This is a genomic window from Micromonospora sp. NBC_00858, assembly GCF_045207365.1.
GTDB lineage: Bacteria > Actinomycetota > Actinomycetes > Mycobacteriales > Micromonosporaceae > Micromonospora.
On record NZ_CP108828.1, the window covers coordinates 6,290,462 to 6,521,147 of the forward strand.

Consider the following 230,686-nt stretch of genomic DNA (forward strand, 5'->3'; position numbering starts at 1 on the left):
TGCCAACGTCGCGTCTTCGGACTCGTCTTACCACGGGCGACGACCCCGATGAAACGAATCTTTCGGCGCACGACGTCCCACGGCTCCCGCTGCTCCTCGACCCAGTCGCGGAGCAGCGAATACAGGCTCTCGAACGTCCTGCCGGTGGACACAATGTCGACGAACGAGACAGGATCGCCGGTGCGGGCCAGGCGGAACGGCGTCACGCCACATCGAGTCAGGATGACGCGAGCCTCGTCGCGCCACTCATCACACGGCACCCAACCCTCTGAAGACCTGCTGAATGGCAACCGTATCAACCTCGGGTCCTCGGCCAGCACTCCAGTAAGCAGGTCGTACATCGAATCCATCGAGCGTCCGACGAAGTGCAACGCGCCGCCACCGGAACGGGCTAACACCCTGGCCGAGCAATCCACCAACTCTGCCGCAAACCACAAATCGGGGCGGCAATCCCCGTCCAAGAGCGAACCCAGTCGATCCGGTGTCACCAAGTTCCAGCGGAACGGCAAGGTCATCCTCGGGTCGTCGGCCCACATGGCGAACGATAATGCCATGGCCTTCCCCCTGCTGCAGGGAATTGCGTGCCACGGCCCGGGGGAGCCCCGACGGCAGGGCCCCGGCAAAGTCGTGCCGGCGGACAGCCGGCGGCCGGCCGGGATTCTGTGTGGATCGGACCGGGGGGTAGCTGCCCGCGACCTGTCACGATGGTGCGCCTGGTGGCGACGGTGGTTCGGCTGGATGTGCTCGAGCGCGAGTGGCGTCGGAGATGGCGACCCCGGCGAGGACTGCGGTGGCGGCGAGGGCGACCAGCAGCGGCGGCAGGAGGAGCATCGCCGGTGTCAGGGCAGCCAGCACGACCAGGCCGATCGGCCGATCCCGGGATACGCGGGCGAAGACCGCGTACTCGAAGCCGGCACGCCCGGCGAGGAAGAGTGCGGGTCCGCCGAGGATGACGGCGATCCAGGCCGGTTGCGTATGTCCGAACGGGTGGGTGATGACGAGTTCGTCGCCGACGGCGGTGACGACGATGCCGGCCACCATGACAAGGTGGGCGTATGACGTCGATCCGGCAAGGCGGGCCGGGTCGGGGGCCGCTTTGATGGCTGCGGCCGCCAGTTCCCCGGCGCGGTAGATGTAGATCCGCCACAGCAGCACGGTGGTGGCGATCGTCACGAGGAACGCAGCGGTCCGGTCGGGCGTGAAGGCGGTGCCGCGAAGCGCCAGTCCGGTGACCAGGATCAACTCGCCGAGCGCGATGATGTAGAACTGCCGGTAGCGCTCGGACAGGTGTTCGGCCACGGTCGGCAAATCCGACGGGGGCGTGCGGCCGATCCCCGGCGCGGGGTAGCAAAGCGCGTATGCGGCGTAGTCCAGGGCCACCGCGAGTGTCCACAGCGCCACACGCGCCGTCCCATGCGAGAGCGCCCCGGCGATCCACGGCACCGCGGCCACGCCGTACCAGAACAGTATCCGCCCGGAGGTGCGCCGCGGTGCGTGGCCCCGCAGGGCGATCACGAGGAAGATGTTGGTGCCGATGAATATTGCGACGAATACCCCTGCGAAGACCAGGCCTTGCCTGCCGAACGCGTCGGGCAGCGCGATCGCGATCACCAGGGTGCCCACCAAAGTCGCGATGACCAGCAGCTGTATCGCCGGTTGTTGCGGGTCGAACCTGTCGGTTATCCACGCCGTGTTGAACCAGACCCGCCACACTGTCAGCAGCAGCAACAGCGTCTGGAAGGCGCCGCTCCAGGTGAGATCCTGGATCAGCGCGTGCGAGAGTTGGGTGAGCGCGAAGACAAACGCCAGGTCGTAGAACAGTTCCAGGAACGTTGCCATCTGCGGATCCCCAGGCATGCGCAGCAGCTCGCCCGCCCGGCTCGTCGTCATCGGCTCGCCCGTTCTGTCGGCTTCGTGGCAGCGTTGAAGCAGTCGTACCACGCTGCCGCGCCTCCCGGTGCCGACAAGACGATGCCCAGGGTTCTCGCAACGAGTGACGAGCTGACGCGGCGTGGCGGGTGGGCCAAGCAGTTTGGGTGAGTCTGAATCGAGAGTCATGCCCGCTCAGGGCCCCGGTAAAGTCGTCAGGTGATGCCGAGTAGGGCCAGGGGCCGGGTGCTGTCGCGGGCGTGATGTCGGTTGGCGGCGGCGATGTTGGCGATTCCGGCGGTGCGGAGGGCGCCGATGGCGGCGTTGCGTAGGGCGGCCATGACCTCGGGCCCGGTTCCGGTGCGAATCTGGCAGCGGTCTTCGTCGTAGGTGACGTCCCGCACCCAGTGGATCTTGTTTTCGATGGACCAGTGGCCGCGAATCCACGTGGCCAGTTGCGCCGGTTTCGCTTGGTGCACCCGCAGGTCGGTGATGGCGTAGACGGTCTCGGTGGTGAAGCGTTTCGGCTGGTCCAGGCGACGTCTGCGGCGGCGGATCTGCAGTGCTTGGGCGGCGTGTGGGAAGTCGATGCCGGTGGAGAGGGTCAGGACCTTCAAGGTGCGGATCTCGCGGCGGCCGTGCCCGCGGTCGGTGTCGCGGGTGCCGTCCGGGACGGCCCGCCAGGGCAGGCCAGCGAGCTGGCTGTGCAGGCTCGGCTGGTTGCCCTTGACGGTCAGGATCCAGTGCGCGCCGCGTTCGGCGAGGTAGTCGACGTGCTCACGCTGGCAGTGCAGCGCGTCGGCGGTGATCACGGTGTCGCGCAGGTCGCCGATCTGGTCGAGCAGCGGCTGGAACCGGGTGATCTCATTGGTCTTGCCGTCGACGTCGGTACTGGCCAGGATCACGCCGACCGCCTGATCGCAGGCGGCCATCACATGCCGGGCCGCGGCGTCGGTGGTGCGCGAGCCGCGCAGGGTTTTGCCGTCGACCGCGATCGCTCGCCGGGACGTCGACGTGCCGGCAGCAGCCCGGCCGCTAAGCCAGACGCTGACCGCCGCGGTCAGTAGCTGCGGGTCTATGGCCTGCAACAGCCGACGGATCATCGCCTCGGACGGGCGTCGGTCCGGGGCCATGCCCAGCGCGAGCGCGGTCGCCGCCGGCACGTCGGCGATCCACTCAGCGATCGCGGTGTACGACCCGCACACACCGCAGCGCTCACCACGACCGTCAGCCGGTGCCGGACGCCTCGCCGGGCCCGCGGGTCAGGCAGATCGGCCAGCGCTGCGAGCAGTCCGCCAGCGGCTTCGGACACGGCCAGTGCCGGTGCACGCGACACCGACGAGATCAGCGATGATAGCAGGGCGGGCATGACTCACTTCGGCGATCAACACGGCGTAGGAACCTTGATGATCTTCTGAATGGGTCATGCCCGTCTTGCTGCCATCAACAACGGCGCTTCTGCTCCAGTCCACTCAAGTCGGACACCGCCACGACTTTGCCGGGGCCCTGGCCCCGACGGCCCTGGATGGACGGCGCGCTGTCATCGGCTACTTGTTTCATTGACCTGCGACCGTGGCCCGGCCAGGCTTCGGTCGAGGCGCCCGGGCTGTCGCTCTCTTTTCGGCTGCCCACGCTGGTCGTGTGGCTCTCATTTGGCCTGCGCGGCCCGGGCGTCGCCCCAGGGCGGGGAGAGGCTCCAGAGGGGTTTGCTTGGCTCGAAGTAGCGTTGCCCTCCCGGCTCGACAACCAGGTGAATCGAGCTTCGGAGGGCGCGTTGACTGTCACATCAGACCGTGTGGTCATCGGGATGGACCCGCACAAACGCTCTGCCACGATCGAGGTCATGGCCGGCGACGAGACCATCGTCGGCGGCGGTCGCTTCGACACGGGCCGGGACGGCTACACCACGATGAGGAAGTACGCCAAGCAGTGGCCGAACCGGGTCTGGGCGATCGAGGGCTGCCAGGGCATCGGTCGGCACATCGCCAACCGGCTACTCACCGACGGCGAACAGGTCGTCGACGTCCCGCCGAAGCTGTCGGCCAGGGCGCGGGTGTTCGCGACCGGGCAGGGCCGCAAGACCGACGCCACCGACGCCCACTCCATCGCGCTGGTCGGCACCCGCATGGCCGGCCTGCGTCCAGTGGTCAACGACGAGCAGCTCGCCTTGCTGCGGATCCTGGTAGACCGCCGCCGCTCACTTGGTGAAGACCACACCCGGATGGTGTCCCAGCTGCACCAACTGCTCCTCGAACTCATCCCGGGTGGCGCGAAGAAGAGCCTGTCCGCCGCCCAGGCCAAAGCACTACTGGCCACGGTCCGGCCCCGTGACGCCGTCGGCAAGACCCGCCGGCGGGTCGCCGCAGAGCTGATCAGTGACCTCGAACGCGTCTACCAACGCTCCAAGGAAGCCGACAAGGAACTAAAGGAGCTCGTGGCGTCCACCGGAACCACGCTGATGGACCTGCACGGCACCCTCCGGCGCCGCCCGGCTGCTGGTCGAGGTCGGCGCCATCACCCGGTTCCCCAACCGGGCCCACTTCGCCTCCTGGAACGGCACCGCCCCCATCGACGCGTCCTCCGGCGAGCAGGTACGCCACCGCCTATCCCGCGCCGGGAACCGGCAGATCAACCGGGTGCTGCACATCATGGCCACCGTCCAGCTCCGCAACCCCACCGAAGGCCGCGCTTACTTCGACCGCAAGAAAGCCACCGGGAAGACATCGATGGAAGCGATGCGCGCGCTGAAACGACGCCTGTCCGACATCGTCTACCGACAGATGATCGACGACGCCACGATGGCCACGGCGACGGGCCCGGGAGGACAACGGGAGACGACTACTGACTCCAGCGTGACCAGCTCACATCCCCATGCCGGCTCTTCGGAGAAGTCACTTCCCGGACCCGCCAGACCCCAGCCTAGAACAACCCTCGCCGCGGCCTCTTGACACAGAGGGGAGCCAGAATCGTGCGCTCACGCTCCGCCGACCTGCCGCTAGGCCCCTTGCGGTGGGCGCGGAGAGCTTCATGACGGCCGACACCTACGGCCACGTTCTGCCGGCGAGGGCTCGTCAGGCTGCCTCGGCCATAGATCGGGTCCTCGGCCAGGAGCGGACGGCGTGACCGCTTGGCTGTACTCGGGACCGAGATCAACCAAGGAAAGTGCTGGTGGAGCCCAGGGGACTCGAACCCCTAACCCCTGCCTTGCAAAGGCGGCTCGGTGCCGTGGACGCTTGCCGATCAATGTCGGCGACTGGCGCTGGAGTCTAGGACGTTGCTGTCCTGTACCAGCCGTTGTCGACTGTTGTCGCGCGTCTCGCTGACTTATTGCTGACGGACGGCATCGGCTACCGGTCCGCGACCCACACACGGCATGGTTCGAACGCGCTGCTCGACGGGCGCAGAGGCATGCCGATTCCTAGATCAGTGGGCCATCCAGGTGACCAGCGGGCTCGCTGTGCGCGGCTATGAGCACGCCATGCGATGCGGTGGGAGACACTCCCGGACGATGAACGGCATGCCCCCGGAGACGATGTGTCACCGATCGCTGGGCTGGCACGCCCCTGCCCTGCGGCGAGCCGTCATCGTTGCCTCCATCGGGCTCCTCGTCGCTCTGGCGCTCCTGCCGTTCATGACGTGGGAGTTGGCCGCGGTCGGGGGCTGGGACGCCGCCGCTCGCCTTCCTCCTCACCCTCTGGCCGATCATTATCCGAGCGCACAGCTCGCACACCGAGCTACTCGCCATGCGTGAGGACGAGACGCGGGGAACCGCCGCGGTGCTGCTGGTAGGGGCGGGCGTCACCAGCCTGCTGGGCGTCGGCTTTGCTCTCAGCTCTGCCGGACGGCAGAGCGGCTCAACCAGTCTGTGCAGGGGCGGCCACCTACCGCGACTTGGCCTACGTCGCCTTCACGATCGGCATGACTTACCAAGTATCGGACACGGCCATCAGCGATCCGCGGATCCGGGGCGTGTGCTGTCCCATGCCGTCCTGTCGTGCCTATTCGGCGTGGTGATCGTGGCGGGTTCCGTCAACCTCATCGCCGACCTGGCCCGCTGACCGGGTCGGACTTACCGACCGGTTGGTGGCAGGCACGGAGCTCAACGAAACGTGCTTCGCTGGCTTCTGACCTACCACTCCGAGCCGGCGCCATGTCACGGCTGACGTCCGCCCTTGCCACCTCGATCTCATCCTCATTGGCCTGAACCACGTCCGTCTCCTCCAAGCGCATCAAAAGACATCCATCAACGCTTGCTTCTGCGCCGGTGGCTGACCGGCACCGCGTCCAGGTCACGACGTCCTGGAGCCAGTCGAACAGCACCAGTGCGTCTGCCCGCCACAGTGCCAGCTCGACCCTCGGGAGGTGTTCATCCATGCCGGCAGCGGCGTACAGGTCGACTCGTCCATGGCGACGGTCTTGCTGCCTCCTGGCTGCTTTCGCACAGCCAATCGTGCGGGGTTGTGGCATCCGGTTCAGCTCACCGGTTCGGCGACGGCACGGACCGCCGCAAGGCCGCCACGACCGAGGATCCGGCCGTCGGCAGCGCCACGCTCGGCTACGTACCGGACTGGGCCGTCGCCATCGTCGTGCCAGCCCGCAGGGTTGCCAACGCACCGCTCCAGGCCGCCAACTGGTCGAGCATCGTGTTCACCGCATCCACCTGATGAGGGCCGGGCTTGAAGACGCTGAAGTTCTCGAAGTCGGTGAAGAGCGAGAGTGCCACCTGTGCCCGTACGTCCGCCATCTGCAACTCGGCCACCACCAGACGCAGGTGCTCCACTGCACGGGTGCCTCCGACGCTGCCGTAGCTGACGAACCCGGCGGCCTTGTTGTTCCACTCGGCGTAGATGAAGTCGATCGCGTTCTTCAGCGCCCCGGATGTGGAGTGGTTGTACTCCGGTGTCACGAAGACGTACCCGTCGAAGGAGGCGATCTTTTCGGCCCATCGCAGGGTGTGTGGCTGGGTGTACTGGCCCATCGACGGGGGTGTCATCTCGTCGAGGTGTGGCAGGTTGAAGTCCTTGAGGTCGACGAGTTCGTACTCGGCGTCGCCACGCTTGGTGGCGATGTCGTGCACCCAGCGGGCCACCGCCTCCCCGTTACGACCGGGACGGGTGCTGCCGATGATGATGCCGATTCTGGTCATTGTCGCCCTTTCCTTCTATCCCGACACGCTCGGGAGCCGTTGGCGGTTACCCCATCTGCATGGCTTCTAACGGACACAAGGCGATCCGATCGCCGCCGGCAGCAGCAGCCCGGAGGGAACCTGCCGTCCCGTCTGCCCTCGACCCGCCCTCCTGGGGAGCCGGCCGCCGCCCGGCCCGCCACGTCAAGCGGACCTTGACGCCCGTACGGACGCTGGCGGGTCGGGCGGTGGTCTGCTCGGCTTGCCCGGGTCGATGGCAAGCGGGATGGCCTACCGCAACCACTCACGGACCGCGACCCGCCGGCGGAGCCCCGGCCATCCTGGAGCCGGAGCGCCCCCGCCGGAGGCGCCCTAACCGCAACCCTGCGGCCGCCGCCAGCTCGCCGACGCGGCCGGGCGTGCGCTTCCCTACGCCGTGCGGGATGCTGGCCGCGCGGCTCGGCCGGCTGCCGGCCCAGCACACCACCCGTCAACTGTCTCTCGTTCTGCGGCGGCCCTCTGGGCTCCCCGCTCTCCGCGCCAGCCGCCGGACGTCAGGTATGACGGCCGCAGAGCGCCAGCGGCAGCGGCCGGCACGCGCCCTGGCGGCGGCGCGTGCGGCCCGTTGCGGGCCGCCTTGATGTTGCGTAGTAACTTCCGGCGTCAGGTCTGGCGTCCGTCTCTTGTCCGAGCTGGACTCCTGGGCCAGCTCGCCGAATCCGGGCCGTTCAAGTTCCGCGCAACCTGGCCCGACCGCGACGGCGTGGAATGGTCAGCGGAGTTCACGACCGAACGGGAAGCGGTCGACTGCTTGGCGACCAAGGCGGCTGGTGGACTGCGCTTCCATGATCTGCGGCATTGCTACGCGACGTGGTTGGTGTCCGCCGGAGTCCCTGTCAACGTGGTCCAGGCGGTGATGGGCCACGAGCAGGCATCAACGACGCTCAACCGCTACACGCATACTCCGGCGGATTTCCACGAGTCGGTGCGCAGGGTCTTCGGCGGGTCTGCTGACGATCCGCTGACTACCGTAGAAGATCCTCAATTTGGCGGGAAGCCGATCGAGGGAGAAAACAGCCCGTGACCAGGCCAAATTGTGTGGTGGAGCCCAGGGGACTCGAACCCCTAACCCCTGCCTTGCAAAGGCAGTGCTCTGCCAGTTGAGCTAGGGCCCCGTGAGCGGGCGGCGTCGCCGATCGCTCGGCGCCGGGCCTGACCTCAGCGCAGGTCGGGCGCGGTGGTCGCCTCGTGCCACAGGGCACGCTCGTCGTTGGACGCCTTGACCTTGTTGAACACGACGGCGGCCACGCCGACGACGCCAGCCAGAATCAGCAGCTTCTTGAACATGGGGCAACCCCTCAAGCTCGACTACCGTCGGACGACATGCGGTGGGGCTAGATGGAATCGAACCATCGACCTCAGAGTTATCAGCTCTGCGCTCTAACCGACTGAGCTATAGCCCCGCGTTGCGACGAGCAAGATTAACCCATCCGCTCGGCCGGCCCCAAATCGGGGTCCGGCCTGCGAGCCGGGTCGTCGACGCCTCCAGAACCTACCCGAGTGCGGAGCGCCGGAGCGACCGCTATTCGCGGCGCCCCGGCGCTCCGATCGCTCAGTCCCGCTCGGCGAGGGTCAACTCGATCCCGCCGACCAGGTCGGCGCAGACGTTGTAGACGAACGCTCCCAGCGTGGCCAGCGCGGTGAACAGCACCACGTTGACCAGGCCGATCAGCGCCGAGCTGAGGATCACGCCCTTGGCGGTGATCTGGAACCCGTCGGTGCTCTGCCCACCGCCGGCGTTGACCAGGTCACTCAGGCTGTCGTTGACGCTCTGGAACACGCCCATCGCGTCCAGCGCCAGGTAGAGCACCGACGTGGCGACCACCACGACGATGAAGAGCACCACCGAGACGGCGAACGCGAACTTCATCACGGACCACGGGTCGATCCGCTTCAGGTTCAGCCGGGCCCGGCGCGGTCCGCGGGACGCGGCCGAGCTGACCGAGGTACGCGCGGCGCGTACCGCGTCGCCGACCCGGGCCGCCCCGACGGCGGACGCGTTGCCGATGCCCGGTGGCAGGCCACCGCCGCTGGCCGGGCGGCCGGCAGTGGCGGTACGCCCCGGGTCCGGCTGCGGCTGGGTCATGCCGGGGGTGATCCGGGGCTGGGTGCCCGTGCTCCCGGTCGACGCCGCCTGACCGGCCCGGACGTTGATCGGCTGGGTGGTCGTCGGACGGGCCGGGGCCGGGGCCGCCACCGGGGGTGTGCCGGCGGACGCCGGCGCCTCGGGAGCGGAGGCCTCGGACTTGTCAGCCGACCCGCCGTCCTCGCCGGGCTGGTCCGGCGGTGGTGTCATGCCGGGAGCCCGGGTGAATTTCGGGGCAGGCGCGTCGGCGGGGACCGTCGCCCGGCCCACGGCAGCGCGGCCGGTCGCTGGTGTGCCGCCCTTGGCGGCCTCCTCGTCGACCGGGTTGGCCGAGGTCCCCGTGTTCCCCGACTTCGCCTGTGTCTCCGTCATTCAACTAGTCCTGTTCGTCAGGCTCGTCGGCATTGCGAGCAATCGCCACGATAGTCACGCCGTCCGGGAGGTCCATCAGCTTGACCCCCATTGTGTTCCGGTCACGCGTACGGCGTACAGGCTTCACCGGAGTCCGGATGACACCACCGTTGCTTGTGATCGCGAACAGTTCGTCGTCCGGGTCGATCACGACCGCGCCGACGAGACCACCGCGCCGCTCGGTGATCTTCGCAGTCAGCACGCCTTTACCTCCCCGGCCCTGCACCGGGTATTCCTCGATCGGGGTACGTTTCGCGTATCCCCCGTTGGTGGCCACCAGAACGTCCAGGCTCTCCCGAACGACCTCCATGGCCAGCAGGACGTCATCGTCCGTGAAACGCATGCCGATCACGCCCGAGGTGGCCCGACCCATCGGCCGCAGCGCCTCGTCCGAGGCGCTGAACCGGATCGCCTGCGCCTTCTTGGAGACCAGCAGCAGGTCGTCGTCCGGCGCAGCCAGCGCAGCACCGACCAGCTCGTCCTCATCGCGCAGGTTGATCGCGATGATGCCGCCGGAACGGTTGGAGTCGAACTCCTCGAGCCGCGTCTTCTTCACCAGGCCGTTCTTCGTGGCCAGTACCAGGTAGGGGGCCACCTGGTAGTTCGGGATTTCGATGATCTGCGCGATCTGCTCGTCGGGCAGGAACGCGAGCAGGTTGGCCACGTGCTGGCCCTTGGCTACCCTACTGGCCTCCGGCAGCTCGTACGCCTTGGCCCGGTATACGCGGCCCTTGTTCGTGAAGAACAGAATCCAATCGTGGGTTGAGCATACGAAGAAGTGGCTGACGATGTCGTCCTGTCGCAGCGTGGCGCCACTGACGCCCTTGCCGCCGCGCCGCTGTGAGCGGTAGAGATCGACCTTGGTCCGCTTGGCGTACCCGGTCCGGGTGATCGTGACGACCACGTCCTCCCGGGCGATGAGGTCCTCCATCGAGACCTCGCCGTCGAACGGAACGATCTTCGTGCGCCGCTCGTCGCCCCACTTGGCGATGATCTCGCCCAGCTCCTCCGAGACGATCCGCCGCTGCCGCTCCGGCTTGGCGAGGATGTCCTTGAGGTCGGCGATCTCGATCTCCAGCTTGGCCAGGTCGTCCACGATCCGCTGCCGCTCCAGGGCGGCCAGCCGGCGCAGCTGCATGTCCAGGATCGCGGTCGCCTGGATCTCGTCGATCTCCAGCAGCCGGATCAGGCCCTGCCGGGCGTCGTCCACGGTCGGCGACCGACGGATCAGGGCGATCACCTCGTCCAGCGCATCGAGTGCCTTGCCCAGACCACGCAGGATGTGCGCCCGCTCCTCGGCCTTGCGCAGCCGGAACGCGGTCCGCCGACGGATCACGTCGATCTGGTGCTCGACGTAGTAGCGGATGAACTGCGCCAGGTTGAGCGTGCGCGGCACACCGTCGACCAGCGCCAGCATGTTGGCGCCGAAGGTCTCCTGGAGCTGGGTGTGCTTGTAGAGGTTGTTCAGCACCACCTTGGCGACCGCGTCGCGCTTGAGCACCAGCACGATCCGCATGCCGGTACGCCCGGAGGACTCGTCGCGGATGTCGGCGATCCCGGCGAGCTTGCCTTCCTTGATCAGCTCGGCGATCCGCTCGGCCAGGTTGTCCGGGTTGACCTGGTAGGGCAGCTCGCTGACCACCAGGCAGGGCCGGCCGCGCTTGTCCTCTTCGACCTCCACGACAGCGCGCATCCGGATCGAGCCGCGACCGGTGCGGTAGGCGTCCTGGATGGCGGTGGTGCCGACGATCAGGCCGTGGGTCGGGAAGTCCGGACCCTTGACGATGCCGAGCAGGGCTTCGAGGGTGGTCTCCTCGTCCTCCTCCGGGTTCTCCAGGCACCACTGCACCGCCGCGCCGATCTCGCGCAGGTTGTGCGGCGGGATCTTGGTGGCCATGCCGACCGCGATGCCCTCGGAGCCGTTCACCAGCAGGTTCGGGATCCGCGACGGCAGGATGGTGGGCTCCTTGGCCCGGCCGTCGTAGTTGTCCTGCAGGTCGACGGTGTCCTCGTCGATGTCCCGCAGCATCTCCATGGCCAGCGGGTCGAGCTTGCACTCGGTGTACCGCATGGCGGCGGCCGGGTCGTTACCCGGCGAGCCGAAGTTGCCGTTGCCGTCCACCAGCGGGTACCGCAGCGACCAGGGCTGCGCCATCCGGACCAGAGCGTCGTAGATCGCCGAGTCGCCGTGCGGGTGGAACTGACCCATCACGTCGCCGACCACCCGGGAACACTTCACGTAGCCCCGGTCCGGCCGGTAGCCGGAGTCGAACATCGCGTAGAGGATCTTGCGGTGGACCGGCTTGAGGCCGTCCCGGACGTCCGGCAGCGCTCGACCGACGATGACGCTCATCGCGTAGTCGAGGTAGGAGCGCTGCATCTCCACCTCGAGCCCGACCGGCTCGATCCGGTCGTGCGCGACCACGGCGGCGAGGACCTCGGGGACCTCGGGCTCGTTCGGTGTGGACTCGGGTGAATCGGTCACTGTATACCCTTATCAGACTCAGAGTCGTTTTCGTGCTGTGGATAACGGCTGTGGATACCGGCCAAGCTGTGGATAACTCTGTGGATCGGTGGGTCGGTCGGGTGTGGCCCGACCGACCCACCGTGCTCCGTCAGATGTCCAGGAACCGGACGTCCTTGGCGTTGCGCTGGATGAACGACCGGCGCGCCTCGACGTCCTCACCCATCAGCACGCTGAACAACTCGTCGGCGGTTGCCGCGTCGTCGAGCGTGACCTGACGCAGGGTACGCGTTGCCGGGTTCATCGTGGTCTCCCACAGTTCGGGGTAGTTCATCTCGCCGAGGCCCTTGAAGCGCTGGATGTCATCCGGCTTGGCGTTGGGCTTCTTCTGCTGGCGCAGCGCGATCAGCCCGTCCCGCTCGCGGTCCGAGTACGCGTACTGGGCGTCGTCGCCCTTCTTGTTCCACTTGATCTTGTAGAGCGGCGGGGCGGCCAGGTAGACGTGCCCCAGCTCGACCAGCGGGCGCATGAAACGGAAGAGCAGCGTGAGCAGCAGCGTCTGGATGTGCTGGCCGTCGACGTCGGCATCGGCCATCAGCACGGTCTTGTGGTACCGCAGCTTCTCGATGTCGAAGTCGTCGTGGATGCCGGTGCCCAGCGCGGTGATCAGCGCCTGGACCTCGTTGTTCTTCAGCACCCGGTCGATCCGGGCCTTCTCCACGTTGAGGATCTTGCCGCGGATCGGCAGGATCGCCTGGGTCCGCGGGTCCCGGCCCTGCTTGGCCGAGCCACCCGCCGAGTCGCCCTCGACGATGAACACCTCAGACTCGCGCGGGTCGGTGGACTGGCAGTCGGCCAGCTTGCCCGGCATGGAGCCGGACTCCAGCAGCGACTTGCGCCGGGCGAGCTTGCGGGCCTGCTGCGCGGCGATCCGGGCGCGGGCCGCCTGGGAGGCCTTGGTGATGATCATCTTGGCCTCGGCCGGGTTGCGGTCGAACCAGTCGACCAGCCGGTCGTTGCAGACCCGCTGCACGAAGCTCTTCACCGGGGTGTTGCCGAGCTTCGTCTTGGTCTGCCCCTCGAACTGCGGGTTGGCCAGCTTGACCGAGATGATCGCCGCGAGCCCTTCCCGGATGTCCTCGCCGGAGAGCTTCTCGTCGCCCTTGAGCAGTTTCTTGTCGGCGCCGTACCGGTTGACCACGCTGGTCAGCGCGGACCGGAAGCCCTCCTCGTGGGTGCCGCCCTCGTGCGTGTTGATCGTGTTGGCGAAGGTGTAGACCGACTCGCCGTACGACTCGTTCCACTGCATGGCGATCTCGAGCGACATGCCCTCCTCCTCGGCACCGAACTCGACCACGGTCTTGTGGATCGGGCTCTTCGAGGCGTTGAGGTGCCGTACAAAGTCGGCGATGCCGCCCTCGTAGAAGAAGGTCACCTCACGCTGCCGGCCGTCCTCCTCCTCGGCCACCCGCTCGTCGAGCAGGTGGATGCGGAGGGCACGGTTGAGGAAGGCCATCTCCTGGAGGCGCCGGTAGATGGTCTGGAAGTCGAAGTCGACCGTCTCGAAGACGTCGGCGTCGGGCCAGAAGGTGACCGTCGAGCCGGTGCGGTCGGTGGGCTCGCCCTTGTCCAGTGGGCCGGGCTTGGAGTTGTTGTACTGCTGCCGCCACACGAAGCCGGACTTGTGGATCTCGACGGCCATCCGGGTGGAGAGCGCGTTCACCACCGAAACGCCGACGCCGTGCAGACCACCGGAGACCGCGTACGCCTTGCCGTCGAACTTGCCGCCGGCGTGCAGCACGGTCAGCGCGACCTCGACACCCGGCTTCTTGAGCTTCGGGTGCAGGTCGACCGGGAAGCCACGGCCGTTGTCGGTGACCTGGACCCCGCCGTCGGCGAGCAGCACCACGTCGATGGTGTCGCAGTATCCGGCCAGCGCCTCGTCGACCGCGTTGTCCACGACCTCCCAGACGAGGTGGTGCAGACCGCGCTCGCCGGTGGACCCGATATACATACCGGGCCGCTTGCGGACGGCCTCCAGCCCCTCGAGAACGGTGATCGACTCCGCGCCGTACTCCTGCTTGTCCTGCGCTGCCACCCTCGGCCACTTTCTCGCGTCGTCTGCGCCGGCAAGGCGCTTCGGGCGCGGGTTCGGCGGACAGGACGCGACGTCGGCGCGCGGACCGGTGCCGGAGACCTCCGGACAGCGGGTCGAACGCGCCGGTCGCCGCGGTTGCCCGCGGATCGCGATCGGCTCGACCCGACGTGGAGAATGTTTCTGGGGCCACCGGCCCCGTCCCTCGCTCCGCACCGGGTCTTCGTCTCACCGTCAATCCTACTGTGCCCGGAGGACAGAACCACCACTCGGCACCCTCAACGAGGCGGCTGAGAAAGCCGTAGCCGGCAGAACCCCATCGCCCGCGACTCCCCCCACACGCCAGGCTCCGATCGGACGCGCCGCCCCCGAACGGGTTGACCCGCGGCCGGGCGGGTCGGGGGTCGCGGCCGGACCGCCCGTGCCGTACGTTTGCGGCGCCCCGGCAGCGGCCTTGATCTTTACGGGCTGGAACCGGGACGATCGACCCAATCGACCCGACACGTGCTCTTTAAGAGGTGACAGATGGGGCTGGACAACGTCGCGGTGCACTGGCCGCGTACCGGCCGCTTCTACGATCCGGTCGCGCCGGCCGAATTCGTCGACTTCGGCGAGATCGTCGACCTGCCGCGAATCTCCGCGCCGACAGCGGCTCTGGCCGAGTTGATCGCGAAGACCGGCACCGTCCGGGCGACCGCGTACACCGAGCTGGTGGATCTGCTGCTCGGCCTAGAAGGTGTGTTGTACGCCACAGACGCCGCGGCCGAGGACGAGGACCCGGTGATCGACCCGGACGGCTGCGCCTGGATCGCTGGCGGCATCGAACGCTTCGTGGCCGGCCACCGCCCGCACGGCGAGGCGGTCACCTTCGAGTCGGTGAGCACGGTGCTGCGCTCGCTGCTCGGCGACGGGCGGCTGGCCGAGCAGCAGCTGCGCTGGCTGGAGAGCCGACTCGACGCGCTCCGCGACGAGAGCGGCGACCCGCCGCAGTGGAACTTCACCTGCGCCGAGTTGGGCGTGCTCGCCGCGTTCTACCGGCGCTGCGCCGAGCGCGGCTTCGCGGTCTACGCCGACGCCTGACCGCTCACCCCGCCGGGGTGGGCGGGTCACCACCGCCGGGCCGGTTGGCCGCAGCGATCACCTGGGTGAGCACGGCGTGCAGGTGTTGCAGGTCCTCCACGGGCAGCCCGAGCCGCTGCACGATCGCGGCCGGGATCAGCTCCGCCCGGCTGCGCAGCGCCGTGCCGCTGTCGGTGAGGGTGACGGCGAGACTGCGCTCGTCGGCGGCGTCGCGCTCACGGCGCAGGTAGCCGGCTGCTTCGAGCCGCTTGAGCAGGGGTGACAGCGTGCCCGGGTCGAGCTGCAACAGGCGACTGAGGTCGCGGCCGGACAGCGGCGCGTGCTGCCAGAGCGCCAGCATGACCAGGTACTGCGGATGGGTCAGCCCCATCGGCTCCAGCAGCGGCCGGTAGACGGCCACGACGCTGCGTGCCGCCACCGAGAGGGCGAAGCAGACCTGCTGTTCCAGCGCCAGCGGGTCGACGCCGTCCGGTCGTTCGCTCATCGGTTGCCCTCCCCATGCATGATCGCTATCGTACAGATAGTTGGTACGCCAACCATTGGTGTCCCAATCGTCCGTCCGCGGTGACGGGTGAATGAAGGCGCAGGAGAGGGCGGCAGATGAGCGAGGACGGCGCGGCCACCAGGTCCCCCGGCGAGGGCGGCCGCTTCATGCGCTGGGCGTTCCGGCACCTGGCCGGCCCGCCCGAGGTCGAGGGCGCGGTGCAGGGCGGCTCGGCCGAGGCCCGCGAGCTGTGGAAACGCGACCTGGAAGAGCGCAAGCGCTACACCCGGGAACAGCGCGAACGGAAGCGCGCCGCCCGGGAGGCCGGCCGGCGCAGCTGAGACGCCCGCTCAACCGTAGGTGTCCCGCGGCCCTCGGCCACGCACCCGGCGCGGCCCCTTCTGCCAGGACGGCGCGGCCGGGCCGTGAATGTGCAGCTTGCGCACCACGTTGTGGCCGACCTCGCGAGCGATCTGCTTGAGCAGCGAGCCGGCCAGCAGCCGCAGCTGGGTCGCCCAGGCGGTAGAGCGGGCCTCCACGGTCAGCTCGCCGTTCTCCAGCTTGACCGGCCGGCTGTGCTGGGCGACCTCCGCACCGACCACCCGCTCCCAGGCGCCGAACACCGTGGCCTCGGCCGCCGGCTGCTGCCAGCCACGCGCCTTCACGAGCCGGTTCAACACCGCGCTGAGAGGCTGCGGGTCGCGCGGGTCGGGGCCCGGGCCGGAGTAGCCGCGCAGCCGCCGCCCCGAGTCGCCGTCGCCGCTCCCGCCACCGCCAGGGGTACGCCGCGCGCGGGCCGCCGCCTGCCGCCGGGACAGCGCCGCGTCGAGCACCGCCCGGGCCAGCTCCGGCCCGCTGGCGGCATCCGCCTGCCCACCGTCCGTGCCGCCCCCGGCCGCCTTCGATCCAGGGGTACGCGCGGCAGCCGCGTTGCCCGGGCTGGCCCGCCGGTCACCCCGGCCGGCGTCGCCTCGGTTGGTGCCCGGCTCATCCGACACGGCGCACCGTCCCCTCGCTGACCTGGTAGCGGGTGCCGCGCAGGGCGGCCGGCACATCATCGTCCACCGCGCAGGTGACCAGCAGCTGGCTCGCCCCGCCGACCAGCTCCGCCAGCCGCTCCCGGCGGCCGGTGTCCAGCTCGGCGAAGACGTCGTCGAGCACCAGCACCGGCTCGATACCGTCGGCGCGCAGCAGGTCGTACCCGGCCAGTCGCAGCGCGAGCGCGAACGACCAGGACTCGCCGTGGCTGGCGTACCCCTTGGCGGGCAGCGGGCCGAGGGTCAGCGCCAACTCGTCGCGGTGCGGGCCGACCAGGGTGGTGCCCCGTTCGATCTCGGCCGAGCGGGACGCAGCGAGGGCCGCGGTCAACGCCTCGGCCAGCGCGGCCCGATCGGTGGTCGGCTCGGCCAGCTCGATCGAGGGCCGGTAGGCGATGGCGGCCGCGCCCCGACCGGCGGCCACCGCGTCGTACGCCTTGGCAACGTGCGGGGTCAGCGCGGCGACCAGTTCCAGCCGACCGGCCAACAGCTCCGCGCCGTGCTGGGCCAGGTGGGTGTCCCAGACCGCGAGGGTGCCGAGGTCACCACCTCGGGACCCGCCGGTCTTACGAGCCAGGTACGCGGTACGCAGCAGGGCGTTGCGCTGCTTGACCACCCGCTCGTAGTCGGCCCGCACGCCGGCGTACCGGGGCTGCCGGTTGACCAGCAGGTCGTCCAGGTAGCGGCGACGCTCGGCCGGGTCGCCCCGGACCAGCTCCAGGTCCTCCGGAGCGAAGAGCACCAGTCGCAGGGCGCCGAGCACGTCGCGGGCCCGCCGAGCCGGCGAGCGGCCCAGCCGGGCCCGGTTGGCCTTGCCGGGCACGATCTCCAGCTCGACCAGGAGCTCCCGGCCGTCGTGCACCACCGCGCAGCGGATCACCGCCGAGCTGGCACCCATACGGACCAGTGGCGCGTCCGTGGCGACCCGGTGCGAGTCCAGGGTCGCCACGTATCCCAGCGCCTCGACGAGGTTGGTCTTGCCGACGCCGTTGGCGCCGATCAGGACGTTCGCCCCCGGCTGGAGGTCGACGGCGACCCGCTCGTACGAGCGGAAGTCGACCAGTTCCAGCCGGTGAACGTACACAGGGTGTGGATACCGCTCAGCGCTTGTGGACGGCGTGGCCGCCGAACTGCTGGCGCAGCGCGGCGACGGCCTTCATGGCGGGCGAGTCGTCCTGCCGGGAGGCGAAGCGGGCGAACAGCGAGGCGGTGATGACGTTCAGCGGCACAGCCAGCCGGACCGCCTCGTCGACCGTCCACCGGCCCTCGCCGGTGTCCTCGGTGTAGCCGCTCAGCTCGGCCAGCTCCGGGTCCTCGTCGAGCGCCAGGTCCAGCAGGTCGAGCAGCCAGGAGCGCACCACGGTGCCCTCCCGCCAGGACTTGAACACGCCCGGCACGTTGGTCACCAGCTCGGAGGCGGCCATCAGCTCGTAGCCCTCGGCGTAGGCGTGCATCAGGCCGTACTCGATGCCGTTGTGCACCATCTTGGAGTAGTGCCCGGCACCGACCGGCCCGGCGTGCACGAAGCCGAACTCGCCCTCCGGCTTGAGGGAGTTGAAGATCGGCATCAGCCGCTCGACGTGCTCCTCGGCCCCGCCGACCATCAGCGCGTAGCCGTTCTGCCGGCCCCAGACGCCGCCGGAGACGCCCACATCCAGGTAGCCGATGCCCCGCTCCGCGAGCCGCTCGGCCCGCGGGGCGTCGTCGCTGAACCGCGAGTTGCCGCCGTCGATGATGATGTCGCCCTCGCCGAGCACCCCGGCGAGCTCATCGATGGTGGCGTCGGTGACGCCGGCGGGAACCATGACCCACACCGCACGCGGCGACTCGAGCTTCTCCGCCAGGTCCGCGAGGGTCGGCGCGTCGCTCAGCTGCGCGTTGTGGTCGAAGCCGACCACCTCGTGGCCGGCCGCCCGCAACCGCTCGCGCATGTTGCCGCCCATCCGGCCGAGTCCTACCAGGCCGAGCTGCATGTGTTCCTACCTCCGTGGATCTGGGTATCGCTGGGCGCGATCAGCGGGACACGCGGATCGGCATGATGAGGTACCGGTACCCGGGGATGACCTCGCCATCCTCACCGGCGGGCGAAATCACCGCGGGCTTGAAGGCGTCGACGAACGACAGCACGGCCGTCTGCGAGCCCAGGTTCGCCAGGCCGTCGATGAGGTACTGCGGGTTGAACCCGATGGTCAGCGCGTCACCGGTGAAGGTGGCCTCCATCGCCTCGCTGGCCCGCGCCTCCTCGGAACCGCCGGCCTCCACCACCAGGCCGTCGGCGCTGAAGCTGAGCAGCACCGGGGTGGTCCGCTCGGCGACCAGCGCGACCCGCTTGACCACCTCGATGAGGGTGCTGACCGACACCCGGGCGTCGGCGTTGTGGGTGGCCGGGAAGAGCGAGCGCACCGGCGGGTAGTTGGCACCGTCGAGCAGCCGGCTGGTGGTGCGCCGGGTGCCGCCAGCGAGGCCGACCATGCCCTCGCCCGCGGCGCCCTGGGCGAGGGCGAGGGTGACCTCGCCGCCCAGCGGGCCGAGCGCCTTGGCGGTGTCGTTCAGGGTGCGGGCCGGCACCAGGGCGTTGATGCTCACCTCGGGGTCGTCCGGCCGCCACTGGATCTCGCGCAGTGCCAGTCGATAGCGGTCGGTGGCGAGCATCGACAGGGTGCTGCCGGCGAGCTCGACGCGGACGCCGGTCATCATCGGCAGCGTCTCGTCGCGGCCGGCGGCGATGGCCACCTGGGCGACCGCGGTGGCGAACGCCGCGGCGTCGACCGTGCCGGCGCTCTGCGGCATCTCGGGCAGCGCGGGATAGTCCTCCACCGGCATGGTGGGCAGGGTGAACCGGGCGCTGCCGCAGACCAACTCGAGGTGGGCGCCGACCGCGGCGATGTCCACCGGCTTGGCCGGCAGCGCCTTGGTGATCTCGGCGAGCAGGCGGCCGGAGACGAGCGCGGCGCCGTCGGCGTCACCCTGCACCTCGACGGTGACCTGGCTGGAGACCTCGTAGTCGAACCCGGAGACCCGCAGGTTGCCGTCGGTGACGCGGAGCATCACCCCTGCGAGCACCGGTACGGATGGCCGGTTGGGCAGGCTCTTCGCGGTCCAGGCCACGGCCTCAGCGAGCGCGTCGCGCTCTACTCGGAACTTCATCAATGCCTCCGCGTCGACGTCAGCGACAACTCTCTCATGCCGACCGCTGCTTACCGTCCCGCCCAACCGTGCGGGTACCCATCGCACCTTAGGGCGCGGGGGCATCGGCTGTGCGCCCGACCCCGTGGTTCGTGTCGGTGCTGACCGGCTGATCCGGCAGCGCTCGGCCCGATCCACAGAAAGCCCAACGGTGATGATTGGTTTTTGTTCTCTTAGAAGAGATAACTCATCGTCTTCATCGCACCTGTGCAAACTGTGGAGAACTCGGGTCTGCGCAGCTCAGACAGGTTATCCACCGGTGATTTAGCTGTGGAGAACCGGGGGTACAACCGCCCTCTGCGTCCACAGGCCGACCGCGGCGCCTGGTTGTCCACCGTTGTCCACCGGTTGTCCACCGGTAATCCACCGACTTTCTCCCCATGCCTGTGGACCACCAAGAAGATCACCATTGCCGTCATCCCCAGAACCTTCAACAGGTCGTGCACAGGGCGACGGTTGCCGGTGGATAACGTCGGCGTTGTCCCCAGCCATCCACAACGTCGTACACAGGGTTTCTCCACAGCCTGTGGGTAACCGGCGGAGGACGGACCGTAGTTATCCACCGACGGTGGACAACGAGCTGTGGACAACGAGTGAGTATCAAGGCGGACACGGCGTCGATCCTGTGGTCTAGACCATGTCGAGGGTCAAGCCAGAGCACCGCCGGAGACAAAAAAGAACGCCCGGCCGGATCTCCGGCCGGGCGTGTCCCGGGGCGCGCGCCGTCGTGTCGGCTGGCGTACCCCTCAGGTGTTCTGTTTGATCCGGTTGGTCAGCTCGGCGATCTGGTTGTAGAGCGAGCGCCGTTCGGCCATCTGCTGGCGGATCTTGCGGTCGGCGTGCATCACCGTGGTGTGGTCCCGGCCCCCGAACGCCTGCCCGATCCGGGGCAGCGACAGCTCGGTCAGCTCGCGACACAGGTACATGGCCACCTGGCGGGCGTTGACCAGTACCCGGGAGCGGGACTGACCGCGCAGGTCCTCCAGGCTCACCCCGAAGTAGTCGGCCGTGGAGACCATGATCTGGTCCGCTGTGATCTCCGGGCCGGCGCCGTCCGGGATGAAGTCCCGCAGCACCTCCTCGGCCAGGGACAGCTCGACGGTCGACCGGGTCAGGCTGGCGAACGCGGTCACCCGGATCAGCGCGCCCTCCAGTTCCCGGATCGAGTTCGACACCCGGGAGGCGATGAACTCCAGCACGTCCGGTGGGGCGTAGAGCCGCTCCTGCGCCGCCTTCTTCTGCAGGATCGCGATCCGGGTCTCCAGATCCGGAGGCTGGATGTCGGCGAGCAGACCCCACTCGAACCTCGTCCGCAGCCGGTCCTCCAGCGTCGCCAACTGCTTGGGCGACCGGTCCGAGGTGATCACGATCTGCTTGTTGGCGTTGTGCAGGGTGTTGAAGGTGTGGAAGAACTCCTCCTGCGTGCGCTCGCGGTTCTCCAGGAACTGGATGTCGTCGATCAGCAGGATGTCGACGTCGCGGTAGCGCCGCTGGAACGCGCTGGTCTTGTCGTCCCGGAGCGAGTTGATGAAGTCGTTGGTGAACTCCTCGGTCGAGACGTACCGCACCGACCGCGCGTTGCCGAGCGTCGTGGCGTAGTGCCCGATGGCGTGCAGCAGGTGCGTCTTGCCCAGCCCGGAGCTGCCGTAGATGAACAGCGGGTTGTACGCCTTCGCCGGCGACTCGGCCACCGCCACGCTCGCCGCGTGGGCGAACCGGTTGGACGAACCGATGACGAACGTCTCGAACATGTACTTCGGATTGAGCCGGTTGCCGCCGGTGTCGGTGCCGGGCAGCCGGCGATCGTCGCGGCCACCCGCTCGGTGATCCACCCCACTGCGGCCCGGGCCACTATCCGTTCCGCTGTCCCGGGGCAGCGAACGGATCACGTGCTGGTCCCGCGGCGACGCTGCGTCTTCCCGGTAGCGGGGCTCGTAGGGCCGCGTGTCCGGGCCGGGCGAGTCCAGGCGGGCGGCCTGCTCGTCGTAGCCGCGCCGGTCCGGGCTCGACCTGGGCGACCGCTGCGGCTCCACGAACGCGGCGCTGAACAGCGCCTCCTGCCCGTCCCGGCTGGCCGGGATCAGCCCCGACCGGTGCCCGTCGAGGCTCGACGCTGGGGGCGGACCGGCCGGCGCCTGTGGCGGACCCGGCTCGGACGTACGCGCCGGGTGCTGCTGCTCGGGGATGAGCCCTTCGGGATGCGGCCGTCCGGCAGGGTCGTCGTCGAACGGCCCGGCAGGCGAACCCTCGACGTCGACCGGCCCCGGCTCAGGGGCGCTGCGATAGACGGTCCCGGCCGGGCGGCCCGCGGCGTCCTCGGGCACCCGCACGGTGACCGCCACCTGGATCGGCCGGCCGAGCCGGCGGGTGAGCGCCTCGGTGATCGCCGGGCGCAGCCGTGACTCGATCACGTCCCGGGTGAACGCGTCCGGGACGGAGAGCAACGCGGTGTCCTCGACGATCGCCCGCAGCCGGGTCAGTCGGAGGTAGGCACGCTGCTGCGCGGAGATGATCTCGTCGGCGAGCTCGTCGGTCGCCGCTAACCACACCGCGGCAAGGTCGGTCGTACCGGCCACCGTCGTGCCACCCCCTCGCCTCTGCTCCCGGCCGCCGCTGTCTGCCAGCCGGCCGTCCCGGGCCCGCCGCGTGCGCGGGTGGAACATCACCCACCCGGACGGTTGACCAGTGGTCGTCCACAGGTTATCCACAACCTGTGTACCGACCGATAGTGGCCGCCCGCCGGACGCGGGTGGGACCTGCCCCTGCCTGAATGGGCGCTGAAGCGGGTTCACCGTGCCGAACGATTCACTAGCTTGTCCGGTCTTGCCTGCGCGCGACGACCGGAGCATCCGACGCTCACCGCAATCGGGCACGGTAACAGCGTTGTCCCTGCGCCATCAACCGGCGACGCGGCCGGGTCCTTCTCGGCATCAGCGAAAACCGCCCCTTCGGTCCCGGGCGCGTCCCAATGACCACCGGTGCGGGGTGTTTGACGGTCATTGCACCCCTGCGTAGGCTGGAGCGGCCGCAATTTCGCCCTCTGCTAGGGTGATGAGTGCTTGCTGTCCGCGGTCGCATTCCCGCATCGCCGAGGTCCCGCTCCGCCGGGCAGCACCGATCGGGGGCCACCGTCGAGGTGGCCTGGACCACCCCACGACCCCGGCGATTCCGTCGCGCGGGGCGCGTACGAAAACGGAGAGCCTGACGTGAGCAAGCGCACCTACCAGCCGAACAACCGCCGGCGCGCGAAGACCCACGGCTTCCGGCTGCGCATGCGCACCCGTGCCGGCCGTGCCATCCTTTCGAGCCGCCGCGCCAAGGGTCGCACCACCCTGTCGGCCTGAGCCGATCGGGCCGGTCCAGGGGACGTGGGCAGTCGTGCTGGCCGCCGCACAGCGACTGCGGCGCAGTACTGACTTCGCCGCAGCGGTCCGTGGTGGCCGACGCGCCGGACGAGGCGCCGTCGTGGTCCACCTGACCGTGCCGTCGCCCGCTGACCTGACCACACCGACCTCGCCGGAGCCGGCGCGGCATATCGGTACGGAGCAGCCCTCCGTGCCGGCCCGCGCCGGCTTCGTCGTGTCCAAGGCCGTTGGCAACGCGGTGGTCCGCAACCGGGTCCGGCGCCGACTGCGAGCGCTGGTACGGGAGCGGCTGGCCGCCCTGCCCGCCGGCAGCACCCTGGTCGTCCGAGCGCTACCCGCCGCGGCCGAGGCGTCGTACCCCCGACTCACCGCCGACCTGGACGCCGCCATCGCGGTTGCCCGGTCGCCCCGAGAGCGGCGGTCCCGATGAGCGCCGACCCGACCGCCCCGCGCCCGACGTCAACCGGTGCCAGGGTGCTGATTGCGCCCATCATCGCGTACCGTCGGTGGATAAGTCCGGCACTGCCGGCCCGCTGTCGGTTCTACCCGTCGTGCAGTGCGTACGCCCAGGAGGCGGTAGCCCGGCACGGCGCGCTCCGGGGAGCCATGCTGGCGGTGCGGCGTCTGCTGCGCTGCCACCCCTTTCACCCTGGTGGACATGACCCGGTACCGGAGCCGGGCGGCCGCCGCCGTGCTGATGTGACTGGAGCCCCGAATTGAGTCTCGACTGGATCTACTACGCGATTTCGTGGATCCTGCTGACCTGGCACTCTGCCTGGGACGCCATTGGGGTACCGGTCGGCGCAGTGATCGGCACCAACTTCGCCTGGATCCTGTCCATCGTCTTCCTGGTGGTCACCGTCCGGGTGATCCTGTTCCCCGTCTTCGTCAAGCAGATCAAGTCGCAGCGGGCGATGCAGGCGTTGCAGCCCAAGGTCAAGGAGCTGCAGGAGAAGCACAAGGGTGACCGGGAGACGCTCCAGAAAGAAATGATGGAGCTCTACAAGAAGGAGAAGGCCAACCCGTTGATGGGCTGCCTTCCGATGTTCCTTCAGATCCCGGTCTTCCTCGGCCTCTTCCACGTGCTGCGTCGGCTCGACCCGGCCAAGCAGAGCAAGGACCTCTACGGCTGGACCGTCAACCAGTTCGAGAGCGCCTCGCAGGCGAAGCTCTTCACCGCCCCGATCGCCGGCAAGTTCGGCTCCACCGCCGACGAGCTGGCCCGCCTCGGCGCCAACGGCACCACCGTCAAGGTCATTGCCGGCATCCTGGTTCTGATCATGATCGGCACCACCTACCTGACCAGCCGTCAGATGATCCTCAAGACCGGCTGGGCCGAAGACCCGCAGCAGCGGATGATCCAGCGGCTGATGCTCTACGGCATCCCCCTGTCGCTGCTGATCTCCGGCGCGATCTTCCCCATCGGCGTGATCATCTACTGGGTCACCAACAACCTCTTCACTCTTGGTCAGCAGCAGTGGGTACTGCGCAAGTTCCCGCCGCCGGTGACCGCCAAGAAGACCACCAGCCCCGCTGGCGTCCGTAACCCCGTGCAGCCCGCCAAGTCCGGTGGCCTGTTCGGGCGCGGCAAGTCGGCCCCGCAGACGCCGGTCAAGGCGACCGCGCCCAAGGTGGCCGCGCCGAAGCCGGGCGCCAAGCCGGTGAACCCGAAGAAGAGCCGCCCCGCCAAGCGGCAGGGCTGACTCGTCCGGGCCGTCGTCGGGCAACCGGCGGCGGCCCGTTCCGCACCGCGCAGCCGCCGTATGGCCGGCGCCGGACGGAACCGACCGCGCGTGACGCGGCCACGGGCGACACTGCCCGTACAGACGTGCCCGTGGGCACCGGCGACCTCCCGCCGGCCCCGGGAAACCAGCGGACCCGACGGTCCGGCCGAGCGAGTACGGAGATGAGACCGTGACCGAGACCAGCATCCCCCACGCCGAGCAGTCCCTGGACGAGGAGGAGACCGCGCCGCTCGCGGTGGACGACGACGCCGAGACCGACGAGCCGGAGGCCGACGACGACACCGAGGCCCCCGCCAGCGGCGGTACGAAGAAGGCGGCAGGCGAGGGCGACCTGTTCCGGCAGAGCGAAATCGCGGCCGACTACGTGGAGGGGCTGCTCGACATCCTCGACTACGACGGCGACATCGACGAGCTGGTCGCCAGCGGCCGCCCCGTGGTCGAGGTGGTCGGCTCCGGGCTGCAGAACCTGGTTGGTCAGCGCGGGGCCACCCTGGAGGCGCTCCAGGAGCTGACCCGGCTCGCCGTCTTCCGGCAGACCGGGACGCCGAGCCGCCTGCTGCTCGACGTCGGCGGCTACCGGGCGAGCCGCCGCAAGGAGCTCGCCGCGGTCGCCAAGAACGCTGTCGAGAAGGTCAAGGAGTACGGCGAGCCGGTCCGGCTGGAGCCGATGTCCGCTTTCGAGCGCAAGTGCGTGCACGATGTGGTCAACGCCATGTCCGGCGTGGAGAGCGAGTCCGAGGGCGTCGAGCCGAGCCGGCGCATCGTCGTACGGCCGGCGGACTGACCGGGTGACCCACGACGACAACACGGCTGATGCCGTGACCGGCCCGGGCGGCACGCCGCCCGGGCCGTCCGCTGTCCGGCCCGAAACCCCGGACACCGACACCGACCCGGCGCGGGACGGCTCGGGCGGCGGCACCCCGTCGCCGGCCGACGCGGCGCTGCCGCCCGACCTGGCTTCGGCCGCCGTGACCCTCTTCGGCGATCGACTCGACGTGGCCGCCGCGTACGCCGAGCTGCTGGCCACCGACGGGGTGCTCCGAGGGCTGATCGGCCCCCGGGAGGCGCCCCGGATCTGGGACCGGCATCTGCTCAACTGCGCCGCCGTCGCCGAGCGGATCCCGACCGACGCGACCGTGCTCGACGTCGGCTCCGGTGCGGGTCTACCCGGTCTGGTCCTGGCCATCGCGCGCCCCGACCTGACGGTCACCCTGATTGAGCCGCTCGCCCGGCGGACGTCGTTCCTGATCGAGGTTGTCGAGCGACTCGGCCTGACCCGGACGGTGCGGGTGTTCCGGGGGCGGGCCGACGAGGCGGCCACCGGATCGAGCGGCCGGGAGCCGATCAGCGGGGACGTGGTGACCTCCCGCGCCGTCGCGCCACTGGACCGGCTGGCGGCGTGGAGCCTGCCACTGGCGGTGCGCGGCGGGCGGCTGCTGGCACTCAAGGGGTCATCCGCCGCGACGGAGATCGAGGAGCACGCCGACGTCGTGGCACGGCTCGGCGGTGGGGAACCGGCCCTGCACCTCTGCGGCGTCGGGGTGATCGACCCACCCACCACCGTGGTGGAGATCGTCCGTGAACGGATGATCGGTCCCCGTCCGGCCACCAACAAGCGATCCCGGGCGGGACGCCCCCGCCGCCGCTGACGCTTCGCGCCATCGGGCGTCCGGCCGGTGGGTTTCCTCGTTGTACCGGTACGGATGGACGAGGGGATGAGAACCCGACGTGGACCGGCCGCGCCCGTCCGCCGTAGGCTGATCGCGCGTCGATAGTGTGGAGCGGGCGGCGGCGTCGAAGGTCTCCGACCGCTCCCGAGGGGCCGTACGCTCCGGAGTGCGAGCGCGGGTGCGGCCAAGTTGACCGGGGCGCGGACCGACCATCCGAAGCGGGCAGGGATGACAGGTGCATGACGACGGCAGGTACGACGATCCACGCGTGACCGGGTCAACCAGCGACCCTGTTTCACGTGAAACCGACTACCCGAGCTGGTCGCCCGGCGCGCCCGGGTCGTCGCCTCGGCCGGCGGACAGCGATCCGCTGGTGTTGCGCGACGACCCCGCTGGGCAGGCGGCCGGACCGGAAACCCCGGATCCGACCGCTGTTCGTCGGGCACCGGACGGGTCGGCCCGTCCGGCCAACGCCGCAGAGGTGCGGTCGACCTCGGGTCGGCGGAACACGGCCGCGGCGGTCCGCTTCGAACCGGCCGTTCCGCAACAACCCACTGCGGCGGGAGCCCGGGACGCCACGCCAGTGGTCGACGACGTGCCGATCGCGTCGGCCGACTCGCTGGCCGCAGTGGCGGCCGACCCCACGTACGTTTCACGTGAAACCCCGACGCGCGAAGAGGATGACCCACCGTTGGCTATGGAGGCGATGCGCGCCGTGCAGATCCTGAATCCCAGTGGCGAGGTGACCATGCCTCGACCGGACCGGACCCGGGTCATGTGCGTCGCTAACCAGAAGGGCGGCGTGGGCAAGACCACGACCACCGTCAACCTTGCGGTGGCGCTCGCCCTGCACGGCAACCGGGTGCTCGTGGTGGACCTCGACCCGCAGGGGAACGCGTCGACTGGGCTCAACGTCCCGCACCACACCGGCATCCCGGACGTCTACGACTGCCTGATCAACAGCATGCCGCTGTCCGAGGTGGCGCAGGCGGTCGAGGGCATCCCCAACCTTTGGTGCGTACCCGCGACGATCGACCTGGCCGGCGCGGAGATCGAACTGGTGTCGGTGGTGGCGCGGGAGTCCCGCCTCGACCGGGCCATCGCCGCCTACCCGGGGCAGTTCGACTACGTCTTCATCGACTGCCCGCCCTCGCTCGGCCTGCTCACGGTCAACGCCCTGGTCGCCGCGCAGGAGGTGCTGATCCCGATCCAGTGCGAGTACTACGCGCTGGAGGGGCTCAACCAGCTGATCAACAACATCAACCTGGTGCGGCAACACCTCAACCCCAAGCTCGATGTCTCCACCATCCTGCTGACCATGTACGACCGCCGTACCCGCCTCGCGGACGCGGTCGAGCAGGACGTCCGGAACCACTTCGGCGACAAGGTTCTCCAGGCGGTCATCCCCCGTAACGTCCGGGTGTCCGAGGCACCCAGCTACGGCCAGTCGGTGATGACCTACGATCCCGGTTCGCGGGGCGCCACGAGTTACTTCGAGGCCGCCCAGGAGATCGCCGAGCGGGGCGTCAAGGAGCCGGTGGGCCGGAATGCGTAGTGCGGACGAATCGCTGGGAGGCGTGGCATGAAGAACCGTCCTCGGGGCGGTCTGGGTCGAGGCCTTGGGGCGCTCATCCCGACCGGGCCGCCGCCGGGTGCTGCCGGCACCGTGACGGCCGATCCGGAGAACGGGCATGTGGACGATGTAACGGTCGCTGACGTACCGGTGGCGACGCCCACCGGCACCGTGGCGCAGCCGGAGTCGACGCTCAGCCCGGTGCCGGGAGCCCGGTTCGCCGAGATCCCGGTCGACGCGATCGTGCCGAACCCGAAGCAGCCCCGCCAGGTCTTCGACGAGGACGCGCTGGAGGAGCTGAAGACCTCGATCCAGGAGGTCGGCTTCCTCCAGCCCATCGTCGTCCGGCAGCTCGACGACGAGAAGTACGAGCTGGTGATGGGCGAGCGGCGGTGGCGAGCCGCTCAGGCCGTGGGGCGGGAGAACATCCCGGCGATCGTCCGGGACACCCGGGATGACGCCATGCTCCGCGACGCCCTGCTGGAGAACATCCACCGGGCCAACCTGAACCCGTTGGAAGAGGCCGCCGCGTACCAGCAGCTGCTGGAGGAGTTCGGCGCCACTCACGAGGAGTTGGCCCGCCGGATCGGTCGGAGTCGACCGCAGATCTCCAACACCATTCGGCTGTTGAACCTGCCGGCGCAGGTGCAGCGCCGGGTCGCCGCCGGGATCCTGTCTGCGGGCCACGCCCGTGCCCTCCTGAGCCTCGACGAGGCGGAGGCCCAGGAGCAGTTGGCGCTGCGGATCGTGGCCGAGGGCCTCTCGGTCCGGGCGACCGAGGAAATCGTGGCCCTGGCGCTGAACGACGGACCGGCGAAGGGCCAGGCCGCGAAGCGGCGCCAGAAGCCGCACGCGCCCGCCCTGACCGACCTCGCCGATCGGCTGTCGGACCGGTTCGACACCCGGGTGAAGGTGGACATCGGCCGGAGCAAGGGCAAGATCACGATCGAGTTCGCGACGGTGGACGACCTGGAGCGGATCGTCGGGATCATCGGAGTGGAACAGGAGGAGGCCGGGGACTGATCGCCCCTCCTTCTGCGGCCGCGCTTTCCCTCGGGATGCGCGGCCGTTCTGCATCCGGGCCCGTTGGTTTCACGTGAAACGGGTGCGGTCTCGTCGAGCGACTTCGACGTACTGCCGACCTCCGCCACCACGCGTCGCGGCCGCCAGACGGCCCGCCATCTCCGTTGGCCGCCCGCTGGGGTGTTCCGAGCCTCCGTTTCACGTGAAACCGTCGACTGCGTCCGGGCCGTCGTGGCAGGCGGCGGAGGGTGCCTTGCGCGCCGCTCAGCGGGCCGCTGCCGCCTTGGACGCCGAGTCTGGTGGTCTTGGTGGGCCGAACCGCCCAGCGAGCCTGATCGTCGCTGTGGCCGTCGACCTGTCCTCTGCAGTAGCCGCCGTGGTGCTGTCACCTCCTCGCGGTCGGCCCCGACGTGCCCAGCGCCGCGCCAGCTTGCCGCGCCCGCTTGCCTCACCCGCTTGCCTCACCCGCTTGCCTCACCCGCGTGCTTCGCGCGCCGACCCTTCGCGCGCCGGCCCTTCGCGCGCCGGCCCTTCGCGCCACGTGCCCACGTGCGGCCATTCGGTGGGCCGTGCTGGAACCGGCGGGGCTGTGCTGACTGGGCGGGCCGTGCTGGAACCGGCGGGCCCGTCGGCCGCCTTGCCGCCCATGCGTCGCTTGTCTCCGCGACTCGCCCACGCGCCGCTCGGTCGCTAGGGCTCCATCTGCGACCGACTCCGCGCCCCTGACTCGGCGCGTCGGTACCCCGCCGGCTGAGCTCCGCTGCGCCTGAGGGTCACACCGACACGTCCCGCCAGCGCGCGTCGATACGGACCTCGTAGCAGGCTGCTGCCCGATCTCCACGCGTCACGCCGAGCGCTCAGCGCCCGTCATTCTCCGCCGGGTCGCGCCGACGGCTTGCCGGTTCGCGCCGCCCGCCCGCTCGCGCCTCTTGGAACCTTCCGCCCCGCCCGGTACCTCCGCGTCTTCCGCAAGGCGCCGCCTGAGCCCAAGCCCGCGTGTCCGTCCGAGGCCGTGGGCGTTCGGGAAGGGCAGGAAGGGCACCGCCCATCGATCAGGCAAGTCGAGGTGCGAGACGACCAGAGGCCCGTGACAGGTCCGAGGCTCGTGACGGCCCGAGGCCTGTGACGGTCCGAGGCCCGTGACAGGTCCGAGGCCCGTGACAGGTCCGAGGCCCGTGACAGGTCCGAGGCCCGCGACATGGTCCGAGGCCCGTGACATGGTCCGATGCCCGCGACAGCCCGAGGACTGCGCCCGAGGACCGCGACCGTTTGAGGTCGCAAGACTCGCCCAGCAACGGCACCCCCGGTTGTCCTTCCGCGCCCGCTCGTTCGCCTCACGTCCGCCGCGCCAGGCCAAAATCCGCGCAACTTCAGGAATGTCGGGGCCTCGACCTCTCGCGATGCCACAACATCCCTGAAGGTGTGGCCAGTGCCGACCGGCGAGCGGGAGCAGAGCGGGGCAGACCCGAACAGGCGTGAGCGTCACCGGCGAACCCGTTCCCTGTTGGCGAGCGGACACCGGAGCAAGCTCATCACGACCTGGGCCAGAGCCGCCCCGGCGCCGAGCGCGTCCCCACGGCCGGGCGCCAGCGGCTCCGCCTCATCCCAGGTCGCCGTAGACCAAGCCTTCTCCGGCACCCCGCCAACGTCGCCGGCCCGGGTCGGTTGCCGTGCGGTTCCAACTCGCCATCGACTCTCGGGCATCCGATCCGACGCCGACGTCGGCGAAGTCACTCGACACCACGTCCGAGCGGTTTTCGGGCAACGACTGACGGGCCGAAAAGTTATCCACACCGGTTGTCCACAGGCACACCCCGTTTCACGTGAAACACCGCGTGAAAGCGGGTGCCAGCCTGTGGATGACGGCCTGTGTTGAGGATCTCGGCAGCCTGTGGATATCGCCGGATCGTGGCGGCCGTGCCCCGTACGTCGATCGACGATGAACACTGATCCGGGTGGCCCAGACCGATCAAACAGGTGGGGACAGCGGTGCCAGACTCGGTTAGGGTCAGCGTCGTGCACGACACCCCTCCCTCAGTCCCGGACTTCACCCAGTGGCCCTCGTTCCCCTTCGAGGGTGACCTCCGCGTGAAGCAGCTCGACGATCCGGTCCCGGTCGAACCGCCACGCAAGGGCGAGGGCCTCCGGGAATGCACCGCCTGCAACGCGCCCGACGACGCCTACATCTGGGTGGGAGAGCGGTGGCGCGTACGTGCCATGGACCGTCCCACCGGCCTGCCCATGGTGCTCATCCTGGAATCCCGGACCCACCTCGATCTGGGTGACCTGCCGAACCTGCTCGCCGCCGAGTTGGGCGTGATGACCGTACGTCTGGAGCGGGCCATCCGTTCCCTGGACGGCGTGGCGCGGGTGCACGTCAACCGGTGGGGCGATGGCTCAGCCCACCTGCACATGTGGTTCCTCGCCCGGCCGTACGGCCGACTTCAGCTGCGGGGCACGTTCCTGTCTCTGTGGGACTCGATCCTGCCGCCGATCTCCGAGGCGCAGTGGCGGGAAAATCTGGCGCTCGTCGCCGCCTGGCTCGCTGAGTTCGGTGGGCGGCCGCTCGCTGAGCCGCCCCGCATCCAGTGGCAGGCACCGTCAAGCCTGCTGGCCCAGTCGGCCGCTGCGGACGCCGCCGCGGCCGAGGCGGAGGCCGTTTCGGTCATCGAGGCGGCAGAGGAGATCCCCGAGCCGGCGAGCGAATCCACCCCGCACACCGATCCTGCAGACGGCGGCACGGACGCTGAGACTGGTCCCGCAGCCGCGCCAACCGCCAGCATCGTCCCGGCAGCTGCGGCCACCGCCCCGGCTGCCATGCCGGCCGCGGATTCGGTGCTCGACTCCGGGGAGGACGCCGCCAAACCGGCCTCGACTGACTCCGGCCCGGCGGACGACACCGCAAACCCGACCGCCCCCGACAGCGGCACCGTTACGGCAGCGGCAGCGGACACCCCGCCCGCCACTGCGGCGGCCAATACCCGTCCCACTGACGGCCGTAGCGCACCGAAGGACGTGCGCACCACCCGCTGATCGTCGGCCTGGCCAGGAGGTTGGCGGCGGTCGCCGGGGGTGTGCTGCCCGCCAACCTCATAACCAGGTCAGTCGGTCTCGCAGCGGGGCAGTTGAGTGCGGCGTCGCCGAGATCAGGTGGCGGTGCGGCGAGTGGCCGCCCGGGTCACGAGGGAGCCGAGAAGTCGACCGAAGTCCAGGCCGGCTGCCTGTACGGCGAGCGGGAGCAGCGACGTCTCCGTCATGCCGGGCGAGACGTTGACCTCCAGCACGTGCGGCTGACCGGAGGCGTCCACGATCACGTCGACCCGGGAGAGGTCCCGCAGGCCGAGCGCGGTGTGCGCGGCGAGAGCCACGTCGGCCACCGTGGCGGCTACCTCCGGGTCCAGCCGGGCCGGGGCGTGCCACGTGGTCCGCCCAGCGGTGTAACGGGCGGCGTAGTCGTACACCCCGTTACGGGGCACGATCTCCACCGGCGGCAGCGCCTGAGGCCCGTCACCGAGGTCGACCACGGAGACCGCCACGTCCATGCCGGGCACGTAGCGCTCCACCAGGGCCGTGGAGTCGTACGCGAAGCACCCGACCATCGCGGCCGGCAGCGACGCGGCGTCCCGGACGACCCCGGCGCCCAACCCTGAGCCGCCCTGCGCCGGCTTGACCATCAGGGGCAGGCCCAGCCGGTCGGCGATCCGGTCCAGGACGGCCACCGCACCCAGCTCGGAGAAGCGGTCGTGCGGCAGGGCCACCCAGTCCGGAGTGGGGATGCCGGCCTCGCGGAGCACGGCCTTGGCCGAGGGCTTGTCCCAGGCGAGCCGGGAGGCTCGGGCGTCGCAGCCGACGTACGGGATGCCGCACAGGTCCAGCACGCCGCGCAGCGAACCGTCCTCGCCGGTGGCGCCGTGCAGTGCGATCACCACCGCGTCCGGCGGGTCGGCGGCCAGCGCCGGCAGCAGCGCCACGTCGGCGTCCCGCAGCTCGGCCTCCACCCCGACGGCGCGCAGCGCGTCGAGCACCCGCCGACCGGAACGCAGCGACACGTCCCGCTCGTAGGAGAGCCCGCCGGCGAGTACCAGCACATGCAGGTCGGACGCGACGGGGGAATCGGTCACGAGGAAGCGCTCGGCAGCGGTCGTACCCATGCCGGCATCATGCCAAGTCGGGTCCTGGCACGTCGGAACCGGCCCTGCCACGTCGCCCGGCGGCGCCGCCGGGCGACCCGAAGACCCGGCGCATCGCGATCTCCTGCTCCATCACGCCGGCCAGCCGGCGGACGCCCTCACGGATCCGCTCGGGCGGCGGGAAGCTGAAGTTCAGCCGCATGGTGCCGGTGCCGGTGCCATCGGCGTAGAAGCCGGTGCCAGGCACGTAGGCGACCCGGGCGGCGACGGCGCGCGGCATCATGGCCTTCGAGTCGAGACCGTCGGGCAGGGTGGCCCAGACGAAGAGGCCGCCGGCCGGCGTGGTCCAGCTGGTGCCCTCCGGCATCAGGTCGGCCAGCGCGTCGAGCATGGCGTCCCGGCGTTCGCGGTACACCTCGCGGTAGACCTTGAGCTGCTGCCGCCACGGCATGGTGCTCAGGTACGTGGCCACCGCGGCCTGGGCGTAGCCGCTGGGGCAGAGGATCTGCGCCTCGCTGGCGATGACCAGCTTGTCGCGGACCGCGTGCGGCGCCAGGATCCAGCCGACCCGCAGGCCGGGAGCGAAGGTCTTGGAGAAGGTGCTGAGGTAGAAGACCCCGTCCCGGCGGCGGGCGCGCAACGGCGCCGGCGCCTCGCCCTCGAACCCCAGTTGGCCGTACGGGTCGTCCTCGACCACCAGCAGGCCGGCGCGCTCGCAGATGTCGAGGACGCGTTCCCGGCGCTCCTCGCTGAGCGTCACGCCGGTCGGGTTCTGGTAGGTGGGGATCGTGTAGAGGAACTTCACCCGCCGGCCCGCCCGGGCCAGGTCGGCGATGGCCATCTCCAGCGCCTCCGGGATCAGCCCGTCGGCGTCCATCGGGACGTGTACCACCTGCGCCTGCGCGGCCTGGAAAACACCGAGCGCGCCGACGTACGTCGGCCCTTCGGCGAGCACCACGTCACCCGGGTCGAGGAAGAGCCGGGCCACCAGGTCCAGCGCCTGCTGCCCGCCCACGGTGACCACCACGTCCTCGGGTGAGGCGCCGCATCCGGCGTCGATCCCCGAGAGCGCCATCACCTCGCAGATCCGCTCGCGCAGCTCGAGGGTGCCCTGACCGATGCCGTACTGGAGGGTGGTCACGCCGTGCTCGGAGCCGAGCCGGCCGAGCATCTCGCCGACCGCGTCGAGGGGCAGGGCGGCGATGTACGGCGCCCCACCGGCGAGCGAGACGACCTCCGGCCGGCTGGCCACCGCGAAGAGTGCTCGGATCTCGGAGGCGGTCATCCCGCGTACCCGCCGGGCGTACCGGTCGGTGTAGTCGTCGAGTGTCGTGCCGGTCATGACCTCACCTCGATCGCTGCTCGGGTGGCTCCCGCCCCGGGTACCCCGGACGCTGGCGACCATGGCGGCGGGGACACCGATTGTCGATCCTAGCCCGCCGGAGCCAGGCTGCCGGCCTGCGGAGACGGACCGCCCACATCCCGGACCATCCCCGCTGTCCCCCGGTGCGGTGGGCATCTGCGCGTCCCCTCCCGTACCGTCGATCGGCGGCGTACGATCGCTCGTCGGGGGCAGGAAGGCGGCGCTGTCGTTCCATGCTGTCTACCACCGAGCCTATTGTGGGGATGCGCCATATGTCGCGACGTCTGGTCAGCCTGACCCTCGACACGTTGGAAGACCTTCCTCGCCCGTGCCGGCAGTGCGTCTACTGGGAGCTGGATCCGGTCTCCGCCGACCGGGCCTGCGCCGCCGGGGATCCGGGCCTGGAGAAGGAGGCGTGGGTCTCCCAGACGCTGCTGGAGTGGGGCTCCTGCGGCAAGCTCGCGTACGTCGACGGGATGCCGGCGGGCTTCGTGATGTACGCCCCGCCCGCCTACGTGCCCCGCTCGATGGCCTTCCCCACCTCCCCGGTCTCCGCCGACGCGGCGCTGTTGATGACCGCCAACGTGGTTGCCGCGTTCGCTGGCGGCGGGTTGGGTCGGATGCTGGTGCAGGGCGTCGCCCGGGACCTGACCAAGCGGGGGATCAAGGCGATCGAGGCGTTCGGCGACGCCAAGTTCGGCGATGCGGACGACCCTGCCGGCGGCTGCGTGGCGCCGGCTGATTTCTTCCTTTCCGTCGGCTTCAAAACCGTACGTCCGCATCCGCGGTTTCCCCGGCTGCGGCTCGAGCTGCGCACCGCGCTGAGCTGGAAGTCCGACGTCGAGTACGCGCTGGAGAAGCTGCTCGGCTCGATGAGCCCGGACACCCTGCTCCGTCCGGTCCGCCCCGCCCCGGCAACCCGCTCCACGGGCGGCTGACCGAGCCCGCCGGCAGCGCCGTGTCGACCGGTCTCAGTCGACCACGGTGCCGGCGGTCACCACCGCCCGCAGCTCGCTCACGTCGATCGAGCCGGTCGGCACGTCCAGCTCGATCGGGAAGTACATCCGTTGCACCGCAGCCACGATCGCCTCCACCACCCGGTCCCGGAATCGGGGATCGATCAGGCGGGCGCGGTCCGCTGGCGAGGTGAGGTAGCCGACCTCGACCCGTACCGCCGGCATCCGGGTCAGCCGCAGCAGGTCCCACGTCTTGGCGTGGGTACGGCAGTCCCGTAGCCCGGTCCGCGCGACGATCTCCCGCTGCACCAGACCGGCCAGCCGCTCACCGGTCGCTGAGGTCACACCGTTGTTGGTGCCGTAGTGGTAGGTCGCCACGCCCTCGGCGTCCGGGTTGGCGTGCCCGTCCAGATGCAGTGAGATGAACACGTCGGCGCCGAGCGAGTTGGCCAGCAGCGCGCGGTCCGTGTCCGGCAGGCAGCTGTCGGGCGCCGGACCCCGGGTGAGCTGCACCCGCACCCCGGACGCGGCGAGCCGCCCCTCCAGCCGGCTGGCCAGGTCGTGCACCAGGTCGGCCTCCGTCCAGCGCAGCGGCCCGTCCGGTACGACCATGCCCGGGTCGGTGCCGCCGTGGCCGGGGTCGATGACGACCGTCTTGCCGACCAGCGCCGGCCCGGACTGCCGGATCGCGTCGGACTCGCGCAGCCACTGCGGGCGGCCACCGACGACTTTGCGGCCGATCCGGCGCAGGGCGTTCATGGTGTGCGGCCCGCACGAGCCGTCCGGGGTGAGACCGACCTCGCGCTGGAACTGGGCGACCGCCCGTGAGGTCCGGATGCCGTAGATGGCGTCCGCCCGGCCCACGTCGTACCCCATCTCCAGCAGTCGCTCCTGGAGCGACCGGACGTCCTCGCCGGTGAGCGGCTCGGGGACCGCGTGGTAGAGGGTGCGGGCGCCGAGCCTCCAGCGGGCGGCGTCCAGGGCGCACCAGGTCTCCGACCCGACCCGGCCGTCCACACTGAGCCCGCGGGACTGCTGGAACGCGCGGACCGCACGTTCGGTGTCGAGATCGAACTCGTCGACGGCTGGGTCGGCGGTGGAGGTGAGCAGGTCGAGGCCGGTGAGGATGGTACGGATCTCCGTGACCGCGGGTCCCCGGTCACCGGATCGGATCGGACGCACGCACGACCCCCTCTGCACGATGTTGGCTGGCCGGGCGGCCCAGGCTTGAGGCTATGCGTTCCGGGGCGGCGAGGTGGCTCGGCCTGGAAAAACTCCCGACGGCGTGGCCCGGAAGACAGCGAACCCCGCACCCGGCGACCGGGTACGGGGTTCGGTGACGTTTCTGCTGGTCAGAGGGCCGATTCGATGAGCCGGACCAGCTCGCCCTTCGGCTTGGCGCCAGCGATCGACTGCACCGGCTGGCCGTTCTTGAACACGGTGAGCGTCGGCACCGACATCACCCGGTAGGCCCGGGCGGTCTCCGGGTTCTCGTCGATGTTGAGCTTGACGATGGTGACCTGGTCACCCATCTCGCCCGCGATCTCCTCGAGCAGCGGCGACACCTTGCGGCACGGCCCACACCACTCGGCCCAGAAGTCCACCAGAACCGGCTTGTCGGCCTGCAGCACGTCAGCGACGAAACTCGCGTCCGTGACCGCCTTGGTATTTCCCACTATGCCCCTCCTCCGGGATGTGTTCGTTGTTTCAGCTGAGCGTCGCGATGAACCGCTCGGCGTCGAGCGCGGCGGCACAACCGGTGCCGGCCGCGGTGATCGCCTGACGGTAGGTGTGGTCGACCACGTCGCCGGCGGCGAAGACACCGGGCACGCTCGTCCGGGTGCTGGGGGCCTGGACCTTGACGTACCCCTCGTCGTCCATCTCGACCTGGTCGCGGAAGAGCTCACTGCGGGGGTCGTGGCCGATGGCCACGAAGACGCCGGTCACGTCCAACACCTTGGTCTCGCCGGAGTGCACGTTGCGGACCCGTACGCCGCTGACCTTGCCGTCGGCGCCCAGGATCTCTTCGACGGTGCTGTTCCACTCAACCTTGATCTTCTCGTTGTTCAGCGCCCGGTCAGCCATGATCTTGCTGGCCCGGAACGAGTCGCGCCGGTGGATGATGGTGACCGACTCGGCGAAGCGGGTGAGGAAGCTGGCCTCCTCCATCGCCGAGTCGCCGCCGCCGACGACCACGATGTGCTGGTTGCGGAAGAAGAACCCGTCACAGGTGGCGCACGAGGAGACGCCGTGGCCGAGGTACTCCTGCTCGCCCGGGACGCCCAGCGGGCGCCAGGCCGAACCGGTCGAGAGGATGACGGCGCGGGCACGGTAGGCGGTCTCGCCGACCCAGACGGTGCTCACCGCGTCGGCGCCGGCGTCGCCGGTGTCCACCAGCTCGACCCGGGTCACATCGTCGGTGAGGAACTCGGCGCCGAACCGCTCGGCCTGCTTGCGCATGTTGTCCATCAGCTCGGGGCCGAGGATGCCGTCGGCGAAGCCGGGGAAGTTTTCCACCTCGGTCGTGGTCATCAGCGCGCCGCCCGACTGCGCGCCCTCGATGATCAGCGGCTTCAGGTTGGCGCGGGCGGCGTAGACGGCCGCCGTGTAACCGGCCGGCCCGGAGCCGATGATGATCAGGTTGCGGACCTCGTCCACTGCCGTCTCCCGAGTTGTGTGTGTTCGGCTTCGGCGCGCACCGATGCCGATCCAAGTCCGACGCCTAGGGTCGCCGGAACTGACTTCCAGAACGTCATCGTACGAACCGGGGATTCCCGAGACGGGCATCCGGTGGGTCAGGTCACGTGGACGGTCATCCCGCCAGTGACCGCGGATTCACCCTACCCGCGCCGAATACCGCTTGTCCGAGCCGGACCCGGGGACCCCGCACTCCGGGCCGCTCACCCAGGCCCAACGGCCCCCGGCCGCGTCGGTGAACCGGATCACCAGGGCTGGCTCGCCCCGGAACTCCGCGTAGTCGATCACCTCGACCACCAGCGGGGCGGCGCCGTGCTCGGCGGCCACGTCGGCCAGGCAGGTGGTCAGCGCGGCTTCGTCGGTCAACCGGGCCAGTTGGTCCAGGCCGCCCGGCGTGGGTCGACGGCCACCTTCGGCCGCCACCCCGGGCTGCCCGTCCGGAGCACTGCTGGTCCGTTGACCGTCGGACGGCTCGGCATCGGCATCGGCATCGGCATCGGCGAGCGTCTGCGGCGTGTAGTCCGTACCGCTGCGCAGTGCAGGCCCGGTGGTGCGTACCGCACCGGCCGCCGCCGCACCCTCGGGCGCGCTGGCCGGCTGGTTCAGGACGCTGGTGCCGGCAGTGTCCGAGGCGTTCATCGACAGCTGATTGAGCCCCAGCCCCACCGCGAGGACGGCGACGGCCGCGACCGCCACCGCAGGCGCGCCGCGCCGGGCCCAGCGTCGCCGCCGGCGACCGGGACCGGTGGGTGTGCCGCCCCCCGACTGGGTCGGGGAGGGGCCGTTGGGTCGGCGGCCGGAACCGCTGCCGCCCTGTACCGGAACGACCACCCGAGTGGCGGTGTCCGGATCCGGCTCGACCGTGGGCGTACCGCCGGTGGTGTCCTCGTCGGCCGCTGCGCCGTCGAGCACCGGGTCCGCCGCGGCCAGCGCGGCGGCGAGCCGTTCGGCGAGCGCCGCCGGCAGCTCCGGGGACGGCTCGGCCCACCGGGCGAGGTCGGCGCGAACCTCCGTCACCGCAGAAGCCAGCAGGGCGTACGCCTGGGCCCACGCCGGGTCCGCGTCCACCAGCCGAGCGACCTCCGCCTGCTCCGTGCCGTCCAACGCCCCGCCGAGGTAGTCAGCGAGCAGGTCGTCGTCGACCTCCCTGAACCCCTCGGTCGTCACGTGTCCTCCTGATTGGCGTCCCGCCGGAACCGGCCCGACCCCGATCCGACGCCCTCCGCAGGGCGGGGGTTCCCCTTGGTGACGCCGGGCACGTCTGCGACCGTGCCGGTCGGGCCCGGGTGGGCCGATGGCGTCCCCCCGCCGGCGGCCGGGCGGAGATGCCCGAGCAGCACCGCCAGCCGGGCCCGGCCCCGGGCACAGCGGCTCTTCACCGTCCCCTCGGCGACACCGAGGATGCGGGCCACCTCGGCGACGGGGTAGCCCTGCACGTCCACCAGCACCAGGGCGGCGCGCTGCTCGAAGGGCAGTGCGGCAAGCGCCTCGCGGACGACCAACGCGGTGTCGTGGTCCTGTGCCGGTGCGGCCGGCTCCACGCCCCCGGTGCGCGACCCGCCCTCGGTCCGGGTGCCGTCGGGCAGCGGCACGGTGGGGTGCGCCTGCCGGCGTCGGATCCGGTCCAGGCAGGCGTTCACCACGATTCGGTGCAGCCAGGTGGTGACGGCCGAGTCACCCCGGAAGCGGCCGGCGGCCCGATGCGCGGACAGCAGGGCGTCCTGGAGTGCGTCGGCGGCCTCCTCGCGGTCGCCGAGCGTCCGCAGGGCCACCGCCCAGAGCCGGTCACGGTGCCGGTGGAACAGCACCGCGAAGGCGTCCCGGTCCCCGTCGACGTGGGCGCGCAGCAACTCCAGGTCCGTTGCGGCGTCGCGCCCGTTCATCACCGCGTCCAGCGGATGCGGTGCCCGGATTGTGCTGCCCGGCTCACGAACCCTGGACCGTAATCTCCTGCACCCCGAGCTTGAAGCCACCCTCGGACGGGGGTAGCTCGGTGATCCAGAACAGCAGGTACTGGTACTTCTGGTCGGCGTCGAAGCCGTTGAACGTCATGGTGGTGCCGTCGTGCTCCTCGAACGGCTGCCCGATCGGCGTCTTGTAGCCCGCGACGAGCTGCTTGTCGCCGCTGGACGTGGACGGCGGGTTGGCAGTGCCGTAGAGCAGTTGGGCCGATGCACCGGTCCCGGAGAGCACCGCCTGCACCGACTTGACGCTGTGCGGCTCGCCGAGATCGAGCCAGACCCCCATGCCCTTCTTGATATTGCCGAAGTTGGGGCGGTTGTACGTCTCCGTCTCCCAGCCCTTGTCCTCGTCACCGTCGATGACTTTGTTGGCGCCGTCGACCTCGCTGCGGTTCTTGCTGTCCGGGTCGATGATCCGGACGCCCTTCACGGTCAACTTGCGCACCGTGGCGGCGGCCGGGGTCGTCTCACCGGCCGGGGCGGTGGAGGTGGGTGTGGCCGCCGCGTTGTTCTGTGGCTCCTTGTCATCGCCCAGCGCGCTGATCCCGATCAGCAGACCGACCAGGGCGACCGCCAGCAGGCCGGCGATGCCCACGGCGACCTTGCGGCCGCCCGCCGCGGCCAGCGGAGAGGGCTCTTCCTCGGTGTCGGCGGCGAACCGCAGCGGCCCGCTGTTGTCGAGGTAGTGCTCCTCCTCGGCCGGCACGTCCAGCCGCGCCAACTCGGCGGCGAGCACGTCCGACGACGGCGGCGCGATCTCGGCGTCGAGCAGGTCCATGGTCAGGTCGTCCAGGTACGCGGGCACGCCGGCCCGGACCTGGCGGGGTGCTGCGATGCCGCCACTGGCGTCCCGGACCGCGTCCGGGATGGCGGCCCGGCCGTGGCCGGCGGTGGCGCCGCGCAGCGGTGCCTCGGCGTGCGGCCAGTGCCCGGTCAGGGCAAAGTAGAGGATGCCGCCGACCGCCCGGATGTCGTTCTCCTGGCTGTCGGCGCCGTCGGTGCGCGCGTCGGCCAGCACTACCCGGCCCTCGGCGCTGATCATGACCGTGCCGGGGTGGACGTTGCCGTGCACCATTCCGGTGGCGTGCACCGCGGCGAGGGCGCTCGCGACGGCGTTGCCGATCGCGGTGGCCCGGGCCGGGTCCAGCGGACCTTCGGTCGCCAGGTCGCGCAGGGACTGACCGTCCACCCACTCGCGCACCACGTACGCCCGCTCGGCCTCGTCGATCGCGTCGTAGACGCCGACCAGGTTGGGGTGGATGACCCGGCTGGCCGCGACGGCGGCCTGGAGCATTTCGGTGGCGGAGTCGCCACCCGGGTAGCGCAGCACCACCGCGACGGGGCGGCGCAGGATAACGTCGACTCCGCGCCAGACCAGCCGACCCGCGCTGTCGTTGTTGATGTGCTCAACCAACTCGTACCGCTCGGCGAGGATTTCACCGGCCGTGGGAGCACCGAAGGTCATGACCGGCGGAGCGCTCTCGTCCGCCTCCTGACCCTCGCCGACCTGGGTCACCCGTCCTCCCTCGGTGATCGTGCCGATCGATGGACCCGAACTGCTGGGCATGTGGCTTCCCGCTCTGCCGTCGAAGGAACCGGCCGACCGGTGTCGACGCGCAGCGTCGGCGCCTGCCGTACCCGTCGAGAGCGACCTTACCCGGGTTGCCCGTCTCTCCGACATGTCATCTTCCCGCCGTGCCCGGCGGGGTGCCGGGAGTCGGGAGAGTCGTCCGGTTACGACCGTTGTCAGCCACGTTGCTGGCACATGTACTAGCTAATCTACGGCTTCACCGCAAGTGACCGACGCCGGGGCCGAGCCCCGGGGTGGCGCTCCCGCCAACCGCCATGTTCCCACCGAACGGACCGGCACGCTCAGCCGTACGGTTGGTTATCCACAGGCCGATCCGCTTGCTGACCGGCGAATCGCGGAGTTATCCACAAGCGCGTCCCCAGCCCTGATGATCCGCGGTTACGGTCCGTACAACACCAACTCTTCGTGTGTGGACTGTTGCACTCAGCGACCGAGTCGGCGGCGGACCATGCCGACCACCTCGGTGATCTCCCCGATCCGCAGCAGCGTGGCCAGCCCCAGGTAGGTCCCGCCGATCACCGCGCCGCCGATCACGAGCTGCACCACGGCCTGCATCCAGCTCGGCGTGTCGCCACCGGGCAGCAGGCTCACCACCAACAACCCGACCAGCGCGGAACCCAACGCGGCGACCGCCACCCGGCCGAGGGTGCGCAGGATTGCGCCCATCCCGATCCGCCCGATCCGGGGCCGCAGCAGCCACGCGGAGGCGAATGCCGCAGCCAGATAGGAGACGGCGTTGCCGATCATCATGCCGGCTGCGGCGAAGTGGGCGGCGAAGGCGACGTAGAGCACCACCTGCACGCCGATCCGCAACGCCACCACCGGAATGTTGATCAGCGCTGGCGTACGGGTGTCCGGCAGGGCGTAGAAGGCGAAGGTGAAGAGCTGGCTGATCGCGAACGGGACCAGCGCCAGCGCCGCGAGCAGGAGCACCAGCGAGGTGTCTGCCGCGTTCTCGTCGCTGAACGCGCCGTAGCGGAACAGCGCCACGGCCAGCGGAGTGGCCAGTACCGCGTAGCAGACCGCGATCGGTGCGAGCACGGCCGAGACGGTGCGGGTGCCCCGGGACAGGTCGGCGGCGACGTCGGAGTACCGGCCGTCGGCGGCGGCCGCGCTCATCCGGGGCATCAGCGCCGTGATGATCGAGACGGCGATGATGCCGTGCGCCATCATCAGCAGCAGGAACACGTTGTTGTAGATGAGTGGGCCGGCGGCGTTCTCCTTGCCCGCCCGGTTGAGCAGGTTGAACAGGACGATCAGGCCGACCTGGCTCACCGCGACGTAACAGAACATCCAGCCGCCGAGGCGTCCCAGCTCGCGCAGCCCGAGGGCGCGGAAGTCGAACCGGAACCGCCAGCGGAAGCCGACCTTGCGCAGCGAGGGCAGTAGCCCGGCGGCCTGGATCGCGACACCGAGCAGCGTGCCGCCGCCGATCAACAGGATTCGGCCGGTGGTCATCTGCTCGGGGCGGATGATCTCCGCACCGAAGATCGCGATGTACAACCCCGCGGTGCCGATCACCACGATGTTGTTCAGGATCGGCGCCCACATCGGCGCGGCGAAGTGCCCCCGGGTGTTGAGCACCGCACTGATTAGCGCGCTGAGGCCGGTGAAGAAGATCATCGGCAACATCAGGTACGAGAGCGCCGTGACCAGTTCCCGGAAGTCGCCCCCCGTCTTCTTGCTGGCGTAGAGCGAGGTCAACACCGAGGCGAAGGCCACCGCCACCAGCGCCGCCACGGCGAGGGCCAGCACCGCGAGGGTCAGCAACCGCTGGGCGTACGCCTGGCCGCCGTCGGCGTCGGCCCGGCGCCGGCGGACCAGCACCGGGATCAGCACGCTGGTGAGGATGCCGCCGAGCAGGAACTCGTAGACCATGCCGGGCAGGATCTGCGCGGTGGTGTACGCGTCACCGACCAGCGCGCCGCCGAGCGCTGCGGTCAGCGCCAGCGTGCGCAGAAAGCCGGTGCCCCGGCTGACCAGGCTGCCGATCGCCATCACCGCGCTGTTGGTCGCCGCACTCGCCTCGGCCACCTGCTCCTGCGGCGGCGCGGTCGACTCCATGGCCGGCTGGTTCAACGGCTCGGCGGAGATGAACGTGGCGCCGTCCCCCGGGCGCCCGCCGGCCCCGGGCCCGCCGTCGTGCGCGGCGTTCGCGCTGCGGTAGAGCCCGCCGCTCATCTCCAGCCTCCAAGGGGTACGTCGAGCCGGGCACCGACCCGCACGTCACAGACCATAGTCAACCGGTACCCGTTACCCGCGCCCGGCGGACGGGATGCGGGCCGTGCCCGATAGGCTGGCGATCCCATGTCCGACGCCTCCGCTTCCCACGCCGCCGACCGCCGCGAACTCACCGCTGCGCAGCGCAACGCCGTCGCCGAACTGCTCCGGGTCTCCCCGGTCGCCGACGAGTTGGGCCGCCGGTTCGTCCGCGCCGGTCACGAGTTGCACCTGGTGGGCGGTTCGGTACGGGACGCCCTGCTCGGCCGACTCGGGGACGACCTCGATTTCTGCACCGACGCGCACCCGGACGAGACGCTGCGGATCATCAAGGGCTGGGCCGAGTCGATCTGGGAGACCGGCCGGGAGTTCGGCACCATCGGGGCTCAGCGCGACGGCCTCCGGCTGGAGATCACCACCTTCCGCGCCGAGTCGTACGACCAGGTCAGCCGCAACCCGGTGGTGGTGTACGGCACCAACCTCACCGAGGACCTGAAGCGCCGCGACTTCACCATCAACGCGATGGCGGTCAGCGTGCCGGAGCACCGGTTCACCGACCCGCACGGCGGGCTGGATGATCTCTCTGCCAAGGTGATCCGTACCCCCAGCACCCCCGGTGAGTCGTTCGGGGACGACCCGCTGCGGATGCTGCGGGCCGCCCGGTTCGCCGCGCAGTTGGGCTTCGCCGTGCACCCGGACGTGCACTCGGCGATGAGCCGGATGTCCGCCGACCTGGACCGGATCACCGTCGAGCGGATCCGCGACGAGTTCACCAAGCTGCTCTGCGGCGCCGACCCGATCACCGGGCTGCGGCTGCTGGTCGACACCGGGCTGGCCGAGCGGTTCCTGCCTGAGCTGACCGGGCTGAAGCTGGAGATCGACGAGCACGCCCAGCACAAGGACGTCTACGAGCACACGCTGACGGTCGTCGAGAACGCGGTCTCCTTCGAGGAGGACGGCTGCGACTTCATCCTGCGGATGGCCGCCCTCATGCACGACGTGGGTAAGCCGGCGACCAAGGCGGTCGGTTCCGACAGCCGGGTCAGCTTCCACCACCACGAGGTGGTCGGCGCCCGGCTCACCAAGGCCCGGATGAAGGCGCTGCGGTACCCCAAGGAGGTCACGGCGAAGGTGACCGCGCTGGTCGCGTTGCACCTGCGCTTCTACGGGTACGGGCGGGGCGAGTGGACCGACTCGGCGGTGCGCCGCTACGTCGCCGACGCTGGTGACCTGCTGCCCCGGCTGCACAAGCTGACCCGCTCGGACTGCACCACCCGCAACCGGCGCAAGGCCGCCCAGCTCGCTGCCGACTACGACGCGCTGGAGGAGCGGATCGCCCGGATCGAGGCCGAGGAGGACCTGGCCCGGGTCCGCCCCGACCTCGACGGCAACGCGATCATGGAGCTGCTCGGCGTACCGCCGGGACCGGTGGTGGGGCGGGCGTGGAAGCACCTCAAGGAGCAGCGCCTGGAGCACGGCCCGCTGGACCGCGACGCCGCTGAGGCGGAGCTGCTGCGGTGGGCTCGCGCCGAGGGCCTGGTCGACTGACCGGAGCCGACCCGTACGACGGGCGCCGCCCCCGATCGCGGGAGCGGCGCCCGTCGGCGTAACGGCGTCAGCGCGTCTCGACAGCCGTCCCGTCCACCGAGGCGGTGCCCTTGCCGGCCGAGGTGCTGTTGCCGACCGGGGTGGACGCCGAGCTGAGCCGGGCCAGCAGGCCCGCCAGGTCGACCCCGGTCAGGTCGCTGCCGAGCTGGAGCCCCTGGGCCACGTTGCCGGCCACCGACCTGGTCAGCGACGACGCACCGTCGGTGGAGATGACGGTCATCTTGTCGATCGCCCCGATCGGAGCGCTGGCGGCCTCCACCACCTGCGGCAGCACCTTGACCAGCAGGTCCAACACCGCTGCCTCCCCGTACGTGGCGAACGCCTCGGCCTTACGCGCCATCGCGTCCGCCTCGGCCTGGCCCTTCGCCAGGATGGCAGCCGCCTCGGCCTGTCCCTCCCGCTCGACCGCCTCGGCGATCGCAGAGCGCCGGCGCTGCTCGGCCTCACCCTCCTTGGCACCCTCGATCGCGTTCGCCTCGGCGAGCGCGGCGCGCCGGGCCCGCTCGCCCTCACCGGTGAGCCGGGCCTGCTCGGCGGAGGCCTGCGCGGCGGCGATGACCGACTGCCGCTGCGCGTCCGCGTGCAGCACCGCCGCGTTGCGGGCCGCCTCGGCCTCCTGCTCCACCTTGTACCGGGCGGCGTCGGCCGGCTTGCGCACCTCGGTGTCCAGTTGGCGCTGCTTGAGTTCGGCGTTGCGCTCGGCCACCTTCTGCTGCTCGGAGAGGATCGCCTGGTCCCGCTCCGCCTGGGCGAGCGGCCCGGCCGCCGCCGACTTCGCCTTGGCGGCGTCGATCTCCGCCTGGATGCCGGCCTGCTTGAGGGACAGGTTCCGGTTCGCCTCGGCGATGGCCTCCTCGGCGAGCAGCCGCTCCTGCTCGGCCTGCTGCCGGGCCCGCGCCTCGGCGATCGCCGCGTCCTTGAGCACCCGGGCGGCCTCGGGCCGGCCCAGGTCCTGCAGGTAGGAGCCCTCGGCGAGGATGTCCTGGAGCTGGAAGGTGTCCAGCACCAGGCCCTGGTTGGTCATCGAGTGCTCGGCTTCCTCGGCCACCGCGCTGGCGAACGCCGCCCGGTCCCGGATCACCTCCTCAACGGTGAGCCGGCCGACGATCGAGCGCAGCGCGCCGGCCAGCACCTCCCGGGTGAAGTTGTCGATCTCGTCCTGTTGGTGCAGGAACCGCTGGGCGGCGGCCCGGATCGCGTCCTCGGTCCCGCCGACCTTGACGATCGCCACGCCGTGCAGGTCGGTGCGGATGCCCTGCTTGCTCACCGCGCCCCGGATGCCGACGTCGATCCGCCGGCTGGACAGGTCGAGCGACTGGAGTTTCTGCACCACGGGCAGCACGAACACCGAGGCGCCCAGCACGACCTTCTGACCGGACATGTCGGTCGACCGGCCACCGTCGGCGGTCTGCGTGGTGCGGCCCTTGCGGCCGGTGACGATGAACGCCTCGTTCGGCCCGGCCACCTTGATCCGGGAGAGCACGAAGAACACCAGGATGAGGATGAGGAGTACCGCGCCACCGATGGCGATTAACAGGGGCATATAAGGAGTCCTGTCTGCGAAGAGGAGTCAGTAGGTCTCGACGTGCACGCTGGTCTCGCTGAGCGCCTGCACGACGAAGACCTGGGCGCCGACCGGGATCGGCTGGTCGGCGCGGGCGTTGAGCTTGACCGGCTGGCCGGCGACGCGTACCCGGACCTCGCCGTAGCCGTCGACCGGCACCGGCGTGACGACGAGGCCGAGCGCGCCGACCAGGTCGTCCCGGGTGGGGGTGGGGTCGGTGCGCATGTTCCGGGCCGCCCGGCTCAGCCGGGACGCCAGCCAGCCGGTGGGCACTGCGGCGAGCAGGCCACCGGCCGCCGCGCCCGCGATCATGCCCGGGGTACGCGCACCGACCAGTTCGTTGACGATGGCCCCGCCGAACCCGAACGCCCCGGCGAAGCCGGCGACCGTCTCGGTCGAGATCGGCCCGTCGACGTTGGCGTGCCCGAAGTGGAACAGTTCGGTGCCGAGCAGGGCGAGCGCCAGCACCCCGACGCCCGCACCGCCGATGATCAGAAAGATGAGCGTCCCCGTGGCCACGACCAGCACGGTATCGACGTCGCGCAACGTCCAACGGCTCGGCCGGACGCGAAGATGATCTACCGCTCGGCCGGTACTGCGGCGGCCCGTAGCGACACCGGGCCGGCGTGGACTGGCGTGCGGCGAGACGGTGGTGGTCGGGATTGGCCATCCACGGCCGGGGTCGGGGACAATGGGTCGATGCGCTGGACCGTGCTCGACTCACCGATCGGCGAGTTCTCCGTAGCCAGCGACGGGGCGAGCGTCTGCGGCGCGCACTTCGGCCGGGTCGACGCGGCGGCCGACGAGCCCGACCACGAATTGTCCCGGCAGGCCATCGCCGAGCTGCGGGCGTACTTCGCCGGTGAGCTGACCGATTTCACCGTCCCGGTGTCGATCCCTCGCGGGTCGGATTTCGAGCGGGCGGTGTGGCGGGAGATGACCCTGATCCCCTACGGCGAGACGCTGACCTACGGCGAGGTGGCGCGCCGGGTCGGCGACCCCGGGGCGGCCCGCGCGGTGGGCGTGGCCTGCAACCGGAACCCGATCCCGGTCATCGTCCCGTGTCACCGCATCGTCGGCGCCGGTGGGCGGCTGGTCGGCTTCGGGGGTGGCCTGCCGCGCAAGGTGCACCTGCTGGAGTTGGAGGCCCGGGTGGCCCTGCAACAGGCATGGTCCTGACCGACCCGTCCGCCGGATCGAACCGAGCCATGCTTATCGTCCGATCGGTCGATGTGGACACCCCTCTGCAACCGTCATGATCGGGCGTCATTTCACCGACTTTGCGGGGGACCGATGACCGAAAAGCAGGACAAGACCGTCGACCGCCGCCGGCTGCTGCGCCGCGCTGGCACCGTCGCCGCGGGCGTCGCCGGCACCACCGTGGTGGGCGCCGCCGTCGCCGCGCCGGCTCAGGCTGCACCCGGTGACCCGGTGGTCCAGGGCGCGAACAACGCCGCCGGTGCCACCACCACCACGCTGACCAGCACTGCGGCTGGCCCCACCCTGCAGTTGGGGAACACGAGCACCACCACCGCCGGGGATGGCACGGTGCTGGCCCGGCCGGCGCTGCGGCTGACGCCGAGCGGCGAGGTCCTCAACCCGGACTCGCTGGGCGGCTCGATCGGCATGGACACCTACGGCAACCTCCAGGTGGTCGCCGAGTTCGGCGGCGGCAAGTACCTCGAGTACGTGCACACCACCGGCAACTCGAACCAGATCGTTCCGATCACGCCGCAGCGGGTCATCGACACCCGCTCGGCGTCGTCGCGTACGCGGATCAGGAACGCCTCGTCGACCACGCTGGACAGCTCGGGTCGCCTGCGTGACGGCCAGACCATCCACGTCGACCTGAGCGACTTCGTCTTCCTCGGGGACGCCCTCTTCGGCAACCTCACCGTGACGACCGCGGTCGCCTCGGGCTTCGTGCAGATCTTCCCGTACGGCGGCCCGCGCCCGACGAGCTTCTCGTCGATCAACTACCTGACCAACCAGGTGGTCGCGAACTCGTTCATGTCGGGCATCGGCTACGAGCAGGACTGGATCTCCGTCTACGCGGCCCGGACCACCCACATCATCATCGACGTGGTGGCGTTCGTGGTGGGCGTCGGCTCGGTCAACCCGGCCATCCTGCCGATGTCCGCCAGCGCGACGGCGCGCAGCGCCGAGACGCTCGAGCAGCGTAAGGCGAAGCGGGCTGCCAAGGCCATGACCACGGCGCCGAGCTGGAAGTGAGCCGGTCGCCGTACGCGGCGACGAGGCAGTGAACGCGGCGAGGGCCGGGTCCGTACGGACCCGGCCCTCGGCCGTGCTTGGTGCTCAGCGGGTCAGCGCTCGACCTCACCGGCGATGAACTCCTCGACGGCCTGGTGGGCGTCGTGGTCGGCGTACTGCACCGGCGGGGACTTCATGAAGTAGGACGAGGCCGACAGGATCGGGCCGGCGATCTTCCGGTCCAGCGCGATCTTCGCGGCCCGGACCGCGTCGATGATGACGCCGGCCGAGTTCGGAGAGTCCCACACCTCGAGCTTGAGCTCGGCGTTGAGCGGGGTGTCACCGAACGAGCGGCCCTCCAGGCGGATGTACGCCCACTTGCGGTCGTCCAGCCACGGCACGTGGTCCGACGGGCCGATGTGCACGTCGCTCTTGCTCATCTCGTGCGGGATCTGCGAGGTGACCGACTGGGTCTTCGAGATCTTCTTCGAGACCAGCCGCTTGCGCTCCAGCATGTTCATGAAGTCCATGTTGCCGCCGAAGTTGAGCTGGTACGTGCGCAGCAGCTCGACGCCGCGGTCCTCGAAGAGCTTCGCCAGGGCGCGGTGCACGATGGTGGCACCGACCTGGCTCTTGATGTCGTCACCGACGATCGGCAGGCCAGCGTCCTCGAACTTCTTCGCCCACTCCGGGTCGGAGGCGATGAAGACCGGCAGGGCGTTGACGAACGCGCAGCCGGCGTCGATCGCTGCCTGGGCGTAGAACTTGGCGGCCTGCTCGGAGCCGACCGGCAGGTAGCAGACGACGACGTCGACCTGCGCGTCGCGCAGTGCCTGCGTCACGTCGACGGGAGTGGCGTCGGACTCCTCGACGATCTCGCGGTAGTACTGGCCCAGACCGTCGAAGGTCGGACCGCGCTGCACGCTGATGCCGGTCGGCGGCACGTCGCAGAGCTTGATGGTGTTGTTCTCGCTGGCGACGATCGCCTCCGCGAGGTCCATGCCCACCTTCTTGGCGTCCACGTCGAACGCCGCGACAAACTCGACGGCGGAGACGTGGTAGTCGCCGAAGGCGACATGCATGAGACCCGGGACGCGGTCGTTCGGGTCGGCATTCCGGTAGTACTCGACGCCCTGAACCAGGGACGAGGCGCAGTTACCCACACCGACGATGGCGACGCGGACGGAGCCCATAGCGTCTGCCTCCTTCTTTTCTGTCACGGCCGCTCATTCCTGGTCTCTCCAGGCGGAGGCGGGCTGTTGTCTTCTCGTCGGCCGCCGGCCGTCCCGATGTTCGGGACCGTCGGGGCTCGGCCGGAGCGCTCGTTGGCGATGAGCTCCTCCAGCCAGCGGACCTCGCGCTCACAGGCGTCAAGGCCGTGGCGCTGTAGTTCCAGGGTGTACGCATCGAGGCGCTCGGCCGCCCGGCCCAGCACGTCACGAAGCCCTTCGCGACGCTCCTCGATCTTGCGGCGGCGACCCTCCAGAATGCGCAGGCGGGTCGCCTGGTCGGTCCGGGCGAAGAACGCGAAATGCACCCCGAAGCCCGTGTCGTCGTACGTCTCGGGCCCGGCCTGTGCGATCAGCTGGGCGAAGCGTTCCTTGCCTTCCGCGGTGATTTTGTAGACCACCCGACCTCGTCGGCTGGTCAGCGCGGGAACCTCCTCGGCGGTGGCGGGTGTCTCGGCGGCTTCGGTGATCCATCCGGCCGCCTGCAGCCTGCGCAGGGTCGGATAGAGCGAGCCGTAGCTGATCGCCGCCCGGATCGCGCCGAGTTTGGCGGTCAGCTCCTTGCGCAGCTCATAGCCGTGCATAGGAGACTCCTGCAGGAGGCCGAGGATGGCGAACTCGAGCACTACGCCATCCTCTCTTTACCCCCGGCGCGGAGTGGTAACCGCCGCGATGTATCGGACCGATACATCGCACGTTAGCGGGTCGCGGGGGGTCAGGGCAAACCCTCGTTTCGAGATGCTGCTGTCACGGATCGTGACCGTGGTCGCCTGGTCGAGCCGGACCGCGTACCCTTCTCCGCATGCGTACGCAGCGCCAGGTCGTCGACTACTCGCTTCAGAAGCGAGCGGTGCTGCGTGAGCTCCTGGCCGGCCGGGTCGGCACGTACGACGTCTGCGACGCATCCCCGTACCTGAAGAACGCTGCCCGGTTCCACGGCGAGCCGACCGACCGACGCTGCCCCATCTGTCGCAGCGAGAACCTGACCAACGTCCACTACATTTACGGTGACGAACTCAAGCAGTCCGCCGGCCAAGCTCGGACACTGACCGAGTTGCCCGTGCTGGCGATGACGCTGCGTGAGTTCCAGGTCTTCGTGGTGGAGGTGTGCCTCGGCTGTGACTGGAACCATCTCGTCGAGCAGTACCTGCTCGGTCGGGACGGTCTCAGCAGCGACGGCGACGGCGAGCAGGACGCGGCAGGTGCCGGAGGCACCGGTCGGCGGAGGCGAGAGGCGCAACGGTGATCTCAGCTGGTTGGACCGGCCCCGGGGCCGTAGACATGACCCGGGACGGCCGACCGCTCGTTGGTCTGATTGGCCCGATTGATACTGCAATGACCCCGGTGAACCGGCACCCCCGTGCCGGCGTCCCGGGTGAAGCAACTCACGGCAACCCGGTGGCGGCGCAGTCGCGCCCCACCGCGACCGGCAGGGTGTGAGGAATGAACTCGTACGGCGATCCCAGTTCTGCGCGCGGGCGGGCCCAGTACCCGGGCCCGGACGGCGACCCCGGACGGGGCGTGGACGACGCGTACCGCCGACCGGGCGGTGACTCTCGCGGGAGTGGCTGGTCGGCCTCGGAGGCCCCGGCATCCCCCGGTCGCGCCTCGGTGACACCGCGGGCAGCCGGTGGGCGGGCCTCGGTTGGTGGTTCGGCCTCGGTCCCGCCGCGCGGCACCACCGCCGGGTCCGCCTCAGTCGGTTCGGCCACGCCAGGCCGGGCCGGGCGGGCCTCAGTGCCGGTGTCCCCGGCACCGGGTGTGGGTCGCGCCGGCGCAGGCCGGGCCTCGGTGCCCGTGTCCCCGGCCCCGGGTGCACCGGCGGGTCGGGCCACGGTCGGCGCGGCGTCCGTCGGCGCCGCCTCGGCGGGCCGGGCCAGCGTCGGCTCCGCCTCGGTGGGCGGCCGGGCCGCGGTCGCGCGGGCGAGCGTCTCACCGGTCTCCGGCGGCCCGGGTGGCCCCGGCGGGCCTGGTGGGCCGAACGGTCCGGGTCGTGGTGGTCGGGGCGGTCGCGGTGCGGGTGACCCGGCTGGGGCGGCCCGAGCGAAGAAGCGCAAGCGGATGAACCTGCTGATCGCCGGTTTCGCGGTCTTCATCATGCTCGCCGGTGTCGGTGTGGTCGGGTTCACCTACTACTCGACCAACGTGGTGCTGCCCGATGAGATCACCCCGCCGCAGGCGACCACCCTGTACGCGTTCGACAACAAGACTCCGATTGCCAAGGTGGGCGATCAGAACCGCACCCTGGTCACCATCGAGCAGATCCCGCAGTGGGTGCAGGACGCGGTGGCTGCCGCCGAGGACCGGAACTTCTACCGGCACTCGGGTGTGGACTACAAGGGCATCGCCCGAGCCGGCTGGAACAACCTCTCCGGCGGCGACAAGCAGGGTGCCTCCACCATCACCCAGCAGTACGCGCGCAACGCCTACGACAACCTGAAGGACGACACCTACGCCCGGAAGGTGAAGGAGGCGATCCTCGCCTCCAAGCTGAACGACGAGTACACCAAGCCGCAGATCATGCAGCACTACCTCAACGTGATCTACTTCGGCCGGGGCGCTTACGGCATCGAGGCGGCGGCGCAGACCTACTTCGGCAAGTCGGTGAGCGCGCTCAAGCCCGACGAGGGCGCGGTGCTCGCCGCCCTGATCAAGCAGCCGGAGCCGAGCTCCAGCCACCAGGGGTACGACCCGGCGATCAACCCGACCGCCGCCCAGGATCGCTGGAACTACGTGATCGATGGCATGGTCAAGGAGGGCTGGCTGGGCGTGGCCGGCAAGCCGGAGCGGCCCACCGCCTATCCGAAGAACATCAAGGCCCCGAAGAAGGGCGGCATCGGCGTCGACTTCGGCGTGGACACGCCGTACGGCAACGTCATCAACTACGTCCGGGAGGAGATGCGCGACAGGGGCATCTGCGTCGACAAGGAGACGCAGGTGACCGACACCAAGCCGCTCTGCTCCCAGGCGCTGATGGCCGGCGGCTACCGGATCCGCACCACCATCGACACCAAGATGCAGAAGGCGGCGGTCGAGACGGCCCAGCGGAAGACCAAGGGCTCCGAGTTGGCCGGCCAGCCGAGCAACCTCATGGCCGCGGTGGTCGCGATCGACCCGGGTACCGGTCGGGTGCTCGCCTACTACGGCGGTGACAACGGCACGGGCACCGACTACGCCGGCAAGAACACCGACTCCACCGGGGCGATCAGCGGTGGTCACTCGCCCGGCTCGAGCTTCAAGATCTACACCCTGGCGGCCGCGCTCAAGGCCGACAAGGCGCTCGAGTCCCGGTGGAAGGGCAAGGCATTCACCCCGGAGGGCACCAAGTTCAAGGTCAGCAACGCCGGCGTCGACAACCCTTCCTGCGGCAACTCCTGCACGCTCAAGGTGTCCACGCTCAAGTCCCTGAACGTGCCGTTCTACCACGTCACTGAGGAGATCGGCGCGGACAAGGTGGTGGACATGGCCAAGCAGGCCGGCGTCACCACCATGTGGCGCACCGACACCAACCCGGCGAAGGCGTACGACCTGACCAAGGCCGACCCGAAGGCCATCACGCCGGAGCCGTTCTTCAACGTGGTCGGCTACGGCCAGTACCCGATCACGGTGCTGGACCATGCCAACGGTGTGGCCACCTTCGCCAACGGGGGTGTCTACAACAAGGCGCACTTCCTCTACTCGGTGGAGAAGCAGAACCCGAACACCGGCAAGTGGGAGAAGGTGGCTAAGGGCAGCGAGAAGCTCGACTCCCAGCCACGCATCGACAAGGACGTGGTGGCCGACGTGACGTCGGTGCTGAAGGACTATCCGGCCGCCGTCAACCACCGCCTCGATGACGGCCGCAAGGCCGCCTCCAAGACCGGCACCTGGGAACTCAAGGGCGACAGCTCCGACAACGGCGACGCCTGGATGATCGGCTACACGCCGCAGCTGGCCACGGCGGTCTGGGTGGGCAACGTGAAGGACCGGAAGCCACTCATCCTCAAGGACAAGCGCAAGGTCAGCGGTTCCAACCTCCCGGGTGACATCTGGGAGCGGTTCATGGACGAGGCGCTGAAGGGCAAGGAGAAGCTCGACTTCCCGCCTGCGGCGAATATCGGCGACGCGAACTCCGGCAACGGCGAGGCGGCACCGCCGCCCCCGACCCCGCCGGGAGGTCAGCCGGGTCTGCCCGGCCTGCCGGCCTGTGACCCGCTGACCAACCCGTTCTGCCCGCGCACCGACGGCAACAACGGCGGCGGCAACGGCGGCAACAACGGCGGCGGCAACGGCGGGCCCGGGACAGGTGGCGGTGGTGGTGGGTTACTGCCCAGCCTGCCACCGACCAATCGGGACTGACCCGCCCCGCTCCACGACGCCGCCGCCGGCCGGACGACCTGTCCGGCCGGCGGCGGCGTTTCCGTACCCGGATCTGGCGCGCCGGGACGGGACGAGCACCCCGGTCGTACGGCAGGATGCCTCTTCATGAGCACCCAGTCGACGCCCGGCATCGACGACGCCGGAACCACCGACCACCCGTCCCGCTCCGACGGGTTCGTCCGCGGCATCTCCGGCGTGATCGGCGGGCCGCTGGGCGACCATGCGACGGCGCTGGACCGGCCGGCCGGCGGGGAGCGGCGGTTCTGGACCGCCGTCCGGATCGTGCTGGCGCTGGCCTGCCTCACCCTCGCCCTGCACTGGGTGCAGAAGTCGCCGTGCCAGGACGGCGCCTGGCAGAACAACGAGCAGTACACCCGGTTCTGCTACACCGACGTGCTCGCCCTCTACTACGCCGAAGGGCTCAACGAGGGCAAGGTGCCCTACCGTGACCACCCGGTCGAATATCCCGTGCTGACCGGGTACTTCATGGGGGCGCTGGGCCTGCCGGTGCACGCCCTCGGCGACGGCGATCCCAGCATCAACCAGGGTCAGTGGTTCTACAACCTCAACGCACTGGTGCTGGGTGCGCTCGCGGTCGCCACCGTGGCGGTGATCCTTGCGCTGCGCCGCCGACGACCCTGGGACGCCGCGCTGTTCGCGCTCGCCCCGGCGCTGCTGCTCACCGCCACCGTCAACTGGGACCTGCTCGCCATCGGGCTGGCCGCGTTCGGCCTGCTGGCCTGGGCTCGGAAACGGCCAGCGTTGGCTGGCGTGCTGCTCGGTCTCGCCGGTGCGGCGAAGCTCTGGCCGCTGTTCATCCTCGGCCCGATCCTGGTGCTGGCATTGCGGGCCGGCCGGCTACGGGCCGCGCTCATCGCGGTCGGCAGCGCCATTGCCGCCCTGGTGCTGGTGAACCTGCCGGCCGCGCTGGCGTACCCGGAGAACTGGGACCGGTTCTTCGAGCTGAACAGCACCCGGCCCATTGACTGGGGAACGCTCTGGTACATCGGGCGCTACCTGGATGGCAAGGTTGGCGGCGACCCCACCCGGCTCGGCCCGTTCGAGTGGCTGAACGTCAACATCCCCACCCTCAACACCATCTCGTACGCCCTCTTCGGGCTGGCCTGCCTCGGCGTGGCTGTCCTGGCGCTGCGCGCGCCACGCCGACCGCGGCTGGCCCAGCTCGCCTTCCTGGTCGTCGCCGCGTTCCTCATCTTCAGCAAGGTCTGGTCCCAGCAGTTCGTGCTGTGGCTGCTGCCGCTGGTGGTGCTGGCCCGGCCGAAGTGGGGCGCCATCCTGGCCTGGCAGTTCGCCGAGATCTGCTACTTCGTCGCCTTCTACGGTGAGCTGCTAGGCGCGGCGACCAGCCGACCAGTGTTCCCGGAGGGTGTGTTCGTGCTGGCATCGACGTTGCGGTTGGCCACCGTGGTGGTGCTCTGCGTGCTGGTCGTCCAGGAGATCCTGCACCCCGAGCGGGACGCGGTACGGGCCACCTATGCCGACGATCCGGACGGCGGCGTGCTCGACGGCGCGCCCGACGAGCCCTGGCTGGATCGATGGCGCCGTCCCGCGAACAAGCCCGCACCCGAGCCGGCCACCACCACCTGATCCGCGCGGGCTCCCCCGCAAACCCGCCCCGTACGCAGCCGCGTCAGAGCCGGTAGACCACCGCGTCGTCGATTTCCTGCCGGGTGATGCCCAGCGACTCGACCGGCGTGTCGATGGTGATCTCCCACGGCGTGCCCGGCACCTGCCCGCGCAGCAGCACCACCGTGCGGACGCCGAGCGTGCGCAGGTAGTCGACGCTGGTCTGGTCGGGGAACGACTGGCTCACCCGGCGAACGTCGTCGAGTTGGCGCGGGGTGAAGCCGCTGCCGCCGTTCACCACGTCCGGGAAGCCGCTGGTCGACCAGAGCATCACATGCTGGTCGAGACTCTGGTTGCTGGGCAGCACCAGCAGCGGCCCCTCCGCCGTGCGGAGCGCGGCTGGCTGGGTCGGCACCACCGGATGCGGGGTGGTGTTCAAACCCTCGATGGTGACAAGCAGCAGTGGCAACAGGGTGGCCAGCCGCAGCCACGGGCCCGGCCAGGACGGGATCCGCTGCGCGGCCAGCTCGCGGACCCGGTCGGTGAGGGCGGTGACCGCACCCGCCGCGAGCAGGGCGAGCAGCAGCGTGGTCCAGAGCATCAACCGCCCGGGGGTACGCAGCGCGCTCCAGCCCGGCGCGTGCTCGAAGAGCGGGATGTAGGTGAAAGTGCCGTCGAAGAAGCGGGTGCCCATCGCGAAGGCCATGGTCACCAGCACCCCGGTGAGCAGGAACAGCCGGTGCCGTAGTCGCCAGACCGAGAAGAACAGCCCGCCCGCGGCCAACGCGTAGAGCACGAAGCCGGGCAGCAGGGTCATCTCGGGGTGCCACGGCAGCGCCGCCCGGGCGCCCTCGTGCAGCCCGCCCCAGATCCGCGACTCGGCGGGCGCGGTGACGAAGCCGGACGCCGGCGGAGAGAAGATGCTGATGTCGGCGACCGTTCGCTCGGCGTTCGGGTGCAGCTCGGTCACCTTGAAGAACGGGATCGCCATCAGCAGACCCACCCCGGCGAAGAGTACCCCGCCGACCAGGTCGGCGACGAACAGCCGGCGGCCGAACGGCAGGGCCTGGCCGGTCCGGAGCCGCCGCGCGTAGAAGAGGACGGCGGCGACCACCACCGCGCCGGCCAGGAAGTATGCAAACGGCAGGCCGATGCCGAAGCCGAGGGTGAGCTGCCAGGCCGCCACCAGCCAGCCGGCGTAGACCCAGCCGTCGTGCCGACGCTCGGGTCGGTAGCCGTGCCGCAGCGACCAGCCGTGCCCGCGCGCCAGCATGGCCAACGCCAGAGGAATGCCGCCGTTGGAGAGCACGTGCAGGTGCCCGGCCTGGGCCAGCAACCACGGCGCGTAGGTGTAGGCGACCCCGGCGACCGCGGCGCCGATCCGGCCCGAACCGAGCTGCCGGGCCAGCGCGTACGCCCCGAGCGTGGCGAGCGCGTGCGCCAACACGAACATGATGTTGTAGCGCAGCACCGCGTCCTCGGGGCCGCTGCCGAGCATCCCGGCGGGGGCGTAGCCGAGGAGCGTGTCGGAGAACGCGAAGCTCCACAGCTCGGGGAAGAACGTGTTGGACTGCCACAGGTGCGCCGGGTCGGTCAGCAGGATGTGCCCGGACCAGGCCATCTGCCAGGCCTGCAGGCTCGGGTCCCAGTAGTCCTGCGGGAGGGTATAGCGCGGGTAGCGCAGCGTCGGCCAGGTCATCAGCACGGCCAGCGCCAGCGCGCCCAGGGTGGCCAGGGTCCACTCGTGGATCAGGAACCGGCCGACGGCCCGGGCCGCCCGGCTGCGGCGGGTCGCCACCGGCTCCGGCGCGGACGCGAACGCATCCCAACGCTCAGGTCCTACCGGCTTCCCCTCGCCGTCGCCATCTCCCGCCGCCTCGCTCTTCCCGGAGTCGTCCTTTTCGGAGGGACCCTTGGCGGCATCCTCCGTGGCGGTCTCGCTCTTGGCGGTCTGGCCCTTAGCGGTCTCGCCCTTGGCGGGATCGGGCTTGGCGGGATCGGGCTTGGATGCGCCGTCCGTCGCGGTGGCGGCCTTGGCACTGGTGTCGGGAGCGGCGTCCGCCCGCACGTCGTTGTCCTTGGCCGTGTTGTTCTCGGCCACGGCGTCCGAAGGCGCGCTGGCCATGCTGGAGGCGGCGTCCGCCTTGCCGTCCTTGGCCCCGACGTCCGTGCCGCCGTCCTTGGCCCCGACGTTGCTGGCGGCGGCCGAGGTGGCTGTGTTGGACGCCGTGCCGGCGGTGCGGACGACCGGGGTGGGGGCGCCGGTGGCGGGCGGGGTGGCTGGTCGGATGTGGGTGTCCCCGGTGGGGGTGGGCCGGGCGCTTCCGGTCCCGGGCTGTCCGGTCGTCATGCTGGCGAGCCCAACTGCTGGCGGAGGAAGTCGATGTCGGCGGCCTGACCGGTCACGCCGCCCGGCGTCTCGACGACCACCGGCGCTCCGGCTGCGCGGATCACCGCCACCACCAACTCCGGGTCGATCGTCCCGCCACCCAGGTTGTCGTGCCGGTCCTGGCCGGAGTTGAACGCGCCCTTGGAGTTGTTGGCGTGCACCAGGTCGATCCGCCCGGTGATCGCCTTGATCCGGTCGACCAGGCCGAGCAACTCCTCACCGCCGGCGTACGCGTGGCAGGTGTCGAGGCAGAAGCCGACCTCGTGGTCACCGATGGCGTCCCAGAGTCGGGCCAGCGCGTCCAACCGGCGGGCGCAGGCGTTGTCGCCGCCGGCGGTGTTCTCGATCAGAACCGGGACGCCGAAGCCGCCGGAGTCGGCCGCGTACGCGAATGTCTTGCGCCAGTTGTCGAAGCCGACGGCCAGGTCGTCGCCGGCGTTGACGTGCCCACCGTGGACGATCACGCCCTTGGCGCCGATCGCGGCGGCGGCGTTCGCGTGTCCGAGCAGCAACTTGCGACTGGGGATTCGGATGCGGTTGTTGAGGGTGGCCACGTTGATGACGTACGGCGCGTGTACGTAGAGATCGATCTCGGCCGCGCGTAGCTGCTCTGCGTCCTCCCGCGGCTTGGGCGCCTTCCACCCCTGTGGGTCGGAGAGGAAGAACTGCACGGTGTCGGCGGACCGGGCGGCCGCCTCCGCCAGCGGGTCGGTCGAATCGACGTGGGCTCCGATACGCATGCGAGCGAGCCTACGTCGCGACCCCGACGGGTGGGGCGATGGCCGGTGCGGTGTTGGACGCTGGCCGCGTCACCGGACGGACCGACGATCGTTGATGGGATGGAACCGGCAGTCAGCGCCCGGTACCGCCGTCGCCGCGAGCGCCGCGAACGGCAGCCGGGGCCGACGGACCGACAGCGAGGTCACCCCCGCCGCGCGGCCCGGCGCGGCGGGGGGAGATCCCTCGACACAACAGATTCCGACCGATGAAGAATCTCGGGAATTTGTGCTTTTTCCCCCGACAAGGTACGAGAGCTGTTGTATCGTCAGATAACAACACGATAAAGCTCCGCGGGGCGTCTTCGGTCCAACCTCATCGGTGTGGTCGTTCCTCCCCAGGTCCCACCCAAGGAATGCGGACGGGACGCCCCGCGGCCTCGTTGACGGGGGTCCACCACCGACCGGTGACGGTCGGAACGGTGGGCCCCCGTCGACACGTCCGGGCGCTGACCCGACCACCCCGGGCATGATCGTCCGGACCGGGTATCCTGGTCAGGTTGTCCGCGTCCGGCCGGGTTCCCCCGGCGCGTGCGGGCAGCGACGCACGACCTCCTGCCACGGAAGGACCGTGGCCGCTTAGCCCACAGGAGGTGAGCACGTCTTGCGTCATTACGAGATCATGGTGATCCTCGACCCCAGCCTCGAGGAACGCACCGTCGCCCCGTCGCTCGACACGTACCTGAACGTGATTCGGACCGCGGGTGGCTCGGTTGAGAAGACCGACGTGTGGGGCCGCCGGCGCCTCGCGTACGAGATCAACAAAAAGGCCGAGGGCATCTACGCCGTCGTCGACCTGCAGGCCACGCCTGCTGCCGTGGCCGAGCTGGACCGTCAGCTCCGGCTCAACGAGTCCGTGCTGCGCACCAAGGTCATCCGGCCGGAGATGCGCTAAGCATTCAACCCGGTTCGCCCGGATCAGCCTCCGCGGCTCTGTCATACGGCTCTGGGAGCCTGTACGACGAGACGCTGAGTGCGCGAGGAGATGGTCATGGCAGGAGACACCACCATCACGGTCATCGGCAATCTGACCGATGACCCCGAGTTGCGGTTCACCCCGTCCGGTGCGGCGGTCGCCAAGTTCCGGGTCGCTTCGACGCCCCGTTTCATGGACAAGACCACCAACGAGTGGAAGGACGGCGAGCCGCTCTTCCTGGCTTGCACCGTGTGGCGTCAGGCGGCGGAGCACGTCGCCGAGTCGCTGCAGCGGGGCGCCCGCGTGATCGTCTCGGGTCGGCTGCGTCAGCGGTCGTACGAGACCCGCGAGGGTGAGAAGCGCACGGTCATCGAGCTTGAGGTCGACGAGATCGGCCCGTCGCTGCGCTACGCCACGGCGAAGGTGCAGAAAATGTCCCGCTCCGGCGGCGGTGGCGGCGGCTTCGGTGGCGGTGGCGGTGGTGGCAGCCAGGGTGGCGGCGGAGGCAACTTCGACGACCCCTGGGCTTCGGCCGCACCCTCTCCCGCGCGTGCCGGTTCGGGCGGCAACTTCGACGAGGAGCCTCCGTTCTAATGGCGCCGAGCGCCCGCGATCGCAAACCAGGAGCACGTGCAATGGCCAAGGCTGCGGCACTTCGCAAGCCGAAGAAGAAGGTGAACCCGCTCGACAAGGACGGGATCACCTATATCGATTACAAGGACACCGCGCTGCTGCGCAAGTTCATCTCCGATCGCGGCAAGATCCGCGCTCGGCGGGTGACCGGCGTGACCTCGCAGCAGCAGCGGCAGATCGCCCGTGCGGTCAAGAACGCCCGTGAGATGGCGCTCCTGCCGTACACGGCTACCACCCGCTGAGAGGAGGCACCGATATGAAGATCATCCTGACTCAGGAAGTGTCCGGCCTCGGTGCCCCGGGCGACATCGTCGAGGTCAAGGACGGCTACGGCCGTAACTACCTGCTGCCGCAGGGCTTCGCGATCGCCTGGACCAAGGGCGCGGAAAAGCAGGTCACGGTCATCAAGCGGGCCCGCGGGGCCCGCGAGATCCGCGACCTCGACCACGCCAACGAGGTCAAGGGTCAGCTCGAGGGTCTCAAGGTCAGCCTGAAGGCCCGCGCCGGCGACGGCGGGCGGCTCTTCGGCTCGGTCACTCCGGCCGAGATCGTCGACGCCGTCAAGGCTTCCGGCGGCCCGGTCCTCGATCGGCGCCGGCTGGAGGTGCCCGGTCACATCAAGTCGACCGGCAGCTACCCGGTGAAGATCAAGCTGCACCCCGAGGTGACCGCGTCGTTCAACCTGAACGTCGTTCAGGGCTGACGCCAGCGACACCACCACGAAGGCCCGTACCGAGCGATCGGTACGGGCCTTCGTGCATACCCGTCGTGGCGCGCCCGCGCCTGGTCAGCCGATCGGCTGACCGGTGACCGCGCTGATCAGCACCGTGGAGAGACCGCCGCCCACCACCGCGGCGGCGACCGCGATGGTCGCCGAGCGCCACGTGGTGCCGACCCGACGCAGCAGCGCCGCCACCACCAGGCTGCTCACCAGCGCCAACCCGAAGCGCGGCGAGCCGGCGAGCAGTGACTCCAACGCGCGCGACCGGGGCGAGTCGCACCCACCCCCACTGATGTCGGTGACACAGCCGGCCGGCGCCTGGCCCTCCAGAGTCAACAGCCAGACGAAGATCAGCATCGCCGGCACGAGGTAACAGGCGGCGGTGTACAGCATCGGCCGGAAGGGCCCACCCGGATCCGGGTCGAGCAGGTCGTCCTCCAGGCGCCGAGCCCACGCGCCCGAGGCCGCCGACTCGACCCGCCGACGTACCGATGCCGTGCCGACCGGTGGCTGGTCCGCCCGACGCCGTGGACCACCACCACGCGGTACGGGCGCGCTGCGCGGGCGCGGAGCGGTGTACCCGACCACCGGAGACCGGGGTGCCGACGTCGCCGGATCCATCCACCGGGGGTCATCACCAGCCAGTCGGGTGCCGGACCAGAACCCTTCGGCCCGGCTCGGCCAACCCTCCGCCGCCACCGACCGGTCGGAGCGTGGCGGCAGCGTCCGATCCCACTGGTCGTCCTCGATCGCGGACCGCTCCCACTGACCGGTGCGGTCGGACCGCTCCCAACCACCGATGCTCTCCGCCTGCGACCACTGCCCGCTCAGGTCCGTGTCGTCCGCACCGGCAGCCGACGGCCACGCGTGCACGCCCGAGGCGTCCCACGGGTCCACCGCTGGCGCGTACGACGGCTCGGGCTCGACCGCCCGCTCGGGCCCCCGCTCCCACGGGTCGACCGCCGGCCGGGACCAGGACTCCTCCGCGGCCCGGCGGCTGCGCCGGGTGGGCCGGTCCGCATCCCATCGGGGCGCTGGCTCGGCCGGAGCGGCCTCCAGATCACCGCCGGACCAGATCACCTGGGGACGGCCGGCGGGCGCACGGCGGGGACGGCGGTCCGGGACCGCGCCGGAGACCGGCTCCTCCTCCGCCGCCGAATTGGCGCGCCGACGGCCGGCGTACCCCTGCTCCTGCGGACGGTCGAGCGTCCACTCCTGGGTGTGATCCGAATCGGTTGCCGCACCGATCGCCGGCCGCTCCCGCCAACTCGTCTCGCTGACCCGTCGCCGGCTGCTCGTCGTCTCGGTGGCTCGCCAACCGGCCCCGGGACCCGGTCGCTCGGGCTCGACCTCGTCGTCCGGCGCGGCGTGCCGGCCAGCGCCGTCCGCGTGCCGGACCCCCGACTCCAGCGCCCACCGGGGCAGGTAGGCGTCCACCGGCTCATCCTGCCCACGGTCCAACGCGCGCCGCCGACTGGAGGTGCGATAGCGCCCGTCCTCGTCGTACGGGTCGACCGGAAGTGGCGGCGCGGGCTCACCCCACGAGGTGGTCGGCTGGCGCTCGCGCGGGCTGCCCTCCCCGCGCTCCCAGTCCCGGTAACTCACGGCCGGAGTGTGACCCTTCTGAACCGAAAGCGGAATCCGCTGTCCAGGTGAAGCCGTTCGCTGGAGATAGTACGGGACGATCGTGTCACAGGCCCGACCGAAATATTCTCCTCCACAGGCTGGGGATCATGTAACCCCAGGTCAGCGGGGTGTGGCCGAGAATTCCCCAACAGTTGTCCACAGCCTGTGCACACGCTGCGCACATGCTTGCCCACCAGCATCCACAGGTTGTCCCGAGGCTCGTCCACCGGCGTTGTTGAGTCGCTGACCTCGGGGTCCGTATGGTTGGCCCTCGACCGCCGGCGTGATGCCCCCCGATCGACCGGCCTGGTCGGACGGAAATGTCGTACCCCGGCGATAGAGCTGGGATCGGATCCGGCGCAGTGGAGGGGGGACCCGTGTCGGTCACCGACGACATGCGGGCGGAGCCACGCTCCGGCGGCCAGCCGCCTGCGCAGCGAGACGGCCAGTTCGACAAGACCCCGCCGCAGGATGTCGCGGCCGAGCAGTGCGTCCTCGGCGGCATGCTGCTCTCCAAGGACGCCATCGCCGACGTCGTCGAGATCCTCAAGACCAACGACTTCTACCGGCCCGTGCACGCCACCATCTTCGACATCATCCTGGACATCTACGGGCGGGGTGAGCCGGCTGACCCGATCACGGTGGCAGCCGCATTGACCGACTCGGGCGACCTGGCCCGCATCGGCGGCGCGCCCTACCTGCACACCCTCATCGCCAGCGTGCCCACCGCCGCGAACGCCGCGTACTACGCGCGGATCGTCAGCGAGCGGGCGGTGCTGCGCCGGCTGGTCGAGGCCGGCACCAAGATCGTGCAGCTCGGCTACGGGACGGCCAACGGCGGCAGTCGCGACGTCGACGACGTCGTGGACCTCGCCCAGCAGGCCGTCTACGACGTCACCGAACGTCGGGTCAGCGAGGACTTCGCGGTACTGGCCGACATGTTGCAGCCCACGCTCGACGAGATCGAGGCCGTGGGGGCGCAGGGCGGGATGATGACCGGCGTTCCGACCGGCTTCACCGACCTGGACCGGCTGCTCAACGGCTTGCACGCCGGTCAGCTGATCATCGTGGCGGGTAGGCCCGGTTTGGGTAAGAGCACGGCAAGTATGGACTTTGCCCGACACGCTGCTATCCGCGCCAACCAGGCGGCCGCCATCTTCTCGCTGGAAATGAGCAAGGTCGAGATCGTCATGCGACTGCTCTCCGCAGAGGCACGGGTGCCGCTGCACGTGCTGCGCAGCGGGCAGCTCTCCGACGACGACTGGACCAAGCTGGCCCGGTGCATGGGCGAGATCAGCGAGGCACCGCTCTTCGTCGACGACACGCCGAGCATGAACCTGATGGAGATCCGGGCCAAGGCCCGCCGGCTCAAGCAGCGACACGACCTCAAGATGATCGTGGTCGACTATCTCCAGCTGATGACGTCGCCGAAGCGCACCGAGAGCCGGCAGCAGGAGGTCGCGGACCTCTCCCGTGGCCTGAAGCTGCTGGCCAAGGAGGTCGAGTGCCCGGTCATCGCGGTCAGTCAGCTGAACCGTGGCCCCGAGCAGCGCACCGACAAGCGGCCTCAGTTGTCCGATCTGCGTGAATCGGGATCAATTGAGCAGGATGCGGACGTTGTGATCCTGCTGCACCGCGACGACTACTACGACAAGGAGTCGCCGCGGGCGGGCGAGGCGGATTTCATCATCGCCAAGCACCGGAACGGCCCCACCGACACGGTGACCGTCGCAGCCCAGCTGCACCTGTCCCGCTTCGTCGACATGGCCATCGTCTGAGTCGACATGGCCATCGTCTGATCAGCGCGGCACATCCCGCGGCGATCAGCCGAGCAGCGGAAACCAGCCAGCCGACTCGCCCAGCTCCAACCGGTCCCGATCGGTGAGCGGGAGCCTGCCGGTGGCCTTCAGCAGGAACTCGTGGTCGTCCCAGCCGGTGGGGCGCACTGTGTCGTCGCTCAGCAGGCCGTCCACGGCGGTCACCGCGACCCGTACCGCCAGTGGGCCGGGCGGCGGCGCGCCGGGCAGTTCCGGCGTCAGGTCCAGGTGGTGCACGACGGCCTCGGTGGTCAGGGTGGCGAGGAAATCCGGTACGCGCAGCACGTGGCCCTGTGTGGCCACGTACCCCGTCGGGTCGGCCGCCCTGGCGGCCCGGACCGCCGCCGGGGCGGTCTCCGCCCAGAGTTGGACGATCCCGGTCGGCCGGTCGAAGGCGGCGGCCGATCGGCGGACCCACCAGGCGTGCCGGCCGTCGTCACCGCCGCCAGCGGGGAAGCCGCGCCAGTAGCTCACGTCGTCCACGTCGGCGGGGCCGGCGGCGGGACTGGCCAGTGCGACCAGGGCTCGCTGCGCGTCGCCGAGCAGATGGAAGAGCAGGTCCGCGACGAGCCAGCCCCGGCAGCGGGTGGGTCGTTGCAGGTCCGCGTCGTCCCGGCCGTCGACCACGGCGGTGATCCCGTCGTACGCCTGAGCCAGCGCCTCGTCCGGCTGGATCGCGGTCATGCGATGCAGCCTCGCACGGACCCTCCCGCCCGCCAACCGTTGGCGACGGTGGCGGTGGGCGATGCGCCCGGGCCGACCCGTGGATCGGCCCGGGCGGGTTGACGGTCTCGGCTCAGCCGAACATCTCGTCGAGGAAGCCCTTGCGCTTCTTCTGCCGGTAGTGACCGTGGTAGCCCTGGTGCTGCTGACCGTGACCGCCGTACGCCGGGGCCGGCGGGTAGCCGTGAGCGGGCGGGGGCGGCGGCGGGGGAACGGCACCATAGCCGGGCTGGTGCTGCGCCGGGGCGTGCGGCGGCGGGTAGCCGCCCGGCTGCTGAGCGGGCTGCGGCGGGGCGCCGCCGGCCTGCTGGCGGCTCCAGTTGGCCTCCGCCTCGAACAGCTTCTCCAACTCGCCGCGGTCGAGGAAGATGCCTCGGCACTCCCCGCACTGGTCGATGACGACGCCGCTGCGCTCGTACTGACGCATTTCTCCATGACACTTGGGACAGGTGAGACTCATCATCCGAAGGTACCCGGTCGAGTCACGCGGTCGCGGTAAGCGACTCGATCACCTCGTCGTCGGACACCTCGTGGAAGTCCTCGAAGTAGACGCTCACCGCGCCGAAATCAGGCGGGCGCTGGGCGCAGACGACCTGGTCGGCCTCGGCGGCCAGCAGTTCGTACGCCTCCTGCGCGCCGACCGGAACCGCGACCACCACCCGGCGGGCCCCGAGGTGGCGCGCGACCTCCACGGCGGCTCGCGCGGTCGCGCCGGTGGCCAGCCCGTCGTCGACGATCACCGCGATCCGTCCGGTGAGGTCCAGCGGTGGGCGACCGCCCCGATAGAGCCGCTCCCGGCGCTCCAACTCGGCCTGTTCCCGCTGACTGACCTCGGCGATGTCCTCGCTGCTGAGCCGGCCGGCCACCGCGTCGTTGAGCACCTGCACGCCGCCCGGGCCGAGCGCACCGAACGCGACCTCCCGGGCCCACGGCATGCCGAGTTTGCGGACCACCAGCACGTCCAGGGGCGCGCCGAGCCGTTCGGCGACGACCCGGGCCACCGGTACGCCGCCGCGGACCAGACCGAGGACGACGACGTCCGGTTCGCCGATCAGTGCGGTGAGCCGCTCGGCGAGCACCCGGCCCGCCTCGGCCCGGTCGCGGTAGGTGGTCATGCCTTCAGGTCTACGCCCTGCCGCGTCGTTCTGCCCGGCAGTTACGCCGAAGTGGTCCGACCGGACAGTTCACCGGGCAGCGGGACGGTCGCCGCATCGGGCTCGCGGTGCAGGGCGGGCGCCCAGGTGAGCAGGGCCAGCGGGTACAGCAGGTAGCCGAACCGGGTCGTGGGCATCAGGGCGATCGCGACGAGCAGTCCGTACCCGCAGATCAGCGCGGTGGCGACGGCGGTGCGGGGCGGACGGCGGGCGAGCCGGACGGCGATGGCCAGTCCGGCCGCGACCAGCAGCGCGGCGGCGATCAGCCGGCCGGCGGGCAGCCCGGTGGCGATCAGGTAACCGGGGAACGGGGACTGCGCGGGGCTGGTGACCAGGCCGTGGCCGAGCGGGAAGCGCAGCACGTTCTCGGTCAGCGCGTCGTGGTCGACCAGGAGGGCGGGGATCAGCGCCGCGACGGGCAGCCCGATCGCGCCGGCGGCGACCCGGGTGCCGGCCCGCCGGGTCAGCCCCCAGACGATCAGGACCAGGGCGACCGGCCAGGCGAACAGCTTCAGCGCGCCGGCCAGGCCGACCGCGAGGCCGGCCCGGCCGGGGCGGTCGGCGGCGGCGAGCGCGAGGGCCAGCAGGCAGAGCGCGAGTACGGGCAGGTCGTCGCCGCCGGTGGCGAGGGTGAGCGCGCAGATCGGCAGGACGGTGGCGGCCTGCACACCTCGCAGCAGCGCGGCATCCCGCCGGTGAGCCGTGTCGGCGGAGGCGGCCGGTTGTGCCCGCCGGGCGTTGGTTGGCGCGGCGCGCAGGGCGGCAACCGCCAGGGCGAGCGCCAGTGCGGTACCCACCGCGAACCAGACCCGGGCGTCGGTCCACCAGGTGTCGACCAGTGCCCTGGGCAGGCCGAACATCGCCATGCCCGGCTGGTACGGGGTGTAGCCGAGCAGTTGCTCGCCGGACGGTAGGGCGGCAATCGCGTCGGGTCCGAGGTACGGGGTGCCGTGCTCCAGCAGGCGGTTGCCGGCCTGCTCCACGACCAGCACCTCCTCCTGCGCCCGGTCAGTGCGTCCGGTGGCCCGCTCGATGCTCTGCCACAGCAGAGGCAGCAGCGCAGTGCTCGCCCAGGCGAACCCGGTGACCGCCCAGCGGGCCGGCAGACCCACCAGCCGGGAGGCAGGGGTGCGCCGGCGCAGCAGGAGTTGGACGCCCACCGCCACCGCCGCGACCAGGTAGCCCACAGCGGCGACCCCGCCCCAGGCGCGGTGCGGCAGCAGCGTCGAGGTGGCCGCGGTGATCGCGGCGAAGACGGCCGAGACGGCGTACAGGCCGAAGTCGAGAGTGAGACCGTCGGCGGCGGAGTCGACCCTGCGCCAGTGACGACGGCGGGCGGTCGGGGCGTCGGCGATCACGCGCGCCAGTCTGGCAGACCACCCTGGCCGGCCGTCGGGTCAGGCGGGGAGGTGCGGAACGCGGTCGGGTCGGCCGCGGCCGTTCTGGCGGCGGGTCTGGCTCAGTCGGATCACCGCGCCGGCGTCGTGCAGGGGCGGTGCGAGGGTGCCCGGGCGTCCACCCGAGCCGCGCTGCAATGCGGCGAGCAGGGTGCCGGCCGGCATCGGCCGGGCGAACAGGTGCCCCTGGCCGGCGGCGCAGCCCAGCTCCCAGAGGGCCCGCCGCTGCGGCTCGCTCTCCACCCCCTCGGCCACCACGTCGAGGTCGAGGCTGCGGCCCAGGTCGAGGGTGGAGCGGATGACGGCGGCGGCCTCCGCCGAGCTCTCCATCGTCGTCACGAAGCTTCGATCGATCTTCAGCTCGTGCACCGGGATCCGGGAGAGCAGGGAGAGTGAGGAGTAGCCGGTGCCGAAGTCGTCCAGCGCCAGCCGGACGCCCTCTTCGCGCAGCCGGCTCAGCACCCGGTCGACCACGTCGAGCTGGCTGAGCGTCAACGTCTCGGTCAACTCCAGCACCAGCCGGTCCGGCGGCAGGTCGTGGGCGCGCAGGCGGGCCAGCACCGAGCCGGGGAACCGCGCGTCGAGGAGGCTGCGCGGGGACACGTTGACCGCGACCGGCACGTCGAAGCCAGCGTCGCGCCAGCTGGCCGCCGCGATCAGAGCCTGGTCGAGGATCGCCTCGGCGAAGGCCGGCAGCAGACCCGAGCGCTCCACCGCCTCGAGGAAACGCAGCGGATCGATCATGCCGTGGGTGGGGTGGTGCCAGCGGGCCAGCGCCTCAACGCTGGTCACCTCGCCGGTGCCCAGGTCGACGATCGGTTGGAAGTTGACGACGAACTCGTGGTCGGCGACCGCCCGCGGCAGATCACCGCCGAGGGTGAGGCGGCCCAGGTCGGCCGTGTCCCGGGTGGGGGCGTACGTGGAGATCCGTTGCCCGGCCCGCTTCGCCTGGTACATCGCCACGTCGGCGCGGCGCAGTAGCTCGGCCATGCCGCCGCTGGCCGGGGCGGCGGAGATCCCGCCGCTGGCCTCGACGCTGATCCGCATGCCGTCCAGCTCGAACGGCTCGTGCAACGTGGCGAGCAGCGCCTCGGCCCGGTGCGCGGCCACCGCCGGGGCCGGCAGCCCGCGCAGGAGGACGGCGAACTCGTCGCCGCCGAGGCGGGCCACCAGGTCGCCACCCTGGGCGGCGCCCCGCAGCCGTTCGGCGACCTGCACCAGCACCTGGTCGCCGGCGGCGTGCCCGAGCGTGTCGTTGACCTCCTTGAAGTGGTTGAGGTCGATCAGCACGAGCGCGGTCACACCGTCGGCGTGCCGGGCGCTCAAATGCTCGGTGCCCTGGTCGAGCAGATGCCGCCGGTTGGCCAGGCCGGTCAGCGCGTCGTGCGCGGCCGCGTACGCGTGTTCGTCGGCAACCCGGGCCAGCTCGGCGTACGCCTGGGCGTTGCGAACCGCCGTGCAGAGCGCGGAGGCGAAGGTCCGCAGGGTGTACTGCTCCCGCTCGGAGAGCTGCACCGGGCCACGGAAGCGCAGCCGCAGCACGCCGACGTCGGCTGAGCGGTCGTGCCCCTCCAGCGGCGTGGGGACGATGGTGCCGTCCACGTCGGTGGGGGTGCCGCTCGGGCCGTCGAAGGTGATGCCGCCGGTGCCGCCGCGTACGGTGCGGTCGCCGTCGCGCAGCTCGATCTCGACCTCGTCGGCGGAGAACAGCTCGGCGGCCCGGGTGATGGCGGTGGTGAGGACGTTGTCGAGGTCGACCACGTTGAGCGCGTCGGTGGTGCGGGCGAGGCGCTGCCACGCCTGCTGCTCGGTCCTGGAACGGATTCTCGTGGAGTAGGCCAGGTGCAGGCTGAGCACGAGCGGCGGAACGGCCACCAGGAGTCGTGGGTCCGCCCGAAGGAGGAGCAGGGTGCAGACGGCGACGAGGAACCGCAGCGCCGAACCGACGCCCCGCAGGTCCCAGTTGGCGCGGAACTGCTGACGAACGCTGCTACCGGACGCTATCGCGATGACCGGGATCGCGATGATCTCGTCGAGCAGTGTGGCGGTCAGGTATGCGAGGGCTACCGGGCCGACAAGGTCGATGAGTCTCGAGGGGGGCCATGCCCAGTCCAGCGCCACGAGGGTCAGCCCGGCACCGGCGGCGACGAGGGCGTTCTTCCCGATGCTGAACGCCATTTTGATCGCCGGTAGACGCAGGACCGCGAAAGCCACTGCCACCCCAGTTGCCGTGCACAGCACGACCCAGGACGCCGGAGCGACTGCCACCCCGACGACGATCGCCGCCTCATTCCAGGTGATCGAGTGTGTGGTCGATCGGATTCTCACCCTTGCCTTGACCATGGTGGCAACGGCGATCATGGAGATGAGTGCTACGACGGTGGCGACTTCGTTAACGGTTGCCGGTGGATCGGAGAAAGCTCCTACCAGGGACAGCGCACAGACCGCCGCAGCCGTAACGACGATGACGCCAATGATCAGAGTCAGTCGTCGATGATCTTCTTGGTCGTGTTGCGCTTGGGAAGGCATGCCGCTCCCGAGGGTGCCCGGTTCGCTCCTGGCACCGTAGCGCACGACGAAGGGCCAGCGGCAGGCCCGCTCGTTGTCACATCCACTCGTTGCCGCGCATGACTACCTCCCGAGCATTCAGGCATCAGTAGCGACTCAGGGATTCGCCATTAATGCACCGACTTGCTGACGGGGATAGCCTAGTGGAGATATAACCCGGTACAGGCTGTCATATGTCTCTATGCGCAACATTAGCCAACTGGGAGACGGTTTGTAACGTTCTGTCCGCACTCCTGAGCGCACCGTTGAGGTTCACGCTTCCATCAGGAGCCGTTGCTCACCGCCGTAGGTTGGAATCCGATGGGTTGTGTCTGCGTATTCTCCCCAGTCTGACGGCTAACCCCCTGTTGCAGCATCTGGAGTTCGGCCAGAGGTAACAACCTGTTGGGCGTGGTGCTCGTCTGGAATGCCGGGGCAGGCGCAATCAATGGCCCGGCCGGAACTAGGCGTACCCCTGCAGCTTGCGCTGGGGTACGAAAGCCGCAACCTGCAGTAGGCATCCTGCGGCGCGCTGGCCAGGCTGGGTCGTTTGCCATCGATGAATGTTCCCGTCAGGTTGGCATCGGCCCGTTACGTTCGGTGCCCGTAAGATTCGTCGCGTGAGCGACTGAATACTCCGCTGGAGCAGGGGGGCGAGTGGAGATTCAACTTCTGGGCGGCCTCTCGGTGCAAGTGCCCGCGCGCAAGGTACACCTTGGTACACCCAAACAGCAGGCCGTTTTTGCGATGCTCGCAGTCCAGCCTGGTCAACTGGTGACGCTGAACGACCTGGTCGACGAGTTGTGGCCCGCCGGCCCGCCGCCTTCTGCTGTTGCGAATGTCCGTACCTACGCCGCCAATCTGCGCCGGACGTTCGAGACTTTCGAGTCCGGCCGGGGAGTCATCGTCCGGCAGCAAACGGGTTACCGACTCGTCCTGAGGCCGGATCTTATCGACGCATTCCGTTTCGAGATGGAACGCCGCGCAGGTCGGGAAGCCCTGACGGTCGGCCGTCCGGACCGCGCCCTGGAACTGCTGGGGCGGTCTCTACCGCACGATCGTCACGGCCGCTCTGCCTCGGCACCCGGCGAACAGCTCCGTATCCCAGCCGGCTGCCCGGGGTGAGCTCTCCGCCCCGAGCGCACCCGCTCCGGCGGGTGTCCCGATGCCCCACGGATTACGGCGACCCGACCCGGTGGATCATCTCCCCCGAGCGGTGACCGACTTCGTCGGTCGGGAGGACGTGTTGTCGAGCCTGCTGGCGGAGACGCGGCGGGTGGAGGATCGCGTCCCGGCCGTGCACATCATAGGCTCACGACCGTGACCGAACCCGCGCAGCTCAGCCACGTCGACCGCGCTGGCGCGGCCCGCATGGTCGACGTCTCCGCCAAGGCGGTGACCGGCCGGCTGGCCGTCGCGGCGGGCCGACTGCGGACCACGCCCGAGGTCGTCGACCTGCTGCACCGCGACGGGTTGCCCAAGGGCGACGCGCTGGCGGTCGGCCGGCTGGCCGGGATCATGGGCGCCAAGCGCACGCCGGAGCTGATCCCGCTCTGCCACCCGATCGCCCTGCACGGCGTCACCGTCGACCTGCGGTTGACCGCCGACACCGTGGAGATCACCGCCACCGCCCGCACGGCGGACCGGACGGGCGTGGAGATGGAGGCGCTCACCGCGGTCGCGGTCGCCGGTCTCGCCCTGGTCGACATGGTCAAGGCCGTCGACCCGGCGGCCTCGGTGGAGGCGGTCCGGGTGCTGCGCAAGGAGGGCGGCAAGACCGGCGAGTGGGTCCGACCGGAGGACCGGCCGTGATCCGGGCGCGGGTGATCGTCGCGTCCAACCGGGCCGCGGCCGGCGTCTACGCCGACACGAGCGGCCCGCTGCTCGTCGCCGGTCTCCTCGAGCTGGGCTGCCAGGTCGACGAGCCGGTGGTGGTGCCTGACGGTGAGCCGGTCCGCACGGCCCTGGAGGACGCCCTGGCCGATGGCATCGATGTGGTGCTGACCAGCGGTGGCACCGGGGTCACTCCGTCGGACCGGACACCGGACGTGACCCGGGCACTGCTGGATTACGAGATTCCCGGCATCGCCGAGGCGATCCGTGCGTACAGCCGCGACCGGGTGCCCACCTCGGTGCTCTCCCGCGGGCTGGCCGGGGTTGCCGGCCGGATGTTGGTGGTCAACCTGCCCGGCTCGACCGGTGGCGCCCGGGACGGGCTGGCCGTGCTCGGGCCGATCCTCGGGCACACCGTCGACCAACTTCGCGGCGGAGACCACTGACCGGTCCGCGGCCAGGCCCGGCGGGTGTCGGTCCATCCCGATAGGCTCGGCCGGTGAGCACGGAAACCGCACCAACAGCGGACCGGGTCGCCGCGCCCCCGCCGGCCGGGTGGGAGGAAGCGCGGTCCCGGGTGTACGCGGTCGGCCTGGCCGCCGCGCTTCCCGCCGTCGCCCGGCCACTGGTCGACGCCGACGGGCTGACCCTGGCCGAGCCGTTGACCACCCGCACCGACCTGCCGGCCTTCCCCACTTCCAGCGTGGACGGCTGGGCGGTGCGCGGCGCGGGCCCGTGGCGCGTCGTCGGCCGGGTGCTGGCCGGCAACACCCCCGCGCCGCTCACCGAGGACGGCACGACAGTCGAGATCGCCACCGGTGCGATGGTGCCCGACGGCGCCACCGCCGTGCTGCGCGTCGAGGAGTCCACCACCACCGACGGCCTGGTCAGCGGCACCCTCCGGGAAATGCCGGAGTGGCGGCAGCCCGGCGAGGAGGCGTACGCCGGCGAGGATCTGTTGCCGGCCGGCACGCCGGTCGACCCGGCGGTGATCGGTCTGGCGGCTTCCTGCGGGCACGACACGCTGCTGGTCCGACGGGCGCCGCGCGCCGCGCTGCTGGTGTTCGGCGACGAGCTGCTCACCGCGGGGCCGCCCGCCGCCGGCCGAGTCCGGGATGCGCTGGGTCCGGCGGTGCCCGCGTGGCTGCGCCGGTACGGCTGCCAGGTTCGTGGGTCCGACGTGGTCGGCCCGGTGGCCGACACGCTGCCCGCGCACGTGGCGGCCCTGCGCGCGGCGCTGGCCAACGCCGACCTGGTCTGCACCACCGGTGGCACGATGAACGGTCCCGTCGACCACCTGCACCCGACCCTGGAGGCGCTCGGCGCCGACTACGTCGTCAACACAGTGGCGGTGCGGCCCGGTTTCCCGATGTTGCTGGCCCGGCTTGCCGGCCACGACGGGCGGGCCCGGTTCGTCGCCGGCCTGCCGGGCAACCCACAGTCCGCCATCGTCGCGCTGGTGTCGCTGGTCGCCCCGCTGCTCGCCGGCCTCCAGGGTCGCCCGATGCCGGTGCTGCCGCAGGTCACGCTGGCCGAGGCGGTGCCTGGTCGTGGCGACCACACCCACCTGGCACTGGTCCGGCTGGACCGGGTCGCCGGCACCGCGTACCCCGTGCGGCACGTCGGTTCGGCGATGCTGCGCGGGCTGGCCGGTGCCGACGGGTTCGCCGTCATCCGGCCGGGCACCAGCGGCGAGCCGGGCGACCGGGTGCCGATCGTGCCACTGCCGTTGCTGCCCGGGGAGCGTGCGTCGTGACCGCGCCAGCCATCACCTTCGGTGAGGTCACCGACCAGCCGCTCGACCTGGCCACGCACGAGGCGGCGGTTGCCGACCGGCGGGCCGGCGCGGTGGTCTCCTTCCAGGGCGTGGTCCGCGACCACGACCACGGCCGTCCGGTGGTGAGCCTGGAGTACGAAGGGCACCCGAGCGCCGCACAGGTGCTGCGCGAGGTGGCGGCCGAGATCGCGGCCGAGCCCGACGTCTACGCCGTGGCGGTCTCGCACCGGGTCGGTCCACTGGTGATCGGTGACGTGGCGCTGGTCGCCGCCGTGAGCACCGCGCACCGCGCAGCGGCCTTCGCGGCCTGCGCCCGGCTCGTGGACGAGGTCAAGGCGCGACTGCCGATCTGGAAGCGGCAGGTCTTCGCCGACGGCACCGAGGAATGGGTCAACTGCCCCTGACCGCTCAGCGGCGGCCGTTGACCGCCATGGGCCGGGCGAGCCGATCGCCGTAGAACGCCGGCTCGGCACCAGGGCGCCAGGGCAGCGCGGCGACCAGCACGATCAGCGCGAGCGCGAGCGAGTTCTCCATCAGTGCGCCGAACAGACCGTCCTGGTAGTGCGACATCTCCGGCAGTTGGTGCTCGTACGGCCAGATCGGGGAGATCAGGAAGAGCAGGTAGAGCCCGATCGCGGCGACGCCGTGCCGGAGCCCGGTCAGCGTGGGGTACCAGATCGGCGGCCGGAGCCCGTTGAGCCCCGGCAGCCCGCCGAACGTCAGGCCCTGGCCGGTGCGCTGCGCCAACCCCCGGCTCGCCTCTCGGCGGCGCACCGCGGCGTCGCCCAGCACGATGATCGCTGGGATCACCCAGACCAGGTGGTGCGTCCAGGAGATCGGGCTGATCACGTTGGCGGTCAGACCAACCAGCGTGAACGCGGTCAACTCGTCGCCGTCGGCGCGTGAGCTGGCCGCCCGGGACAGGCCCAGCGCCAGGATCAGCACCGAGAAGGAGAGCCAGAGCAGCCCGGGGGTCTCGATCGAGTCGTACAGCCGGGCAAGCAGGCCGGCGAGCGACTGATTCGGCGTCATGTCCGCCGCGCCGACCCGCTCGGTCTGCCAGAGCACGCTGCCGAAGTACGCCCGCGATTCGTCGCCGACGATCGCGAAGGTCCCCACCGTCACGCCGATCGTGGTGCCGATCGCGGTGGCCGCCACCCGCCACTGGCGGGTGATCAACAGGTAGCCGATGAACAGCGCCGGGGTGAGCTTGACCGCGGTGGCCAGGCCGATGCCGGCACCGGCCCAGGCGCCGCCATAGATGAAGCGCAGCAGGGGGCCGTCGGTCGCGGCGTAGTGGGTGCCCCTGCGGGAGCGCCAACGCAGCCCGATCAGGTCGGCCATGATCAGCGCGAACAGCAGGATGTTGACCTGGCCGTAGCCGAGGGTTTCCCGGCCCGGCTCGATGGCTATCGCCAGCGGCACCGCCAAGGCCACGCTGAACCACAGTGGCCAGGCCAGCCGGTCCACGATGGGGCGGAGCAGCCCGGCCAGCACCAGCGCCAACGCGGCGATGCTGGCGAGGGCGTTGACCATCCCGGCCGCGCCGATCGGTAACTGTGCCATCGGCAGCATGACCAGGCCGCCGAACGGCGGGTAGGTGAAGCCGAGGGTGGTGCCGGGCGCGATGAACTCGTAGAGCTCGTGACCGCTCGCCCACCACACGACGGCACCGTGGTAGATCTTCATGTCGAAGAAGCTGTACGGCCGCCCGAACGCACCGATGGCGAGCCATGCGGCGTAGGCGACGGCGGCCACGATGGCACCCCGTACGACATTCCTGCGATCGATCCCACGCGTCACGCGCCGGACTGGGGCGAGGCGGTCCGCCCGACTACCGACGGTCGTCGGCATGGCGCGGCCACCTCCATACCAAGGTCGTCCTACCCGTCCAGGTCCCGCACGGAGCCTAGAACGGCGCCTCACGTCAGTGCCTCCCGCGTTATGCGACCGTGTCCGATCCCACACATGTTTTTGACATTTCCACCGCGTTAACGCCTACCGGGCGGTTCAGGTAATTCGCGGCCTTAGCGGGGGGTGGGGATGGCGCGAGAGGGTATCGACGCAGGTCAGCCGGGGAGTCGACGAGCGGTGGAGGCGGATCGGACGGCGATCCGAGCGTCCCGCCGGGCGGTGCGGACGGCGCGTTGCACAGAACGTCGAGAGTGGCCGATGCGATGACCGGTCCGCCAACGCAGACCCGGCTTGCCGCCGGTGTCCGCCGCAGCGAGCAGCAGGCCGCCGAAGATGCCGAGGTTTTTCAGGACGTGGACCTGGTTGTTGTTCCGGGCGACCGGGTCGTCGTTGTTCCAGAAGGGATGCCCGGCGATGGTCACCGGCACCAGCGTGCCGGCGAGGACCAGCGCGGCGGGTCGGCTGAATCGCCCGGTGGCCAGCATCAGGCCGGCGCTGACCTGCACCAAGGCGTTGAGCCGGATCAGCGTCTCGGTCTCGGTGGGAATGCTCGGGTGTGCCTTCTGCAGGAGCGGCGTGACCTTGTCGGTGACCGGCTTGGCTGCCGCCGCCAGCCGTTCCGGGTTGCGGAAGTTGCGGTACCCGCTGACCACGAAGATGCCGCTCAGCATGGCGCGGGCTAGAGAGCGTACGGGCGTCATGGATCAGTCATACCCCGTCGCGGCCTTTGCTACCCCGGCAACCGCCGGATCCGGATCGGTGGTCATGCACATGCGCCACGCCGATTCGAGCGACCATCGCTGATGGACCGGCCGTGACGGGTAACGTCGCGCGGGTGACCACGCTGCGGCTACGACCCGAGGATCCGGCCGACGCCGGCCCGGTGCGTCGGGCGCTGGCTGCCGCGTTCGCCCGGCCGGACGTGGCGACCCCGCCGGAGGTGGGCCTGGTCGACGAGCTGCGGGGCACTGCGGCCTGGCTGCCGGAGCTGGCCATGGTCGCCGAGTACGGCGGCGAGGTGGTCGGGTACGCCCTGCTCAGCCGGGTGCGGGTCCGACCGGATCGGGGCGCCGACGCCCCAGCCCTGGCGCTCGGCCCGGTGGCCGTCGCGCCGCACCGACAGCGGGTCGGGCACGGCACGGCGGTGGTGCAGGCCGCTCTCGACGCTGCCACCGAGCTGGGCGAGCGCCTGGTCGTGGTCCTCGGTGACCCGGCCTTCTACCGCCGGTTCGGCTTCGTCGCGGCCAGCGAGCTGGGGCTGACCAGCCCGTGGGCCGGTCTGGGTGAGCCCTGGCAGGCGCTCGTGTTGCCGCCGTCCACCAGCGAGGAGGGGCCACCACCGCGCGGCGAGGTGATCTTTCCGGCGCCCTGGTCGCAGGTCTGACGGCGCCGGCCTCGCGATTCCCAGGGGGCCGGGTCAGACCGGCTGGGTGCGCAGGTACCGGCCGAAGTGCGGGACGGTGAAGGCCACCGTGCCCCGCTCACCGGAGTAGATCAGCCCCTTCTTGATCAGCGCGTCCCGAGCCGGGGAGAGGCTGGCCGGCTTGCGGCCGAGGGCCCGGGCGATCTCGGCGGTGGGTACCGCGGCGTCCATGTCGTCGCGGACCACGCCCCCGGACTCGCCCTCCACCAGAGACAGCGTGGCCATCGCCCGCATGTACTCACGCTCGGCGGGGGTGGCCCGCTCGAACCGGGAGCCGAAGAAGCCGACCGCCAGCTCGGCTTCCGCTTCCGGTGCGGCGACCCGGACGTCGGCCGCCGTGATCGGCGAGCGCGGAGCATGGTCCCAGGTCGCCTTCCCGTACGCCTGGACGAAGTAGGGGTAGCCGCCGGACTTCTCGTAGAGCAGGTCGAGCGCCTTCTGCTCGTACTCCACCTCCTCGCGCTCGGCCGGCGCGCAGAGCGCCTGGTCGGCGGCGATCCGGTCGAGCCGGTCGATGCGCTGGTAGCGGAACAGCCGCTCGGAGTACGACTTCGCGGCACTGAGCACGGCTGGCAGGTGCGGCAGGCCGGCGCCGACGACGATCAGTGGCGCGCCGAGCTGGGACAGCTCGTGGCAGGCGGCGCAGAGCGCCGACACGTCCTCCGGGCCGAGGTCCTGCATCTCGTCGATGAAGACGGCGATGCCGGTGCCCACGTCGCTGGCCACGGCGGCGGCGTCAGTGAGCAGCTCGACCAGGTCGATCTCGATGTCGCCGGAGTCGGCTCGACCGCTGGCCGCTGGCACGTCGATCCCGGGCTGCCACCGGTCGCGAAGCTTCGGGGCGGCACCGGCACGGCCGGTCGGGGCGGACCGCTGGGCGAACGCCTTGAGGACCCCGAGGAAGGCGTCGATCCGGTCGGGCGCGCGGTGTCGGGGGGCGAGCTCCCGGACCGCCATGTGCAGCGCGGCGGCAACCGGGCGGCGCAGCGACTGGTCCGGCCGTGCCTCGATCTTGCCGCTGCCCCACAGTCGGTTGATTGCCTGCGAGCGGAGGGTGTTGAGCAGGACGGTCTTGCCGACGCCGCGCAGCCCGGTGAGCATGAGGCTGCGTTCGGGGCGGCCCCGGGCGATGCGCTCCAGCACGATGTCGAAGACGTCCAGCTCTCGCCCCCGCCCGGCGAGTTCGGGCGGGCGCTGGCCGGCGCCCGGTGCGTACGGGTTGCGGACCGGATCCACGCATCGCACAGTATCGGGCCATCTAGCGGCGAGGCTAGACATGGATAGATGGGGCTACCGGCGTGTCGGGGTCGTCGACAAGAAACTAGGGCTGTCTAGCGTCCACGCTAGACAGCCCTAGTTTTGGCTACCGGCTACCGCTTCTTCAGGCAGAGCACGTAGTCGAACAGGTCGACCGAGTTGTCGTGCACGTAGTTCGCGGTGGCCTGCGGCGCGAGCGTCTCGCACCGGTCGCCGTCGCTCGTCGCCGGAATCCGCAGCAGCACCTGGTAGGTGTTCGGGCCGCACGCCACCTTGCGCAGCTCCGCGTCGTCCTCGGTGCCTTCGTTGACCACGCAGTCGCCCTTGGCGAACTCCACCTCGCTTGGGCTCGGCGCTGCCGGCGTCGGCGCGTCGCTGGGCAGGGCCGGCGGTACGGCCCGCGCGGTCGCCGACGGTGCGGGCGCGGCGTTGCTGTCGGCGTCGGCGGCCTTCCAGACCGCCCAACCGGCCAGGCCGAGGCACGGGCAGAGCAGGAGCAGCACCACCAGCGCGATGATCAGGGCGACCTTCCCGCCGGTCTTCTTCGCTGGCGCGGCGGGCGGCATCCCGTACCCACCGGGTGCCGGCTGGCCCCACGGCGCCGCCGGCTGGCCCGGTGTCGGCCCGGCCGGCGGGAACGGCCCGGGTGGCGGTGGGTATCCGGCGCCGGAGCTGGGCGGCGGGTAGCCCGCACCGGAGCTGGGCGGTGGCGCCCAGCCCGGACCGGCGGGCGGCGGGTAACCCGGACCCGAGGCCGGCGGCGGACCCCACATGGGCGCGGTTGGCGGCTCCGCGCCGGCCGGTGGCGGGCCCCACTGCGGCCGGGTCGGGTCAATCGGTGGCGAGCCGTCGGGGCCGGTCGCCGGGCGTTGGTACGGGTCGTCCGGCTGCTCGGAACCCGATGGTCCGTAGGTCGTCATGTCATCCCCAGGGGTGGGTGGTCTCAGCGCTGCTTCAGGCAGAGGACGAAGTCGAGGGTGTCCAGCTCGCTGTCGAAGAAGTACCAGTTGGTGTAGCCCTCGACCTTGGCGCACTTGGCCTCGGCGTCCGGCTCACCATTGGTCGCGCCGTCGATCCGGTGCAGCACCTCGTACGACTTCGGGGCGCAGCCGCTGATCAGCAGCTTGGGCTTGCCACCAGCCGCACCATCGTTACGGACGCACTGGCCGACCTTGACGAACCGCGGGTCGGCCGACGACTCCGGCGCTGCGGCGCTCGGTGCCGGCTCAGCCGGTGCGGTGGCGTCCGCGCTGGGCTCCGCGGCGACGGCCGAGCCGGTCGGTGCGGTCGACGGGGCCGGATCGTCCGGTCCGCTGAGGAACCAGAACGCACCGCCGCCGGCCACCACCAGCAGCAGCACGATGGCCAGCACCGCGATCAGCGGACCTCGACCGCGCCTGCCCGGGGTCGGCGAGGGATCTCCGCCGTACGGGCCGTTGGGCCGGTACGGCTCCCCGCCGTACGCCGGGGCCGCCTGCGTCGGCCGGTAGGACCCACCACCGTAGGAGCTGCCAGGACCACCGCCGTACGGCCCCACCGGTGCACCGCCGTAGGACCCGTCGCCATATGACCCGGGCCGTCCCTGGACTCCCGGAGGGTAGGCCTGAACCGACGGCGGGTAGGTCTCGGGCACCGGCGGGTACGGCTGCTGTGCAGGCGGGTAGGGCTGCTGAACGGGCCGCCCCGATGTCTCGTCGGGTCGTTGCCCACGCCACGGTCCCGGGACGCCGCCACCCGGTGGTCCGTAGTTCGTCATGCCGCCCTCCTGCACGAGTGGTGAGGCCGGCCACCAAAGCAAGACGCCGACTCCGAGGTCACCGTAGCGTGGTCCACCGATGACCTCATCTCCACCGAGTGCCGCCGGCCTGGCCGGCCGTCGCACCGACGCCGCACCGACCCTCATCTGGACCGCGTTGATCGTGGTCTACCTACTCTGGGGCTCCACCTATCTCGGCATCCGGATCGCCGTGGAGTCGCTGCCCCCGCTGACGTCGGCCGCGCTGCGGTTCGCCGCCGCCGGCCTGGTGCTGGCGGCGGTGCTGCGACTGCGCCGAGGACCGGGCGCGCTGCGGGTAGACCGCCGGCAACTAGGCTCCGCCGCGCTGGTCGGAGTGCTCCTGCTCGCCGGTGGCAACGGCCTGGTGGTGCTCGCCGAGTCCGGGCCGCCGGGAGTGGCGGTACCGTCCGGGATCGCCGCACTGCTGGTGGCTACCGTGCCGCTGCTGGTGGTGCTGCTGCGCTCCGCCACCGGGGACCGCCCCCCGATCTGGACGTTCGCCGGGGTCACCCTGGGCTTCGTCGGTCTGGTCCTGCTGGTGCTGCCCGCCGGAAGCGCGGACGCGGTGCCGCTGGTCGGGGCGTTGACCGTGGTCGCGGCGGCCACCTCCTGGTCGATCGGATCATTCCTGTCCGGACGGATCCGGATGCCCGCCGACCCGTTCGTCGCCACGGTGTACGAGATGATCGCTGGCGCACTGGTGCTGGCCGTGGTCGCCGCCGGCCGGGGCGAGCTGCGCGACTTCCACCCGGCAGAGGTCAGCACCCGGTCCTGGCTCGCGCTGGCCTACCTCATGGTGGCGGGCTCGCTGGTGGCCTTCACCGCGTACGTCTGGCTGCTGCACAACGCGCCCCTCTCGCTGGTCTCGACGTACGCCTACGTCAACCCGGCGGTCGCGGTGGCGCTCGGCGCGCTACTGGTGGCCGAGCCGATCACTCCGCAGGTGCTGCTCGGCGGTGCGGTCATCGTCGCCGGGGTGGCCCTGGTGGTGACCACCGAACGTCCCCGCCGGTCGGGCGCAGCACCGCGATCGGGGGCGGTACGGGTGGGCGACCGCCGGTAACGTCCGGCCCATGTCGGCCGCAGCGCTGGTGCCGGTCGCGCTGGTCGGCGCGCTGGTTGGCCTCGCCGTACCCTCGCTGGCCCGGCGCTTCACCACCCCGCCGGAGCTGACGAGGGCCGGTCTTGAGCCGCGGCCCGGCGGGTGGGCGTGGCTCAGCCCGGTGGTGGCGGCCGTGGTGTTCGCAGGGCTCGCCGTGGCACGGGGTGACGACCCGGCGCTACCGGTCTTCCTCGCGGTGGCGGCCGTGGGACTGGTGCTCGCCGGGATCGACCTGACCTGCCTGCGGCTGCCCGACCCGCTGGTCCTCGCCGCCGGAGTGCTGGCCCTCGGCGGCCTGACCGGTACGGCGCTGCTCGCCGGCACCCCCGGCCGGCTGCTCGGCGCGCTGGCTGGTGCGGCGGCCGCCGGCGCGGCGCACCTAGTGCTCGCCCTGCTGCCCGGCTCACGGTTGGGCTTCGGAGACGTGAAGCTCGCCTCCGTCCTCGGCCTGCCGCTCGGCTGGCTCGGCCGAGACGCACTGCTGGCCGGCCTGCTCCTGCCACACCTGCTGCACGGCGGCCTGGTGCTCGGCCTGCTCGTCGCCCGGCGGGTGCGCCGGGACACCCTGCTGCCACTCGGGCCAGCCCTGCTCGCGGGCGCCTGGCTCGCAGTCCTCCTCGGCTGACCCGCCGACCGACCGCTGACGGTCCCGCCAGCCTGCGCCGGCTCGCCGCTGGCCCGCGCGCAGCCCGGCCCGCCGATCTCACTGTGGGTGACGCCGTTGCCGGCGCTCGCATGAAGAAGCGCGATACCTCAGAGGTATAAATATGACTCTGAGGTATCACGCTCATCGCTCCGTTCCTACCCGGCCGGTTGTCGCTGGCAGTCGGGAAAGGGGAGCGGGGATTGTCAGATGAGGCGGAGCTGACGGTCCTTGGGACGACGGGGCTCGGTCTCGCCGAACCGCTCGAACAAGCCGGGGTCGATGACGCCGAGGAACGGTGACGGAGCGCAGTCGCGTTCCGCGCCGTGCCGGGTGCGGCGGGCGGCGTGACTGACGTACAGGCGGTCCTGGGCCCGGGTCAGGCCGACGAAGAAGAGCCTGCGCTCCTCGGCCACCGCGTCCTCGTCGGGCGTCGAGCCCGGCCAGCGCAGCGGCAGCAGCCCGTCCTCGGCGCCGACCAGGAAGACCACCGGGAACTCCAGGCCCTTCGCGGCGTGCAGGGTGAGCAGCGTGACCGCCTCCGCGCGCGGGTCGAGCGCGTCGACCTCCGCGCCGGTGGCCAGCTGTGACAGGAACGTCTCCAGGTCGTCGCCGCAGCGTCGGGCCAGCGGGGTCAGCAGGTCCACCGCGGAGCGGACGTCCTCGGGACGGCCCGCGACGGCGCCGTCCAGGGTGGGCACGGCGAACCGCTCCGCCACGACCTGGCCGGCCAGCCGGACCCGGGCGGCCAACGAGCCCGCCAATCCGTCGGCGTGCCGCAGCTCGCGGGCGATGGCCGCCACCCCGGGCCGGTCCCGCAGCCGGTCGTGTGAGCGCTTCTGTACCGGAATGTTGGCCCGGGTCAGCGCGTCCACGATCGGCGCGGCCTGCGCGTCGGTGCGGTACAGCACGGCGATGTCGGAGAACGACAGGGAGGTCGACCGACCGTCGATCCGACCCGAGTCCAGCGACCGGTGGGACAGCCCGCCGACCAGATCGTCGACGGTACGGACCACGAAGTCGGCCTCCTCGGCGACGGACGCCGCGGGGTAGCGGCCGACCAGTGGCGCCTCCGGGTCGAGCCGGGCCGGGTCCAGCCGTCGGCCACGGACCAGCGAGGACGGCGCGATGGCCTGCACCGCAGCGGCCAGGATCGGTGCCGAGGAGCGGTAGTTGCGGTTGAGCCGGACCAACCGGGCGTCGGTGAAGTCCTGGGAGAAGCGCAGGAAGTAGCCGACGTCGGCGCCCCGGAACGAGTAGATCGCCTGGTCCGGGTCGCCGATCGCGCAGAGGTTGCCGTCGGCGGGGCTGAGCAGCCGCAGCAGCTCGTACTGCACGGCGTCAACGTCCTGGTACTCGTCGACGAAGATCCACCGCCAGCGGTCCCGGTACCGCCCGACCAGCTCCCGGTCGGCCCGTAGCAGCTCCACCGGCAGGCTCACCAGCTCGTCCAGGTCGACGAGGTCCTGCTTGCGCAGCAGTGCGATGTAGCTCGCGGGGTCGTCGCCGGCCTCCGACCGGGCCGCCGCCCGCTCGGCGTCGTCGGCGATCCGGAAGGCCGCCGGCAGGCCCGCCGCGTCGGCGTTCTCGCGCAGGATGGTCAGCCCCAGCGCGTGGAAGGTGCCCACGGTGACGTCCTCGGCGACCGGGCCGAGCAGACCGTCGAGGCGGTGCCGCAGCTCCTCGGCGGCCCGGCGGGTGAAGGTGATGGCCAGGCAGTGCTCGGGAAAGACGTTCAGCTCCGCGCAGAGGTACGCGATCCGGTGGGTCAGCGTCCGGGTCTTGCCGGTGCCCGGGCCGGCCACGATGAGCAGCGGGCCGCCGGGCGCGGAGGCGGCCACCCGCTGCATCGCGTCCAGCCGGTCCAGCAGGCCGGTGCCGACCTCCTCCATGCCCGCGAGCATCGGCTCGAACGGCTCGTGCGGTGACGGCGGTGACGCGATCGGCGGGGCGGGTGCTGGGGCGGTCTTGCGCTTCGGCTCCGCCTTCGTCGCCGCAGGGCGCTTCACCTTCGCCGCCGGCTCCGCGGGTCGCCGCTGCGCCGGCACCGGTACGTCGAACAGCGTCTCCTGAGCTGTGTCGGCACGGACACTCAGCTCCGCCGGGTCGAAGAGGGTGATCACTCCGTACTCGCCGTCGTAGCCCGGCACCCGGCGCACGTCGCCGCGCCGCAGCCGCCCGATGCCCTCCGCGAGCAGCTCACCGCCGGCCTGCGCGATGTCGGTCAACGGTGTCGTGGTCAGGATCTCCAGCTCGGGGCCGAGCGCGGCGAGCAACTCGTTGAGCCGTCCCTCGACCTTCTTCGACCGGGCGCCCACCTTGTTGATCTCGCCGAGGATCTCGGCCAACTGCACCAGGTGGGTGACCTCCCGAGCGTGCGCCGGCCGGTGCCCCTCCGCGCGGTCGGCCAACTCCTCGACCCGGCTGAGGACGCCTACGGTGAGCGGCTTGCCACACTCGGGGCAGCGTCCGCCGGCGGCCCTGGTCCGCTCCGGGGACCAGGTGACCCCGCACAGCCGGTGCCCGTCCGCGTGGTACTTGCCCTCCTCCGGGAAGAACTCGATGGTGCCGGCCAGACCGTCGCCGGTCCGCAGCGCCTCCCGGACGGCGAAGTAGTCCCGCTCGGCGGTCAGCACGGTCGCCTCGCGGCCCAGGGCCGGCGGGGAGTGCGCGTCCGAGTTGGAGACCAACTGGTAGCGGTCGAGGCTGCCGACCCGCCAGTTCATCGCCGGGTCGGAGGAGAGGCCGGTCTCCACGGCGAAGATGTGCTCGGCCAGGTCGGCGTAGCAGTCGGCGATCGCGTCGAAGCCGGACTTCGAGCCCAGCGCGGAGAACCACGGCGTCCAGATGTGCGCCGGGACCAGGTAGCCGTCCGGGCTCGCCTCGAGGGTGATCTCCAGCAGGTCCCGGGAGTCCAGGCCGAGGATCGGCCGACCGTCGGAGCCGAGGTTGCCGATCCGGCCGAGCGCGGCGTTGAACCGGGCCACCGCATCCAGGTCGGGCAGGTAGATCAGATGATGCACCTTGCGGGTCCGGTCGTCCCGCTTGTAGATGGTGGAGATCTCCACGCTCAGCATGAACCGGACCGGGTTCGCCTCCGCCGTGCTGGCGAGTCGAGGCGGCAGTCGGCGGGCGATGTCCCGTTCCGCCTCCGGGTCGAGCCGGTAGAGCCCCGGTTCGGCCGGGCGCAGTGTCTCCCGCAGGTGGTCGTACCAGGCGGGGTGGGTGAAGTCTCCGGTGCCGAGCAGGGCGATGCCCTTACGCCGGGCCCACCAGGCGAGGTTCGGCAGGGTGAGGTCGCGGCTGCACGCGCGCGAGTACTTCGAGTGGATGTGCAGGTCCGCGACGAATGGCGGTAGGCCACCGGGGGGTACGGCGCTGAACGGGGGCACGCCGCATCCTGTCACGCCCGCTGCGCCGGCCGCCTGCCGCCACGCGCGGACGTGACGTCCGCTATGCCGAGCGCAGCTCGACCAGGGTGATCTGCGGTTCGGCCCCGACCCGGACCGGCGGACCCCAGAAACCGGCGCCGTTGGTCACGTAGACCTTGGTGCCGTCGACCTCGCCCAGCCCGCTGACCACCGGCTGTTCGAGTCGGACGGCCAGGTTGAACGGCACCATCTGCCCGCCGTGGGTGTGCCCGGACAGTTGCAGGTCGACGCCGTACGTGGCCGCCTCGACCGCCGCCAACGGCTGGTGCGCGAGCAGGATCACCGGCCGGCTCGTGTCACGGTCACCGAGCGCGGCGGCGAAGTCCGGCCCGGCGGCGAGGCCGGTGCCCGTACCGGACAGGTCGTTCACGCCGGCCAGATCGAGCACGCCGCCCCGGGCCTGGATCTCCTGCCGCTTGTTCTGCAGCACCCGCAGGCCGAGCCGGTCCACCTCCTGGACCCACTCCTCCACCCCCGAGTAGTACTCGTGGTTGCCGGTGACGAAGAAGCTGCCGTAGCGGGAGCGCAGGTCGCGCAGCGGCGCGGCGGCCGAGCCCAACTCGGCGACCGAGCCGTCGACCAGGTCACCGACGACCGCCACCAGGTCGGCGTCGAGCCGGTTGATCGCGGCGACGATCCGCTCGGTGTGCGCACGGCCGCGCAGCGGGCCGAGGTGGATGTCGGAGACGGTCGCGATGCGCAGGCCGTCCATGCTGCGCGGGAGCTTTGCGAGCGGAATCCGCACCCGGTCCAGCTGGGGCGGGCCGAGTGCGGTGCGTACCCCGTACCCCGTGAGGCCGGTGGCGGTGAGGCCGGCGAAGATGGCGGCCCCGCGGGCCAGCAGCAGCCGGCGGGCCGGGTCGTGGTCCGGTGCCGCGACGGCGCCGGCGGCCGGCGGCTCGGTCGGCCCGGCGGCCCCGACCAGGACCGGCTCGGGCGCGGCGGTGGTCGGCTCGGCGGCGATCACCCGGCGGCGCAGCACCAGCCGGGTGACCAGCATCGGCACTTCCAGCACGACGAGCAGGACCAGCAGGTAGAACATCAGCGCGAGCCAGAGGTAGCCCGGCCAGGCCAGCCAGTAGAGCCCGGCCTGGGTCCCGGCGAGGGTGATCGGCACGAGCAGCGCCAGGACCAGGGCGGCCATCCCGCCGATCCGCCGCCAGCGGCCCGGCGTGGTGGTGTCCTGAACCAGCCGCTTCCACAGGTAGAGATGGATGAGACCGGTGATCAGCGCCAGGACGGCTACGAAACCCACAACCGCCATTATCTGTGCGCCTCCATCAGCCGCCCGCGAACGGGGGCAGGACATCGATCGTGGCCCCGCCCGGCAGGGGTGCCTGACGATCATGACAGGTCACACCGTCCACGAGGAAACTCGCCACCCGCAGTACGGCGGCGAGTTGGTCGCCGTGCCGCTGGGCCAGCTCGACGGTGAGGTCGTCGAGTGACCGGCCGGCGGGGGTGACCTCCTCGGCGCGGCCGGCGGCGGCGCGCGCGCCCGCGAAATAGCGGATGGTCAGCGGCGTCGGGTCCACGAGTCAGCCGCCGATCGCCGACATCGGGCGGGTCGGCTGGAGGAAGGTGGGGTCGTCGATGCCGTGCCCGGCGCGCTTGCCCCACATGGCGGTGCGCCAGCGTCGCGCCAGCTCGTCGTCCTCCGCCCCGCCGCGCAGCGCGGCACGCAGGTCGGACTCCTCGGTGGCGAAGAGGCAGGCGCGGACCTGGCCGTCGGCGGTCAGCCGGGTGCGGTCGCAGTCGCCGCAGAAGGGTCGGGTGACGCTGGCGATCACCCCGACCCGGGCCGGGCCACCGTTGACCAGCCAGGTCTCCGCCGGTGCCGCGCCGCGTTCGGTCGGGTCAGGGCTGAGGTCGAAGTGGGTACGCAGGGACGTCAGGATCTCCTCGGCGGTGACCATCGAGTTGCGGTCCCAACCGTGCTGGGCGTCCAGTGGCATCTGCTCGATGATCCGCAGTTGGTAGCCGTGGTCCAAGGCGAAGCGGAGCAGAGCCGGTGCGTCGCCGTCGTTGACGCCGCGCATCAGCACAGAATTGATCTTCACGGGGGCGAGCCCGGCGGCTGCGGCCCCGGCCAGCCCGGCGAGCACCGCGTCCAACCGGGGACGGCGGGTGAGTTGGGTGAACCGGGCCGGGTCCAGAGTGTCCAGCGAGACGTTGACCCGATCGAGGCCGGCAGTGCGCAGCGCCGGGGCGAGCCGATCCAGGCCGATGCCGTTGGTGGTGAGCGAGATCCGCGGGCGCGGCTCCAGCGCGGCGACCGCGGCCACGATGTCGAGCAGCCCGGGCCGGATCAGCGGCTCGCCGCCGGTGAACCGCACCTCGGTCACGTCGAGCCGCTCGACCGCCACCCGGACCAGACGGACGATCTCCTCGTCGGTGAGCAGCTCAGGGCCCGCCAGCCAGGGCAGACCCTCGGCCGGCATGCAGTAGGTGCAGCGCAGATTGCACTTGTCGGTGAGGGACACGCGCAGGTCCCGGGCGACGCGGCCGTACCGGTCGACGAGGACGCCGTCGGTCCGCGGGGCGACGCTCACCTGTCGACCGTAGCGCGCTCGGGCCGGCCGAGGGCGGCACGGGCGTTCTGGATGACCGCGTCCCGGTAACCGCCGCCGAAGAGCGCGGTGTGCACGAGCAGCAGGTGCAGCTGATGCAGCGGCAGTCGTGCCCGCCAGCCCTCGGTCAACGGCCAGCTCTCCCGATAGGCGGCCAGCACCCGGTCCAGGTGCGGGAGGCCGCCGAAGAGCGCCAGCTGGGCGAGGTCGGTCTCCCGGTGGCCGCCGTGCGCCGCCGGGTCGACCAACCATGCCCGGTCGTGGCCCCACAGCACGTTGCCCGGCCACAGGTCGCCGTGGATGCGGGCCGGTGGCTCGTCCCCGCCAAACTCGCCGACCCGACCGATCACCTGCTCGACCAGCTCGGCGTCAGCGCTGCTCAGTGCGCCTTCGTCGACCGATTGCCGCAGGTAGGGGACGAGTCGTCGTTCGGCGAACCATGTCGACCAGGGGCCGTCGTCGGGGGTGTTGTCCTGCGGGAGAGCCCCGATGAAACCGGGCCAGGTCGCACCGAAGGTTGGTGCGCCGGCCCGGTGCAGGCCGGCCAACTCCCGGCCGAAGCGCTCGGCCGCCTCCGGCGTCGGCTCGCCGGGCTCCACCCAGTCGAGCGCCAGCAGGTCGGGCAACGCCACGATCACCTCGGGTACGGCGACCGTGCCGGTCTCCCGCAGCCAGCGCAACCCGGCCGCCTCGGCGTCGAAGAAGCCCTCCGGTGCCGGCCGGCCGGCCCGCTCCGGCCAGGACTTGGCGAAGACCGAGTGACCGTCGTCCAGGGTGAGCCGGGCGGCGGCGCAGATGTCCCCACCGGCGACCGGCGTCTCCCGGATCCGCTGGTGGGTCAGGAACGTCGGCAGATGTGCTGGGTGCGCGCGCAGGTACGCCAGATCCATCAGCGCACGGTAACCGCTCCCCACGACACATCGGTGCCGCCCGAACACATCGGCTCGGTTCCCGGCGCCACAGGTCGCTTCCGAGTACGTCTTGGTACGCGGTGAGCAGGGACAACACGGTGAGTGACTGTGGATAACTCGCGTGTCGTCCACAGGGGCGGCGAAGCCGTACCACCGCGTCGCAGGCTCCCGGCATGACCTCGACCGAACGCCCCCGGCTCGCCGTCCGCTCACCCGCCGACCTGCTCGCCGCCGTGCCGTACCTGCTCGGCTTCCACCCCGCCGACAGTGTGGTCGCGGTGGCGCTGCGTGGACGGCAGATCATCTTCGCCGCCCGCGCCGACCTGCCCGATCCGTCGGCCGACCCGGTCGAGCGGGCCCAGCACCTGGCCGGGGTGATCCACCGGCAGGGCGCGGAGGCGGCGACCGTGGTCGGCTACGGGCCGCCCGACCGGGTGACGCCGAGCGTGGACGCGGTGCGCGCCGCCCTGACCGGCGCCGGGTTGGACGTGCTCGACGCGCTGCGGGTGACCGATGGTCGCTGGTGGTCCTACCTCTGCGCCGAGGCCGACTGCTGCCCGCCCGAGGGCCGGCGCTACGACCCGGCGGCCAACCCGGTGACCGCCTCGGCGGTCTTCGCTGGCCAGGTCGCGCTCCCCGACCGGGCCGCCCTTGCGGCACAGGTGTCGCCGGTGGACGGCCCGGCTCGGGACGCGCTGCGGGCGGCCACCGTCCGGGCCGAGCGGCGACTGACCGAGCTGGTCGAGCAGGCGCCTGCCAGCGATTTGCTCGGCGGCCGGGCGCTGCGCTCCGCCGGGGTGGCGGCGGTCCGCGAGGCGCAGCGCCGGCAGCGGCGCGGCGAGCGGCTCGACGACGACGAGGTGGCCTGGCTGAGCCTGCTGCTGACCCACCTGCCGATCCGCGACCACGCCTGGGAACGCACCGACGGTCGGGACCGGGACATCGCCCTCTGGACCGATGTGCTCCGCCGGGCGGATCCGGAGTTGACCGCCGCGCCTGGCGCGCTGCTGGCGTTCGCCGCCTGGCGGGCGGGGCAGGGGGCACTGGCCGCGGTCGCGCTGGAGCGTGCGTTGAGCCTGCACCCCGACTACTCGCTGGCCCTGCTCCTGGACGACCTGCTCCGACGCGGCGTGCCCCCTTCGGAGCTGGACGGCTGGCCGTCGGTCGGCCTGCCTGGCGTGGTCCGTCCCCGCAAGCGGGGCCGACGTGGCCGCCGCTGACCGGCAACGCCCAGCGCCCACCCCGGCCGGTAGCACCGCCGGTGCTACCAGTTTCGCTAGGCTTGTTGACATGACCGCGAAGCGTTCCGTCAGTCTCCCCGACGATGTCGCCGACTGGCTCGACCGGCAGCCCAACGTCTCGGCCGCGATCACCGCGGCGGTCCGGGCCCAGATGGCCGGCGCGCACCTCGACGAGGTGCTGCGGCGAGCCGGTATCGAGGTCACCGAGGCGGGCAAGGCGCGATGGCGGGGGCGGCTGGCGACGCCCATCCCGGCGGACGCCCTGGCTGAGGGGCGGCGGATGCTGGGTGACGCCGGATGAGTGATCGGATCGCGGCTGTGTTGGACGCGTCCGCGTTGACCGCCTACGCCGAGGGCAACGTTTCGGTGGGTGAGTTGATGGCGGAGGTCGCCGACGAGGGACGGCAGGTGGCCGTCCCCGCTGCCTGCCTGGCGGCCGCGTACGCGGGCACTGCCGACGAGGTCGGCGCCGCGCTGCTGGCCCTGCTGATGACCGCCCCGGTGGTCCGCCTGCTGCCACTCGACGCCGACGACGTCCGAGCCACGGGCATGCTGGCCCGCGCCGTCGACGGCGACATCTCGCTCGGCCACGCCGCCCGTGCGGCGCTCACCTACCGGGCGCACTACGCGACCGCGCAGCCCAAGGAGGCGGCGAAGGTACTGCCGGCCACGTGGAGCATTCTTGAACTTGACTGACGCGTCCGTCGAACGATGTACGCGTCTCTCCTGTCCACGGCCGACTCGGCGGAGCAGCCACCACCGGACAATGATCTCGTGTCCGAACTCCGTACCGGTACGACATGACCGTCGCGTTGCTGCTGTCGCTGGCCGGCCTGGCGTTGGTGGACAGCACCAGCATCGGCACCCTCTTCATCCCGGTCTGGTTGCTGCTCGCGCCTGGGCCGGTCAGCGTCCGGCGGATCCTGACCTATCTCGGGACGATCGCCGCCTTCTACCTCGCGGTCGGGCTGCTGCTCGTGTGGGGTGGCAGCAGGTTGGCGGACGTGCTGGGCGGGGCCACGGACAACCGCGGCGTGCTCTGGGCGCAACTCGTCCTGGGCGTGGCGCTTCTCGCGCTCAGCTTCCGCTACGACGGCAAACGGCGCACGCGTACCGGCGGCGTGCTGCGCTGGCGGGACCGGGCCACTGCGGGGGACTCCTCCGCTCGCTGGTTGGCCGGGCTCGCGCTGCTCGCCGCGCTGGCCGAGGTGGCGACCATGCTCCCGTACCTCGGCGCGGTGGGCCTGTTGGCCACCTCGGGGGTCCGCACGGCGACCGTGGTGGCCCTGCTCGCCGGATACTGCCTGGTCATGGTGTTGCCGGCGGTGCTGTTGCTGCTCGCCAGGGTGGCCCGCCCGGCGTTGGTCGAGCCGGTGCTGGCCCGGCTGAACGCCTGGATCATCACGAAGGCGGGCAGCGCGCTGGGCTGGCTCCTCGGCATCGTCGGGTTCCTGATCGCCCGCGACGCCGCAGCCCGGCTGGAGCTGTTCGACCTGCTCAACCGCTGACGATCCGCCCGCGTCAGGCCGGCTGCTCCACCGTGATCCGGTGCGCGCCGGCGTAGACGTTCATGGTCCGGCCGCGCAGGAACCCGACCAGTGTCATCCCGGCCTCGTCGGCCAGTTCCGCCGCGAGGGTGCTCGGGGCGGAGACCGCGGCCAGCAGCGGCAGCCCGGCCATCCACGCCTTCTGGGTCAGCTCGAAGCTGGCCCGGCCGGAGACCAGCAGCAGGTGCCCGGCCAGCGGCAGCCGGCGGTCCCGCACCGCCCAGCCGATCACCTTGTCCACGGCGTTGTGTCGGCCCACGTCCTCCCGGAGCACCACCAGCTCTCCGGCGGCGGTGAACAGTCCCGCCGCGTGCAGCCCGCCGGTCCGGTCGAAGCCGCGTTGGGCGGCGCGCAACTGGTCGGGCAGTTCGGCGAGGAGGGCGGCCGGCACGGTGAGCGGATCGGCCGCGACCGGGAACAGCGAGCGGGTGCGGACGGCGTCGATGCTGGCCTTACCGCAGACCCCACAGGAGCTGGTTGTGTAGAAGTTGCGGGACGGGTCGGTGGTCGGTTCCGGCACGCCGGGGGCGAGCACCACGTCCACCACGTTGTACGTGTTCGGCGTCTCCGCGCCGGCGCAGAGCTGCGCGGTGAGCACGTCGTCGGTCGACCGGATCAGCCCCTCGGTCAGCAGGAACCCGATGGCCAGGTCCAGGTCGTCCCCGGGCGTGCGCATGGTGACCGCGAGCGGCCGTCGCCGGCCGGGACCGGCCGCGCCGACCCGGATCTCCAGCGGCTCCTCCACGGCCAGGCTGTCCGGTCGGCGGACGGACCCACGCCCGTCGGCCACCGCGTCCAGGTCGATCCGGAGTACGCCCCGTCGGTCAGTCGCCCGTCCCATCCCGCCATCCTGCACCCCGCGCCGGTACGCCCGCACGGCCACCGGCCACCACCGGGCATTCGGCATCGGGCGTCGGAGGCGCTGCTGCACGGCATCCTGCGCCTGCAGGAGAAGATCGCCGCCACCGGCCACCGGCCACGGGGCACCGGGCAGCGGCACCGGCCACCGGGCTCGGGCAGCCGGCACCGGCCACCGGACCGGCGTCGGCACGGCTACCGTGGCCGGGTGGGGACGTACGCCGCCGTGGTGCTCGCGGGTGGGGCCGCCCGGCGGATGGGCGGGGTGGACAAGCCCGCGCTCCCGGTCGGCGGCCGGCCGATGCGTGACCGGGTGCTGGCCGCCGTTGCCGATGCCGCGCCGCGGGTACTGGTCGGCCCGGCCGACGCCGTCCCGGACGGGGTGCGGGTCACCCGGGAGGATCCGCCCGGCGGGGGACCGGTCGCCGCGACGGCGGCCGGGCTGGCGCTGCTCGACTCCGGTACGACACTTGTCGCGCTGCTCGCCGCCGACCTGCCGCTCCTCACCCGCGCCGCGATAGGCGAGCTGCTGACCCACCTCGCCCCGGCAGGCGGCACCAGCGCTCCCGCCCAGGAACCCGACGCCAGCCTGCCTGATGGGGCGTGCTTCGTCGACGCGGAAGGGCGGCGGCAGTCGCTCTGCGGGGTGTGGCGGGTCGCCGCGCTGCGGGCCGGGCTGGACCGGCTGGCGGCCGAGCGGGGCGGCACTCTGGCCGGGGCTCCCGTCCGGGCGCTGCTGGCCGACCTCGTCATCCGGGAGGTGCCCTGGTCCGGCGAGGGCCCGCCGCCCTGGTTCGACTGCGACACTGACGAGGACGTACGCCGGGCGGAGGAGTGGGCGCGATGACGGTGATGGACGACTGGGTCACGGCGGCCTGCGCCGAGTTGGACCTGGACCCGGCCCAGGTGCCCGTGCCGGCGGTGCTGGATCTGGCTCGCGACGTCGCCCACCAGGTGCTGAGGCCGGGGGCACCGGTTTCCGCGTACCTGCTCGGGCTGGCGGTGGGCCGGGGCGCCGACCCGGCGGACGCCGCGGCCCGGCTCAGCGCACTGGCGGGCAGTTGGCCGGTCGAGTTGGGCGCCGACCCTGCCGATCCGACAGCGTCCTGACCTTCGGGCGGCAGCCGGAGCAGGTGCTTCTCCGCACCCCGGCCGGGCCGCCGTTCGGGGGCGAAAGCACTGCCGCGCGATGCCGTTGTCCGATCCCGGTCCGGGCTGATCGGGCCGTCAGGCGACGTGGGTAGGGTGATCGTGACGGACGGAGGCGATCATGACGGCTGACCACCCCTCGGCGCCGGACGGTGAGCTGCCCGGCGGTACAGCCGAGCCGGCGGAGTCGATCCTGCTCGACGAGCCCAGCACCACAGACCTGCGGGCCAAGGTGACCGAGGCGTGGCGGGAGTTCGCCCGCGCGCTCGCCGTACGACTGCGGGAGTTGCCCGCCGACGCGCACCTTGAGCTGACCCTGGACCCCACCGCCTCCGGGACCGGGGACGCCGTCTACTCGATCAGTGTCGACGTGGACGGCGACGGCTCGTTCTCCGCCCGGGCGGTCGGCAACGCCACCCTGCCGCCGGGCTACCGGCTGGACCGCGCCGCGGTGGCGGACATGATCGCGCTCGGCTGGTCCCCGCCCGGGGTGGTGGCCGGCTCCGGCGGTTCCTTCGGGCTGGACGGTACGACGGCGGAGGCGGCCCGGATCGCCGCGCTGCTCGCCCGGACGCTGCGCGACGTCTACGGTGCCCCGCACCCGGCGTTCCTCGTCTACATCGTGCATGACGCCGAGGGCGAGCCACTGGCCGTGGAGCCGCTGGGCACCGCGCGCAGCGAGTTCGGCCCGGACGCCGACGTCGAGGGGGACCTGGAGGAGGCGCTGGCCGAGGCGGCTGCCTCGCAGGTCGAGCGGGACGACGTGCTCGACCTGGCCGATCGGGTCCGCACCGTGGTCTCCACCATGTTGAAGTCCGACAGCGACCGGTTGCAGGTCGACTCGGACGGGGACATCAACATCCGCGCCGGTTCGGCGATGGTCTTCGTCCGGGTGCGGGACAACCCGCCCCTGGTGGACGTCCTCTCCCCGGTGCTCACCGAGGTCGAGCCGACCGAGCGGCTCTACGTGAGGCTCTCCGAGCTGACCAACCGGATGCCGATCGGCCGCCTCTACTGCGCCGACGACACGGTCTGGGCGTCCATCCCGGTCTTCGGCCGCAACTTCCAGGCGACCCACCTCATGCTGGCGGTGCAGGTGATGACCGGGCTCGCCGACGAGTTGGACGACCGGCTGCACGGCGAGTTCGGCGGCAAGCGGTTCTTCAGCGAGGGCGACAAGCCGGTCCGCCGCGACGAGTCCGAGCACCGTACCGGCATGTACCTCTGAGCGCGGTTCAGGAGACGTCCAGCAGGGTCTTGCCGACTGTCGCGCGGGACTCGATGGCGGCGTGCGCGTCGGCGGCACGCTCCAGCGGGAAGCGCTGGCCGATCAGCGGTCGCAGCCGGCCGGCCGCCGCGTCCGCCAGCGCCTGATCGGTGTACGCCCGCATCCGCGCGGGCGGCACGTCCGGCCGGACCAGCGTGATCTGCCGGGCCGTGGCGTCCTCCGCCGACACCGGGGACCACTCGCCGCTGGCCAACCCGAAGCTGACCATGCGGCCACCCGGGGTCAGCAGCTCGAACGCCGTCCGGGCGACCGCCCCACCCACTCCGTCGAGCACCACGTCGACCCCGCCCACCGCGTCCCGGATCCGGTCGGCCCAGCCCGGCACGCGGTAGTCGACCGACAGTTCGGCACCCAGCCCGGGCAGCAGGTCCACCTTGCCCGGCCCACCGGCCACACCGATCACCCGCGCGCCGGCCCGGGCTGCGAGCTGCACCAGGAGGCTGCCCACGCCGCCCGCTGCCGCCTCCACCAGCACCCGGTCGCCGGGGCGGACGCCGACCGCGTCAACCAGCATGGTGGCGGTACGTCCGTCGGCCAGCAGCGCCACCGCGGCGTCCAGCGCCAGTCCGGCCGGCACCTCGAAGAGGGCGGACGCGTCCACCGCCGCGCGTTCGGCGTATCCGCCGGAGCCGCCGGTGGCGCTGACCACCCGCCGCCCGGTCAGTGCCGGGTCGACGTCCGGCCCGACGGCGGCGATCACCCCGCCGACACCGTTGCCGGGGATCAGCGGTGGCGTGACCCGGAACGGCCCGGGGCGGCCGGAGCGCAGCTGGGTCTCGATGAAGGTGATGTTCGCGTGCGCGACGTCGATCAGCACCTGGCCGGGGCCGGGTGTCGGGTCGGGTGCCGGGCCGGGTACCAGCGCTTCCGGCCCGCCGAACTCACGTAACCAGACTGCCCGCATGACATCCTCCTCGGCCGTGGTGGGTGGGCGTGGTGCCCACACGCCACGACCATCTCAACTCCTCAACCGGGCTTGAGGTCAAGGTCAACGGCTGGAGGGACCGACGCCGGGGGATTCGACCAGCCGGGAGAGCACGATGGTGCTCCGGGTGGAGGTCACGAACGACTCGGCGCGCAGCCGCTCCAGCGCGGCCTCCAGGTGGGCGATGTCGGCGGCGCGCAGATGCACGAGCGCGTCCGCCTCGCCGGAGACGGTGTACGCGCCGACCACCTCCGGGTGTCGGCGGGCGGCCACGCCGATCTGCGCCGGGGTGGTCCGGCCGGCGCAGAACAGCTCGACGAACGCCTCGGTGGTCCACCCGACGGCGGCCGGATCAACCACGGCCGTGAATCCCCTGATCACGCCGGTGGCGCGTAGCCGGTCGACGCGGCGCTTGACCGCCGGGGCAGAGAGTGACACCCGGGTGCCGATGTCGGCGTACGACGCACGGGCGTCGGCGACGAGCAACGCAATGATCCGCTGGTCTACCGCGTCTATCTGCAACGTTCCGCCTCTGGGAAGCAATGGTTGTGGCTGTTACCAAAGTTCAACGGTACCTACTCTTGGTGACCGTGAACCAGCAGCGAGTCCCGCGAAAGCGGACATATCTCTTGTGCTCGCCCGAGCACTTCGCGGTCGAGTACGCCATCAATCCGTGGATGGACGTGACCACCCCGGTCGACCGGGAGTTGGCCGTCAAGCAGTGGGACCGGCTGCGCGAGACGCTGGTCGCCCTCGGCCACGAGGTGCACCTGCTCGCCCCCGAGCGGGGCCTGCCCGACATGGTTTACGCCGCCAACGGTGCCTTCATGGTGGACGGCAGCGTGTACGGCGCGCGGTTCAAGCACGAGCAGCGGGCCGCCGAGGCCGCCGCGCACCGTGCCTTCCACGAGTCACAGGGCTGGCGCTTCATCGCCCCGAGTGAGACCAACGAGGGCGAGGGTGACTTCGCGTACGTGCCGGAGGCGCACGGGGGGCTCATCCTGGCCGGGCACGGCTTCCGCACCGAGTTGCCGGCGCATGCCGAGGCGCAGGAGGCGCTGGGCCGGCCGGTGGTGTCGCTGCGCCTGGTCGATCCCCGCTTCTACCACCTGGACGTGGCACTCGCCGCCATCGACGACTCGAACGTCGTCTACTTCCCCGGCGCGTTCTCCGCGGCCAGCCAGCGGGTGCTCACCCAGCTCTTCCCGGACGCGGTGATCGCCGACGACGAAGACGCCATGACGTTCGGGCTCAACCTGGTCAGCGACGGCGCGAACGTGGTGCTCAACAGCGAGGCCACCCGGCTGGCCGGCAAGCTCAAGGCCGCTGGCTACAACCCGGTCCCGGTCGAGTTGGCCGAGCTGAAGAAGGGCGGCGGCAGCGTGAAGTGCTGCATCGCCGAACTGCGGCACTGATCCGAACAACGTCGCGTACGTCAGGGGCCGACCTCCCGCCCGGGAGATCGGCCCCTGATCGCGCTCGGTGGGCGGTCAGCCCAGCGTGGCCAGCTCGTTGATCAGCACGTTCGACATGACCTGACCGTCGCGCTGCACCTCGCGCAGGTACCACTTCTGCTGCGGGGTACGCGGCTGGTTGAACTGCCAGATGCCGCGTGGGCTGTCAATCTGGCCGATCTTGCCCAGTGCCAGGTTGACCTGCTGCGAGTTGGGTTTCCCGCCGGTCAGCCGGATCGCCTGGTCGAGCACCTGCGCCGCGTCGTACGACGCCATGGCGTAGGTGGTCGGCGTGACCTGGTACTTCTTGCGGTAGGACGAGGCGAAGACCCGGTTGGACGTGTTGTTGAGGTCGGCCGAGTAGTTCAGGGCGGTCTGGATGCCCAGCCCGTCGTTCTTCAGGCTCTCCAGCACGGTGCCCTCGGTGAGGAAGCCGGGTGCGTAGACCGGTCCGGAGTACTCCTCGCGCAACTGCTTGATGAACTCCACCGCCGCCGCACCGGCGAAGAAGCAGAAGACCGCGGTCGGCTTCTTGGCCAGCGCCTTGTTGATGTCCGCGACGTAGGTGGACTTCCCCGGGTTGGGCGTGCCGTTGGTGTAGGTCACCGGGTCGGCGATCCGCGGGTCGGTGGCGCCGAACTCCTGCCGGAAGCCCCGCACCACGTCCGAGCTGCCGACGTTCTCCGGCATGATGATCGCGACGCGGCCGTTCGCCGGCAGCTTGTCACGAAGGTATCGGCCCAGCGCCCGGCCGGCCTCGTCCAGCACGTAGGAGGTCCGCCAGATGTAGAAGACGCTCTGCAGGCTGCTCGGTGAGGCGTTGGAGCCGATCAGCGGGACCCGGGCCTGCTCCACGGTGTCCCGGATGGCGACCATCACCGACGAGTTGACCACCCCGGTGAGCGCCAGCACGCCCTGCTTGAGCAGGTCGTCGACGGCTGCCTTGCCGCTCTTCGCGTCATCGCCCTCGTCGGCGGTCAGCAGGCTCACGGGGTGCCCGCCGAGCCGCTGGTCGTGCAGGTCGAGGAAGAGTTGGAAGCCGTTGGTGATGTCGTCGCCGATGCTCTTGAACCCGCCGGACTGCGGCGTGACCAGACCGATCTTGACCGGGCTCAGGTTGGCGGTCGGGTCGGCCTCGCTGTCGGAGCCGCACCCGGCGGCGAATCCGGTCGTACCGAGCGCGGCCAACAGTTGGAGCGCCCGCCTGCGATTCATCTGCGACACCGAGTTCCTTCCAGGAGCGTTGCAGGGCAGAACACGGCCCCTCCGGCGTTCTACCTGCTCCGCGACGCTGCGTCAATGGCTATTGATCATCGTGTAGGGACCGCAACACACCCAAAACCTGGGGCCAGGCCGGGGACTCTGGGTCTATCAGCCCGAAATGCTCGCATTCCGGCAGCTCAACAAGGGAGATATCGGATCCCGCCGCACGGGCTGCTGTGACAAAGTCCCGGCTCATCACCACCGGCACCTGTTGATCCGCCAAACCATGCAAAACTACTGTCCGTGTTCGGATCGGCACCAACATCCGTGGATCGGCCGCCGCGTACCGATCCGGGAACTGTGCCGGGCCGCCGCCCAGCAGCGCGGCCACCGCGCCCGAGTCCAGATCCCGCCGGTACGCCTCGGCCAGGTCGGCCACCGGGGCCAGGGCGAGCACTCCGCCCACCGTCGCCTGCGCGGTGGCCGCAACGTACAGCGCCAGCTGGCCGCCGGCGGAGTGACCGATGAGGATCGGCGCGGCCCGGGTCACTCGGTCGGGCAGCGCCTCGGCCGCCAACCCGGGCAGCGCGGCCACCCCGGTCAGCACATCGGTCAACGTCCCCGGCCAACCCCCGCCCGGCTGCCCGGTTCGCCGGTACTCAAGCTGCGCCACCGGGTACCCGCACGCGGCGAGCGCGGCGGCCAGCGGCCCGGTGTGCCGCCGGTCGTACTCGGCCCGCCAGAAGCCACCGTGCACCACGACGACCAGCGGTCGCGCCGGCCCGGCATTGGCCGGAAGCCGGAGGTCGGCGACCTGGTCCGGGTGGTCGCCGTACGCCACGGTCCGGTGCGGCTCCGGTGCGGGCCGGGTCAGCACGGCACGCGGGTCGGCAGGCATGGCGCGAACCGTAGCGCGCCCCGCCCGGGTGGTTCGGTCCCGGGAGTCGGTCCCGACCGGCATGGGTCGCGCTCGCTGGGTAAAGATGGACCCCATGACCGAAGCGCGCTCCGCTGGACAGAACGACGAGCCCGGCCCCGACGACTCCGGCCACTCCGGCACCGTGGTGGTGGTCGGCCCGGACGGACGGCCGATCGGCACGATGCAGACCGAGGAGGGGCAGGGCGAGGATCCGACCCGCCTGGTCGAACAGCCGGCCAAGGTGATGCGGATCGGCAGCATGATCAAGCAGTTGCTGGAGGAGGTCAAGGCCGCCCCGCTGGATGACGCCAGCCGCAACCGGATGCGCGAGATCCACCAGCGGTCCATCGTCGAGCTCAAGGACGGCCTGGCCCCCGAGCTGCGCGACGAGCTGGAGCGACTCTCGCTGCCCTTCACCGAGGACAAGGCCCCGAGCGAGAGTGAGCTGCGGATCGCGCACGCCCAGCTCGTCGGCTGGCTGGAGGGCCTGTTCCACGGCATCCAGGCGGCCCTGGTCGCCCAGCAGATGGCCGCCCGGGTCCAACTGGAGCAGATGCGCTCCGGCCGGCAGGCGCTGCCCAGCGGCCCCGGCGGGATCGTGCCCGGGATGCCGGGCATCGGCCAGCCGGCCGGTGGCGAGGGGCACAGCACCGGTCAGTACCTCTGACCTGCCGGGCCCCGGCCCGGTCAGTCCACCCCGAAGATCTTTTCCAGGTACGCCGCCACGCCGTCCTCGGAGTTCGCCGCGGTCACCTCGTCGGCGATCGCCAGGACGGCGCGGTGCGCGTTGGCCACCGCCACACCCCGCCCGGCCCAGGTCAGCATCGGCACGTCGTTGGGCATGTCGCCGAAGGCCAGCACGTCCGCCGCGGCCACGCCGAGCCGGTCGCAGTACCAGTCGAGCCCGGCCGCCTTGGTCACCCCGGCCGCGGAGATCTCCACCAACCCGGAGTTCGACGAGTGCGTCGCCTCGGCCAGCCCCGCCACCGCCACGGCGACCAGTTCGGCGAAGGCGTCCGGGTCCTGTTCGCCGGCCCGCACGAGCAGCTTCACCGCCGGGACGGACAGCAGTTCCTCCGGCGTTCGTACCGGCCGGATCGCCTCGTGGTCGGCGTCCCAGCGCAGCGGGTACCGCTCCTCGTGGCGCATCTCCCGGCTGTCCAGGATCTCCACCGCGAAGGCGATCCCGGGCACCTCGGCACGCAGCCGCTCAGCCACCTCGGCAAGGTGCTGCGGGGCGAGCGGGTCGGCGCGCAGCACCTCGTCGCGTACCGGGTCGTAGACCACGGCGCCGTTGGCGCATACCGCCGGCAGCGGCTCGGCCAGTTGCTCGTACACCAGCTTGAGCCAGCGGACCGGGCGGCCGGTGACCAGCACGACCGGCGTGCCCTGCGCGACGATCCGGGCCAGCACGTCGGCGGTGCGCGCGCTGACCGTGTGGTCGTCGCGGATCAACGTGCCGTCGATGTCGGTGGCGATCAGTCGTGGCGTCTCTTCCATCACCGGGACAGTAGCCGGTCCAGGTACACCGCCACCCCGTCGTCGTCGTTGCGGAGGGTCACCTCGTCGGCGGCGAGGCGGACGGTGGGGTGCGCGTTGGCCACCGCCACCCGGGACCAGCCGGCCCACCCGAACATCGGCAGGTCGTTGGGCATGTCACCGAAGACGAGCACGTCGGCCGGGTCGACCCCGAGGGTCTGCGCCACCACGGTCAGCCCGGTCGCCTTGTCGACGCCGGGCGGGCAGATCTCGATGAAGCCGAGCCCGGCCTGGGTGAGCGTGGCGACCTGCGGCGGGACGATCCGACGGGCCACCGCCAGCAGCTCGTCCACGTGGTGGTCGGCCGTCCGGGCGAACGCCTTGATCACGTCGCAGGAGAGGCACTCCGCGCGGCTGCGCGCCTCGAACCTGTCCTGGTACGGCCAGCTCGCGTGGTAGTCGCCCCAGAGCGGGGCGTCGTGCTCGTCGGACGCCTCGACCATGACGGTCAGCGGGCCGACCTCGGCCTCCAGGTCGGCGAGCAGCCGGGCCAGCACCTCACCGGCCAGCCGCTCATCACGGAGCACCACCGGGCCGGTCGGGTCGCTCTGGTCGACCACCCGCCCGCCGCCGGCCATCACCAGGAAGTCGGCGGCCCGGATGTCGTTGCGGGTCAGCTCGGTCAGCCGAGGGCCGCGTCCGGTCGCGCCAACCACCGGAATTCCGGCGGCCCGCACCCGGTCGAGCACCCCGTGGGTGTACGCGGAGACGGTCTCGTCGCTGCGGACCAGCGTCCCGTCGAGGTCGGTCGCGATCAGCTTGGGCAGTCCCGGGCGGGTCATCGTTCCTCCTTCGCCCGCCGCCGTCGCAGCCTGCCGTGCGGTACTGGTGCCGAGACCCGGCGTGACGGCGGGCAGCAACCGTATCTCGCGGAACGGGTCGCAACCATGGCTTCCAGGCGAATCGGGCGCCAACGGCCGGGGCACCGTCGGTGCCCCGGATCGCAGAAACACGCAGTGCGGGCGAGATCGCCCAACGGGGCCTCGGGGGACTGGACCCGTGCTGCTCAGCTCGGGGGTTCGGGGTGGGCGAACGGGACCGCCGAGGTGACCGTCAGGTCGGCCGGCGCGGGACGGCCGTCCTCGTCGATCGGGTCGGGGTCCCGGCGGCGGCGCCAGCCTCGTCCCGTCCCGTCGTCCCCAGCCCGGTCGCCCTCCGCCGGCCCGGCGTCTGGAGCGTCTGGAGCGTCCGGGGCGGCCGGTGCCAGCCGCAGCGCGACACCGAGCAGCACGCAGGCGACGAACGCCATCACCAGGCCGCGACCGTATTCGGCGCGGAATCCGTCCTGGGACGAGTAGAGGAGGCTCCGCTGAGCCGGGTCGTCGAGCGTCGCCACGGCGGCCACCAGCAGCGCCAGCAGGGCTCCGGCCAGGGTGAGCCCGGCCAACCGGGCGTTCGGCCGGACGGCCGCCGTGCCCCGCAGCGCCAGTGCCACGATGCAGACCAGACCGAGCAGCCCCACCAGGTAGCCGACCCCGAAACCGCCGACCTCGGACAACCCGGCGGGCACCTCGATCGCGGTGTTCCCGTCGGGTCCGCCATCCGGCACGGTCATCACGAGCCACTCGCCGACCAGCGAGGCGACCCCGGCCACCGCGCCGAGCCCAGCCAGCAGCAGGGGTACCCGCGGGTCACGGGTCAGGCCGGCCAGGGATCGGCCGAACCGACGCCGCGGGGCCGGCTCGACGGCACCCCACTCGATCACGGCAGGGCCGTCGGACCGGTCACCTTGCCGGGGGATCGGCAGCTCCTCGGACATCGGCCATCCTTCCGCCGGTCGCGGGCCTGGGCCGAATCATTTCACAGCCGGCGGATCGTGACGGGAATCGCAGGGCGGGCGTCGGTGCCGGTCGGTCGCCCGGCGGTCGCCTTTCCGCTAGCGTTCGGGTCATGCCAATCCGTACCGCATCCGCACAATGGCAGGGCAACCTCACCGAGGGCTCCGGCACCGTCCGCACCGGCAAGGGCGGCCTGTCGGGCAACTACTCCTTCAAGTCGCGCTTCGAGGAGGGCGAGGGCACCAACCCCGAGGAGCTGATCGCCGCCGCGCACTCCGGCTGCTTCTCGATGGCGTTCTCGAAGGCTCTCGCCGACGCCGGCTCGACGCCCACCTCGGTCGAGACCACGGCCAAGGTCCACCTGGACAAGACCGACGCCGGGATGACCGTGACCCGGATCGACCTGGAGACCGTCGGCCAGGTGCCGGGCATCGACGACGCGGAGTTCCAGAAGCTCGCCGAGGCCGCCAAGGCCAACTGCCCGATCTCCCGCCTGCTCTCGCCGGGCGCCGAGATCACCCTCACCGCCCGCCTGGCCTCCTGAACCGCCCGACACGTACGCCGTCCGTTCACGGAAGGAGTCGCCGCCCGATCCTCGGGCGGCCGCTCTCTCCGTGAACGCGCGGATCTCGATAGGGGTCGCGGATCGTGACCCGGATCGGCCGGTTCCCTCGGGCACAATGGGTGAGGTGCCAGTTGAGATGAACCGCGAGCGCTTCGAGGAACTGGTCGCCGACGCCCTCGACGAGGTGCCCGGGGAACTGCTCAACCTGATGAACAACGTGGTGATCCTGGTCGAGGACGACCCGCCGCGGGGCGAGCCCGACCTGCTCGGCCTGTACGAGGGGCACGCGCTCACCGACCGGGGCTGGGACTACGCGGGCGTGCTGCCGGACCGGATCTTCATCTACCGTCGCCCGATCCTGCGGATCTGCGACAACGACGAGGACGTCGTCGATGAGGTGGCGGTGACCGTCGTGCACGAGATCGCCCACCACTTCGGCATCGACGACGCGCGGCTACACGCGCTGGGCTGGGGCTGAGCCCGGCCCGTCCCGGCCGACCCGCCGCTCAGCCGATGCGTCATCTTGCTCGGGTCGCCTACCGTCGGTGCAGCGACCGCGACCCTTTCAGGAGGCACGTTTCATGCGCAGCGAGCTGTTCTCCTCGGAGAATCTCGAGAAGGAGTCCGCACAGGCCGGCATGCGGCTGCAGAACTCCAAGATGTTGAAGATCGAGCTCAACGGCGAGGCGATGGCCCGGGTCGGGTCGATGGTCGCCTACCAGGGGCAGGTGCAGTTCCAGGCGCTGGGCTCCGGCGGGCTCGGCAAGTTCCTCAAGCAGAAGCTCACCGGCGAGGGCGTCCCGCTGATGAAGGTCTCCGGCCAGGGTGACGTCTTCCTCGCCGAGCTGGCCAAGGACGTGCACATCATCGACCTGGAGCCGGGCGACGCTCTCTCCATCAACGGCTCCAGCGTGCTCGCCTTCGACTCGACCCTCCAGTACGACATCAGGATGGTCGGCGGCGCCGGGATGAGCTCCTCGTCCGGCCTGTTCAACTGCGTCTTCAGCGGGTACGGCCGGATCGCCATCACCACCAAGGGCACTCCGGTGGTGCTCAACGTGGACGCTCCGACCTACGTCGACCCGCAGGCCGCGGTCTGCTGGTCGGCCAACCTCCAGACCGGCTACCACCGGGCCGAGCAGCTCGGCCTCGGCACGCTGCTCGGCCGGCGCACCGGTGAGTCGTTCACGATGAGCTTCGCCGGTCAGGGCTTCGTGGTGGTGCAGCCGTCCGAGGAGCCACCGATCATGGGCAGCGGCGCGCAGCAGCAGGAGGGCGGCCTGCTCGGCGGTCTGCTGAGCTGACCACGTCGGCGTGGGCGCTCCCGGTCTGCGGGGCGCCCACACCGCTCGGTCAGCTCAACTCGCCGGTGCGCAGTCGGGCCAGCCAGGCCGCCGCGTCGGCGTAGTCGGCGTCGGAGAGGCCGGCCGGCGCGGGCACCGGCCGTTCGCCCGCCGCCTCGGCCCAGCGGTGCCGGGGGTACGAGCCCAGGAAACGCACGTCGGCACAGACCCGGCGCAGCCCCTGCAACGCCTCGCCCAGCCGTACGTCGGCCACGTGCCCGGTGCAGTCCAGGAAGAAGACGTACCGGCCCAGCGCCTCGCCGGTCGGGCGGGACTCGATCCGGGTGAGGTTGACCCCGCGGACGGCCAGCTCCATCAGCACCGAGAGCAGCGCGCCGACCCGGTCGTGCGCGATGTAGATCGCCAGCGAGGTGAGGTCGTCGCCGGTCGGCGGCGGAGGTGGCCCGGGACGGGAGACCAGCGCGAACCGGGTCACCGCGTCCGGGTGGTCGGCAATCTTGTCGGCGAGCACCGCGAGGCGGTGCCGGGTCGCCCCGATCGGCGCGCAGATCGCGGCGTCGTACTCGCCGGACCCGGCGCCGGCGGCGGCCGCGCCGTTGGAGAGCACGTCGACCACGACCGCGTCGGGCAGATGGTCGCGCAGCCAGCCCCGGCACTGGGTGGACGCCTGCGGATGGGCCGCCACGGTGCGGATCGAGCTCAGCGAGGTGCCCGGCCGGGCGCCGAGCACGAACTCCACCGGCAGGATCACCTCCCGGGTGATCACCAGAGGCTCGCCCTCGGCCATCTCGTCCAGGGTGACGCCGACCGCGCCGCCGATCGAGTTTTCCAATGGCACCAGCGCGGCGTCGGCGTCGCCGGCCCGGACGCAGTCCAGCGCCTCCCCGACACTGCGGGCAGGCGTGCGGCTGCCGCGCTCGGCAGCGGGGACGGTGCGCAGGGCCTGTTCGGCGAAGGTGCCCTCGGGACCGAGGTAGACGAAGCGCGTCGGCGGTGTTCCCGGCATACCGACCAGCCTACGCACCCGGCCCGACGGCCGGACCGGCGTCGCAGGCGAGCGTCCGGATCCCGGCCGGACCGGCGGCCCGTACCTCGATGGTGCACACGTCGGTGCCAGCGGTGACCAGCTCCGGCGCGTCGGGCCGGCCGCGGGTGACCACCTGAAGCTCCTCGTGCCCAGTCACCTCCAACACCGTGTACTGCCAGTCGGCGGCGCAGAGCGGCCCCGTGCGGACCTTGACCCGGACGTTGTCCGGGAGCACGGCGGCCCGGCCGCGCAGCAGTTGCACCACCCGCTGCCCGGTCGGCCCGTTCCGGCAGGCCGTCGCCACCAGCCCGGCGTCCGGCGTGGCCGTGACACCGCCGATCGGCGGTCCGGTCGGCGCGGTGGTGGGCACGGTGCTCGGGGTGCCGGTCGGGCCGGGTGCCGTCGAGGCTCCGTTGCCGGTCGGCAGGGCGGCCGGACCGCGCAGCTCGGGCGGGGCGCCGCAGCCGGCCAGCGCCCCGATCGCGAGCAGCGCGAGCGCCACCGGCAGGACGCGGGTCGCGGGTAGCGCACGGGTCACCGCCGGGTGGCGGACGGCCGTCTGCTTACGGGTGGCCGGTGGGACGCGGGTCGTCGCCCACGGTGGGGCGGACGCGTGGCGGGGCGGGGCGAACGGCACGGGCCGATCCTCGGGACATCGGAAACGTCGTCGTGGCCGGGGTGGCCGAGCCCATCGTAGGGGGAGCGGCCGGCCGGGTGAAGCTCAGCCGAGGACGCGATGCCCGGCGCGCTCCAGCGCGGCGGTGCCCTCGGTCAGGCGGACGGCCGGCACCAGCAGGTAGTCGGTGTCGAAGGTGGAGAACGTGACCACGCTGACCCGGGCCTCGGCGAGCGGGTCGACCAGCGCGGCCAGGGTGCCGGTGCCGGCGAGGTGCGCCGGGCCGGCGACCCGCAGACACCGCCAAGCGGTCTCCACCACGGCCTGCGCCGGGGCCCGGTCAGCCGGGCAGATCACCGAGATCCCGTCGGCGGTCCAGCTCACGGTGACCACGTCGGCGCTGCCCAGCCCGCTCGACAGCGCGTACGGCAGGGCGGAGCCGGCGGCCAACCGGCACACGGCGTACTCCCCCGGCAGCAGAGCGATATCGAGCATGAGGGCACCTTACGGCCTCATCGTGGACCCACCCCACTATCGCCGCGTGCGGCGAACGACACACTCCGTCGCAGGTCAGACCTCGGAGAAGAAGGTGAGCGAGCCGGCCACGTCTCCGTTGGCGAGCACCGGGGTGGAGATCGCGTCGACGGTCGCGTCGGAGCTGTCGGGCGAGGCCGCCTGCACCCGGAGCAGCCCGCGGGCGAGCCGGCCGGAGGAGAGCGCCAGCAGGGGCGGGATCTTGTCGATCTCGGCCTCGGTCAGCACACCCCGGTTGGCGGTGAAGTCGAGCAGGCGCAGCCCGCCGTCGAGCAGCGGTCGCCCGATCAGGCCGTCCGGCTCGCCCAGGCAGAGCAGCTCGCAGCCGGCGGTGGAGATCGCCACCACCCGGGTGTCGGCATCGATCAGCAGGCAGGGCTCATCGGCCCGGCAGACTGTCGAGGACCAGTGGCCGAAGTTGTCGGACTCCGCCTCTGTCGAGGCCCGCGCCGCCGGCACGAACACTTCCGACAGCGAAAGTTCGACGTGGGCCACCGCGCCTCCTATGTACACCGACGGACTGTCCACGCTAGCGGGTCGCCGACGGAACCACCGAGCGCACCGGGCCACCACCGGACCGCGCTGCCGTGAGCCGGGGCGGCCGGTGACGGCGCGGAACCGGGTGGGGTAGACGGGGAGACCGGAAGCCGCGTGGCGTCGCCGGTGACGTTACCGGCGGTGGGCCGGCTTGTCAGCGGCCGTTCGGCCCTCGTCATACCACCGGTAGTCGGCCGTTGGACGGTACGTGCCGTTCAGCCAGGTGCCGGGGTGTTGCGCGACCCGGGACAGCTTCTCGGCGGTGGCCGGGCTGATCCGGCTGCCGCCAGCCACGAGGAGCCGGTCCAACTCCCGGTGGGTGGCCATCAGACAGTCCTTCGGCAGGCCGTAGACGCTGATCACGCCGGAGCCGACGAAGGTCAGCACCGGCGTCACCGGAACGGGCAGCCCCACCGCGTCGGAGAGGGCCTTGCTGGCCCGCTTCGCGTCCCGGCGGGCCTCGGCCACGTACGACGGCCGCTTGCCGTTGATCTGCACGACGTCCCCGGCGACGAGCACCCTGGCCCGGCCGTGGTCGGCGACGGTCACCGCGAACAGGCCGCTCGGCCCGATGGCGAGGAATCCGGCACGCTCGTCCTGGCCGCGATCGAGCAGGACGTCCGCCACGTCGGTGCGGGGCCACTCGATGACGTGCCAGGCCGGCCCGAGGTGGTCGAGTTGGCCGAGCGCCCGCGCTCCGGCCGCCTCCAGTCGACGGGCACCCCGCTCGGCCCGACGACGGCGGGCCCATTCGAGTGGGGTCGGACGGACCGGTTCGAGAGCGCCCGGCGACTCGGCGCGGGGATGGGGCACCGCGACGGGCGGCAGTGCCCGGGCGGTCGGTACGGCTCGTCGTGCGGGAAAGACAGTCATCGCGACCTCCGGCAAAAGGTCCCTCGAAAGTTATGTCCTCACTACCCTACGTCGTCACTCCCGGTGTTCGGCAAGCCGGAACGCCGGAGTGACTGTGGATGAATGCCATATTCATCCACAGTTCTTTTCTCGGATGCCGCCAAACCCTGCCCTACGCTGCGGGAGTGACCCACTACGTCGACAGCGAAGTCGGCCGGCTCGGCACCGTACTGCTGCACCGGCCCGGCCCGGAACTGGCCCGGCTCACCCCCCGCAACAACGACTCCCTCCTGTTCGACGCGATCCCCTGGGTCGGCCGCGCCCAGGAGGAGCACGACGCGTTCGCCGCCGCACTGCGCGAGCGCGGGGTCGAGGTGCTCTACCTGGCCACTCTGTTGGCCGAGACACTGGCCGTCGCGGACGCCCGAGCCGAACTGACCGAGCAGGTGCTGCGCTCCCGCCGGCTCGGCGACACCCTCCGCGCCCGGGTCGCCGACCACCTCTCCTATCTGGACCCGGCCGCGCTGGCCGACGTGCTCACCGCCGGGCTGGCCCACGAGGAGCTGCGGATCAGCTCGGAGCGGCCGGGTGGGCTGGTCTACACCCTGATGGACCGGCACGACTTCGTCATCGACCCGCTGCCCAACCTGCTGTTCACCCGGGACTCGTCGCTGTGGATCGGCGATCGGGTCGGTGTCACCAGCCTGGCCATGCCGGCGCGCCGTCGGGAGACCACGCTGACCGACGCCATCTACCGCCACCACCCGCGCTTCGCCGGCACCGAGTTCGTCTACCGCCCGCACCTGGAGCACCTGGAGGGCGGGGACGTGCTGCTGCTCGCCCCCGGAGTGCTGGCGGTCGGGGTGGGCGAGCGGACCACACCGGCCGGTGCGGAACGCCTCGGCCGGCAGGTCTTCGCCGCCGGGCTGGCCCACACCATCCTGGTGGTGCCGATCGCACAGAAGCGCGCCACGATGCACCTGGACACCGTCTGCACGATGGTCGACGTGGACGCCGTGCTGATGTATCCGAACATCGCCAGCGCGCTCTCCGCGTACACCGTCATCGCCGGCGCGGACGGCGAGGACCCGCGGGTGGACGGCCCCGCGCCGTTCCTACGGGCCGCCGCCGACGCGATGGACCTCGACCAGCTCCGGGTCATCGACACCGGGCTGGACCCGGTGACCGCGGAACGCGAGCAGTGGGACGACGGCAACAACACCCTCGCCCTGGCACCCCGGCTCTGCGTCGGCTACGAACGCAACACCGAGACCAACGCCCAGTTGGAGCGGGCCGGCATCGAGGTGATCCCGATCGCAGGCTCGGAGCTGGGCTCCGGCCGGGGTGGCCCGCGCTGCATGTCCTGCCCGATCGTCCGCGACCCGCTGCCCGTCGCCGGGTGAGCGGGCCGGGCCGCGCGGAACGTCGGTAGCCGGCCGGGCGGAGCCCAGCGCCGGTAGCCGGCCGGGTTCCAGCCGGACGGCCGGGCCCTCCCGGGCTCAGCGCAGGGTGAGTTGGCGGCCGAGCAGTCCCTGGCGGGCACGGCGGCCGGCGGCGTCCAGCGGGGCGGTGACGGCGAGCGCCTCCGCGTACCGCTTGGCGAACTGAGCGACCGGGTCCTCCCAGTCGGTCGCCGGAGTCTCCTCCGGCAGGTCCCAGACCGGTACCAGCCGGCCGTGCGCCCGGAACATGCCGGCGAACTTGGTCTGCTCGCCGAGCGTCAGCGTGCCAGCCGCGCCGAGCCGGGCCAGCGCGTCCAGGGCGGCGTCCTCGTCGTCCGGCAGCACCCAGCGCACGTGCGCCTTCTCCGGGACCTGACACCAGTACGCGGCCTTCGCAGCGGTGAGTCGCACCGTCGGGTAGATGGCCGCGTTCGCCCGCTCCAGCGACGCCTGCACGGTCGGGTCGTCGGTGGCGCCGGGGTCGAGCCAGAACTCGAACCCGTCGTGCATGGTGATCTCCAGCGGGCCGTCCACGAGGATGTCCTGCAGCCGAGGGCCGGGGCCGGGTAGCGGCGGCACGGCCACCTGGTCGCCCGGCTCGGTCCGCAGCGCGCACAGCAGCGCCTCGGCCAGATCCCGGGAGACGTCGCCGGACTGCTGGTGGCGTTGCAGGCCGATGAACACCCGGCCGTCCGGCTTGGTCATCGCCGGGGCGGCCATCGGCAGCACCGTGGCCAGCGTGGCCGGCCGGTCCCCGAACTCCTCGACCAGGGCGGGTGCCAGCCGCAGCGGCGCGGAGGCGGCGGGGACCAGCTCGCGCAGCGCGATCCACTCGGGCTCGTCGACCAGCCCCTCGAACGGTCGCGGCACGAAGATGTCCCGCACCTTGTCCCTGCGGGGGGCGGTGTCGGCGGCGGTGCGCTGGCTCTTTCGACGCTTGCTCACGGCGTCACAGCCTAGAGGCCCGACGGGCTCGTCGTGGGCGGGACCCGCCCCGAGCCGTCGCTCAGCCCGCCCTCACCAGGTCGGGCCGGGTCGTCGGGGTCGGGTCGAACTCGGCCCAGACGCGTTGGCCCAGACCGTCCCGCTCGACGCCCCATCGGGTCGCCAGGCCGGCCACGATGTGCAGCCCCCGCCCGTCCGCCGCGTCGGGGTCGGCCGTCCGGATCCGAGGCCCGGTGCCCGCGCCGCCGTCGGTCACCCGCAGCTGGATCCGCGGGCCGTCGGCCGAGGGCCGCAACCGCCAGGCCACCCGGACCACGCCGCCGGGCAGCGGTCGGGCGTGCCGCACCGCGTTGCCCACCAGCTCGGCGAGCACCGCGATCAGGTCCGCGAGGAGCGTCGGGGGTACGACGTCCGCCAGGTCGCCGGCGAGCCGCTGCCGAGCCAGCCGTGCCCCGGCGGGGTGATGCGGGACCACCACGCACCATGCCCGATCCCTCGCTGCCCCTGCCACCGTCGCCTCCACCTCGCGCCACCGCTGGTCAACCGCGCGGTAGCCGCACCTCTGCGACCGTACCGCCGCCGGTCCTCGGACGTAGGGATACCCATCCATTCTGTTGTTCAACGATCCGGCGGACGAGGTAGAGGCCGAGCCCCGCGCCCGGGTAGCCGCGCCGGTCGCCCGACTCGCCCTGCCAGAACCGGTCGAACGCCCGCTCCACGTGCTCCGGTCGGATGCCGATGCCCCGGTCGCTGACCCGGAACGCCACCAGCTGACCGTCGACCGCCGCAGTGATCTCGATCGGTGAATCCGGTGCCGAGTACTTGCCGGCGTTGGTCGCCAGCTCGGTGAGAACGGTGGCCAGGCTAGGCCGGTGGCCGAGCGCCTTGGGCAGGTCGGCCGGGAGGCGGAGCACCAGCCGGCGACGCAGCTCCGCCGGCAGATCGACCACCGCGGAACGCAGCGCCTCGCCGAGGTCGAACGGGGTGGGCGGGTCGTCCCCCGGCCCCACCTCGGCGGCCGAAGAGAGCAGCCGGTCGACCAGCCGGGCCAGCTCGTTGGCGCGCTGCCCGATCACCCGGGCGGCCTGCCGCCGGTCGGTCTCGGTCAACGACTCCCAGTGGTCGGTGAGGGTGTCCGCGTACCCCTTGATCACGGTGACCGGGGTCCGCAGCTCGTGGCTGGTCACCGCGACGAACAGCTCCCGGTCGTGATCCCGGCGCTGCTGGTCGGTGATGTCGCGGAAGGTGACCACGCGCAGTGTGCCCGGACCGGGCAGCTCGCCGGAGGTGATCCGCAGCCAGCGCCCGTCCGGCAGCCGATGGTCGCCGACCTGGCCCGAGGGCGGCAGCGGGAACGGTAGCGGGCGGCTCAGCGCCTGCTCGGCCTCCCGACCGGTGACCTGGGCGGCGGCCGGGTTCCAGAGCCGGACGTGCCCGTCGCGGTCGACCACGGCCAGCCCGTCGGCGAGCGCCGCCACCACCGGCCCGTCGCCGTGCACCGGCAGCCCGGTCTGGTCGCCGTACATGTGCCCGACGCAGGAGGCCAGGTAGGCGATCACCCCCTGCTGCTCGGCGCTCGGCTCGTCGTCGCCCGGGTAGAGCGCGTGCAGGCTGCCGACGGTGTGGCCGCCGATCTCCGCACGGGACACCACCATCTGACGCAGCCCTGTGCCGGCCAACTCACCGGCGAGCTTGCCGCTGAGGTGGTCGACCCGGGCATGGCGGACCCGGGGCCCGGAGAGCAGGCAGATGGTGTCCGGATCGTCGGCCGGCAGCGGCCGGCCGAGGGTCCACTCCACCGCACCGGTCGCGGCGATCACCCGGCCACCGGTCGGGCCGAACTCCGCGAACGCCATGCCGGCCGCGCCGAGCGCCGGCTGGGCCACCCGGAGCAGTTGGGTGAGGACCGGCAGGCCGGCGTCCCCAGAGTTGATCATCTCGATCACGATGGTGTGGCCGGCGATGAGAGCGGGGAAATCGATACGCTCCGGCATGTGCCGAGTGTGCCCCGCCGACCCGGGTTTCGGCACCCCCGCCCGGCGGGTGCTGGTCAGCGGTCCAGCCGGGCCAGGGCCTGCGCCGGTCGATCGGTGATGATCCCGTCCACCCCGGCGGCCAGCACCAGCTCCAGGTCGGCCGGTTCGTTGACCGTCCAGACGTACACCTCGTTGCCGGCCGCGCGCAGCGCGGGCAGCAGTTGCGGCCGGGCCCGGACCAGGCCGATGCCCGGCCCGGCGACGCGCGCACCGAACGGCAGCCGGCCCAGCCGCAGCCAGCGCGGCAGCACCTCCAGCAACAGGACCGTCGGCAGCGTCGGAGCCAGCTCGCGGACCCGCCGCAGCGCCAGCGGGGAGAACGACATGACGGTGACCTGGACCGGGTCGTCCGGCGCCGGATCGGCCAGCCCGTACCGGCGCAGCAGGGCGACCAGCCCCCGCTCCACGTTCGAGCCGTAGCGGGACGGGTGCTTCGTCTCCACCAGCAGCCGGACCGGCCGGCCGGCGGCCAGCACCGCGTCCAGCAGCCGGGCCAGGGTCAGCAGCCGGGTGTGCGACTCGTCCGGCGGCAGGTCACCGCTCGGCACGCTGCCCGGATGCCACGAACCGAAGTCCAGCGCCTCCAGCTCGGCGAGGGTACGCGCGCTGACCAGGCCACGACCGTTACTGGTGCGGTCCAACCGCCGGTCGTGCACGCAGACCAGATGCCCGTCCCGGGTCAGCCGGACGTCGCACTCCAGGCCGTCCGCGCCCTCGTCGAGGGCGCGGAGGTAGGCGGCGAGAGTGTGCTCCGGAAGGTCGTACGAGGCGCCGCGGTGCGCGAAGACCAGAGGCCCGCCCATCCCCGCCGCCTCAGATGACCTGACCGGGCTGCCCGTTCGCGTCCACCACAGGGCGGCCGACGGCGGCCCACTGGCGCATACCGCCGTCGGCGTTACGCACCTGCTCCCAGCCGTTGTTGACCAGGTAGGCGACGACCTGGGCGGAGCGCCCGCCGGAGCGGCAGATGATCGCCACGTCCCGGTCGGTGGGCACCTCGGCCAGCCGCGCCGGCAGCTCCATCATCGGCAGGTGGTGAGCGGCGGGGGCGTGGCCGGCCGCCCACTCGTCGTCCTCCCGCACGTCGAGCAGGTAGGTGTCGTCGGCGATCTCGGTCACGGGCACGGTGGGAACCTGGGGTCCGAACACAGGAAGCAACACTAGATCCTCGTCGGCCGGATCGGCACCGACCGGGCCGTCTGACCTATCACAACCGGGTCACCCACCGCGGGTTGGCCTGGGCCCAGGTCGGCACCTGAGTGCCGCGTACCGCCTCGAAGAGCCCGTTGCCGTTGTTGTCCAGCACCACGTACGAGACCTCGTCGATGGTCTGCGGCGACGAGGGCACCTGGACGCCGCGCATCCCGTCGGGCGGCAGCGCGCGCAGCGCGAGGAGCAGGTCCTCCAGGGGTACGCCGTTGGTGTCGACGGTCAACGAGCCGCCGACCGCCCGGAGCACCCGGTCCAGCTTGACCGGGTCGCTGCGCAGGTCCGCCTGGCCGGCGCTGTCCAGCATCGCCCGGAGCAGTTGTTGCTGGTGGTGCTGCCGGTCGTAGTCGCCGCCGGGCAGGTCGTAGCGCTGCCGTACGTAGTCCAGCGCCTGCGCTCCGTCCATCTGCTGGCAGCCGGTGGGGAAGACCCGTTTGGTGTGGATCGAGCGGACCTCGGTGTCCACGCACATCTGCACGCCGCCGAGCAGGTCGATCACCTTCCGGAAGCCGGAGAAGTCGATCAGCGCGGCGCCGTCGAACCGGATACCGGTGAGCCGGTTCAGGGTGGCGGAGAGCAGTTGGACGCCGGCCTGCCCGCCGCCGCCGTGCTCGTACGCCGCATTGATCTTGTCCTGACCGCCGCCGAAGCCGTTCGCGGGCGGGATGGCGACCAGCAGGTCACGCGGGATGGATACCAGGTACGCCTCCCGCCGCCCGGCCGGCACGTGCACGATGAGGATGGTGTCCGAGCGTTGGTCCGGCCCGCTGTCGCCGGGCCGCCGGTCGGAGCCGACCAGCAGGTAGTTGAGCGCCCGGTCCAGGTCGGTCCGCTCGGTACGGGCGTCGGGGTCGAGCAACTGCTCCTTGGCCACCGTGCGGTCGTACCGGTGGCTGAGCGTCTTGAGCCCGACCACGGCGAGGCCGGCCAGCAGGACGAGGGCCAGGCCGACGCCGAGCAGGATCCTCGACCCACGGGCGCGACGTGACCGGGCGGGTCGAGCCTCGCCGTCCCGCCCCGCTGCGTTCCGTCCCCACCTGGACGTGACCGCCTCCCCGCAGCCGATACGTGAAACCTGCTCACGTCAGGCTACGGGCGGTGACTGGGTGGTCGCCGGAGTTTCGCGACTTCCGGCCGGCTGAGGGCCGTCACTTTCGGGTGGACATCACCTGGGGGTGGTTGAAGACGAATTCCGCGAGCTTGTCCTTCTTGAGAGCCTGGAACATCTCCAACGTCTCGGCGTTCAAGCCCTCACTGCCGTTGCCGTTGCCGTGGAAGGTGCCGCTGTTGGTCTTGAGCATGGTCAGCTCGTTCGCGGTGACGCCGCGCATCGTGAAGATGAGATCCTCGATGTCGGCGCCGCCGGTGTCCAGCACGAACGCCTTGCCGGCCGCCTTGATCAGCTGCTGGAGCTTCGCGGGGTTGGTCAACATGCCGCCGTCGGTGGCCTTCTTGGCCATCGCCTTGATCAGCTGCTGCTGGTTCTGCTGCCGGTCGTAGTCGCCGTTGCGGAGGGTCTTGCGCTGCCGTGCGTAGTCGAGCGCCGCCCAGCCCTCCATCTCCTGGCAGCCCTTCTTGTGCACCACGGGCTTCATCGTCTTGCCGGTCTTCTTGGCGTCGGCGTTCCACATGGGCTTACCGTCGACGTACTTCATGTGGATCGACGTGACCTCCTCGCCCACGCAGATCCGCACCGTGCCGAGGGCGTCGATGACGCCCTTGAACCCACCGAAGTTGATGATCGCGGCACCGTCGAAGGTGACCCCGGTGAGTCGCTTGATCGTCTGCGCCATCAGTTGGGCTCCACCCTCCCAGCCGCCGCCGTTGCGGGCGCCGATCTGGAACGCGGCGTTGATCTTGTCGGTGCCACCGTTGAAGCCGCTCTTCGGGAACGCCGGGATCTGCGCCTCGGTGTCCCGGGGGATCGAGATCAGGTACGCCTGGTCGTGCGAGGCCGGAATGTGCAGGATGATGATGCTGTCCGAGCGGACATCGTCGGCGGCCCAGCGCTCACGCGCGTCCACGCCGAGCAGCAGCATGTCGATCGGGCCGTCCAGGCTCGCCCCGCCCTCGGCGTCGGACTTGCCGGCCCCGCCCAGCAGGTCGCGCTGTGCGATGTCACCGGTCGCCTGGCCGATCAGCACCTTGCTGCCGACGATGGCCACCCCGCTGCTGAGCATCAGCACGGCACCGAAGATGACGGTCAACCGGGCCCAGAGCGGATCCTTGCGCCGGGGCCGCTTCTTCGCTGCACCGCCGCCGCCGCCCGACCGGCCTCCGCCGCCGGGCGGGCGACCGCCCGGTCCGCCGCCCCCGGGACCCGGCTGCACGGGTATGGACGAGGAGATCCGGCCGCTGGGCGCGGCGGACGAAGGGCGACGGCTGGCCTGAACCGGCATGCGTGCTCCAGCTCGTGATCAGGAGGGGGGCGGCACCACTGTACGTACATCATTTCGACTTGGCGAGTTCATCCCAGGGCAATCCGGACGCCGATTTCCCGGGGTCGGTCGATCGTCGCCATTCGATGACCCGATCGGCCGGCCGTCGGTCGGGCGGCCAGCCCGGTCGCCGCGGGTCGTACCGCCGAGGTCGGCGGCCGGGTCGGTCAGCCGCCGCTGGTGCCCTTCGGCGGGTTCGCCTTGACCCAGTCCGCCATGGTGTCCGACGACATGGCCCGGTACATCGCCAGCGCCTTCTCCCGGTCGGAGACAACCACCGACTCGCCGTTGATCGTCTCGCTACCCGAGTTCGGGCTGGTCACGAAGGTGAGGTTCTGGCCACGCAGGCTGCGGAACTGCAGCGCCATGTCCGTCACCGAGAACCCCTCGTCGACCGTGGCGGCCGCGGTCACCGACTGGAGGAAGTCGTTGAGCTTCTTCGGGTTGGCCAACGTGCCGGTGCTCGCCGCCTTGTCCAGCAGCGCCCGGAGGAACTCCTGCTGGTGCCTCATCCGGGCGAAGTCGCCGTCCGGGAACTGCTTGCGCTGCCGGATCCAGTCCAGCGCTTCCGCGCCGTTCATGTGGTTGGTGCCCTTGGTGAACGTCCGGTACGGCTTGTGGATCGAGGTGATGGTCCGCTCCACCTTCAGGTCGACCCCGCCGAGGGCATCGGTGACCTGCTTGAAGCCGGCGAAGTCGATGGCCATCACGTGGTCGATGCGGACGTCGTTGAAGCACTCCACGGTGCGGACCGCCAGCGGCAGCCCGCCGAACGCGAATGCCGCGTTGATCTTCGCGCGCTGGCCCGAGTCGCAGTCCGCGCCGGCGCTCTCCGGGATCGGCACGTAGAGGTCACGAGGGATGGAGACCAGGTACGCCTTCTGGTGGTCGGCCGGGATGTGCATCACGATGATCGTGTCGGCCCGCCACTGGCTCTTCGCGTCGACCGGCGCGTCCGGGTCCCGGGAGTCGCTGCCGACCAGCAGGATGTTCAGCGCGCCGTCGACGGTCTTGGCCGGCCGACCACCGGTGATCTGCGCGAACGGATCGGTCCGGGCCAGGTCGTTGTTGAGGTTGCGGGCGTACAACCAGGCGCCGATGCCGCCGAGCAGGGCCAGCACCAGCACCGCGATGCCGGCCACCAGGCCGATCCGGCCCCAGCGTGGCCGTGGGCCGCGCCGGCCCGGCCTGCCGGCGCCGCCCGGTCCGCCCGGTCCGCCAGGCCCTCTCGGCCCGTCCGGGCCACCCGGCCGGGGCGGCTCCTCGTCGTACGACGGGTACCAGCGCGCCTCGCTCGGACGGGCGCGCCCTGAGGCGCCCCGGTCGGGGCCGGGCACCGACGCGCGCCCGGCGCTGCGGTGCAGATACGGGTACGGGGCGCCGGCAGACGAGGTCGCTGACATGTAACTCAGGGTACGTAGCGCGAGCCACTGCCGCCTTCAGGCGGCGTTCAGCGACCGGCAGCGAGTCGCCGGCTGGTTACCCTAGCCGCGCGCGGAAGTACTCGATCGTGCGTCGCAGGCCGTCTTCGGGCGCCACGGTCGGCTCGTATCCGAGCAGTTCGCGGGCGAGGGTCAGGTCGGGGCGGCGCATCTCCGGGTCGTCGGCGCTTCGAGTGATGTAGGTCACCTCTGAGCTGCTGTCGGAGAGCGACACGATCAACTCAGCCAGTTGCCGCATGGTGAGCTCGTGCTCGGTGCCGCAGTTGATCGGCCCGGTCTCGGTCGAGTCGAGCAGCAGCAGGATGCCCCGAACCAGATCCTCGACGAAGCAGATGGACCGGGTCTGGTTGCCAGTGCCGTGCACGGTGATCGGCTCGCCGCGCAGCGCCTGGGAGATGAAGGTGGGGATGGCCCGACCGTCGTCCGGGCGCATCCGCGGGCCGTACGTGTTGAAGATCCGGACGATCGCCCCGTCGAGCCCGCGGTAGCGGTGGTACGCCATGGTGGCCGCCTCGGAGAAGCGCTTCGCCTCGTCGTAGACGCTGCGTACCCCGATCGGGTTGACATTGCCCCAGTAGGTCTCGCGCTGCGGGTGCTCCTTCGGGTCTCCGTACGCCTCGGAGGTGGAGGCCATCAGGAACCGGGCACCGTCGGCGACCGCGCGCTCCAGCAGGTGCAGGGTGCCCACCGAGCCGACCCGGAGGATCTCCACCGGCAGTTGGGCGAAATCGGTGGGGCTGGCCGGCGAGGCCATGTGCAGGATCGCGTCGAAGCGCTCGGCCAGCGCCGGGTGGTGGGTCGGCAGGCCGTCGGAGATGTCCGCCTCGACCAGGGTGAAGGTTGACCGGTCCAGCAGGTGGGCGACGTTCTCCTTGGAGCCGGTGACGAAGTTGTCCAGCGCCACCACCGTGCAGCCTCGGGCGATCAGGGCGTCCACCAGGTGCGACGGGACGAATCCGGCGCCGCCGGTGACGAGGACGCGATGACCGGAACCGAAGCGCTCAGCAACCTTCATGCCGGTCAGCCTACCGATCCCCGGAATTGCGGAAGGGCCCCCTGTTGACGCCTGGCGTCGTACAGGGGGCCCTTCTTCACAGGTGCCGCGGTCAGTGGGCGCCGGCGCCGGTGAGGGCGCGTACCTCCAGCTCCGCGTACTTCTCCTCGTCGTGCTCCTTGGAGATGAGCGTGCCGATCCACCCGCAGAGGAAGCCGAACGGGATGGAGATGATGCCCGGGTTGGACAGCGGGAACCACTGCCAGTCGTGATCCGGGAACATCGAGGTGGCCGCGCCGGAGACCACCGGCGAGAAGAACACCAGCAGTACGGCCGAGAGCAGACCGCCGTAGATCGCCCAGACCGCGCCGGAGGTGTTGAACCGCCGCCAGAACAGGCTGTAGAGGATCGCCGGCAGGTTGCCCGAGGCGGCGACCGCGAAGGCCAGCGCCACCAGGAACGCCACGTTCAGGTTCTGCGCGTAGATCGACAGGGCGATCGAGACCGCGCCGATCACCAGGGCGGAGATCCGGGCGACCCGTACCTCCTGTCGCTCCGACGCCTCGCCCCTCTTCATTACATTCGCGTAGAAGTCATGCGCCAGGCTGGACGACGATGCCAGGGTCAACCCGGCGACCACCGCCAGGATGGTGGCGAAGGCGACCGCCGCGATGATCGCCAGCAGGGCCGCCCCACCGAGATCGCCGCCGAGGAAGTCGATGCCGAGCGCCTCGGCCAACTGTGGCGCGGCGGTGTTGCCGGCCTTGTCCTGCGCGGTGATCGCCTCGCTCCCGACCAGCGCCGCGGCGCCGAAGCCGAGGGCCAGGGTGAGCAGGTAGAAGGTGCCGATGATGCCGATCGCCCAGAGCACGCTCTTCCGCGCCGCCTTCGCGGTCGGCACGGTGTAGAAGCGGATCAGGATGTGCGGCAGGCCGGCGGTGCCGAGCACCAGGGCGATGCCGAGGGAGAGCAGGTCGACCTTGTTGTAGAAGGTCTGTGTGGCGTTGCCGGCCACCTCGACGCCGTAGCGCAACCCTGGTTCGAGGAACGCGCTGCCCTTGCCGGAGGAGGCGGCGGCGTCACCGAGCAGCGAGGACAGGTTGAACTTGTACTTCGCCAGCACCAGCAGGGTCATCACCAGCGCGCCGCCCATCAGCAGGAACGCCTTGACGATCTGCACGTAGGTGGTGCCCTTCATGCCGCCCACGGTGACGTAGATGATCATCAGCGCGCCGACCATGATGATGGTGGCCACCTTGGCGGTGGCCGCGTCCATGCCGAGGAAGGTCGTCCCCGGCCGGATGCCGAGCAGCAGCGCGACCAGCGCGCCGGCACCCACCATCTGAGCCAGCAGGTAGAAGATCGACACCGTGATGGTGGAGACCGCCGCCGCCGTACGCACCGGGCGCTGGCGCATCCGGAAGGCCAGCACGTCCGCCATCGTGTAGCGGCCCGAGTTACGCAGCAACTCCGCGACCAGCAGCAGGGCTACCAGCCAGGCGACCAGGAAGCCGATCGAGTAGAGGAAGCCGTCGTAGCCGTAGAGCGCGATGATGCCGGCGATGCCGAGGAACGAGGCGGCCGACATGTAGTCGCCACCGATCGCCATGCCGTTCTGGAAACCGGAGAAGGACCGGCCACCGGCGTAGAAGTCGGTCGCCGTCTTGGTCTGCCGGCTGGCCCAGATGGTGATGGCCAGGGTGACCGCCACGAAGACCAGGAAGAGCGTGATGGTCAGGTTGCGGGCGGTGTGGTTGCCCGCCTCAGCCGCGAGGACCATGCTCATGGGTCACCTCCCCGATCTCGGCGCGGATCCGGTCGGCGACCGGGTCGATTTTCCGGTCGGCGTACCGGGAGTAGAGCCAGGCGATCACGAACGTGGAGACGAACTGGAGCAGGCCGAAGATCAGCGCGACGTTGATGTTGCTGCCGAACAGCTTCGTGCCCATGAAGTCCCGGGCGTACGCGGAGAGAATGACGTAGAGCGCGTACCACAGGAAGAACGCGACGGTCATCGGGAAGACGAAGCCGCGCAGCGCGCGCCGCAGCCCGGCGAACTCGTCCGACCGTTGTACGGCCAGATACTTGTCCGGTTGGGAAGCGGTCGGCGTGGGTGTGTCCGTGGACATCTGTGGATCACCACCTTCACAGGCGTCGGGGGAGTTTCGCGCACCGTAGAGAGCGCGCTCCCTGCCGGGGAAGGGCGAGATCGATGCCGGTCGGCGAGTGCGCCGAGCGGTTGGCTGGCTGCGCCGAGTGACCCAGGTCACTCCGGTGACCGGTGGGTCGACGCGGTCAGCCGCCGGGCCGCCCGGTCAGCCCGGCAGCTCGTGGTAGCGACCGCGGTAGTGCAGCAGCGGGGAGCCATCCTCGGCCAGGTCGACCGCCTCGATCGTGGCCTCCACCAGCAGTGCCCACCCGCATTCCCGGGCGGTGTCCAGCCGGCACCCGGCCCACCCGCCAGCGTCGGAGGGGACCGGCCCGTACGGCGTGTCGAGCCAGGAACCGGTGGCGAAGAGCCCACCCGGAGCGGGGAAGAGGCCGGCGAACCGGTCGGCGAGCTGCCGGTGCGGCGGGCCGAGCGGCGCCACCGCGAATCGGCCCGCCTCCTCAACCGCCGCCCAGAGATCGGATTCCGGGTCGATCAGCCCGAGCAGCCGGTCCGGCTCACCCTCGGCGACGAGAGTGGACGAGACGGTCAGCCCGGCTGGGCCGGGCGCCGTCCAGAGGGTCACCGGCGCGGCGAGCCGACCGCGCAGCCGGCGTACCGGCGATCGCTGCCCGGCCGGCACCGCGAACGGGTCGGTGTGGTGGATCTCGGCACCCGGATCATGATTCACGTGAAACATTGTGACCCCGCCACCCCACGTCGAGCGGGAGAGCCGGCCGTTCCGCCCGGCCTCGTGCTCAGCGGCGCGGGGTGACGGTGGCCAGCAGCTCCGGCTGCCGGCGGTCCAGCACGTCGCCGGCCAGATACGCGCCCAACAACGTCGCGCCCAACCCGTACGCCGCACCGACCGGCAGGGCCAACCAGAGCCACACGTCACCGAGCAGCGCCGCGGCCACCACCATCGGCACCGCGACGACTGCCGAGATGACCATGGCCAGCAGGGTGAGCAGGCCCTTCGCGATACCCGCACCGCTGTTCATCGCGAACGGGTTGCTCGTCTCCGGCAGCGAGTACGCCCCGAGCACCGAGACGAAGCTGTTCACCGCCAGCCCGGCACCGTAGGTGGCGGCCAGGCTGCCGGCCGTCAGGCCGATCCAGCCCGGGCGGCCGAGCACCACCGACAGGACCACCGCGACGACCGCCAGCATCGGCAGCACGTACAGCGAGAAGGCCGTCATCCGGGCGCGCAGCTCCACCCGGCCGGGCACCCCGGCCACCACGTTCACGGCGTACGCGCTGCCGTCGAAGCCGAACTGGTTGGCCAGGGTGACCGAGGCGAGCACGCCGACGAAGAGCATGGAGAGGGTGACCAGGACCGGTGAGCTGTCGGCGGCACTCGTCGTCAGACCCTGCTCGTCCTCGACCGCGAACCCCGCGCCACCAAGGTTGATCATCACCGGCACGAAGATGCCGACCACCGCGATCGTGATCAGGTTGGCCCGGCGTCGGGCGTCCCGCCACCAGTAGCGGGCCTCCCGGGCGACCAGTGCCCCGAACCGGTCCCGACGGGCCCAGCCGGCGACCCGGGGAAACAGTTGGGCGACCGCGCCAGCGGCGATGTCGCGCTGGGCGGGGGCCTTACCGGCGCTCACCGCCCCCACCATCGCCGACTCCAGCGACCGCGACCACCAGGCCAGCAGGGCACCGAGCGCCACCACCGTGATCAGCAGCTTGAGCGGAGCGGCCCAGACCCGGCCCTGGGCCACATCGATGCCGGCGGTCCACGGCGCGCCGAACGGGGTCCAGCCGACCACGGTCGCCACCCCGGTCAGCCGTGTCCAGTCCGTCTCCCGCAGCGCGGCGAGGCCGAAGACCTGCAACGGGCCGAGCAGCGCAGCGACCACCGCCAGCAGCACGGCCGCCAGGTCACGCACGCGGCGGGACCGCAGCATGGTGGCGAAGGCGCTGGTCACCGCCCGGCTGGCGGCCACGCAGAGCAGCAGTCCACCGATCACGCCGAGCACGGCCACCAGACCCGCGGACCAACCACCCAGCGCCCAGGCGGTGAGCACCAGCCCGAACGACGCGATCAGCACCGCCAGCACCGGCACGCTGATCAGAGCCGCGGCGAAGAGGCCGGTGACCAGCGTGCGTCGGGACAGCGGCAGCAGCGCGAACCGGGCCGGGTCCAGCGTCTCATCCACCCCGAAGAAGACCAGCGGCATGAGCAGCCAGCCGAGCACCAGCAGCCCGCCACCGGCCGCCGCGATCAGAACCGCGTACCGGCCGTTGCCCGTCAAGCCGGGCACCGCGAAGAGGAAGAAGCCAGCGGCGGCGAACCAGAGCCCGACCAGTGCACCGCCGATGAACAGCGCGACCCGCCAGCCCTGCCCCCGGAAGTTGTTGCCCATCACTCGCAGCTTGAGCCGCATGAAATGCCGGGCGGAGACGGCCCGGACCGGCCCGGCGGGTACGGCGGCGGCGCTCACTGGGAGAGCCACGACAGCTCCTCACCGGTCGCGGTGCGCCCGCCGACCACCTCGACGAAGACCTGTTCCAGCGATCGGTCACCGCGTACCTCGGCGATCGTGCCGACCCGCTTGATGGTGCCTGCGGCGAGGATCGCCACGTGCGAGCAGAGCCGCTCGACGACCTCCATCACGTGACTGGAGAAGACCACCGTGCCGCCGCCGGCCGCGTACCGGGTGAGGATGTCCCGGATCAGAGCGGCGGAGACCGGGTCGACCGCCTCGAACGGCTCGTCCAGCACCAGCACCCGGGGGCCGTGCAGCAACGCACACGCCAGGCCGATCTTCTTCTTCATGCCCGCCGAGTAGTCCACCACAAGCGTCCGCCCGGCGTCGCCGAGCGCCAGCACGTCCAGCAGCTCCGCGGCCCGCTGGTCGACGACCGTCGGGTCCATTCCGCGCAACAGCCCGTTGTACGCCAGCAGCTCCGCCCCGGTCAGCCGGTCGAACAGCCGCACCCCGTCGGGCATCACGCCGAGCAGCCGCTTGGCGGCGATCGGGTCCCGCCACACGTCGTGGCCGAGCACCCAGGCCAAGCCGGCGTCCGGCCGCAGCAGCCCGACCGCCATCGACAGGGTGGTGGTCTTGCCGGCACCGTTCGGGCCGAGCAGGCCGTAGAAGGAACCGGCGGGAACGTCGAGGTCGACGCCGGCCACCGCGATCGTGCCGTCGAACCGCTTGGCCAGGCCACGCAGTGCGAGCGCGGGTTGCTCACCAGTCATGAGCCGACGCTATCGGTCGATCGCCAATTCTGGGCTCCGGCGGTGGGTGGACCCGTCGTCATCCCCGAGGCGGACGGCCGTCCTTACAAGCGGACGGCTTCGGGGGTGTGCAGGCGGAGCATGGTGGCAGCGACGTCGGCGGGGGCCCGTCGACGTGTCGCCATCGACACCGCGACCATCACCGTGAAGGCCAGTGGCACCGTCCAGGCGGCCGGCTGCGCGATGAGCGTGGCCGGCCAGCCGGACAACGGCGGGCCGAGCACGGTGACCAGCACCGCGCCGATCGCCGCGCCACCGCCGACCAGCACCCCGGCGGCGGCGCCCAGGTCGGTCAGCCCGCGCCACCAGATGCCGAGCACCAGCAGCGGGCAGAAGCTCGACGCGGCGACCGCGAAGGCCAGTCCGACCACCTGCGACACGTCCAACCCGGAGACGTGCAGCGCCAGCACCGCCGGCACACCACCGGCGATCACCGTGGCCAGCCGGAAGCCGCGCACCGAGCCCCGGCCCAGCACGTCCGTCGAGATCACCCCGGCGACGCTGGTCAGCAACCCGGACGAGGTGGACAGGAAGGCCGCGAACGCGCCCGCCGCGACCAGCGCGGCGAGCAACCGCCCGGTCAGCCCGTCGCCGAGGGCCGCGCCGGGCAGCAGCACCACCACGGCGTCGGTCTGCCCACTGACCAGCAACTGCGGGGTGTAGATGCGACCGAGCACCCCGTACAGGGTGGGCAGCAGATAGAAAGCGCCGACCAGGGCCAGCACCACCAGGGTGGTCCGGCGTGCCGCCGCGCCGTCGGGGTTGGTGTAGAAGCGGACCAGCACGTGCGGCAGGCCCATGGTGCCCAGGAAGGTGGCCAGGATCAGCGAGTACGTGGCGAACAGGCCCCGGTCGTCGTCGCCGGCGGTGCTCGGCAGCAACCAGTCGTTGGCGTCGGTGGCCACCCCGGACACCTCCGGCAGCGGATCACCGGCAGCAAAGGTCAACTCATCGCCGGGGCGTACCTCCCGGATCTCGCCGTCGGGCAGCGTGAGGGTCGCGCGGTGCTCGACCACGACGGTGGTCGCGGCCCGGAACGTCGGCCCGTCGGGCGGGGTCACCGCGGGCCGGCCGTCGGCCTGCCACTGCAACGCCAGGAAGATCACCGGTACGGCGAGCGCGGTCAGCTTGAGCCAGTACTGGAACGCCTGGACGAAGGTGATCGCCCGCATCCCACCAAGTGCCACGTTCGCGGTGACCACGCCGGCCACCAGCAGGGCACCGAGTGGGTACGGGGAGCCGGCCACCGTGGCCAGGGTGAGCCCGGCGCCCTGCAACTGCGGCACCAGGTAGAGCCAGCCGATGAAGATCACGAAGGCCGTGGCCAGGATGCGCAGCCGGCGGGAGCCCAGCCGCAGCTCGCAGAAGTCGGGCAGGGTGAACGCGCCGGAACGGCGCAACGGCGCGGCCACGAAGAGCAGCAGGGCCAGGTAGCCGGCGGCGAACCCGACCGGATACCAGAGCACGTCCACGCCGTACTTGAGGACCAGGCCGGCGATGCCGAGGAAGCTCGCCGCCGACAGGTACTCCCCGCCGATGGCGGCGGCGTTCCAGGTCGGGCTGATCGCCCGGGAAGCGACCAGGAAATCGGAGGTCGTCCGGGCCAGCCGTAGCCCGTAGAAGCCGATCCCGACGGTGACCAGGGTGACCGCGACGATGGCCGGGACCACGTAGTCGTTGGCCACCTCAGCGCTCCGGCCGCTGCACCAGGTCGGTGAAGTCCTGTTCGTTGCGTTCGGCCAGCCGCACGTACGCCCAGCCCACGCCGATCAGGAACGGGAAGGAGGCCACACCGAGCAGCAGCCAGGGCAGGTTGACGCCGGCGACGGTGGTCCGGCCGAGCGACGGTGCGATGGCGAACAGCCAGGGCAGCCCGCCGAGCCCGATCGCCACCACCAGCGAGAGCCGCAGCGCCAGCGCGAGCTGGGCCCGGACCAGGCCGCGGACCAACGCCTCGCCGACCTGGGTCTGCTGAGCCAGCTCGGCGCGGGTCCGCTCGGCACGAGTGTCCTGCCGGGTGATGTCGGCCAGCACGATCCGGGTCCGCCGGGGCGGCGGTACCGCACCGCCCGACCTGACGTCAGGAAGTTGCTTGGCCACCCCGGCAGTCTCGCCCGCCCTGCGCGATTGTCAAGCGGTCGCGGTCACCAGCGCCGTAGATCGGGACAGTCGGTCACGCTGGCGGTCGCCGGGGTCGGGCCGAGCTCCCGCCGGGCCCGTTCCCGGCCGAGGTTCGCGGCCCAGAGGCCGTCCCGGGGCAACTCGGCGGCGATCTCCCGCAGCGCGCACGACCGCATCGGTTCGGGCAGCCGGTCCAGTGCCGGTACGGCGTCGGCCGAGAGCCGGGAGAGGTAACCGACGTCCAACCGGCCGGTCTCCAGGTACCGGTCGACGTTCCGGTCGGCGATCAGCCGGTCCGGGTTGACCACCGCCAGCCCGAGCAGAGCCAGCACCGCCGTGCCGATCACCAGCCGGGGCAGCCAGTCGGCTCGCATCCGCACCACGGCCACCCCGACCAGGACGAAGAGCAGCCCGAGCCAGAGTTCGACGGTCGCCACGACGAGCCGCAGCCGGGTGGCACCGTACGCGTCGGCGTAGACCTGCATCCGGTAGAGCGCGGAGGCGACGACGACCAGACTGAGCGCGGCAAGCGTGCCGAGCAGCACGCGGACCAACAGCCGGTCGGCCCTCGTGGACTGTGGTGCCCGCCGGGCGGCGATCGCGATCACCAGCAGGGTGAGCGCGGTGACGGCGAGCAGTTGCCAGAACCCACCGCGGGCGTACTGGGCGTAGGTGAGCCCGGCCGTACGCAGCACGTGCCCCGCGCCGCCGAAGAACACCGTCAGCTGGACCGACACGAAGGCGGCGAAGAGGGCGTCGAGCAGCACCAGTGGCAGGGTCCACTCCAGCCGGTGCGCCGGTCGGGTCGGTGCCGCCCGCAGCCCTTCCAGGTTGGGTGGGCGGCTGACCAGGTACGCGCCGCCGAGCAGGCCCAGGCCGATCAGCAGCAGACGGGCCAGCCAGCCGACGCCACCGCCCAGTGCGATGTCCGGCAGCAGACCCGCGACCAGGTCGGCGAAGACCGCGTCGGCGGAGGAAAAGAGCAGACCGAACAGTGTCAGGAGCCCGGCCGAGACCGCGAGGCTGGTCAGGAGGCGTCCGACCCCGGGGCCGGCCGGGCGGGTGCGGCGCAGCCCGCGTACCGCCCAGGGGAGCGCCCGTACCGTGGCGGCGGGCGGCAGCGTCGCGGCCACCAGCATCCCGAACGGGCTTCGCCCGCCGGTCACCGCGAGCGTCGCGGTGACTGCGGCGGCGATCAGGCAGAGCGCGAAGAGCCAGCCGGCGGCCCGGACCGAGCCGACCGCGACCAGTGCGACGGTCGCGGCGGCCCAGACGGCCCCCGCCACCCGCCCCGGTGCCCCCGTGGCACCGGGACGGGCGACCGCCGCCGCAGCTGTCGTGACCGATCCGGAGATCGTGGGCGGCGCTGCGGTGGTCGATGGTGCGGATGTCGTGGTCGGCCCGGAGGTGGTAGGCGGCGCTGCGGTCACGGTGGCGGGTGCCGTCGGCGACTCGGCGGTGGTGGGCGGCGCTGTGGTGGTCGGTGGTGCGGCTGTCGTGGTCGGCCCGGAGGTGGTGGGCGGCGCTGCGGTCACGGTGGCGGGTGCCGTCGGCGACTCGGCGGTGGTGGACGGCGCTGCGGGTGTCGGGGCCGGCGTGAGGGTCGCGGTCGGGCCGGGGGCCGTGGGCGGAGCGGTCGTGGGTGGTGCGGGGGTCGTGGGTGGTGCTGGTGGCGTGGTGGCGGTGACCGGGGTGGTCGTGGCCGCGTCGGGTGCGGCGGTCGTGGCCCGCGCCGCCGAATCGCCGGAGCTGGTCTGTCGCGGTATTTCCGCCCGCAGCGACGTCCTGGGTCGGATGACGCTGGCGGTGACGAGGGCGACGGTGGCGGCCAGCGCGGCCACCAGCCAGCCGACGCCGGGGCGAACCACCGACAGCGTCGAGGCACCGATCGCCGCGGCCGCCGTCAGCGCGGCCAGGACCACCGGGCGGGCGGCGCCGGACGGCCCCGGCCAACGACGTTCGAGCAGCGAGGGTGGCCGGGGCGTGACCGGCGGTGCGGGCCAGGGTTGGGGCCGGCCGGCCGCTGGCGGGAGCGCCGGGCCGGGGCCGAACCAGGGCTGGCCGGGCCTGCCCGGAACGGGAGGTCGCGGGTCGCCGGCCGGGACGTGGGTGCTGCCAGGGCTGGTCATGCGGCCTCTTCTCGGTATGGCCCGTCGCTGGGGATGGTGACCTGGATGCGACAGCCGGGCTGGGTGCCTCCGGTCTGTTCGGTGGGATCGAGGACCCGGATCCGGCCGCCGTGCAGTTCAACGACCCACCGGGCGATCGCCAGGCCGAGTCCGGTCCCGCCGCCGGCCGCCCGATCGCCACGGGTGAACCGTTCGAACACCCGGGAGCGCTCCGCCGGTGGGATCCCCTGGCCCTCGTCGCTCACCTCGAAGCGAAGCTGGCCGGCGTGTTCCTCTGCGCTCACCCGCACTGTGCCGCCGGGCGGGCTGTGCCGCGCCGCGTTGTCGAGCAGGTTCGCGAACACCTGGTGCAGCCGCCACGGGTCGGCGTGCACGGTCAGCGGCACCGCCAGCTCGCGGAGCCGGAAGCGCACGTCCAGCCCCGCGCCGCAAGCGCTCGCGGTGGCGTGCTCCACCGCCTCGTCGAGGAAGTCCCCCACGTCGATGCGGACCCGCCGCAGCGGGACCACCCCGGCATCGAGGCGTGACAGGTCGAGCAGGTCGGCGACGAGGTGTCCGAGTCGCTCGGTCTGGGACAGGGCCGAGCGCAGCGCCGCGGGTTCGGGTGCGGCCACCCCGTCCACCATGTTCTCCAGCACGCCCTGCAACGCGGTGATCGGCGTACGCAACTCGTGCGAGACGTTCGCGATCAGCTCCCGTCGGCGCTGGTCCGAGGCGTGCAGGTCCTCGGCCATCTTGTTGAACGCCTGAGCCAGCTCGCCGACCTCGTCCCGGGAGGTGGCGCGTACGCGGCGGGTGTAGTCACCGCGGGCCATCGCGCCGGCCGCCGCCGTCATCTCCCGCAGCGGCGAGGTCATCCCGTGGGCGAGCACCTGCGAGGTGAGCAGGGCGACGGCGATGGCGGTCGCCGAGGTCACCGGCGGCGGCCAACCGATGCCGTACGAGAAGTACGCCAGCCCGGCCGCGCCGGAGGCGACCAGCAGCACGCCCAGTTTCAGCTTGATCGAGCGCACCGGATCCAGCGGGCGGGGCAGCAGTTCCAGCACCCGGTCCAGGCGAGCGAGCAGGACGGCGCTCAGGACGACACCTCCAGTGCGTAGCCGACTCCGTGCACGGTGCGGATGAGGTCGGCGCCCAGCTTCCGGCGTAGCGCCTTGACGTGGCTGTCCACCGTGCGGGTGCCGCTCCCCTCGGCCCACCCCCAGACGTCGGCGAGCAGCCGCTCCCGGGGGAGGACGGTGCGGGGCCGCCCGGCGAGGTGGACCAGCAGGTCGAACTCGGTCGGCGTGAGGTGTACGTCCGCGCCGGCCCGACGGACCCGCCGCTCGGCCTCGTTGATCTCAATGTCGCCGAGGTGGATGGCGGGTGGTGCGGGCGCGGCGGCCCGTTCCACCCGGCGCAGCAAAACGTGCACCCGAGCGGCCAGCTCCCGCATCGAGAACGGCTTGGTGAGGTAGTCGTCCGCACCGACCGCGAGCCCCACCAGCAGATCGGTCTCGTCGTCCCGGGCGGTGAGCATCAGCACCGGCACCGGCCGGACGGCCTGGATCCGCCGGCACACCTCCAGGCCGTCGAAGCCGGGCAGCATCACGTCGAGGACGACGAGATCCGGCTGTCCGGTGCGGAACTGCTCGACCGCGCTGGGGCCGTCCGCCGCGATCTCCACCGCGAAGCCCTCGGCGCGGAGTCGGGCGGCGACCGACTCGGCGATGGTTCGTTCGTCCTCGACCACCAGTACCCGGCGTTGCCTCATAGGCCCTGACTGTAGGGAGCCGGCGTGGAGATCGGTGGGTGGCGTTGTGAACAACCTGTGGAGAACGGGTCACGCCTGTGGATAACTCGGTGGACATGCCGGCCGGCCTCCGCGAACACCCGAGGTTCGTTGTGGACGACCGACCGAGCTGTCAGGGTGGGCCGGTAGAGAGGAGGTGTGACGGTGACGAACCCTGCGCGGCCCGGCTGGGGTGACGCCTGGACGGTGGACGACCTCCAGGATCTTCCCGAGGACGACCAGGTCTACGAGATCTTCGACGGGAGCCTGCTCGTGCTCCTTGTCGTCGAGGTGATCTCGCCGAGCAATGCCGGCCGTGACCTGGTGCTCAAACGGCACGAGTACGCCGCGGCCGGCATTCCCCTCTACTGGCTGGTGGAACCCCGCAAGCAGACCTTGACCGTGCTGGTCAACGGCTCGGGCGGTTACCGCGAGCAGGCGGTTCTCCTCGGCGAGGTCTACCGCACCGAGCAGCCATTTCCCCTCGCCCTTCCGCTGGCCGACATCTTCTGACCGGGTAACTCGGCTTCATGCCTGGCCGCCAGCGATGGCTACGGACCGGACGGCCATCCTCCATGGACTCGGCGCACCCTGGCGGTCACTCCAGGCCGATGCGCTCCGGCCGGGCCGAGGCGGAGCCGAGCCAGGTGTGCGGGTTGCCGTACCAGCACCAGCCGAGCTTCGGCGCGCCCTGGCTGATCCAGAGCGCCGGCACCCGCTTGTCGCCGCACCGGGAGCCGACCAGCGAGAAGCACCTGTTGCTGGCCAGCGAGGCCGGGTGCAGCGTGATGAAGGCGAGCCCTTCGTCGATGGTGAGCGGCAGCCGACCCTGGGCGGTCATTCCCTCCAGGGCCGTGGCGGGCGGCAGGTTGCGGAACTCCTCGCCCCGGTCGACGTCGAAGAGCAGGTACGCGGGCCCGGCCGGCACCTCCAACTCCTTGATCGGGTCGAAGCGCGGCAGGTCGTCCTCGGCGTAGTGCCGGTCGAGAATGCCGGGCTTGCGCTTTCCGGCCAGGGTGGTGAGCTCCAGCCGGGCCTCCACCCCGACCAGGTCCCGTGTGGTGACCAGCAGGAACGGCACCCGGGCGTCGGTGGGCGCGGGCAGGCCGGCGGCGCCCTCGACCGCCTTGGCCCGCAGCGGTGCGACCAGGTCGCGGAAGGCGGCCTCGGGCAGTTCGGCGAGGGCGGGGTAGCCCAGCTCAACCAGTCGGTCGAGTTGGCGGTCGAACTCGGTCTCGGCGTCGAACGGAGTCTCGGTCACGGCGGCCTCCCGGAAGTCGTACGGACTAGCGTACAACGTACGAGAGAGGCCGTCCCATTCCCGGATCAGCGACTCCAGTCCTGCTTCGCGGCCCTGACCAGCTTGTCCTTCAACTCCCGGGTGTGCCGGCGACTCACCGGCAGCTCGGTCGAGTCGATCACCACCACATATCCGGAGTTGACCAGCCGCAGCTCCGCGATCAACTTCAACTGCACCAGATACGACCGGTGCACCCGGACGAAACCGGCGTCGGCCCAGCGCTCCGCCAGCGTGGCCAGCGAGACCCGCACCAGGTGCGACCCCTCCGCGGTGTGCAACCGGGCGTAGTCCCCCTGCGCCTCCACCCACCGCACCGCCGAGCGGGGCAGCATCCGGGTGGTGCCGGCCAACTCGATCGGGATGGTCGGGTCCTCCTCCGCCCGGGCCAGCGCCGCCGGATGCGACGGCACCACCCGTGAGCCGATCACCCGGCGCAGCGACTCGGCCAGCCGCTCGGCACGGACCGGTTTGCGCACGTAGTCGGTGGCCCCCAGGTCGAAGGCATCCACCGCGCCGTCGTCGTACGCGGTGACGAACACGATCGCCGGTGGCCGGGCGAACCGGCGCAGCACCCGGGCCAGCTCCATGCCGTCCAGCCCGGGCATCCGGATGTCCAGGAAGACCACGTCCACGTCACCGTCGCGGAGCAGCCGCAGCGCCTCGGTGGCGTCCCCGGCGGTGTGCAGGCGGGCGACCCGGGGGTCAGCCCGCAGGTGGTATGCCAGCTCGTCGAGCGCCGGCGGCTCGTCGTCCACCGCCAGTACGCGGAGAAATCCGGACGCGTTCACCACAGCCGACCCGGGTCGCTCGCTCACGATCCGGCCCGTACGCCGGGGTGGAACTTCGGCACCCGCATGCTCACCTTGGTGCCCGAGCCCAAGCCGGTCTCCACGACCAGGCCGAACCGGTCCCCGAACACCGACCGCATTCGCTCGTCGACGTTGGAGAGGCCGACGTGCTGGCCCGGGTCGTCGCCCGGGTCGCCGGTGCTGCGGGCCAGCTCGGCGATGCCGGCGGTCAGCGTGGTCGGATCCATTCCCACCCCGTCGTCCTCCACGGTGATGTGGCATTCGGCGCCCGCGTCCCGGGCCTCGATGCTCACCATGCCCGTGCCCGGCTTGCGGGACAACCCGTGCCGGACCGCGTTCTCCACCAGTGGTTGCAGGCAGAGGAACGGCAGCGTCACCGGCAGCACCTCCGGGGCGATCTGCAGCCGCACCTGCAACCGGTCGCCGAACCGGGCCCGCTCGATGGTCAGGTAGCGGTCGATCGACCGCAGCTCCTCGGCCAGCGTGGTGAACTCCCCGTGCGCCCGGAACGAGTACCGGGTGAACTCCGCGAACTCCAGGATCAGCTCCCGGGCCCGCTCCGGGTCGGTTCGGACGAACGAGCCGATCGCGGTCAGCGCGTTGTAGATGAAGTGCGGGCTGATCTGCGCCCGCAGCGCCCGGATCTCGGCCCGCGCCAGCCGCTCCCGCGACGAGTCCAGCTCGGCCAGGGCGAGCTGGTTGCCGGCCCAGTGCGCGGTCTCCAGGGTGGCCTGCACCAGCCCGGGCGCCGGCGGACTGTCGGCGATGGCCACCAGCGCGCCCACCACCCGGCCGTCCGCGCCGTGCAGCGGCGCGACGACGGCCCCCCGGACCGGGCAGTCGACCCGGTCGCAGCTCAGCTCGTGCTCACCGAGCACCGTCGAGCGCCCGGTGTCCATCACCCGCCGGGCCGCCGTGAGCAGTTGCTCGCCGTGGTGCGCGCCGCGCCCGTCGAGGGCGAGCACCTCGTCGGCGTCGGTGAGCGCCAGCCCGGCCGCGCCCACCAGAGCACGCAGATGGCGTACGGCCTTCGCCGCGCCCGCCGCGCTCAGCCCCACCCGCAGTGGCTCGGCCGCCAGCCCGGCGGTGTGCAGCACCTCGTAGGTGGCCCGCTGGGTGGCGGTGGCGATGCCCCGGCGAGCGCGCAGCCGCAGTACGGCCAACAGCGCCGCGGTCAGCGCGGTGACCAGCGAGACGACGCCGACGACGGCGGAAAGGTTGCCACCCACGCAGCGATCCTGGCCCCTCCGGCCCGGCTCGCCAACCCCTAGTACGCGCCCTTGCGGGCGAGCACCACTCCGACGGTGCGCCACAGGATGCTCAGGTCGTACGCCAGCGACCAGTTGTCGACGTAGTAGAGGTCCAGCCGGACGGCCTCGTCCCAGGACAGGTCGGAGCGGCCGGAGACCTGCCACAGGCCGGTCATGCCGGGGCGGACCAGCAGTCGGCGGCGCACGTCGCCCAGGAAGTCGCCATCGTCGGCCGGCAACGGGCGGGGCCCGACCAGCGACATCTCACCCCAGAGCACGTTGATCAGCTGCGGCAGCTCGTCCAGCGACGAGGCCCGCAGGAAGCGGCCCACCGGGAAGACCCGCGGGTCCTGCTTCATCTTGAACATCATGCCGTCGGTCTCGTTCCGGTCGACCAGGCTGGCCAGCCGATCCTCGGCGTCGACGTACATGGTCCGGAACTTCCACACCCGGAACGTGCGTCCCTCGTGGCCCACCCGGGGTTGGCGGAAGAAGACCGGCCCGGGGTCGGAGATCCGGATCGCCAGGGCGACGGCCAGGAAGAGCGGGACCAGCAGCAGCAGGCCGAGGCCGGCGGCGACCCGGTCCATCAGGTTCTTGGCCAGCAGCGCCGGCCCGGAGAGGGTCGGTTCCTCGACGTACAGCAGGGGCAGGCCCTCGATCGGCCGGATGTGCACCCGGGGGCCGGCGATGTCGGTCAGCTGTGGGGCGACCACCAGGTCGACCCCGGAGCCCTCCAGCTGCCAGGCCAGTCGACGCAGCTCGCCCGGCTCGGCGCTGGCCGACCCGCAGACCGCGATGGTGTCCCCGCCGACCTCCCGGACCAGGGCCAGGACGTCCCGGCCGGCGTGCACCGGCACCGGGGTCGGCATCCCCCGGGCCGCCGCGTAGCCGTCGGTGATGTGGATGGCGACCGGCACCAGCCCGGCGGCCGGGCTGCGGGTGACCGCCGCGTAGACCTCCAGGCACTCCGGCAGGGTGCCGACCAGCACCATCCGGTGCGCGGCCTGCCCGGCGCGTCGGCGGATGTAGTGCAGCGCCCAGCGGGCCACGAACCGGCCCCACAGGATGAGCAGCAGCGCCCCGAGCAGGGCCGTGCCGACCGTCCACCGGGACAGCGAGGTCTTGGTGGCGAAGGCGAGGAAGGAGACGCTGGCCGCGACGGTGACCCCGGCCCGGATCACCCGCTTGAACTCGTCGGGCCCGAGCCCCAGATAGCGCCGGTCGTACGCCCGGTTGCTCCAGAGGGTGACCACCCAGCCGAGCGGGAGCAGCAGGTAGGAGACGGTGTGGAACCAGGTCGGGTCCTGCTGGGTGCCGCTGAAACCGGAGGCGGCCTGGTCGAAGAGCTGGATCGCGATCCAGCTGGCGAACGCCGCTGAGGCGAAGTCGAGCAGCAGGAGGATCGCCGTGTAGGGGCGGTGCCAGCGGGAGACACGGCGTCGCGCTCTGGCCCATGCCGACCGCGGGACACCGTTGTGCGACGGCGGCGTCGGCGGCTGGATCTCGAAGCTGTCGACGTGCCGCACGAGTCTGCTCCGGCCTTCGTTGGTTACCGGGCGCTGGAGGCTTGCCGTCACCTCACCCATGTCCTCCCGCATGACACGTGCCGCTCACTCGCAGTGAGGGCCCGGGTCGCCCACCGTCCCAGTCTCCCACGCGGGCTCCGACCGGTCGCTGCCCCGTAGGAGATTGGCGACCGATGGTGCCGGCGGGATCTGGCCGGCTCCGCACCATTTCAGAAGCCGGGGACCGGGCCACTATACCGATGGATGCGCGTGTGGCGAGAACGGTGGACCGGAGCTTCGGCTCAGTCGGGCTGATTCCGCTCCGTAGTCGGCGAGTGGAATTACTCACCGTACGAGTCGAGACAACCGTCGGTCAGCGAGCGGCTTGCCGCCGGTCTGGCAGGTCGGGCAGTACTGGAGGCTGGAGTCGGCGAACGACACCTCCCGCACGGTGTCCCCGCACACCGGGCACGGCAGCCCGGTGCGGGCGTGCACCTTCAGCCCGGAGCGCTTCTCGCCCTTCAGCTCCGCGGCCCGCTGGCCGAGGGAGCGCTCGACCGCGTCACCGAGCACCTGCCGGGTGGCCGCGTGCAGGGTGGCGAGCTGGTCGTCGGTGAGCCGGTCGGTGATCGCGAACGGGGACAGCTTCGCCGCGTGCAGGATCTCGTCGGAGTACGCGTTGCCGACCCCGGACAGCACCGACTGGTCGGTCAGCACCCCCTTGACCTGCCCACGCCGGCTGCGCAGCCGCTCGGCGAAGGTGGGCAGGTCCGCGGCGAGCGCGTCCGGGCCCAGCTTGGCCACCCCGGGCACCGCCGCCGGGTCGGTGACCAGGTACGCGGCAAGCTTCTTCTGCGTGCCGGCCTCGGTGAGGTCGAACCCGGAGCCGTCGTCGAGGCGGACCCGCACCGCGATCGGCCCCTTGCCTGGGCGCAGCGGGGTGGTGGCCGGGAACGCCTCCCGGTAGTGCAGCCAGCCTGCCCTGGCCAGGTGGACCAACAGGTGCAGGTCGCCCTCGAACAGCACGTCGAGGAACTTGCCGTGCCGGCGGGCGTCGACCACCGCCCGACCGGCGACCGCGGCCGGTGCCGGGTCGTACGTCTTCAGGGCGCTGATCGCGGCGATCTCCAGCCGGTCGACACGCCGCCCCACCGCGCGCTGCCGCAGGTAACCCGCGAGCGCCTCAACCTCCGGTAGTTCGGGCACGACACAACGGTAGCCTTCTTTCCGGTGAGCGCGAGGAATGAGCTTGCGAGTCCCTGCCACGAGCGCGAGGAGTGAGCTTGCGAGCCCCGCAGTCGCGAGCAGGAGCCGGCATGACTGCGAACGAAAGGCGAGCTCTGTGAGAATCGTGGTGGCGCACAACCGGTACCGGGAAGCCCAGCCCTCCGGCGAGAACACCATCGTCGACTCGGAGATCGCTCAGCTCACCGCTGCCGGCGTCGAGGTGCTGCCGTTCATCCGCAGCTCGGACGAGATCCCGTCGATGTCGAAGGCGGCCAAGGCGCTGCTGCCGATCTCGCCGATCTGGGCTCCGCGAGCCCAGCACGACCTGAGTCGGCTGCTCACCGAGCACCGGCCGGACGCGCTGCACCTGCACAACCCGTACCCCCTGCTCTCGCCCTGGGTGGTGCGGACCGCGCACCGGCACGGCGTGCCGGTGGTGCAGACGGTGCACAACTACCGGCAGGTCTGCTCCTCGGGGATCTATTTCCGGGACGGCGTGATCTGCCAGGACTGCAAGGGCCGGGCGTTGGGCGTACCGGCGATCAAGCACCGCTGCTACCGCGACTCGGCGGCGCAGAGCGCGCTGATGGCGACCACCCTGGCCGTGCACCGGGGCACCTGGCGGTCGGTGGACCGGTACATCGCGCTCACCACGGCGATCGCCGACCACCTGCGCGAATACGGCATTCCGGACGAGCGGATCGTGGTGAAGCCGAACGCCGTGCCGGACCCGGGTCGGCCGGCGCCACTCGGCGACGGCTTCCTCTACATGGCTCGGCTGAGCCCCGAGAAGGGCGTCGACCTGCTGTTGGATGCCTGGCGTCGGCACCCGGTGGGCGCACTGGGCACCCTGCGGGTGGCCGGGGACGGCGAGCTGCGCCCGCTGGTGGAGGCAGCCGCCGCCGAGCGACCCGACGTGGTCTACCTGGGTCAGCTCGACCGGGCTGGGGTACGGGCGGCGGTCGAGGCGAGCGCGGTGGTGATCGCCGCCTCGATGTGGCACGACGTGCTGCCGACCGTGATCATCGAGGCGTTCGCCAGCGGTCGGCCGGTGCTCGGCACCGCGTTGGGCGGCATTCCGTACCTGGTCGGGGCGGATGCCCCGCACGAGCCCTCCGGCACCGGGCCGGCCGAGATCGCGTCCGCCGTCGCCGGGGGCGGCGGGTCGCCGATGCCGGCCGGGATCGGCCTGGGCGATGCCGGCTGGGTGGTGGCCCCGGAGGCGGCCGCGCTGGCCGCCGCTCTCCCGGTGGCCAGGGCAGGTGCCGCCGGGCTAGCCCCGGCCGCCCGAGCCCGCTACGAGCGGACCTTCCACCCCGACGTGGTCACCAAGCAGCTCATCGACATCTACGCGGGCATGGCCCGCACCGCGCACCGCCCCTGACCCCGACCCGCCGCCCGCCCGCCGCCCGTTGCCGGGCACGGCAAGATCGCGCTCAATCATGGGAAGAGTGGCCTCGGAGCGGCCGAATGCCCCTATTTCCTGGATCGAGCACGATCTTGCCGAGGCGCTCGCGCCATGGCGGCGTGCGGCGTGCGGGGGGTGTGGGTGGGGGTCAGCGCAGGGAGGCGCGGGCGGAGAAGGCGATGCTGGCGAGCAGGAAGCCGCCGTTCACGATGGTGAACGCGATGATCACCCAGAGGACCAGCGCGGGGGCCACGGCCAGCACCAGGGCGGCCACGAAGATCACCGCACCGTAGTCGCGGACCAGCTTCACCAGGCGGACCGGCAGCGAGGTCGAGGTGACCATGCTGGCCGCGTTCGGGCCGGACTGCATCACCGAGGTGACCAGGTTGACCATCCAGGTCCCGGCGAAGGTCGCCACCAGCCAGGTGGGGGTCGACGGCTCCTGCGCCACCGCGGTGGCGGCGAGCGCGGCCACCAGGGCGATCTGCGCGGCCACGTCGCAGAGCACGTCGATCCGGGCGCCGGCTGCGCTGCCCTGGCCGGTCACCCGGGCCAGTTGCCCGTCCGCGCAGTCCAGCGCGTACGCCACCTGCCAGCCGACCAGGGCGAGCAGGCCGACCACCCAGGCTGGTACGTCGCCGTCGGCGACCGGACCGGCAAGCGCCACCACGGTGACCGAGGTGGCCAGCCCGAGCACCAGGTTGGTGAGGGTCAGCGCGGTCGGGCGCAGCCCGAGTCGCTGGGCGACCAGCGCGAAGACGGCCCCCAACCACTGGCTGATCGACTCACTGAACAGGCCGCCGCCCCGGTTCACCCGGTGGAAGTCGGCGACGGTGGGACGGGGGTCAGCCAAGCTGGTTGCGGATTGCACCGGCGTAGTCTGCCAGCCGCTCCCGCGTCTCGGTAGGCGACAGCGCCAGGTGTTCGAGGATGGTGTACCGATCCGGTCGGGTACGCGGAGCGAACTGCACCGCCTCGATGAACTGGTCGTCGGTGAGCCCCAGATCGCCGGGAACGGTGGCCAGGCCGTGCCGGTGCAGGCAACGGGCTAGTTGACCGAACCGCTCCGGGTCCCCGCGGAGGAAGGTGCAGAAGAGCGCGCCGAGCCCGACCTGCTCGCCGTGCGAGCCGGTGCCGGGATAGAGCCGGTCGATGGCGTGGGAGATCTCGTGGTCGCCGCCGCTGGCCGGGCGGGTCGACCCGCACACCGAACTGGCGATCCCGCCGAGGATCAACGCCTCCGCCAGCGTGGTGAGGAACGCGTCGTCCGTGATCTTGCCGGGGTGGTTGATCAACGCCTCGGCACCGGTCCGCGCCAGCGTAATGGCGAGGCCGTCGATCGGCTCGCCGCGGACCTCGTGCGCCAACTCCCAGTCCGCGCAGGCGCTCACGTTGCTGACCGCGTCGCCGATCCCCGCCTGGGTCTGACTGTCCGGGCCGTTCTCCACGAAGTCCAGGTCGACGATCACCGCGATCGGGATGTGCACCCCGTAGGAACCCTTGCCGCCCTCATGATCGAGTGAGGCGGTGGGCGAGGCGATGCCGTCGTTGGCCAGGCTGGTCGCCACGGTCACCATCGGCATGCCGTACCGGGTGGCGGCGTACTTGGCGGTGTCGATGGTCTTCCCACCGCCGATGCCGATCACCGCGTCGTACGAGCGGGCCCGGAGCCGGTCACCGAGCTCGTTCGCGGCGTCGATGGTGCCGCCGACGACGGTGAAGACGTCGGCCGACCCGAGGCTGGGCCGGCACAACTCGACGATCTTCTCGCCCTGACCGGGACCGACCACCACCGCCACGTCGCCGCCAGCGGAGATCCTCCGGTCGGCCAACAGCGGCCCCAGGTCCGCCACCGCACCCCGCCGGACCTCGATCAGCAGCGGAGTGTTGACCGTGCGGGCTAGTAGCGGCACGCGATCTCCCGCGCGCGGGCCAGGTCGGCGTGGTTGTCGACCTCCACCCAGGGGACGTCGCCGATCGGCGCCGCCCGCACCTCCCCGCCCCGGTCGGCGAACTCCTGGTAGCCGTCCTCGTAGTAGAGGTTCGGGTCGCGCCGCCAGGTGGTCTCCAGCGCGTCGGCGAGCGCGTCGGCGACCTGCGGCTCGATCAGCGTGGCACCGATGTACTCCCCGTACGCCTCGCCCGGGTCCATGATCTTGGTGATCCGGGTGAGCTGGCCGGCGGCGTCGAAGATGGTCTTCATCTCCTCCTCGGCCAGCGGCTTGAGGGTGTCCACCGCGAGCAGGATGCCGGGCCCGCGCTCGGCGAGCAGGGTCTTCTCCACGCTCACCGGGTGCACGGTGTCCCCGTTGACCAGCAGCACCCCGCGAGCGAAGTACTCCCGGGCCAGCCAGAGCGAGTAGGCGTTGTTCCACTCCTCGGCCTTGTCGTTGTGGACCAGGGTGAGCGTGACCCCGTACCGCTTCTCCAGGTCGGCCTGCCGCTCGCGGACCGCGTCCGCCGCGTAGCCGACCACGATCACGATGTCGGTGAGCCCGACCTCGGCCAGGTTGCCCAGCGCGATGTCCAGGATCGTCGTCTCGCCGTCCACCGGCACCAACGCCTTGGGCAGCGTGTCGGTGTACGGGCGCAGCCGGCGCCCGGCCCCGGCTGCGAGCACCATCCCGATCATCCCGACATCCTCCCTCGTCCTGCTCCCCGTCACCGGTGGAGGATAGCCCCGGGTGGTCGCGCCGCTCCGGCCAACCGGGTCAGCCGGGGAACGCCGCCAGGTCGGCGAGCATGGTCAGCCGCTCCTCCGCACCGAGCGCGGCGTACGGGCCGGCCGCCCGTCGGTCGGTCTCCAGCTCGATGGCGAGCCGCTCGGGGCCGCTCGGCAGGGCGGCGATGCTCGACGCGGTGTGCCCGGCGGCAGCCCAGGCGGCGGCGTGCGCGTCGGCCCGGTGGTATCGCAGCGTGCCGAGCCGGTTGAGCAGCAGCACGCCTGACGGGGTGCCGTCCGGCTCGTACGGGGGCGCCATCGCGGCGAAGGCCGACCCGCCCCGGTCCCCCTCCTCGTCGGCCAGCACCAGGGCGTACGACAGCAGCCGGCCGAGCGCCGCCACCAGCCGTGGCACCCGCTCGTCGTGCCCAGCCCACAGCTCCTCGGTGACCTCGGCGTGGACCTGGTACAGCTCGGTGAGGAAGGCCGTACCCCGCTCGGTGGCGGAGAGCGCGCCGTCCGGGCCGCGGTGGAGCATCCCGTGCGCCACCTGTTTGTCCACGGTCCGCTGGCAGGTGACCGGGTCGTGGTACCGGGTGATCGCCGCGAACCCCGGCCCGTCGACCGTGCCACCGGGTGCGGCCAGCCGGGTGCGCAGGTCGACCAGGAAGCCGGTCGCCGCCACTCCGCCGTACCGCTGGCTCAGCTCGGCGCCGCCACCGTCGCGGCCGGCCAGCATGCCGGCGCGGAAGACCCGGTCCACGGCCGGGGCGAGCAGCCCGGCGAACCGGTGCGGCGCCAGGTCGACGGTGTTCACAGACCGATCGACCGCAGGACGGCGAAGCCCTCCTCCGCGATCCGCCGGATCAGCCCGTCGTTGACGTCGCGGTTCTCGTCCAGCACGGTCACCTCGTGCTCGGCCAGCCAGCGGTACTCGGTGTGCTTGCCAGCCTCCAGCGTCGGGTGGTCGAGGTCGCCGTCGACCCGGACCAGGAAGTCGTATTCGATCCGGGCCAGGCCGTCGTCGCCGACGTAGTGGTACTCACCCACCTGACCGAGAACGTGCGACAGGATCCAGCCGGTCTCCTCGGTGATCTCCCGGCGGAGCGCCTCGTCGATCTCCTCGCCCGGTTCGAGATGGCCACCGACGATGTCCCAACAGTTGGGAAAGAGGCGTCGGTGCGGCGATCGGCGCTGAAAGAAGATGCGGCCGTCATGGTCGACGATCAGCGCGCCGGCGCAGCGCAGGGGGTCGGTGGACACCGTTCGACAGTAGCGAGCGTTCCGGCGTCGCGACGATGCCCGGTCTTGTCCAGGGAACATCCACGGACCACCATGTCGGTACCGGATGCCACCGTCCCAAAGGGGTGATGCGTGATGCAGGTACGGGAAGCGATGTCCAGCCAGGTCCTCGTCGTCGGTCCGGAGCACACGCTCCGCCAGGCGGCGCGGATGATGTCGGCCCGCGGTATCGGGTCGGCGGTCGTGATCGATCCGGACTCCGAGGGGATCGGGATCATGACCGAACGCGACGTGTTGAAGGCCATCGGCGCCGGCCTGGACTGCGACGTGGAACGCACCGGCGCCCATCTGACCTGGGACGTCGTCTACGCCGGGCCGGAGTGGACGGTAGCCGAGGCGGCCGCCGCGATGGCCCGGGGCGGGTTCCGGCACCTGGTGGTGTTGGACGGCCGCGAGGTGGCCGGCGTGATCTCCGTCCGGGACATCATGCGGGTCTGGGCGGAAAGCACGGTGGTCGCCACGACCTGACTGGGCATGCCGGATTCCGGCGCGCAGGTGTGCCCGGTCCGATCGACGGGTAGGGATCCCTTGCGGGCGCGGAGACGCCGTGGCCCGTGGGGGAGGGCCTGATGCGCGACGCGGAGTTCCTGGTCGAGCAGCAGTACGCCATGCTCCTGCGGCGGGACGTTGCCCGGCTGCCGGATCTCTATGCCCCGGAGGCGTTCTACGCCATGCCGGGTGTCACGGTCCGCCCGATCGAGCTGCCCGCGTTGCTGCGGACCTGGACCGGCGCCTTCCCGGACCTGCGGGTCGACCCGCTGGGCGCGGTGCGCACCGGCGGGGGCGCGGCTATTGAGCTGCGCCTGACCGGCACCCAGACCGGCACGCTGCACACGCCGTTCGGCACCGTCGCACCCACCGGGCGCATGGTGAGCTGGGAGGTGGCCGACGTGGTTCGGGCCCGCCGGGGGCGGATCGTCGCCTGGCGGTCCTACTTCGACTGGAGTCAGCTCCTCGACGCGCTCGGCGTGCAGCTGGAGGGACTTTCCCGGGCGGCGCAGCACGACTCGCTCGCCCTTCCGGTCTGATCTGTCGCCGTCCGGTGGAGTCGGGTCACCCGACCCGGTGGCTCAGGATGCGGACATCGCCGTGCCGTCCGCGCGCCCCCCGTCGCCGCCCGTACGCTCAACATCCATGACCGCCGAGCAGCTGATCTCCTTCGCCCGTGGGGCTCCCTCGCTGGACATCGTCGATGTCGAGGGGCTCAAGGCCGCCGCCGTCCGCGCCTTCGACGCCGACCCAGCCGGGATTACGGCCTACGGCACCTCCGTCGGCTATGTACCACTGCGGAAGTGGATCGCCGAGAAGCACGGGGTCGCGGCCGACCAGGTGCTGGTCACCAACGGGTCGCTCCAGGCCGACGCGTTCCTCTTCGACCACCTGGTTCGCCCCGGCGACGCGGTCGTGGTGGAGCGCCCGACGTACGACCGGACGCTGCTCAACCTCCAGCGGATGGGCAGTGAGCTGCACGCCGTCCCGGTCCAGCCGGACGGCCTGGACACCGCTGAGCTGCGCAAGCTGCTGGAGTCCGGGGTTCGGCCCCGGCTCGCGCACATCATCCCGAACTACCAGAACCCTGCCGGCGTGACGCTCTCCCTGGAGAAGCGTCGGGAGTTGCTCGACCTGGCCGCCGAGTACGGGTTCATCATCTTCGAGGACGACCCGTACGCGGACATCCGGTTCCGTGGCGAGGCGCTGCCGTCGATGCTCTCGCTGGACACCCGCAACGTGGTGGTGCACGCGTCGAGTTTCACCAAGACGGTCTGCCCGGGCGTGCGGGTCGGGTACCTGGTCGGCTCGTCGGACCTGATCGCGGACATCGCCAAGAACGCGACCAGCCTCTACATCTCGCCCGGCATGGTGTCCCAGGCGATCGTGCACCAATTCTGTGTCTCCGGTGAGATCGACCGCTCGATCGAGACCGTCCGGGCGGCGCTGGGTGAGAGAGCCCAGGTGCTCGCCGAGTCGCTGCGCCGGCACCTGCCGCAGGCTCGGTTCGTGGAGCCCGACGGCGGCTACTTCCTCTGGGTGGAGTTCCCGGAGGACGTGCTGGTCGACCGGCTCGCCCCGGCGGCGGCCGAGCGCGGGGTCGCCGTGGTCAAGGGCAGCGACTTCGTGTTGGACGGTGGGCAGCACGCCCTGCGGCTGGCCTTCTCGGCGGTGACCGCCGATCGGATCGACGAGGGTGTCCGCCGGCTGGCGGCGGCCGTAGAGGCCGTCCGCAGCTGATTTCTGTCGGATTCCCGACAAAACGACGATGCCGGCCGTTCCGGGACTCCCGTCCGGGCGGCCGGCGGCTCACAATGCTGCGAGCGTCACTCAGGTGTAGCGGAGATCACCGCCCGTTGCTGGCCACCCCCGCTGACCCGGATGACGCGTGCAGCACAACCCCCGCCCCCACCGGCGCCGGGTGGGCCGTGTCGTCCCCGCACCCCCCGATGCGGCCCGGCCCGCCCGGCGCCACCCCCCATGCGACCGCCGTCACCCGTGCTCTCCGCGGCAACCGGCGTAGCCTGCAAGCCGCAGCTGAGCGCGGGGAGGTGACGCGATGACGGATCGGGAAGAGCGGGGCCGAGCGCCGTTGAACACCGGCCGGGTGCTGCGACCCCGGGCGTGGCCGTCTCCGGTCCGGGCGATGACCCGGATCCTCAACGCCGACGGCTCGCCGCCCGTGCCCAGCCCCACCGGCAGCGGTCGTAGCGGCGTGGTCGACTGCGCGCTCTACATCGACGGCAAGCGGCAACCCGGCGACTGGACGTACGCGGATGCCCTGGCCGCGGCGCGCCGCGAGGAGCACGGCTTCGTCTGGATCGGGCTGCACCAGCCCGAGCTGTCCGAGATGACCGCCATCGCGGAGACCTACGGTCTGCACGAGCTTGCCGTCGAGGACGCGGTGAAGGCCGAGCAGCGTCCCAAGCTGGAGCGGTTCGGCGACGTCAGCTTCCTGGTGCTGCGCACCGCCCGATACTGCGAGCACGCTGAGCTGACCGAGAACTCCGAGGTCGTGGAGACCGGCCAGGTGATGCTCTTCATCGGCCCGCACTTCCTGATCAGCGTCCGGCATGGGGACGCCTGCCGGCTCTCCCCGGTCCGTGCCGACCTGGAGACCAAGCAGGAGTTGCTGCTCCACGGCCCGTGGGCGGTGGCGTACGGGGTGACCGACCGGGTGGTCGACCTCTACCTGGAGGTCGCCGACCAGCTCGAGGACGACCTGGACGTGCTGGAGGCCGAGGTCTTCGACCGCAACGGCAGGGGCCGGATCCAGCGGATCTACCAGATGAAGCGCGAACTGGTGGAGTTCAAGCGGGCGGTGGGCCCGCTGCAGCGGCCGCTGATGACCCTGACGTCCCAGGTCAACCGGGACGTGCCCAAGGAGATCCGGCGCTACTTCCGGGACGTGCAGGATCACCTGAGCCGCACGGTCGAGCAGGTCAACTCGTATGACGACCTGCTGAACTCGATCCTGCAGGCGCGACTGGCGCAGGTCACCGTCGACCAGAACAACGACATGCGCAAGATCGCCGCCTGGGCCGGCATCGCCGCGGTGTGGACCGCCATCGCCGGGATATACGGGATGAACTTCGACAACATGCCCGAGCTGAAGATGACGTACGGCTATCCCGTCGTACTCGCCCTGATGCTCGGCGTCTCCCTGGCCCTCTACCGCTGGTTCCGCCGCAACGGCTGGCTCTGACCGCCGGCCCGGCGGCGCCGGATCACCCCCGGACGCGGAAGCGCCGGCGGTGCGGGGTGCTCCCCGCCTCGCCGGCGCTTTTCCGTGACCGTTGCGGTCAGCGGCGCCCGTTGGTGCGGGCGGTGTCCTTGCCCAGCGCCTTGGTGAGGTCGTCGGCCGGGCGCCCGGAGACGTCCTTGGCGCCCTCGGCGACGGCGGGGACCTTGTCGGTCGGCCGGACGCTGCCCGGCTTGGCCGCCCCGGTGCTGCTGGCGCTGTCGCTGCCGGCCACGGCCGAACTGCCGGCGCCGGTCATCCCGGCCATGGTGGAACCGTCGGTCCCCTTGGTGCCGGCCGACGGGGTCTGCACCTCAATCGAGCCCACCTCGTCGCGCATCGGCTCCAGGGTGCGGGCCGGGTCGTACTCGGCCCACTCCTGCTGCTCCCGACGGCGGCGCAGGGCGACCGCGCCGGCCAGGCCGGCGATGGCACCCGCTGCCAGCAGGCCGGTCATCATCGAGCCGCGACGGCGCGGCTGCTTCTTCTTGCCGGTAATCCGCATGTTCTTCGACCTGGCCTTCCTGGTCATCGGCCCTGCCTGCGCGGCGCCGTCACGGGCCGCCGCGGCCAGCGGTGCCAGCGTGGTGAGTGTGGTCCCCCAGCCGGTCGACGCACGGTCGCGCACCTTCGCCGCGGCCGGCCCGACGTAGCCCCGGGCCACCTGGACGCGCGGTCCGACCGTCGCGCCGGCACCCCTAGCGGCGTGGTTGGCTGCCTGCACCAGGTGGCCGATGCTCTGGTTCAGCTCGGCCTTGGCCAGCTGCCCCTGGGACTTACGCCGCCCGATTCCAAACACGGTCCTACCTCCTGGGAGTTGTTCCTTCGTCATCCTCCACCTTCGGATGCCTCCGCGATGCCAGATCGGGCACATGGGAGGATCCGCATGGAACTGACCAACGAGTGAGGAGTACCCGTGGCCGAGGCTGTCTACGCCACCTTGCACACCAACGCTGGCCCGATCCGGCTGGAGCTCTTCCCGAACCACGCTCCGAAGACGGTCCGCAACTTCATCGACCTGGCCGAGGGCAACCGGGAGTACACCGACCCGCGCACCGGTCAGCCGGGCAGCGGTCCGTACTACGACGGGACCATCTCGCACCGGGTGATCAGCGGTTTCATGGTCCAGATGGGCGACCCGACCGGCACCGGCCGGGGTGGACCGGGCTACAAGTTTGCCGACGAGTTCCACCCGGAGCTGCGCTTCGACCGGCCGTACCTGCTGGCGATGGCGAACGCCGGACCGGGCACCAACGGTTCGCAGTTCTTCATCACCGTGTCCCCGACGCCGCACCTCAACAACCGGCACACCATCTTCGGCCAGGTCGCCGACGAGGAGTCGGTGAAGGTCGTCGACTCGATCGCGAACACCCCGACCGGCCCGAGCGACCGTCCGCTTCAGGACGTCGTCATCGAGCGGGTCGAGATCGAGCGGTCTGCTGCCTGATCGGCCGGCGAGGTACCTTTGCTCGCATGATTGAGCGCTCCGGAGCACCCCACCGGCTGGCGCCGGTGGACCGCGCGGTGGCAGACGGAGGGTTGGCCCGGTGAGCGAGTCGCCGCCGACCGCCCCGGTCTGCTACCGGCACCCCGGCCGGGAGACCTACATCCGGTGCACCCGCTGCGACCGGCCGATCTGCCCGGACTGCATGCGGGAGGCGTCCGTCGGGCACCAGTGCCCGGAGTGCGTCAACGAGGGACGTCGCAGCGTCCGGCCGGCGCGTACCGCCTTCGGTGGCGGTGCCGCCGGCCGGCACGGCTACGTCACCAAGGCGCTGATCGCGCTGAACGTGCTGCTCATGCTGCTCTCCATCGCCTCCGACCGGGGTGGGGACGCGGCGGTGGGCGGCTCCGGCTTCGGCGGCCTGATGGGCGGCAGCACGCCGCTGACCAACTGGGGTTCGGTGCTCGGGCTGGCGGTCTTCCCCGACGGCACGCTCGGTGGGGTCGCCGATGGCCAGTGGTACCGCCTGGTCACCGCGATGTTCCTGCACTACGGCGTGATCCACCTGCTGCTCAACATGTGGGCTCTGTGGGTGCTCGGCCGGTCGCTGGAGGCCAATCTCGGGCCGCTGCGCTTCGGCGCGCTCTACCTGATCGCGGGCCTCGGCGGTAACGTCGCCGCCTACCTGTTCAGCGCCCAGAACTCGGCCACCGCCGGCGCGTCCACCGCCGTCTTCGGCCTCTTCGCCGCGCTGATCATCATCGAGCGCAAGATGGGCCGGGACATCTCCCAGGTGATCCCGATCCTGGTGATCAACCTGGTGTTCACGTTGACCGTGCCGGGCATCTCGATCCCCGGGCACCTGGGTGGCCTGGTGGTCGGTGGGGCGATGGCCCTGGTGCTCGCGTACGCACCGCGTGGCCGACGCACCTTGGTGCAGGCCGGCGGCGGCGCGGTCATCCTGCTGATCCTGCTCGGTCTGGTCCTGTTCCGGACCGCGCAACTGCTCGCCGGCTGACCGCTCGGGTCAGCCGCCGCGCCGGGCGGTCACGTCGGCCGGGCGGCCTGGAGCGCCTCGGCCACGTCGTCCGGGGCGGCCCCCAGGTCGTACCGGCTGAACAGGTGCAGCGACTCCCCGGCGTCGATCTCCAGATGTTCGGTGGTCAGCCCGAGCCGGGGTCGGCGGTCCACGGTGATCCGCTCGACCGTGGCCCAGGGCAGCAGGCGACGGCCGGCGAAGCCCTGGGTGACGACCACGCCGGCCGGGTCGACCGCGAGTCGGACAGGCGCCAGCAGGTCGCGCAGTGCCCAGCCGGCCAGCCCGGCGGCGACCAGCCCGATCACCGTCAGCTGCACCGGGTCGCCCTCGGCGAAGAGCAGGCCGAGCGCCACGAGGACGACCGCGCCGGCCAGTTTCGCCAGCGGCACGCTCGTCGGCACCCGCCACTGCCGGATCAGGGGAGCTTCGGCATCCATCCGATCAGCATGCCAGCGTCGACCGCTGGGACCGCGTCGGCCCGGGCCGCCGAGTCGGCACGGATGGGGCGGACGGGACCGGGGAGGGACGGCCGGTCCACGGACGACGTAGGATCGGGGCAGCCCAGGTTACCGGGGAGTAAACATGAGTGACGCGGTCATCGTCGGCGCGGTACGCACCCCGGTCGGTCGGCGCAAGGGCAGCCTCGCCGGTGTCCACCCGGTCGACCTCTCGGCGCACGTGCTGCGCGCCCTCGCCGAGCGCACCGGCCTCGACCCGACGCAGGTCGACGACGTCTTCTGGGGCTGTGTCTCCCAGGTCGGCGAGCAGTCGTGGAACATCGCCCGCAACGGCGTGCTCGCCGCCGGCTGGCCCGAGACGGTCCCCGGCACCACGCTGGACCGGCAGTGCGGCTCCAGCCAGCAGGCGCTGCACTTCGCCGCTGCGACGGTCCTCTCCGGCCAGGCCGATCTGGTGGTCGCTGGCGGGGTGGAGTCGATGACCCGGGTGCCGATGGGCTCCAGCGTGGCGGGCGGCATGCCGTTCAGCGACCAGCTCCGGGACCGCTACCGGGGCGTGGAGGGCTTCGCCGACGACGCGCCGCTGCCGTTCAACCAGGGGGTCGGGGCCGAGCTGATCGCCCGCCGGTGGCGCTTCTCGCGTACCCAGCTGGACGAGTTCGCGCTGGCCAGCCACGAGAAGGCGGCCGCCGCGCAGGACGCTGGCGCCTTCGACCCGGAGCTGGCGCCGGTGCCGCTCGGTGACGGCGGCAAGTTCGCCGCCGACGAGGGCATCCGCCGGGACACCTCCCTGGAAAAGCTCGGCGAGCTGGCCACCCCGTTCCGTGCCGACGGGGTGGTGACCGCCGGGTCCGCGTCCCAGATCTCCGACGGCGCCGCGGCGCTCGCGGTCACCACCGGCGAGTGGGCCAGCCGACACGGCCTGCGCCCGCTGGCCCGGATCCACACCGCCGTGGTCGCCGCCGACGACCCGGTCACCATGCTCACCGCGCCGATCCCGGCGACCGCGAAGGCGCTGCGCCGCGCGGGGCTGGGCATCGAGGAGATCGGGGTGTACGAGGTGAACGAGGCGTTCGCCCCGGTGCCGCTGGCCTGGCTGGCGGAGACCGAGGCGGACCCGGAGCGGCTCAACCCGCGCGGCGGGGCCATCGCCCTCGGTCATCCGCTCGGTGGCTCCGGCGCCCGGATCATGACCACGATGCTCCAGCACATGCGGGACAACGGGATCCGCTACGGCCTGCAGACCATGTGCGAGGGCGGCGGCATGGCCAACGCCACCATCGTCGAGCTGCTCTGACACCCGCTCCCGGGAAGGTTTCCGGGAAAACGTCTCGCCCCGGCGCGGCTGGGCCACCTAGGGTGCGCACCGTGACGACGACAGCCGACAAGCACGCGCCCGACTGGTCCGGCGAGCAGTGGCAGGTGCGGGCACGGTCCTGGGTCGACGGGCAGCTGAGCCGGGCCGACCGGCGGGTGACCGGGCCGGTGGAGCCTCGGCTGCGGCCGTGGTCGCTGGTCTGGCGAGTGCCCACCGACGGCGGGCCGGTCTGGTTCAAGGCCAACAACCCGGGTACGGCGCACGAGGCGGTCCTGATCGCGGAGCTGGCCCGGCTGGCGCCCGAGCGGGTGCTGGCGCCGATCGCGGTGGACCCCGACCAGGGCTGGTCGCTGCTGCCGGACGGCGGGGAGTCGCTGCGCGACGTGCTGGGCCGGGACCGGGACCTGACGCACTGGGAGCGGGCGCTGCCCGGGTACGCGGCGCTTCAACTGGCCACCGTGCCGCGGGCCGACGAGCTGACCGCGCTCGGCGTTCCGGATCACCGCCCCGAGGTCCTGCCCGGGCTGCTCGCCGAGCTGCTCGACGATCGCGAGTCGCTGCGGATCGGCGGCGAGGGCGGGCTCAGCCCGGAGACGTACGACCGACTGCGGGCGGAGCTGCCGGCGTACGCGGAGCGGTGTCGCCGGCTCGCCGACTTCGGCATCCCGGCCACCGTGCAGCACGACGACCTGCATGACGGCAACGTCTTCGCCGGCCCGGCCGGGTACCGCTACTTCGACTGGGGCGACGCCTCGGTGGCGCACCCGTTCGGCACGCTGCTGGTGACGCTGCGCTCCATCCGGTACGCCACCGAACTGTCGGCCGACGACGCCCGGCTGGCCCGGTTGCGCGACGCCTATCTGGAGGCGTGGACCGACCGGTACGACCGCCGGACCCTGGTCGAGGCCGCCGGCCTCGCGGTGAGCGTGGGCGCGGTGAGCCGGTCGCTCTCCTGGCGGCGCGCCCTGGACACTCCCGACCCGGCCCGCGCGGAGTACGCCGACGCGGTCCCTGGCTGGTTGGAGGAGCTGCTGGAATCCGATCCGGTCTGAGGCTGTGCCGGCCGTCCTGGCGTCCGTTCATCCGGGTACCGCTCTGGACAGGCGGCCGGCCGAGCGGGCAGGATTTGGCGCCGGCCCGCAGACCGTCCACATCAGATCGGGAGACACGTGACCATCAGCCTTCCTCGGTTCGGCCCGCCTCGTGGCACCCACCGTGTTCTCGCCGTGCTGGCGGTCGTGGTGCTCGCCGTGGGTGCCGCGCTGACCGGCACCGCTCGACCGGCGCGGGCCGCTGCCGCCTACGACGGGCCACAGCCGGGGACCTTCACCGGGCTGGGCTTTGACACCTGCGCCGCCCCGTCGAACGCGGCCATGAAGGCGTGGCTGCAGTCGCCGTACCGAGCGGTCGGCATCTACATCGGCGGCGTCAACCGGGGCTGTGCCCAGCCCAACCTGACCCCGGGATGGGTGGCGACCCAGCAGGCGGCCGGCTGGCGGATCTTCCCGCTCTACGTCGGCCTGCAGGCACCCTGCTCGACGTACCAGCGGAAGATCGATCCGGCGCGGGCTGCGGTTCAGGGCCGTGAGGCGGCTGACGACGCCGTCCGCAACGCCCGCAGCCTCGGTCTGTCCCTTGGCAGCACGATCACGCTCGACATGGAGCGCTACCCGGCCGGGAACGCCGCCTGCACCGAGGCGGTCAACTCCTTCGTGAGCGCGTGGACCACCCGGCTGCACGAGCAGAAGTTCTACTCCGGCTTCTACACGAATGTCGCCTCGGCCGGGTTGCCGGATCAGGTTGCGGCTTACCAGCGGCCGGGGCACGCCCGCCCTGACATGATCGACTTTGCCCGCTGGGACGGCGTCCAGACGGTGTCGGACAGCGCCCTGCCGGCGTCGTACTGGATGCCCGGCCAGCGGATGAAGCAGTACCAGGGCGACCACCACGAGACCTGGGGCGGGGTGCGGATCAACATCGACAGCAACTACCTCGATCTCCGGCAGCCGCCCCGGCTCCAGCCGAGTTGGTCGCGGTCGAGGCTTTTCCGAGAGCTGCCCAGGATTCTCCACCGGCTCAGCACGCGGCCGCCGACCCGCTGACGGAGGCCGGCAGTCCCACCTTCCGGGCGGTCGCCGTACCCGGGCAGGCCCGATGTCGGACAGCCGGTGCGACCCGGAACGTGGAAGTTCCAAAAATCAGCCGTGACCCACGTCACTCCACCGGGGAGGTCGTTGGGCAGGTCATGGACGTCTTCTCCCGAACGTTCCTCCCGGCCGCCGCCGAGGCTGGCCTGGCCGTGCAGACCCTGAGCCGGCATATGCCGGTCTTCCGGCGCTGCGTCGGCTCCGGTGACGCCACCATCCTGGTCACCCGTTGCAGCCGCCCCGACCGTCCGGTCACCGGCGACTATCTTCTTCTGCTCACCCACCGCCGGCTGGTGGTGACCCAGCAGACCCGGCTGCTGCACCGGCTGCGTCTGCACCTCAACACCGAGCTACGCGAGCTGAGCAACGTCACCTGGAGCCCGGACCCTCGGCTGCGCTCGGTCGAGTTGGCCGCCACCGCGATCGACGGGATCCGGGAGCGGTTCCTGATCCATACCACCCACCCGAAGCGGGTGTGGCAGCTCGACGCACTGCTCAACCACGCCTTCCGCACCCGCCTGCGGACTCCCCGCGAGCGGATCGTCGCCACCATCGGCGACGCGGCGGCCACCGCGCGGCCCAGTGTGTTCCGCCCCGTCGTGGCGCGCTGACGCCCCGCCGGTCCCCAGGCCCGCGACGGGCCTTGCGTCGCCTTTACCGAACTCGAACACGCACCGATCGCGCTGAGCCCATCGGGTCGGCAATCATGGGCCGGTGACCGTCGAACCGCCGCACCGCGGGCTCGTCCTCGTGGTGGAGGACGAGCCGGCCATCGCTGACCTGGTCCGGCTCTACCTGACCCGCGACGGGTTCGGCGTCCACCTGGAGCGGGACGGCGAGGGCGGCCTGAGCGCCGCCCGCCGGCTGCGCCCGGTGGCCTGCGTCCTGGACATCGCCCTGCCCGGCCTGCCCGGCACCGAGGTCTGCCGCCGGTTGCGCGAGGCCGGCGACTGGACTCCGGTCATCTTCCTCACCGCACGCGACGACGAGGTGGACCGGATCGTCGGCCTGGAGTTGGGCGCCGACGACTACGTCACCAAGCCGTTCAGTCCGCGGGAGTTGGTCGCCCGGGTGCGCGCGGTGCTGCGCCGCTCGGCCGGCGGCCCGGAGGGGGCGGACCGGCCGCGCGTCGTCGGCCCGGTGACCCTCGACCCGGCCCGCCGGACGGTCACCGCCGCGGGTGCCCCGGTGCAGCTCACCTCCACCGAGTTCGACCTGCTGGCTCACCTGATGGCCCGGCCCGGCCGGGTCTTCACCCGGGAGGAGTTGCTGGCCGGGGTCTGGGGGTACGCCGCGCACGCCGGCACCCGCACCGTCGACGTGCACGTCGCGCAGGTACGGGCGAAGCTCGGCCCGGCCAGCGTGATCCGGACCCACCGGGGAGTGGGGTACGCGGTCGATGCCTGACCACGCCGGCCGGCAGCAGCCCGCAGCGCACCCGGAATCGCCGACAGTGGCGCTGCCGGTGGTCGACGTTCGTCCGCCGGCCGCACCTCGGCGCAGCCGGTTCGGCCGGACGCTGACCGCCCGGGCGGTCCTGGTCACCTGTGCGGTGGCGCTGGTGTCGGTGCTGGTCACCGCGATCGTCGCGGTGCCGCTGGCGATCCGGGGCGCGGAGCGACGCGATCAGGAGGCGCTCGCCGCGCAGGCCCGGCTCGCCGCCGAGGTGCTGCGGACACGGCTGGACCGGGGCCGCGGCGCCGACGAGGAGCGCCTCATCCAGCAACTGCGTAACCAGGGCATCGACGCGTACCTGATCCGGCGGGGGACGGTCGACCGACCGGGCCTGCCGCCCCGGGTGGTGCAGCGGATCGAGCAGGGCCGCAACGTGTCGGTTCGCCGCCCGGTGAACGGCCGACGCGCGCTGGTCGAGGGCCGGGCACTGCCCGGCGGCAACGGGGTGGTGCTCTCCCGCGCCTCGACGACCGGGCTGTGGCGGCAGGTGCTGCTCAGCCTCTGGTTGCCGTTGCTGGCCGGGCTCGCCGCTGGCGTGGTGGCCGGGCTGCTGCTGGCCCGATGGTTGGCCCGGCCGATCCGCGTCGCGGCCACCGCCGCCGCTCGGCTGCGCGCCGGGGACCGCGCCGTCCGGGTACCGGTCGAGTCGCCGGACGAGGTCGCCGACCTCGCCGAGGGGTTGAACGGGTTGGCCGCCGCGCTGGCCACCAGCGAGGGACGGCAGCGGGAGTTCCTGCTCTCCGTCTCGCACGAGCTGCGGACCCCGTTGACCGCGATCCGGGGGTACGCCGAGGCGCTGGCCGACGGGGTGATCGGCGCGGAGGGCACGGCCGACACCGGCCGGACGGTGCTGGCCGAGGCTCAGCACCTGGACCGGTTGATCGGCGATCTGCTGGCGCTGGCCCGGCTGGAGGCCGCCGACTTCCCGCTGGAACCGGTGCCGGTGGACCTTGCCCGGCTGGCCGTCGACGCCGAGCCGACCTGGTCGGGCCGGTGCGCGGCGGTGGGGGTGCCGTTCCGGGTGGAGACGCCGGGCGGGCCGGTGCCGGCGTACACGGATCCGGGGCGGATCCGGCAGGTGGTGGACGGGCTGTTGGAGAACGCGCTGCGGGTCGTACCCCCGGGAGCGCCGGTGGTGCTCGCGGTCCGGCCGGCCGGCGCGGACCCGGCCGCCGGCGGCGTGCTGGAGGTCCGCGACGGCGGACCCGGCTTCACCGACGACGACCTGGCGGTGGCGTTCGAGCGGGGTGCGCTGCACCAGCGGTACCGAGGGGTGCGCAAGGTGGGCAGCGGTCTGGGGCTGGCGCTGGCCGCCGGGCTGGTCCGCCGGCTGGGCGGGGAGATCGTCGCGGGCCACGCGCCGGAGGGTGGCGCGGCCTTCACGGTCCGACTGCCCGGAGATCCTTACCGGACCCGAACATCGGCCTGATGCTCCGCTCGTGGTCGCAGGGCAGGCTGAGGTCTCCACGGACGAGAGGGAGAGTCATGCCACGTTGGGGATTCGTCGCCACCACGTCGTTGCTCGCGGTGGTCGCGCTCGGTGTCAGCGGCTGCGGCGCGGCGGAGGTGGCCAGCCAACCCGCCCGGGAGGCGGCCGTCGAGGTGGCCGCGGCCATGGGTGTGGAGGGCCAGGCGCTGGCCGCGATGGGCTTCGACGCCAACGACCTGGACGTGCAGACCGTCGCCGCGCCGGCCACCCCGGCGCCCGGCGCCTCCCCCAGTGCGGCGGAGAAGGCGCGGCAGAAGCGCGGCGAGGAGTGGCGCAAGCGCCGCCAGGCCCGGGTGCTGCTGCGGAAGAACACCCTGCACGGCGAGGCGGTGGTGCAGACCAAGGAAGGCGGCACGCGCACCGTGGCCGTGCAGCGCGGCGAGGTGACCGCGATCGACGGCGACTCGATGACCGTGAAGTCCACCGACGGCTTCACCATGACCTGGACCTTCGGTGACGACCTGCGGGTCGTCGAGCGGCGCACCACGGTGCAGCCGAGCGAGGTCAAGGTCGGCACGACGCTCGGCGTTGCCGGCGCGAAGGACGGCGACAAGGGCGTGGCCCGGCTGATCCTCATCCCCCGCGCCAAGTGATGGAAGGGCCCCTTGTCAGCGCCAGGTGTTTGACAAGGGGCCCTTCCGTTCAGCGGCTGGTCAGTAGACGCGGGAGCCGATGAAATCGTCGTGACCGTAGCCGACCGGGTTGGCGGCGGTCCGGGCCTCGAACGACCACTGCTGTCGGGTGCTGGTGGAGCAGGTGGCCAACCGCAGCCGGGGGGTGCCCGACGACGGGCTGTCGAACGCCACGCAGAGGTTGCTGGCGCTGGCCGGCTTGAGCTGGTTGCCGGCGAAGGCGAACTGCTGGGCGGCGCTGCCGTTGCAGTTGTAGATGTTGACCGCAGTGCCGGCGGTCATCGATCCGTTGGCGACGTCGAGGCACCGGTCGTGGGAGAGCTCCGAGTGCAGTGACCGCTTGGTCGAGTCGTACCAGAAGCCCTGGTTGCGCCCGCCGTGGCAGCCGTACGACTGCTGGGCGGTGCCGTTGCGGGAGTCGTAGCCCTTGCCATCGATGCAGGTGTTGGTGGCCAGGTTGCGCAACTGCTTGAACTGCAGCAGGCCGGAGTAGAGCACGCCGCTGCCCGTGCTGGCCGGGTCGACGCAGGTCGCCTGCTGTTGCCCGGAGTTCCAGAACTGGGTGATGCACTGGGCGAACATGCCGTGCCCGCGCGCGTTGGGGTGGAACGACTGCCGGGCGGCGTTCTCGTTCCAGACCCCGATCTCGATGTGGAGGCCGCGGACCGAGGTGTTGTCGGTGCACACCTCGTGGCCGTGGAAGAGCCGGCTGGCGTCCAGGTAGCGGGTGCCGGTCTGGGTGGCCGCCGCGCGCAGCGCCGACTCGAACAACGGCACCGCCTTGTTCCGGGCGAACGCGGCGTCGGCCAGGTAGAGCAGGCAGCCGCCGGCGTACCAGCCGGGGAAGTCCGGGTTGTCCTCCACGTCCGGGCTGGCCGGGCTGGGATATGACATGAGCACCAACTCGTAGTCCGAGCGCAGGTAGCCGGCCTTGGTCATGGTCTGCCGGATGTCGGTGAGGGCGTCAGCCACCGCCCGGCGGCTGCCATCGGTGCGGATCGTCCACTGGTCGGTGTAGGTGGCGTAGCAGGAGCCCTGGAGGAAGACCCTGCTGACCGCGCAGTCGGTGGCGACCGGGCCGAACTGGATGGTCCCGTCGCCGTTCGCGCCGACCACCACCCAGATCAGCTTCACGTGCGTGTTGCGCGCCTTGATCCCCAGGTAGTCGCCCTGGTTCAGCTCGTTGTGCTGGGTGGGGCCGCCCGCGATCAGGTTCCACGGAGTGGCACCGGAGCAGGCAATGTTGTACCTCGCGTCCGACTGGATGCCGGTGCGGAACACCGCCTGGTCGTACGAGCGGTCGCACCAGTTGCCGTCCTGGTGGGTGCCGGGTATGTAGTTGCCGACCCCCTCGCCGGAGATCTGGCTGTCACCCATGGTGATCTGCGCGGTGCGGCGTTGTTCGATCGGGCGGATCGCCGGGCTGCCGTAGAGGGCGGTCGCCTCGGCAGCTCGGATGGACTCGAGGTTGGCGGGGAGAGGCTGGACGGTCGGCCGGTCGGCGGCGGCCGCGGGGGCGGCCGGGCCGGCGAGCATCGGCAGGACGAGAGCGGCGACGGCGACGGCGACGGTGAGGGCCCGTCGTCGGGCCGCGCGTTCGGGCCTGGCGGGGGTTGCAGGCATCGACGCACTCCTTTCGGCTCAATCGCCGGACGTCGATTGAGTTACCAGAAGGTAACGTGCCGATCAACGGATGTGAATACCCTTCGGATCCTTACGCGACGGATGCAGAACCGCCCGGATCGGACGATCCGGGCGGTGCGGCGAGCGGTCGGAGGGCTGTCGGCCCGGTCTGGTGCTGTCCTCGCCGGGCGGTCGGTGTAGGTCCGTCTGGTCAGCGACCGGGCGGCAGCGCGTAGCCGACGTAACCGCGGAACTCCAGCCGCCAGCCGGCCGGCACCAGCTTGGCGCACGCCGGCTGGCTGCCGGTGCAGACGATCGCCTCCACCGAGGTGGGGTCGGCCGGCGGTCGTTCCGGCAGCACGGACTGCAACGCCACCAACTCCGGTGAGCGTCCGTCCGGCTGCCGCAGCAGCAGCCACCACGGGTACTCCCAGTTGTCGTTCTGCTGCACCAGCCCGATCCGGTGCGCACCGCTGTCGCGGACCGACGCAGCGGCCCAGCGGAACTCGTCGGCCCACTGGGGGCGACGCAGGAACCGGGTGTCCCAGTCCGAGGTGGTGAAGACCGAGCCCGCACCGACCAGCCGGCGCGGGAAGCCGTACGACAGCGCCAGCACCCCGGCCAGCGCCGAGGTGGCCAGCACGGTGACCGCCGCCAACGTGGCCACCGACCGCCGCCCACCGCCAGTCATCCCGGCCCGGGCCGCGCCAGCCGTGCCGGCCGCGGTGCCCGGCATGCCGGCTGCCGCGACGGAGTGGCGGCGGAAGAGCGCGTCCAGCCAGAGCCCGGCCAGCGGTACGGCGAGGACCAGGGCGTAGAGGAGCAGCCGGTTGCCCCACGGCTGCCACTTGATCATCGAGGTGTGCAGCAGCACGGTGGCCAGCACCACCACCGCATACCCGCGCAGCGGCCCGGCCTGCCCGGGGTTGATCCGGCGCGGCCGGGCGAGCGCGACCGCCGCGCCGATCAGCGCCAGCGCCCCGGCGATCGGGAACGCCACCCGATCCTCGTCCGGGTACCAGGCGGGCTCGGGAAAAAGCTCTCGGCCGAAGGTGATGGCCCGGTCCTGCGGGTCGACCCCGATCGCCTCCGCGCCACCGATGATCGCCTCGGCGCCGGCGTGGCGTAGCGGTGCCAGCGGCGTGTCGAACGCCGTGTGCCCGATCCGCAGCGCGTTGACCAGGATCGACGGCGGATCGTGCCGTTCCATCGGAATCGACTCACGCAGTCGGGGCGGCCCCAGCGGGTGCCCGAACTCGGCCGTCACCCGGGCCAGGAACGGACCGACCACCACGGCCGCGACCAGCAGGATCAGCACCGAAGCGCCGACCGTGCGGGCCACCCCGCCAGCCGGCCGGGCCCGCCGCACCCCACCGGGTGCCGCGTCGGCCGCTGTCGTATCAGTCGGTGTGTCGGTGTCGGTCAGGGCCAGTCGCAGCTGGGCCAACCCCCAGAGCACCAGCAGCGGGCCGACCGCGACCAGGCCGCTGGTCTTGGTCACCGCGGTCAGCCCGGTGGCCGCGCCCAGCCCCAGCAGGGTGCCCCAGCCGGTGCGCCGGCGCAGCCCGTCCAGCACCAGGGTCGCGGCGCAGGCCACCCACGCCGCGCAGACCAGGTCGGTCTGCGTGCTCGTCGCCTGTAGCACCACCATGGGCGTGCTGGCCAGCACGAACGCGGTGATCAACTGGGCTCGTCGGCCGCCGCCGAGCTGCGCGGTGATCCGGGCGGCCACCAGCAGGCAGACCACCCCGGCCGCCCACTGCACCAGGTTGTACAGCTGGTCCCCACCGGTGAGTAGGCGCAGGTGCAGCAGCAGATACTCGGCCCCGGGCGGGATGGTCACCTGCCGGTGGATGGCGGTGGGCCAGAAGTCCAGGTCGCCCTGGGCCACCCAGTGCTCCACCTTGGGCAGGTGGTACGTCTGCGAGTCGAAGTTGTTCGGCTCGGCCAGCAGTGCGACCAGCAGCTCCACCAGCACCAGCCCGCCGATCGCGCCGGCGAGCAGCCGCTCGCCGCGACCCGCCGTACGCCAGGCGTCGATCGCCGTGGCGAGCAGGCCGGCGGGCGTCCGATCGACCCGGACCGGCGCGGGGCCGCGCCCGGCCTCACCGCCCTCCGTGACCGGGGCGGGTGCCTCCAGACCGGCGGCGGGTACCCCGGCGCCGACCGGCACCTGACGGGGTGCCGCAGCCGGCGGCTGCGCGAGCTGGGTCATCCGGCGTCGCCGCAGTCCGGCTGCCGTCGCCGCGGCGGCCAGGAAGAGCAGCCAGGCGGCGACGAACGCTGGCCGGGTCAGCGCGTGCAGCGCGCCGAGCAACTCGACGACGAGCACCGCGTACGCGCCTGTGAGCAGGGCGGCGCGCAGCACGGCGAGCCGTAGCGGTGCCACCGCGCCGACCCCGCCCGGCCTCGTCGCGACGGTGAGCAGGAGCACCGCGGCGGCTGGCACCACCGCGAGCAGAGAGCCGGCAGCCGACATGGCGGGAAGTAAACACCATGCCGCTGGACCCGCCACGCCGGCCGTCCGACGGTGGCGGCACGCGTCGGGCTGACCAGCCAGGCTAGGCTAGGCCCGACGTGTTGTCGCCACCGTGGAGATTCCCGTGAAGCTCTCGATCCTCATGCCGGTCTACAACGAGGAAGAACGCATCGCGGATGCCCTCAAGCAGGCATTGGCGGTGGACTATCCGTGCGAGATCGAGCTGGTCGTGGTCGACGACGGCAGCCGGGACGGCACCGGTGAGATCCTCGGTCGCGCCGACGACGCACGCCTGCGGGTCATCACCCACCAGCGCAACGCCGGTAAGGGTGCGGCCATCAAGACGGCGGTCGACAGCGCCGAGGGCGACTACATGGTCATCCTCGACGCCGATCTGGAGTACGACCCGCAGGACATCCCCAAGCTGCTCGACCCGGTGCTCGACGGGCGGGCCACGGTGGTCTACGGCAATCGCACCTTCGGCAGCCACAGCGCCTACAGCTTCTGGTACGTGATGGGCAACAAGGGCGTCACGATGGCGGCGAACGTGCTGTTCAACTCGTACATCGGCGACCTGGAGACCTGCTTCAAGCTGATGCCGGTGGCGCTGTACCGGTCGCTCGAGGTGCGCTCGCGCGGCTTCGGCATGGAGGCCGAGGTGACCGGCAAGCTGCTGCGCCGCCGGATCCGGCCGTACGAGGTGCCGATCAGCTACCGGGCACGTGGCCGGGAAGAGGGCAAGAAGATCACCTGGAAGGACGGCGTCGAGGCGATCTGGATCCTCGGCCGGGAACGCGCCCGCCGTCGTCCCGTCGCGTCCACCCGCTGACGGCGGTCCTCGGGCGAGCCGGATAGCCTCTTAGTTGAAGTGCACTTCAACTAAGGACCCGGTGATGCAGGACTCCCTGACGATCGGCGAGCTGTCGGTTCGCTCCGGCGTGGCGCCGTCGGCGCTGCGCTACTACGAACGGCTCGGTCTGATCCGCGCCGACCGTACCGGTGGCAACCAGCGGCGGTACGCCCGCGCCGAGCTGCGGCGGGTCGCCTTCATCCGGATCTCCCAGCAGGTCGGCGTCTCGCTGGACGAGATCCGCGCGGCGCTGGACTCGCTGCCCAACGCGCGCACTCCCAGCCCTCAGGACTGGGCGCGGCTCTCCGCCAGCTGGCGGGGTCGGCTGGACGAGAAGATCCGGCTGCTCAGCAAGCTCCGCGACGACCTGGACGGTTGTATCGGCTGCGGCTGCCTGTCGCTGCAGCGCTGCGCGCTCTACAACCCGGGTGACGCCCTGGCCGGCGAGGGCCCCGGCGCCCGTCTGATGCTGCCCGGGGCAGCGGCCGACACATCCGCCTGACGCCGTCCCCGCCCCCGGGACCGGCGTACCAGCCGCCTGACGCTGTCCCCGCCCGGGACGCCCCCTCCGGAGGACCGGCGTCACCCGATGGTGAGCAGCACCTTGCCGAAGTGGTCGCTCGACTCGACCAGCCGGTGTGCGTCCGCCGCGTCGGTCATCGGCAGCCGCCGGTCCACCACCGGCCGGATCTTGCCAGCCTCGATCAACGGCCACACCTCGTCCCGTACGCCCCGGACGATCTCCGCCTTCTCGGCCAGCGGCCGGATGCGCAGCGAGGTCGCCGCGACGCTGGCCCGCTTGGTCAGCAGCGCGCCGAGGTCCAGTTCCGCCTTGCGGCCACCCTGTAGCCCGATTACCACCAGCCGGCCACCGGTGGCCAACGCGGCGACGTTGCGGCCCAGGTAGGAGGCGCCCATGATGTCGAGGATGACGTCGGCGCCGTGGCCGTCGGTGAGTTGCCGGACCTCCTCGACGAAGTCCTGGTCGCGGTAGTCGATCGTGTGCGCCGCGCCCAGTTCAACTAGCTGCGGGTGCTTGGCCCCCCGAGCCGTGGCCGCGACCGTGGCACCGAGGGCGGCCCCGAGCTGGATGGCGAAGGTGCCGATCCCGCTGCCACCGCCCTGCACCAGCAGCGTGTCACCCGAGCCGAGCCGGCCCAGCCGGACCACGTTCGACCAGACCGTGCAGGCCACCTCGGGCAGCGCTGCGGCGTCGACCAGGTCGACGCCGGCGGGCACCGGCAGCAGCTGCCCGGCGGGTACCGCGACCTTCTCGGCGTACCCGCCGCCGGCCAGCAGCGCGCAGACCTGCTGACCGACGGCCCACTCGATCACCTCCGCGCCGGTCGCGGTGATCACCCCGGAGCACTCCAGCCCGAGGTATTCGGGCGCACCCGGCGGCGGCGGGTAGTGCCCCTGCCGCTGTAGCAGGTCCGCGCGGTTGACCCCGCTGGCCCGTACGTCCACGATCACCTCGTCCGGGCCGGGCTCGGGATCGGGGACCTCGGCCCAGACGAGTGCGTCGGGTCCACCGGGCTGCGGAACGGTGATGGCTCGCATGGGCTCAGTCTTACCCGATCCCACAGTGGGCCGCAGGCGCACCCCGCTCGCGGTGGAGGCCACTGTGGACGCGCCGGACGGTTTCCGGACCGCCCAGATCCGACCGACCGGGGAGGGACGCCGGGCCGCCGGTCGGGTGCCATGGCAGACTAGGCACGGCCGCGCACCTGCGGGTAGCGGCCTGGGAGGGTTCGCCTAGTGGCCGATGGCGCTGGTCTTGAAAACCGGTAAGGGGGCAACCTCTTCGTGGGTTCGAATCCCACACCCTCCGCTCCCGTAACCAGCAAGAACGCCCGACTCGACGGGCGGCCTGCAGCCGGTCAGCCGCCACTGCTGGCGGTCGGGCTGGTTTCCGGCGCGGCGGCCCTCGCATCGACGGCGGGGGCGGACGGGTTCCGTCGCCTCGCATAGACGATCACTACCACCAGCAGGAGCACGAGCCACAGCGGCACCAGCAGGGGAGCGAAGGCCCGCCAGACGGGCCACACCGGCTCGGCGAGACCGTCCGTGAACAGGTCCGGCCAGGTGAGGGCGACGCCCGGGAGCAGGGAGACCGTCATCAGGGTGCCGACCAGCCGGGGTACGGGCGGACGTAGCCGCGCCACCAGCCAGAACAGCGCCGCACCGGCGGTGGCGCCGAGGAGGGTGCCGGTGAGCGTGGCGGCGAGGAACCCGTCCGGCGCGGCTGGCGCGATCCTCAGCATCGGACCGGTCGCCCGGTGGGTGAGCGTGATCGCCACCCCGTCCCGCTCGGCCCGCAAGCCGTCGCACGGGGTGCCCGGCACGCGACGCAGGTCCTGCCACCCCAGCGATGCCGCGTTGCGCCGCAGTTGGTCGGAGAGCGCACAGTCGGCGCTGGGGTCGTAGTGGACCTCCCCGTGAGTCGAACCGAAATCGTCCTCAGCCAAAAAGATGCCGGCCCGGTAGCTGGCTGCGAACATCGAGCTGGTTGACTCGGTTCCGGGGTGCAGCTCTGCCACCATGGTCTGAGCCTGCTCGATGCTGAGCGGTGCGGCGCCGCGGCCGCCGTACCAGGAGCCGACGCTCAGGCCGACCGTGCCCAGCAGCACGGCGCCGAGCAGCACCATCGCGACGCGCCGCAGCCGATGTCTCACCGACCCACCCCCTGTCGTGGTGCGGCACAGCGTAGCGGCCGTGATCCACTTCTGGTGCCCAGCGAGCCGCTCGCCGCCGGCCGTCAGGCGCTCTCGTTCGGGCCACCGGAACCTCGCCTGCGCCTGGACACCGCCTCGTAGCTGACAAGGACGACGAGGAACGCGGTGAGCAGCCCGAGAGCGGCCAGGCCGGGCAGGAACCGGCCGGCGGGAATCAGCAGCACCGCCGCACCGGGGGCAAGAAGTTGTCCCGGCGTCACGGACCGGACGCTGAGGCTCAGGAAGGTTGCCCTGCCCGCGAGGTACAGGGCAGTCCCGCCGAACAGCGCGACCGCCGGGGTCCAGTCCAGGCGCAACTCGGCGGTGTGGTGAGCCTGATCGTGTGCCAGGCGGGCGAGCACCTGCTCGACCCCCAGCGCCAGGTAGATGGTCCCGGCGATCAGCGGGAAATGAACAACGCTGTAGGCGTTGGCGGCCAGATGGCCCCGCCGCAGGCCGGACTCTGTCCTCAGCGCCCTCCCGGCGGTCGCCGCGTGCTCGGAGTACAGCCGGTACAGGCACACCGTGACGGCGAGAGTGAGTAGCCCGCCCAGCAGGACCGGTCCACGGACCAGACCCCGGCGCCGACCGAGATCAGGGATTCGCCGAGCGCGATGATCACCACGAGGCTGTGTCGCTCCACGAAGTGGCCCGGGCTGCGTACCGGCCATCCGCTCAGAATGGAGGCGACCACTCCGCCGGCCAGGTCGACGGCGAGCGCTGCTGTCCAGAGCAGGGTCTGCGCGGTTCCGCCGGATACGGCACCGATGACGAGCGGTATCCAGGACAGCGCAGTGGAGAGGGCGTAGAGGCGAATGGTCCTGCGCAGCCGCCTGTCGTCCGCCGCCGCCCAGTAGTAGAGGGCCAGATGAATCACCCTCACCACGACGTAGGCCAGCACCAGGACCAGCCGCGGTTCCAACGTTCCCGGCCCGGATTTCCAGACGTCGGGGATGACGAGAGCGGCGAGGAAGACGGCTGCCATGGCGACGGTGGTACCGGCACGGATCAGCCCGACATCGATTTGGGCCTGGTTTCCCAGCCAGGAGTAGACCAACCAGGAGATCCACAGCAGCAGGAGGACCAGGAATCCCTGCGCCAGGGTCATCGGCGCAGGCCGCGCGCTCATGAACTCGGTGACCCTGATGAGACCGAAGACGAACACCAGATCGAAGAAGATCTCGAACAGGGTCGTCCGGTGAGTCTCCGCAGTCACCACCGGTCGTGGCGCGAAGATCTGCCTCATCGCTTCATCTTCATCGTCCGCCGCGCGGCGCTCGCGGCGTTTGGGGTTCGCGGCTGGCTGGTGGGCGTCGAGGATGGATCTCGGGCCGGCCGCCCGTACCCTCGGCTGCCGTCACTCCGGCGGGTCGGTGGCCCGCCGCTTTTCCCGGATCGTCTCGTCGGCCAGCCGCTCGATCGCGCGCCGGCGCTCCTCGGCGACCGCCTGTTCGTCCCGCTTCCGCGGTGCGCTGAAGACGGCGACCAGGAAATCGCGCCAGATGCTTGCCAAGAATTCCCCCCGTGGAACGTTGCAGGGTGACAACGATAGTGCGGACGGTGGGATCTCGGACACCGGGTACTTCCGGTCGTCGGGCGGCCCGCGACGGGGTATGAAGGGGCAGGAATCTCCGTACACCGGAAGGACGCGCTCACCATGACCCTGGAACGACCGATCGCCCCGGACCCGTACGAGCTGCTGCCGACGGTGTCCTCGTTCACCCTGACCAGTGACGACGTGCAGAACGGCGAGCCGATGGACGCTCGGCACGCACACGGCAGCACCGGCGGTGACAACGTCTCCCCGCAGCTGACGTGGTCGGACTTCCCCGCCGAGACGAAGAGCTTCACCGTGACCTGCTACGACCCCGACGCGCCGACCGGCAGCGGCTTCTGGCACTGGGTGCTGGTAAACGTGCCGGTCGACGTCACGCAGCTGCCCCGCGGCGCGGGTGGCGCGGCGGGCACCGACCTGGGTGGGGCGTTCTCGGTCCGCAACGACTACGGCGCGCAGGGCTACGGCGGGGCGGCCCCGCCGGCCGGTGACCGCCCGCACCGGTACGTCTTCGCCGTGCACGCCCTGGACGTCGACCGCCTGGACCTGACCCCCGACGCCACTCCCGCCTACGTCGGCTTCAACCTCACGTTCCACACCCTCGCCCGAGCGGTGATCCGCCCCACCTACCAGATCAAGGACTGACCCTCTCCCCCGCGATCTTGCACTTGCTGCCCCCGGCATGCCCGATAAAGAGGGCGTACGTGCGGCAGGAAGTGCAAGGTCACGGGGGTGGAGGAGCGGGGATCAGGCGGGGACGCGGGCCACAGCGAAGACGGACTGGCCGAATGGAGGGCGGATGCGCTGCTCGGCGGCCTTGGTGGCGGGGAGTACGACGGTGTCGTACACCTTCACCATCGGGCCTTCCTTCGGCATCAGCCGGAAGACCTTGGTGGCCATGAAGTAGCCGAGCAGGCCCAGCGCGTTGGCGTAGTGGATCTTCTCGATGGTCAGGCCGGCCTCGGTCATCGCCGCCCCGAGCGTCTTCTTCGTGTAGCGGCGTACGTGGCCGGTGGCGATATCGGCCGGGCTCATCGCGAACTGGAACGCCGGCACGATGATGATCACTGCGCCGCCGGGCCGGACCAGGTCGCGCATGCTGCGTAGCGCGCCCACGTGGTCCTCGATGTGCTCCAGCACGTTGTACGAGACCGCCGCGCTGTAGTCGCCCCGGTCGTCGTGCGGCAGCAGCATCTGCCGGACATCGATGCCAGGCCGGTCGGCGAGGCGCTCCTTGAGCTGCACCAGTCGGTCCGGATCGGCCTCCGTGGCGGTGAACCGGGGCAGCCGCTCTGACCATTCCAGCGCGTAGTCACCGAGACCGCTACCGATCTCGATCGGGTCGTCACCGAGGTACGGCACCGCCAGTTCGACGAACCAGCGGCGGTGGTTGACAGCGGTTGCCAGGCCCTCCAGAACCTCGGACTGGACGCGCTGATCCCCAGTGATTTCTGCCATGCGTCGATTCCTCACGATATGAACTCGACCCGTGCCTGGACCGACAGAGTGAATCATCCGCTGGGACGGGCGAAGAATCGGGGCAGCGGGGTGGCCGAATTGCGGTCGGGGGTGGGCACGTGATCGGCGGTCGGCGAACCCGGCACATAGTACGGCAGTACCCCGAAACATGTCACGGCGGCGGGTTACGCTGACTACCCTCTGAATTGTCATGACTACTCCCGAATCGGACGCGCCCGGAGACGGCCCGGCCACCGCGTCGCCGGTGGAGAGGGCTGGCGGTCGTGGACGCTTGACCCGCAACGGGAAGTGGGTGGATCTGGCCGCCGTGCTGAGCTTCGTGGTGCTCGGCTTCTGGGTCACCGGGCGGCTCTGGCTGGAGCCGGGCAGCGCGGTGCGCGACAACCGCACTGATCAGTCGCAGTTCGAATGGATGATGGCGCACGGTGCGCGGGTGGTCACGCATTTCGCATACCCGTTCCATTCGGACCGGATGAACGTTCCAGACGGCGTTAATCTGATGGCTAATACGTCCGTATTATCCATTTCGCTGCCAATGGCACCGATCACCCTGCTCCTCGGGCCGCGCGCGGCATTCCTGCTTTTTCTGACCGCCGGAATGATTGCCACCGCCACTGCCTGGTACTTCCTGCTCTCCCGGGTCCTGATCGGCGCTCGCGGGCCGGCGTGGCTGGGTGCGGGCTTCTGCGCGTTCGCGCCGGCGATGGTGTCGCACGCCAATGCCCACCCGAACATCGTGTCGCAGTTCGTCGTCCCGCTGATCATCTGGCGCACGCTGCGGCTCGGTGAGCCGGGCCGCTGGCTGCGCAACGGCGTGCTCCTCGCACTGGTGATCGTCTGGCAGGCATTCCTCAACCTGGAGATCCTGCTGATGACCGCGATCGGGCTGGGCGTGATCGTCGGCGCGCTCGCCCTCGGCCGCCCGGATCTTCGATCGCGGGCCAGGCCCTTCCTCGCCGGCCTGGCCGTCGCCGCCGGGGTCGCCGGGCTGCTGCTGGCGTACCCGCTGTACGTGCAGTTCTTCGGACCCGGGGCCTACGCCGGGCTGTCCCGCCTGATCCGCGGCTACTCCAGCGATCTCGCCTCGTTCGCGGCGTACTCCCGGGAATCGCTCGCCGGCAACTCGCGCACCGCGGCGAACCTGGCCAAGAACCCCACCGAGGAGAACAGCTTCTTCGGCTGGCCGTTGCTGGTGCTGGTGGTCGCCCTGGTCTGGTGGTTGCGCCGCTCGGTCGTGGTGCTGGCGCTGGCCGCCCTCGGGCTGCTCTTCGCGGTGCTCTCGCTAGGCCGGGAGATCCGCTTCGACGGCCGGGGTACCGGTGTGCCGGGACCCTGGGCGGTGCTGGAGAACCTGCCGATCCTGCACTCGGTGGTGCCGACCCGGTGGGCGTTGGCGATCACCCCGATCATCGGGCTGCTGCTCGCCTACGGTGTCGAGCACGCCCGCGAGCTGGCCCGCTCGACACCGACCGCCCGGCGGCAGATCCGCTTCGCCACCGCCACCGTGCTCACGATGGCCCTGCTGCCGATCCTGCCCACCCCGCTGCCCGTGGTCCGCCTCGACCCGGTTCCCACCTTCGTGACCAGTGGGGCCTGGCGGCCCTACGTGGCCGGCGGGCACAGCGTGGTGACCCTGCCGCTGCCGGACACGAACTATGCCGAGCCACTGCGATGGTCCGCGGCGACCCGACTGGACATGCCGTTGGCACGCGGCTACTTTCTCGGCCCGGACACCCGGCCGAGCGCGGAGGCGCCGCGGATCGCGCTGTTCGGCGCACCACCCCGCCCGACCAGCAGCTTCTTCGCCACCATCCAACGCACCGGTGCGGTGCCCCCGATCACCCCGCAGAGCCGCGTGGAGGCGGTCGACGACCTGCGCTACTGGCGGGCCGGCGTGGCCATTCTCGGTCCGCACGAGCACGCGGCGGCACTGCGGCGGGGGATGACCGAGCTGACCGGGATGCAGCCGATCTTCACCGGCGGGGTGTGGGTGTGGGACGTCCGGCCGTTGACCGACTGAGCGAGGCTCAGCCCTGGCGTACGCAGCAGCCCTGGCAGACCTTCGGGCTGGGCAGGGTGAAGGCGAGGCAGCAGGTGCGCCGCTGCACGCTCGGCTCGCCGGTCGGCCCTGGCACCAGCTCGACCAGGTCGGCCAGGTCGAGTGCGCCGAGCAGGGTGTCGATGGTCTGCACCGTCGAGCCGGGCAGCCCGTCCGCGGCCCGCAGGATGCCGTGCGCGATGCCGGAGGCGACCGAGCCGAGCAGCGTCCGGGTGCCCACGCGGACCTCCGCCTGGATCGCCGTGATGAGCGGGGCCAGGTGGGCGTCGAGCAGCGAGGCGCGCAGCGCGGCCAGCAGCTCCGCCTCGCCGGCGACGACCCGCACCTCAGGGCGGCCGGCGAGCGCCAGCGGGTCGCTCGGCAGCACCGCCACGGTGGTGCTGCGGCGCAGGCCCAGGGTGAGCAGCGGCCGGTGGTCCTCGAAGTGGATCAGCACGTCAGACGGGTCGAGCAGGGGCACCCGCCGGGCCGAGGCCCAGCCGAGCACGACCGGCAGCGCCGTCCAGTAGCTGTACGACTTCCAGGCCAGCGCGGCGCAGGCGTGCGGGGTGCCGCCCCAGCGCAGGGTGGCCGCGTGCAGCAGTTCGGGAAGCCGGCTGCCGTCGATCAGGGTGGTCGCGGGGGCCCAGCCGAACTCGTCGTCGACCAGCAGGCCCCGTGCGAGCCCGGGCAGGTCGTCGGTGCCGAACATGGCGCGCATCGCCGCGGTGACAGGGGCGAGCGGCGGGACGGCCACGTCCTGCCTCGGCATCACCGCTGTCACCGTGTCATCCCCCGTCTGCGTGACCGAGGAGCTGACCCCGGAGGACGAACCTGCCGTCCTGAGCTAAGGCTAGCCTAACCACGGCCGCAGGTCTAAGGGAAGCCTCACCTCGGTCGGATCGGAAGCCGCAGGTCACTGCCGCTTCCGGCGGGAGCGGACCCCACGCTCCGGCGTACTACCCGGCTTCTGCCCTGGAAAACGCTGGCGCAGGATTGATGGCCGTCGGTGGATTGTCAAGGAGTGTGTCGGCAAGGTGCCAGATGCGTGTGCGTTTCGGCACGGAACGTGAAACTGATACTCCCGGCCACGAGGAAGCCGATGACGACCTCACCCCTCGAACGGGCTGCCGATTCCTTCGCGGCCGAGCTAGCCCGCCAGCGGACAGGGCGGGGGCTGTCAAAGAAGCAGTTGGCCGTCCTGATGGGGTTCGACCCGTCCTATGTCAGCCACGTCGAGGGGCGCCGGCACCGCCCAACCGAGGATTTCGCCCGCCGCGCCGAGGCCGTCCTGGAGGCCAGCGGCGCGATCTGGCAGCGCTTCCGGGAGTACGACGAGCTACGGCACGCACGCCCCGGTCAACCGCACCGCGAGCCGCACCTGCCCGGCCAGTGGCTGCCACCCGGCACCGGCCTCGTCGTGGAACGGGAGCTGGCCACCCTCGCCTACACCGACGACGGCTACCGGTGCGTCATCCACCGTGAGCTGTACAACGCCGGCACCGAGCCGGTCACCCGCTACCTGGTCCGGGTCGCCGTCGACCGCTACCCGAACGACCCCGGCCGCTCCAACCGGCACCACCGGGAGCACCCCCTTACCTTCGCCGAGCTGCAACTACAGGCCCGCCGGGATGACGGCGGCGGCGACCCGGAGCCGATGCACTGGCGGGCCAAGCACGACCGGGACGCGTTCAAGGAGATCTGGCTGCTCTTCGAGAACGGTGAGCGGCGGTTCCCGCTCTACCCCGGCGACCGGGCCACCATCGAGTACGCGTACAGCGTCGGGCAGGAGAAGTGGGGCCCCTGGTTCCAGCGGGCCGTCCGGCTGCCCACCCGGCAGCTCGCCGTACGCCTGGACCTGCCGGCGGCGCTCGACCCGCAGGTCTGGGGCGTGGAGACCTCGCTCTCGGCGGAGGAGGGCCCGCTGCGAACGGCGCCGCAGCGACACGACGAGGGCGACCGGGCGATCTTCGACTGGCACACCGACGACCCGCCGCTGAACGCCCGCTACCGGATGCAGTGGCGCTTCCGCGCCCGACCGGATACCGACCCGGACGTCGGCCCCGGCGGGGCCCGGGTCCGGCCCAGCGACCGGATGCGCGGGATCGGCATCGTGCAGCGCGGCGCCGACCTGCTCCGCCAGCGCGGCCGCCCGTTCGACCTGCCCGGCGAGGAACAGGCGGCGCGGGACGTGGTCGACCGGCTCAACACGGCCCTGGCCCGCCTCGACGAGCTGCACCCGTTCAGCAAGGGGGTGGGCATCGCCGCCCCGCAGCTCGGCATCGGCCGGGCGGCGGCCGTGGTCCGGCCACCCGACCGGTTGGCGGAGCCGGTCGTGCTGATCAACCCCCGGGTGGTCGACGCCTCCCCGGACACCGACGAGCAGTACGAGGGATGCCTCTCCTACTTCGACCACCGCGGTCTGGTGCCCCGGCCGCTGCGACTGGACGTCGAGCACGCCCAGTGGGACGGCAGCCGGATCATCACCTCGTTCGAGTTCGGCATGGCCCGGCTGGTCGCGCACGAGATCGACCACCTGGAGGGCCGGCTCTACGTCGACCGGATGGCGCCCGGGGTGCCACTGGTGCCGGTGGAGGAGTACCGCGAGACCGGGCACCCCTGGCGTTACTAGGGCGGGGACCGGGGCGCGTGCCCCAGGGGGCAGGGGCACGCGCCCCGGTGTGGGGGGAGGAACGTCTAGAGGTCACCGAAGGTGTCGTACCGGATGTGCGGCGGCGGCACCTCGTCCGCGGCCAGCACTCGCAGGGTGGACCGGACCATCCGGGCCGAGCCGGAGACGTAGCAGTCGTGCGTGGTCCACGGGCCGTACCGGGCCACCACGTCCGCGACATCGCCCAGCTCACCGTCGAAGTCCGGGTCCTCGCTACACGCGGCGGTGACGGACAACCACGGGTATACGGCGACCAACTGCTGCAACCCGGCCAAGCCGTACAGGTCCGCCGCCTGTCGGGCACCGTAGAAGACGTGCACCCACCGGGTCCGGTTGTAGGTGGCCAACTCCTCCACCAGCGCCTTGATCGGCGCCAACCCGACCCCACCGGCCACGCAGAGGATGTCCCTCTCAGAGGATCGGTCCAGGGTCATCGACCCCATCGGCGCGGCCAGCCGGAGCAGGTCACCCGGCCGCACCCGGCGGACCAGCGCGCCGGACACCCAGCCGGCCCCGGGCGCCCGCACGTGGAACTCCAGCACGTTGTCGTCGTTCGGGGCGTTCGCCACCGAGTACGTCCGCCACACCCGCGGGTGGTGGCGCGGCACCTCCAGGCTGACGTACTGGCCGGCCCGCCAGGCCAGCGGATGCTGCAACGCCCGGCAGGTCAGCACGGCGATGTCCGGGCCGTACCGCTCGTGGGTCAGCACCTCGGCGTGCCAGAACGGCGGGTTGTCATCGTCCGCCGCCCCGGCCACCATCTTCGCGGCGATCGCCGCGTACGCGTCCCGCCACGCCTGGTCGTACTCCAGGTTCCAGCCGTCACCGGCGGTGCTGCGCAGCGCGTCCAGCAGAGCCAGGCCCATCGTCGTGTAGTGCCGCTCGTCGACGTGGTACTTGCGGTGATCGCGGCCCAGCGCCCGGAGGAACTCGTCGAAGCTCTCCGGGTCGTCGACGGTGTGGATCGCCGTGATGATCGCTTCCAACAGGCGGTCGCCCTGACCGGTCATCTGCACCGGGAAGAGCTGCCGCAGAGCGGGGTCGAGCAGGAAGAGCCGGGCGTAGAAGTGGCCACTCAGCCGGTCCCGGTGCTCCTCGACCAGGGTCCAGCTCTCCTTCAGCAACCGCGCGACGTTGTCCACCGGGGCGCTCCTTCTCCAGACGGCAGCGGATCGGGCACCCATAGAATCTCCACGGAGAGTGCACGCCGGTCGCACAGAATGTGCGATCGGTTCACGCCGGCCGATCGGCCGTGCCGCCGGTGCCACCCGTCGGGCAGAGTGGTGCGGTGACCGTTGAGCTGACCCGCCCGGTGTCCCGCCGGATTCTGGGGACCGAGACGCTGCTGGTCCTCGGCCTGTCCCTCGGCCAGTCAGCGGTCTACGCGGTGGTCTCGATCATCGCGAAGCTGACCGCCGAGGGGCCGCTCTCCAAGCAGACCGCCTCGCTGAACACCTCGGCGTCGGCCCGACCCTGGCTGGACCTGACGTACCAGCTGCTCGGCATCGTCTTCGCGCTGCTGCCGGTGCTGCTCGCCGTACACCTGCTCACCCGCGACCCCGGCGACCCGGTGCGGACCCTCGGCCTGGACGCCCGGCGGCCCGGCCAGGACCTGGCCCGCGGCGCCGGCCTGGCCGCGCTGATCGGCCTGCCCGGGCTGGCCCTGTTCTGGGTGGCGGCCCAGCTCGGCATCAACGCCACGCTGGTGCCGGCGTCGCTGCCCGACGTCTGGTGGGCGGTCCCGGTGCTGATCCTCGCCGCCGTGCAGAACGCCGTGCTGGAGGAGGTGATCGTGGTCGGCTACCTGGTCACCCGGCTGCGCCAGCTCCAGTGGCGGCTCGCCGCGATCATCGCGGCCAGCGCGCTGCTGCGCGGCTCGTACCACCTCTACCAGGGCTTTGGCGCGTTCGTCGGCAACGCGGTGATGGGCGTCGTGTTCAGCCTCTTCTACCTGCGCACCCGGCGGGTGCTGCCGCTGATCATCGCGCACACCCTGCTCGACGTGGTGGCCTTCGTCGGGTACGCGTCGCTGCCGAAGGAGTGGTTCGACTGGCTGTGACCGGTCAGCCCGTCACCGGGGCGGCCGGGGCCCGCCGGTAGACGGCTACCGCCCGGGCCGCGAGCCGGTCGGCCGCCGCCGCGTCACCCAGCGCCGTGGCGAGCACCGCCGCGCCCGGCAGCAGCCGGGACGCCAGTCGCAACGCCAGCCACCCGCCGGCCTGCGCCGTGAGTGGTGCGGCCAGCCGCCATGCGGCCTCCGCCGCCCGAGCCCACGTCCCGTCCGCCGGGTCGCCCGCCGCCCGCGCGGCGGCCAACGCGGCACGCGCGCTCGCCGTGTCCGGGTGCACCTGCGTGAGCACCAGCAACTCGGCCGCCCGGTCCGGATGCGCCGGGTCCTGGCCGTACGCCGCCGCAAGGTGCAGCACCAGGTTCGAATGGGTCCAGAGCACCGAGGTCAGCTCGGCCAGCGGCGCGAAGAGCCCAGCCAGCGCGGCGACCGCCCCGCCCGCGCCTGCCGAGCGCACGAACCGCCTGGTGGCCAGCCGGGCCAAGCCGTCCGCCGGGGCATCCGGGTACCTGGTTCGGAGCCGCTCAGCCCAGTCGGCGGCGGCGGGGCCGAGTGACCGCACCGCGGCGAGGGCCAGCAGCTCCGGGGCGAAGCCGGGGTGGTCCAGCAGGCGGGCGGTCACCGCCCGCAGCTCCGATTCGGGGGTACGCGACGACGCCGGCATGACGTCGTGCGCGGTGTCCCGCTCGTCGTGGTGCGCGCTGTCCCTCTCGTCCGGAGCGGTCTGCTGTTCGGCGGGTTGAGCCGGGGCTGTCGGGGTGGGGTCGTCGGGCACGGCTGTGGCCGGTGCCTGCTCGGCCGGGGGTTGCGGTGCGGGTGCGGGGACGGCCTTCTTGGGCGTAGCGCTCTTCCGGGCGGACGTCGCTCGCTTGGTCGGGCTCGTCGCTCGCTTGGTGGGGGCCACCGCCGGAGTGATCGGGGTGGCGGTCCCCTCGTTGGGGGTCGCCTCCAGGGCGGTTGGGCTCGCGGACCGCTTGTTAGGGACCATCGGAGCGGTCGGGGGCGCGTCGGACGACGGCGGTGTCGTGCTGGATGCATCGACCGACGCCCTGGCTGCCTTCGTGGTGGCGGCCTTGCGGACGGGGGTGGCGCGGCTGGTCCGGGATTTCGGATTCCGGGTCGGCGGGTCCGCCGGCTGCTCCGGGCTGACCTTGGGCGCTCGCTCGTCCGCCGGAGTCACCGAGCTGCCCGGGCCGGTCGGCTCGGTGGTGTTGAGCCGCTCGCCGCTTCCCGTCTCGCGGTCTGTCGGCCCCGGCTCCGCGGCGCTCGCCGCCTCTCGCTCCCGTGGGCCCCGCTGCTCGACGGTCCGAGCGTCCGACGAGCTCGGCTGGTCGGCGGGCGTTGGGCCGCTCCTGGCGGCGGGCGTCGGAACCGGCTGTCGGGGCAGTGGAAGGTCCGGGTCCGGAGGTTGGAAGAGCACCGCCGGGGCGGCCTTGACCCGGCGAGGGCGCTGGCCGCCCAGAGTGGCCGGGGCCACTGTCGGCCCGGATGTCGGTGCCGCCGCGTCCACCGACTGCTCGTCGGTCGGTGGCGTGAAGGTCGCACGCGGGGGGCGCCGACGCGCCCGGTCAGCAGGCTCTCGGCGGGTCGGCTCGCTGGGCGGCTGCTCCTGCATATCGATGGAGCGTAGTCCCGATCACGCCGGCGCACAGCGTCGAATCACGGGGGCCGACGGCCCCGGTGGGCGTACCGAGGAAGTCGCTTTGCTCCCTGTGGGTGGCGACCTGTATTCTCGGGCGCGGTGGTCTGCGGGCCACCAGGGAGACTTCGCCTAGTCTGGTCTATGGCGCCGCACTGCTAATGCGGTTGGGGTCTTAAAGCCCCTCCCGGGTTCGAATCCCGGAGTCTCCGCGCGAAAGCCGGGTGTGTACACTGGCTGAGCACCTGCGCCCGTAGCTCAATGGATAGAGCATCTGACTACGGATCAGAAGGTTAGGGGTTCGAGTCCCTTCGGGCGCACAAGATCAAAAGGCGTCTGACTTGCCAAAAGGCGGTCAGGCGCCTTTTGTCATTCCGTGCCGATGGACGCATTGGTGCTCGAATGGTGCTCGTACGACGAGCTGTCCTACGTCCCGGCCTGTCCGTCTCCGTCGATGTAGCCACGGCCGTGTTCGATGAAGGACGCGATCGTGCGATGTGGGCAGGCGAGGGGGAGCCGGCCGCTCGCAGCGGAACGGCATCCCGATGGGCGCCCTGAGCGTCGCCGTCCTGGTCGCCTACGGGCTCGCGCTGGGTTTACCGCTTCGCGGCTTCAATGCGTCTCGGTGTTGCCGGCCGCCTTGGGCGCCTTCGCAGCAGCATCGCCGGCCGCAGCCTCCGGCGTGGGCGTACCGGACTTTGTGCGCCCGGATCAGCTCGATGAGCTTCGGCTTGGGCATCTGAGCTTTGCGCAGGGTGGCCCGCAGTCGCTGCATGTTGGCCGGTTCCACCCAATGGGGCAGACCGAGCCGCCAACACAGGCGACGGCGGTGTTCCCGCCGACGCGGGTGCCAACCGGCGACTTGACCACCGGCACTCCGCCCGGCTCGTACGACCGGGTCGTGGTCACCTACCTGGACGCCAACGCCCGCGCGGTGAATACCGCCGAACCCGATGGGCAGATCAGCACGGCCCGGTTCGACGGGTACGGCAACCAGGTGCGGGAGTTGACCGCGGCCAACCGCCAGCGGGCGCTGGATGCCTCGATTAGCGACACCCTGCAGGCCGACCCGCCGACGCGATTGAGAGCGCCGGCGGGTGCAGAGACGTTCAGGCAGCCGGATCGATTACCGTCGGGTCGATCAGAGCCGAGGCGATCTTGGCGGCGATCTCGGCGACGCTGTCCTCCGCGGTGTCGAAACCCATCATGTCGCCGAGGAACGAGCTGTACTCCTTCACGTCGGCGAACGTGACGTTGTGCAGCACCGGAATCACGGCAGAAAGCAGGCCCGGGCGGAAAGCCCGTGCCTGCTCTGCGGGACCAGCACGTCTAGCCGACGAAGACCACCGCGCTCACCGCGCTCTGGAAGGAGGTCGCGCTGCCCGCGTACGTCGCGCGCCAGTAGCCGGGGCCCGGCTCGTCGAGGAACGCCTCGAACGAATACCCCTCCGGGTTCGTCGGGTTGTACGAGATGTCGAACGAGCTGACCGTGTGCCAGCCGGCGGCGCCGTCCTTGGAGAACTGGATGTCGACCGGCATTTGTCCGGGCGTGGAGTTGTTCAGGAACTGCAGGTGCCCGTGCAGCCACACCTGGCCGTCCGCGCTCCGCTCGCCGAAGAAGTCGGTGAACTGGGTGCGGTCCAGCACGACCACCTGCTTGTCAACGTGGGTGACCGTGGTGACGAACGGGTCCGGGTAATAGGTGGAGACCCGCAGCGTCCCACCCCAGAACGGGCTGACCGTGACCTGGTACCGCCCCTGCCCGTCCGTGCTGGTGGCGCCCAGCAGCGTGCAGTAGTCGCGGGTGTCGCAGTACGAGACGTAGACCGGCGCATCGGGCATCGGCCGCCACTCCTGCGGCGTCTTCCAGCTCAACTCGCCGGTCAGAGTGACCTGCTCACCGTTGATTACGGTGTCGCGGTCGAGGTCCGCGGTGATCCGGGTGTCCGCCAGCCGGACCTCCGGGGCCTGGGTGTCGGCGTACGCCTGGAGGTGGAAGCGCCGCGAGTCGTCCCAGAGCGTGGTGAGGTAGCCGGCCTCGTCGGCGTACTGGACCTCCGTGGTCAGCTCGAAGTGGCCGACCTTTCCGGAGACCCCGTCGGCCGGGTTGCCGTACCAGGTGACGAACTCGATCGGGAAGTTCTCGACCGGCTTGACGTCGCCGGTGCCGGGCCACCGGCCCATCAGCCGACCGGAGGCGGTGACCTTTCGCTTGTCGTACGAGACGGTCCGGGTGACCTTGAGGTCCTTGAAGAACATCTTCACCATGTACGCCAGGAAGCCGACCGACCGCTGCTCGACGTGCACGCCGTCGGCGTCGGTGATCTCCGAGTCCAGCCGGTAGGCGCCGAGCTCGGGAAGGATCACCGCGTCGTCCGCCTGCCACCAGCCGTTCTGCTCGGTGCCGTTGACCAGGTGGAACGAGTCGACGACGGCGATCTCCTGCTCGGTCGCCGGCGAGATGACGTGGATCTTGATGCTGGCGACCCCGGCGTCGGCGCTCACGCCGACCTGGATTCGGCCCAGCTCCTCCTCGACGCTGCTCGCCCAGAGCACCGCCGGCGCGGCGGACGCCGCCTGGGCCGCCGTCGGCGCGAGACCGCCGGCGGCGACGCCCACCGCGATCGCCACCGCGGACACGAATTTCCGCACTAATTTCCTCCCCGTGGAATGGATGGGCCCCGCCGGGCGAGTGGTCACCGGTGACGACCGCCGATCGCCCGGCCCGTCGGTGACGGGCCGGGCGTCGGGTGTCACGGCAGGGTACGGATCCGCAAGGTCACCATCTCCGGCTCGGCCGACTGGTCAGTGACCGCGTAGATCTTGTTGCCGGACACGGCCAGCCCCCCCTTGACCAGGTTGTGCGCCCACGTCTCCTGGTTCGGCAGGTGCCCGAATTCGTACGTGCTGATCGGCGTGGTGCCGCCCGGCTCGAAGACCCAGACGTCCTTGTCGTACGACGAGTTGGTGCCGGCGACGACGAGGCCGTCGGGCCGGATCGCCACGGCGTTCGGGTACGTCACGGTCGGGTACCGGTGCACCTCGACGAGGTCGGACGTGCGCAGGACCGGGTGGTAGTACGGCGCGCCCGAGGGGACGATCACCTCGGTGCCGTCGGGAGTGACCGCCAACTGCGCGACCGAGCCACCGTCGGTGTGGCTGATCGCCCGCTGGACCAGCCCCGTCGCGGTGGCCTCGAAGCGGACCAGCAGGGCGGGGCTGGTGCCCGTCGCGCCGGCGATCAGCATGTCGGGCTGAGCGGGCGAGGTGGCCAGCAGCATCGCCGAGCTGATCCGCTCGTCGATGGCGTCCACGGCGCTCACGGAGAACTTGCCGGTCGCGAGGTCGACCCGGCCGATGCCCGCCGTGGGCTCGTTCTCGCATCCCCAGGCGACCCAGAGTTGGCCGGCCGCGAAGGCCATGTCCTTCGGGCACGTCATGGTCCCGTCGGTCTTCCCAGCGAACTGCCCGTCCAGTTCCCACGTGTCCAGGTCCACGATCCTGAGCCAGTCCTGGTCGCCGGCGGCGATGTAGAGCTTGCTGCCGTCCGGGCTCAGCGTCATCCCGGCGGCCCCCGGCGCGATGCCCTGAAGGGTGCGAAGGACGTTGCCGTCCAGGTCGGTGACGATCAGACCGTCGGTGCCCTTGCCCCCGGTTATGTAGACCCGGCCGCGTGCCTCGTCTACCAGGATGTCGCCGAACCGGAAGCCGGTGACGTACCCCGGGATCGGGATCTGGGCGTTCACGTCGGTGCTCGGAGGCGAAGTGGTGGTGGTCGGGGTCGGCGTCGGGCTGGCGGTCGGGCTGGACGTCGGCGACGCGGTGGGACGTGGCTTCCGTCCCGGCCGCGGAGACTGGGGCGTCGTCTTGTCGGCCTTCGATTTGGTGCTGTCAGCGACCAGATGCGCTTCCGCCGCGCTGTCGTCGGCGGACCGGCCGCTGCCCGCCACGGCGGTGCCCGCACCGGCGGCCAGGAGGGCGAGCACGCCCACCCCCACCATCCAGACCGGGGCGCGCCGGCCCCTGTTTGCTGTTCGGCTCATCGTTCCCCGTTCTGATCCGATATGTGACGCGGGCCGGGATCGGATCCTGGCCCGCCGACCAGAAGGCGCTCCGACGTGCGAAGACGTTACGCGAAACACCATCGGCATCGAGGAGGCCAGATGACTGGAGGTAGTGGATCTATCTCTGCCCCGGCCCCGTCGCGGGCAGGCCCGAAGCCGCGACGTGAGGAAGCCCTGCGGTCGGTAGGAATGGACAGGTGAACGCCGGGCGGGCGGGCCCTGAACCTCCTGAACAGGCCATCCGACCTCGCCGAGGAGGGGTGATCCGGGCCGCGAAGAAGGCGGCGGCGACACGTACGTCTCCGAGCCCAGAAGCGCGAGTGCCGCTGGCCCCGGCCCCGCCTCCGGGTCCGCTCGTTGTGCCGGCCGTCCGCTGGGCTCTCTCGGTCAGGTCGACGTGCAACCGTTTCTTGCGGATCACCCCGTCCAAGGCTGCGGTCGTCCGCCGGCCGGGCCCGGAGGTGGTCATCGCCGTGCAGGACCAGCTGCAACGCTAGACCACCCCGGGGTCAAGCCCGGGGGCGCCGACAACGACAGATCGTTGACCGATTGCACGGTTGGCCGGCAACCGGCCGGGCTGCGTGGCCAGGACCCCGGCGGCGTGTCGCACCTGCCGTGAGGTTGCCCTTGTCCTCGCCGTCGACAACGGAAGTCCCACAACCGCGGCTAACAAGGTTCACCAAATGATCAACTGACCGCAAGGTTGCTCGGGGAAACGCCTGAATCAGCCTGCACCGGACCTGTTTCGAGCGGCATTCCGGCCACTGGCGCTCCGAGCGGTCATCCGGCGGGTCTGTCGCTAATGGCCATTCGGCCGATGCGATCGCCACAATCGGTCGGCAGCCTCGATCAGTTCTGTTCATCTAGCCGTGATCAATCCGCTCCATGCACCGGGCGGCTCTTGGGCGGACAGAAAAAGGCCTCTAATCTCCACCTGGCCAACCCCGCCATCGGAGGCGAACTTAATGGACTGGAACCGGCGCAAACGAACACGCAACGTGTTCAGCGTCCTCGTCGCAAGCGGCGCGCTCCTTCTGACCAGCGGGGCACCCGCGCTGGCGGAGCCAGCGGCATCGGACCCCTTTATCAGTGAGATCCACTATGACAACGCTGGTACCGACACCGGCGAGGCCATCGAGATCGAGGCGCCCGCCGGCTTCGATCTGACCGGCTGGCAGATCGTTCTGTACAACGGCGCGAACGGTGCGGCCTACAACACCCGCACGCTGAGCGGCCCGATGCCGGCGGCCGGTGTGGTCGTCGCGACGTACCCGACGGACGGCATCCAGAACGGGTCGCCCGACGGCGTAGCGCTCGTCGCCCCGGGCGGTGCCGTGGCGGAGTTCCTCACCTACGAGGGGACGATGACCGCCGTCGGCGGGCCGGCCAATGGGCTGACCGGCGTCGACATCGGCGTCGCGGAGACCGCGACCACGCCGGCCGGCGAATCGCTGCAGAAGATCGACGGTACGTGGCGGGCCCCCGCGCCGAGCAGCTTCGGCGCCGTGAACACCGTCCCGGGCGGCGGTGATCCCGACCCGGATCCGGCTCCGGGCTGCACCGTCACCGTTGACCACACCATTGGCGAGGTCCAGGGCGGCGGAGACGCCACGCCGCTCGCGGGCGCCCGGGTCACCGTCGAAGGCGTGGTGACCGCCGACCATCGCAGCGGTGGCTACAACGGCGTCTACGTGCAGACCGCGGGCAGCGGCGGGGACCGTCCCGTTGCCGCGGGCACCGCCTCGGACGGTATCTTCGTCTACCTAACAACCAGCACGGCCAACCACCCGTCGGTCGCGATCGGCGACCGGGTCCGGGTCAGCGGCACCCCGAGCGAGTTCAACGGGCTCACCCAGCTCACCATCGGCGCGAAGGCCGACGTGCAGGTCTGCGAGCACAGCCAGACGCTGCCCGCGCCCGTCCCGGTCGGCCTGCCGCTCGCCGACGGCGCCCGCGAGTCGGTCGAGTCGATGCTGGTGTCGCCGGTCGGCCAGTACACCGTCTCCGAGGTGTACAACACCAACCGCTACGGCGAGGTCGTGCTCACCGCCGGTGATCGTCCGGCCGCCAACCCCACGGACGTCGCCCGTCCGGGCTCGGACGAGGCGAAGCAGGTGGCCGCCGCGAACAAGCTCGCGCGGATCCTGCTCGACGACGGTCGGACCACCAACCTGTCCACCGCCAGCCTGCTGCCGCCGTACCTGTCGAAGGCCAGCCCGCTGCGGGTCGGCGACTCGGTAGAGGCATTCGGGTCGTCGGTGCTCTCGTACGGCTTCAACGAGTGGCGCCTGCAGCCCACCACCCCGGTCGACGCGGACACCGCGCCGCCCGCCCGGACCAGCTTCAAGACCACCAACCCGCGTACCCCGCAGCCGGTGGACGTCGGCGGCGACGTGCGGGTGGGCAGCTTCAATGTGCTGAACTACTTCGTGCACTTCGGCGGGGACGCCCGCGGCGCCGCTGACGAGGCCGGTCTGGCCAAGCAGGAGGCGAAGATCGTCTCGGCGATCAGCGCACTTGGTGCCGACGTGGTTGCGCTCGAGGAGATCGAGAACTCGGTCCGGTTCGACGCAGGCGACCCGCAGCAGGCGCTCAAGCGCCTGGTCGCCGCCCTGAACACCAAAGACGGCAACGGCACCTGGGACTACGTCCGCAGCCCGGCCAACCTGCCCGGCCCAACCCAGCAGGACTTCATCACCACGGCGATCATCTTCAAGCCGGCGAAGGTACAGCCCAAGGGCCCGTCGCGGTCGGTGAACGACGAGACCGTCTGGTCCAACGCCCGCGAGCCCATCGCACAGACCTTCACCGCGGGGAAGATCGCCTTCACCGTGATCGCCAACCACCTCAAGTCCAAGAGCGGCACCGGGACCGGCGACAACGCCGACACCGGCGACGGGCAGGGCTCGTGGAACGGCGACCGGGTCCGTCAGGCGCGGGCGCTGGCCGCCTTCGTCGACCAGGTCAAGGCGGACAGCGGCACCGACGACGTGCTGCTGCTCGGCGACTTCAACGCCTACACCCACGAGGACCCGATGCAGGTCCTCTACGACAAGCAGTACCGGGACCTGAACAACACCGGCAAGGCCACCTACGTCTTCAGCGGCGAGTCCGGCTCCCTCGACCACGCCCTCGCCTCCCCGTCGCTCGCGGCCCGGGTCACCGGCATCGACGTGTGGCAGATCAACGCGGTCGAGTCGTACGCGTTCCAATACGACGGGCTGTCCGCCTTCTACGAGGCGAACCCGTACCGGGCTAGCGACCACAACCCGCTCGTGGTGGGCATCAACACCCGCGCGAACCCGGTCAACCTGCAGCTGCTCAGCATCAACGACTTCCACGGCCGGCTGGAATCCCCAGCCACCGTCGGCGGCCAGCCGGTCGGCGGCGCCGCCCAGCTCGCCGGCCTGGTCGGGCAGCTGCGCGCGCAGAACCCGAACACCGCGTTCGTGTCCGCTGGCGACAACATCGGCGCATCCACGTTCATCTCGGCGATCGACGGGGACAACCCGACGATCGACGCGCTGAACCAGGCCGGCCTCGCCGCCTCGGCGGTGGGCAACCACGAGTTCGACAAGGGCATCGCCGACCTCACCGGCCGGGTGTCCGATCGCGCCGACTTCCCGTACCTGGGCGCCAACGTGTACCGGGGCGACGCCAGGGCGCTGCCGGCGTACTCCGTCAGCACGGTGGGCGGGGTGAGGGTGGGCTTCGTCGGCGTGGTGACCGAGCAGACCAAGTCGCTGGTCAGCCCCGACGGCATCGCCGGGCTGACTTTCCGCGACCCGGTCGCCGAGGCCAACCTGGTCGCCGGCCAGCTCAAGGACGGCAACCCGGACAACGGGGAGGCCGACGTGGTGGTGCTGCTCGCGCACGAGGGCGCCGCGACGGAGAACATCACCTCCGCCGAGGCGCTGGCCAACGACCCGGTCTTCGGCAAGTTCACCCGGGTCGACGCCACCATCGACGCGATCTTCAGCGGTCACACCCACCAGCCGTACGCGTTCGAGCTCCCGGTCCCCGGATCGGACCGGCTGCGTCCTGTGGTACAGGCCGAGGACTACGGCAAGCGGCTGGGCAAGGTCGCGCTGACCTACGACCCGAACACGGGCCAGGTCACGACGGCCGACGCGCAGCTGGTCGACGTGGTCGGCGCGCCGCAGGACCAGGCGGTGGCCGACATCGTGGCCGCCGCCAAGACCAAGGCAGGCGAGCTCGGCAAGCAGCAGCTGGGCTCGATCACCGCGGACATCAAGCGGGCCTACACCAACGGAAACGAGGACCGGGGCAAGGAGTCGGCGCTCGGCAACTTCATTGCCGACGTGCAACTCGCCGGCACGAAGGACCCGGGCCGGGGTGGGGCGCAGATCGCATTCATGAACCCCGGTGGCCTACGCGCCGACCTGCTCTACCGCACCGACGGCATGGTGACCTACGCGGACGCATTCGCCGTCCAGCCGTTCGCCAACGACGTGGTGACAAAGAGCTACACCGGCGCCCAGATCAAGCAGGTGCTGGAGGAGCAGTGGCAGCCAGACGGGGCGTCCCGTCCGGTGCTGTGGCTGGGTGTCTCGAAGGGGTTCAGCTACACCTACAACCCCGACGCGCCGAAGGGCTCGCGGATCACCTCGATCAAGCTCAATGGCACGCCGCTCGACCCGGCGGGCACGTACCGGGTCACGGTGAACTCGTTCCTCGCGACGGGCGGTGACAACTTCGCCACCCTCGGCGACGGCGCTGACCCGGCGACCACCGGCGACAACGACCTCACCATGCTGGTGAGCTACTTCGCCGCGAACTCGCCAGTCACCGCGGATACTCAGCCGCGGTCGGCCGTCGGGCAGGCGGGTCCGCAGTGCACCACGACCATCACCGGCGCGTACCGCAAGCCGCTGGTGGTCACCGCGGGCCTGACCTGCCTGGAGAACGCCGCGATCGGCGGCCCCGTCACGGTCAACCCGGGCGCCTCGCTGGTGGTCACCGGCGGCACCATCAGCGGCCCGGTGTACGCCACCCGCCCGGTCCTGTTCGATCTCGCCAGCGCCACCGTGTCCGGCCCGGTCACCGTCACCGGCGCGACCGGCCAGCTGAACATCACCAAGGGCAAGGTGAACGGCCCAGTGTCGGTCACCGCCAACACCGGTGGAGTCCGGATCGACACCGTTACCGTCAGCGGTCCGATCACCGTCAACAGCAACACCGGCAGCCAACCGGTAGTCATCTCCGCCAACACCATCAGCGGACCCCTCGCCTGCTCGGGCAACACCCCGGCCCCGGCAAACGAGAGCCGACCCAACAGCGTTAAGGGCCCCGCATCAGGCCAGTGCGCGCGACTGTAATCCATATGTGAGTCGCGGTCAGCGGCCGGAGCCTGCCAGGCTCCGGCCGCTGACTCTGTTCCAGTCGCAGTGGTCAAGACGTTCGTCGGAGACAACCGTGCCTTCCGCGGCGACAACCGCTTTCTTGTTGGCTGTTCTAGCGATCGCAGGGGTCCGCTCCGGGCAGAAGGTGCGGGGTTGGGCAACAGTCAAGACGTTCGAGGTCTGCCACTGGATGAGCGAGACCGATCTTCCGCTCCCAGCAACGCCTGTCGTCCGGGCTAGCGGGCGTCAAGCCGCCGGTCATCGAACGGCGGAGGACGACAATGTGACCGTCGATGAGGAAGGTGCCGGGGCTGTGTCAATCGTGACCGTGGGGGCAGTGTTCGGGCTGGCCCTGCTCGACATGCTCAGCCCCGCCCTCATCGGAGTGACCGTCTACCTGCTCCTGGCACGCCCCCGACGCCTCGGGCTCCTACTGGGCCTGTACCTGGGAACGATCGCCGTCGCATACCTCGCTCTTGGTGTCCTACTGATGTTGGGGCTGGGAGCGATACTGCCTGCGATCGACCCGTCAATATGGGCGTGGATCCAGGGCGGGATCGGTATCGCACTCTTCGCTGGTAGCTGGTTCATCCCCGCGAAGAAACGACCCGACGTAGAGCCGGCTCCGGTCAAGACCCCCACCCCGCGCTCGATGGTCCTCGTGGGGCTGGGGACCTGGCTCTTCGAGTTCTACACCGCGGTCCCGTACTTCGGCGCGATCGGAATCATGACCTCCGCCGGACTGGAACCAGCACAGTGGCTCCTGCTGCTGGGGGTCTACGTGATCATCATGATCCTGCCCGGCATCGCTTTGTACTTGGCATGGTTGCTACTGCGCGGGCGAATGCAGGAACGCCTCGAACGCTGGCAACGAAAGATCGCGGGCGGCTCGCGCACCGCAATGAGCTGGATCGTCGGCATCGCCGGTGTACTGATCTTCCTCGACGCGCTCCCCAACGAAATCGCCATCACAATCCCTTAACCAACAGGAACACGGCTCCCGCTCGCAGCAGCGGTGACTGCGTGGCACGCCAGCTACGCCAGCGGCGTGCTGCCCGAGTCGGAACTACCCGCACCAGGCCCTCGGCTGGGACCACGACTGCGTCGGCTTCGACTACGTCCACTGCGCCGTGGACGACCACAGCCGCCTCGCCTATGCCGAGATCCACCCCGCTCTGGAACGCCAAGCCCTCACGGCCCTCGCTAGCGCCTCGCTTTGGAACCGGGACCGGTGAGGTGGTGGGCCGGCAGCCGCCCGCGCCCGCGCGGGCCATGACCCGCTCGGCGTAGGCAGGTCCGGTCGATGCCCGACGGCGACCCGGCCACCTGGATGGTGACCGGGCCGCCGTCGTACAGGACGCGCGCTACGGGACGCGCGCTACGGCGCGCCCCGTGTACGCGCTACCGGAGCGGGTCGAGCGAGAAGTCCGCCGTGACCGTCTTGCCCGCCTTGAGCGTGACCTTCGCCGTTTCAGGCGCGTAGCCCTGGACCGCAACGACCAGCGTGAGCGGGTTCACCGTCGCGTTGATCCAGTACGCGTACGTACCGTCGTCCTCGGTGACCAGCGTCTGGCGGTATCCCTTGCCGCCGGTCACCTGGACGATGGCGCCACCCAACGGCTCGCCGGTGGCCGAGGAGGTGACGGTGCCGGCGACCTTGCCCCACGACTTCGGGGCGGTGACGTTCATCGACACCGGCACCTCAGCCACGCGGTACGGCGTGTTGGTGCTGGCACCGATCGCGGCGGCGTACGCGCCCGGCTGGTCGACGTCGGCCGACATGGTCGCCTCCACCGTGACCGACTCGCCCGGCTCGAGCGAGACGGACGGGTTGTCGAAGGACACCCAGTCCGCCGGAGCGCCCGAGCTACCCGTCACGTTCATCACGATGTGCATGCCCGGGAAGCCGATCGACGAGGTGTCGGCCGGTTCGGAGATGCCGCAGTCCACCGAGGCGATGTACGACGGCGCCGTCTGGCCGGCGTCGTTCGAGCCGATGAAGAAGTAGCCATCCGCAGGGACGCTCACCTCGACCACCAGGGTGCTACCGGACGGAACCGCGCCCTCGACCGGGACCGTCACCAGAGTGCCGTTACCGGCCGGAACCGTGGCGTCGGCCGAGCCGATGAGCGTCATGTTGGCGTACCGCAGGTCGCCCTCGAGCGTGTAGAGGTTGACCGTGAGCGGCTGGCTCCCCTGGTTCACCTCCACCCCGAACGACACGCTCGACACGTCCAGGCCGTTGAGCCCGAAGTCGTCCAGCGTGAACGTCCGCAGGTAGGAGTTGTTCCGGGTGGTGGCGCCGTTGTTGCACGACGCCGAGTTGCCGGTCATGATCGCCTGCGACGCGGAGTGCGTGATGGTGATCTCGTCGGCCGGGATCGGCGCCGCCAGCGGCGTCATCGTCCCGCCCTTGACGCTCGAAGGCGACATCGACGGGCCGCCCGCCGACAGCTTCCCCTTCGGGGCCACCGACGCCGGGACGGTCGCTTCACCCTTCACCGCCGTGAGAGCACCCGTGGCGACCGGCTCGAACTCGCCGCCGCCGGCTTCCAGCTCGACCGACGCCGGGGCGGTGCCCTCGTTGGTGATCGTGAGCTCCTCGGTGTGCGAACCGCCCATCGGCAGCTCGGCATGGGTGTCGCCATCCGAAGCGATGGTCACCTTGCCCGCCGCCAGCGCGGCATCGAACCTCACGGTGCCGTCCTCGGTGACCGTGACCGAGCCGGTGGCACCCTGGTAGTTCGGCGCCGTGACCTCGACCGAGTAGTCACCGGTGAGGATCGACGTCGAGTACGTGCCGTCCGCTCCAGTGGTCGCGGTCTTGCTCTGGGCCTCGGAGGAGACCGCCACGGTCGCGCCAGAGATCGGCGCACCCGTGTTCCGGTCGGTCACCGTGCCGGTCACCGTGCCCCGCGGCGCGGAGTCGTAGTGGATCGACATTCCGGCGTTGATCGCCTGGGTGTTGTAGGAGAACTGATGGGCGATGGTGCCGTTCTCGTTCTCGATTCCCACCGTGGCCGAGCTGCCTGCTGAGAGCGCTCCGCCCGAGTTCGCCCCGTAGCCGAGCTCGATCTCACCGTTCGCCAAGAGTGTCACGGAGAAGTTCGTCCGCTCGGCGCGGTTGGAGAAGAACGCGACGTTCCGGTACTCGAGGACGAACGCGTCGACCCCATCGACCTGGGTGGCCGCGGAGTACAGACCCGACGAGGCGTCGAAGAACAGGTCGTCCCACAGCCCGTAGATCGCCGCGTTGGGTACGGAACTGTTCGGGATCTGGACGTTGCCGAGTGAGGTCGAGAGCCCGGCGAAGTTCACGTGGCCGTTGGTGGTCACGTACGCCGTCGTGTAGTCGCCCTCGTAGTACGGGAACGAGAACGGCAGCGGGACCGTGGTCGCCGCGTCGTCACCGGTCAGGTTCACCCGGGTGTCACCCGTGGCGGCCCCGTCGCTGCCGACCGTGCAGAAGTACCCGAAGTCGTCGTACCGACGGGCGATCTCGGCGGTGACCGTCTCGTCACCGTCGACGACGACCTCCTCCGAGAACGCGCTCGTGCAGGTGCCGCCCTCGATCGAGATGGTGTAGGTGCCCTCGGGCACGTCGGCGAACGCGAACGCGCCGTTGGCGTCGGTGGTGACCGGGTCGATCGGTGCGGAGATGCTCACCGTGGTGCCGACGAACGGGTTGCCCGTGGCGACGTCCGTGACGGTGCCGGACACGGTGTGGCGTGGCGCGGCCTCGAGGTCGATGTCCACCGTGGTGGTCGCGTCGACGGTGACCGTGGCGCCGGTCGGGGCAGACGGCAGGTAGCCGAACGCCGAGGCCGAGACCTGGTAGTCGCCCACGGCGACGCGGGCGGAGTACGTGCCGTCCGTGCCGGTGGTGACGGTACGGTCGTGCTCGCCGTCGACCGTCACGCGCGCCCCGCTGATCGGGTCGCCGTCGGTCTCGGTGACGGTGCCGGCAACGGTGCCCATGTCACCGATCGGCGCAGCGTCGATCAGCGCGGCTAGGTCGAGCGTGCCCTCGCCGTAGACGTTGTTGTTCTCGGCGGTGCCGCCGCACGAGGTGTCGTCGACGTTGTGGGCGGCTTGGTTCAGCAGTTCCCAGGTGCCCGGAATGTCGCCGATCAGCGCCGGTGCGGCGCTCCACAGTACGGCGACGGCGCCCGCGAGGTGCGGGGCGGCCATCGAGGTGCCGTTGAAGAGCGCGTACCCATCACCCGGGACCGAGGAGCGAACGGCCACGCCCGGGGCCGAGATGTTCGGCTTGATCCCGCCGCCCTCACCGGGACCGCGCGAGGAGAAGGACGCGATGCGGCCCGAGGAGTCGACCGCGCCCGCCGAGTAGTTCGTAGTGTTCGCGCCCGGCGAGGAGGTCGTCTGGCAACCGGGACCGCTGTTGCCCGCCGACCAGGCGCCGAAGATGCCGGCGGCAGCCCACGCGTCGGTGATGTCCTGGTACCAGTCGTCGATGGCCCCGGCGGCGACCGCGCCCCACGAGTTGTTGACGACCTGCGGCCGCTTCGCCGGGTCGGGGTCGGTGCCGTCCGTGCGGGTCGGCGCGGTGATCCACTCACCGGACTCGAGCAGGTCGGCGTCCGAGCAGGTGTCGCAGCCGTTAGCCTCGATCCACTGCGCGTCGGGCGCGACACCGATCTGGTTGCCCGCGCCGTCGTCGCCCATCATGGTGCCCATGGTGTGGGTGCCGTGCCCGTTCACGTCGCACGGATTGCCGGCGCCGCACCGCCCGGAGGAGTCGAACGCGTTGTAGTCGTTGACGATCGTCCCGTCAGGCTGCCGACCGCGGTAACCGTCGGCGAGCGCCGGGTGGTCGAACTGGACGCCGGTGTCGACGCTCGACACGACGATGCCCTCGCCCGTGAAGCCCTGGGCCCAGACCTCAGGGGCGTTGATGAAGTCGAGGCCCCACTCGACCGTGGCCGGGGCGTTCGCCGGCGCCTTCTCGCGCTTGACCGGTTCGACGAGGTCGAACTTCGTGGTCTCGGTGATCTGGCTGACCTCGGACTGCGCGGCGAGCGCCTTGGCGAGCTCCAGCGTGCCGTCCTCGACGAGGATGCGGTTGCTGATCCAGAAGCTCTCGTGGTCGACGCCGTTCGCCTCGAGCTGCTGGATCACGTCCGCCTGGGACGTCTTGGCCGTGCTGGTGAGCGCGTCGTAGACGTGCTGGCCGCGCTTGCCCCAGTCGGCGATGTTCGGCGCCGCGTCCAGGTTGGCCTTCGCCGACAGCTTCACCCAGAAGTCCGCCGAGTCGTGCGTGGTGAGCGTCTTCTCGACGGCCGAGGTGAGCTTGTCGGCCGGGTTGGCTGACGGTGCTGTGGTCGACGGCGCGGCGAACGCGGGTACTGCGCTCGCCATCGCTGTCGCGAGAACCGCGAAAGCCGTGGTCACGACTGACGCGCGTCTCGCATGTCTGGTTCGTGTGTGCACGGAACCTCCATGTACTAGCGCGCCGCAGAGACAGGACGCGCACGACACCCCACGGTCGTGGGCTATAGACCAACATGGATGATGCGGCACAGGTGGGTCTACCCGGCGGCATGGGCAACTCGGGAGCACTCCGGTCAACTCGTGGCTGACTGATGGTCAGCGCGTCATAACCGTGCGGCGTTTCCGGGTCCTCGTCCCAAACCCATGAGATGGCGGGTTCTCCGACATGGCATGACTCCGACAGGGGCGACCGATGAGTAAGTCACGAGGCTGCACGCACAGCACATATCGACTCCGGCCGTTGGATGCTCGGAAGCGGCCCGCCGGCAGGGAAGGACCACGTGGCCCGAACGACCAAACCGCTAGTACCTGGCAGCAGCGGACAACCGCGCCGGTTGCGCTGGGCGTAGCGCCCATGGGACTCACCATCGTGCCGGGGACCAGCACCGCGAGTGCCAGCCCACAGCCGACCGAGACCTACGTGGTGCAGATGGCACTCGACCCGGTCGTGGCCTACGAGGGCGGAGTTGCCGGCCTTGCCGCGCCCAAGCCCGCCCCCCGGGCGCAAGGTCGACCCGCGGTCGGCCGGGTCGTGTCGTACGTCGACCACCAGGAGGCCCGGCACGCCGCCGCCCTCAGCCGAGTCGGCGGCGGCAGGAAGCTCTACGACTTCAGTTACTCCTTCGACGGTTCGCCGCTCGGCTGACCGCCGATCAAGGAGAGTGTTCTCGACCCCAGCGACCGGGCGGTGCTGTGGACGGCAGACGACCACCTCGTGGCTCTCACGTCGCTGCTCCCGACCGACTCAGGATCGATCCTGTCACGCCATGGGCATCACCGACTCCGGCTGGGTCACGGGCCTCGGCCTCTAAGACCCCGACGGTGTAGCGCCAGGAGGGGTTCCTCGTCGGCGAGTCGCCTGATCAGATCGGCGAGGTCACTGTTCCGACGGCCTGCCGTGTCGCTGCTGGTCAACGCCACACCAGCGTAATGAGCCCCTACACCCCATCCGGAACCGATGGGCAATTTCTGCCGAACTTCGTCATGGCCCTGACGATAACCGTCAATCTCGTCGACTGCTAGTGACAAGCTGCTCACATGCTGTGCTTGACCATCCATTCACATAGTTCATAGTGTTCTTTCGGGTAGCCGGCGTGACCCACACGGCGCCCAGAGGGCTTTGGGGGGTCGTTCCGGTCCTACCAGCGTCTGCTCCTGTTTCATATCGGGCCGGCGACGCAGGCGGAACGCAGTAGGCCACAGGTAAGGAGAAAGATGACTCTCGCTCGGGGAGAGAAGTCCATCGAGGACGTCCGGATGGAACGTCCACCGGGAGCCGACGGCGCGACCGTGATCATCGCGATCGCCTCCTCGACGGCGGAGAGAGTGCGCCTGGCGTCGCTGGTGACCGGGCATGCTCCGGTGCTGCTGGTCTCGTCGCCGGAGGAGCTCCTGTCGCTACTTGTCGACAGCGCCCCGCCCGCCGAAGCCCCGTCAGTCCATCCACGCGTCGTCGAGCCGCTCCTGCGAGCCCTCATAGGAACGGCTGATGTCGTCCCGGAGGTCGACTCGGACAGGCGGGTGGCAACCTGGTCCGGGCGCACCGTACCCCTGTCGCCCCTCGAGCACGACCTGCTTCGGTACCTTCTGCTGGCACAACTCGGCCGCACCTGCACCTTCGAGTCGCTGCACCGCGCGGTCTGGGGCAACGACCACCTCGGCGGCCGGGGCGACGTGTGGTCGGTGGTGAAGCGACTCCGCCGCAAGCTCGACGAATTGGACTGCCCGCTGCGGATCCAGGCGGTGCGCGGCGTCGGCCTGCGTCTTGTCGACCCCGGCGCGATGCTGTCAACGAACGCCGAAGAAGCGCGAAAGAGCCGAAACCAGATCTGGGAGTGATGCGCCTTCCGGGTCCATGGCGGTCCGCGCGGGTCCGGGCGCTGGTTTCCGTCAAGGGCGGGCAGCCAGTCGCTTCGAGGGACGAAGCGTCCTCTTCCGGCGCGCCGCGCCAGTCCGGATATTCGCTATCGCGGCATAGCCACTCGGTGATGGCAATGACACGGCCGGCGTGGTCGGGGCCAGCGCGGAGGTGACGGTGACGGACGGCGCACCGCTCGCCCGCTGCCTGGCCAGAAGTTCGCCGGATGGGACGCCTGCCGACTTCACGGTCTGCCCGTCGGGGAGGGTGAGGTTCTACGGCCCACCAGCGGCCCACCGGTACTGCACCGTTCAGTACTGACCGAGATCCGGGTGTAGTTCTGGGGCTGACGTGACCGCGCGCAGCTCGGCGGCCACCTCGGCGATCAGGTCGGTGAGGGAGGCGTCGCTGCCGGGCGCGACCCAGCGGGCGAACGCCACCCGGCAAACCATGACGCCCGACTCGGTGGACAGGGCGGCCGTGGTCTCGCCGACGCCCTTGGTACGCAGGGCGGCGGCGACCGCCGCCGCCAGCGAGCCCGTCTTGCGCAGCTCGCGCTCCTGCAGTTCTGAGCTGCCCTCGATGATGGACTGACGCAGGCGAACCAGGTCGAGGCGGTCGGCGAAGATCTCGTCCGTGACCCGGTGAAAGGCGGCGATAACCGCCTCGAAGGGGGCGGCGTCCGTCTCGGCGACCGCGAAGGGTTCGATCGTGGACGCGTCGAGCGCCGATCCTGGGCTAATGCCGCTGGGGGCGTCGTCCTGGCGGCCCGCCCGTCCGCCAGGCAGCGGCCGGAGAGGGGCTTTCAGTGCGCGGGTGAGGAACGTGCCACGATGACGCCGGGCTTAGCGGCGTCTTAAGCACCCGGACAAGCCTGGTGCCGGTTCGTGCAAATGGCGCAACATGAAGACGATTCGCATAATCCCCCTACCTGCACGACTCCATAGACGAACGCTGGTACTACCGGACTTGGTGCGCTCCCACGAGCGTCCAACGGGTTCAGCTCCACGCAGTCGGCGTAACGTCCACGTCTCCTGTTTCGCCCTACTTCACGAGTCGTCATGCTCCTTGACGTAGACGCCCCGACCAGGCTCTCCATATACGACGCCTTTGGCGTGCAGCACCAGAAGTGCACGCTGCACGGTTGCAATGGAAACGCTGTAGAGCTGTGACAGCTGGCTATAGGAAGGAATCTTGGACTCGGGTGGGTACTCGCCGGTGGCGATGCGGGCGGCGATGTCGTCCGCGATTTGGCGGTAGGTCATTCGTCGGGGCATGTCACTCCTGAGTTGGCGCCCCGATGAGATCACGGGCACTAGCTCCACTCAACCTCCGGCTGACCCGGTGAACTAGGTGCACGTTCGGGTAGGCGGCGAGCGGTGGTCTTGTGAACCTGGGTTGGCACCAAGGGGCACGGACCCTCTCGGCCGGGGTGCGGGCCAGGTCCGGCTCCCGGCCCCCGGTTCGGCAGCCGGAGAGCCCGCTCGCCGCGACGCGATGCGCGTGTGCCCGAGGACTTCCGACACCACATGCAGCGGGGTGCCCTGGGCGAGCATGAGCGACGCGCCAGAATGGCGAAGGTCGTGCGGGTGCCAGTGTCCGAGTCCGGCCCGCTTGCACAGCGCCGAGAACCGGTGGGAGAAGTTGGCCGGATCAAGGCAGTCTCTTGGCATGGCCGCCGAACACCACGCCGTAGACCTTGCTCGCCGTCTTTCGCATGTCCGATGGATCGCGGGGGGCACCGGGTCAGGCAAGAGCACCCTCGCCCAGGCCCTGGCCGAGCGTTACGACGTGCTGATCTACGACGGGGACCGCGCGGAGCGTGACTACGTCCGCCGCTGCACTGCCGAGAAGCAGCCGCACCTGTGGGCGTTGCTGAAAGCTCCGCTGGCACAGAAGTGGAACGGCCGGAGTGCGCAGGAGGTATTTGAGTTGATGCCGAGCCTGCACGGGGAGACGTTCGGGTTCGTTGTCGACGACCTGCTGGCGATGCCTACCGAGCGTCCAGTCCTGGTCGACGACTTCCGAACTCTGCCCCGTGAGGTTGCTCCGCTGCTGGCATGGCCAGAGCAGGCAGCGTTCCTCCTGCCAACCCCGCAGTTTCGGGATCGGGCGTTGCGGACTCGATTCGCCGACGCCGCGAGAGCCCGAGCGAACTGGGGAGACAGTGACCACAACGAAGCCCTCGCTCTGCGACTGGCTCGCGACGAACTGTGGGACGCTGAAGTCCGCCGCCAAGGCGCTGAGCTCCACCTGCCGGTCGTGACCATCGATGGCTCGCGGGACGTTCTTGACCTTGCCGACGACCTTGCAGCCCGCTTTCGTCTGGGTCGTCCACCGTTGAGTAGCCGTCGCACGCAGCGGTCATGATCGGACGCGAGACGTTTGAAGGTCTGCCGGTGGTGGCCGATGCGTGAAGTGCAAATCCCTGGCGGCGAACTGCGGTCCGCATCCAGTCCGCGAGAGGTCGATGGACGGCGACCTGGTCTTTTGTGGTGGGGTCACCGCTGCTGGCGGGCGGTGCGCTTGAGGTCGGCGCCGCCCTCGACGCCGAGCGCTACCTCGCCGCCCTGCCGACCACCACATCACACGATCCGGGCACCCCCGGCACCTCTCTCGCTCCGCAGATCATCATGCCGACACGAGCCGAACGGGTGCGGGACGGTCCCACCCGAGAACCTCACCGTGATCAAGGCCTCGTTACACCGGTCTAGCGGGGGTGTTGCTGCAACGATGCATGACGTGGGAACTGCGGAAACGACGATGCCTGCCATCTCGCCTCTTGCTGGCGAACCGATCAAGCGTGCCGACGCCGAGCGCCTCGCGGGAGTGCTGAAGGCATTCGCCGACCCGGCCCGGCTACGACTGCTCAGCCTGATCCAGTCGTCTCCCGAGGGCGAGGCGTCCGTGAGTGACCTCACCGCGCCGCTCGGGCTCTCCCAGCCGACCGTGAGTCATCACCTTCGGATCCTCACCGAGGCCGGCCTGCTCGAGCGCGACAAGCGCGGCGTCTGGGCGTACTACCGGCTGGTGCCGTCCGCGATCGCCGCGATCGCTGAGCTGTTGACGCCGCCCCGCAAACGGGCGACGAAGAAGACCCGCTGAACGTCACCGTCGAAAGGCGGTTGCCACTCCGGCTGGCCGGCGCCTACCCGACGCACGGTGATCGACCCGCGTCAGGGATCGCGGCACGTGCACATCTTGGGTCACCCTGGACAGAAGCCCGTTCATCAGCGTGAAGCTCAAGGCACTCGTGAACAGTCCGTTGCTGAGACGAACAGGCCGCGACGTCGAAGAAGAACTTGGGTCGAGCTGACCTCTACGTGCCAGCTGCGACGTCAACAGCTAGGCCGACGAGGGCCGTGATCCCGACGCGGGCGGGTCGACTGTCTCCAGGGACAGTCGCCCCCCACTACCTCGGTTATTGACTGGTTACTGCAAGACGCGGTGCACGTCGCGCCATCGACGAGGCGTTCGGGCGCTCGGATACGCCGCGAACTACTGACGTCACCTCTGCACTGCAGGACGTCACGATTGCTCGACGCCCATGGTCCGCACCATGGCGTGGGTGTCCGGGATGGTCTCGAAGCGCACCGGCTGCCCGTCGCGGAGCCGCCAGACATGAGCGAATCGCGCCGTCATCGGACGGCCGGTTGCCTTGTTGGCAGCCCGATAGTGGCCCAGGGCGATCACCACGTCGCCGGCCTCGAAGACCTCGTCGGGTTCGATGGTGAAACCGTCCCACTCGCTGTTGAAGCGGGCGAACACGTTCGCCAGCACCGAATCCCGCCCGTGGTAGGTACCACCGAAGTGCAGCCCGTCCGGCACGACCCACTCGATGTCGCGATCGAGGGACTCCAGCAGACCCATCACGTCACCATCGGCCAGCTTGCCGTACCACGCGACAATCCGGGCCGACAGGCCGAGAGAGTCATGCTTGGCATCGATACTCATGGCAGTTCCTTCCATGTGGATGTGTCCGGAACATCGTCTAGCCGTCGAACGGCACCCACATCGGTTGAACTTCCTATACGGGACGTGACCAAGAACGCGCCACCGCTCGGAGCACGGACGGGTGCTCGCACGCCTGGACGCCGCTTCGCACACGAATAGGGCGGCCGACGACGGCCTGCATGGGCGACCTGAAGCGCGCGGCCGAGCCGTCGCGGTGGCGCGATCGACGTGTCCGGCGCGACCCGGCCGCGACCGATGAACGATGGCGCAGCCCGCGCCAGGGATCCACAAAGGCAGACGGCTACGGTCTCGCCGCCCATGGACGATCACTGTTGACCATCGAATGAGCGGTGATCGGTCTGGTGCCCGAGTGGGCGCCTCGGGCACCGTGTGCGCTGCTGTCGACGCCCGTGCCGGCCTCCGGCCCGCGGTCGGGTGAATACGACGGCTCCGGTGACGACGATCGGCATTCGCGGGGTGGGGCACTCCCGTGTCTCCAGAAAGGCAGCGTGATCACCATTACTGCATCCGATTCCGGACCGGCCCCGGCAAGCGACGTGGAGTCGGTACCCGCGAACCTTGATCGAGGCGACGCCCCGCGGCCCACGCTCACTCGTAGAGACGTCGCCCCCTTGTCAGCTGCGGTGCAAGGGCCAGTGCTGTTGCCCGCAGATCCTGGGTTCGCCGCCGAGTGTGCGACGTACAACCTGCTCAACCCGTTGCGCCCGGCACTGGTGGTTGGTGCGTCCTGCGTCGCCGACGTGCAGGCCGCAGTGCGCTTCGCCGGTAGCCGGGGAATGCCGGTGGCTGTTTCGGCGACAGGTCATCAGGTCCGGCAACCAGCCAACGGCAGCGTTCTCATCACCCTGCGGCGGATGGTCGGCACCACGGTGGACGTGGCCCGGCGGTGTGTGCGGATTGCCGGCGGGACAAATTGGCAGGAGGTCGTGGATGCGGCCGCGGCGCATGGTCTCGCCCCGGTGAACGGCTCGTCCATGTCCGTCGGGGCGGTCGGCTACCTACTGGGGGGTGGCCTGAGCCCCACGCTGGGACGCACCAGAGGGTACGGGGCCGACACCGTGCGTGCCGTCGAAATCGTCACCGCAGACGGACAGCTTCGTCATGCCACCGCTTCTAGCGAGCCGGATCTGTTTTTCGCCGTACGTGGCGGCAAGGGCAACTTCGGTGTCGTGACGGCGATAGAGACCGACCTGTTCGAGGTGCGGAGGCTCTACGGCGGTGCGATCTACTTCGCGGGCGAACATGCACCGGAGGTTCTGCACGCCTGGCGGGAATGGGTAGTCGGCCTTCCCGCGCAGATGACGACATCAGTCGCTATCCAACGCCTCCCGTCCGCGCCGGAGCTGCCCGAGCCGATTCGCGGGGCCTTCGTCGTGGCGTTGCGGGTGGCCTACCTCGGTTCGACCGAGGAGGGGAAGTGCTTGGTGGCGGCGATGCGTGCTGCGGCCCCGGTGCTGCTCGACGGTGTGGTCGACATGCCGTACGGGGAGGTTGGCAAGATTCACGCGGATCCGGCGGATCCGCTGCCGTACGTTGACCGCACGACCGGGCTGCGCGCGTTGCCGCCGGAGGCGGTCGACGCTCTCCTCGACGTCGTCGGTCCGGACTCGGACTGCCCACTGGCGAGCGTGGAGATCCGCGCTCTGGGTGGTGCCCTCGACCGCCAGGCCGCAGTGCCGAACGCGGTGTCGCCCCGAGGGCTTCCGTTCGTGCTGTTCGGGTTCGGCGTGGGGGCGGCGGAGCAGGCCGCCTGGCTCAGCGGCTACCTGACAAAGGTCATCCAGGCGGTGCGGCCGTGGGCCGACGAGCGGTCCCTACCCAATTTCCTGTCTGCCGACGAGGCCACCACCCCGGCTGCGGTTCGCGTCGTTTATGGCGCCGACCTGTACGACCGGCTGGCGCGGATCAAGGCTCGTTGGGATCCCGACAACATGTTCCGGATGAACCACAACATCCCGCCTGCTTCGGATGGTTACTGACCGCGTTCCGGCCGGCCATGACCCGACGGCTCGGAACTCGTCCAGGAGGCCCGACCGGGGATGGGTGCCGTCACCAGGTCCGCCGCCAAGCCGTCCTGACCACCACGACCAACAACAACGAAAGGATTTGACACGGCTGTGAAAGGCATCGGCCGATCTCGCCACTTTGTGTCGGTAAGTGATGACGGCCCTCAATCAAGAGAAAGCGTCTGTATGAATCATCTCCGAAAGCCGGGTGCCGCGCCCCGGCACCGTCTTCTGCCGGTGGCTAGCGCATTGCTGGTGCTTCCGCTGTTGGCCCTGACCGCTGTGGCGGTCTCGCCGCTCTTCCATGACTCGGACACCTCTGCGGCGATGCTGGTCGACGGCACACCCGCCGGCCAGGCACCCACAGGCCAGGCACCCACAGGCCAGGCACCCACAGGCCAGGCAGCCACCCGGCAGGCTGCTGCCGCCCCGGCAAGCACCGTGGCCGCTGCGGCCCCTGCCACGCCCGCGGCCGTGAAGGGCGCCGTCCCGCCAGCCGGTACGGCGATTGCCGGCAGCTATATCGTCACGGTCAAGGCGGACGAAGCCGTCCGGATCCGCTCGGACGCGCGCGACCTGGCCGCCGACTACTCGGGCAAGCTCGGTGATGTCTGGACCTCGGCGCTGCACGGCTTCTCGGTACGTATGTCCGCGGCCGATGCCGAGCGGCTCGCGGATGACGCCCGCGTCGTGTCCGTGCGGCCGGATTTGGTGATCGCCGCCGCCGGCACGCAGGCCAACCCCTCGTGGAGCCTGGACCGGGTCGACCAGCCTGGCCGTACCCCCAGTGGCACCTACGACTACGACAACGACGGCTCTGGTGCGCACGTCTACGTGTTCGACACGGGTGTGCGCGCCACGCACTCCGAGTTCGCCGGCCGGATCGGCGGCAGCACCCCCGGCACCGACCACAACGACTGCGGCGGGCACGGCACCGCAGTGGCCAGCGCGGCCGCCGGCACGGTCTACGGCGTGGCGAAGAAGGCGACCGTGCATCCCGTACGTGTGCTCGGCTGCGAGGGCGCCGGTGCGGCCGCGGACGCGTTGACCGCGATCGACTGGGTCACCAGTAGCGCGCCGCGCCCGGCCGTGGTGAACATGAGCTGGTCCACCGGCCCGCAGGAGGCGCTGGACAACGCGATCCGCGCGTCGACCGCGTCCGGCGTCACGTATGTCATCGCGGCTGGCAACCAGAACAACGGTGCCTGCGCGACCTCGCCGCAGCGCGTCTCCGAGGCGATCGTGATCGGCGCCACCGATGACCGGGACCGTCGCGCGAGCTTCTCGAACTACGGCTCGTGCGTCGACATCTTCGCGCCCGGCACCAGCATCAAAACCGGTGCCTGGACCGCGGACGACGCGACCGTGGCGTCGAGCGGCACGTCGCTGTCCGCACCGATCGTGGCCGGTGCCGCCGCCGTCTACCTGACCGCACACCCGTCGGCCACGCCCGCGCAGGTGCGGAACGCGCTGGTCGGCTGCGCCACCACCGGCCTGATCTCCGACCCGGGCGCCGGATCGCCGGACCGGCTGCTGAACACGCGGTGCGGCGGCCCCGCCATCACGAACCCGGGCGCGCAGTACACCGCGGTCGGGAAGGCCATCACGCTGAGGAAGATCAGCGCGCCGACCGCGGCCCGCTTCGCCGCCACCGGTCTGCCCGCCGGCCTGTCGATCAACGCCACGACCGGCGTGATCAGCGGTACCGCCACCACGGGAGGCACCAGCACCGCGCAGGTCACCGCAACCGACGCGGCCGGCGCCAGCACCACCACGTCGTTCCGCTGGACTGTGATCCTGGGCCGTGGAGCGTTCACCGGGCCGGGCTCACTGTGCGTGGACAACACGAGCGGCATCACCACGGACGGCAACCCGCTCATCCTCTACACGTGCCTCAACAACGACCCGCAGCTGTTCACTGCGCACGCCGACGGCCGGTTCGAGGTGCAGGGTAAGTGCATGACCGCGGGCTCTGCGGTGGTGCTGCGTACCTGTGACGGCTCTACCGCACAGGTCTGGACCGCGCGGAGCAGCGGCGAGGTGGTCAACCCAGCCACCGGCCGGTGCCTGACCGCCGCGTCCGCGACCCGGAGTGCGCCGCTGTCGCTTGCGACCTGCACGGCCGGGACGCTTCAAATGTTCAAGGCGCCGTCCGGCCTGGGCGTTGACGTGGTCTCGGTGGAGAACCCCGGCTTCCAGGGCACGCTCAAGGGCACCGCGGTCCGCAAGGCCGTGTTCGCCTCGAACAAGGACACCACGCAGCGGCTCACCTGGTCCGCGACCGGGCTGCCGGCCGGGCTGTCGATCAACGCCTCGACCGGGATGATCAGCGGTACGGCCACCACGAGCACGATGTCCGCGGTCACCCTCACCGTGGCGAACGAGACCGGCCAGACCGGCACCGCGTCCTTCACCTGGCAGGTCGGCGACGGCCGGATCCTCGGCATCAACGGCTACTGCGCCGACTCGGCCAACGCCAGCAGCCAGAACGGCAACCCGATCCAGCTTTACCACTGCATCGGCAGCAACGCACAACTGTGGACGGTCCGGCCCGACGGGCGCCTCGCGGTGCTCGGCAAGTGCGTCACCGTGGCCGACGACGGCGTCTCCGTCGTGCTGAGCGACTGCGGCACCGCGGCAGCGCAGGTTTGGGCCGTATCCGGCAGCACGCTGCGGCACACCGCGACCGGGAAGTGCCTCACGGCCCCGGCGGGGGACATCAATACCAAGCTCACGATCGCCACCTGCGCCACCCGCGCCGACCAGGTCTGGAACCTGCCGACCGCCCCGGTCAAGCTCGATGGTGTCACGCTGCAGCGTTGGGCGACCACCACCGCCCCGGCGCTGACCATCACCGCGCGTTCGGCCGGAACCATCAGCCGGTACGCGGCCACCAGCCTGCCGTCTGGCGTGACCCTGAACGCGTCGACCGGCGTACTGTCCGGCACGCCCACGGCCATCGGATTCGGAGGCGCGATCGTCACGGTCACCGACTCGGCCGGCGGCATCGGGGCCACGTCGTTCCAGTGGACCGTCTTGCATGGTCAGATCCGCAACCCGAGCGGCTGGTGCCTGGACAACTCGGGCGGCGGGACCGCGGACGGCAACCCGATTCTGGTCTGGAGCTGCAGCGACGGCGACAACCAGAGGTGGCTCGTCCGCACGGACGGCGCGCTGCAGGTGCAGGACGGTTGCATGGTCGCGTCCGGGCTCATCACGCGGGGCGGCTGCGACGGCGCCGCAGACAAGGTATGGCAGGCGACCGAGAACGGTGAACTGCGCAACCCGGCCTCCGGCAAATGCCTGACCGCGCCGTCGCTGAACCGCGGCGTGCAGTTCACGCTCGCGGACTGTGCGGCGATGGCCCTGCAGATCTGGACGCTGCCGACCGCACCGCGAATCACCACGCCGGTAACGCAGCAGTCCGTCACCGAGAAGGCCGTGTCGCTGGTCATCGGCGTCACGTCCAACCCGACGCCCACCGTCACCGCGACCGGCCTGCCGGCCGGCCTGACCATCTCCGGCACCACGATCTCCGGCACGCCGACCACCACGGGCAGGTACACGGTGTCGGTGCGCGCGCAGTCAACGGGCGGCGTGTTCACCGCGTCGTTCGTCTGGCTGATCATCGCGCCGGGCGCGCCCGGGCTGATCATCCACCCGGTCGGCGACTGCGTCGACCGTGGCGGCCCGAACAGCAGCCTGTGGCTGTACGGGTGCAACTACACCAACGCGCAGATGTGGACCATCCGCGCCGACGGCCGCCTCGAAGTACAGAACACCTGCATGATGCCGCTCGGTGGCGGCACGGCGTCCGGCACGCAGGTCGGCACCGGCACGTGCAGCACCACGGACGCGACCCAGGTCTGGACCGTCGAATCCGGCAACACGCTGAGGAACACCGCGTCCGGCCTGTGCCTGACCGCGCCCAGCCCGAACCGCCAGTCCGGCCTCTACCTGGGCTCCTGCTCGGGTAGCAGCTGGACGCTGCCGGTTCGAGCCTGACGAGCGATGGCCGGGCCGCTCAACGCGGCCCGGCCAATCGGCGGACCCGTATCACACCACCAAGTTCAAACTGCCAGCGTTGCGCGGCTCGCGAACCGACCTCGGCTGTCCGCGATTCGCTCGGCGTCCAGCGCACGGTACACGCGCCCCGGCTCGATCACGAGCCGGGGCGCGTGTACGGTGCCAAAGCTCGCCTAGCGGCTCTGACCTGGTGTTTTGAAGATTGTGTCAGGCTGCCCGGTGGTACTTGTTGGAGGGCGAGGGCGGACAGGATCGCCCGGTCCGGCCAGGACAGCCGCAGCCGGCCCGGACCTGCCGGCGCAGTATCGCTATCTCGTGCCGTAGCGCGAGGAGCTCGATCAGCAACGCCCTGGCGCCCCGGATCAACAACCCCAGTCCGTTGGCTGCTGGTGAGCCCGGTGACCGCGCCCCAGCTCGTGGTCTTCGCCTGTCAGTCCGGTCCGGTCGACTGACCGTCCGGCGGCACCCGGATCGTGCCGGACGCGATCGCCCGCACTCCGCCGCCGAGCCGTACCCGCTGCACCGCCCCGCCCCGCGCGGTGACCGTGCCGTCCAGCCGCGACGGCCGACACAGCTCGGCGCCCTGCCGCACGTGGTACGCCGACTCGCCATCCCCGGGCAGCAGCCCGGCCCCGACCAGCCACACTCCGAGGCCGAGGACCGCCGACCCGGACGCCGCGTCCTCGGCGACCCCGAACCCGGGCAGAAACGCCCGCAGGTGCGCGGTGCGGGTGTCCCCGTCCCACGCGAACACCGCGAGGTGCGACACCCCGGGCTGCGGCCGATTCGCCGCGCGACTCACCGCGTCCGGGCGTACCGGCAGAAACGGAAACGTCATCCCGCAGCCGGCCTCCCGCGGCGGCGGGCCGGTCAGGTCGGCCGCGGTCAGCCCGGCCGCCGCCAGCAGCGGTGCGGGATCCAGCTCGCGACCGAGGTCGGCACCTGTCACCTCGAGCGAGGCGCCGTCGCCACCGCCGGAAACGTCCACCGGCACCGGGCCGCGGCCGCACTCTTGCACCACCCGGCCGGCCGGCACGCGGTCGAGCCGCACCAGCGTGGCCGCGGCGCCGATCGTTGGATGCCCGGCGAACGGGATCTCCGTCGTCGGCGTGAAGATCCGCACCGCGTACGCGGCGTCGCTGCGGGTGGGGCGGCACACGAACACCGTCTCGGACAGGTTGAACTCGCGGGCCACCGACTGCATGGCGGCCGGGGTCAGCCCGTCCGCGTCCAGCACGACGGCCAGCGGGTTCCCGCCGTACGGCCGGTCCGTGAAGACGTCCACCACCTCGTACTGCAAGCGATCCGGCACGCTCGCACCGTAACGGTCACGGTCAACGGCGTCAGCAGCGCGTGCAGCGCCTTGACGACCTCTCATTTCGCGGTCGGGATCGGGGCCATGGCATGCGACTGGAAGATCGCGGCCAGCGCCCGGTGCTGGTCGGCCGGGTCGGGCGCGGGCAGGAGGGGCCCGGCGGCGCGGATGGCCGCCAGCAGGTCCGGTTCTGGAGCCAGGCCGTACTCGCGTAGGTAGTAGGTCGTCGAGTCGGTCCAGAGCCAGCGACCGTCGGTGCGGTAGCTCATCGGCACGACCTCGCCCCGCTGCGGCTCGACCACATCGTTCAGCCTGCCCGTCGTCATCAGGATGGTCGTGCCCGCATTGAGGTACGCCGCCACCCGGGCCCGGTCCGCGTCGTCGAGTCGCTCGTGCGCCGGATCGAACCGCGCGCCGTCGTCGTCCACGACATCGAAGACCCGGGCGATGCGCATCGGTGGTGCCTCGGCCCGGGTCCACAGCAGTGCGGCGGTCCCGCGCGCCAGCCGGGTAAGCTGCGGCAGTTCTTGGCCTGGCCGGTACGTCTCCACCAGCGGTTCCTCAATGCCGGCGCTGATCAGCGCTCGCATCACCGTCGCGGTGACCAGCGGTTGGACACCGTCGGCCTCCACCACGTACAGCCGGGTGGGTGGCATCGCGAGTGCGGCCCAGGCCGGTGCCGTACGCCAGGCGCGCCAGAGCGCGACCGAGCCGGGCAGCTCTGCCACGGCCGCCCGCGCCGCTTCGTCCATCGGGTCGTCCAGGCTCTGCCCGACCAGGTCGAGCACCAGTGGCATGCTGACGCCGAGAGTGCCCGAATCCGGCGGCGCCGGGGTGAACGTGAACGGGATGTCGAACAGCGGCTGCAGATCGTCGGTGTCGTCGATCTTTCCGTCGGCGAGGCGCAGTCGGGCCCGCACCAGCATGCTGTCCGGAATCCGCCCCGCGAGTCGGAGCAGCGCGTCGTGCAGCTCGGCCTGGTCGGTCATGACCCCTACCCTCGCGTCGAAACCGGACCGCCCGGTGCGGACGGATCTGTCCGGCATTCGATCATGACGGGCCGGCGCCTGTCCGGGTACGGGGACCTCGATGCCCCAACGAGCCCTCGATTGGTCCCGTTCTTACCCGCGGCCGGCCGGGGCTTCGGCGGCGGGAGCCGGGCTCGTCAGGGCGACCATCGCCCGGTGCGCCCGCACCGCGTCGACGGCCGGGAAGCGGTGGTCCAGCGCCCGGATGTGGGCGAGCAGTTCCGCGTCCGGGCTGAGCGCGTACGTCCGTAGGTAGTAGGCGACCGTGTCGGTCCAGATCCAGGTGCCGTCGGTACGGAAGCTCATCGGCACCACGAGGCCAGCCTCCTGATCGAAGACGTCGCCCTCGCGGGCGGTGGTGGCCAGCAACACCTCTCCGGCGTCGAGGTAGGCCAGCACCCGGGCGGCCTCGTCACCGGCGGACAGGGTCGGGTGGTCCGCGGCGAACTGGCCGCCCAGGGCCGGGTGGTACGAGTCGAAGACCCGGGCGATCGGGACCGGCCGCGGTGCCTCCGCAGCCCAGAGCAGCGCGGCTTGGCCGCGCGCCGCCTGCTGGTAGGCCGGCAGCGTGACCCCCGGCCCGTACGTCTCCACCTGCGGGTCCGACACCCCGGCCGCGACGAGCGTCTGTTGCAGCCAGGCGGTCGCGCCCGGTAGCTGCGCGGCGTCGGCCGCCGTCTCCAGCAGGTACACCCGGACCGGGCCGGCATCCGTCCGGTCTGCGTGGGGGGAGCGCCAGACCCGCCAGAGGGCGACCGCGTCGGGAAGCTGTCCAAGCGCCGCCACCGCCGCCTCGTCCGCGGCGTCGAGGTCGGAGCCCGGGGCGGTGAGGTCCAGCACCAGCGGCGGCGGCGCGGTGCTTGGTGACATCAGGACGGGGGCGAAGTCGTACGCCGGGCGGGCCCGCTCGTCCGTGGCCGGAACCGCCGATGCGAGCTGTACCACCGCTGGCACGTCCGGCAGGGTCTGGACCAGCAACTCGGCGTCGTCGGGCCGGATCGGGACCCGGTCGGCGAGGACGGTGGCGAGGATAGCGCCGGCCGTTTCGGCGATCCGCCCCTCGGCGAGCAGCCCCCGGGCGGCGCTGACGGTATCGTCCGGAGCCCACCCCGCCACCCGCAGCAGTAGCTGGTGGTATGCCGGGACCAGCCGGTCGTCGGTCGTGGTCATGTGTGTTTTCTCCTGGTCGTGGGTCATCCGGCGAAACCGGCCCGGAGGTCGGAAGGCGTCGCTGTCGAGCCCTCTTCGAGTAGGTCGTACAACATCCCGAAAGGGCGGTGGCTTCGTCGGCGCAGGTGACGTCAGGTTCCACGCGATCTGCTGCGGTTTCCGTACCTTCTCGACGGAGCACATCCGGGGCCCGACAGCGCCAGCAACAGCCCTCAAACCTAGATCAACTTCTTGGCCCCTGGCGGCGCAAACGTTCCAGGAACGATCGGCCACCCGGATCCGTCGCCGGCCCGCCCTCGGTAGCGGCGTCGAGGGCCGCCATAACCCGCTGGTACGCGTCCAGCGCCTGCCGGCGGCGTCCTCCCACTCTGGTGAACCACTCGATCGCCTTAATGTCCTCGGCACCAACGTGGTTCAGGTCATGCTGAAACTTGTCCACCACCTGCCTGGCGCGATTTCGTGCCTCGTTTGCCTTTCTAAGTTCGGAACCGCTCCGTTGAAATGCCTCGGCCATGCTCAGGGAGATCTCGTCCGCGTTTCCGCCGCGGGCGCGTGTCACTTGGGCGTCGTTCACGGCCTTCGCAACTTGGTCCGCCCGGCTTCGGGCTTCGTCCCTCAACGCGGTCAGCGGCTCATAGCTGTCGCGGAGGTATTTGATGGCGGTGTGGACCAGCTTCTGCAATTCGATGGAATGCCACTCCGCATGGTTGGCTTCCACGTGGTAATAATGCAGGAGATCGATGTACGGCTGGATCGACCCTTCGGCGAAGTGGCCAGACCGAGTCCGAGCCTTGCGGGCGTCTTTGACCTTCTCGACCAGCCCGGCGGCATGCTCGCTCAACCTAGCAGCATCCTCTTTCCATTCCTCGACGCGCTTGAGCTTCGACTTGTAGGCCTCGACATCATCGTCGATCTGTCCAATGTGCTTGGCAATCTGATCCGTGGCATCTCTGGCTAGCTTCTCGCGTCTTTTAATTTCCTCAATTATGCCATGCGTGTCGGTGGCCGCGCCGTGTACGACGGTGTAGCCGTTCTCGTCGAGTTCGCCGAGGGGCTCATCTTGCCCGATGATGTGCCTCAGCGGGGTGACGGTAAAATGGTCCGGGTCACTTGGGTTCTGCCAGAACACCATGTAGCGGGTGTCTTTTTGCGGCCTGGCCAGTGACAGGCGGCCGTCGGGGTCGTAACCCGCGAACGGCGTGACAAGGGAGAACCTGGACCAACTGATACTTTCGATGCCATTCGCCCCGAGTACGCGAGTTCCGCGCATCACTTTGGTGAACCGAGCCGCGAAACCGGCATCGAAATCAACACCGGCCATGCAGATGTGAAGATGAATCAAACGGCCCTGCCATCTAGTGTCTCCTCGAATCAGGTAGGCCAACTCCTCCACAGAAAAATACTCATTGCCGACCCGAATTCTCCGCCCGTTGAGGTCTCCGTGTACGAAAACATGGTAGCGATCGGGGCGATCATCGTATCTTTCGGAAAGGATCCTGTTCATTTGATCGCCCGGCGTGATTAGCCTTAGGCCGGCTGGGATTTTCTCCGCGATTTCCTCGATTCTTGGGAGGTTTGGATGTGGGCGGGCGGGTGGGGCTGGTCGGGGGAAACTTGTCAGTGTGGCCGGGTCCGGTAGTTGGTAGGTGTCCCGTCCCTGTGCCGCCTTCGATTCCAGGGTGGAGGGGAGGTGGTAGCCCGGAAGGATCACTGGTGGGTTGCCGGGGGTGGTGTGTCGCCAGTTTCCGGGTTGGGACCGGTCGAGTCGGGGGCGGCCGTCGGGGGTGTGTGTCTTCGCCATGCTGAAGATGCGACCGTGACCGTTACGGGGTACCCAGGCGTTGCGGGTCGGGGCGAAGACTCCGGTGATGCCCTGCTGGTTGGCGAGGAGGACGTCGTAACCGCTGGCAGTGTCACCGCTGGCGATGTCGCAGCCGATCAGGGCGATCGGTTTGCCGTGTGAGCGGGAATCCTCGTTGATCAGCTCGGCGAGTCGCTGTGGCGTGACGAGTTTGTTGTCGACGACGACCCCGTCTGGGTTGCCGTGGACGAAGACCCGGTACTCGTCGGGATGCTCGGGGTAGTTTCTGGCGGTGGCCCAGTCGGCGGTCTCGTCGGCGTCGAGTAGCGCGAGCCCGGAGGGAACCTGGGTGGCCTCCGGCGCGCTGGTGTGGGTGTCCCGGATGATGGTGGCGGCCCCACTGGTGTTCCCGTTGTTGGGGGGCGGTGGCGTTGTGGACACCTCGGCGGCACTGGACGGCCGATCCGCGAACGGAACCAAGTCGTACTTCGCGTCATCGGAGTACGGATCGTCGTTCCTGCCCCCGGGGTGAGGGCCGGAGGTGTGCCAGTGGCCGGCCGGAGATAGTTGTGGCCAGGGCCGCCCGTCCAGGCCGTAGCTGACGGTGGCGGTCGCATTGTTGAGCAAACCGTTCGCGGCTTCCACGGCGGTTTGGGCTGCTGCGGCGGTAGTCGTACCGGCGGTTGTGTCCGCCACTTCGTTCAGCGTCGCGATCACCGACTGCGCCAGAGTTCGGCTGAGGGTCGCGTGGGCGACCTCCGGCGGCGGGGTGTGGCCGTCGAAGACGGTCTCCACCGCCGCTGCTGGTGCTGGTGTCGGTCCCTGGGACGCTGCTGTAGTGGGGGTTACGGGGGCCGAACGGGAAATGGGAGGCGACAGGGCGAATCGAGTCGGGGTGGCCAGATCCGCTACCTGGTGGGTGCCCTGCTCTACGTCGTGTGCTGGCTGTTGCTGGGCTTTCGCCTGGTGAAGTAGTTTGCTCACGCTGTTCCGAATTTTCCGGATTTCGGTGAGGACCTCGTCTCCCCTCCAATTTGAAGCCAGTTGTTCGGCTTCAAACAGCGCTTTCGCTGTCTCACGGTGGGCTATATGGCCAAGGTGGAAAGCCCTAGCCAGGGCAGTCTGCTGCGCGGTGTCGGTCGGGTCGGCGCCTGCCGAGATGGCATCGTCAAGGGCCCTCGCGGCGTCGACTGCGCCGCTGCGACTGTTGTTCGACAACTCGAGCAGTCTGTTGTGGTCTTTGTGCAGGGAATTCTTCAGCGAGTTGGCCCTCGCAGATGCGTAGCGGCCTTTCCTGAGCGCCATTTCCGCGTCCTTTAGGGCGGTAGTGTTTTCCCCAGTCTTCAACTGTTCTATGAGTTCAAGGGCTTTCGTTACCAGCTCTTCGGCCGTCGATCCGGCGCTTTCGAGCTCCTGAATGAGCCGCCCATGTTCCTTGGCGGTCTCGGCTTCCTTGGCGATATCGGCCACCAGGCCGTTGGTGTCGACGGCGAAACGATTGATTGTCGCGATCACGCTTTTCACGTCCGGCCCGTCGAACGTGTCTTCCGGCCCGAGAATGTGCGACAGTCGGGTAATGACGACTTCGTCCGGGTCGTCACGATTGGGCATAAACGCCACAAAGCGGCTGTCATCATGCGGCTCGTTCGGTGACTGAGGGTCCTGCGCGCTGCTAGGCTTCGATCTTGAGTATGTGTGCCCGGTGTAGGTGACGTATTCAAATCCTTCCGGCGCGATAACTGGAACTGTGCTGCCCAGTTTTCGGAAGACCTCCCTCGCGAAGGCATCCCTCCCGCCGGCGCCGGTCTCGCAGACCAGTAGTAAAACTGGACGGCGCCCCCACTTCGGATCCTTGAGGATCATGCGAGCCAGGGCCTCGGGGCTGACGTGCGAGTCGCCGACCCGGACTTCTTTTCTGTTCCCGTGCGCATGGACGTTGTAGCGCTGGTCGGTGGCGTAAAACTGGGCGACGGAACCGAGCAGGGCGCGCTTGTCTTCCAGTATCAACCCGCCGTCGTAAAGCGTCGGGTCTGGATCATCCGGCTCCGCATTCCAAACCGATGCGGGGGGTGGATCCAGCGGGAACGTGGCCACCTCGTCTTGAAAGGGCGGCGGCGGCTCGGACGACGGCGCGGGTGTGGCGTTCAGTGCGTCGGGCGCGTCGAGACCGATCCCGTCGCTGTCGCTGTCGCTGTCGAGAAAGGTACGGTTCTCCGAATTCATTTGCGGCTGCGACGACGGCTCGGGATTGGCCGCTGGGTTCGTCCAGGTGGGGGCAGTGGTCTGAGCGGGTGGGGAGAGTTGGTTCGGTGCGGAAGGCTCCGGCCCGCGCGAGGGGATGTTGACGTCGGTCGCGGGTTCCGCCGCCGCCGTTGATGCGGGTGTGGGCGTTGTGGTGTGTGCTGCCCGTCGCGCCCGGTCCGATTGGGCAGAGTGGCTGCCGAGATGCCGCTCGTACTCCTCGGCGGCCTCCTGCCGCGGCGCTTCCCGCAGGTGGGTCGCGGGGGTCGGATCCGACGCGAGGGCCGGCTCGTTCGGACTGGTCGGGGTCTCCGGCCGCTCCGGGGCGGATCGCACCACGTCGTACTGTTCGTACTCGGAGCCCCGCTCCTGATTGCCGTCGAGGCCTGACGGAGCCGCGACATCGGTGTCGAGTGCCGCCAAAGTGTCCCGGAGCGCGGCCAGCGCCGAGTCGCGCGGTACCTCCGGCTTGTTGAGTTGCGGGTACGTGGCGGACACAAAGTCGGTGTCGCCGGCCGATGGGTGAGGGGCGGGGTGGGTGTGGTGGGTCAGCCAGGTGCTGCGCTGGTACAGGTTTGGCTGGGGTCGTCCGTCGGGGTCGTAGCTGACGGCGGAGACGAAGGCGTGTTCGGTGGGAGCGTCGAGCAGCGCGAGCTCGGCGGTGGCCGGTGCCGGGGAGTGGGGGAGGTCGCGGGAGGGCTCGTCGTCGCTCTTGTCTGAGGAGTCGTCATTCGGCTGCGGAATCGGCGGCGGAATGTAGTCGGAGTCGGCGTCGAGGCGATCAACCACATCGATGAGGTCCAGGATCCGCGAATGCGACACGTTGTAGAGCTCGTCCGCTTCGGCGAGGTCAGTGATCGCCTTATGGTACGTGTTGCTCGCCGCCTCTTGCTGGTCGGTCGCTTCCTTGAGGAGATTGCTTGCCGCTTCCACGGCGGTCTTGGTCTCGGCGACGAATCCTCGGCGCTTCAAGTTCTGAGCCAGTTCCACGGCGCGATTCCGCGCCTGCTTTATCTCGGCGTGTTTCTGGCTGGGCTGGATGGCGTGGGCCAGTAAAGTCTTCTGATCGATGCCGATCTGACGGTCGCGGGCCGAGCGGGCGGCGTAGCCGGCCTCCACTATCTTGTCCACCCAACCGCGACTGATTTCGTTCAATGTGACCAGCACGTCGCGGCCGGCGAGGAGCTGGTGGTCGGCATCTCGCCGCACCCGGTTGGTGGCCTGGTACGCCCGTTCCGCAGCCTGTTGGTAAGCCTTCAGGTAATCGAGGTACCCAGCGTCCTCCACGGATCGGACCAGGCTTTCAAACTGTTGAACGGACTCGGTGGCCCGATCGGCGTACTCCTGCGCACGCTGACCGACCTCCTTGTCGGCGTCGCCCTGGGCGGTATTACTCATCTTCCGGATGAGTTCTATGGCCTCGCCGGTCTCGTGGTGCTGGCCCTCGACGTGCCAGACCCACCCCGTGGCTTCCTGATGCAGCTCGGCGGCTTGTTTGCCCCACTCCCGGGCCTGCACGAGCATCGACTCGTCGGCGGCAACCGCGGTGCTGACCTGTTGACTCAGCCGGCTGATTTCGGCCGACCAGTTGCTGGCCTCCGTGATTAAGTTAGTGATTGTCATGGTCACGTCTTCTGCGTGCTTCGTCTCGTCGAGGGCCGTGTCCTGCCAGGGGATGTGCGACAGCTCGGTAACGGCGACGGCAAGCTGACCCCCGCTGTCCCGCGTGGCCTCGAACTGAACGAAGAGGTCGTCGGGGTCCAACGTCCCCTTTCTCGCGTAACCCCGCGGCGGCTCGACGTAGCTGTCGGCGCGGGGATCGGTCGACGAAGTTTCTTTTCGCGCGAAGATCTTGATGCCGGGCAGGGCGAGGGCGAGCTGCGCCGCGAAACCCCTGTCCGGGTCGATGCTGGTCCTCGGTGCGTCGAGAACGATCGAAAGGCCCGGCCGCCATTTCGGATCATTTGTGATCATTGCAGCTAACTCACTCGCATCGACGAAGGCACCGCCGACCACTAGCGCGTACTTGTTCGCGTGGCAGAACACTTGGTAAAGATCGTCACGATCGGCGAAGTGCCAGTCTTCGTTCTCGCTCATGCCTGCGCCGGACGCGGCCAGTGTCAGGCCGGTGGATGTCAGGATGGGGGCTGGAACGGAGGGCTCGTCGGGCAGGTCGGTCGACTGGCTGGAGTCGGCTGGGGCGGGGGCCGGATGCCAGGCGGGGACTGTCTGATCCACGGTGCTCGGCGGTGGTGTGACGGGGGGCTCGTTATCCGGCGCCCGGTTCGTCGGCGGGATGACGTTGTCGGTTTGGGTGGGGGGGCGATCAGCCGAGTCGAGGATGTTCATCATCCGCGCGTACGACCCGTCGATGAGCTCGTCTACCTTTATGAGGCTGTCTTTAATGTGCTTGCGCGCGACGCCCGCCCTCGCTTGGTGGGCGTTTGCTGCACCGAGGGCATTTCTTGCGGCTTTCACGGCGGCCTTGGTCTCGACGACGAGTCCCCCGTGCTTCAAGTTCTGAGCCAATTCCCTGGCGCGATTCCGCGTCTTGTTAAGCTCCTCGACGATAGTTTGGCTGGACTGGAGGGCGTGGGCTAGGGAGTCCTGCTGCTCGGTGCCGGCCTGACGGTCGCGGGCCAAGCGGGCGTCGTAGCTGGCATCCATCAGCCTGTTTACCAGGCGGCGGCTCTTTTCCTTTAACGCGGTTAGCTCGCCGCAGCCGGTGAAAAGCCGCTCGGCATCACGCCACGCGCGGTTGGTGGCCTGGTACGCCTGTTCCGCAACCCGCAGGTAATTCTCCAGGTATTCGAGGTAACTGGCGCCCTCTTCGGCACCCGCCATCGGGCTCGAACGAACCGCGTCTCGGAACCGGGTTTCGAGATGTTGAACGGACTCGGGGGCCTTACCGGCGACCTTCTCCCATGCCTCGCGCCAGGCCGACGTATCACCCTGCTCACGCTGACCAACCTCCTTGTCGGCGTCGCCCTGGGGGGTTTTATTTCTATCCCGGATATATCTTATGTCCTCGCCGGTCCGGCGGTGCTGGCTCTCGATGTCCCTGACCCACCGCGTGGCTTGCTGACGCAGCGCGGCGGCTTTTTTGCCCTCCTTCCGGGCCCGCTCGAGCGTCGACTTATCGGCGTCGACCGCGGTAATGACCTGTTGACTCAGCCGGCTGATGTCGGCCGACCAGCTGATGGCCTCCGTGACGAAGTTAGCGATTGTCGAAGTCAGGGCTTCTACGTCACTCGTCTCGCCGAGGGCCGTGCTCAGCGCCAGGATGTGCGACGATCCGCCGACGGTGACCCCACCTGGGTTCTTCTCCGACGTGGCTTTTTCCTCCTCCGGCAGGCTCGGTTCGCGGTTGTGACCGGGCCACGCGCCGAGGACGTCGGCCAACTCGGGGGCTTGCCTAAGCAGCCTTACCCTTCTGTCGTTGCCTGCGGCGGTGCTGTCGTCGGCGCTGCTGTTGCTGCCGTTTGTAGGGGATGGCTTCGATGCCAGGTCCTGTTGGTCGGCGCTTCGGTCGGCGTGGGTGGACCCGCTGGCGTCCGCCAGATCGTTGTCGTGGTCATGCGTGTGGGGGTGACCCGGTGGTGCCCAGTTCCGGGCTGGTTGGGCCCGTCCAGTGTGGCCGTAACTAATTGTTGGCGCCGGTGAGTCGGGGAGGTTGACGGTGGTGGTGCCGGTTGGAGGCGGAATTGCTGGTTCTGTCGGTGGTGCCAGTGGCTGCGGTGTGACTGTCGGCCTGGTCTCGGTGGGGGAACTGGCCTGAACGTGCAAGCCGGCAGGACTCCGAAGATCGGGAAAGAAGGACTCCACATTGGGCAGGTCGACTTCGAGGTCTGTCGCCAAGTGGAAAACCTGGTCGTAAGTCAGCAGGAGATCGCGCAGCTCTTCTCGGTAGCGGTTGACGGTTTCAGGCGTGATGGACTCAGGCGTGAAAGAGCTCAGGCGTTTTCGGTAATGCTTCCAGACCTCTTTTAGGCTCTCGGCTTCCGTCTTTTTGATCCGTCTATCCAGTTGATTGGCTTGGTCTTGTAGCCGATCAACCAGGGTGCGCAGATCGCCATCGGTGGTTGTGTCGGGGATTAGTAGGCCAACGTTCGGCAGTCCGGCAAGATCGGTGTGCTGCACTTGGGCCATATATATCTGCGGTTGCGACGACCACGGATCGCTGTATCCGGCAGGTGGCGGGACCTGTTCCAACTGGCCATCGGAGTGGGTGTACCACAGTCCCTGACTATCCCGGAAGTATCGATAGTTATAGCCGTTCCACTGAATGTCGATAGGAGACAACGGGCCGGGAGGCTGCGTATGCTGCGCCGTAGCGGGGTATGCAGCCGCAGACGCCTGCTGTGGTGGAGCGGCGTGGACTGGGTAACTGAAAGCTGCTCCAGTGCCAGACATCGGAATTCCGTAGGATGCCGATCCATGCGTCGCGTGCGATGTGCCATATGCTGGATTCGCGGTCGCAGGCAGCGTCTCTGCAACCACCTCGACGAGCAACTGCCCCCCAGGCCGGGGGCTGCTGAACCGCACCCACGAGGGGGCGTGCGAGTCAACAGATGCGTCGGGTGGCGGAGTGAACAAGTAGTTTGCCGGGATGAAGACGTCCCCTGGCCGCACTCCCGGTTTGCCGCGCACCTTCCAATCCGGGCGCGAATCGATGAACGTCTGAATATACCTTTCGGTGAACTTGCCGCTACCGTGTGGTGCTAGCCGTAGCTGGGCGCGGTAGTCGACGCCTTCTTCGATGATGCGGGCGACTCGCTCGGGCTCGATTCGAACATCGTGCGGGTTTACGCTGTCGTCGGCGGTTCTGAACCGTACGGTTCCGCCGTCGACACGTACGACGATCGGGACGGCACTCCTGATTGCATCTGGCACTGGGCTGAGCGGTGCAGCCGACTCGCTGTCAGCCAGCAGTTGATAAGCCTTATGGGGATGATTGGGTATCTGCTTTAGATGTACCCGCTCACCGTCGGCGTACCATTCGTTGTCGCCCTCACCGCTCACGGCATGGAGCGGCGTGCTGGTGGGGTCAAGCTGCGGCTGGTACCCGGCCAGCAGCTCGGCGATCTGAGCATCGCGCTGCCGGACCGGCCAAGCGGCGCGCGACGGCCTCACTCTCGCGACCGGTCCGATCAACCGCGCCCGACTATCCGTGGCCCAATCATTGAGGAAGAAGAGCGCCGCTGCCTGCAGCATGTCTTGCTGTCGATGGAACGCCGTCCTTAGGAGGCGGGACAGGGCGTCGTATTCGGTTTGGTCGTTGACGTCGTGGATCCGCCATCCGCCGTATGGATCGGGTGGGCGCGCGTCTGGCCGATGGAACGATCCCAGTGCTGGCATCTGACCGGAGAATTCCAGCCCGTCATGGTCCCTTAGTGCGGCGAGCTGCAGGCCGACGGATACCTTGACGTGGGTCTGAATGACGGCCGCGATCAGCGAACCGCGCCACAGCCGCCATTCGGGATGATCCTCCTGGAGCAGGGCCACCTGGTTGAAGGACAGCCCGAGCTTCCTGTCAAGGTGGGCGTCGATCACCGCCTCCGGGTCGGCGGAGTAGGGCATGCCGGTGTCCCACCCCGGCTTCCGCTGGTCGAAGCTGTGCTGGAACTCCGACAGTGGATTACCAGCAAGGCGGTACAGCACCTCTTCGTCCCGGTGGAAAAGGCCGGCCAGTCTTTTGTAGGCGGTAGCGCCGTCCGCTTGGGCATAAAACCCCGAACTGACGTGAACATGTCCGCCGGCCTCCATCGAGATCGTATGACCGGTGGATTCCGGGATTGTAACTGGATCTTCGAGATGGACCACCGCACCGGCTTTCGCCAGAATCTGCTCGATCTTTCTGATTGCGTCCCAGGTCGCGGGCGACGAACGCAAAATTGGTGAGACTATCTCCCCATCCACCGTGCTGTCAGTCTCAAAGAGCCATCGGTCCGATTCGGCTCTAGAATGTTGGGACTGCTGCTCCGCTGACGCGGTCAGTCCAGCTTCGTGCAATTCCTTGCCGATAAACTCGAGTATTTCATCTACTTGGAATGACTCTCCATCGGCCTCCCGGTCCGTTGCAGGAATCGTGAACTCAATCTCCACGCCGAACGGGACATTGCTCGCGGCGTCATCCATCGCATCGTCCATGAAGAACGGCACAGGAAACTCACCGTTGTCGACTCGCTGACGAATCCACTTAGGCATGTCCGAGAGGTGTTGGGGAATCAGGAGCCGATCAATTCGATCAACGGTGGAGGCAGGGCCGAGCCGGACGGCGTGGTCCGGAACAACGCTTCCCGGATAGCTGCCAACGCCTTGGGGCGCCGCGAAATTCGACTCGGCGGCGGCGGCTTGATCCGGGTGGCCGGGCGTGGCCTCGTACTCCATGGAGCGGCGGTCCTCCTGCGGCCCCGGCGGTATCAGCGCGCCCTCGTAATAGGCCGAATGGCCATTCCCGCCGCGTCCGTCCCACCTACCGCTCAGATGCAGACCGGTGTTGTCCGTGGGGTTCGCATCGTCCACCGCCAGGAAGCCGTCGATCGGCACTTCTGTGTCGTTGAGGGTGTCCCATCCCTCGCCGCCGAGGCCGTTCGGCACGAACAGCGACCAGGGCTGGCCGCCTACTGTGATGGGCTGCCCCGGTTGGCTCACTTTGCCGGCGATAACTCCGTCCGGTTGTGCTAGCACATCGTCGTTGCGTGCTGTCGCATACCGGTGGGCGAAGCCGCCGCTTGTCGCGCCGGTACCACAGGAGACCAGCACCACCGAACCCACATCGACACCCGGCATCTTTGCGGTGACCAGGGCCAGTTGCTCCGGGTTGAGGAAGACGTCGCGCACACTGCCGTCCGGGTCGCGTACCGGCACACGTATGACATCCCATTCCCCGCGAGCCAATACCACTGGCAACTGTCCCGGTGGTAGCCAATCGGTGCCGGCCAGTGACGCCACGTCGGCGTCAGAGAGCAACGCGATCACGGTACGGCTGGCGGGTAGATCCCGGATCACCAGTTCCGCCCCATCGGCGTACCAACGTCCGTCGTCTTTCCGGCTCAGATCGTTGACCAGAGGTGGTCCGTCGTCGCGGGTACGGGCGTCGGGACTGGCGGCATGGGTCAGTGTCGACTCCGGCTCCGGCCGCGGCGGGGTGTGGACGTCGGCTGCGGTGGTCGTGCGGGTCGGCGGGATCGGCTGGGGCTGCGGTGTGACCGGCGGGCTGGTCGTGGTGCGGAAAGTGGCCTGAACGTACGTTCCGGCAGGCCATTGTTCAAGATCGGCGAGAGACTCCACGGTGGGTAGATCGACCTGGAGGCCTGGCTTCGACGCGGGGGCCGAAGTCGCTTGGCCGAGGGGTGTCTTTGTCTGGGCCTTGCCGTCATTCTGCGGGTCCTGCGGGCCTTGAGGGGCCGGGGAGGTACTTGCCGGGGGTGCGATCGAGGGCTGCAAGCCGGGAGCTTGAGGGGTTAGTCCATCCGATTCCTGGATGGCGGTGGGTACTTGGATCGCGGGTACGGCCGGTGTTTGGGTCGCGGCTATTGCGGGTGCTGCGGGTGCCTCGGGTGCTTCGGTCGCAGGTATTGCGGGCGCGGCCGGCGCTTCGGTGGCTGGTGTTGTGGGTCCGGGCGCTGGCTGGGTTGGGGGTGCGGTGGGCGTGGCGGGTGTTTCGGTGGCGGGTGCTGCGGGTGCGGGTGCTGAGGTCGCCCCGTGCTGTGACGAAGGAACGGCGGGCGGGTCGGCCGGTGAGTGCAGCGGTGGCTGCGCCGCTGGGGAAGGCGTCGCCGTCGGGGAAGGCAGGGGGTTCGACTCGGCGGGCGCATTGCCGTGTGGTGTGCCTGTGGTGGGGTGGGCCGGATCTGAGGTGACGGTGTCGAAGCCGGGCAGTCCGCCGGTCACCGGGGTTCCGACGACGTTCGTGCCGGTGTTGGTGGTGCCGGCGGTCGTCTGGCCAGCCCCCGTCTCTGGCCTGGGCGCTTCGGGTCGCGGCGTTTGTGCGCTGTCGACGCCCGGGACCGTGGTGCTCGCCGGGGTGGTGACGGGAGTGTGGGCGGCGGCCGTGTTGGTGCCTGTGCCGACCGCCTGATTCGGGAACGCCGCAGTCTGCGGAGTGGTGCCGGTGCTCACGGTCGGGATCGTGGCGAGGTTGGTCGTCGGACCGGCGGTGGGATTGGCTGCCGGACTGGCGACGGGGCCGGTGGTCGGTCCGTTGGGGGAGGTGGCGCTCGGCTGCGCGGTCGTAGTGCCATCCGTCGAGGTCGCGGTGGGCGTGCCTGCGTTCGTACCGACGCCGACGCCGACGTTGGAGCCCGCGCTTGTCCCGATGCCTGACTTCGTGGCCGCGCCAGTCGGGGCCGATGCGCCCTTCACCGCGACCGGTGAGGCAGGGGCGGAGCTCTTCTGGTCGATGCTCTCGTACGGCGGGGGTGGGCCTTTTACCGCGACCGGTGAGGCAGGGGCGGAGCTCTTCTGGTCGATGCTCTCGTACGGCGGGGGTGGGCCTTTTACCGCGACCGGTGAGGTAGGAGCGGCGTTCTTCGGGTCCTTGCTTGCGTACGGCGGGGGTGGACCTTCCACGGCGACCGGCGGGGCAGCGGAGCTGGTCGACTCGATCCCCGTGGACGTCGCTGGGGGCAGCGCCTTGAGGTTGGGGTTGACCTGGTTGCCGAGTTGGGTGGCGTAGTGGTGGGCCATGCCGCCGATGACCGACGAGGAGAGGGTGGCGAAGGGGTTGAAGCCGCCTCCGCCGACCATCATGGTGAACAGGCCCTCGAAGAGGGTCTCGCCAAGGCCGGAGAGGGTTTCCCGGCTGATCACGTTCTGGTTGATCTTCGGAAAGAGTTTCCCGCCGACGGCGTGCACGGCGGCGACGCCGCCGCCGATGAAGACACCGCCGGCGAAGGCCATGGCGAGGTCCTTGTAGTCGACGCTCCTGCGGTTGCCTTCGAGGATCTGGGTGACCTGCGCCGCGGCGCTCTGCCACAACTCCTCCAGGCCCTCCTCGACAGCTTCGAAGGCGATCATCATCAGCGTGTTCTGCAGGCGGCGTCGCAGGTTGTCGATCAGGGCCCCGACGATCTTCTGGCCGATCTTGATCAGGGCGGGCACGGCGGCGGCGCCGAATCCGGAGGCCAGGGCGATCGAGATCTCCACGACCTGCGTGAAGGCGGCGATGACAATGTTGTACTGCGTGGACTCGGAGTTCAACGCGAAGTCGTACGCCGCGCCGCCCATTGCCGTGGAGATGTTCCCACCGGCGGGAACGGTCCTGGTGATCTCACCGCTGAACTGGTTGAACGCGTCCGCCGCGGGCCCTTCGAGGTGGTTGTTCACCGCACCGGCGATGCCCGCCGTCGCCGCCACACCGTTGAGCAGTTGGTTGGTGAACCCGTACAGCTCGTCGCCCATGGCCCGCAGGGTCGTCGGGTCGGCCTTCGGGAACTGCTCACCGACGGTGAACAGGATGGCGTCGTACGCCCACTTCCACTCAGGGTCGTTCGGAATATGGAAATCAGGCATGGTGATCAGGCGTACGGCTCAGGCGAGATCTGTGACCAGCGGAACGGAAGTCCCGTCGGGCCCAAATTTGACGAGCGTCGGTCGGTAGCCGGGTTCGGTGGGATCGACGTCTGGGTTTTCCTTGACCACGAACAGTTGGCTGCCTTCCGTATCGATCGGCTGGCCGTCGGCGGTGGTCACCGGCAACCCACCCACCGGTGAGACCGACTCGTACAGGTTGACGTCGACACACGCCGAGCCGTCGGCGAACGCGTCGAACGACTGCAGCCGGTAACCAGCGGTGAGCGGGGTGCCGTCGACGTGGGCGGTGGAGTACTCGGGCTTCGTCCACTTCCGCGACGGGACCGGCAGGAAGTTGCCGCCGTCGAGGGCCGCGCTGTTCCTGCCGTCGGGTGCCTGAGGCGCCCCGGTGACGGTCCCCTGCACGCTGGGCTCGGATCTCAAGATATCCGCATGAACGCTGGGCGCGGACCTCAACATATCCGAGCCGGAGTGGGCCTGCTGTTCTCCCCTCGGGGCCGATACAAGGGCGTGCGTGGGCGGGTCCACGGGAGCGGACCGGCCGAGCGATACTGCCTCTGCGCCGTTCGGGGCGTCCTTGCTGCCTCCCGACCGCGCGGCGTGGAGTTGCTGCCCAAGGTTGCCGTCGAAGTCGTTGGCCATCTTGTGGCCGGCCTCGTTCGCCTCGTCGTCGACCTCCCGGTACAGCTTGCCGCTCGACTGCAGCCCTTCGGCGGTGTAGTCGAGGGTGCCCTTGACGTTCTTGACCAGGCCCTCCAGGTTGTCCAAACCGGCCAGGAACTGCTTCGAGAACTGGGTGCCCATGTCGTCGTCGCCCCAGCTACTGCCGTAGCGCTCGCGGAGGGCCGTCAACTGCTTGAGGTAGCCGTCGTAGAGCGCGACGTGCTCGGCGTACACCTCACCGACACCGGTCACGCCCTCGGGGGCCACCCAGAGTCGTCCGCTGGGATTGGTCATTGGGCGGGTCGTCCCATCCCGAGGATCTCGCGGACGCTGGTCGCCATCCGTGGCTCGGCGGGGAGATAGGCGTCCGTGCCGGCAGTGCCGCGAACCAGAGCCCCCGCATCCACGCCGTCCGGCAACATCGGCGCCAGAATGGCCGTGGCCTGCGCCAGCACCTGCTCCTTCGCCTCGGCGTAGGTCTCCAAGATCACGGTGGTGAGATCGGCCGGGGTCAAACGCTTGTACGCGCCGGTGGGAAACCGGATGTCCGTGACGACCCCGTTCTGGCCGACGGTCACAGTGACCTCACGACGCGGCGAGGTCACCGAGGCTGAGAGCTCACGCATCTTCTGCTGCATCTCGGTCAGGCTGTTGCGCTGCCGCTGGTACTCCTCGAGCAGCGACTCGATGCGATCGTTGAAGCTCAATGCCGCTCCCCTTCCTGCCCTTCCCGTCGGGGGCCCAGTGAAGCCCGCTCGGTGCGGGAACAGAAGGCCCGGCAGGGGGAATGGGGCACGATCGCGCAGCCGCTCTTCCCTCACGCCCTGAGGTGGCCGGCGTCCGCAGGGCGAAGGAGGCAACGATCACTGATTTTCGGACATCACTGGTGCCGGAGGTTCGCCACCGTGGTGCGTGCCCCTTGACACTCCTTTTGCGACCCCCGAGCCGTCACGAGCTCATGTCGCAGTCATGACCGCCAGCACGAGAGGACTACTGCTGTGACCATGCCAAGGGTGCAAACCACCGAGGAGGGCATGCGGCGTGCTGCGCAAGAGTTCTCCGACCGGGCGACGGAGTTCACCGGCCACCTGCAGAGCGTGAACTCGCAGATGGCCACGCTGCAGAGCACCTGGACGGGCGCCGCCTCGCGGGGCTTCAACCAGGCGATGGACAGCTGGGAGGCGTCCTTTCAGCGGGTCATCAACGAGCTCGTCAACATGCTCGACGTGATGGGCGTGACCACCACGGGCTACGGCCAGGCCGAGGACGAGGCCGCGGGTTCGGCGCAGTCGTTCGCCGCCGCCCTCCCCGGTCTCCCCGGCATCTGACCCGTCCGCGCCGTCACCGAACCTCGCAGAAAGGACGTGACATGTCCAGCTACGCATTCGACTTCCAGCAGGCCGACGCGACCCTGCACGACATGAACCAGATCAACACCCGCATCAAGACGGCGCTCGCCGACATGGAGCGCGGCGTCGAGTCCAGCCTCCAGGAGTGGACCGGTGCGGCGCAGTCGCAGTACCACGTCTCGAAGCAGGTCTGGAACCAGTCGGCGAACCAGATGTCCATGTACCTCGAGCAGGCCCGCTCGACGCTGCTGCAGATCTCGGACAACTACGGCAGCACCGAGCAGCGGCACGCGCAGATCTGGAACGACGTTCGCGGCGGCTGAGTGCCGATTGGCCGGCTGCCGGGTCGAACGGCGCGGTGGCCGGCCCGCGGCGGAGACCCGGTGCGGCTAGCGCCGGAAGCTTCGGAGTTGCCCCAGACCAGGACGGTCGCGATCAGCGGAAGTGGAATGGCACATGGCCGAATCCATCAGCAACGAAGAGAAATCGAGCCTACTCGCCAAGTACAGCATTGAAGAGGGGAATCCGCCGGGCTGGGCCGAGTCGGTGATCGATAAGATCCAAAAAGAAATCCAAGACGACAGGCGACTGCTGGAGAGTGATTTTCAGAGCAACGCCGCCTTTCAAGTCGGCCTGAGTAATTTCAACGCCGAGGAAAAGGCGGCCTGGGATTACTATCAGAACAGCATCCAAGATCCTGATGGATTGTGGGAGACCAGGCAGCTCAATGAGATTGAGGACACGCTCGACAAGGAGGGCAAGTTCAACGAGGGGCATTGGTACTATGGCAAGGCAATAAAAACGGACTACGATCCGCACGAGGACAGTTTGGGAAATTGGTACATCGACAGGGAGTCGGATCCCGATCTGCCGGTTTTGCCAAAGTATGAGGGCTCCGACAATAAGAATCACGATCTCGTGGTTAGTACGGAGGCGCTCAAGTATCTCAAGCGGCAAATCGGCAAGCTTGTTGACGAGAAGGACTCGGCTATTGCCCTCGACGCGAAGGCAAAAGTGGCAGCCGTTGACATCCGGCCGGGTGGGTTTGCCAAGGCCGAACTGCTGCGCCAGAAGATCGTCGGGGGTGCTGCGGGTGGGGGGCTCCAGAGCGAGACGATGGAGTTGCTGCAGGCGGTGCATGACACGCTTCTCCAGATCAAGCAGAATATCGACACGTTGATCATCGAATATGACAGCGCTGAGGACTTCAACAAGATGACCACGCAGCAGTTGAGTGAGGTGATGGAGGGTGCCTGGAGCAAGATCGACAGCATGAAGGATCATGGTCAGTCCAAGGGTGAGATCACGGGTGGCTGAACGAAGCTGCGACCGTCCTCGACGGACTCTGGTAATAAGTCCCATCCCTCTCCGAAAACGTCAACCCATGGGCGGCGATTCCAATGGCAGCTGCTGAGCCCGATGATGCGTGGACGGATCCCGCAGAAGAAAACGCCACTTTCCTTCCCCCCTCGGTGGACGCCTCGGATCTGCAGGACTATGAGAAGTGGGCCAACGAAGAGGGGGGCTGGCGCAAGCTGGTCGCGGCGGTCAGAGGCGGCGCGGCAATCGGCACCGGTGAGGGTCGCGCCGAAGCGGGACGACGCGTCAACCCAGAGACCTTGATAACCGCCGGTCAGGCGTTCGCCCAAGCGCATCAGGTGTTGGTCGCCTTGCAGCGGGGCGTCCGTGTTATCTCCCAGTCGGTCGCCGGCCCGGGCCAGTCGTGGCAAGGGGAGGCTGCGGACGCGTTCCTCAAGAAGATGGATGACTTCACGGACTGGCTCGGCGCACAGGCCGAGAGGATCGCCGGCGCGGAGGGTTCGACCGGTAACAATGCCGTACACGACCAGCTGTACCACAGCGGCAACGTCCTGGCCTGGGCGCAAGAGCGCATTCACCTCATCGACACGCTCTATGCGCAGGCGTCGCTTAAGGCGGACAGCAGTCGTCGGGGGTCGGACGGCAACATCGCCATCACCGGCACCATGTGGGAAAAGCCGATGACGAACCACATGCTGACAGTCGTCCGAGAACTCGCGACCCAGTACGAGATGACGTACAGCAAGGTGACCCCGCCGACCGACACGGGCTCGCAGGTCACACCCCCGGACATGCCCGAGTCACCGGACCTGTCCATGCCGGACGTGCCGGGTCCGGTGGACCTGTCCGCAATGGACGTACCGGGTCCGGTGGACCTGTCCGCAATGGACGTGCCGGGTCCGGTGGACCTGCCCGCGACGGACGTGCCCGCTCCGGTGGATGTCCCATCCCTGACGGGTCTGTCCGATTCACCGGGTGGCTTCGGCGCGCAACAACTCAACGCGGCGCCGCCCCCTTCGGCGGACCTGGCCACCGCCCCGGAGATTCCGGGAGGTCTCGACGCTCTGCCGACCAGCGGCATTCCCGGTGGTAGCGGGCCGAACGTTCCGCTGGCCAGTGTCCCGTCCGGCGGTGGCCTGCCCGATTTCGAGTCCGGCCCTTCGGGCGCTGGCCCGCCGGAGGGCGAGACGTTTGCCGCGCCGAAGATCCCACCTACGTCCGGCCCCGGCGGCGTGAATGTTCCCGATTTGCCGCCTGCTGTGGTGCCGTCCGGGGGAGGTATCGGGCCGATCAGCGGTGTGCCGATCCCTGCCGGTATGCCGCAGGGTGTGAATTCGCCCGGTGGGGGCGCGAGTACTCCGGGGTTGCCGGATGCCAGTGGGTTGGTCTCGGGTGATCCGAGTGACTGGCAGCTCGGAGGAGTGGACGGCGTCGACATTCCGGGTGCGCCTGGCGGTGTGGGCCTCGACGGTGTCGGTTCGGACCAGGGTCTGAACGTTCCCGATCTGCCGTCCAGTGTGGTGCCGCCCAGCACCGTGCCGGATCGGGACGATCTCGGGTCCGGCAGCGGTATGCCGTTCGCACCCGCCATGCCGCCGCAGGGTGGGAGTACGCCCGGTGGGGGTGCGAGTGTTCCGGAGTTGCCCGATGCCGGCGGGTTGGTCTCGGGTGATCCGACTGACTGGCAGCCCGCAGGAGTGAACGGCGTCGACATTCCGGGTGCGCCCGGTGGTGTCGCCCGTGGCGGCGCGGGCCTCGACGGCTCGGGAACGGCCCTGCCGGCCGCGTCCGAGTTCGTCCAGTCGCCCACCGACGGCATCGAGCAGGCGACTCCCGGCGCGAACATGGCAGCCCTGCCGCCGGGCGGTGTGGGCAACGGCGCTCCGGCCGGCGGCAACGCGCAGGCCCCGGATTCCCCGGATGCCGGGGGACTGGTCAGCGGGGACGCCGACGACTGGGTGTCGGGCCCGGTCGGCAGCGGTAACCCGGACGCGCCGCGCGGGGTGCAGGCCGGTGGCGTCGGGCTGGACGTGTCACCGCCCCCCGGGACGCCGGTCGCACCGGTCTCGCCGGAATCATCGGACTGGGTGCCCGGTGGGGTGGAGACGCCCGCCGCCGTGCCGCACCAGCCCCTGCCCATACCGCAGGTCGTGCTGCCGCCGCTGACCGGACCGACCGAGCGTGCCGACCGCCGGAAGAGGGCGGGCGCGCCGGCCGGTGTCGAGGTGGCGGACACGACGACCGGGCCGGAGGTGGCAGCCGTGGAGCCGACAACCACTGCCGAGGCCGCCCCCGAGGACACCGATCGCGTAGCCGCCATACCCGGTCCGCCGATCGCACCCACAAGTGCCCGCCCGGCCGACGAGCCGGCACGGCCGGCGGCCGCCGTCGTCGGTTCCCTGCTCGGCGTCTCCGTGCCCGGGATCGGCCCGGACGGAACGCCACCGCCCGTGCCGGCCGGGGCCGTGCCCGGTCGCCCGTCGACCGGCGACGCCAAGGAACGCCCGGAACCAGAGCGGCCGAAGTCGGCCGAGCTGCTGCAGAAGGAGGCCGCGGCCTGGGGCGCCGGCCCCGCCGGTGCCGAGGTGCCGCTCGACGACGACCGCGTCCCGGTGGTCCGGCCCGGCGACGACGACGAGGACCCGGCCGGCTGGGACGACGCCGCCGATTCCTGGTGGCTGATGGACGAGGGCGGAACGCCTGACCAGAAAGGGACACTGACCGATGCCTGAGAACCCGGAGCAGGCGGCACCGGCCCGGCGGGTGTGGCGACCGACGGCGGGCACCGGCCGGGTCGCGGACAGCGACATCGTCCCGGTCTGCAGCGGCGTGGTCGTCGACATCCAGGGAAGGTACGAGCGGATGTGGGCGCTGAAGCGCCAGATGCAGCGGGAGGCGGAGGTCGAGAAGGAGACCGAGGAGCGCGAGGCCGCCCGCCACCCGTCGCATCACCGCCAGCCGGCGTCCCGGGACGAGGAGGAGGACGAGGAGAAGGCGGCCGAGCGTCGGCGTAACGACCGGTACGCGGTGAAGTTGCTCCGTCAGGAGGAGTCCGTCTGGGCCGGCGGAGGCGCCGACACGGGCGTGCTCGGATGAGCACCGTCACCGTCAAGCGACCGCCCCGCGCCGACGGCCCCCCGGCCCCCGAGGGCGAGGTCGAGCTCCAGGAGCCGCCGCTCATGGCGGAGGAGGCGCCGCTCGACTTCCGGTCGTTCGCGATGATGGTGCCGATGGGCCTCGGCATGGGCGCCATGATGGCCATGTATGGGCTCTACAGCCGGGCACCGATCATGTACGTCATGGGCGGTGCGATGGCCGCCGGCATGCTGCTCATGGGGGTCATGCAGATCGGCAAGGCGGCGTCGGACCGCAAGCGCAAGATGCGCGGAGAACGCCGCGACTTCCTGCGCTACATCGCCCAGCTGCGCAAACAGGCCCGCCGGGCCGCGGACGAGCAGCGGCAGTTCGTGCTCTGGAACAACCCGCAACCGGAGTGGCTCTGGTCGATGGCGATGAACAGCCGCCTGTGGGAGCGCCGGCCCACCCACGAGGACTTCGGCCGAATCCGGATCGGGCTTGGCCGGCAGAACGCGCTGCTGCGCTTCACGCCGCCGACGACGAAGCCGATCGAGGATCTGGAGCCGCTGTCGTCGATCTCGTTGCGCCGCTTCTCCGAGGCGTACCGCACGGTTTCCGGCATTCCGACGTCCGTGGGGCTGCGGAGCTTCACCAGCGTCGAGTTCGAGGGGCCGGCCGATCCCGCGATCGACCTGGTCCGGGCGATGGTCGCGCAGCTCGTCACCTTCCACGCCCCCGACGAGCTGCGCGTCGCCGTGATCGCCGCGGAGGTGCACCGCGGCCCGTGGGAGTGGATCAAGTGGTTGCCGCACAACGCCCACCCGACGGCGGTCGACGCGGCCGGGCCGGTACGCCTCTTCGCCAGCACGCACGACGAGTTGATGGAGCTGCTCGGCCCCGACGTCTGCGACCGCGGCGACCACGACCGGACCGCCGTGCCGTCCTCCACCGAGCCGCTGGTCGTCGTCATCGCCCACCTGGTGGACCTGCCGGACAGCTCGCGGCTGCTCGGCGCGGGGATGCGCAACGTCGTGCTGCTGGACCTTACCGGTGCGATGCCGGGCGGCCCGAGGGTCCTGCGGCTGACCGTCGAGGACGACGTGGTGAAGTTCCCGGCCGGCGACACGGTCGGCTCGGCGGTGCGCGACCGGCTCACCGACGTCCAGGCGACGGCGCTGGCCCGGATCATCGCGCCGAAGCGGACCAGCGGCACCTTCGACGTCGTTGACGAGCCCCTGGAGAACAGCTTCGAGCTCACCACACTGCTCGGCATCCGTGACGCTCACACGTTCGACGTGGCGGCGCTACACCGCAGCCGGGCCCCGCAACGCAACCGGCTCGTCGTCCCGATCGGTGTCACCGAGGACGGTGAGGTCATCGAGCTGGACCTCAAGGAGTCGGCGCAGGGCGGCATGGGCCCGCACGGGCTGCTCATCGGGGCCACCGGCTCCGGCAAGAGCGAGCTGCTGCGCACGCTGGTGACGGCGCTGGCCGCCACGCACTCCTCCGAGATCCTCAACCTGGTGCTGGTCGACTTCAAGGGCGGCGCCACGTTCCTGGGCATGGAGAAGCTGCCGCACACCTCGGCGGTCATCACGAACCTGGCCGACGAGCTGCCGCTGGTCGACCGGATGCAGGACGCGCTCAACGGCGAGATGACCCGACGCCAGGAGCGGCTGCGCGCCAGCGGGTACGCGTCGCTGTTCGACTACGAGAAGGCGCGCGCGGCCGGTGCCCAGCTCGTGCCGTTCCCGGTGCTGCTTATCGTCGTCGACGAGTTCAGCGAGCTGCTCTCCAGCAAGAGCGAGTTCATGGAGCTGTTCGTGTCGATCGGGCGACTGGGCCGCAGCCTCGGCGTGCACCTGCTGCTCGCCTCCCAGCGCCTCGACGAGGGCCGGATCAATCGCGTCGAGGGGCACCTGTCGTACCGGCTGGCGCTGCGCACCTTCTCCTCGATGGAGTCGCGGTCGGTCATCGGCGTCGCCAAGGCGTACGAGCTGCCGTCGGAGCCGGGCAACGGCTACCTCAAGGTGGACACGACGAACCTGGTGCGGTTCAAGTCCGCGTACGTCTCGGGGCCGTACACCGGCTCCGGCGTGGTCGGCGGCGGCAGCGAGGGCGACGAGTCGGTGATCGCCCGGGAGGTCGTGCCGTTCACCACCGGGCAGGTCGCGGCGCGCTACGACCCGGGCCGGGCGCGCCCGGCCAACACCCCGCGCGAGCCCGAGCTGCGGCCGGCGGACGCCACCGGGCCGAGCCTGGTCGAGGTGCTGCTGGACCGGCTGGCCGGATCCGGCCCCCCGGCCCGCCAGGTCTGGCTGCCGCCGCTGTCCGCCCCGCCGACGCTCGACTCGCTGCTGCCCAGCGTGTTCCCGGACCCGAGGCGGGGCATGACCGTCGACGACCGGGCCGCCCAGGGGCGCCTACGGGTGCCGGTCGGCGTCGTGGACCGGCCCGCCGAACAGCTGCGTGAGCTGCTCGTCGTGGACCTCGGCGGCGCGGAGGGGCACGTCGGCATCGCGGGCGCGCCGCAGAGCGGCAAGTCGACCCTGCTGCGCTCCCTGATCCTCGGCCTGGCCCTGACGAACACGCCGGAGGAGGTGCAGTTCTACGGCCTCGACTTCGGCGGCGGCGGTCTCGCGTCGATCGCCGGCCTGCCGCACGTCGGCTCGATCGCGACGCGGATGGAGCGCGACCGGGTGGTGCGGACCATCGAGGAGATCCGGCAGGTGATGGAGCGCCGGGAGAGCGAGTTCGCCAACCGCGGCCTGGACTCGATGAACGCCTACCTGGCGGCCCGCGCCCGGGGAGAGATCGACGACCCGTTCGGCCACGTCTTCCTGGTGGTCGACGGCTGGTACACGATGAAGCAGGACTTCCAGGACCTGGACACGAAGTTCCAGGAGATCGCCTCCCGGGGCCTGTCCTTCGGCGTGCACGTCATTGTCTCGGCGACCCGGTGGTCGGAGCTGCGGACCTGGCTGCGCGACCTGATGGGCACCCGGCTGGAGCTGCGCCTCGGCGACTCGATGGAGTCCGACGTCGGCTCCCGCAAGGCGGCCACCGTGCCGAACCAGCCCGGCAGGGGCCTGACCAGCGAGGGCCTGCACTTTTTGGGCGCGCTGCCCCGGATGGACGGCGACGCGCAAACCGACGACCTGGCCGAGGCGACCAAGTCTGTCACCGAGGAGATCAGGACGTTCTGGCCCGGCCCGGCCGCACCGGCGGTCCGGATGCTCCCCGCCTACCTGCCGGTCGATCAGCTTCCCGCGCCGGAGCCGGAGTTCAAGGTCTGCCTGGGCCAGGACGAGCAGCGGCTCGCGCCGGTCTGGCACGACTTCATGACCACCCCGCACCTGCTGGTCTTCGGCGACAACGAGACGGGCAAGTCCAACGTGCTGCGGCTGGTGCTGCGGGCCATCGCCCGCCGGTACACCCCGGCGCAGGCGAAGGTCGTCCTCGGCGACAGCCGGCGGGACCTGGACGTCGCCATCCCCGCCGCATACCAGGTCGGCTCGGCGTTCACCGGCGACCGGATGTTCGAGCTCGCGGGTCAGACCGCGGTGTCGATGAACCGGCGGGTGCCCGGCGCGGAGATCTCCTCCGAGCGGATGCGCCGACGCGACTGGTGGGAAGGCCCGGAGCTCTTCGTGATCGTGGACGACTACGACCTGATGACTAAGGGCGTCGGCGGCGGCTCGACGCTGGAGCCGCTGCTGCCGCTGCTCGCCCAGGGCACCTACATCGGGCTGCACGTGATCGTCGCACGCAGCACCTCGGGCGCGATGCGGGCCATGATGGACCCGGTCATCCGCCGAATGTGGGAACTCGGTACGCCGGCGACGCTGCTGTCGTACCCGAAGGAGGAGGGCCGGTTCCTCGGCGAGGCGGCACCGCGCCGACTGCCGCCGGGCCGTGCCCAGCTCGTCACCCGTCGTGGGGTGCGGCTGATGCAGACCGGCTTCGTCGCGAACGGATCCGACCGAGGAACGCCAGCTTGAGAAGAGGGACAGGCTCGTGAGTACCGCGCTGAACGGGGCACTGTGCCGCATCACCGTGATCGGGCCGGACCGGAGGGTGGATCTGGCAGTCCCGTCGACGACTCCGGTGGCGCAGCTGCTGCCGGTGTTGCTGCGCCACACCACGGCGGGCGGGCGGTCGCCCGGCGGCGACATTCCGGAGGGTGCCTGGGTGCTGCAGCGGCTGGGCCAGTCACCGTTCGAGCTGACCGGTACTCCGGAGAGCCTCGAGTGGCTAGAGGGTGAGGAACTGTATCTGCGGGTGGCCGAGGACCCGCTGCCCGAGCTGGACTTCGACGACCTCGCCGAGGGCGTCGCCACGGTGGTCAACCGCCGCAACGACCGCTGGCAGCCCGAGTACCGCCGGATCCTGTTCCTGATCCTCTCGGTCGTCGGCATGGGGACGATCGCCGCTGTCCTGGTCGACCGCGGTCCGGTGGCACCGCGAGTGATTGCTGCGGCCGTCCTCGCCACCAGTTTTCTGGCCGTCGCCCTGGTCTCGGCACGGCGTCTGACCGACGGCGCGTTCGCGCTGCTCTTCGGCCTTGGATCGGCGGCGTTCGCGGCGGTGGCCTGGTCCAGTGCGGTGGACGGCGATCCGGAGGGGGTCGCGCTCACCGGACCAGCCGTGTTGTTCGGCTCGGTCGCCGTTGTCTGCGTGGTGGCGGTGCTGCTGCTGGCGCAGCGGACGGTGATCCCCCGGATGCCGTTCGCGCCGTT

198 protein-coding genes, 5 tRNA genes and 2 pseudogenes (2 of these 205 cut by a window edge) are annotated in these 230,686 nt (G+C 70.7%); 89 read left to right on the forward strand and 116 right to left on the reverse strand.

Annotated features, from left to right (window positions below; translation table 11 throughout):
• The 3 genes from OG990_RS29425 to OG990_RS29435 form a co-directional block, all read right to left on the reverse strand.
• Positions 1–554, reverse strand: the 5' portion of a protein-coding gene (locus tag OG990_RS29425) for a hypothetical protein (protein WP_406077839.1). Its footprint begins 298 nt before the window's first position; only the first 554 of its 852 coding nucleotides appear in the window; the start codon lies at positions 552–554; the stop codon falls past the left edge of the window.
• 145 nt (positions 555–699) lie between these two features.
• Positions 700–1,839, reverse strand: a complete 1,140-nt coding sequence (locus tag OG990_RS29430) for a low temperature requirement protein A (RefSeq protein WP_406077840.1) — start codon at positions 1,837–1,839, stop codon at positions 700–702.
• 245 nt (positions 1,840–2,084) lie between these two features.
• Positions 2,085–3,074, reverse strand: a complete 990-nt coding sequence (locus tag OG990_RS29435; protein WP_406077841.1) for an ISAs1 family transposase — start codon at positions 3,072–3,074, stop codon at positions 2,085–2,087.
• 638 nt (positions 3,075–3,712) lie between these two features.
• Here OG990_RS29435 and OG990_RS29440 point away from each other — a divergent pair.
• The 3 genes and pseudogenes from OG990_RS29440 to OG990_RS29450 form a co-directional block, all read left to right on the forward strand.
• Positions 3,713–4,072 (forward strand): annotated as a pseudogene (locus tag OG990_RS29440) (transposase); the annotation flags it as partial.
• A 310-nt stretch (positions 4,073–4,382) separates the two neighbouring features.
• Positions 4,383–4,817, forward strand: coding sequence for a transposase (locus OG990_RS29445; protein WP_406081932.1), 435 nt, complete (start codon positions 4,383–4,385; stop codon positions 4,815–4,817).
• Positions 4,818–5,691: 874 nt separating this feature from the next.
• On the forward strand, positions 5,692–5,883 hold the full coding sequence (locus OG990_RS29450) for a DUF1345 domain-containing protein (RefSeq protein ID WP_406077842.1): 192 nt from the start codon (positions 5,692–5,694) through the stop codon (positions 5,881–5,883).
• A gap of 541 nt (positions 5,884–6,424) precedes the next feature.
• On the opposite strand, the gene OG990_RS29455 is transcribed toward OG990_RS29450, so the two are convergent.
• Positions 6,425–7,015, reverse strand: a complete 591-nt coding sequence (locus tag OG990_RS29455) for an NAD(P)H-dependent oxidoreductase (protein WP_355615231.1) — start codon at positions 7,013–7,015, stop codon at positions 6,425–6,427.
• Positions 7,016–7,634: 619 nt separating this feature from the next.
• On the opposite strand from OG990_RS29455, the gene OG990_RS29460 reads away from it, so the two are divergent.
• Complete coding sequence (locus OG990_RS29460; RefSeq protein ID WP_386986192.1) at positions 7,635–8,078, forward strand: tyrosine-type recombinase/integrase; 444 nt, start codon at positions 7,635–7,637, stop codon at positions 8,076–8,078.
• A gap of 15 nt (positions 8,079–8,093) precedes the next feature.
• On the opposite strand, the gene OG990_RS29465 is transcribed toward OG990_RS29460, so the two are convergent.
• The 6 genes from OG990_RS29465 to gyrB all read right to left on the reverse strand — a co-directional run bounded on the left by OG990_RS29465 (position 8,094) and on the right by gyrB (position 14,113).
• Positions 8,094–8,169: transfer RNA gene (locus tag OG990_RS29465), tRNA-Ala, on the reverse strand.
• A 43-nt stretch (positions 8,170–8,212) separates the two neighbouring features.
• The gene (locus tag OG990_RS29470; RefSeq protein ID WP_208869723.1) at positions 8,213–8,341 is read right to left on the reverse strand and encodes a DLW-39 family protein; all 129 of its coding nucleotides are present in this window, start codon (positions 8,339–8,341) and stop codon (positions 8,213–8,215) included.
• Between the two features lie 42 nt (positions 8,342–8,383).
• A tRNA-Ile gene (locus OG990_RS29475) sits at positions 8,384–8,457 on the reverse strand.
• A 149-nt stretch (positions 8,458–8,606) separates the two neighbouring features.
• On the reverse strand, positions 8,607–9,512 hold the full coding sequence (locus OG990_RS29480; protein ID WP_328422037.1) for a DUF3566 domain-containing protein: 906 nt from the start codon (positions 9,510–9,512) through the stop codon (positions 8,607–8,609).
• A gap of 4 nt (positions 9,513–9,516) precedes the next feature.
• Positions 9,517–12,036, reverse strand: a complete 2,520-nt coding sequence (gene gyrA, locus OG990_RS29485) for a DNA gyrase subunit A (protein ID WP_406077844.1) — start codon at positions 12,034–12,036, stop codon at positions 9,517–9,519.
• A 130-nt stretch (positions 12,037–12,166) separates the two neighbouring features.
• Positions 12,167–14,113 (reverse strand): DNA topoisomerase (ATP-hydrolyzing) subunit B, encoded by a 1,947-nt coding sequence (gyrB, locus tag OG990_RS29490; RefSeq protein WP_328422033.1) that lies wholly within the window; start codon positions 14,111–14,113, stop codon positions 12,167–12,169.
• A gap of 522 nt (positions 14,114–14,635) precedes the next feature.
• On the opposite strand from gyrB, the gene OG990_RS29495 reads away from it, so the two are divergent.
• A complete protein-coding gene (locus tag OG990_RS29495; protein WP_328422031.1) occupies positions 14,636–15,190 on the forward strand; it encodes a hypothetical protein in 555 nt (184 codons plus the stop codon).
• Between the two features lie 4 nt (positions 15,191–15,194).
• Here the strand turns inward: OG990_RS29495 and OG990_RS29500 are convergent, their stop codons facing one another.
• Positions 15,195–15,674 (reverse strand): MarR family winged helix-turn-helix transcriptional regulator, encoded by a 480-nt coding sequence (locus tag OG990_RS29500; protein ID WP_406077846.1) that lies wholly within the window; start codon positions 15,672–15,674, stop codon positions 15,195–15,197.
• 116 nt (positions 15,675–15,790) lie between these two features.
• Between OG990_RS29500 and OG990_RS29505 the strand changes: the two genes are divergently transcribed.
• A complete protein-coding gene (locus tag OG990_RS29505; protein ID WP_328422027.1) occupies positions 15,791–16,015 on the forward strand; it encodes a hypothetical protein in 225 nt (74 codons plus the stop codon).
• Positions 16,016–16,024: 9 nt separating this feature from the next.
• Here OG990_RS29505 and OG990_RS29510 read toward each other — a convergent pair whose 3' ends face one another.
• The 5 genes from OG990_RS29510 to dnaA form a co-directional block, all read right to left on the reverse strand.
• On the reverse strand, positions 16,025–16,672 hold the full coding sequence (locus OG990_RS29510) for a DUF721 domain-containing protein (RefSeq protein ID WP_406077848.1): 648 nt from the start codon (positions 16,670–16,672) through the stop codon (positions 16,025–16,027).
• On the reverse strand, positions 16,662–17,795 hold the full coding sequence (gene recF / locus OG990_RS29515; protein ID WP_328422023.1) for a DNA replication/repair protein RecF: 1,134 nt from the start codon (positions 17,793–17,795) through the stop codon (positions 16,662–16,664). The genes OG990_RS29510 and recF overlap by 11 nt, the downstream gene beginning before the upstream one ends.
• A 16-nt stretch (positions 17,796–17,811) precedes the next feature.
• Positions 17,812–18,684 (reverse strand): phosphogluconate dehydrogenase (NAD(+)-dependent, decarboxylating), encoded by an 873-nt coding sequence (gene gnd / locus OG990_RS29520; protein WP_328422021.1) that lies wholly within the window; start codon positions 18,682–18,684, stop codon positions 17,812–17,814.
• A 40-nt stretch (positions 18,685–18,724) separates the two neighbouring features.
• Entirely contained in the window at positions 18,725–19,858 is a 1,134-nt protein-coding gene (gene dnaN, locus OG990_RS29525; protein ID WP_328422019.1) for a DNA polymerase III subunit beta, read from the reverse strand.
• Positions 19,859–20,643: 785 nt separating this feature from the next.
• Complete coding sequence (gene dnaA, locus OG990_RS29530) at positions 20,644–22,473, reverse strand: chromosomal replication initiator protein DnaA (RefSeq protein WP_406077849.1); 1,830 nt, start codon at positions 22,471–22,473, stop codon at positions 20,644–20,646.
• 630 nt (positions 22,474–23,103) lie between these two features.
• Between dnaA and rpmH the strand changes: the two genes are divergently transcribed.
• The 9 genes from rpmH (at position 23,104) to OG990_RS29575 (ending at position 32,306) form a co-directional block, all read left to right on the forward strand.
• Positions 23,104–23,241 (forward strand): 50S ribosomal protein L34, encoded by a 138-nt coding sequence (rpmH, locus tag OG990_RS29535; protein ID WP_007453904.1) that lies wholly within the window; start codon positions 23,104–23,106, stop codon positions 23,239–23,241.
• A gap of 34 nt (positions 23,242–23,275) precedes the next feature.
• Positions 23,276–23,692 carry a ribonuclease P protein component gene (rnpA, locus tag OG990_RS29540; RefSeq protein ID WP_328422015.1) on the forward strand — a complete coding sequence of 139 codons (417 nt, stop codon included), beginning with the start codon at positions 23,276–23,278 and terminating at the stop codon, positions 23,690–23,692.
• Positions 23,689–23,982: a membrane protein insertion efficiency factor YidD gene (yidD, locus tag OG990_RS29545; RefSeq protein WP_328422013.1), complete on the forward strand. Its 294-nt coding sequence runs from the start codon at positions 23,689–23,691 to the stop codon at positions 23,980–23,982. Before rnpA ends, yidD begins: the two co-directional genes overlap by 4 nt.
• Entirely contained in the window at positions 23,979–24,965 is a 987-nt protein-coding gene (gene yidC, locus OG990_RS29550) for a membrane protein insertase YidC (RefSeq protein ID WP_406077850.1), read from the forward strand. The genes yidD and yidC overlap by 4 nt, the downstream gene beginning before the upstream one ends.
• A gap of 211 nt (positions 24,966–25,176) precedes the next feature.
• A complete protein-coding gene (locus OG990_RS29555; protein ID WP_406077851.1) occupies positions 25,177–25,791 on the forward strand; it encodes a protein jag in 615 nt (204 codons plus the stop codon).
• Positions 25,792–25,948: 157 nt separating this feature from the next.
• A complete protein-coding gene (gene rsmG, locus OG990_RS29560) occupies positions 25,949–26,656 on the forward strand; it encodes a 16S rRNA (guanine(527)-N(7))-methyltransferase RsmG (RefSeq protein ID WP_355601353.1) in 708 nt (235 codons plus the stop codon).
• 256 nt (positions 26,657–26,912) lie between these two features.
• Positions 26,913–28,232, forward strand: a complete 1,320-nt coding sequence (locus OG990_RS29565) for an AAA family ATPase (protein ID WP_386986218.1) — start codon at positions 26,913–26,915, stop codon at positions 28,230–28,232.
• Between the two features lie 27 nt (positions 28,233–28,259).
• Complete coding sequence (locus OG990_RS29570; protein ID WP_386986220.1) at positions 28,260–29,273, forward strand: ParB/RepB/Spo0J family partition protein; 1,014 nt, start codon at positions 28,260–28,262, stop codon at positions 29,271–29,273.
• A 2,016-nt stretch (positions 29,274–31,289) separates the two neighbouring features.
• Complete coding sequence (locus tag OG990_RS29575; protein WP_406077852.1) at positions 31,290–32,306, forward strand: hypothetical protein; 1,017 nt, start codon at positions 31,290–31,292, stop codon at positions 32,304–32,306.
• A 113-nt stretch (positions 32,307–32,419) separates the two neighbouring features.
• On the opposite strand, the gene OG990_RS29580 is transcribed toward OG990_RS29575, so the two are convergent.
• Together OG990_RS29580 and OG990_RS29585 are read right to left on the reverse strand one after the other, a co-directional pair.
• Complete coding sequence (locus OG990_RS29580) at positions 32,420–33,424, reverse strand: D-alanine--D-alanine ligase (RefSeq protein WP_386986226.1); 1,005 nt, start codon at positions 33,422–33,424, stop codon at positions 32,420–32,422.
• 7 nt (positions 33,425–33,431) lie between these two features.
• Positions 33,432–34,745: a PLP-dependent aminotransferase family protein gene (locus tag OG990_RS29585; RefSeq protein ID WP_406077853.1), complete on the reverse strand. Its 1,314-nt coding sequence runs from the start codon at positions 34,743–34,745 to the stop codon at positions 33,432–33,434.
• 293 nt (positions 34,746–35,038) lie between these two features.
• On the opposite strand from OG990_RS29585, the gene OG990_RS29590 reads away from it, so the two are divergent.
• Positions 35,039–35,704, forward strand: a complete 666-nt coding sequence (locus OG990_RS29590; RefSeq protein WP_328421998.1) for a GNAT family N-acetyltransferase — start codon at positions 35,039–35,041, stop codon at positions 35,702–35,704.
• Positions 35,705–35,737: 33 nt separating this feature from the next.
• Here the strand turns inward: OG990_RS29590 and OG990_RS29595 are convergent, their stop codons facing one another.
• From OG990_RS29595 to murJ, 7 genes are all read right to left on the reverse strand, one after another.
• On the reverse strand, positions 35,738–36,904 hold the full coding sequence (locus tag OG990_RS29595; RefSeq protein ID WP_355601153.1) for an N-acetylmuramoyl-L-alanine amidase: 1,167 nt from the start codon (positions 36,902–36,904) through the stop codon (positions 35,738–35,740).
• Positions 36,905–37,074: 170 nt separating this feature from the next.
• The gene (gene trxA, locus OG990_RS29600; protein ID WP_007453873.1) at positions 37,075–37,398 is read right to left on the reverse strand and encodes a thioredoxin; all 324 of its coding nucleotides are present in this window, start codon (positions 37,396–37,398) and stop codon (positions 37,075–37,077) included.
• A gap of 31 nt (positions 37,399–37,429) precedes the next feature.
• Positions 37,430–38,380: a thioredoxin-disulfide reductase gene (gene trxB, locus OG990_RS29605; RefSeq protein WP_328421993.1), complete on the reverse strand. Its 951-nt coding sequence runs from the start codon at positions 38,378–38,380 to the stop codon at positions 37,430–37,432.
• 177 nt (positions 38,381–38,557) lie between these two features.
• Entirely contained in the window at positions 38,558–39,586 is a 1,029-nt protein-coding gene (locus tag OG990_RS29610; RefSeq protein ID WP_406077854.1) for a hypothetical protein, read from the reverse strand.
• Positions 39,583–40,302: an RNA polymerase sigma factor SigM gene (sigM, locus tag OG990_RS29615; RefSeq protein ID WP_406081934.1), complete on the reverse strand. Its 720-nt coding sequence runs from the start codon at positions 40,300–40,302 to the stop codon at positions 39,583–39,585. The genes OG990_RS29610 and sigM overlap by 4 nt, the downstream gene beginning before the upstream one ends.
• A gap of 43 nt (positions 40,303–40,345) precedes the next feature.
• Positions 40,346–41,947 (reverse strand): protein kinase family protein, encoded by a 1,602-nt coding sequence (locus OG990_RS29620; protein ID WP_406077855.1) that lies wholly within the window; start codon positions 41,945–41,947, stop codon positions 40,346–40,348.
• Between the two features lie 447 nt (positions 41,948–42,394).
• On the reverse strand, positions 42,395–44,152 hold the full coding sequence (murJ, locus tag OG990_RS29625) for a murein biosynthesis integral membrane protein MurJ (protein WP_406077856.1): 1,758 nt from the start codon (positions 44,150–44,152) through the stop codon (positions 42,395–42,397).
• A 126-nt stretch (positions 44,153–44,278) separates the two neighbouring features.
• Between murJ and OG990_RS29630 the strand changes: the two genes are divergently transcribed.
• The gene (locus OG990_RS29630) at positions 44,279–45,739 is read left to right on the forward strand and encodes a CCA tRNA nucleotidyltransferase (RefSeq protein WP_328421983.1); all 1,461 of its coding nucleotides are present in this window, start codon (positions 44,279–44,281) and stop codon (positions 45,737–45,739) included.
• A gap of 67 nt (positions 45,740–45,806) precedes the next feature.
• On the opposite strand, the gene OG990_RS29635 is transcribed toward OG990_RS29630, so the two are convergent.
• Together OG990_RS29635 and OG990_RS29640 are read right to left on the reverse strand one after the other, a co-directional pair.
• Positions 45,807–47,342, reverse strand: a complete 1,536-nt coding sequence (locus tag OG990_RS29635; RefSeq protein WP_328421981.1) for an SPFH domain-containing protein — start codon at positions 47,340–47,342, stop codon at positions 45,807–45,809.
• Between the two features lie 27 nt (positions 47,343–47,369).
• Positions 47,370–47,891 carry a hypothetical protein gene (locus OG990_RS29640; RefSeq protein ID WP_328426191.1) on the reverse strand — a complete coding sequence of 174 codons (522 nt, stop codon included), beginning with the start codon at positions 47,889–47,891 and terminating at the stop codon, positions 47,370–47,372.
• A 171-nt stretch (positions 47,892–48,062) separates the two neighbouring features.
• On the opposite strand from OG990_RS29640, the gene OG990_RS29645 reads away from it, so the two are divergent.
• Together OG990_RS29645 and OG990_RS29650 are read left to right on the forward strand one after the other, a co-directional pair.
• Positions 48,063–48,542 carry a methylated-DNA--[protein]-cysteine S-methyltransferase gene (locus OG990_RS29645; RefSeq protein ID WP_406077857.1) on the forward strand — a complete coding sequence of 160 codons (480 nt, stop codon included), beginning with the start codon at positions 48,063–48,065 and terminating at the stop codon, positions 48,540–48,542.
• A 114-nt stretch (positions 48,543–48,656) separates the two neighbouring features.
• Positions 48,657–49,595 (forward strand): hypothetical protein, encoded by a 939-nt coding sequence (locus tag OG990_RS29650; RefSeq protein ID WP_386986255.1) that lies wholly within the window; start codon positions 48,657–48,659, stop codon positions 49,593–49,595.
• 92 nt (positions 49,596–49,687) lie between these two features.
• Here OG990_RS29650 and OG990_RS29655 read toward each other — a convergent pair whose 3' ends face one another.
• A complete protein-coding gene (locus tag OG990_RS29655; protein WP_328421975.1) occupies positions 49,688–50,767 on the reverse strand; it encodes an inositol-3-phosphate synthase in 1,080 nt (359 codons plus the stop codon).
• A 23-nt stretch (positions 50,768–50,790) separates the two neighbouring features.
• The gene (locus OG990_RS29660; RefSeq protein ID WP_030331823.1) at positions 50,791–51,429 is read right to left on the reverse strand and encodes a PadR family transcriptional regulator; all 639 of its coding nucleotides are present in this window, start codon (positions 51,427–51,429) and stop codon (positions 50,791–50,793) included.
• Between the two features lie 176 nt (positions 51,430–51,605).
• Between OG990_RS29660 and OG990_RS29665 the strand changes: the two genes are divergently transcribed.
• The 3 genes from OG990_RS29665 (at position 51,606) to OG990_RS29675 (ending at position 56,770) form a co-directional block, all read left to right on the forward strand.
• Positions 51,606–52,049, forward strand: coding sequence for a DUF5318 domain-containing protein (locus OG990_RS29665; protein WP_328421972.1), 444 nt, complete (start codon positions 51,606–51,608; stop codon positions 52,047–52,049).
• A gap of 197 nt (positions 52,050–52,246) precedes the next feature.
• Positions 52,247–55,141 carry a transglycosylase domain-containing protein gene (locus tag OG990_RS29670; protein ID WP_406077858.1) on the forward strand — a complete coding sequence of 965 codons (2,895 nt, stop codon included), beginning with the start codon at positions 52,247–52,249 and terminating at the stop codon, positions 55,139–55,141.
• A 126-nt stretch (positions 55,142–55,267) separates the two neighbouring features.
• Complete coding sequence (locus OG990_RS29675) at positions 55,268–56,770, forward strand: glycosyltransferase family 87 protein (RefSeq protein ID WP_386986265.1); 1,503 nt, start codon at positions 55,268–55,270, stop codon at positions 56,768–56,770.
• 43 nt (positions 56,771–56,813) lie between these two features.
• Here OG990_RS29675 and OG990_RS29680 read toward each other — a convergent pair whose 3' ends face one another.
• On the reverse strand, positions 56,814–58,874 hold the full coding sequence (locus OG990_RS29680; protein WP_406081935.1) for a hypothetical protein: 2,061 nt from the start codon (positions 58,872–58,874) through the stop codon (positions 56,814–56,816).
• Positions 58,875–59,095: 221 nt separating this feature from the next.
• Complete coding sequence (locus OG990_RS29685; RefSeq protein ID WP_386986271.1) at positions 59,096–59,878, reverse strand: deoxyribonuclease IV; 783 nt, start codon at positions 59,876–59,878, stop codon at positions 59,096–59,098.
• 640 nt (positions 59,879–60,518) lie between these two features.
• On the opposite strand from OG990_RS29685, the gene rpsF reads away from it, so the two are divergent.
• The 4 genes from rpsF to rplI all read left to right on the forward strand — a co-directional run bounded on the left by rpsF (position 60,519) and on the right by rplI (position 62,166).
• Entirely contained in the window at positions 60,519–60,809 is a 291-nt protein-coding gene (gene rpsF, locus OG990_RS29690; RefSeq protein WP_007073791.1) for a 30S ribosomal protein S6, read from the forward strand.
• A gap of 78 nt (positions 60,810–60,887) precedes the next feature.
• Complete coding sequence (locus OG990_RS29695; protein WP_201749186.1) at positions 60,888–61,424, forward strand: single-stranded DNA-binding protein; 537 nt, start codon at positions 60,888–60,890, stop codon at positions 61,422–61,424.
• A 41-nt stretch (positions 61,425–61,465) separates the two neighbouring features.
• A complete protein-coding gene (gene rpsR, locus OG990_RS29700) occupies positions 61,466–61,705 on the forward strand; it encodes a 30S ribosomal protein S18 (RefSeq protein ID WP_013289355.1) in 240 nt (79 codons plus the stop codon).
• A 14-nt stretch (positions 61,706–61,719) separates the two neighbouring features.
• Positions 61,720–62,166 (forward strand): 50S ribosomal protein L9, encoded by a 447-nt coding sequence (rplI, locus tag OG990_RS29705; RefSeq protein WP_328421961.1) that lies wholly within the window; start codon positions 61,720–61,722, stop codon positions 62,164–62,166.
• Positions 62,167–62,250: 84 nt separating this feature from the next.
• Here the strand turns inward: rplI and OG990_RS29710 are convergent, their stop codons facing one another.
• On the reverse strand, positions 62,251–63,789 hold the full coding sequence (locus tag OG990_RS29710) for a hypothetical protein (protein ID WP_406077860.1): 1,539 nt from the start codon (positions 63,787–63,789) through the stop codon (positions 62,251–62,253).
• A gap of 398 nt (positions 63,790–64,187) precedes the next feature.
• On the opposite strand from OG990_RS29710, the gene dnaB reads away from it, so the two are divergent.
• On the forward strand, positions 64,188–65,588 hold the full coding sequence (dnaB, locus tag OG990_RS29715; RefSeq protein WP_386986280.1) for a replicative DNA helicase: 1,401 nt from the start codon (positions 64,188–64,190) through the stop codon (positions 65,586–65,588).
• A 45-nt stretch (positions 65,589–65,633) separates the two neighbouring features.
• Here dnaB and OG990_RS29720 read toward each other — a convergent pair whose 3' ends face one another.
• From OG990_RS29720 to OG990_RS29740, 5 genes are all read right to left on the reverse strand, one after another.
• Complete coding sequence (locus tag OG990_RS29720) at positions 65,634–66,311, reverse strand: maleylpyruvate isomerase N-terminal domain-containing protein (protein WP_406077861.1); 678 nt, start codon at positions 66,309–66,311, stop codon at positions 65,634–65,636.
• A 112-nt stretch (positions 66,312–66,423) separates the two neighbouring features.
• The gene (locus tag OG990_RS29725; RefSeq protein ID WP_355601189.1) at positions 66,424–66,813 is read right to left on the reverse strand and encodes a zf-TFIIB domain-containing protein; all 390 of its coding nucleotides are present in this window, start codon (positions 66,811–66,813) and stop codon (positions 66,424–66,426) included.
• Between the two features lie 19 nt (positions 66,814–66,832).
• A complete protein-coding gene (locus OG990_RS29730) occupies positions 66,833–67,465 on the reverse strand; it encodes a phosphoribosyltransferase (protein WP_386986288.1) in 633 nt (210 codons plus the stop codon).
• 41 nt (positions 67,466–67,506) lie between these two features.
• On the reverse strand, positions 67,507–68,859 hold the full coding sequence (locus OG990_RS29735) for a glycosyltransferase 87 family protein (protein ID WP_406081936.1): 1,353 nt from the start codon (positions 68,857–68,859) through the stop codon (positions 67,507–67,509).
• Between the two features lie 42 nt (positions 68,860–68,901).
• Complete coding sequence (locus OG990_RS29740; RefSeq protein WP_406077862.1) at positions 68,902–71,430, reverse strand: putative bifunctional diguanylate cyclase/phosphodiesterase; 2,529 nt, start codon at positions 71,428–71,430, stop codon at positions 68,902–68,904.
• 675 nt (positions 71,431–72,105) lie between these two features.
• Here OG990_RS29740 and OG990_RS29745 point away from each other — a divergent pair.
• The 5 genes from OG990_RS29745 (at position 72,106) to OG990_RS29765 (ending at position 75,462) form a co-directional block, all read left to right on the forward strand.
• Positions 72,106–72,573 (forward strand): winged helix-turn-helix domain-containing protein, encoded by a 468-nt coding sequence (locus OG990_RS29745; RefSeq protein ID WP_406077863.1) that lies wholly within the window; start codon positions 72,106–72,108, stop codon positions 72,571–72,573.
• A gap of 195 nt (positions 72,574–72,768) precedes the next feature.
• A complete protein-coding gene (gene moaC, locus OG990_RS29750) occupies positions 72,769–73,260 on the forward strand; it encodes a cyclic pyranopterin monophosphate synthase MoaC (RefSeq protein WP_406077864.1) in 492 nt (163 codons plus the stop codon).
• Positions 73,257–73,727 (forward strand): MogA/MoaB family molybdenum cofactor biosynthesis protein, encoded by a 471-nt coding sequence (locus OG990_RS29755; RefSeq protein WP_328421943.1) that lies wholly within the window; start codon positions 73,257–73,259, stop codon positions 73,725–73,727. The genes moaC and OG990_RS29755 overlap by 4 nt, the downstream gene beginning before the upstream one ends.
• Before the next feature lie 53 nt (positions 73,728–73,780).
• The gene (locus OG990_RS29760) at positions 73,781–75,037 is read left to right on the forward strand and encodes a molybdopterin molybdotransferase MoeA (RefSeq protein WP_406077865.1); all 1,257 of its coding nucleotides are present in this window, start codon (positions 73,781–73,783) and stop codon (positions 75,035–75,037) included.
• A complete protein-coding gene (locus tag OG990_RS29765; protein WP_328421939.1) occupies positions 75,034–75,462 on the forward strand; it encodes a molybdenum cofactor biosynthesis protein MoaE in 429 nt (142 codons plus the stop codon). The genes OG990_RS29760 and OG990_RS29765 overlap by 4 nt, the downstream gene beginning before the upstream one ends.
• A gap of 4 nt (positions 75,463–75,466) precedes the next feature.
• Here OG990_RS29765 and OG990_RS29770 read toward each other — a convergent pair whose 3' ends face one another.
• Both OG990_RS29770 and OG990_RS29775 read right to left on the reverse strand, forming a co-directional pair.
• Positions 75,467–76,912, reverse strand: coding sequence for a glycosyltransferase 87 family protein (locus tag OG990_RS29770; RefSeq protein ID WP_328421937.1), 1,446 nt, complete (start codon positions 76,910–76,912; stop codon positions 75,467–75,469).
• A 215-nt stretch (positions 76,913–77,127) separates the two neighbouring features.
• Positions 77,128–77,673, reverse strand: a complete 546-nt coding sequence (locus OG990_RS29775) for a DoxX family protein (RefSeq protein WP_328421935.1) — start codon at positions 77,671–77,673, stop codon at positions 77,128–77,130.
• Between the two features lie 134 nt (positions 77,674–77,807).
• Here OG990_RS29775 and OG990_RS29780 point away from each other — a divergent pair, with 134 nt between their 5' ends.
• The gene (locus tag OG990_RS29780) at positions 77,808–78,356 is read left to right on the forward strand and encodes an N-acetyltransferase (protein WP_355601202.1); all 549 of its coding nucleotides are present in this window, start codon (positions 77,808–77,810) and stop codon (positions 78,354–78,356) included.
• Between the two features lie 33 nt (positions 78,357–78,389).
• On the opposite strand, the gene OG990_RS29785 is transcribed toward OG990_RS29780, so the two are convergent.
• The 3 genes from OG990_RS29785 to OG990_RS29795 form a co-directional block, all read right to left on the reverse strand.
• A complete protein-coding gene (locus OG990_RS29785; protein WP_328421931.1) occupies positions 78,390–79,631 on the reverse strand; it encodes an ATP-binding protein in 1,242 nt (413 codons plus the stop codon).
• 134 nt (positions 79,632–79,765) lie between these two features.
• Positions 79,766–80,218, reverse strand: coding sequence for a hypothetical protein (locus OG990_RS29790; protein WP_406081937.1), 453 nt, complete (start codon positions 80,216–80,218; stop codon positions 79,766–79,768).
• A 377-nt stretch (positions 80,219–80,595) separates the two neighbouring features.
• On the reverse strand, positions 80,596–81,189 hold the full coding sequence (locus tag OG990_RS29795; RefSeq protein WP_386986303.1) for a hypothetical protein: 594 nt from the start codon (positions 81,187–81,189) through the stop codon (positions 80,596–80,598).
• Between the two features lie 298 nt (positions 81,190–81,487).
• Between OG990_RS29795 and OG990_RS29800 the strand changes: the two genes are divergently transcribed.
• Positions 81,488–82,492, forward strand: a complete 1,005-nt coding sequence (locus OG990_RS29800; RefSeq protein ID WP_406077866.1) for an EamA family transporter — start codon at positions 81,488–81,490, stop codon at positions 82,490–82,492.
• Positions 82,493–82,502: 10 nt separating this feature from the next.
• Positions 82,503–83,156, forward strand: a complete 654-nt coding sequence (locus OG990_RS29805) for a prepilin peptidase (RefSeq protein WP_406077867.1) — start codon at positions 82,503–82,505, stop codon at positions 83,154–83,156.
• Between the two features lie 224 nt (positions 83,157–83,380).
• Here OG990_RS29805 and OG990_RS29810 read toward each other — a convergent pair whose 3' ends face one another.
• The 5 genes from OG990_RS29810 to OG990_RS29830 form a co-directional block, all read right to left on the reverse strand.
• Complete coding sequence (locus tag OG990_RS29810; RefSeq protein WP_406077868.1) at positions 83,381–86,566, reverse strand: UvrD-helicase domain-containing protein; 3,186 nt, start codon at positions 86,564–86,566, stop codon at positions 83,381–83,383.
• Between the two features lie 61 nt (positions 86,567–86,627).
• On the reverse strand, positions 86,628–87,872 hold the full coding sequence (locus OG990_RS29815; RefSeq protein ID WP_406081938.1) for a metallophosphoesterase: 1,245 nt from the start codon (positions 87,870–87,872) through the stop codon (positions 86,628–86,630).
• Between the two features lie 13 nt (positions 87,873–87,885).
• Entirely contained in the window at positions 87,886–88,140 is a 255-nt protein-coding gene (locus tag OG990_RS29820) for a MoaD/ThiS family protein (protein WP_355601214.1), read from the reverse strand.
• 3 nt (positions 88,141–88,143) lie between these two features.
• Entirely contained in the window at positions 88,144–89,157 is a 1,014-nt protein-coding gene (gene moaA / locus OG990_RS29825; protein ID WP_406077869.1) for a GTP 3',8-cyclase MoaA, read from the reverse strand.
• On the reverse strand, positions 89,154–90,065 hold the full coding sequence (locus OG990_RS29830; protein WP_406077870.1) for a fructosamine kinase family protein: 912 nt from the start codon (positions 90,063–90,065) through the stop codon (positions 89,154–89,156). The genes moaA and OG990_RS29830 overlap by 4 nt, the downstream gene beginning before the upstream one ends.
• A 194-nt stretch (positions 90,066–90,259) precedes the next feature.
• Here OG990_RS29830 and OG990_RS29835 point away from each other — a divergent pair, with 194 nt between their 5' ends.
• From OG990_RS29835 to OG990_RS29850, 4 genes are all read left to right on the forward strand, one after another.
• A complete protein-coding gene (locus OG990_RS29835) occupies positions 90,260–91,306 on the forward strand; it encodes a DUF4192 domain-containing protein (protein ID WP_406077871.1) in 1,047 nt (348 codons plus the stop codon).
• A gap of 70 nt (positions 91,307–91,376) precedes the next feature.
• The gene (locus OG990_RS29840; RefSeq protein ID WP_328421915.1) at positions 91,377–91,628 is read left to right on the forward strand and encodes a hypothetical protein; all 252 of its coding nucleotides are present in this window, start codon (positions 91,377–91,379) and stop codon (positions 91,626–91,628) included.
• Entirely contained in the window at positions 91,625–92,023 is a 399-nt protein-coding gene (locus OG990_RS29845; protein ID WP_328421913.1) for a hypothetical protein, read from the forward strand. Before OG990_RS29840 ends, OG990_RS29845 begins: the two co-directional genes overlap by 4 nt.
• 104 nt (positions 92,024–92,127) lie before the next feature.
• On the forward strand, positions 92,128–92,835 hold the full coding sequence (locus OG990_RS29850; protein ID WP_406077872.1) for a GAP family protein: 708 nt from the start codon (positions 92,128–92,130) through the stop codon (positions 92,833–92,835).
• 13 nt (positions 92,836–92,848) lie between these two features.
• On the opposite strand, the gene fdhD is transcribed toward OG990_RS29850, so the two are convergent.
• Positions 92,849–93,715, reverse strand: coding sequence for a formate dehydrogenase accessory sulfurtransferase FdhD (fdhD, locus tag OG990_RS29855; RefSeq protein WP_406081940.1), 867 nt, complete (start codon positions 93,713–93,715; stop codon positions 92,849–92,851).
• A gap of 225 nt (positions 93,716–93,940) precedes the next feature.
• Between fdhD and OG990_RS29860 the strand changes: the two genes are divergently transcribed.
• The 3 genes from OG990_RS29860 (at position 93,941) to OG990_RS29870 (ending at position 96,109) form a co-directional block, all read left to right on the forward strand.
• Complete coding sequence (locus OG990_RS29860) at positions 93,941–94,579, forward strand: molybdenum cofactor guanylyltransferase (protein WP_406077873.1); 639 nt, start codon at positions 93,941–93,943, stop codon at positions 94,577–94,579.
• On the forward strand, positions 94,576–94,842 hold the full coding sequence (locus OG990_RS29865) for a DUF6457 domain-containing protein (protein ID WP_406077874.1): 267 nt from the start codon (positions 94,576–94,578) through the stop codon (positions 94,840–94,842). The genes OG990_RS29860 and OG990_RS29865 overlap by 4 nt, the downstream gene beginning before the upstream one ends.
• 160 nt (positions 94,843–95,002) lie before the next feature.
• Positions 95,003–96,109, forward strand: a complete 1,107-nt coding sequence (locus OG990_RS29870; protein WP_386986334.1) for a T3SS (YopN, CesT) and YbjN peptide-binding chaperone 1 — start codon at positions 95,003–95,005, stop codon at positions 96,107–96,109.
• Positions 96,110–96,116: 7 nt separating this feature from the next.
• Here the strand turns inward: OG990_RS29870 and OG990_RS29875 are convergent, their stop codons facing one another.
• Together OG990_RS29875 and OG990_RS29880 are read right to left on the reverse strand one after the other, a co-directional pair.
• A complete protein-coding gene (locus OG990_RS29875) occupies positions 96,117–97,073 on the reverse strand; it encodes a zinc-binding dehydrogenase (protein WP_406077875.1) in 957 nt (318 codons plus the stop codon).
• Between the two features lie 84 nt (positions 97,074–97,157).
• Positions 97,158–97,616, reverse strand: coding sequence for an Lrp/AsnC family transcriptional regulator (locus tag OG990_RS29880; protein WP_328421899.1), 459 nt, complete (start codon positions 97,614–97,616; stop codon positions 97,158–97,160).
• Between the two features lie 59 nt (positions 97,617–97,675).
• On the opposite strand from OG990_RS29880, the gene ddaH reads away from it, so the two are divergent.
• Complete coding sequence (ddaH, locus tag OG990_RS29885; RefSeq protein ID WP_406077876.1) at positions 97,676–98,509, forward strand: dimethylargininase; 834 nt, start codon at positions 97,676–97,678, stop codon at positions 98,507–98,509.
• Between the two features lie 75 nt (positions 98,510–98,584).
• Here the strand turns inward: ddaH and OG990_RS29890 are convergent, their stop codons facing one another.
• Both OG990_RS29890 and OG990_RS29895 read right to left on the reverse strand, forming a co-directional pair.
• Entirely contained in the window at positions 98,585–99,772 is a 1,188-nt protein-coding gene (locus OG990_RS29890) for an ABC transporter substrate-binding protein (RefSeq protein ID WP_406077877.1), read from the reverse strand.
• Between the two features lie 79 nt (positions 99,773–99,851).
• On the reverse strand, positions 99,852–100,649 hold the full coding sequence (locus tag OG990_RS29895) for an alpha/beta hydrolase family protein (RefSeq protein ID WP_406077878.1): 798 nt from the start codon (positions 100,647–100,649) through the stop codon (positions 99,852–99,854).
• Positions 100,650–100,734: 85 nt separating this feature from the next.
• On the opposite strand from OG990_RS29895, the gene OG990_RS29900 reads away from it, so the two are divergent.
• Complete coding sequence (locus OG990_RS29900) at positions 100,735–101,337, forward strand: bacterial proteasome activator family protein (protein ID WP_328421891.1); 603 nt, start codon at positions 100,735–100,737, stop codon at positions 101,335–101,337.
• Between the two features lie 20 nt (positions 101,338–101,357).
• On the opposite strand, the gene OG990_RS29905 is transcribed toward OG990_RS29900, so the two are convergent.
• The 3 genes from OG990_RS29905 to OG990_RS29915 all read right to left on the reverse strand — a co-directional run bounded on the left by OG990_RS29905 (position 101,358) and on the right by OG990_RS29915 (position 103,968).
• The gene (locus OG990_RS29905; RefSeq protein ID WP_328421889.1) at positions 101,358–102,170 is read right to left on the reverse strand and encodes an HAD family hydrolase; all 813 of its coding nucleotides are present in this window, start codon (positions 102,168–102,170) and stop codon (positions 101,358–101,360) included.
• Positions 102,170–102,991 (reverse strand): HAD family hydrolase, encoded by an 822-nt coding sequence (locus tag OG990_RS29910; protein WP_328421887.1) that lies wholly within the window; start codon positions 102,989–102,991, stop codon positions 102,170–102,172. Before OG990_RS29910 ends, OG990_RS29905 begins: the two co-directional genes overlap by 1 nt.
• Positions 102,992–103,215: 224 nt before the next feature.
• Positions 103,216–103,968, reverse strand: a complete 753-nt coding sequence (locus OG990_RS29915) for a hypothetical protein (protein WP_406077880.1) — start codon at positions 103,966–103,968, stop codon at positions 103,216–103,218.
• 131 nt (positions 103,969–104,099) lie between these two features.
• Between OG990_RS29915 and OG990_RS29920 the strand changes: the two genes are divergently transcribed.
• From OG990_RS29920 to OG990_RS29930, 3 genes are all read left to right on the forward strand, one after another.
• Positions 104,100–104,531, forward strand: a complete 432-nt coding sequence (locus OG990_RS29920) for an OsmC family protein (protein WP_328421883.1) — start codon at positions 104,100–104,102, stop codon at positions 104,529–104,531.
• A 136-nt stretch (positions 104,532–104,667) separates the two neighbouring features.
• Positions 104,668–105,030 carry a metallopeptidase family protein gene (locus tag OG990_RS29925; protein WP_355601243.1) on the forward strand — a complete coding sequence of 121 codons (363 nt, stop codon included), beginning with the start codon at positions 104,668–104,670 and terminating at the stop codon, positions 105,028–105,030.
• A gap of 103 nt (positions 105,031–105,133) precedes the next feature.
• Positions 105,134–105,856, forward strand: coding sequence for an AIM24 family protein (locus tag OG990_RS29930; protein ID WP_328421879.1), 723 nt, complete (start codon positions 105,134–105,136; stop codon positions 105,854–105,856).
• 49 nt (positions 105,857–105,905) lie between these two features.
• On the opposite strand, the gene pheA is transcribed toward OG990_RS29930, so the two are convergent.
• From pheA to OG990_RS29955, 5 genes are all read right to left on the reverse strand, one after another.
• The gene (pheA, locus tag OG990_RS29935) at positions 105,906–106,862 is read right to left on the reverse strand and encodes a prephenate dehydratase (RefSeq protein ID WP_406077881.1); all 957 of its coding nucleotides are present in this window, start codon (positions 106,860–106,862) and stop codon (positions 105,906–105,908) included.
• Between the two features lie 10 nt (positions 106,863–106,872).
• Entirely contained in the window at positions 106,873–107,391 is a 519-nt protein-coding gene (locus OG990_RS29940; RefSeq protein ID WP_355601362.1) for a hypothetical protein, read from the reverse strand.
• A 213-nt stretch (positions 107,392–107,604) separates the two neighbouring features.
• A complete protein-coding gene (locus tag OG990_RS29945) occupies positions 107,605–107,994 on the reverse strand; it encodes an ACT domain-containing protein (RefSeq protein WP_406077882.1) in 390 nt (129 codons plus the stop codon).
• Between the two features lie 75 nt (positions 107,995–108,069).
• Positions 108,070–108,528, reverse strand: coding sequence for a hypothetical protein (locus OG990_RS29950; RefSeq protein ID WP_406077883.1), 459 nt, complete (start codon positions 108,526–108,528; stop codon positions 108,070–108,072).
• Between the two features lie 174 nt (positions 108,529–108,702).
• Positions 108,703–109,443: a hypothetical protein gene (locus OG990_RS29955; RefSeq protein ID WP_328421871.1), complete on the reverse strand. Its 741-nt coding sequence runs from the start codon at positions 109,441–109,443 to the stop codon at positions 108,703–108,705.
• A 164-nt stretch (positions 109,444–109,607) separates the two neighbouring features.
• Here OG990_RS29955 and OG990_RS29960 point away from each other — a divergent pair, with 164 nt between their 5' ends.
• Positions 109,608–110,825: an arginine deiminase gene (locus OG990_RS29960; protein WP_328421869.1), complete on the forward strand. Its 1,218-nt coding sequence runs from the start codon at positions 109,608–109,610 to the stop codon at positions 110,823–110,825.
• Between the two features lie 96 nt (positions 110,826–110,921).
• Here OG990_RS29960 and OG990_RS29965 read toward each other — a convergent pair whose 3' ends face one another.
• The 17 genes and pseudogenes from OG990_RS29965 to OG990_RS30045 all read right to left on the reverse strand — a co-directional run bounded on the left by OG990_RS29965 (position 110,922) and on the right by OG990_RS30045 (position 128,734).
• Complete coding sequence (locus OG990_RS29965) at positions 110,922–111,809, reverse strand: DUF5926 family protein (RefSeq protein ID WP_328421867.1); 888 nt, start codon at positions 111,807–111,809, stop codon at positions 110,922–110,924.
• 61 nt (positions 111,810–111,870) lie between these two features.
• The gene (locus tag OG990_RS29970) at positions 111,871–112,287 is read right to left on the reverse strand and encodes an ATP-binding protein (RefSeq protein WP_355601364.1); all 417 of its coding nucleotides are present in this window, start codon (positions 112,285–112,287) and stop codon (positions 111,871–111,873) included.
• A gap of 61 nt (positions 112,288–112,348) precedes the next feature.
• On the reverse strand, positions 112,349–113,803 hold the full coding sequence (locus tag OG990_RS29975) for an ATP-binding protein (RefSeq protein WP_406077884.1): 1,455 nt from the start codon (positions 113,801–113,803) through the stop codon (positions 112,349–112,351).
• A 56-nt stretch (positions 113,804–113,859) separates the two neighbouring features.
• Positions 113,860–114,648, reverse strand: coding sequence for a glycerophosphodiester phosphodiesterase (locus OG990_RS29980; protein WP_406077885.1), 789 nt, complete (start codon positions 114,646–114,648; stop codon positions 113,860–113,862).
• Positions 114,649–114,658: 10 nt separating this feature from the next.
• The gene (locus tag OG990_RS29985) at positions 114,659–114,994 is read right to left on the reverse strand and encodes a rhodanese-like domain-containing protein (RefSeq protein WP_328421861.1); all 336 of its coding nucleotides are present in this window, start codon (positions 114,992–114,994) and stop codon (positions 114,659–114,661) included.
• Positions 114,995–115,052: 58 nt separating this feature from the next.
• On the reverse strand, positions 115,053–115,988 hold the full coding sequence (locus OG990_RS29990) for an LCP family protein (protein WP_406081941.1): 936 nt from the start codon (positions 115,986–115,988) through the stop codon (positions 115,053–115,055).
• Positions 115,989–116,202: 214 nt separating this feature from the next.
• Positions 116,203–117,453, reverse strand: coding sequence for an LCP family protein (locus OG990_RS29995; protein WP_386986371.1), 1,251 nt, complete (start codon positions 117,451–117,453; stop codon positions 116,203–116,205).
• Positions 117,454–117,659: 206 nt separating this feature from the next.
• Complete coding sequence (locus OG990_RS30000) at positions 117,660–118,895, reverse strand: LCP family protein (RefSeq protein ID WP_406077886.1); 1,236 nt, start codon at positions 118,893–118,895, stop codon at positions 117,660–117,662.
• A gap of 76 nt (positions 118,896–118,971) precedes the next feature.
• Positions 118,972–119,949, reverse strand: a complete 978-nt coding sequence (locus tag OG990_RS30005) for an NAD-dependent epimerase/dehydratase family protein (protein WP_386986376.1) — start codon at positions 119,947–119,949, stop codon at positions 118,972–118,974.
• 91 nt (positions 119,950–120,040) lie between these two features.
• Positions 120,041–121,714, reverse strand: coding sequence for a cation acetate symporter (locus OG990_RS30010; protein WP_328421847.1), 1,674 nt, complete (start codon positions 121,712–121,714; stop codon positions 120,041–120,043).
• Positions 121,692–122,057 carry a DUF485 domain-containing protein gene (locus OG990_RS30015; RefSeq protein ID WP_406077887.1) on the reverse strand — a complete coding sequence of 122 codons (366 nt, stop codon included), beginning with the start codon at positions 122,055–122,057 and terminating at the stop codon, positions 121,692–121,694. The genes OG990_RS30010 and OG990_RS30015 overlap by 23 nt, the downstream gene beginning before the upstream one ends.
• Before the next feature lie 186 nt (positions 122,058–122,243).
• Positions 122,244–122,783: pseudogene (locus OG990_RS30020) on the reverse strand (flavin reductase family protein); the annotation flags it as partial.
• 52 nt (positions 122,784–122,835) lie between these two features.
• Positions 122,836–124,527 carry an ABC transporter permease gene (locus OG990_RS30025; protein ID WP_406081942.1) on the reverse strand — a complete coding sequence of 564 codons (1,692 nt, stop codon included), beginning with the start codon at positions 124,525–124,527 and terminating at the stop codon, positions 122,836–122,838.
• Positions 124,524–125,288, reverse strand: coding sequence for an ABC transporter ATP-binding protein (locus tag OG990_RS30030; protein WP_328421843.1), 765 nt, complete (start codon positions 125,286–125,288; stop codon positions 124,524–124,526). Before OG990_RS30030 ends, OG990_RS30025 begins: the two co-directional genes overlap by 4 nt.
• 83 nt (positions 125,289–125,371) lie before the next feature.
• Positions 125,372–127,012, reverse strand: a complete 1,641-nt coding sequence (locus OG990_RS30035) for a cation acetate symporter (RefSeq protein WP_406077888.1) — start codon at positions 127,010–127,012, stop codon at positions 125,372–125,374.
• Between the two features lies 1 nt (position 127,013).
• Positions 127,014–127,427, reverse strand: a complete 414-nt coding sequence (locus tag OG990_RS30040) for a hypothetical protein (RefSeq protein WP_328421838.1) — start codon at positions 127,425–127,427, stop codon at positions 127,014–127,016.
• Between the two features lie 44 nt (positions 127,428–127,471).
• Positions 127,472–128,734 carry a DUF4153 domain-containing protein gene (locus OG990_RS30045; RefSeq protein WP_406077889.1) on the reverse strand — a complete coding sequence of 421 codons (1,263 nt, stop codon included), beginning with the start codon at positions 128,732–128,734 and terminating at the stop codon, positions 127,472–127,474.
• A gap of 52 nt (positions 128,735–128,786) precedes the next feature.
• Here OG990_RS30045 and OG990_RS30050 point away from each other — a divergent pair, with 52 nt between their 5' ends.
• Positions 128,787–129,617 (forward strand): hypothetical protein, encoded by an 831-nt coding sequence (locus tag OG990_RS30050; protein ID WP_406077890.1) that lies wholly within the window; start codon positions 128,787–128,789, stop codon positions 129,615–129,617.
• Here the strand turns inward: OG990_RS30050 and OG990_RS30055 are convergent.
• Together OG990_RS30055 and OG990_RS30060 are read right to left on the reverse strand one after the other, a co-directional pair.
• Positions 129,574–130,632: an ATP-binding protein gene (locus OG990_RS30055; RefSeq protein WP_406081944.1), complete on the reverse strand. Its 1,059-nt coding sequence runs from the start codon at positions 130,630–130,632 to the stop codon at positions 129,574–129,576. The genes OG990_RS30050 and OG990_RS30055 overlap by 44 nt on opposite strands.
• A gap of 20 nt (positions 130,633–130,652) precedes the next feature.
• Positions 130,653–131,330: a response regulator transcription factor gene (locus OG990_RS30060; protein WP_355601277.1), complete on the reverse strand. Its 678-nt coding sequence runs from the start codon at positions 131,328–131,330 to the stop codon at positions 130,653–130,655.
• Between the two features lie 183 nt (positions 131,331–131,513).
• On the opposite strand from OG990_RS30060, the gene OG990_RS30065 reads away from it, so the two are divergent.
• Positions 131,514–131,861, forward strand: coding sequence for a Uma2 family endonuclease (locus tag OG990_RS30065; protein ID WP_406077891.1), 348 nt, complete (start codon positions 131,514–131,516; stop codon positions 131,859–131,861).
• 85 nt (positions 131,862–131,946) lie between these two features.
• On the opposite strand, the gene OG990_RS30070 is transcribed toward OG990_RS30065, so the two are convergent.
• From OG990_RS30070 to OG990_RS30090, 5 genes are all read right to left on the reverse strand, one after another.
• On the reverse strand, positions 131,947–132,609 hold the full coding sequence (locus OG990_RS30070; protein ID WP_406077892.1) for a DUF5701 family protein: 663 nt from the start codon (positions 132,607–132,609) through the stop codon (positions 131,947–131,949).
• A 65-nt stretch (positions 132,610–132,674) separates the two neighbouring features.
• The gene (locus OG990_RS30075) at positions 132,675–133,436 is read right to left on the reverse strand and encodes a LytTR family DNA-binding domain-containing protein (protein WP_203148278.1); all 762 of its coding nucleotides are present in this window, start codon (positions 133,434–133,436) and stop codon (positions 132,675–132,677) included.
• Positions 133,437–133,459: 23 nt separating this feature from the next.
• Positions 133,460–134,686: a sensor histidine kinase gene (locus tag OG990_RS30080; RefSeq protein WP_406077893.1), complete on the reverse strand. Its 1,227-nt coding sequence runs from the start codon at positions 134,684–134,686 to the stop codon at positions 133,460–133,462.
• A gap of 38 nt (positions 134,687–134,724) precedes the next feature.
• Positions 134,725–136,296, reverse strand: a complete 1,572-nt coding sequence (locus tag OG990_RS30085; RefSeq protein WP_386986817.1) for a sugar transferase — start codon at positions 136,294–136,296, stop codon at positions 134,725–134,727.
• A gap of 264 nt (positions 136,297–136,560) precedes the next feature.
• Positions 136,561–137,421, reverse strand: a complete 861-nt coding sequence (locus OG990_RS30090; protein ID WP_328421824.1) for a DNA-formamidopyrimidine glycosylase family protein — start codon at positions 137,419–137,421, stop codon at positions 136,561–136,563.
• Positions 137,422–137,557: 136 nt separating this feature from the next.
• On the opposite strand from OG990_RS30090, the gene OG990_RS30095 reads away from it, so the two are divergent.
• Positions 137,558–138,826 carry a glycosyltransferase gene (locus OG990_RS30095; protein ID WP_406077894.1) on the forward strand — a complete coding sequence of 423 codons (1,269 nt, stop codon included), beginning with the start codon at positions 137,558–137,560 and terminating at the stop codon, positions 138,824–138,826.
• A 172-nt stretch (positions 138,827–138,998) separates the two neighbouring features.
• Here OG990_RS30095 and OG990_RS30100 read toward each other — a convergent pair whose 3' ends face one another.
• The 5 genes from OG990_RS30100 to OG990_RS30120 all read right to left on the reverse strand — a co-directional run bounded on the left by OG990_RS30100 (position 138,999) and on the right by OG990_RS30120 (position 142,775).
• Positions 138,999–139,721, reverse strand: a complete 723-nt coding sequence (locus OG990_RS30100) for a CDP-alcohol phosphatidyltransferase family protein (RefSeq protein WP_386986400.1) — start codon at positions 139,719–139,721, stop codon at positions 138,999–139,001.
• Complete coding sequence (locus tag OG990_RS30105; RefSeq protein WP_328421818.1) at positions 139,696–140,763, reverse strand: iron-containing alcohol dehydrogenase family protein; 1,068 nt, start codon at positions 140,761–140,763, stop codon at positions 139,696–139,698. The genes OG990_RS30100 and OG990_RS30105 overlap by 26 nt, the downstream gene beginning before the upstream one ends.
• Positions 140,751–141,482: a phosphocholine cytidylyltransferase family protein gene (locus OG990_RS30110; protein WP_355613801.1), complete on the reverse strand. Its 732-nt coding sequence runs from the start codon at positions 141,480–141,482 to the stop codon at positions 140,751–140,753. Before OG990_RS30110 ends, OG990_RS30105 begins: the two co-directional genes overlap by 13 nt.
• 79 nt (positions 141,483–141,561) lie before the next feature.
• Positions 141,562–142,329: a hypothetical protein gene (locus OG990_RS30115; protein ID WP_406077895.1), complete on the reverse strand. Its 768-nt coding sequence runs from the start codon at positions 142,327–142,329 to the stop codon at positions 141,562–141,564.
• Positions 142,326–142,775 (reverse strand): NUDIX domain-containing protein, encoded by a 450-nt coding sequence (locus OG990_RS30120; protein WP_355613797.1) that lies wholly within the window; start codon positions 142,773–142,775, stop codon positions 142,326–142,328. The genes OG990_RS30115 and OG990_RS30120 overlap by 4 nt, the downstream gene beginning before the upstream one ends.
• Positions 142,776–142,889: 114 nt before the next feature.
• Between OG990_RS30120 and OG990_RS30125 the strand changes: the two genes are divergently transcribed.
• The 4 genes from OG990_RS30125 to corA all read left to right on the forward strand — a co-directional run bounded on the left by OG990_RS30125 (position 142,890) and on the right by corA (position 146,508).
• Positions 142,890–143,282, forward strand: coding sequence for a CBS domain-containing protein (locus OG990_RS30125; RefSeq protein ID WP_355613796.1), 393 nt, complete (start codon positions 142,890–142,892; stop codon positions 143,280–143,282).
• 101 nt (positions 143,283–143,383) lie between these two features.
• Positions 143,384–143,842, forward strand: a complete 459-nt coding sequence (locus OG990_RS30130) for an ester cyclase (RefSeq protein WP_328421807.1) — start codon at positions 143,384–143,386, stop codon at positions 143,840–143,842.
• 106 nt (positions 143,843–143,948) lie between these two features.
• The gene (locus OG990_RS30135) at positions 143,949–145,043 is read left to right on the forward strand and encodes a PLP-dependent aminotransferase family protein (RefSeq protein ID WP_406077896.1); all 1,095 of its coding nucleotides are present in this window, start codon (positions 143,949–143,951) and stop codon (positions 145,041–145,043) included.
• A 319-nt stretch (positions 145,044–145,362) separates the two neighbouring features.
• On the forward strand, positions 145,363–146,508 hold the full coding sequence (gene corA, locus OG990_RS30140; protein ID WP_355613792.1) for a magnesium/cobalt transporter CorA: 1,146 nt from the start codon (positions 145,363–145,365) through the stop codon (positions 146,506–146,508).
• Positions 146,509–146,605: 97 nt separating this feature from the next.
• Here corA and OG990_RS30145 read toward each other — a convergent pair whose 3' ends face one another.
• Positions 146,606–147,376, reverse strand: coding sequence for a hypothetical protein (locus OG990_RS30145; protein WP_406077897.1), 771 nt, complete (start codon positions 147,374–147,376; stop codon positions 146,606–146,608).
• Positions 147,377–147,460: 84 nt separating this feature from the next.
• Between OG990_RS30145 and OG990_RS30150 the strand changes: the two genes are divergently transcribed.
• Together OG990_RS30150 and OG990_RS30155 are read left to right on the forward strand one after the other, a co-directional pair.
• Positions 147,461–147,991, forward strand: coding sequence for a peptidylprolyl isomerase (locus OG990_RS30150; protein ID WP_007453641.1), 531 nt, complete (start codon positions 147,461–147,463; stop codon positions 147,989–147,991).
• Positions 147,992–148,091: 100 nt separating this feature from the next.
• A complete protein-coding gene (locus OG990_RS30155; RefSeq protein ID WP_355613788.1) occupies positions 148,092–149,006 on the forward strand; it encodes a rhomboid family intramembrane serine protease in 915 nt (304 codons plus the stop codon).
• Between the two features lie 29 nt (positions 149,007–149,035).
• On the opposite strand, the gene OG990_RS30160 is transcribed toward OG990_RS30155, so the two are convergent.
• Positions 149,036–149,464, reverse strand: coding sequence for a PH domain-containing protein (locus OG990_RS30160; protein ID WP_328421795.1), 429 nt, complete (start codon positions 149,462–149,464; stop codon positions 149,036–149,038).
• 145 nt (positions 149,465–149,609) lie between these two features.
• Here OG990_RS30160 and OG990_RS30165 point away from each other — a divergent pair, with 145 nt between their 5' ends.
• From OG990_RS30165 to OG990_RS30195, 7 genes are all read left to right on the forward strand, one after another.
• Positions 149,610–150,782, forward strand: a complete 1,173-nt coding sequence (locus OG990_RS30165) for an acetyl-CoA C-acyltransferase (protein ID WP_328421793.1) — start codon at positions 149,610–149,612, stop codon at positions 150,780–150,782.
• Between the two features lie 71 nt (positions 150,783–150,853).
• On the forward strand, positions 150,854–151,855 hold the full coding sequence (locus OG990_RS30170; RefSeq protein ID WP_406077898.1) for an aminoglycoside phosphotransferase family protein: 1,002 nt from the start codon (positions 150,854–150,856) through the stop codon (positions 151,853–151,855).
• A 117-nt stretch (positions 151,856–151,972) separates the two neighbouring features.
• Positions 151,973–152,905, forward strand: coding sequence for a DUF1906 domain-containing protein (locus OG990_RS30175; RefSeq protein ID WP_406077899.1), 933 nt, complete (start codon positions 151,973–151,975; stop codon positions 152,903–152,905).
• Between the two features lie 143 nt (positions 152,906–153,048).
• Positions 153,049–153,561 (forward strand): hypothetical protein, encoded by a 513-nt coding sequence (locus OG990_RS30180; protein WP_406077900.1) that lies wholly within the window; start codon positions 153,049–153,051, stop codon positions 153,559–153,561.
• 103 nt (positions 153,562–153,664) lie between these two features.
• Positions 153,665–154,357 carry a response regulator transcription factor gene (locus OG990_RS30185; RefSeq protein WP_328421787.1) on the forward strand — a complete coding sequence of 231 codons (693 nt, stop codon included), beginning with the start codon at positions 153,665–153,667 and terminating at the stop codon, positions 154,355–154,357.
• Positions 154,350–155,834, forward strand: a complete 1,485-nt coding sequence (locus OG990_RS30190) for a histidine kinase dimerization/phospho-acceptor domain-containing protein (RefSeq protein WP_406077901.1) — start codon at positions 154,350–154,352, stop codon at positions 155,832–155,834. Before OG990_RS30185 ends, OG990_RS30190 begins: the two co-directional genes overlap by 8 nt.
• Positions 155,835–155,890: 56 nt before the next feature.
• A complete protein-coding gene (locus OG990_RS30195) occupies positions 155,891–156,487 on the forward strand; it encodes a hypothetical protein (RefSeq protein WP_406077902.1) in 597 nt (198 codons plus the stop codon).
• A 60-nt stretch (positions 156,488–156,547) separates the two neighbouring features.
• Here the strand turns inward: OG990_RS30195 and OG990_RS30200 are convergent, their stop codons facing one another.
• Positions 156,548–158,149, reverse strand: coding sequence for a ricin-type beta-trefoil lectin domain protein (locus OG990_RS30200; RefSeq protein ID WP_406077903.1), 1,602 nt, complete (start codon positions 158,147–158,149; stop codon positions 156,548–156,550).
• 211 nt (positions 158,150–158,360) lie between these two features.
• Complete coding sequence (locus OG990_RS30205) at positions 158,361–160,628, reverse strand: glycosyltransferase family 39 protein (protein ID WP_406077905.1); 2,268 nt, start codon at positions 160,626–160,628, stop codon at positions 158,361–158,363.
• A 124-nt stretch (positions 160,629–160,752) separates the two neighbouring features.
• Between OG990_RS30205 and OG990_RS30210 the strand changes: the two genes are divergently transcribed.
• Together OG990_RS30210 and soxR are read left to right on the forward strand one after the other, a co-directional pair.
• The gene (locus tag OG990_RS30210) at positions 160,753–161,457 is read left to right on the forward strand and encodes a glycosyltransferase family 2 protein (RefSeq protein WP_355613772.1); all 705 of its coding nucleotides are present in this window, start codon (positions 160,753–160,755) and stop codon (positions 161,455–161,457) included.
• 64 nt (positions 161,458–161,521) lie between these two features.
• The gene (gene soxR, locus OG990_RS30215) at positions 161,522–161,980 is read left to right on the forward strand and encodes a redox-sensitive transcriptional activator SoxR (protein ID WP_328421775.1); all 459 of its coding nucleotides are present in this window, start codon (positions 161,522–161,524) and stop codon (positions 161,978–161,980) included.
• 80 nt (positions 161,981–162,060) lie between these two features.
• Here the strand turns inward: soxR and OG990_RS30220 are convergent, their stop codons facing one another.
• Entirely contained in the window at positions 162,061–163,038 is a 978-nt protein-coding gene (locus tag OG990_RS30220) for an NAD(P)H-quinone oxidoreductase (RefSeq protein WP_406077906.1), read from the reverse strand.
• Positions 163,039–163,222: 184 nt separating this feature from the next.
• Here OG990_RS30220 and OG990_RS30225 point away from each other — a divergent pair.
• A tRNA-Ser gene (locus tag OG990_RS30225) sits at positions 163,223–163,309 on the forward strand.
• Between the two features lie 49 nt (positions 163,310–163,358).
• On the opposite strand, the gene OG990_RS30230 is transcribed toward OG990_RS30225, so the two are convergent.
• The 4 genes from OG990_RS30230 to OG990_RS30245 form a co-directional block, all read right to left on the reverse strand.
• Positions 163,359–164,153 (reverse strand): hypothetical protein, encoded by a 795-nt coding sequence (locus tag OG990_RS30230; RefSeq protein WP_406077907.1) that lies wholly within the window; start codon positions 164,151–164,153, stop codon positions 163,359–163,361.
• 83 nt (positions 164,154–164,236) lie between these two features.
• Positions 164,237–164,716, reverse strand: a complete 480-nt coding sequence (locus OG990_RS30235; protein ID WP_406077908.1) for a low temperature requirement protein A — start codon at positions 164,714–164,716, stop codon at positions 164,237–164,239.
• Positions 164,662–165,438, reverse strand: a complete 777-nt coding sequence (locus OG990_RS30240; protein ID WP_406077909.1) for a low temperature requirement protein A — start codon at positions 165,436–165,438, stop codon at positions 164,662–164,664. The genes OG990_RS30235 and OG990_RS30240 overlap by 55 nt, the downstream gene beginning before the upstream one ends.
• A gap of 111 nt (positions 165,439–165,549) precedes the next feature.
• Positions 165,550–165,705, reverse strand: a complete 156-nt coding sequence (locus OG990_RS30245; protein ID WP_406077910.1) for a hypothetical protein — start codon at positions 165,703–165,705, stop codon at positions 165,550–165,552.
• Between the two features lie 144 nt (positions 165,706–165,849).
• Here OG990_RS30245 and OG990_RS30250 point away from each other — a divergent pair, with 144 nt between their 5' ends.
• Positions 165,850–166,392, forward strand: a complete 543-nt coding sequence (locus OG990_RS30250) for a YbhB/YbcL family Raf kinase inhibitor-like protein (RefSeq protein WP_406077911.1) — start codon at positions 165,850–165,852, stop codon at positions 166,390–166,392.
• Positions 166,393–166,494: 102 nt separating this feature from the next.
• Here the strand turns inward: OG990_RS30250 and OG990_RS30255 are convergent, their stop codons facing one another.
• The gene (locus OG990_RS30255) at positions 166,495–167,205 is read right to left on the reverse strand and encodes a class I SAM-dependent methyltransferase (RefSeq protein WP_386986454.1); all 711 of its coding nucleotides are present in this window, start codon (positions 167,203–167,205) and stop codon (positions 166,495–166,497) included.
• A 211-nt stretch (positions 167,206–167,416) separates the two neighbouring features.
• On the opposite strand from OG990_RS30255, the gene OG990_RS30260 reads away from it, so the two are divergent.
• Positions 167,417–169,246, forward strand: a complete 1,830-nt coding sequence (locus tag OG990_RS30260; RefSeq protein WP_406077912.1) for a hypothetical protein — start codon at positions 167,417–167,419, stop codon at positions 169,244–169,246.
• Between the two features lie 7 nt (positions 169,247–169,253).
• On the opposite strand, the gene OG990_RS30265 is transcribed toward OG990_RS30260, so the two are convergent.
• Positions 169,254–170,036, reverse strand: coding sequence for a hypothetical protein (locus OG990_RS30265; protein WP_406081946.1), 783 nt, complete (start codon positions 170,034–170,036; stop codon positions 169,254–169,256).
• Positions 170,037–170,366: 330 nt separating this feature from the next.
• Here OG990_RS30265 and OG990_RS30270 point away from each other — a divergent pair, with 330 nt between their 5' ends.
• Positions 170,367–171,896: a peptide deformylase gene (locus tag OG990_RS30270; protein WP_386986459.1), complete on the forward strand. Its 1,530-nt coding sequence runs from the start codon at positions 170,367–170,369 to the stop codon at positions 171,894–171,896.
• 65 nt (positions 171,897–171,961) lie between these two features.
• Here the strand turns inward: OG990_RS30270 and OG990_RS30275 are convergent, their stop codons facing one another.
• The gene (locus OG990_RS30275; RefSeq protein WP_406077913.1) at positions 171,962–173,077 is read right to left on the reverse strand and encodes a globin domain-containing protein; all 1,116 of its coding nucleotides are present in this window, start codon (positions 173,075–173,077) and stop codon (positions 171,962–171,964) included.
• 146 nt (positions 173,078–173,223) lie between these two features.
• Here OG990_RS30275 and OG990_RS30280 point away from each other — a divergent pair, with 146 nt between their 5' ends.
• Positions 173,224–173,994 carry a CPBP family intramembrane glutamic endopeptidase gene (locus OG990_RS30280; protein ID WP_406077914.1) on the forward strand — a complete coding sequence of 257 codons (771 nt, stop codon included), beginning with the start codon at positions 173,224–173,226 and terminating at the stop codon, positions 173,992–173,994.
• A 4-nt stretch (positions 173,995–173,998) separates the two neighbouring features.
• Here the strand turns inward: OG990_RS30280 and OG990_RS30285 are convergent, their stop codons facing one another.
• Positions 173,999–175,618, reverse strand: coding sequence for a hypothetical protein (locus tag OG990_RS30285; RefSeq protein WP_406077915.1), 1,620 nt, complete (start codon positions 175,616–175,618; stop codon positions 173,999–174,001).
• 145 nt (positions 175,619–175,763) lie between these two features.
• On the opposite strand from OG990_RS30285, the gene OG990_RS30290 reads away from it, so the two are divergent.
• Positions 175,764–175,854, forward strand: a tRNA-Ser gene (locus OG990_RS30290).
• A 35-nt stretch (positions 175,855–175,889) separates the two neighbouring features.
• Positions 175,890–175,962 (forward strand) — tRNA-Arg (locus OG990_RS30295).
• 789 nt (positions 175,963–176,751) lie between these two features.
• Here OG990_RS30295 and OG990_RS30300 read toward each other — a convergent pair.
• From OG990_RS30300 to OG990_RS30310, 3 genes are all read right to left on the reverse strand, one after another.
• Complete coding sequence (locus tag OG990_RS30300; RefSeq protein WP_386986471.1) at positions 176,752–176,907, reverse strand: hypothetical protein; 156 nt, start codon at positions 176,905–176,907, stop codon at positions 176,752–176,754.
• 64 nt (positions 176,908–176,971) lie between these two features.
• Positions 176,972–178,294, reverse strand: coding sequence for a hypothetical protein (locus tag OG990_RS30305; RefSeq protein ID WP_406077916.1), 1,323 nt, complete (start codon positions 178,292–178,294; stop codon positions 176,972–176,974).
• Between the two features lie 101 nt (positions 178,295–178,395).
• Complete coding sequence (locus tag OG990_RS30310; protein ID WP_406077917.1) at positions 178,396–179,685, reverse strand: hypothetical protein; 1,290 nt, start codon at positions 179,683–179,685, stop codon at positions 178,396–178,398.
• A gap of 890 nt (positions 179,686–180,575) precedes the next feature.
• Between OG990_RS30310 and OG990_RS30315 the strand changes: the two genes are divergently transcribed.
• Together OG990_RS30315 and OG990_RS30320 are read left to right on the forward strand one after the other, a co-directional pair.
• The gene (locus tag OG990_RS30315; RefSeq protein WP_406077918.1) at positions 180,576–185,045 is read left to right on the forward strand and encodes an ExeM/NucH family extracellular endonuclease; all 4,470 of its coding nucleotides are present in this window, start codon (positions 180,576–180,578) and stop codon (positions 185,043–185,045) included.
• A 307-nt stretch (positions 185,046–185,352) separates the two neighbouring features.
• Positions 185,353–186,051: a GAP family protein gene (locus OG990_RS30320; RefSeq protein ID WP_406077920.1), complete on the forward strand. Its 699-nt coding sequence runs from the start codon at positions 185,353–185,355 to the stop codon at positions 186,049–186,051.
• A 419-nt stretch (positions 186,052–186,470) separates the two neighbouring features.
• Here the strand turns inward: OG990_RS30320 and OG990_RS30325 are convergent, their stop codons facing one another.
• Positions 186,471–190,568: a carboxypeptidase regulatory-like domain-containing protein gene (locus tag OG990_RS30325; protein WP_406077921.1), complete on the reverse strand. Its 4,098-nt coding sequence runs from the start codon at positions 190,566–190,568 to the stop codon at positions 186,471–186,473.
• Between the two features lie 367 nt (positions 190,569–190,935).
• On the opposite strand from OG990_RS30325, the gene OG990_RS30330 reads away from it, so the two are divergent.
• Together OG990_RS30330 and OG990_RS30335 are read left to right on the forward strand one after the other, a co-directional pair.
• Positions 190,936–191,226, forward strand: coding sequence for a hypothetical protein (locus OG990_RS30330; RefSeq protein WP_328421514.1), 291 nt, complete (start codon positions 190,936–190,938; stop codon positions 191,224–191,226).
• 644 nt (positions 191,227–191,870) lie between these two features.
• Positions 191,871–192,419 carry a winged helix-turn-helix domain-containing protein gene (locus OG990_RS30335; protein ID WP_406077922.1) on the forward strand — a complete coding sequence of 183 codons (549 nt, stop codon included), beginning with the start codon at positions 191,871–191,873 and terminating at the stop codon, positions 192,417–192,419.
• Between the two features lie 330 nt (positions 192,420–192,749).
• Here the strand turns inward: OG990_RS30335 and OG990_RS30340 are convergent, their stop codons facing one another.
• The 3 genes from OG990_RS30340 to OG990_RS30350 all read right to left on the reverse strand — a co-directional run bounded on the left by OG990_RS30340 (position 192,750) and on the right by OG990_RS30350 (position 194,198).
• The gene (locus OG990_RS30340) at positions 192,750–192,878 is read right to left on the reverse strand and encodes a hypothetical protein (protein WP_386986495.1); all 129 of its coding nucleotides are present in this window, start codon (positions 192,876–192,878) and stop codon (positions 192,750–192,752) included.
• Positions 192,879–193,487: 609 nt separating this feature from the next.
• Positions 193,488–193,703 carry a winged helix-turn-helix domain-containing protein gene (locus OG990_RS30345; RefSeq protein ID WP_386986498.1) on the reverse strand — a complete coding sequence of 72 codons (216 nt, stop codon included), beginning with the start codon at positions 193,701–193,703 and terminating at the stop codon, positions 193,488–193,490.
• Between the two features lie 84 nt (positions 193,704–193,787).
• The gene (locus OG990_RS30350) at positions 193,788–194,198 is read right to left on the reverse strand and encodes a tyrosine-type recombinase/integrase (protein ID WP_406077924.1); all 411 of its coding nucleotides are present in this window, start codon (positions 194,196–194,198) and stop codon (positions 193,788–193,790) included.
• Here OG990_RS30350 and OG990_RS30355 point away from each other — a divergent pair.
• Both OG990_RS30355 and OG990_RS30360 read left to right on the forward strand, forming a co-directional pair.
• Positions 194,110–194,808 carry a hypothetical protein gene (locus tag OG990_RS30355; protein ID WP_406081988.1) on the forward strand — a complete coding sequence of 233 codons (699 nt, stop codon included), beginning with the start codon at positions 194,110–194,112 and terminating at the stop codon, positions 194,806–194,808. The two genes, OG990_RS30350 and OG990_RS30355, sit on opposite strands and share 89 nt — an antisense overlap.
• 363 nt (positions 194,809–195,171) lie before the next feature.
• Positions 195,172–195,543 carry a metalloregulator ArsR/SmtB family transcription factor gene (locus tag OG990_RS30360; protein ID WP_355612905.1) on the forward strand — a complete coding sequence of 124 codons (372 nt, stop codon included), beginning with the start codon at positions 195,172–195,174 and terminating at the stop codon, positions 195,541–195,543.
• Positions 195,544–195,966: 423 nt separating this feature from the next.
• Here the strand turns inward: OG990_RS30360 and OG990_RS30365 are convergent, their stop codons facing one another.
• Positions 195,967–196,407 (reverse strand): nuclear transport factor 2 family protein, encoded by a 441-nt coding sequence (locus OG990_RS30365; protein WP_406077926.1) that lies wholly within the window; start codon positions 196,405–196,407, stop codon positions 195,967–195,969.
• Positions 196,408–196,571: 164 nt separating this feature from the next.
• Here OG990_RS30365 and OG990_RS30370 point away from each other — a divergent pair, with 164 nt between their 5' ends.
• The 3 genes from OG990_RS30370 to OG990_RS30380 all read left to right on the forward strand — a co-directional run bounded on the left by OG990_RS30370 (position 196,572) and on the right by OG990_RS30380 (position 202,424).
• Positions 196,572–196,739 (forward strand): hypothetical protein, encoded by a 168-nt coding sequence (locus tag OG990_RS30370; RefSeq protein WP_406077927.1) that lies wholly within the window; start codon positions 196,572–196,574, stop codon positions 196,737–196,739.
• A 162-nt stretch (positions 196,740–196,901) separates the two neighbouring features.
• Positions 196,902–198,392, forward strand: coding sequence for an FAD-binding oxidoreductase (locus tag OG990_RS30375; protein WP_406077928.1), 1,491 nt, complete (start codon positions 196,902–196,904; stop codon positions 198,390–198,392).
• 264 nt (positions 198,393–198,656) lie between these two features.
• Positions 198,657–202,424, forward strand: coding sequence for a ricin-type beta-trefoil lectin domain protein (locus OG990_RS30380; RefSeq protein ID WP_406077929.1), 3,768 nt, complete (start codon positions 198,657–198,659; stop codon positions 202,422–202,424).
• Positions 202,425–202,875: 451 nt separating this feature from the next.
• On the opposite strand, the gene OG990_RS30385 is transcribed toward OG990_RS30380, so the two are convergent.
• The 6 genes from OG990_RS30385 to OG990_RS30410 form a co-directional block, all read right to left on the reverse strand.
• Positions 202,876–203,757: a PhzF family phenazine biosynthesis protein gene (locus OG990_RS30385; RefSeq protein WP_406077930.1), complete on the reverse strand. Its 882-nt coding sequence runs from the start codon at positions 203,755–203,757 to the stop codon at positions 202,876–202,878.
• 62 nt (positions 203,758–203,819) lie between these two features.
• Positions 203,820–204,749, reverse strand: a complete 930-nt coding sequence (locus OG990_RS30390) for a hypothetical protein (protein ID WP_406077931.1) — start codon at positions 204,747–204,749, stop codon at positions 203,820–203,822.
• A gap of 132 nt (positions 204,750–204,881) precedes the next feature.
• Positions 204,882–205,958, reverse strand: coding sequence for a hypothetical protein (locus OG990_RS30395; RefSeq protein ID WP_406077932.1), 1,077 nt, complete (start codon positions 205,956–205,958; stop codon positions 204,882–204,884).
• A 223-nt stretch (positions 205,959–206,181) separates the two neighbouring features.
• The gene (locus OG990_RS30400) at positions 206,182–219,516 is read right to left on the reverse strand and encodes a hypothetical protein (protein ID WP_406077933.1); all 13,335 of its coding nucleotides are present in this window, start codon (positions 219,514–219,516) and stop codon (positions 206,182–206,184) included.
• An 18-nt stretch (positions 219,517–219,534) separates the two neighbouring features.
• Entirely contained in the window at positions 219,535–220,434 is a 900-nt protein-coding gene (locus OG990_RS30405) for a hypothetical protein (RefSeq protein ID WP_406077934.1), read from the reverse strand.
• A 56-nt stretch (positions 220,435–220,490) separates the two neighbouring features.
• Positions 220,491–220,907, reverse strand: coding sequence for a YbaB/EbfC family nucleoid-associated protein (locus OG990_RS30410; protein ID WP_406077935.1), 417 nt, complete (start codon positions 220,905–220,907; stop codon positions 220,491–220,493).
• A gap of 291 nt (positions 220,908–221,198) precedes the next feature.
• Here OG990_RS30410 and OG990_RS30415 point away from each other — a divergent pair, with 291 nt between their 5' ends.
• The 7 genes from OG990_RS30415 to eccD all read left to right on the forward strand — a co-directional run.
• Positions 221,199–221,528: a WXG100 family type VII secretion target gene (locus OG990_RS30415; protein ID WP_406077936.1), complete on the forward strand. Its 330-nt coding sequence runs from the start codon at positions 221,199–221,201 to the stop codon at positions 221,526–221,528.
• A 41-nt stretch (positions 221,529–221,569) separates the two neighbouring features.
• Positions 221,570–221,872, forward strand: coding sequence for a WXG100 family type VII secretion target (locus OG990_RS30420; RefSeq protein WP_406077937.1), 303 nt, complete (start codon positions 221,570–221,572; stop codon positions 221,870–221,872).
• Between the two features lie 133 nt (positions 221,873–222,005).
• Complete coding sequence (locus OG990_RS30425) at positions 222,006–222,866, forward strand: hypothetical protein (RefSeq protein ID WP_406077938.1); 861 nt, start codon at positions 222,006–222,008, stop codon at positions 222,864–222,866.
• Between the two features lie 155 nt (positions 222,867–223,021).
• Entirely contained in the window at positions 223,022–225,601 is a 2,580-nt protein-coding gene (locus OG990_RS30430; RefSeq protein ID WP_406077939.1) for a hypothetical protein, read from the forward strand.
• The gene (locus OG990_RS30435; RefSeq protein WP_406077940.1) at positions 225,594–225,965 is read left to right on the forward strand and encodes a hypothetical protein; all 372 of its coding nucleotides are present in this window, start codon (positions 225,594–225,596) and stop codon (positions 225,963–225,965) included. The genes OG990_RS30430 and OG990_RS30435 overlap by 8 nt, the downstream gene beginning before the upstream one ends.
• Positions 225,962–229,948, forward strand: a complete 3,987-nt coding sequence (gene eccCa, locus OG990_RS30440) for a type VII secretion protein EccCa (RefSeq protein WP_406077941.1) — start codon at positions 225,962–225,964, stop codon at positions 229,946–229,948. Before OG990_RS30435 ends, eccCa begins: the two co-directional genes overlap by 4 nt.
• 16 nt (positions 229,949–229,964) lie before the next feature.
• On the forward strand, positions 229,965–230,686 hold the 5' portion of the coding sequence (gene eccD, locus OG990_RS30445) for a type VII secretion integral membrane protein EccD (protein ID WP_406077942.1). Its footprint extends 688 nt past the window's final position; only the first 722 of its 1,410 coding nucleotides appear in the window; its start codon is at positions 229,965–229,967; the stop codon falls past the right edge of the window.

What these genes read in the sequence shown, in the direction of transcription:
- yidD (WP_328422013.1), top strand. Translation starts at nt 23,689, where the DNA reads ATGAGCGCCGACCCGACCGCCCCGCGCCCGACGTCAACCGGTGCCAGG.
- OG990_RS30310 (WP_406077917.1), bottom strand. Translation starts at nt 179,685, where the DNA reads ATGAGCCGAACAGCAAACAGGGGCCGGCGCGCCCCGGTCTGGATGGTG.
- OG990_RS29850 (WP_406077872.1), top strand. Translation starts at nt 92,128, where the DNA reads ATGACCGTCGCGTTGCTGCTGTCGCTGGCCGGCCTGGCGTTGGTGGAC.
- OG990_RS30205 (WP_406077905.1), bottom strand. Translation starts at nt 160,628, where the DNA reads ATGTCGGCTGCCGGCTCTCTGCTCGCGGTGGTGCCAGCCGCCGCGGTG.
- OG990_RS30145 (WP_406077897.1), bottom strand. Translation starts at nt 147,376, where the DNA reads ATGACGAAGGAACAACTCCCAGGAGGTAGGACCGTGTTTGGAATCGGG.
- OG990_RS29480 (WP_328422037.1), bottom strand. Translation starts at nt 9,512, where the DNA reads ATGACGGAGACACAGGCGAAGTCGGGGAACACGGGGACCTCGGCCAAC.
- soxR (WP_328421775.1), top strand. Translation starts at nt 161,522, where the DNA reads ATGCAGGACTCCCTGACGATCGGCGAGCTGTCGGTTCGCTCCGGCGTG.
- OG990_RS30005 (WP_386986376.1), bottom strand. Translation starts at nt 119,949, where the DNA reads ATGAAGGTTGCTGAGCGCTTCGGTTCCGGTCATCGCGTCCTCGTCACC.
- OG990_RS30420 (WP_406077937.1), top strand. Translation starts at nt 221,570, where the DNA reads ATGTCCAGCTACGCATTCGACTTCCAGCAGGCCGACGCGACCCTGCAC.
- OG990_RS29955 (WP_328421871.1), bottom strand. Translation starts at nt 109,443, where the DNA reads ATGACTGTCTTTCCCGCACGACGAGCCGTACCGACCGCCCGGGCACTG.
- OG990_RS30200 (WP_406077903.1), bottom strand. Translation starts at nt 158,149, where the DNA reads ATGCCTGCAACCCCCGCCAGGCCCGAACGCGCGGCCCGACGACGGGCC.
- OG990_RS30180 (WP_406077900.1), top strand. Translation starts at nt 153,049, where the DNA reads ATGGACGTCTTCTCCCGAACGTTCCTCCCGGCCGCCGCCGAGGCTGGC.
- OG990_RS29455 (WP_355615231.1), bottom strand. Translation starts at nt 7,015, where the DNA reads ATGACCAGAATCGGCATCATCATCGGCAGCACCCGTCCCGGTCGTAAC.
- OG990_RS30285 (WP_406077915.1), bottom strand. Translation starts at nt 175,618, where the DNA reads ATGCAGGAGCAGCCGCCCAGCGAGCCGACCCGCCGAGAGCCTGCTGAC.
- OG990_RS29650 (WP_386986255.1), top strand. Translation starts at nt 48,657, where the DNA reads ATGACCGAAAAGCAGGACAAGACCGTCGACCGCCGCCGGCTGCTGCGC.
- OG990_RS29930 (WP_328421879.1), top strand. Translation starts at nt 105,134, where the DNA reads ATGCGCAGCGAGCTGTTCTCCTCGGAGAATCTCGAGAAGGAGTCCGCA.
- OG990_RS30165 (WP_328421793.1), top strand. Translation starts at nt 149,610, where the DNA reads ATGAGTGACGCGGTCATCGTCGGCGCGGTACGCACCCCGGTCGGTCGG.
- OG990_RS30110 (WP_355613801.1), bottom strand. Translation starts at nt 141,482, where the DNA reads ATGATCGGGATGGTGCTCGCAGCCGGGGCCGGGCGCCGGCTGCGCCCG.
- OG990_RS30435 (WP_406077940.1), top strand. Translation starts at nt 225,594, where the DNA reads ATGCCTGAGAACCCGGAGCAGGCGGCACCGGCCCGGCGGGTGTGGCGA.
- OG990_RS30135 (WP_406077896.1), top strand. Translation starts at nt 143,949, where the DNA reads ATGACCGCCGAGCAGCTGATCTCCTTCGCCCGTGGGGCTCCCTCGCTG.
- OG990_RS29875 (WP_406077875.1), bottom strand. Translation starts at nt 97,073, where the DNA reads ATGCGGGCAGTCTGGTTACGTGAGTTCGGCGGGCCGGAAGCGCTGGTA.
- OG990_RS30030 (WP_328421843.1), bottom strand. Translation starts at nt 125,288, where the DNA reads ATGACTGGTGAGCAACCCGCGCTCGCACTGCGTGGCCTGGCCAAGCGG.
- OG990_RS29870 (WP_386986334.1), top strand. Translation starts at nt 95,003, where the DNA reads ATGACGGCTGACCACCCCTCGGCGCCGGACGGTGAGCTGCCCGGCGGT.
- OG990_RS29770 (WP_328421937.1), bottom strand. Translation starts at nt 76,912, where the DNA reads ATGCCGACGACCGTCGGTAGTCGGGCGGACCGCCTCGCCCCAGTCCGG.
- OG990_RS30425 (WP_406077938.1), top strand. Translation starts at nt 222,006, where the DNA reads ATGGCCGAATCCATCAGCAACGAAGAGAAATCGAGCCTACTCGCCAAG.
- OG990_RS30195 (WP_406077902.1), top strand. Translation starts at nt 155,891, where the DNA reads ATGCCACGTTGGGGATTCGTCGCCACCACGTCGTTGCTCGCGGTGGTC.
- OG990_RS30400 (WP_406077933.1), bottom strand. Translation starts at nt 219,516, where the DNA reads ATGCCTGATTTCCATATTCCGAACGACCCTGAGTGGAAGTGGGCGTAC.
- OG990_RS29740 (WP_406077862.1), bottom strand. Translation starts at nt 71,430, where the DNA reads ATGCCTTCCCAAGCGCAACACGACCAAGAAGATCATCGACGACTGACT.
- OG990_RS29975 (WP_406077884.1), bottom strand. Translation starts at nt 113,803, where the DNA reads ATGCCGGAGCGTATCGATTTCCCCGCTCTCATCGCCGGCCACACCATC.
- OG990_RS29685 (WP_386986271.1), bottom strand. Translation starts at nt 59,878, where the DNA reads ATGCGTATCGGAGCCCACGTCGATTCGACCGACCCGCTGGCGGAGGCG.
- OG990_RS29675 (WP_386986265.1), top strand. Translation starts at nt 55,268, where the DNA reads ATGAGCACCCAGTCGACGCCCGGCATCGACGACGCCGGAACCACCGAC.
- OG990_RS30060 (WP_355601277.1), bottom strand. Translation starts at nt 131,330, where the DNA reads ATGAGGCAACGCCGGGTACTGGTGGTCGAGGACGAACGAACCATCGCC.
- OG990_RS29910 (WP_328421887.1), bottom strand. Translation starts at nt 102,991, where the DNA reads ATGACCCGCCCGGGACTGCCCAAGCTGATCGCGACCGACCTCGACGGG.
- OG990_RS29845 (WP_328421913.1), top strand. Translation starts at nt 91,625, where the DNA reads ATGAGTGATCGGATCGCGGCTGTGTTGGACGCGTCCGCGTTGACCGCC.
- OG990_RS30330 (WP_328421514.1), top strand. Translation starts at nt 190,936, where the DNA reads ATGGGACTCACCATCGTGCCGGGGACCAGCACCGCGAGTGCCAGCCCA.
- OG990_RS29995 (WP_386986371.1), bottom strand. Translation starts at nt 117,453, where the DNA reads ATGCCGGTTCAGGCCAGCCGTCGCCCTTCGTCCGCCGCGCCCAGCGGC.
- OG990_RS29980 (WP_406077885.1), bottom strand. Translation starts at nt 114,648, where the DNA reads ATGGGCGGGCCTCTGGTCTTCGCGCACCGCGGCGCCTCGTACGACCTT.
- OG990_RS30000 (WP_406077886.1), bottom strand. Translation starts at nt 118,895, where the DNA reads ATGTCAGCGACCTCGTCTGCCGGCGCCCCGTACCCGTATCTGCACCGC.
- corA (WP_355613792.1), top strand. Translation starts at nt 145,363, where the DNA reads ATGACGGATCGGGAAGAGCGGGGCCGAGCGCCGTTGAACACCGGCCGG.
- OG990_RS29430 (WP_406077840.1), bottom strand. Translation starts at nt 1,839, where the DNA reads ATGGCAACGTTCCTGGAACTGTTCTACGACCTGGCGTTTGTCTTCGCG.
- OG990_RS30345 (WP_386986498.1), bottom strand. Translation starts at nt 193,703, where the DNA reads ATGACCTACCGCCAAATCGCGGACGACATCGCCGCCCGCATCGCCACC.
- OG990_RS29505 (WP_328422027.1), top strand. Translation starts at nt 15,791, where the DNA reads ATGAGCGAGGACGGCGCGGCCACCAGGTCCCCCGGCGAGGGCGGCCGC.
- OG990_RS29635 (WP_328421981.1), bottom strand. Translation starts at nt 47,342, where the DNA reads ATGCCCCTGTTAATCGCCATCGGTGGCGCGGTACTCCTCATCCTCATC.
- murJ (WP_406077856.1), bottom strand. Translation starts at nt 44,152, where the DNA reads ATGAGCGGCGGGCTCTACCGCAGCGCGAACGCCGCGCACGACGGCGGG.
- OG990_RS29495 (WP_328422031.1), top strand. Translation starts at nt 14,636, where the DNA reads ATGGGGCTGGACAACGTCGCGGTGCACTGGCCGCGTACCGGCCGCTTC.
- OG990_RS30010 (WP_328421847.1), bottom strand. Translation starts at nt 121,714, where the DNA reads ATGAGCATGGTCCTCGCGGCTGAGGCGGGCAACCACACCGCCCGCAAC.
- OG990_RS30355 (WP_406081988.1), top strand. Translation starts at nt 194,110, where the DNA reads ATGGCCGCCGAACACCACGCCGTAGACCTTGCTCGCCGTCTTTCGCAT.
- OG990_RS29800 (WP_406077866.1), top strand. Translation starts at nt 81,488, where the DNA reads ATGACCTCATCTCCACCGAGTGCCGCCGGCCTGGCCGGCCGTCGCACC.
- OG990_RS29620 (WP_406077855.1), bottom strand. Translation starts at nt 41,947, where the DNA reads ATGCCCAGCAGTTCGGGTCCATCGATCGGCACGATCACCGAGGGAGGA.
- OG990_RS29580 (WP_386986226.1), bottom strand. Translation starts at nt 33,424, where the DNA reads ATGGGTACGACCGCTGCCGAGCGCTTCCTCGTGACCGATTCCCCCGTC.
- OG990_RS30370 (WP_406077927.1), top strand. Translation starts at nt 196,572, where the DNA reads ATGGGCGACCTGAAGCGCGCGGCCGAGCCGTCGCGGTGGCGCGATCGA.
- OG990_RS30085 (WP_386986817.1), bottom strand. Translation starts at nt 136,296, where the DNA reads ATGGGTGAGGTGACGGCAAGCCTCCAGCGCCCGGTAACCAACGAAGGC.
- OG990_RS29500 (WP_406077846.1), bottom strand. Translation starts at nt 15,674, where the DNA reads ATGAGCGAACGACCGGACGGCGTCGACCCGCTGGCGCTGGAACAGCAG.
- OG990_RS30255 (WP_386986454.1), bottom strand. Translation starts at nt 167,205, where the DNA reads ATGGCAGAAATCACTGGGGATCAGCGCGTCCAGTCCGAGGTTCTGGAG.
- OG990_RS30240 (WP_406077909.1), bottom strand. Translation starts at nt 165,438, where the DNA reads ATGAGGCAGATCTTCGCGCCACGACCGGTGGTGACTGCGGAGACTCAC.
- sigM (WP_406081934.1), bottom strand. Translation starts at nt 40,302, where the DNA reads ATGAACGGGCGCGACGCCGCAACGGACCTGGAGTTGCTGCGCGCCCAC.
- OG990_RS29775 (WP_328421935.1), bottom strand. Translation starts at nt 77,673, where the DNA reads ATGACGCCCGTACGCTCTCTAGCCCGCGCCATGCTGAGCGGCATCTTC.
- rpsR (WP_013289355.1), top strand. Translation starts at nt 61,466, where the DNA reads ATGGCCAAGGCTGCGGCACTTCGCAAGCCGAAGAAGAAGGTGAACCCG.
- OG990_RS29840 (WP_328421915.1), top strand. Translation starts at nt 91,377, where the DNA reads ATGACCGCGAAGCGTTCCGTCAGTCTCCCCGACGATGTCGCCGACTGG.
- OG990_RS29630 (WP_328421983.1), top strand. Translation starts at nt 44,279, where the DNA reads ATGTCCGACGCCTCCGCTTCCCACGCCGCCGACCGCCGCGAACTCACC.
- OG990_RS30250 (WP_406077911.1), top strand. Translation starts at nt 165,850, where the DNA reads ATGACCCTGGAACGACCGATCGCCCCGGACCCGTACGAGCTGCTGCCG.
- OG990_RS29900 (WP_328421891.1), top strand. Translation starts at nt 100,735, where the DNA reads ATGGACCCCATGACCGAAGCGCGCTCCGCTGGACAGAACGACGAGCCC.
- OG990_RS30130 (WP_328421807.1), top strand. Translation starts at nt 143,384, where the DNA reads ATGCGCGACGCGGAGTTCCTGGTCGAGCAGCAGTACGCCATGCTCCTG.
- OG990_RS30220 (WP_406077906.1), bottom strand. Translation starts at nt 163,038, where the DNA reads ATGCGAGCCATCACCGTTCCGCAGCCCGGTGGACCCGACGCACTCGTC.
- pheA (WP_406077881.1), bottom strand. Translation starts at nt 106,862, where the DNA reads ATGCCGGGAACACCGCCGACGCGCTTCGTCTACCTCGGTCCCGAGGGC.
- OG990_RS30260 (WP_406077912.1), top strand. Translation starts at nt 167,417, where the DNA reads ATGACTACTCCCGAATCGGACGCGCCCGGAGACGGCCCGGCCACCGCG.
- eccCa (WP_406077941.1), top strand. Translation starts at nt 225,962, where the DNA reads ATGAGCACCGTCACCGTCAAGCGACCGCCCCGCGCCGACGGCCCCCCG.
- gnd (WP_328422021.1), bottom strand. Translation starts at nt 18,684, where the DNA reads ATGCAGCTCGGCCTGGTAGGACTCGGCCGGATGGGCGGCAACATGCGC.
- OG990_RS29830 (WP_406077870.1), bottom strand. Translation starts at nt 90,065, where the DNA reads ATGGATCTGGCGTACCTGCGCGCGCACCCAGCACATCTGCCGACGTTC.
- OG990_RS29645 (WP_406077857.1), top strand. Translation starts at nt 48,063, where the DNA reads ATGCGCTGGACCGTGCTCGACTCACCGATCGGCGAGTTCTCCGTAGCC.
- OG990_RS29570 (WP_386986220.1), top strand. Translation starts at nt 28,260, where the DNA reads ATGAAGAACCGTCCTCGGGGCGGTCTGGGTCGAGGCCTTGGGGCGCTC.
- OG990_RS29905 (WP_328421889.1), bottom strand. Translation starts at nt 102,170, where the DNA reads ATGGAAGAGACGCCACGACTGATCGCCACCGACATCGACGGCACGTTG.
- OG990_RS29585 (WP_406077853.1), bottom strand. Translation starts at nt 34,745, where the DNA reads ATGACCGGCACGACACTCGACGACTACACCGACCGGTACGCCCGGCGG.
- OG990_RS30365 (WP_406077926.1), bottom strand. Translation starts at nt 196,407, where the DNA reads ATGGAAGGAACTGCCATGAGTATCGATGCCAAGCATGACTCTCTCGGC.
- OG990_RS29720 (WP_406077861.1), bottom strand. Translation starts at nt 66,311, where the DNA reads ATGACCGCGATCCAGCCGGACGAGGCGCTGGCTCAGGCGTACGACGGG.
- OG990_RS29865 (WP_406077874.1), top strand. Translation starts at nt 94,576, where the DNA reads ATGACGGTGATGGACGACTGGGTCACGGCGGCCTGCGCCGAGTTGGAC.
- OG990_RS30190 (WP_406077901.1), top strand. Translation starts at nt 154,350, where the DNA reads ATGCCTGACCACGCCGGCCGGCAGCAGCCCGCAGCGCACCCGGAATCG.
- OG990_RS29730 (WP_386986288.1), bottom strand. Translation starts at nt 67,465, where the DNA reads ATGACCACCTACCGCGACCGGGCCGAGGCGGGCCGGGTGCTCGCCGAG.
- dnaN (WP_328422019.1), bottom strand. Translation starts at nt 19,858, where the DNA reads ATGAAGTTCCGAGTAGAGCGCGACGCGCTCGCTGAGGCCGTGGCCTGG.
- OG990_RS30395 (WP_406077932.1), bottom strand. Translation starts at nt 205,958, where the DNA reads ATGACCACGACCGACGACCGGCTGGTCCCGGCATACCACCAGCTACTG.
- OG990_RS30160 (WP_328421795.1), bottom strand. Translation starts at nt 149,464, where the DNA reads ATGGATGCCGAAGCTCCCCTGATCCGGCAGTGGCGGGTGCCGACGAGC.
- OG990_RS29915 (WP_406077880.1), bottom strand. Translation starts at nt 103,968, where the DNA reads ATGTCCGAGGAGCTGCCGATCCCCCGGCAAGGTGACCGGTCCGACGGC.
- OG990_RS29670 (WP_406077858.1), top strand. Translation starts at nt 52,247, where the DNA reads ATGAACTCGTACGGCGATCCCAGTTCTGCGCGCGGGCGGGCCCAGTAC.
- OG990_RS29790 (WP_406081937.1), bottom strand. Translation starts at nt 80,218, where the DNA reads ATGCCGCCCGCCGCGCCAGCGAAGAAGACCGGCGGGAAGGTCGCCCTG.
- fdhD (WP_406081940.1), bottom strand. Translation starts at nt 93,715, where the DNA reads ATGGGACGGGCGACTGACCGACGGGGCGTACTCCGGATCGACCTGGAC.
- OG990_RS29725 (WP_355601189.1), bottom strand. Translation starts at nt 66,813, where the DNA reads ATGATGAGTCTCACCTGTCCCAAGTGTCATGGAGAAATGCGTCAGTAC.
- rplI (WP_328421961.1), top strand. Translation starts at nt 61,720, where the DNA reads ATGAAGATCATCCTGACTCAGGAAGTGTCCGGCCTCGGTGCCCCGGGC.
- OG990_RS30015 (WP_406077887.1), bottom strand. Translation starts at nt 122,057, where the DNA reads ATGTCCACGGACACACCCACGCCGACCGCTTCCCAACCGGACAAGTAT.
- OG990_RS30125 (WP_355613796.1), top strand. Translation starts at nt 142,890, where the DNA reads ATGCAGGTACGGGAAGCGATGTCCAGCCAGGTCCTCGTCGTCGGTCCG.
- OG990_RS30390 (WP_406077931.1), bottom strand. Translation starts at nt 204,749, where the DNA reads ATGACCGACCAGGCCGAGCTGCACGACGCGCTGCTCCGACTCGCGGGG.
- OG990_RS29920 (WP_328421883.1), top strand. Translation starts at nt 104,100, where the DNA reads ATGCCAATCCGTACCGCATCCGCACAATGGCAGGGCAACCTCACCGAG.
- OG990_RS29665 (WP_328421972.1), top strand. Translation starts at nt 51,606, where the DNA reads ATGCGTACGCAGCGCCAGGTCGTCGACTACTCGCTTCAGAAGCGAGCG.
- OG990_RS30360 (WP_355612905.1), top strand. Translation starts at nt 195,172, where the DNA reads ATGCATGACGTGGGAACTGCGGAAACGACGATGCCTGCCATCTCGCCT.
- OG990_RS29925 (WP_355601243.1), top strand. Translation starts at nt 104,668, where the DNA reads ATGGGTGAGGTGCCAGTTGAGATGAACCGCGAGCGCTTCGAGGAACTG.
- OG990_RS29460 (WP_386986192.1), top strand. Translation starts at nt 7,635, where the DNA reads ATGTTGCGTAGTAACTTCCGGCGTCAGGTCTGGCGTCCGTCTCTTGTC.
- OG990_RS30265 (WP_406081946.1), bottom strand. Translation starts at nt 170,036, where the DNA reads ATGCCGAGGCAGGACGTGGCCGTCCCGCCGCTCGCCCCTGTCACCGCG.
- OG990_RS29590 (WP_328421998.1), top strand. Translation starts at nt 35,039, where the DNA reads ATGTCGCGACGTCTGGTCAGCCTGACCCTCGACACGTTGGAAGACCTT.
- OG990_RS29805 (WP_406077867.1), top strand. Translation starts at nt 82,503, where the DNA reads ATGTCGGCCGCAGCGCTGGTGCCGGTCGCGCTGGTCGGCGCGCTGGTT.
- OG990_RS29895 (WP_406077878.1), bottom strand. Translation starts at nt 100,649, where the DNA reads ATGCCTGCCGACCCGCGTGCCGTGCTGACCCGGCCCGCACCGGAGCCG.
- OG990_RS30270 (WP_386986459.1), top strand. Translation starts at nt 170,367, where the DNA reads ATGACGACCTCACCCCTCGAACGGGCTGCCGATTCCTTCGCGGCCGAG.
- OG990_RS29470 (WP_208869723.1), bottom strand. Translation starts at nt 8,341, where the DNA reads ATGTTCAAGAAGCTGCTGATTCTGGCTGGCGTCGTCGGCGTGGCCGCC.
- OG990_RS29655 (WP_328421975.1), bottom strand. Translation starts at nt 50,767, where the DNA reads ATGGGCTCCGTCCGCGTCGCCATCGTCGGTGTGGGTAACTGCGCCTCG.
- OG990_RS29945 (WP_406077882.1), bottom strand. Translation starts at nt 107,994, where the DNA reads ATGCTCGATATCGCTCTGCTGCCGGGGGAGTACGCCGTGTGCCGGTTG.
- OG990_RS29835 (WP_406077871.1), top strand. Translation starts at nt 90,260, where the DNA reads ATGACCTCGACCGAACGCCCCCGGCTCGCCGTCCGCTCACCCGCCGAC.
- OG990_RS29680 (WP_406081935.1), bottom strand. Translation starts at nt 58,874, where the DNA reads ATGGCCAGCGCGCCTTCGGACGCCGTGGCCGAGAACAACACGGCCAAG.